General features: G+C 65.5%; 207 protein-coding genes, 1 tRNA gene, 10 pseudogenes and 3 riboswitches (3 of these 221 cut by a window edge). Of the genes and pseudogenes, 111 read left to right on the forward strand and 107 right to left on the reverse strand.

Going from position 1 to position 224,684, the window contains the following annotated elements; all coding sequences use genetic code 11:
* The 11 genes in view from trbB to G3A50_RS03955 are tightly spaced (at most 13 nt apart) and all read left to right on the forward strand, a layout consistent with a single transcriptional unit that may run on beyond the window.
* Positions 1 to 956 carry the 3' portion of a P-type conjugative transfer ATPase TrbB gene (gene trbB, locus G3A50_RS03905; protein WP_163074035.1) on the forward strand. The gene continues 13 nt to the left of window position 1, outside the view, so only the last 956 of its 969 coding nucleotides appear in the window; its start codon lies off the left edge, out of view; the stop codon is at positions 954 to 956.
* Complete coding sequence (locus G3A50_RS03910; protein WP_163074036.1) at positions 953 to 1,285, forward strand: TrbC/VirB2 family type IV secretion system protein; 333 nt, start codon at positions 953 to 955, stop codon at positions 1,283 to 1,285. Before trbB ends, G3A50_RS03910 begins: the two co-directional genes overlap by 4 nt.
* Positions 1,285 to 1,554, forward strand: coding sequence for a VirB3 family type IV secretion system protein (locus G3A50_RS03915; protein WP_163074037.1), 270 nt, complete (start codon positions 1,285 to 1,287; stop codon positions 1,552 to 1,554). Before G3A50_RS03910 ends, G3A50_RS03915 begins: the two co-directional genes overlap by 1 nt.
* A gap of 13 nt (positions 1,555 to 1,567) precedes the next feature.
* Positions 1,568 to 4,006, forward strand: a complete 2,439-nt coding sequence (gene trbE, locus G3A50_RS03920) for a conjugal transfer protein TrbE (RefSeq protein ID WP_163074038.1) — start codon at positions 1,568 to 1,570, stop codon at positions 4,004 to 4,006.
* Positions 4,003 to 4,755 carry a P-type conjugative transfer protein TrbJ gene (gene trbJ, locus G3A50_RS03925; protein WP_163074039.1) on the forward strand — a complete coding sequence of 251 codons (753 nt, stop codon included), beginning with the start codon at positions 4,003 to 4,005 and terminating at the stop codon, positions 4,753 to 4,755. The genes trbE and trbJ overlap by 4 nt, the downstream gene beginning before the upstream one ends.
* A gap of 11 nt (positions 4,756 to 4,766) precedes the next feature.
* Complete coding sequence (gene trbK-alt, locus G3A50_RS03930; RefSeq protein ID WP_163074040.1) at positions 4,767 to 5,036, forward strand: putative entry exclusion protein TrbK-alt; 270 nt, start codon at positions 4,767 to 4,769, stop codon at positions 5,034 to 5,036.
* Position 5,037: 1 nt separating this feature from the next.
* Entirely contained in the window at positions 5,038 to 6,264 is a 1,227-nt protein-coding gene (gene trbL, locus G3A50_RS03935; protein ID WP_163077271.1) for a P-type conjugative transfer protein TrbL, read from the forward strand.
* The gene (trbF, locus tag G3A50_RS03940; RefSeq protein WP_163074041.1) at positions 6,261 to 6,950 is read left to right on the forward strand and encodes a conjugal transfer protein TrbF; all 690 of its coding nucleotides are present in this window, start codon (positions 6,261 to 6,263) and stop codon (positions 6,948 to 6,950) included. Before trbL ends, trbF begins: the two co-directional genes overlap by 4 nt.
* Positions 6,947 to 7,930: a P-type conjugative transfer protein TrbG gene (gene trbG / locus G3A50_RS03945; protein ID WP_163074042.1), complete on the forward strand. Its 984-nt coding sequence runs from the start codon at positions 6,947 to 6,949 to the stop codon at positions 7,928 to 7,930. Before trbF ends, trbG begins: the two co-directional genes overlap by 4 nt.
* Positions 7,927 to 9,108, forward strand: coding sequence for a TraB/TrbI/VirB10 family type IV secretion system protein (locus G3A50_RS03950; protein ID WP_163074043.1), 1,182 nt, complete (start codon positions 7,927 to 7,929; stop codon positions 9,106 to 9,108). The genes trbG and G3A50_RS03950 overlap by 4 nt, the downstream gene beginning before the upstream one ends.
* A 2-nt stretch (positions 9,109 to 9,110) precedes the next feature.
* Entirely contained in the window at positions 9,111 to 9,389 is a 279-nt protein-coding gene (locus G3A50_RS03955) for a DUF2274 domain-containing protein (protein ID WP_163074044.1), read from the forward strand.
* Here G3A50_RS03955 and G3A50_RS03960 read toward each other — a convergent pair.
* The 4 genes from G3A50_RS03960 to G3A50_RS03975 form a co-directional block, all read right to left on the reverse strand.
* Complete coding sequence (locus G3A50_RS03960) at positions 9,343 to 10,410, reverse strand: LysR family transcriptional regulator (protein ID WP_246252106.1); 1,068 nt, start codon at positions 10,408 to 10,410, stop codon at positions 9,343 to 9,345. The two genes, G3A50_RS03955 and G3A50_RS03960, sit on opposite strands and share 47 nt — an antisense overlap.
* Positions 10,411 to 11,371: 961 nt before the next feature.
* The gene (locus G3A50_RS03965) at positions 11,372 to 11,563 is read right to left on the reverse strand and encodes a hypothetical protein (RefSeq protein WP_163074045.1); all 192 of its coding nucleotides are present in this window, start codon (positions 11,561 to 11,563) and stop codon (positions 11,372 to 11,374) included.
* 51 nt (positions 11,564 to 11,614) lie between these two features.
* Positions 11,615 to 12,010: a hypothetical protein gene (locus G3A50_RS03970; protein ID WP_163074046.1), complete on the reverse strand. Its 396-nt coding sequence runs from the start codon at positions 12,008 to 12,010 to the stop codon at positions 11,615 to 11,617.
* 61 nt (positions 12,011 to 12,071) lie between these two features.
* The gene (locus G3A50_RS03975; RefSeq protein ID WP_163074047.1) at positions 12,072 to 12,863 is read right to left on the reverse strand and encodes a sterol desaturase family protein; all 792 of its coding nucleotides are present in this window, start codon (positions 12,861 to 12,863) and stop codon (positions 12,072 to 12,074) included.
* Between the two features lie 217 nt (positions 12,864 to 13,080).
* On the opposite strand from G3A50_RS03975, the gene G3A50_RS03980 reads away from it, so the two are divergent.
* Positions 13,081 to 14,190 carry a Zn-dependent alcohol dehydrogenase gene (locus tag G3A50_RS03980; RefSeq protein ID WP_163074048.1) on the forward strand — a complete coding sequence of 370 codons (1,110 nt, stop codon included), beginning with the start codon at positions 13,081 to 13,083 and terminating at the stop codon, positions 14,188 to 14,190.
* Positions 14,191 to 14,200: 10 nt separating this feature from the next.
* On the opposite strand, the gene G3A50_RS03985 is transcribed toward G3A50_RS03980, so the two are convergent.
* Entirely contained in the window at positions 14,201 to 14,560 is a 360-nt protein-coding gene (locus G3A50_RS03985; RefSeq protein WP_163074049.1) for an antibiotic biosynthesis monooxygenase family protein, read from the reverse strand.
* A gap of 225 nt (positions 14,561 to 14,785) precedes the next feature.
* Between G3A50_RS03985 and G3A50_RS03990 the strand changes: the two genes are divergently transcribed.
* From G3A50_RS03990 to G3A50_RS04010, 5 genes are read left to right on the forward strand one after another with little or no spacing between them, the layout of a single operon-like run.
* A complete protein-coding gene (locus G3A50_RS03990) occupies positions 14,786 to 16,135 on the forward strand; it encodes an ABC transporter substrate-binding protein (protein ID WP_246252108.1) in 1,350 nt (449 codons plus the stop codon).
* A gap of 30 nt (positions 16,136 to 16,165) precedes the next feature.
* The gene (locus tag G3A50_RS03995) at positions 16,166 to 17,029 is read left to right on the forward strand and encodes a branched-chain amino acid ABC transporter permease (RefSeq protein WP_246252110.1); all 864 of its coding nucleotides are present in this window, start codon (positions 16,166 to 16,168) and stop codon (positions 17,027 to 17,029) included.
* Entirely contained in the window at positions 17,026 to 18,042 is a 1,017-nt protein-coding gene (locus G3A50_RS04000; protein WP_163074051.1) for a branched-chain amino acid ABC transporter permease, read from the forward strand. Before G3A50_RS03995 ends, G3A50_RS04000 begins: the two co-directional genes overlap by 4 nt.
* 3 nt (positions 18,043 to 18,045) lie before the next feature.
* The gene (locus tag G3A50_RS04005; protein WP_163074052.1) at positions 18,046 to 18,882 is read left to right on the forward strand and encodes an ABC transporter ATP-binding protein; all 837 of its coding nucleotides are present in this window, start codon (positions 18,046 to 18,048) and stop codon (positions 18,880 to 18,882) included.
* A complete protein-coding gene (locus G3A50_RS04010; protein ID WP_163074053.1) occupies positions 18,876 to 19,607 on the forward strand; it encodes an ABC transporter ATP-binding protein in 732 nt (243 codons plus the stop codon). Before G3A50_RS04005 ends, G3A50_RS04010 begins: the two co-directional genes overlap by 7 nt.
* 26 nt (positions 19,608 to 19,633) lie before the next feature.
* On the opposite strand, the gene G3A50_RS04015 is transcribed toward G3A50_RS04010, so the two are convergent.
* The 6 genes from G3A50_RS04015 to G3A50_RS04040 form a co-directional block, all read right to left on the reverse strand.
* Positions 19,634 to 20,368, reverse strand: coding sequence for a GntR family transcriptional regulator (locus G3A50_RS04015; RefSeq protein WP_163074054.1), 735 nt, complete (start codon positions 20,366 to 20,368; stop codon positions 19,634 to 19,636).
* An 85-nt stretch (positions 20,369 to 20,453) separates the two neighbouring features.
* A complete protein-coding gene (locus G3A50_RS04020; protein WP_163074055.1) occupies positions 20,454 to 21,224 on the reverse strand; it encodes an alpha/beta fold hydrolase in 771 nt (256 codons plus the stop codon).
* 5 nt (positions 21,225 to 21,229) lie between these two features.
* Positions 21,230 to 21,526 carry a DUF6166 domain-containing protein gene (locus G3A50_RS04025; RefSeq protein WP_163074056.1) on the reverse strand — a complete coding sequence of 99 codons (297 nt, stop codon included), beginning with the start codon at positions 21,524 to 21,526 and terminating at the stop codon, positions 21,230 to 21,232.
* Positions 21,527 to 21,692: 166 nt separating this feature from the next.
* On the reverse strand, positions 21,693 to 23,207 hold the full coding sequence (locus G3A50_RS04030; RefSeq protein ID WP_163074057.1) for a tripartite tricarboxylate transporter permease: 1,515 nt from the start codon (positions 23,205 to 23,207) through the stop codon (positions 21,693 to 21,695).
* 11 nt (positions 23,208 to 23,218) lie between these two features.
* The gene (locus tag G3A50_RS04035) at positions 23,219 to 23,716 is read right to left on the reverse strand and encodes a tripartite tricarboxylate transporter TctB family protein (RefSeq protein ID WP_163074058.1); all 498 of its coding nucleotides are present in this window, start codon (positions 23,714 to 23,716) and stop codon (positions 23,219 to 23,221) included.
* A 63-nt stretch (positions 23,717 to 23,779) separates the two neighbouring features.
* Complete coding sequence (locus G3A50_RS04040; protein ID WP_163074059.1) at positions 23,780 to 24,763, reverse strand: Bug family tripartite tricarboxylate transporter substrate binding protein; 984 nt, start codon at positions 24,761 to 24,763, stop codon at positions 23,780 to 23,782.
* Between the two features lie 285 nt (positions 24,764 to 25,048).
* Here G3A50_RS04040 and mdcA point away from each other — a divergent pair, with 285 nt between their 5' ends.
* The 8 genes from mdcA (at position 25,049) to G3A50_RS04080 (ending at position 32,063) form a co-directional block, all read left to right on the forward strand.
* Entirely contained in the window at positions 25,049 to 26,707 is a 1,659-nt protein-coding gene (mdcA, locus tag G3A50_RS04045) for a malonate decarboxylase subunit alpha (protein WP_163074060.1), read from the forward strand.
* A gap of 8 nt (positions 26,708 to 26,715) precedes the next feature.
* The gene (gene mdcC / locus G3A50_RS04050) at positions 26,716 to 27,033 is read left to right on the forward strand and encodes a malonate decarboxylase acyl carrier protein (RefSeq protein ID WP_163074061.1); all 318 of its coding nucleotides are present in this window, start codon (positions 26,716 to 26,718) and stop codon (positions 27,031 to 27,033) included.
* Positions 27,030 to 27,926, forward strand: a complete 897-nt coding sequence (locus G3A50_RS04055) for a biotin-independent malonate decarboxylase subunit beta (protein WP_163074062.1) — start codon at positions 27,030 to 27,032, stop codon at positions 27,924 to 27,926. Before mdcC ends, G3A50_RS04055 begins: the two co-directional genes overlap by 4 nt.
* Positions 27,923 to 28,642, forward strand: a complete 720-nt coding sequence (locus G3A50_RS04060) for a biotin-independent malonate decarboxylase subunit gamma (protein ID WP_163074063.1) — start codon at positions 27,923 to 27,925, stop codon at positions 28,640 to 28,642. Before G3A50_RS04055 ends, G3A50_RS04060 begins: the two co-directional genes overlap by 4 nt.
* A 4-nt stretch (positions 28,643 to 28,646) precedes the next feature.
* Positions 28,647 to 29,303 (forward strand): malonate decarboxylase holo-[acyl-carrier-protein] synthase, encoded by a 657-nt coding sequence (gene mdcG / locus G3A50_RS04065; protein ID WP_163074064.1) that lies wholly within the window; start codon positions 28,647 to 28,649, stop codon positions 29,301 to 29,303.
* Between the two features lie 5 nt (positions 29,304 to 29,308).
* A complete protein-coding gene (mdcB, locus tag G3A50_RS04070) occupies positions 29,309 to 30,181 on the forward strand; it encodes a triphosphoribosyl-dephospho-CoA synthase MdcB (RefSeq protein WP_163074065.1) in 873 nt (290 codons plus the stop codon).
* Complete coding sequence (locus G3A50_RS04075; RefSeq protein ID WP_163074066.1) at positions 30,172 to 31,110, forward strand: ACP S-malonyltransferase; 939 nt, start codon at positions 30,172 to 30,174, stop codon at positions 31,108 to 31,110. The genes mdcB and G3A50_RS04075 overlap by 10 nt, the downstream gene beginning before the upstream one ends.
* A 566-nt stretch (positions 31,111 to 31,676) precedes the next feature.
* Positions 31,677 to 32,063, forward strand: a complete 387-nt coding sequence (locus tag G3A50_RS04080; protein WP_163074067.1) for a hypothetical protein — start codon at positions 31,677 to 31,679, stop codon at positions 32,061 to 32,063.
* Between the two features lie 537 nt (positions 32,064 to 32,600).
* Here G3A50_RS04080 and G3A50_RS04085 read toward each other — a convergent pair.
* Positions 32,601 to 32,674: transfer RNA gene (locus G3A50_RS04085), tRNA-Gln, on the reverse strand.
* Between the two features lie 603 nt (positions 32,675 to 33,277).
* On the opposite strand from G3A50_RS04085, the gene G3A50_RS04090 reads away from it, so the two are divergent.
* Positions 33,278 to 33,484 (forward strand): DUF1127 domain-containing protein, encoded by a 207-nt coding sequence (locus G3A50_RS04090; protein WP_163074068.1) that lies wholly within the window; start codon positions 33,278 to 33,280, stop codon positions 33,482 to 33,484.
* On the opposite strand, the gene pbpC is transcribed toward G3A50_RS04090, so the two are convergent.
* Positions 33,471 to 35,603 carry a penicillin-binding protein 1C gene (gene pbpC, locus G3A50_RS04095; protein WP_210255215.1) on the reverse strand — a complete coding sequence of 711 codons (2,133 nt, stop codon included), beginning with the start codon at positions 35,601 to 35,603 and terminating at the stop codon, positions 33,471 to 33,473. The two genes, G3A50_RS04090 and pbpC, sit on opposite strands and share 14 nt — an antisense overlap.
* On the reverse strand, positions 35,600 to 40,930 hold the full coding sequence (locus G3A50_RS04100; protein WP_163074069.1) for an alpha-2-macroglobulin family protein: 5,331 nt from the start codon (positions 40,928 to 40,930) through the stop codon (positions 35,600 to 35,602). Before G3A50_RS04100 ends, pbpC begins: the two co-directional genes overlap by 4 nt.
* A gap of 269 nt (positions 40,931 to 41,199) precedes the next feature.
* Here G3A50_RS04100 and G3A50_RS04105 point away from each other — a divergent pair, with 269 nt between their 5' ends.
* The 7 genes from G3A50_RS04105 (at position 41,200) to G3A50_RS04135 (ending at position 47,468) form a co-directional block, all read left to right on the forward strand.
* Entirely contained in the window at positions 41,200 to 41,481 is a 282-nt protein-coding gene (locus G3A50_RS04105; protein WP_163074070.1) for an acyl carrier protein, read from the forward strand.
* Positions 41,482 to 41,516: 35 nt separating this feature from the next.
* Complete coding sequence (locus G3A50_RS04110) at positions 41,517 to 42,032, forward strand: 3-hydroxyacyl-ACP dehydratase FabZ family protein (protein WP_163074071.1); 516 nt, start codon at positions 41,517 to 41,519, stop codon at positions 42,030 to 42,032.
* Positions 42,025 to 43,209 (forward strand): beta-ketoacyl-ACP synthase, encoded by a 1,185-nt coding sequence (locus G3A50_RS04115; RefSeq protein ID WP_163074072.1) that lies wholly within the window; start codon positions 42,025 to 42,027, stop codon positions 43,207 to 43,209. The genes G3A50_RS04110 and G3A50_RS04115 overlap by 8 nt, the downstream gene beginning before the upstream one ends.
* Positions 43,210 to 43,248: 39 nt before the next feature.
* Entirely contained in the window at positions 43,249 to 44,529 is a 1,281-nt protein-coding gene (locus tag G3A50_RS04120) for a beta-ketoacyl-ACP synthase (protein ID WP_163074073.1), read from the forward strand.
* A gap of 126 nt (positions 44,530 to 44,655) precedes the next feature.
* Positions 44,656 to 45,411, forward strand: a complete 756-nt coding sequence (locus G3A50_RS04125) for an SDR family NAD(P)-dependent oxidoreductase (protein ID WP_210255216.1) — start codon at positions 44,656 to 44,658, stop codon at positions 45,409 to 45,411.
* Positions 45,412 to 45,519: 108 nt separating this feature from the next.
* A complete protein-coding gene (locus tag G3A50_RS04130; RefSeq protein ID WP_163074075.1) occupies positions 45,520 to 46,542 on the forward strand; it encodes a zinc-binding dehydrogenase in 1,023 nt (340 codons plus the stop codon).
* 8 nt (positions 46,543 to 46,550) lie between these two features.
* Positions 46,551 to 47,468 (forward strand): lipid A biosynthesis lauroyl acyltransferase, encoded by a 918-nt coding sequence (locus G3A50_RS04135; RefSeq protein WP_163074076.1) that lies wholly within the window; start codon positions 46,551 to 46,553, stop codon positions 47,466 to 47,468.
* 15 nt (positions 47,469 to 47,483) lie between these two features.
* Here the strand turns inward: G3A50_RS04135 and G3A50_RS04140 are convergent, their stop codons facing one another.
* The 3 genes from G3A50_RS04140 to G3A50_RS04150 all read right to left on the reverse strand — a co-directional run bounded on the left by G3A50_RS04140 (position 47,484) and on the right by G3A50_RS04150 (position 50,628).
* Entirely contained in the window at positions 47,484 to 47,876 is a 393-nt protein-coding gene (locus G3A50_RS04140) for a VOC family protein (RefSeq protein WP_163074077.1), read from the reverse strand.
* A 97-nt stretch (positions 47,877 to 47,973) separates the two neighbouring features.
* Complete coding sequence (locus G3A50_RS04145; protein ID WP_163074078.1) at positions 47,974 to 49,083, reverse strand: polyamine ABC transporter substrate-binding protein; 1,110 nt, start codon at positions 49,081 to 49,083, stop codon at positions 47,974 to 47,976.
* A gap of 123 nt (positions 49,084 to 49,206) precedes the next feature.
* On the reverse strand, positions 49,207 to 50,628 hold the full coding sequence (locus G3A50_RS04150) for a glutamine synthetase family protein (RefSeq protein ID WP_163074079.1): 1,422 nt from the start codon (positions 50,626 to 50,628) through the stop codon (positions 49,207 to 49,209).
* 182 nt (positions 50,629 to 50,810) lie between these two features.
* On the opposite strand from G3A50_RS04150, the gene G3A50_RS04155 reads away from it, so the two are divergent.
* Together G3A50_RS04155 and G3A50_RS04160 are read left to right on the forward strand one after the other, a co-directional pair.
* Positions 50,811 to 52,193 (forward strand): aspartate aminotransferase family protein, encoded by a 1,383-nt coding sequence (locus tag G3A50_RS04155; RefSeq protein WP_163074080.1) that lies wholly within the window; start codon positions 50,811 to 50,813, stop codon positions 52,191 to 52,193.
* 85 nt (positions 52,194 to 52,278) lie between these two features.
* Complete coding sequence (locus tag G3A50_RS04160) at positions 52,279 to 53,658, forward strand: aspartate aminotransferase family protein (protein WP_163074081.1); 1,380 nt, start codon at positions 52,279 to 52,281, stop codon at positions 53,656 to 53,658.
* A 125-nt stretch (positions 53,659 to 53,783) separates the two neighbouring features.
* Here the strand turns inward: G3A50_RS04160 and G3A50_RS04165 are convergent, their stop codons facing one another.
* Positions 53,784 to 54,122 (reverse strand): rhodanese-like domain-containing protein, encoded by a 339-nt coding sequence (locus G3A50_RS04165; protein ID WP_163074082.1) that lies wholly within the window; start codon positions 54,120 to 54,122, stop codon positions 53,784 to 53,786.
* Between the two features lie 84 nt (positions 54,123 to 54,206).
* Positions 54,207 to 55,274, reverse strand: a complete 1,068-nt coding sequence (locus G3A50_RS04170; protein WP_163074083.1) for a DMT family transporter — start codon at positions 55,272 to 55,274, stop codon at positions 54,207 to 54,209.
* A 206-nt stretch (positions 55,275 to 55,480) separates the two neighbouring features.
* Here G3A50_RS04170 and G3A50_RS04175 point away from each other — a divergent pair, with 206 nt between their 5' ends.
* Positions 55,481 to 56,350, forward strand: coding sequence for a LysR substrate-binding domain-containing protein (locus G3A50_RS04175; RefSeq protein WP_163074084.1), 870 nt, complete (start codon positions 55,481 to 55,483; stop codon positions 56,348 to 56,350).
* A gap of 95 nt (positions 56,351 to 56,445) precedes the next feature.
* Positions 56,446 to 57,669 (forward strand): chromate efflux transporter, encoded by a 1,224-nt coding sequence (chrA, locus tag G3A50_RS04180; protein ID WP_163074085.1) that lies wholly within the window; start codon positions 56,446 to 56,448, stop codon positions 57,667 to 57,669.
* Here chrA and G3A50_RS04185 read toward each other — a convergent pair.
* The gene (locus G3A50_RS04185) at positions 57,666 to 58,442 is read right to left on the reverse strand and encodes an SDR family NAD(P)-dependent oxidoreductase (RefSeq protein WP_163074086.1); all 777 of its coding nucleotides are present in this window, start codon (positions 58,440 to 58,442) and stop codon (positions 57,666 to 57,668) included. The genes chrA and G3A50_RS04185 overlap by 4 nt on opposite strands.
* Before the next feature lie 301 nt (positions 58,443 to 58,743).
* Between G3A50_RS04185 and G3A50_RS04190 the strand changes: the two genes are divergently transcribed.
* Both G3A50_RS04190 and G3A50_RS04195 read left to right on the forward strand, forming a co-directional pair.
* A complete protein-coding gene (locus tag G3A50_RS04190) occupies positions 58,744 to 59,349 on the forward strand; it encodes a protease inhibitor Inh/omp19 family protein (protein WP_163074087.1) in 606 nt (201 codons plus the stop codon).
* A gap of 373 nt (positions 59,350 to 59,722) precedes the next feature.
* Complete coding sequence (locus tag G3A50_RS04195; RefSeq protein WP_210255338.1) at positions 59,723 to 59,965, forward strand: transferase; 243 nt, start codon at positions 59,723 to 59,725, stop codon at positions 59,963 to 59,965.
* A gap of 61 nt (positions 59,966 to 60,026) precedes the next feature.
* Here G3A50_RS04195 and pssA read toward each other — a convergent pair whose 3' ends face one another.
* The 4 genes from pssA to G3A50_RS04215 all read right to left on the reverse strand — a co-directional run bounded on the left by pssA (position 60,027) and on the right by G3A50_RS04215 (position 64,082).
* The gene (pssA, locus tag G3A50_RS04200; protein ID WP_163074088.1) at positions 60,027 to 60,923 is read right to left on the reverse strand and encodes a CDP-diacylglycerol--serine O-phosphatidyltransferase; all 897 of its coding nucleotides are present in this window, start codon (positions 60,921 to 60,923) and stop codon (positions 60,027 to 60,029) included.
* Positions 60,924 to 60,940: 17 nt separating this feature from the next.
* Positions 60,941 to 61,639, reverse strand: coding sequence for a phosphatidylserine decarboxylase (locus G3A50_RS04205; RefSeq protein WP_163074089.1), 699 nt, complete (start codon positions 61,637 to 61,639; stop codon positions 60,941 to 60,943).
* 111 nt (positions 61,640 to 61,750) lie between these two features.
* A complete protein-coding gene (locus tag G3A50_RS04210) occupies positions 61,751 to 63,673 on the reverse strand; it encodes an ABCB family ABC transporter ATP-binding protein/permease (protein WP_163074090.1) in 1,923 nt (640 codons plus the stop codon).
* Between the two features lie 22 nt (positions 63,674 to 63,695).
* Positions 63,696 to 64,082: an ArsR/SmtB family transcription factor gene (locus G3A50_RS04215; RefSeq protein ID WP_246252115.1), complete on the reverse strand. Its 387-nt coding sequence runs from the start codon at positions 64,080 to 64,082 to the stop codon at positions 63,696 to 63,698.
* 174 nt (positions 64,083 to 64,256) lie between these two features.
* Between G3A50_RS04215 and G3A50_RS04220 the strand changes: the two genes are divergently transcribed.
* On the forward strand, positions 64,257 to 64,868 hold the full coding sequence (locus tag G3A50_RS04220; RefSeq protein ID WP_163074092.1) for an LOG family protein: 612 nt from the start codon (positions 64,257 to 64,259) through the stop codon (positions 64,866 to 64,868).
* Between the two features lie 62 nt (positions 64,869 to 64,930).
* Here G3A50_RS04220 and G3A50_RS04225 read toward each other — a convergent pair whose 3' ends face one another.
* Positions 64,931 to 65,419, reverse strand: a complete 489-nt coding sequence (locus G3A50_RS04225; protein ID WP_210255217.1) for a GNAT family N-acetyltransferase — start codon at positions 65,417 to 65,419, stop codon at positions 64,931 to 64,933.
* Positions 65,416 to 66,810, reverse strand: a complete 1,395-nt coding sequence (gene cysS, locus G3A50_RS04230; protein WP_163074094.1) for a cysteine--tRNA ligase — start codon at positions 66,808 to 66,810, stop codon at positions 65,416 to 65,418. Before cysS ends, G3A50_RS04225 begins: the two co-directional genes overlap by 4 nt.
* A 317-nt stretch (positions 66,811 to 67,127) precedes the next feature.
* Here cysS and G3A50_RS04235 point away from each other — a divergent pair, with 317 nt between their 5' ends.
* Positions 67,128 to 67,463, forward strand: a complete 336-nt coding sequence (locus G3A50_RS04235) for a hypothetical protein (protein WP_163074095.1) — start codon at positions 67,128 to 67,130, stop codon at positions 67,461 to 67,463.
* 55 nt (positions 67,464 to 67,518) lie between these two features.
* Here the strand turns inward: G3A50_RS04235 and G3A50_RS04240 are convergent, their stop codons facing one another.
* A complete protein-coding gene (locus G3A50_RS04240) occupies positions 67,519 to 68,040 on the reverse strand; it encodes a CreA family protein (RefSeq protein WP_163074096.1) in 522 nt (173 codons plus the stop codon).
* Between the two features lie 231 nt (positions 68,041 to 68,271).
* Between G3A50_RS04240 and G3A50_RS04245 the strand changes: the two genes are divergently transcribed.
* Entirely contained in the window at positions 68,272 to 69,273 is a 1,002-nt protein-coding gene (locus G3A50_RS04245; protein ID WP_163074097.1) for a DUF2865 domain-containing protein, read from the forward strand.
* Positions 69,274 to 69,282: 9 nt separating this feature from the next.
* On the opposite strand, the gene modC is transcribed toward G3A50_RS04245, so the two are convergent.
* From modC to cbiE, 14 genes are all read right to left on the reverse strand, one after another.
* Positions 69,283 to 70,386: a molybdenum ABC transporter ATP-binding protein gene (gene modC / locus G3A50_RS04250; RefSeq protein WP_163074098.1), complete on the reverse strand. Its 1,104-nt coding sequence runs from the start codon at positions 70,384 to 70,386 to the stop codon at positions 69,283 to 69,285.
* Positions 70,383 to 71,072, reverse strand: coding sequence for a molybdate ABC transporter permease subunit (gene modB, locus G3A50_RS04255; protein WP_163074099.1), 690 nt, complete (start codon positions 71,070 to 71,072; stop codon positions 70,383 to 70,385). Before modB ends, modC begins: the two co-directional genes overlap by 4 nt.
* Before the next feature lie 83 nt (positions 71,073 to 71,155).
* Entirely contained in the window at positions 71,156 to 71,947 is a 792-nt protein-coding gene (modA, locus tag G3A50_RS04260; protein ID WP_163074100.1) for a molybdate ABC transporter substrate-binding protein, read from the reverse strand.
* Positions 71,948 to 72,224: 277 nt separating this feature from the next.
* Entirely contained in the window at positions 72,225 to 72,653 is a 429-nt protein-coding gene (locus G3A50_RS22540; RefSeq protein ID WP_246252116.1) for a hypothetical protein, read from the reverse strand.
* 32 nt (positions 72,654 to 72,685) lie between these two features.
* Positions 72,686 to 76,840 (reverse strand): glycogen debranching protein GlgX, encoded by a 4,155-nt coding sequence (gene glgX / locus G3A50_RS04270; protein WP_163074101.1) that lies wholly within the window; start codon positions 76,838 to 76,840, stop codon positions 72,686 to 72,688.
* The gene (glgA, locus tag G3A50_RS04275) at positions 76,837 to 78,294 is read right to left on the reverse strand and encodes a glycogen synthase GlgA (RefSeq protein WP_163074102.1); all 1,458 of its coding nucleotides are present in this window, start codon (positions 78,292 to 78,294) and stop codon (positions 76,837 to 76,839) included. The genes glgX and glgA overlap by 4 nt, the downstream gene beginning before the upstream one ends.
* 70 nt (positions 78,295 to 78,364) lie before the next feature.
* Entirely contained in the window at positions 78,365 to 79,633 is a 1,269-nt protein-coding gene (gene glgC, locus G3A50_RS04280; protein ID WP_163074103.1) for a glucose-1-phosphate adenylyltransferase, read from the reverse strand.
* A 7-nt stretch (positions 79,634 to 79,640) separates the two neighbouring features.
* The gene (gene glgB, locus G3A50_RS04285) at positions 79,641 to 81,887 is read right to left on the reverse strand and encodes a 1,4-alpha-glucan branching protein GlgB (protein WP_163074104.1); all 2,247 of its coding nucleotides are present in this window, start codon (positions 81,885 to 81,887) and stop codon (positions 79,641 to 79,643) included.
* Positions 81,888 to 82,058: 171 nt separating this feature from the next.
* A complete protein-coding gene (locus tag G3A50_RS04290) occupies positions 82,059 to 84,557 on the reverse strand; it encodes a glycogen/starch/alpha-glucan phosphorylase (protein WP_163074105.1) in 2,499 nt (832 codons plus the stop codon).
* 88 nt (positions 84,558 to 84,645) lie between these two features.
* A complete protein-coding gene (locus G3A50_RS04295) occupies positions 84,646 to 85,023 on the reverse strand; it encodes a DUF423 domain-containing protein (protein ID WP_163074106.1) in 378 nt (125 codons plus the stop codon).
* A gap of 60 nt (positions 85,024 to 85,083) precedes the next feature.
* Positions 85,084 to 86,394, reverse strand: a complete 1,311-nt coding sequence (locus tag G3A50_RS04300) for a cobyrinic acid a,c-diamide synthase CobB (RefSeq protein WP_163074107.1) — start codon at positions 86,392 to 86,394, stop codon at positions 85,084 to 85,086.
* Complete coding sequence (gene cobM / locus G3A50_RS04305) at positions 86,391 to 87,149, reverse strand: precorrin-4 C(11)-methyltransferase (protein ID WP_163074108.1); 759 nt, start codon at positions 87,147 to 87,149, stop codon at positions 86,391 to 86,393. The genes G3A50_RS04300 and cobM overlap by 4 nt, the downstream gene beginning before the upstream one ends.
* Positions 87,150 to 87,154: 5 nt before the next feature.
* The gene (locus tag G3A50_RS04310) at positions 87,155 to 87,544 is read right to left on the reverse strand and encodes a cobalamin biosynthesis protein (protein ID WP_163077281.1); all 390 of its coding nucleotides are present in this window, start codon (positions 87,542 to 87,544) and stop codon (positions 87,155 to 87,157) included.
* On the reverse strand, positions 87,541 to 88,851 hold the full coding sequence (gene cbiE, locus G3A50_RS04315) for a precorrin-6y C5,15-methyltransferase (decarboxylating) subunit CbiE (protein WP_163074109.1): 1,311 nt from the start codon (positions 88,849 to 88,851) through the stop codon (positions 87,541 to 87,543). The genes G3A50_RS04310 and cbiE overlap by 4 nt, the downstream gene beginning before the upstream one ends.
* Here cbiE and G3A50_RS04320 point away from each other — a divergent pair.
* Positions 88,850 to 89,644 (forward strand): cobalt-precorrin-6A reductase, encoded by a 795-nt coding sequence (locus G3A50_RS04320; RefSeq protein WP_163074110.1) that lies wholly within the window; start codon positions 88,850 to 88,852, stop codon positions 89,642 to 89,644. The genes cbiE and G3A50_RS04320 overlap by 2 nt on opposite strands.
* Before the next feature lie 65 nt (positions 89,645 to 89,709).
* On the opposite strand, the gene G3A50_RS04325 is transcribed toward G3A50_RS04320, so the two are convergent.
* Genes G3A50_RS04325 through cobW form a run of 6 tightly spaced genes read right to left on the reverse strand, consistent with a single transcriptional unit; the run spans position 89,710 to position 97,443 of the window.
* A complete protein-coding gene (locus tag G3A50_RS04325) occupies positions 89,710 to 90,480 on the reverse strand; it encodes a precorrin-3B C(17)-methyltransferase (RefSeq protein ID WP_163074111.1) in 771 nt (256 codons plus the stop codon).
* Positions 90,477 to 91,214 (reverse strand): precorrin-2 C(20)-methyltransferase, encoded by a 738-nt coding sequence (locus G3A50_RS04330; protein ID WP_163074112.1) that lies wholly within the window; start codon positions 91,212 to 91,214, stop codon positions 90,477 to 90,479. Before G3A50_RS04330 ends, G3A50_RS04325 begins: the two co-directional genes overlap by 4 nt.
* Positions 91,211 to 91,846 carry a precorrin-8X methylmutase gene (locus tag G3A50_RS04335; protein ID WP_425483441.1) on the reverse strand — a complete coding sequence of 212 codons (636 nt, stop codon included), beginning with the start codon at positions 91,844 to 91,846 and terminating at the stop codon, positions 91,211 to 91,213. The genes G3A50_RS04330 and G3A50_RS04335 overlap by 4 nt, the downstream gene beginning before the upstream one ends.
* Entirely contained in the window at positions 91,847 to 93,109 is a 1,263-nt protein-coding gene (cobG, locus tag G3A50_RS04340) for a precorrin-3B synthase (protein ID WP_163074113.1), read from the reverse strand.
* A complete protein-coding gene (cobN, locus tag G3A50_RS04345; RefSeq protein WP_163074114.1) occupies positions 93,106 to 96,357 on the reverse strand; it encodes a cobaltochelatase subunit CobN in 3,252 nt (1,083 codons plus the stop codon). Before cobN ends, cobG begins: the two co-directional genes overlap by 4 nt.
* 18 nt (positions 96,358 to 96,375) lie before the next feature.
* Entirely contained in the window at positions 96,376 to 97,443 is a 1,068-nt protein-coding gene (gene cobW / locus G3A50_RS04350; RefSeq protein ID WP_163074115.1) for a cobalamin biosynthesis protein CobW, read from the reverse strand.
* 134 nt (positions 97,444 to 97,577) lie between these two features.
* Positions 97,578 to 97,796: riboswitch (cobalamin riboswitch) on the reverse strand.
* Positions 97,797 to 97,867: 71 nt separating this feature from the next.
* Positions 97,868 to 98,082, forward strand: a riboswitch (cobalamin riboswitch).
* A gap of 33 nt (positions 98,083 to 98,115) precedes the next feature.
* Between cobW and G3A50_RS04355 the strand changes: the two genes are divergently transcribed.
* The 6 genes from G3A50_RS04355 to G3A50_RS04380 all read left to right on the forward strand — a co-directional run bounded on the left by G3A50_RS04355 (position 98,116) and on the right by G3A50_RS04380 (position 101,986).
* On the forward strand, positions 98,116 to 98,301 hold the full coding sequence (locus G3A50_RS04355) for a CbtB domain-containing protein (RefSeq protein ID WP_163074116.1): 186 nt from the start codon (positions 98,116 to 98,118) through the stop codon (positions 98,299 to 98,301).
* A gap of 18 nt (positions 98,302 to 98,319) precedes the next feature.
* A complete protein-coding gene (locus G3A50_RS04360; protein ID WP_163074117.1) occupies positions 98,320 to 99,033 on the forward strand; it encodes a CbtA family protein in 714 nt (237 codons plus the stop codon).
* A 5-nt stretch (positions 99,034 to 99,038) separates the two neighbouring features.
* On the forward strand, positions 99,039 to 99,545 hold the full coding sequence (gene cobU / locus G3A50_RS04365; RefSeq protein WP_163074118.1) for a bifunctional adenosylcobinamide kinase/adenosylcobinamide-phosphate guanylyltransferase: 507 nt from the start codon (positions 99,039 to 99,041) through the stop codon (positions 99,543 to 99,545).
* A gap of 10 nt (positions 99,546 to 99,555) precedes the next feature.
* Complete coding sequence (cobO, locus tag G3A50_RS04370; protein ID WP_163074119.1) at positions 99,556 to 100,170, forward strand: cob(I)yrinic acid a,c-diamide adenosyltransferase; 615 nt, start codon at positions 99,556 to 99,558, stop codon at positions 100,168 to 100,170.
* A gap of 105 nt (positions 100,171 to 100,275) precedes the next feature.
* Positions 100,276 to 100,500: an NINE protein gene (locus tag G3A50_RS04375; RefSeq protein ID WP_163074120.1), complete on the forward strand. Its 225-nt coding sequence runs from the start codon at positions 100,276 to 100,278 to the stop codon at positions 100,498 to 100,500.
* Positions 100,501 to 100,525: 25 nt separating this feature from the next.
* The gene (locus tag G3A50_RS04380; RefSeq protein ID WP_163074121.1) at positions 100,526 to 101,986 is read left to right on the forward strand and encodes a cobyric acid synthase; all 1,461 of its coding nucleotides are present in this window, start codon (positions 100,526 to 100,528) and stop codon (positions 101,984 to 101,986) included.
* Between the two features lie 67 nt (positions 101,987 to 102,053).
* On the opposite strand, the gene cbiB is transcribed toward G3A50_RS04380, so the two are convergent.
* A complete protein-coding gene (gene cbiB / locus G3A50_RS04385; RefSeq protein WP_163074122.1) occupies positions 102,054 to 103,031 on the reverse strand; it encodes an adenosylcobinamide-phosphate synthase CbiB in 978 nt (325 codons plus the stop codon).
* A 163-nt stretch (positions 103,032 to 103,194) separates the two neighbouring features.
* On the opposite strand from cbiB, the gene recQ reads away from it, so the two are divergent.
* From recQ to tmpT, 4 genes are all read left to right on the forward strand, one after another.
* Positions 103,195 to 105,030, forward strand: a complete 1,836-nt coding sequence (gene recQ, locus G3A50_RS04390; protein WP_163074123.1) for a DNA helicase RecQ — start codon at positions 103,195 to 103,197, stop codon at positions 105,028 to 105,030.
* Positions 105,031 to 105,156: 126 nt separating this feature from the next.
* Positions 105,157 to 105,708: an SRPBCC family protein gene (locus G3A50_RS04395; RefSeq protein ID WP_163074124.1), complete on the forward strand. Its 552-nt coding sequence runs from the start codon at positions 105,157 to 105,159 to the stop codon at positions 105,706 to 105,708.
* Positions 105,709 to 105,897: 189 nt separating this feature from the next.
* On the forward strand, positions 105,898 to 106,827 hold the full coding sequence (locus tag G3A50_RS04400) for a YVTN family beta-propeller repeat protein (protein ID WP_163074125.1): 930 nt from the start codon (positions 105,898 to 105,900) through the stop codon (positions 106,825 to 106,827).
* Between the two features lie 68 nt (positions 106,828 to 106,895).
* Positions 106,896 to 107,534, forward strand: a complete 639-nt coding sequence (tmpT, locus tag G3A50_RS04405) for a thiopurine S-methyltransferase (RefSeq protein ID WP_163074126.1) — start codon at positions 106,896 to 106,898, stop codon at positions 107,532 to 107,534.
* A gap of 23 nt (positions 107,535 to 107,557) precedes the next feature.
* Here the strand turns inward: tmpT and G3A50_RS04410 are convergent, their stop codons facing one another.
* The gene (locus tag G3A50_RS04410) at positions 107,558 to 108,658 is read right to left on the reverse strand and encodes a sulfate/molybdate ABC transporter ATP-binding protein (RefSeq protein ID WP_163074127.1); all 1,101 of its coding nucleotides are present in this window, start codon (positions 108,656 to 108,658) and stop codon (positions 107,558 to 107,560) included.
* A gap of 175 nt (positions 108,659 to 108,833) precedes the next feature.
* Between G3A50_RS04410 and G3A50_RS04415 the strand changes: the two genes are divergently transcribed.
* Positions 108,834 to 109,466 (forward strand): GNAT family N-acetyltransferase, encoded by a 633-nt coding sequence (locus G3A50_RS04415; protein ID WP_163077285.1) that lies wholly within the window; start codon positions 108,834 to 108,836, stop codon positions 109,464 to 109,466.
* Positions 109,467 to 109,517: 51 nt separating this feature from the next.
* Here G3A50_RS04415 and G3A50_RS04420 read toward each other — a convergent pair whose 3' ends face one another.
* Positions 109,518 to 109,919, reverse strand: coding sequence for a flagellar export protein FliJ (locus tag G3A50_RS04420; protein ID WP_163074129.1), 402 nt, complete (start codon positions 109,917 to 109,919; stop codon positions 109,518 to 109,520).
* 527 nt (positions 109,920 to 110,446) lie between these two features.
* On the opposite strand from G3A50_RS04420, the gene ctrA reads away from it, so the two are divergent.
* On the forward strand, positions 110,447 to 111,148 hold the full coding sequence (gene ctrA / locus G3A50_RS04425) for a response regulator transcription factor CtrA (RefSeq protein ID WP_163074130.1): 702 nt from the start codon (positions 110,447 to 110,449) through the stop codon (positions 111,146 to 111,148).
* A 220-nt stretch (positions 111,149 to 111,368) separates the two neighbouring features.
* On the opposite strand, the gene copM is transcribed toward ctrA, so the two are convergent.
* The 4 genes from copM to chpT form a co-directional block, all read right to left on the reverse strand.
* A complete protein-coding gene (copM, locus tag G3A50_RS04430; RefSeq protein WP_281355835.1) occupies positions 111,369 to 111,833 on the reverse strand; it encodes a CopM family metallochaperone in 465 nt (154 codons plus the stop codon).
* 80 nt (positions 111,834 to 111,913) lie between these two features.
* Positions 111,914 to 112,342 (reverse strand): hypothetical protein, encoded by a 429-nt coding sequence (locus G3A50_RS04435; protein WP_163074132.1) that lies wholly within the window; start codon positions 112,340 to 112,342, stop codon positions 111,914 to 111,916.
* Between the two features lie 171 nt (positions 112,343 to 112,513).
* The gene (locus G3A50_RS04440) at positions 112,514 to 113,617 is read right to left on the reverse strand and encodes a chemotaxis protein CheW (RefSeq protein ID WP_246252118.1); all 1,104 of its coding nucleotides are present in this window, start codon (positions 113,615 to 113,617) and stop codon (positions 112,514 to 112,516) included.
* 114 nt (positions 113,618 to 113,731) lie between these two features.
* Positions 113,732 to 114,379 carry a histidine phosphotransferase ChpT gene (gene chpT / locus G3A50_RS04445; RefSeq protein WP_163074135.1) on the reverse strand — a complete coding sequence of 216 codons (648 nt, stop codon included), beginning with the start codon at positions 114,377 to 114,379 and terminating at the stop codon, positions 113,732 to 113,734.
* 309 nt (positions 114,380 to 114,688) lie between these two features.
* On the opposite strand from chpT, the gene G3A50_RS04450 reads away from it, so the two are divergent.
* The 4 genes from G3A50_RS04450 (at position 114,689) to G3A50_RS04465 (ending at position 119,012) form a co-directional block, all read left to right on the forward strand.
* Complete coding sequence (locus tag G3A50_RS04450; protein WP_163074136.1) at positions 114,689 to 115,303, forward strand: DUF1134 domain-containing protein; 615 nt, start codon at positions 114,689 to 114,691, stop codon at positions 115,301 to 115,303.
* 125 nt (positions 115,304 to 115,428) lie between these two features.
* On the forward strand, positions 115,429 to 116,721 hold the full coding sequence (locus tag G3A50_RS04455) for a coiled-coil domain-containing protein (RefSeq protein WP_210255218.1): 1,293 nt from the start codon (positions 115,429 to 115,431) through the stop codon (positions 116,719 to 116,721).
* A 127-nt stretch (positions 116,722 to 116,848) separates the two neighbouring features.
* A complete protein-coding gene (locus tag G3A50_RS04460) occupies positions 116,849 to 118,216 on the forward strand; it encodes an NAD(P)H-dependent oxidoreductase (protein WP_163074137.1) in 1,368 nt (455 codons plus the stop codon).
* A gap of 244 nt (positions 118,217 to 118,460) precedes the next feature.
* A complete protein-coding gene (locus tag G3A50_RS04465) occupies positions 118,461 to 119,012 on the forward strand; it encodes a DUF2087 domain-containing protein (RefSeq protein WP_163074138.1) in 552 nt (183 codons plus the stop codon).
* 203 nt (positions 119,013 to 119,215) lie between these two features.
* Here the strand turns inward: G3A50_RS04465 and G3A50_RS04470 are convergent, their stop codons facing one another.
* From G3A50_RS04470 to G3A50_RS04490, 5 genes are all read right to left on the reverse strand, one after another.
* Positions 119,216 to 119,821 carry a thiamine phosphate synthase gene (locus G3A50_RS04470; protein ID WP_163074140.1) on the reverse strand — a complete coding sequence of 202 codons (606 nt, stop codon included), beginning with the start codon at positions 119,819 to 119,821 and terminating at the stop codon, positions 119,216 to 119,218.
* A 19-nt stretch (positions 119,822 to 119,840) separates the two neighbouring features.
* Entirely contained in the window at positions 119,841 to 120,671 is an 831-nt protein-coding gene (locus tag G3A50_RS04475) for a thiazole synthase (protein ID WP_163074141.1), read from the reverse strand.
* A 1-nt stretch (position 120,672) separates the two neighbouring features.
* The gene (thiS, locus tag G3A50_RS04480; RefSeq protein ID WP_163074142.1) at positions 120,673 to 120,870 is read right to left on the reverse strand and encodes a sulfur carrier protein ThiS; all 198 of its coding nucleotides are present in this window, start codon (positions 120,868 to 120,870) and stop codon (positions 120,673 to 120,675) included.
* Positions 120,848 to 121,861, reverse strand: coding sequence for a glycine oxidase ThiO (gene thiO, locus G3A50_RS04485; RefSeq protein WP_163077289.1), 1,014 nt, complete (start codon positions 121,859 to 121,861; stop codon positions 120,848 to 120,850). Before thiO ends, thiS begins: the two co-directional genes overlap by 23 nt.
* A 47-nt stretch (positions 121,862 to 121,908) precedes the next feature.
* Positions 121,909 to 122,030: riboswitch (TPP riboswitch) on the reverse strand.
* 53 nt (positions 122,031 to 122,083) lie between these two features.
* Positions 122,084 to 124,375, reverse strand: a complete 2,292-nt coding sequence (locus G3A50_RS04490) for an MHYT domain-containing protein (protein WP_246252120.1) — start codon at positions 124,373 to 124,375, stop codon at positions 122,084 to 122,086.
* A 382-nt stretch (positions 124,376 to 124,757) separates the two neighbouring features.
* Between G3A50_RS04490 and G3A50_RS04495 the strand changes: the two genes are divergently transcribed.
* Together G3A50_RS04495 and G3A50_RS04500 are read left to right on the forward strand one after the other, a co-directional pair.
* Positions 124,758 to 125,417: a phosphatase PAP2 family protein gene (locus G3A50_RS04495; protein ID WP_163074144.1), complete on the forward strand. Its 660-nt coding sequence runs from the start codon at positions 124,758 to 124,760 to the stop codon at positions 125,415 to 125,417.
* A 111-nt stretch (positions 125,418 to 125,528) separates the two neighbouring features.
* Entirely contained in the window at positions 125,529 to 125,738 is a 210-nt protein-coding gene (locus G3A50_RS04500; protein WP_163074146.1) for a hypothetical protein, read from the forward strand.
* A 12-nt stretch (positions 125,739 to 125,750) separates the two neighbouring features.
* On the opposite strand, the gene G3A50_RS04505 is transcribed toward G3A50_RS04500, so the two are convergent.
* Complete coding sequence (locus tag G3A50_RS04505; RefSeq protein WP_163074147.1) at positions 125,751 to 126,317, reverse strand: RBBP9/YdeN family alpha/beta hydrolase; 567 nt, start codon at positions 126,315 to 126,317, stop codon at positions 125,751 to 125,753.
* Between the two features lie 449 nt (positions 126,318 to 126,766).
* Between G3A50_RS04505 and G3A50_RS22545 the strand changes: the two genes are divergently transcribed.
* Positions 126,767 to 127,129, forward strand: coding sequence for an NUDIX hydrolase (locus tag G3A50_RS22545; protein WP_246252122.1), 363 nt, complete (start codon positions 126,767 to 126,769; stop codon positions 127,127 to 127,129).
* Positions 127,130 to 127,187: 58 nt separating this feature from the next.
* Here G3A50_RS22545 and G3A50_RS04515 read toward each other — a convergent pair whose 3' ends face one another.
* A complete protein-coding gene (locus G3A50_RS04515) occupies positions 127,188 to 128,465 on the reverse strand; it encodes a multidrug effflux MFS transporter (protein WP_246252124.1) in 1,278 nt (425 codons plus the stop codon).
* A 246-nt stretch (positions 128,466 to 128,711) separates the two neighbouring features.
* Here G3A50_RS04515 and G3A50_RS04520 point away from each other — a divergent pair, with 246 nt between their 5' ends.
* On the forward strand, positions 128,712 to 129,230 hold the full coding sequence (locus G3A50_RS04520; protein WP_210255219.1) for a hypothetical protein: 519 nt from the start codon (positions 128,712 to 128,714) through the stop codon (positions 129,228 to 129,230).
* Positions 129,231 to 129,255: 25 nt separating this feature from the next.
* Here G3A50_RS04520 and G3A50_RS04525 read toward each other — a convergent pair whose 3' ends face one another.
* The 3 genes from G3A50_RS04525 to G3A50_RS04535 all read right to left on the reverse strand — a co-directional run bounded on the left by G3A50_RS04525 (position 129,256) and on the right by G3A50_RS04535 (position 132,230).
* Positions 129,256 to 130,668, reverse strand: coding sequence for a TRAP transporter large permease (locus tag G3A50_RS04525; protein WP_163074150.1), 1,413 nt, complete (start codon positions 130,666 to 130,668; stop codon positions 129,256 to 129,258).
* 54 nt (positions 130,669 to 130,722) lie between these two features.
* Positions 130,723 to 131,262 (reverse strand): TRAP transporter small permease subunit, encoded by a 540-nt coding sequence (locus tag G3A50_RS04530; protein ID WP_163074152.1) that lies wholly within the window; start codon positions 131,260 to 131,262, stop codon positions 130,723 to 130,725.
* A 599-nt stretch (positions 131,263 to 131,861) separates the two neighbouring features.
* Complete coding sequence (locus tag G3A50_RS04535) at positions 131,862 to 132,230, reverse strand: hypothetical protein (protein WP_163074153.1); 369 nt, start codon at positions 132,228 to 132,230, stop codon at positions 131,862 to 131,864.
* Positions 132,231 to 132,390: 160 nt separating this feature from the next.
* On the opposite strand from G3A50_RS04535, the gene G3A50_RS04540 reads away from it, so the two are divergent.
* From G3A50_RS04540 to G3A50_RS04565, 6 genes are read left to right on the forward strand one after another with little or no spacing between them, the layout of a single operon-like run.
* Positions 132,391 to 135,246, forward strand: coding sequence for a monovalent cation/H+ antiporter subunit A (locus G3A50_RS04540; protein ID WP_163074159.1), 2,856 nt, complete (start codon positions 132,391 to 132,393; stop codon positions 135,244 to 135,246).
* Positions 135,247 to 135,249: 3 nt separating this feature from the next.
* Complete coding sequence (locus tag G3A50_RS04545; RefSeq protein WP_163074160.1) at positions 135,250 to 135,651, forward strand: Na+/H+ antiporter subunit C; 402 nt, start codon at positions 135,250 to 135,252, stop codon at positions 135,649 to 135,651.
* Positions 135,648 to 137,189, forward strand: coding sequence for a monovalent cation/H+ antiporter subunit D (locus G3A50_RS04550; protein WP_163074161.1), 1,542 nt, complete (start codon positions 135,648 to 135,650; stop codon positions 137,187 to 137,189). Before G3A50_RS04545 ends, G3A50_RS04550 begins: the two co-directional genes overlap by 4 nt.
* 10 nt (positions 137,190 to 137,199) lie before the next feature.
* Complete coding sequence (locus G3A50_RS04555) at positions 137,200 to 137,688, forward strand: Na+/H+ antiporter subunit E (RefSeq protein WP_163077294.1); 489 nt, start codon at positions 137,200 to 137,202, stop codon at positions 137,686 to 137,688.
* Positions 137,685 to 137,954: a K+/H+ antiporter subunit F gene (locus tag G3A50_RS04560; protein ID WP_163074162.1), complete on the forward strand. Its 270-nt coding sequence runs from the start codon at positions 137,685 to 137,687 to the stop codon at positions 137,952 to 137,954. Before G3A50_RS04555 ends, G3A50_RS04560 begins: the two co-directional genes overlap by 4 nt.
* Before the next feature lie 8 nt (positions 137,955 to 137,962).
* Positions 137,963 to 138,334 carry a Na+/H+ antiporter subunit G gene (locus G3A50_RS04565; RefSeq protein WP_163074163.1) on the forward strand — a complete coding sequence of 124 codons (372 nt, stop codon included), beginning with the start codon at positions 137,963 to 137,965 and terminating at the stop codon, positions 138,332 to 138,334.
* 7 nt (positions 138,335 to 138,341) lie between these two features.
* Here G3A50_RS04565 and G3A50_RS22970 read toward each other — a convergent pair.
* The 6 genes and pseudogenes from G3A50_RS22970 to G3A50_RS04595 form a co-directional block, all read right to left on the reverse strand.
* Positions 138,342 to 138,758, reverse strand: a pseudogene (locus G3A50_RS22970) (transposase family protein); the annotation flags it as partial.
* A gap of 36 nt (positions 138,759 to 138,794) precedes the next feature.
* Positions 138,795 to 139,136: a gluconate 2-dehydrogenase subunit 3 family protein gene (locus G3A50_RS04575; protein ID WP_163074165.1), complete on the reverse strand. Its 342-nt coding sequence runs from the start codon at positions 139,134 to 139,136 to the stop codon at positions 138,795 to 138,797.
* Entirely contained in the window at positions 139,133 to 140,755 is a 1,623-nt protein-coding gene (locus G3A50_RS04580; protein WP_163074166.1) for a GMC family oxidoreductase, read from the reverse strand. The genes G3A50_RS04575 and G3A50_RS04580 overlap by 4 nt, the downstream gene beginning before the upstream one ends.
* On the reverse strand, positions 140,752 to 142,344 hold the full coding sequence (locus G3A50_RS22785) for an amino acid ABC transporter permease/ATP-binding protein (protein ID WP_163074167.1): 1,593 nt from the start codon (positions 142,342 to 142,344) through the stop codon (positions 140,752 to 140,754). Before G3A50_RS22785 ends, G3A50_RS04580 begins: the two co-directional genes overlap by 4 nt.
* 95 nt (positions 142,345 to 142,439) lie before the next feature.
* Positions 142,440 to 143,291, reverse strand: coding sequence for an ABC transporter substrate-binding protein (locus G3A50_RS04590; RefSeq protein WP_163074168.1), 852 nt, complete (start codon positions 143,289 to 143,291; stop codon positions 142,440 to 142,442).
* A gap of 104 nt (positions 143,292 to 143,395) precedes the next feature.
* A complete protein-coding gene (locus G3A50_RS04595) occupies positions 143,396 to 144,052 on the reverse strand; it encodes a helix-turn-helix domain-containing protein (RefSeq protein ID WP_163074169.1) in 657 nt (218 codons plus the stop codon).
* A 147-nt stretch (positions 144,053 to 144,199) separates the two neighbouring features.
* Here G3A50_RS04595 and G3A50_RS04600 point away from each other — a divergent pair, with 147 nt between their 5' ends.
* Genes G3A50_RS04600 through G3A50_RS04620 form a run of 5 tightly spaced genes read left to right on the forward strand, consistent with a single transcriptional unit; the run spans position 144,200 to position 151,440 of the window.
* On the forward strand, positions 144,200 to 145,348 hold the full coding sequence (locus tag G3A50_RS04600; RefSeq protein ID WP_163074170.1) for a mandelate racemase/muconate lactonizing enzyme family protein: 1,149 nt from the start codon (positions 144,200 to 144,202) through the stop codon (positions 145,346 to 145,348).
* Entirely contained in the window at positions 145,345 to 147,453 is a 2,109-nt protein-coding gene (locus G3A50_RS04605) for a hydantoinase/oxoprolinase family protein (protein WP_210255220.1), read from the forward strand. The genes G3A50_RS04600 and G3A50_RS04605 overlap by 4 nt, the downstream gene beginning before the upstream one ends.
* Positions 147,450 to 149,222, forward strand: coding sequence for a hydantoinase B/oxoprolinase family protein (locus G3A50_RS04610; protein ID WP_210255221.1), 1,773 nt, complete (start codon positions 147,450 to 147,452; stop codon positions 149,220 to 149,222). Before G3A50_RS04605 ends, G3A50_RS04610 begins: the two co-directional genes overlap by 4 nt.
* A 17-nt stretch (positions 149,223 to 149,239) precedes the next feature.
* The gene (locus tag G3A50_RS04615) at positions 149,240 to 149,947 is read left to right on the forward strand and encodes an SDR family NAD(P)-dependent oxidoreductase (RefSeq protein ID WP_343037839.1); all 708 of its coding nucleotides are present in this window, start codon (positions 149,240 to 149,242) and stop codon (positions 149,945 to 149,947) included.
* A gap of 17 nt (positions 149,948 to 149,964) precedes the next feature.
* Positions 149,965 to 151,440, forward strand: a complete 1,476-nt coding sequence (locus G3A50_RS04620) for a gamma-glutamyltransferase (RefSeq protein ID WP_163074171.1) — start codon at positions 149,965 to 149,967, stop codon at positions 151,438 to 151,440.
* 96 nt (positions 151,441 to 151,536) lie between these two features.
* Here G3A50_RS04620 and G3A50_RS04625 read toward each other — a convergent pair whose 3' ends face one another.
* From G3A50_RS04625 to G3A50_RS04640, 4 genes are all read right to left on the reverse strand, one after another.
* Positions 151,537 to 152,250, reverse strand: a complete 714-nt coding sequence (locus G3A50_RS04625; protein ID WP_163074172.1) for an SDR family oxidoreductase — start codon at positions 152,248 to 152,250, stop codon at positions 151,537 to 151,539.
* Positions 152,251 to 152,297: 47 nt separating this feature from the next.
* Positions 152,298 to 152,975, reverse strand: a complete 678-nt coding sequence (locus G3A50_RS04630; protein WP_163074173.1) for a peroxiredoxin-like family protein — start codon at positions 152,973 to 152,975, stop codon at positions 152,298 to 152,300.
* A 51-nt stretch (positions 152,976 to 153,026) separates the two neighbouring features.
* On the reverse strand, positions 153,027 to 153,695 hold the full coding sequence (locus tag G3A50_RS04635; protein WP_343037840.1) for an enoyl-CoA hydratase/isomerase family protein: 669 nt from the start codon (positions 153,693 to 153,695) through the stop codon (positions 153,027 to 153,029).
* A gap of 150 nt (positions 153,696 to 153,845) precedes the next feature.
* Positions 153,846 to 154,478 carry a glutathione S-transferase family protein gene (locus G3A50_RS04640; RefSeq protein ID WP_163074174.1) on the reverse strand — a complete coding sequence of 211 codons (633 nt, stop codon included), beginning with the start codon at positions 154,476 to 154,478 and terminating at the stop codon, positions 153,846 to 153,848.
* 112 nt (positions 154,479 to 154,590) lie between these two features.
* Here G3A50_RS04640 and G3A50_RS04645 point away from each other — a divergent pair, with 112 nt between their 5' ends.
* The 7 genes and pseudogenes from G3A50_RS04645 to G3A50_RS04670 all read left to right on the forward strand — a co-directional run bounded on the left by G3A50_RS04645 (position 154,591) and on the right by G3A50_RS04670 (position 160,332).
* Positions 154,591 to 155,496: a LysR family transcriptional regulator gene (locus tag G3A50_RS04645; RefSeq protein WP_163074175.1), complete on the forward strand. Its 906-nt coding sequence runs from the start codon at positions 154,591 to 154,593 to the stop codon at positions 155,494 to 155,496.
* A gap of 89 nt (positions 155,497 to 155,585) precedes the next feature.
* Positions 155,586 to 155,881, forward strand: a pseudogene (locus G3A50_RS04650) (transposase family protein); the annotation flags it as partial.
* A 383-nt stretch (positions 155,882 to 156,264) separates the two neighbouring features.
* Positions 156,265 to 156,471, forward strand: coding sequence for a hypothetical protein (locus G3A50_RS04655; RefSeq protein WP_210255223.1), 207 nt, complete (start codon positions 156,265 to 156,267; stop codon positions 156,469 to 156,471).
* Complete coding sequence (locus tag G3A50_RS22790; protein WP_281355836.1) at positions 156,468 to 156,599, forward strand: hypothetical protein; 132 nt, start codon at positions 156,468 to 156,470, stop codon at positions 156,597 to 156,599. The genes G3A50_RS04655 and G3A50_RS22790 overlap by 4 nt, the downstream gene beginning before the upstream one ends.
* 271 nt (positions 156,600 to 156,870) lie before the next feature.
* Positions 156,871 to 158,304 (forward strand): DUF1254 domain-containing protein, encoded by a 1,434-nt coding sequence (locus G3A50_RS04660; protein ID WP_163074176.1) that lies wholly within the window; start codon positions 156,871 to 156,873, stop codon positions 158,302 to 158,304.
* Positions 158,305 to 158,404: 100 nt separating this feature from the next.
* The gene (locus tag G3A50_RS04665) at positions 158,405 to 159,142 is read left to right on the forward strand and encodes a nuclear transport factor 2 family protein (protein WP_246252126.1); all 738 of its coding nucleotides are present in this window, start codon (positions 158,405 to 158,407) and stop codon (positions 159,140 to 159,142) included.
* Between the two features lie 125 nt (positions 159,143 to 159,267).
* On the forward strand, positions 159,268 to 160,332 hold the full coding sequence (locus G3A50_RS04670; RefSeq protein ID WP_163074177.1) for a helix-turn-helix transcriptional regulator: 1,065 nt from the start codon (positions 159,268 to 159,270) through the stop codon (positions 160,330 to 160,332).
* Between the two features lie 16 nt (positions 160,333 to 160,348).
* On the opposite strand, the pseudogene G3A50_RS22450 reads toward G3A50_RS04670, so the two are convergent.
* The 8 genes and pseudogenes from G3A50_RS22450 to G3A50_RS04705 all read right to left on the reverse strand — a co-directional run.
* Positions 160,349 to 160,474, reverse strand: a pseudogene (locus G3A50_RS22450) (IS5/IS1182 family transposase); the annotation flags it as partial.
* Positions 160,466 to 160,569: pseudogene (locus tag G3A50_RS22455) on the reverse strand (IS5/IS1182 family transposase); the annotation flags it as partial. The pseudogenes G3A50_RS22450 and G3A50_RS22455, both read right to left, overlap by 9 nt.
* A gap of 425 nt (positions 160,570 to 160,994) precedes the next feature.
* The gene (locus G3A50_RS04680) at positions 160,995 to 161,900 is read right to left on the reverse strand and encodes an SMP-30/gluconolactonase/LRE family protein (RefSeq protein WP_163074178.1); all 906 of its coding nucleotides are present in this window, start codon (positions 161,898 to 161,900) and stop codon (positions 160,995 to 160,997) included.
* Between the two features lie 20 nt (positions 161,901 to 161,920).
* Positions 161,921 to 163,138, reverse strand: a complete 1,218-nt coding sequence (locus G3A50_RS04685; protein ID WP_163074179.1) for a mandelate racemase/muconate lactonizing enzyme family protein — start codon at positions 163,136 to 163,138, stop codon at positions 161,921 to 161,923.
* 57 nt (positions 163,139 to 163,195) lie between these two features.
* Positions 163,196 to 163,993 (reverse strand): ABC transporter permease, encoded by a 798-nt coding sequence (locus tag G3A50_RS04690; RefSeq protein WP_163074180.1) that lies wholly within the window; start codon positions 163,991 to 163,993, stop codon positions 163,196 to 163,198.
* On the reverse strand, positions 163,990 to 164,859 hold the full coding sequence (locus G3A50_RS04695; RefSeq protein WP_163074181.1) for an ABC transporter permease: 870 nt from the start codon (positions 164,857 to 164,859) through the stop codon (positions 163,990 to 163,992). Before G3A50_RS04695 ends, G3A50_RS04690 begins: the two co-directional genes overlap by 4 nt.
* Before the next feature lie 11 nt (positions 164,860 to 164,870).
* Positions 164,871 to 165,956 carry an ABC transporter ATP-binding protein gene (locus tag G3A50_RS04700; RefSeq protein WP_163074182.1) on the reverse strand — a complete coding sequence of 362 codons (1,086 nt, stop codon included), beginning with the start codon at positions 165,954 to 165,956 and terminating at the stop codon, positions 164,871 to 164,873.
* A 95-nt stretch (positions 165,957 to 166,051) separates the two neighbouring features.
* Positions 166,052 to 167,071, reverse strand: a complete 1,020-nt coding sequence (locus tag G3A50_RS04705) for an extracellular solute-binding protein (RefSeq protein ID WP_163074183.1) — start codon at positions 167,069 to 167,071, stop codon at positions 166,052 to 166,054.
* 207 nt (positions 167,072 to 167,278) lie between these two features.
* On the opposite strand from G3A50_RS04705, the gene G3A50_RS04710 reads away from it, so the two are divergent.
* Positions 167,279 to 168,085 (forward strand): SDR family NAD(P)-dependent oxidoreductase, encoded by an 807-nt coding sequence (locus tag G3A50_RS04710; RefSeq protein WP_163074184.1) that lies wholly within the window; start codon positions 167,279 to 167,281, stop codon positions 168,083 to 168,085.
* Here G3A50_RS04710 and G3A50_RS04715 read toward each other — a convergent pair.
* A complete protein-coding gene (locus G3A50_RS04715) occupies positions 168,082 to 169,029 on the reverse strand; it encodes an aldose epimerase family protein (protein ID WP_246252130.1) in 948 nt (315 codons plus the stop codon). The genes G3A50_RS04710 and G3A50_RS04715 overlap by 4 nt on opposite strands.
* 62 nt (positions 169,030 to 169,091) lie before the next feature.
* Positions 169,092 to 169,898 carry a FadR/GntR family transcriptional regulator gene (locus G3A50_RS04720; protein ID WP_163074186.1) on the reverse strand — a complete coding sequence of 269 codons (807 nt, stop codon included), beginning with the start codon at positions 169,896 to 169,898 and terminating at the stop codon, positions 169,092 to 169,094.
* Between the two features lie 266 nt (positions 169,899 to 170,164).
* Here G3A50_RS04720 and G3A50_RS04725 point away from each other — a divergent pair, with 266 nt between their 5' ends.
* The 5 genes from G3A50_RS04725 to G3A50_RS04745 all read left to right on the forward strand — a co-directional run bounded on the left by G3A50_RS04725 (position 170,165) and on the right by G3A50_RS04745 (position 174,644).
* A complete protein-coding gene (locus tag G3A50_RS04725) occupies positions 170,165 to 171,019 on the forward strand; it encodes a transporter substrate-binding domain-containing protein (RefSeq protein WP_163074187.1) in 855 nt (284 codons plus the stop codon).
* A gap of 79 nt (positions 171,020 to 171,098) precedes the next feature.
* Positions 171,099 to 171,779 (forward strand): amino acid ABC transporter permease, encoded by a 681-nt coding sequence (locus G3A50_RS04730; protein ID WP_163074188.1) that lies wholly within the window; start codon positions 171,099 to 171,101, stop codon positions 171,777 to 171,779.
* Positions 171,780 to 171,788: 9 nt separating this feature from the next.
* The gene (locus G3A50_RS04735) at positions 171,789 to 172,958 is read left to right on the forward strand and encodes a mandelate racemase/muconate lactonizing enzyme family protein (protein ID WP_163074189.1); all 1,170 of its coding nucleotides are present in this window, start codon (positions 171,789 to 171,791) and stop codon (positions 172,956 to 172,958) included.
* 68 nt (positions 172,959 to 173,026) lie between these two features.
* A complete protein-coding gene (locus G3A50_RS04740; RefSeq protein ID WP_163074190.1) occupies positions 173,027 to 173,872 on the forward strand; it encodes a fumarylacetoacetate hydrolase family protein in 846 nt (281 codons plus the stop codon).
* A gap of 19 nt (positions 173,873 to 173,891) precedes the next feature.
* A complete protein-coding gene (locus tag G3A50_RS04745; protein WP_163074191.1) occupies positions 173,892 to 174,644 on the forward strand; it encodes an SDR family NAD(P)-dependent oxidoreductase in 753 nt (250 codons plus the stop codon).
* 418 nt (positions 174,645 to 175,062) lie between these two features.
* Here the strand turns inward: G3A50_RS04745 and traA are convergent.
* A pseudogene (traA, locus tag G3A50_RS04750) lies at positions 175,063 to 176,604 on the reverse strand (Ti-type conjugative transfer relaxase TraA); the annotation flags it as partial.
* A gap of 172 nt (positions 176,605 to 176,776) precedes the next feature.
* On the opposite strand from traA, the pseudogene G3A50_RS04755 reads away from it, so the two are divergent.
* Both G3A50_RS04755 and G3A50_RS04760 read left to right on the forward strand, forming a co-directional pair.
* Positions 176,777 to 177,093, forward strand: a pseudogene (locus G3A50_RS04755) (conjugal transfer protein TraD).
* 1 nt (position 177,094) lies between these two features.
* Positions 177,095 to 177,327 (forward strand): annotated as a pseudogene (locus G3A50_RS04760) (conjugal transfer protein TraD).
* A gap of 284 nt (positions 177,328 to 177,611) precedes the next feature.
* On the opposite strand, the gene G3A50_RS04765 reads toward G3A50_RS04760, so the two are convergent.
* The 3 genes from G3A50_RS04765 to G3A50_RS04775 form a co-directional block, all read right to left on the reverse strand.
* Positions 177,612 to 178,730 carry an MFS transporter gene (locus tag G3A50_RS04765; protein WP_163074192.1) on the reverse strand — a complete coding sequence of 373 codons (1,119 nt, stop codon included), beginning with the start codon at positions 178,728 to 178,730 and terminating at the stop codon, positions 177,612 to 177,614.
* Between the two features lie 77 nt (positions 178,731 to 178,807).
* A complete protein-coding gene (locus G3A50_RS04770; protein WP_163074193.1) occupies positions 178,808 to 179,446 on the reverse strand; it encodes a ThuA domain-containing protein in 639 nt (212 codons plus the stop codon).
* A 133-nt stretch (positions 179,447 to 179,579) separates the two neighbouring features.
* Positions 179,580 to 180,392, reverse strand: coding sequence for an IclR family transcriptional regulator (locus G3A50_RS04775; protein WP_163074194.1), 813 nt, complete (start codon positions 180,390 to 180,392; stop codon positions 179,580 to 179,582).
* Between the two features lie 195 nt (positions 180,393 to 180,587).
* Between G3A50_RS04775 and G3A50_RS04780 the strand changes: the two genes are divergently transcribed.
* The 8 genes and pseudogenes from G3A50_RS04780 to G3A50_RS04815 all read left to right on the forward strand — a co-directional run.
* Entirely contained in the window at positions 180,588 to 181,670 is a 1,083-nt protein-coding gene (locus tag G3A50_RS04780) for an ABC transporter substrate-binding protein (protein WP_210255224.1), read from the forward strand.
* A gap of 57 nt (positions 181,671 to 181,727) precedes the next feature.
* Positions 181,728 to 182,807, forward strand: a complete 1,080-nt coding sequence (locus tag G3A50_RS04785) for an ABC transporter ATP-binding protein (RefSeq protein ID WP_163074195.1) — start codon at positions 181,728 to 181,730, stop codon at positions 182,805 to 182,807.
* A complete protein-coding gene (locus G3A50_RS04790; protein ID WP_163074196.1) occupies positions 182,807 to 183,706 on the forward strand; it encodes an ABC transporter permease in 900 nt (299 codons plus the stop codon). Before G3A50_RS04785 ends, G3A50_RS04790 begins: the two co-directional genes overlap by 1 nt.
* A gap of 10 nt (positions 183,707 to 183,716) precedes the next feature.
* Positions 183,717 to 184,520, forward strand: a complete 804-nt coding sequence (locus G3A50_RS04795) for an ABC transporter permease (protein ID WP_163074197.1) — start codon at positions 183,717 to 183,719, stop codon at positions 184,518 to 184,520.
* 36 nt (positions 184,521 to 184,556) lie between these two features.
* A complete protein-coding gene (locus tag G3A50_RS04800) occupies positions 184,557 to 186,200 on the forward strand; it encodes a GMC family oxidoreductase (protein WP_163074198.1) in 1,644 nt (547 codons plus the stop codon).
* Between the two features lie 512 nt (positions 186,201 to 186,712).
* Positions 186,713 to 187,705, forward strand: coding sequence for an alpha/beta hydrolase family protein (locus G3A50_RS04805; protein WP_163074199.1), 993 nt, complete (start codon positions 186,713 to 186,715; stop codon positions 187,703 to 187,705).
* 12 nt (positions 187,706 to 187,717) lie between these two features.
* The gene (locus tag G3A50_RS04810) at positions 187,718 to 188,725 is read left to right on the forward strand and encodes a serine hydrolase domain-containing protein (RefSeq protein WP_163074200.1); all 1,008 of its coding nucleotides are present in this window, start codon (positions 187,718 to 187,720) and stop codon (positions 188,723 to 188,725) included.
* Between the two features lie 373 nt (positions 188,726 to 189,098).
* Positions 189,099 to 189,875: pseudogene (locus G3A50_RS04815) on the forward strand (transposase); the annotation flags it as partial.
* 22 nt (positions 189,876 to 189,897) lie between these two features.
* Here G3A50_RS04815 and G3A50_RS04820 read toward each other — a convergent pair.
* On the reverse strand, positions 189,898 to 190,119 hold the full coding sequence (locus G3A50_RS04820) for an SDR family oxidoreductase (RefSeq protein WP_246252362.1): 222 nt from the start codon (positions 190,117 to 190,119) through the stop codon (positions 189,898 to 189,900).
* 234 nt (positions 190,120 to 190,353) lie between these two features.
* On the opposite strand from G3A50_RS04820, the gene G3A50_RS04825 reads away from it, so the two are divergent.
* On the forward strand, positions 190,354 to 191,160 hold the full coding sequence (locus tag G3A50_RS04825) for an IclR family transcriptional regulator (RefSeq protein WP_163074201.1): 807 nt from the start codon (positions 190,354 to 190,356) through the stop codon (positions 191,158 to 191,160).
* A gap of 12 nt (positions 191,161 to 191,172) precedes the next feature.
* Here G3A50_RS04825 and G3A50_RS04830 read toward each other — a convergent pair whose 3' ends face one another.
* The 3 genes from G3A50_RS04830 to G3A50_RS04840 are packed head-to-tail and all read right to left on the reverse strand — an operon-like array spanning position 191,173 to position 195,278.
* On the reverse strand, positions 191,173 to 192,084 hold the full coding sequence (locus tag G3A50_RS04830; protein ID WP_163074202.1) for a hydroxymethylglutaryl-CoA lyase: 912 nt from the start codon (positions 192,082 to 192,084) through the stop codon (positions 191,173 to 191,175).
* Positions 192,085 to 192,087: 3 nt separating this feature from the next.
* Positions 192,088 to 193,356 (reverse strand): CaiB/BaiF CoA transferase family protein, encoded by a 1,269-nt coding sequence (locus G3A50_RS04835; protein ID WP_210255225.1) that lies wholly within the window; start codon positions 193,354 to 193,356, stop codon positions 192,088 to 192,090.
* Positions 193,357 to 193,370: 14 nt separating this feature from the next.
* Positions 193,371 to 195,278 carry a TRAP transporter large permease gene (locus tag G3A50_RS04840; RefSeq protein WP_163074204.1) on the reverse strand — a complete coding sequence of 636 codons (1,908 nt, stop codon included), beginning with the start codon at positions 195,276 to 195,278 and terminating at the stop codon, positions 193,371 to 193,373.
* A gap of 211 nt (positions 195,279 to 195,489) precedes the next feature.
* Between G3A50_RS04840 and G3A50_RS04845 the strand changes: the two genes are divergently transcribed.
* The 7 genes from G3A50_RS04845 (at position 195,490) to G3A50_RS04875 (ending at position 201,087) form a co-directional block, all read left to right on the forward strand.
* Positions 195,490 to 196,524, forward strand: coding sequence for a TRAP transporter substrate-binding protein (locus G3A50_RS04845; RefSeq protein ID WP_163074205.1), 1,035 nt, complete (start codon positions 195,490 to 195,492; stop codon positions 196,522 to 196,524).
* Between the two features lie 134 nt (positions 196,525 to 196,658).
* The gene (locus G3A50_RS04850; RefSeq protein ID WP_163074206.1) at positions 196,659 to 197,669 is read left to right on the forward strand and encodes an amidohydrolase family protein; all 1,011 of its coding nucleotides are present in this window, start codon (positions 196,659 to 196,661) and stop codon (positions 197,667 to 197,669) included.
* Positions 197,666 to 197,992 (forward strand): NifU family protein, encoded by a 327-nt coding sequence (locus tag G3A50_RS04855; protein WP_163074207.1) that lies wholly within the window; start codon positions 197,666 to 197,668, stop codon positions 197,990 to 197,992. The genes G3A50_RS04850 and G3A50_RS04855 overlap by 4 nt, the downstream gene beginning before the upstream one ends.
* A gap of 29 nt (positions 197,993 to 198,021) precedes the next feature.
* The gene (locus tag G3A50_RS04860; RefSeq protein WP_163074208.1) at positions 198,022 to 198,450 is read left to right on the forward strand and encodes a GlcG/HbpS family heme-binding protein; all 429 of its coding nucleotides are present in this window, start codon (positions 198,022 to 198,024) and stop codon (positions 198,448 to 198,450) included.
* Between the two features lie 68 nt (positions 198,451 to 198,518).
* A complete protein-coding gene (locus G3A50_RS04865; protein WP_163074209.1) occupies positions 198,519 to 199,319 on the forward strand; it encodes an MBL fold metallo-hydrolase in 801 nt (266 codons plus the stop codon).
* Positions 199,316 to 200,230 (forward strand): MBL fold metallo-hydrolase, encoded by a 915-nt coding sequence (locus tag G3A50_RS04870; protein WP_163074210.1) that lies wholly within the window; start codon positions 199,316 to 199,318, stop codon positions 200,228 to 200,230. The genes G3A50_RS04865 and G3A50_RS04870 overlap by 4 nt, the downstream gene beginning before the upstream one ends.
* Positions 200,231 to 200,349: 119 nt before the next feature.
* A complete protein-coding gene (locus G3A50_RS04875; RefSeq protein ID WP_163074211.1) occupies positions 200,350 to 201,087 on the forward strand; it encodes a GntR family transcriptional regulator in 738 nt (245 codons plus the stop codon).
* On the opposite strand, the gene G3A50_RS04880 is transcribed toward G3A50_RS04875, so the two are convergent.
* Both G3A50_RS04880 and G3A50_RS04885 read right to left on the reverse strand, forming a co-directional pair.
* Complete coding sequence (locus G3A50_RS04880; RefSeq protein WP_163074212.1) at positions 201,055 to 201,957, reverse strand: MBL fold metallo-hydrolase; 903 nt, start codon at positions 201,955 to 201,957, stop codon at positions 201,055 to 201,057. The two genes, G3A50_RS04875 and G3A50_RS04880, sit on opposite strands and share 33 nt — an antisense overlap.
* Positions 201,958 to 202,007: 50 nt before the next feature.
* Entirely contained in the window at positions 202,008 to 202,805 is a 798-nt protein-coding gene (locus G3A50_RS04885) for an MBL fold metallo-hydrolase (RefSeq protein ID WP_163074213.1), read from the reverse strand.
* A 199-nt stretch (positions 202,806 to 203,004) separates the two neighbouring features.
* On the opposite strand from G3A50_RS04885, the gene G3A50_RS04890 reads away from it, so the two are divergent.
* Positions 203,005 to 204,363 carry an MFS transporter gene (locus tag G3A50_RS04890; protein ID WP_163074214.1) on the forward strand — a complete coding sequence of 453 codons (1,359 nt, stop codon included), beginning with the start codon at positions 203,005 to 203,007 and terminating at the stop codon, positions 204,361 to 204,363.
* Between the two features lie 154 nt (positions 204,364 to 204,517).
* On the forward strand, positions 204,518 to 205,309 hold the full coding sequence (locus G3A50_RS04895; RefSeq protein ID WP_163074215.1) for an IclR family transcriptional regulator: 792 nt from the start codon (positions 204,518 to 204,520) through the stop codon (positions 205,307 to 205,309).
* A 188-nt stretch (positions 205,310 to 205,497) separates the two neighbouring features.
* On the opposite strand, the pseudogene G3A50_RS04900 reads toward G3A50_RS04895, so the two are convergent.
* The 10 genes and pseudogenes from G3A50_RS04900 to G3A50_RS04945 all read right to left on the reverse strand — a co-directional run bounded on the left by G3A50_RS04900 (position 205,498) and on the right by G3A50_RS04945 (position 217,082).
* A pseudogene (locus tag G3A50_RS04900) lies at positions 205,498 to 206,484 on the reverse strand (IS3 family transposase).
* Between the two features lie 293 nt (positions 206,485 to 206,777).
* On the reverse strand, positions 206,778 to 207,842 hold the full coding sequence (locus G3A50_RS04905) for a glycerol dehydrogenase (protein WP_163074216.1): 1,065 nt from the start codon (positions 207,840 to 207,842) through the stop codon (positions 206,778 to 206,780).
* Entirely contained in the window at positions 207,839 to 208,615 is a 777-nt protein-coding gene (locus tag G3A50_RS04910; RefSeq protein ID WP_163074217.1) for an SDR family NAD(P)-dependent oxidoreductase, read from the reverse strand. Before G3A50_RS04910 ends, G3A50_RS04905 begins: the two co-directional genes overlap by 4 nt.
* A 24-nt stretch (positions 208,616 to 208,639) precedes the next feature.
* Entirely contained in the window at positions 208,640 to 209,467 is an 828-nt protein-coding gene (locus G3A50_RS04915) for a carbohydrate ABC transporter permease (RefSeq protein ID WP_246252132.1), read from the reverse strand.
* Between the two features lie 5 nt (positions 209,468 to 209,472).
* Positions 209,473 to 210,333 carry a carbohydrate ABC transporter permease gene (locus G3A50_RS04920; RefSeq protein WP_163074219.1) on the reverse strand — a complete coding sequence of 287 codons (861 nt, stop codon included), beginning with the start codon at positions 210,331 to 210,333 and terminating at the stop codon, positions 209,473 to 209,475.
* A gap of 79 nt (positions 210,334 to 210,412) precedes the next feature.
* Entirely contained in the window at positions 210,413 to 211,738 is a 1,326-nt protein-coding gene (locus G3A50_RS04925) for an ABC transporter substrate-binding protein (protein ID WP_163074220.1), read from the reverse strand.
* A gap of 33 nt (positions 211,739 to 211,771) precedes the next feature.
* Positions 211,772 to 212,866, reverse strand: a complete 1,095-nt coding sequence (locus tag G3A50_RS04930) for an ABC transporter ATP-binding protein (RefSeq protein WP_163074221.1) — start codon at positions 212,864 to 212,866, stop codon at positions 211,772 to 211,774.
* A 31-nt stretch (positions 212,867 to 212,897) separates the two neighbouring features.
* Positions 212,898 to 214,406 (reverse strand): xylulokinase, encoded by a 1,509-nt coding sequence (locus G3A50_RS04935; RefSeq protein WP_163074222.1) that lies wholly within the window; start codon positions 214,404 to 214,406, stop codon positions 212,898 to 212,900.
* A 29-nt stretch (positions 214,407 to 214,435) separates the two neighbouring features.
* Positions 214,436 to 215,917, reverse strand: coding sequence for an FAD-binding oxidoreductase (locus G3A50_RS04940; protein WP_163074223.1), 1,482 nt, complete (start codon positions 215,915 to 215,917; stop codon positions 214,436 to 214,438).
* 133 nt (positions 215,918 to 216,050) lie between these two features.
* Entirely contained in the window at positions 216,051 to 217,082 is a 1,032-nt protein-coding gene (locus tag G3A50_RS04945; RefSeq protein ID WP_343037834.1) for a LacI family DNA-binding transcriptional regulator, read from the reverse strand.
* 256 nt (positions 217,083 to 217,338) lie between these two features.
* Between G3A50_RS04945 and G3A50_RS04950 the strand changes: the two genes are divergently transcribed.
* Together G3A50_RS04950 and G3A50_RS22560 are read left to right on the forward strand one after the other, a co-directional pair.
* On the forward strand, positions 217,339 to 217,650 hold the full coding sequence (locus G3A50_RS04950) for a siderophore-interacting protein (protein ID WP_163074224.1): 312 nt from the start codon (positions 217,339 to 217,341) through the stop codon (positions 217,648 to 217,650).
* A gap of 513 nt (positions 217,651 to 218,163) precedes the next feature.
* On the forward strand, positions 218,164 to 218,436 hold the full coding sequence (locus G3A50_RS22560; RefSeq protein ID WP_246252137.1) for a hypothetical protein: 273 nt from the start codon (positions 218,164 to 218,166) through the stop codon (positions 218,434 to 218,436).
* A 351-nt stretch (positions 218,437 to 218,787) separates the two neighbouring features.
* Here G3A50_RS22560 and G3A50_RS04960 read toward each other — a convergent pair whose 3' ends face one another.
* Together G3A50_RS04960 and G3A50_RS04965 are read right to left on the reverse strand one after the other, a co-directional pair.
* Positions 218,788 to 222,024, reverse strand: coding sequence for an autotransporter family protein (locus G3A50_RS04960; RefSeq protein ID WP_163074225.1), 3,237 nt, complete (start codon positions 222,022 to 222,024; stop codon positions 218,788 to 218,790).
* Entirely contained in the window at positions 222,008 to 222,337 is a 330-nt protein-coding gene (locus tag G3A50_RS04965) for a hypothetical protein (protein ID WP_163074226.1), read from the reverse strand. Before G3A50_RS04965 ends, G3A50_RS04960 begins: the two co-directional genes overlap by 17 nt.
* A 312-nt stretch (positions 222,338 to 222,649) precedes the next feature.
* Here G3A50_RS04965 and G3A50_RS04970 point away from each other — a divergent pair, with 312 nt between their 5' ends.
* Entirely contained in the window at positions 222,650 to 224,260 is a 1,611-nt protein-coding gene (locus G3A50_RS04970; RefSeq protein WP_163074227.1) for a winged helix-turn-helix domain-containing protein, read from the forward strand.
* A 153-nt stretch (positions 224,261 to 224,413) separates the two neighbouring features.
* Here the strand turns inward: G3A50_RS04970 and G3A50_RS22575 are convergent.
* A pseudogene (locus G3A50_RS22575) lies at positions 224,414 to 224,684 on the reverse strand (integrase core domain-containing protein); its annotated part runs 41 nt beyond the window's last position; the annotation flags it as partial.
* Positions 224,614 to 224,684: the 5' end (the start) of a LysR substrate-binding domain-containing protein gene (locus tag G3A50_RS22580; protein ID WP_246252366.1), read on the forward strand. 319 nt of this gene lie beyond the right edge of the window; only the first 71 of its 390 coding nucleotides appear in the window; the start codon lies at positions 224,614 to 224,616; its stop codon lies beyond the right edge, outside the window. The pseudogene G3A50_RS22575 and the gene G3A50_RS22580 sit on opposite strands and share 112 nt — an antisense overlap.

The raw sequence follows: 224,684 nt of genomic DNA on the forward strand, positions 1-224,684 counted from the left end.
ATCATCAGGGTTTTGCCCGCGGCGCGCGGATGCTGCGCACGGCGCTGGGTCCGGCGATCGCTCGGCATCTGGAAGACCCGGCCGTCGTCGAGGTGATGCTGAACCCGGACGGGCGGCTGTGGATCGACCGGCTCTCGGAGGGACTGTCTGACACGGGTGGGCGGCTCTCGCCCGCTGACGGCGAGCGCATCGTCCGCCTCGTGGCCCACCATGTCGGCGCCGAGGTTCATGCGGGAGCTCCGCGCGTTTCAGCTGAGCTGCCCGAGACGGGAGAACGGTTCGAGGGCCTGCTGCCGCCGGTGGTCGCGACACCGACATTTGCCATCCGTAAGCCCGCCGTCGCGGTCTTCACGCTCGAAGACTATGTCCGCGCTGGGATCATGTCGGCGTGGCACGCCGACGCTTTGCGCCAGAGTGTTGCCTCTCGCGCCAACATTCTCGTCGCGGGCGGCACCTCGACGGGCAAGACCACGCTGACCAATGCGCTGCTCGCCGAGGTCGCGAAGACCTCCGATCGCGTCGTCCTCATCGAGGATACGCGCGAGCTGCAATGCGAGGCGCCGAACCTCGTCGCCCTGCGCACCAAGGACGGCGTCGCCTCGCTGTCCGAGCTCGTCCGGTCAGCGCTGCGCCTGCGGCCCGACCGTATTCCCATCGGCGAGGTGCGCGGCGCAGAGGCGCTCGACCTGCTCAAGGCCTGGGGCACCGGCCATCCCGGCGGCATCGGCACCATCCATGCCGGCAGCGCTATCGGCGCGCTGCGCCGGATGGAGCAACTCGTCCAGGAAGCCGTCGTCACTGTCCCGCGCCCGCTGATCGCCGAGACCATCAATCTCGTGGCCGTGCTCTCGGGGCGCGGCGCCGCGCGCCGGCTCACCGAACTCGCGCGTGTCGAGGGCCTCGGCCCCGATGGCGACTACCGCATCACCCCCGTCCTTACCGGAGATCCCACATGATCCGATCGCTCCAACGCGCCGGCAGCGCAGCCCGGCTGGCCGTGTCTGTCGCCTGCATCAATCTGATGGCCACGGCCAGCGCTCATGCCTCTGGCTCCTCCATGCCGTGGGAGGCGCCGCTGCAATCCATTCTCCAATCGATCGAAGGCCCCGTCGCCAAGATCATTGCCGTCATCGTCATCATCTCGACCGGGCTGGCGTTGGCCTTCGGCGACACGTCGGGAGGCTTCCGCCGGCTGATCCAAATCGTGTTCGGCCTGTCGATCGCCTTCGCCGCCTCGAGCTTCTTCCTGTCGTTCTTCTCCTTCGGCGGCGGAGCGCTCGTCTGATGGCCGAGACAGTTGAGGTCCCCGGGTTCAGCGTGCCGGTCCACCGGGCGCTGACCGAGCCGATTTTGCTCGGCGGCGCGCCACGTGCCATCGCCATCGTCAACGGCACGCTCGCCGGGGCCGTGGGTCTCGGCCTGCGTCTGTGGTTGGTCGGCCTGGCCATCGGGATGATTGGCCATGTCGCAGCGGTGTGGGCGGCGAAGCGCGATCCGCTTTTCGTCGAGGTGGTGCGCCGGCATCTGCGCATCCCCGCGCACCTCTCGGTCTGAGCGGGGTGCCGTGATGATGAACCTCGCCGAGTATCGTAGCCGTAACCGCCGCCTTGCCGATTTCCTGCCCTGGGCGGCACTGGTCGCGCCGGGCATCGTGCTGAACAAGGACGGCTCGTTTCAGCGCACGGCACGTTTTCGTGGGCCGGACCTCGACAGCGCCGTGCCCGCTGAGCTCGTCGCGGTTGCCGGGCGGCTGAACAACGCCTTCCGCCGCCTCGGCTCGGGATGGGCGATCTTTGTGGAGGCGCAGCGCCTTGCCGCGTCAACCTATCCGGCAAGCACCTTCCCCGATGCCGCTTCCGCTTTGGTTGATGCCGAACGGAGGGCCGATTTCGAACAGGCCGCCAGCCATTTCGAGTCGAGCTACTTCCTGACCTTCACTTATCTGCCGCCCGCCGAGGACGCGGCGCGAACGGAAGGCTGGCTTTATGAAGGACGGGACAAGGCGGGTCTCGATCCTCATGAGACGTTGCGAGGCTTTGCCGATCGAACCGATCGGCTCCTCAACCTCATCGACGCCTTCATGCCGGAATGCCGCTGGCTCGATGATGGCGAGACGCTGACATACCTGCATAGCTGTGTTTCGACGCACCGGCATCATGTTCGTCTGCCGGAAACGCCGATCTATCTTGATGCTCTGCTGACAGATCAGCCGCTCACCGGCGGGCTGGAGCCGCGCCTCGGCGATCAGCATCTGCGGGTCCTGACCATCACCGGCTTTCCCACGGAGACGACGCCGGGCCTGCTCGATGAGCTCAACCGCCTGGCCTTGCCCTATCGCTGGTCCACCCGGGCGATCCTGCTCGACAAGACAGACGCGGTCCGGCTGCTCACCAAGATCCGCCGCCAGTGGTTCGCCAAGCGCAAATCCATCGCCGCCATCCTGAAGGAGGTGATGACCAACGAGGCCTCCGTCCTCGTGGACAACGATGCCGCGAACAAGGCTGAAGATGCCGACCTCGCGCTGCAGGAGCTCGGGGCGGATCATGCCGGCATCGCCTATGTCACTGCGACGGTGACTGTGTGGGATGCCGATCCCCGCATCGCCGACGAGAAACTGCGGCGGGTCGAGAAGGTCATCCAGGGCCGCGATTTCACGGCGATGACCGAGACCATCAATGCCGTCGACGCCTGGCTCGGATCGTTGCCGGGCCATGTGTACGCCAATGTCCGTCAGCCGCCGATCTCGACGCTCAATCTCGCCCACATAATCCCGCTCTCGGCTGTATGGGCCGGCGAGAGCCGCGACGCGCATTTCGACGCGCCGCCGCTGCTGGTCGGCAAGACCGAAGGCTCCACCCCCTTTCGGTTCTGCCTCCATGTGGGCGATGTCGGCCACACCCTCGTGGTGGGCCCCACCGGCGCAGGCAAGTCAGTGCTGCTGGCGCTGATGGCGCTGCAGTTCCGGCGCTACCCGAGAGCCCAGGTCTTCGCCTTCGACTTTGGCGGCTCGATCCGAGCTGCGGCTCTCGCAATGGGCGGCGACTGGCACGATCTTGGCGGCGGCCTCAGCGAGGGGAGCGCGGAGACTGTGGTGCTTCAGCCGCTTGCCCCCATCGATGAAGCCGCCGAGCGCGCATGGACCGCCGAATGGCTCACTGCCATCCTCACCCGCGAAGGCATTTCCATCATGCCCCAGGTGAAGGAGCACATCTGGACGGCGCTGACGTCGCTCGCCTCGGCGCCGGTCGAGGAACGCACCCTCACCGGCCTCTGCGTCCTGCTTCAGTCCAACGACCTGAAGCAGGCATTGCGTCCCTATTGCCTCGGCGGCGCATGGGGCCGGTTGCTGGATGCCGAGAGCGAGCATCTGGGTTCGGCCACCGTCCAGGCTTTCGAGACCGAGGGGTTAATCGGGACGGAGGCCGCGCCCGCCGTGCTGGCCTATCTGTTCCACCGGATCGAGGACCGACTCGATGGATCACCGACCCTCATCATCATCGATGAAGGCTGGCTGGCGCTGGACGACGAGGGCTTCGCCGGCCAGCTCCGGGAATGGCTGAAGACCCTGCGCAAGAAGAACGCCAGCGTCATCTTCGCCACACAGTCGCTCTCCGACATCGATGGCTCGGCGATCGCGCCCGCAATCATCGAGAGCTGCCCAACCCGGCTCCTGCTTCCCAATGAGCGGGCCATCGAGCCGCAGATCACCGCGATCTATCGCCGGTTCGGCCTCAACAACCGCCAGATCGAGATCCTCGCGCGGGCCATGCCGAAGCGCGACTATTACTGCCAGTCGCGGCGCGGCAACCGGCTGTTCGAGCTTGGTCTGTCGGACGTGGCGCTGGCGCTGTGCTCCGCGTCCTCCAAGACCGACCAGCAGGCCATCGGCAAGATCTTTGCCGATCATGGCCGCCACGGCTTCCTGGACGCCTGGCTGCGTCATCGTGGTCTCGGCTGGGCCGCCGACCTCATTCCCAACCTTACCAATTTGGAGGCGCAGCCATGACGCTGTCCCGTCCACGCGCGCTCACCGTCGCCGTCGCGCTGCTATCCGTGCCGCTCAGCCTGTCACCCGCGCTGTGCCCCCCTGCGCAGGCCGTCACGGTCTATGACCCGTGGAACTACGCCCAGAACATGATGTCGGCCGCCCGCGCGCTGGAGCAGATCAACAACCAGATCACCTCGCTGCAGAACGAAGCGCAGATGCTGATCAACCAGGCCCGCAATCTCGCCAGCCTGCCGTACTCCTCGCTGCAGCAGATCCAGCAATCGGTGCAGCGCACCCAGCAGCTTCTGGGACAGGCGCAGAGCATCGCCTTCGATGTCGGCCAGATCGACCAGGCCTTCCAGCAGCGCTATGGCACTATCCCGCTCTCGACCTCAGATGCCGATCTCGTCTCTGGTGCGCGCTCGCGCTGGCAGACCACGGTCGGGGGGCTGCAGGATGCGCTGCGGGTGCAGGCCGGCGTCGTCGGCAATGTCGATGCCAACAAGGCCGAGATGGCGACGCTTGTCGGCCAGAGCCAGGGCGCCACGGGCGCCCTTCAGGCCACGCAGGCCGGCAACCAATTGCTCGCCCTGCAATCGCAGCAGCTCTCCGACCTGATCGCGGTGATGTCCGCCAATGGGCGCGCCGCGGTGCTATCCGAAGCGGAACGCGCGACCGCCGCCGAGCAGGGCCGCGAGCAGCGCCGGCGCTTTCTCACTCCGGGCGCCGGCTATCAAGCCGGCACTGCCCGCATGTTCAGCAACTGAGGGAGGCCGACATGGACGGAGCCATGCTGGCACGGCTGGGCGCGGTGATCTTTGCGGCCATCGCCGCCACGGCGGCGGTGCTGGAGATGAGCCGGGAGGAGAAGGTGCTGGAGCCCTCACCCATTCGGACGGTCGAGGCCGAGCGCGACCCTCTGCGCGACGCGCAGCGGCGGTGCCAGCAGCTCGGAGAGGCGGCCGCGCAGGACGCCGCGTGCCTGAATGTCTGGGCGCAGACGCGGGACCGGTTCTTCGGGCGTCCCGCGCCGAATGAAGGGCGCTAAGATGGGCGGCACCGGGGTCATCGACAATTTCCTGGGGGTTTTCACCTCCTATATCGACAGCGGCTTCGGCCTGCTCGGCGGCGAGGTCGCCTTCGTCGCCACCACGCTCATCGTCATCGATGTGACTCTGGCGGCGCTATTCTGGTCGTGGGGCGCTGATGACGACATCATCGCCCGGCTCATCAAGAAGACGCTGTTTATCGGGGTCTTCGCCTACATCATCGGCAACTGGAACAATCTCGCCCGCATCGTCTTCGAGAGTTTTGCGGGGCTCGGCCTCAAGGGCTCGGGCACAGGTTTTACCGTTGATGACCTAATGCGTCCGGGCAAGGTGGCGCAGACCGGTCTCGATGCAGCCCGGCCGCTGCTCGACTCGATCTCTGACCTGATGGGCTGGGTCGCCTTCTTCGAGAACTTCATCCAGATCGCCTGCCTGCTGTTTGCCTGGGCCTTGGTGCTGCTCTCCTTCTTTATTCTCGCTATCCAGCTCTTCGTCACCCTGATCGAGTTCAAGCTGACGACGCTCGCCGGCTTCGTGCTGATCCCCTTCGGCCTGTTCGGCAAGACCGCCTTCATGGCCGAACGGGTGCTCGGCAATGTCGTCTCCTCCGGCATCAAGGTCATGGTCCTCGCGGTCATCATCGGCATTGGCTCAACTTTGTTCGGCCAGTTCACCGCGGGGTTTGGGGGACAGACGCCAACCATCGACGACGCCATGGCCATCGTGCTGGCGGCGCTTTCCCTGCTCGGCCTCGGCATCTTCGGCCCCGGCATCGCCGCCGGCCTTGTCGCCGGCGGGCCGCAGCTGAGCGCGGGGGCCGCCGTTGGCACCGGCCTCGCCGCCGGTGGCGCCATCTTGGCCGCCGGCGGGGCTGGCGGTCTGGCCGTCCGGAGCAGCGGGGCCGCGCTCTCGGCGACCGCGGCCGCGGCGCGGGGTGGTGCGACAGCCTATAGCCTCGGTTCCACCGGCCAATCCGGCATGGCGAGTGTCGCCTCGGGACTGGGTGGCGTCGCGCGGGCCGCAGGCTCCGCCGCCGTGTCACCGCTCGCGAACGCAGTTAGCGGTACGGCATCGTCTTCATCTGGCGACGCGCCCGACTGGGCGAGGCGCATGAAGCGCGGGCAGTCCCTTCGTCACGGCATCTCCGCCGCCGCCCATGCTGTGCGCTCCGGTGACAGCCATGCTGGCGGCTCCTCCGTCTCCCTTAGCGAGAGCGACCGCTCATGAGCATCTTCAAGCGACCCGCGACCCATTACGGCACCTCGCCCGAGCCCGTCACGCCCTATCAGAAGGCCGCCCAGGTGTGGGACGAGCGCATCGGCTCGGCCCGTGTGCAGGCGAAGAACTGGCGGCTGATGGCGCTTGGGAGCCTGTTCCTCTCAGGCAGCTTTGCATCCGCGCTGATCTGGCAATCGACAAAGGGCACGGTCGTGCCCTGGGTAGTCGAGGTCGATCGCCTCGGTCAGACCCAGGCCGTAGGGCCCGCAACGGGAAACTATCGCCCAACCGATCCGCAGATCGCCTGGCATCTCGCCCGTTTCATCGAGCAGGTGCGCAGCCTGCCGGCCGATCCCGTGATCGTGCGGCAGAACTGGCTCAGGGCCTATGAGTTCACCACCGACCGGGGCGCCGCCGCGCTCAACGATTATGCCCGCGCCAACGATCCTTTCACCCGGGTGGGCAAGCAGCAGATCGCGGTTGAGGTCTCCAGCGTGATCCGCGCCTCGCCGGATTCCTTCCGCCTCGCCTGGGTCGAGCGGCGCTATGAGAACGGCCAGCTCGCCGCCACCGAGCGCTGGAGCGCGATCCTGACACTGGTGATCCAGCCGCCCCGCGATGCCGAGCGCCTGCGCACCAACCCGCTCGGCATCTATGTGAACGCCTTCAGCTGGTCGCGGGAGATGAGCCAGTGAAAACGTCTTTCCGCAAATCCGTATCTCCGGCTTTCCAACGATCCGCCTTTGCGGTTTTCCTGCTCTCGGCCACCGCTCTCGGTGGCTGCGCCTCGGCGCCGAAGCCGCCGCAGATCAGCTATGACAGTGAGGTGCCGGCCCTGCCATTGGTGCCCGCGGTCGTCACGGATGAGCGTCCGCGCCCGCTCCACACGCCGCCCGCCTGGACGCCGGCCAAGGGCGGCACGGACGCCAAAACGCCCGTCGCCCGTGTGGAGAATGCCAATGCCGCCGCGCGGGTCGAGCCGCGCCGCGAGGGCTATTACAACGCCATCCAGATCTATCCGTGGAGCGAGGGTGCGCTCTATCAGGTCTATGCAGCACCCGGCCAGATCACCAATATTGCGCTGGAGCCGGGCGAGAGCCTGACCGGCGCCGGCCCCATCGCGGCGGGCGACACCGCCCGCTGGATCATCGGCGACACCGAGAGCGGCGAAGGGGTAAACCGGCGCGTGCATGTGTTGGTGAAGCCGACGCGGGCGGACATCGCCACTAACCTTGTCATCACCACCGACCGACGCAGCTACATGATCGAGCTGCGCGCTGGCGAGAAGCCCTACATGCCGGCCGTCGCCTGGACCTATCCGCAGGTTCCGGGAGCGCAGCGCCCCAGTGCCCCATTGACGCCGATCATCCCGAGCTTCGCGGTCCGCAACTACCGTTATGCGCTCACCGGCGACACGCCGCCCTGGCGACCGATGGCCGTCTATGACGACGGGCGCAAGGTCTATGTCGAGTTCCCGCGCGGGGTCATTCAGGGCGAGATGCCGCCGCTCTTCGTCATCGGCGCCGATGGCGAAGCGCAGATCGTCAACAGCCGCATCCACCAGAACATCCTGATCGTCGACCGGCTGTTCGCTGCGGCCGAGCTGCGCCTTGGTGGCGGCGAGCGTCCGCAGAAGGTGCGGATCGAGCGCACCGACGGGAGGCCGGCATCATGAGCAACCCCGACAATCATGACGTTGAGGCCGATCTCGCCGCTCCTAGCACCGATCACGCCGCGGCGATGCGGCTACGTCCCAAGCCGCCCCGCGTCACGCGTCTCTCGCGCAAGGTCCTCGCCGGCGCCGGTCTGGTCGTCAGCCTCGGCATTGGTGGCGCACTGATCTATGCGCTGCAGGGTCGCGACAAAGGCGCGGGCGGTGAGGAACTCTATTCCACGCAGAACCGCTCCACCGCCGATGGCCTTGCCGGCCTGCCGCGGGATTACACCGGGCCGATCCTGGGTCCGCCCCTGCCGGGCGATCTCGGCCGGCCGATCCTTGATGCACAGAACCGCGGCCAGCCTGTCGTGCCGCCGACAGTGACGGCGCCACAGGTCGATCCCGAGCAGCAGAGGCGTCTCGCGGAACAGGAAGCCGCGCGGACCAGCCGCGTATTCTTCCAGGCTGCGCAGGCTCGCGGGACTGCGCCGTCATCGGCGAGTGCGTCCGGCCACAGTGGCCTTGACGCGGTCGGGCCGGGTGGCACGCCCTCGACACAGGACCGCCAGCTTGCCTTCCTCAATGCCGCTGTGGATCGGCGCGTGGTCGCATCCGATCGCGTCATGGCGCCGGCATCGCCGTATGTGCTGCAAGCCGGCGCCGTCATCCCGGCCGCGCTCATCACCGGCATCCGCTCCGACTTGCCCGGCCAGATCACCGCGCAGGTCACCGAGAACGTCTATGACAGCCCAACCGGCCGAATTCTGATCATCCCGCAGGGCACGCGGCTGCTCGGCCAGTACGACAATGGCGTCGGCTTCGGTCAGCGCCGCATCCTGCTGGTCTGGAACCGGCTGATCTTCCCCAATGGCCGCTCCATTGTGCTCGAGCGCCAGCCCGGCACGGATGCGCAGGGTTATGCCGGCCTTGAGGACGGCGTCGACATGCACTGGTGGGATCTCGCCAAGGCGGTCGGCCTCTCGACACTGCTCTCCGTCAGCGCCGAACTCGCTATGGATGACGAGGACGAACTGATCCAGGCGCTCCAAAGCGGGGCTCAGGACACCATCAACGATGCCGGCCAGGAGATCATCCGCCGCCAGTTGCAGGTCGCACCGACCCTGACCATCCGGCCCGGTTTCCCGGTGCGGGTCATGGTCACCCGTGACCTCGTGCTCGAACCCTACAGGTACTGACCATGGCGAAGCTGAAACTCGGACCCATCGCTAACGATAAGCCGGTGAAGGTGGCGCTCTCGCTACCCGGCGCACTGCACCGCGATCTTGTCGCCTATGCCGAGGTGCTCGCGCGAGACACCGGCGAGCCTGTCCCGGATCCCGTGAAGCTTATCGTGCCCATGCTGGAGCGCTTCATCGCCACCGATCGCGAATTCGCCAGGGCGCGCCGCGAGGCTGGCAGCGCAGCAAGCATCAGCGCGTCGCTACCCGCTCACGCGCCATCGTCCGTGTCAGGCTGAGCAAGGTACGCACCGCCGGATTGTCGTTTTTCGGCGAATAGATCACCGAGAACGGAACCTCCTCGCCGGCGAGCGGACGATACACCACCTCCGGCAGGCTAATCACCGTCTCCGACTGCAGCACTGGGACGATCCCGCGCCCGGTGGCGACGAGACCAAGAAGGCTGTAGCGGGCAAGCTGCTGCGTGCTGATACGCGGGGAGATGTCGAGTTCCCGGAACTTCCGTTCAAGGAAGCCGCGCACCTCATTGCCCGAACCTTGGTTACGCACAAGGAAAGTCTCATCGACGAGATCGTGCCAGGAGAGCGCCGCTCTCTGGGCCAGCCGGTGCAGGCGCGGCAAGGCGAAGAACAAAGGTTCGGTCCAAAGAGGGACCGCATCACAGTCCGCCCAGCCCTGCAGACCGAGGATAAAGGCGGCATCGAGATCGAACCGCCTTATCGCGGCCGCATGGCTCTCCACTGGGGCTTCCACGAAATCGATATGCACGCCGGAATAGCGCTGATCGTACCTGTGGAACAGGTCGGCCAGAAAGCCGGAGGCCAGCTTCGAGAAAAGTCCGATCCTCAGGTGTCCTTCTTCCGCACGGCCGAACGCTGCGGCTTCTTCGCCAGCTTCGCGAATCTGCTCCAGCGCCTGGCGTGTCCGGCTGAGATACCTTTGCCCCGCCAAAGTCAGGTTAACGCCGCTCGAGTGCCGGATGAACAGCGATACGCCGATCTCGTCTTCCAGATCGCGCACGCTGCGGCTAATCGAGGATTCCTTGACCTCAAGTGCCACGCCCGCCTTGCGGAAGCTTCCGTGCTCGGCGGCGGCCACGAAATAGCGCAGATGGCGTAATTCGATTGAGGTGGGTAGCGGCGCAGCCATCCGGGCTCCGGCGTGGTGAATTAGCTCCTGGTTAATGATACCCAAAGTTGAGGCGAGGTCGAGAGTTGCAGACGTCTCGGCTTCCACGCGGCTGAGACGCTCTGCCGGTTCCGTGATGCCGGATTTTTTCCCGCCAACGGCGATTTCCACTCCATAGTACGCAACTGTGACGTTGGCCCGCAGAGACGAGCGGCCAAGGTAGTAAGCTAGCGCGCTTCGTACGTTTTCAGGGTGCTCCGGGACGGTACGGAGCACAAAAGAAAAGCGCAGAGAAGTGAGCCCCAGGTGCACACAAATTGCACACGCACACCCATCAAATCATTGAAAAATAAAGACAATATCCGCTATCCATCATAGGGGCGACGGAGAAGCGATGTGATTGATAAATAAACATTTTTACCTTATCAATCGGGAACCAAGCCTACGCTTCGTGTACATATTTCTCCGCTTTCGCAAGACCCTTCTCGCCACGTTTGATGCCAGAGTGCACACCGAATGGCGACTTCGACCAAGTTCACCGGCGTTTCACTGCGCGTCGAGATCCCTCGCAAGGGACGCCACCTGAGCAAAACCCTTCTGCACCGCCACGACACGCGTCGACAAAGTAGTGCGACTGGAACCGGCATTCATCGTGGCAACACACTGCATCCGTCCTGAATTGCCCACTTCGCCACCTTCAGTGAGCTGACCGTTCTTCATATCGCTGACCTAGCCGGTGCGGGCAAGGCTCCGTGCCGCTGGAAAGCAGCAATGCTCGCTAGGCTGACATGAAGCTCAGCAAGCTGAACATGCCGGATCTCGGCCGGATGCGGCTCATCGAGTTTGACGTTAATCATGTCGGCGAGGGTTAAGTCCTCGTCAAATTTGGCATCAACGCCGGCATTGTATACTGGCCGCCTCTGATTACGGGATCCGGTTTCTGTGCAGTGCATTGCTGATCAGGGTGGCGTCGCCACTGCAAATGGCAACGCTCTGCGAGCCCGCACAGGTCCGAACGTCTCTCTTCTACCATCTTTACGTTATTACAACCTGCATTCCGGCAAAAATCGCCTCGGTAGGGCCAAGGCGATTTTCTTTGATTACGTATTCAACAACATAGATTCTCCGATCATCAGCGTGTGCGCTTTTCGGTTTCCTTACGTGTCACTTCTGGGAACATCCACATAGCCACGACCATGAAGACTCCGAGGAACAGAACCGCGTACTTCGGGCCGATCTGACCGAGATGTGCTTGCAGGACATAGCCCGCAGCCGCGACAAGTATGACGATGAGCGATATGGTTACTTTCACAATTGTCGGCATTGGCGGCTCCTGTTTTTGGGCTGCGGCGTCGGTCGCACATGGGGCGCTCCGTCAGCTAATGGGGGCAAGCAGGTTGCCGCCGACCTGACACAGCGCGGCGATGGCGACGACCTGCAAGACAAGCAAGGTAGCGAGAACGCCGCGTCCGTCCCGCCAGCGCTCCGGCCATATCTCGAACGAGGCTGGGGCAAAAAGAATGGCCAGTCCCGTGATTACGATGACGCTTGATATGCGTAGCTCGACATAGCCGTAGGCAAGCGTCAGCGCGGCCAAGATCGCCATCAGCCCGACATTGAAGATTGCCAGCGCTGCGTTGGAGGACCTGCCCCGCTCCCGCGCAACATTGAGCGGGAACGAGCCCGACAAGGCGAGGAAGCCAATGCAGCACAGCGTCGAGAACAGGGTGAACCAAAGCAGGGAGATGATATTGGGCTCTATGGCACTCATCACGGGATTCCTTGAAGCTGGGAGGCCGGCGGCGAGGCGAAGTCCGCCGTTTCGTGCCTCTTCATTCAGCCGGCTGCTGCGCCATTGAGGATTGCGGCTTGGGAGTGCGCGAGGTCTTGCGCATGTCCTGCTTCACGTAGCGGGTGTCGTACCCGTTGAAGAGATGACCAAGCAGGCCCCGATTGAGATCCGACGTGCCGAACAGCCAGTCCATCACCGGAAAGGTGAGGTTCATGTTGCGCTCCATCATGATCGACTGATTGTGATGGGCCGCATGGTGGCGACGAATGGTGTTGATAAACGGCACGTTGCGCACGAACCAGTTCTCGTCGATGTGCGTGCAGAAATGCATGAACTCGTAGAGCAGATAGACAGACGTCGTGGTGATGATGAACAGCCACGCCACGTTGGCCGAGACCAGATAGGACAACACGACGGCGCCGGGGATCGACATCAGCGTGAAGGTCACCAGCGCATATGGAGGGAAGAAAGTGACGCGCCAGTCGTGATGGTCGGCAAAACGCATCTCTTCTTCGGTGAAGAACTGGTGATGCATCAGCGTGTGGCGATTATAGACCGCGCGCAGCAGCGGAATGCGTGAGGGGCGATGCATCACATAGCGATGCAGCGCCCATTCGAAGAAATTGCAGAACAAAAACACGGTGGGAACGACCAGCCACTCCCACCACTGAACTGAATTCAGGTTTGAGATGTACACATAGAGAGCTGTGAAGCCGATCGTATAAATGACGGCGATATGCAGCCACCCATTGTACCAGCCAGCCACGCGCTCCCGATACGTGGAGCGATATTTCCTCTGCCGTTCGGTCATGGGACTGACGGTTAGTTCCATGTCTTCCTCCTTCGTCGGGCGGTTATCTCGGGCCGGCGCGCGGGCCGCGCATTTGCCCTATTGATAGAATGCATCTAACATATCAGCGTTACATTAGTTGGCAAGCGCCTTAATGCCCCAGCCCGCGCCGGAGGCATCGAATTGCCGATTGATGTCCCGTTAATATGTCAATCACGGTCGCCGGCCACCCAGCCGCCGGCGTCCCAGGGAGCATTCAATGAGTTTGAGTTACAGGGCGGCGGTTCTTCATGGCGTGCAGCAGCCATTGTCGATCGAGACGGTAACCGCTGAGCCGCTGCGTCCTAACGACGTGCTGGTGCGGATCAAGGCCGCGGGCCTGTGCCACACGGACCTCGAGGTCATCGAGGGTGGATTGCGTTTTCCCATGCCGATCGTGCTGGGGCACGAGGCAGCCGGTATCGTTGAGCAGGTCGGCCAGCAGGCGCGCGGCGTGAAGGTAGGAGACCATGTCGTGCTGTCATGGAATCCGCATTGTGGCGGCTGCTTCTATTGCGACCGCACCTTGCCGATCCTCTGCGAGGCCTATCTCGAACAGGGATCGAAGGCGATGCCGTTCCACGGCGGGCCAAGTGCGCGGCTGACGGACGGCCGGCCATTGCGGCAGATGATGTTTCTTGGGGCGTTTGGAGAATACTGCATCGTGTCGGACCAGCAGGCGATCCCGGTCCCACACGAGATTCCCTTCGACCGCGCCTGCCTGATCGGATGCGGGATAATGACCGGGGCCGGCGCTGCGATGAATGTTGCTTCGATCAAGCGGAGCGACACCGTGATGGTGATCGGCTGCGGCGCGGTTGGGCTCGCCGCAGTGCAGGGTGCACGGCTTGCGGGCGCGGAGCACATCATCGCCGTCGACCTAAATGACGACAAGCTCTCCCTCGCCGCCGCTCTGGGTGCCACCACGCTGGTCAACGCGGCCGAGGAGGATGCGGCGCAGGTCGCGCGGGACGCCACCAAAGGACGCGGAGCCGATGTCGTGCTGGAATCCGCTGGCAGCCTCCCAGCGTTCCGCGTCAGCACCGAGGCCGTGCGGCCGGGCGGCGAAGTAATCTGGCTCGGCAAGATCGACATAGAGAATGATGTGACGTTCCGCTGGGGTTCGCTGATGGGCGAGAAGCGGATCCGACGCTCCTCTTATGGTGGAGCGCGGCCGGGCCGAGACTTTCCAATGCTGGCCAAGGCCTATCTCGACGGACGTCTCAAGCTGGATGAGCTGATCTCCCGCCGCATGGCACTCGATGACATCAATGAGGGCTTCAGCGCGCTCAAGCGCGGCGAGACCATTCGTAGCGTCATTATGTTCTAAACGTCGTCTTCTAGGCCGGCAGCGCGCGATGATGCGCCTGCCGGCTGTCGCCAGGCGCCTCGTCGCGCCTTGTCAGACCGTAGTCGCGATCCACCGACGCGACGCGCAGACGGTAGTCGCGGAAAACTCCAGCGCGACCTTTCTCTTGCGCGAGTCGATGATTGGGAAGATTACGCCATTGCTGGACCGCGTCCTCGTCGCGCCAGAACGATAGTGACAGCATCTTTTCGGGTTCATTGAGGCTCTGGAAGCGCTCGATGGAAATGAACCCATCAACCAGCACCAATTCGGAGCGCAACTCGGCGGCGATGTCGAGATAGCGCTGCCGTTCCCCCTCCGATGGCCACACCTCAAAAATGACAGCGATCATCACAGTGGCTCCCTCTATAGCGACAAGCGCGCCGCCGACCATATGGAAATCAGATCAGCTCGACGATGGATATGTCAATCACATGGCAGATTGAAAATCCAATCGACGCCTAACCATGCGTGACACAAGCGAAAGAGATGTCCCTGAAAAGGTTATAATTTTCAATAAGTTATGAAGTTTTCTCATATTTAAACAACCGCGAATTGATCTAAATCAAGATTTTGCTTGCAGACATTCAGTCTGCATATTTATGATATGTCAGACCTAGGACGAGCGTTAGACTCGCAGGGAGGAAATCTGATGAACATAAGCCGCCGCACATTGATGCGGGGGATCGGTGCTGCCGGTCTCGCCGCTTCCGCTCCTGGCATCTTCTCGCCAGCCATCGCACAGTCCACGCCAGTGCGTGTAGGCATTCTGGCGCCGCGTTCGGGCGCTATGGGCACCATCGGCGAATGCGGGATACGTGCCGTCCAATGGGCTGCCGAGCGCATGAACAAGGATGGCGGCATAGGCGGGCGTCCTATCGAGCTGGTGATCGAGGAAGAGACTTCACCGAAGGACACCATCGAGCGCTTCCGTCGCCTCGTTCTGCAGGAAAAAGTCGACGTCGTACAGGGCCTCATTTCCACCGGCGTGAGCATGGGCGTCGCTCCGGTCGCCGAGGAGGAAGGTGCACTGCTCATTATGTGGGATGGCACCACACAGGACGGCGTGAAGGAGGCGATGCCGAACGCACGTTACGTATTCCGCTCGACCGACAATGAGTGCGAAGCGGTGATGTCCTCTCTGCTCGCCGTGAAGTACTTCCCCGGCAAGATCACTCGCATCGCCGGAATCAACCCTGACTACTCGTACGGCCGCAATAATTGGGAGGCCTTCCGCCAGATCCTGAAACGAGCCGGCGTCGAGGCCGAGATGGTAGCCGAGCAGTGGCCGAAGGTCGGGACCATGGACCTCACCTCACATGTCGCTGCATTGAAGGCGGCCAAGCCCGACTTCATCTTCTCCTCGATGCTGTTCGCGGACCTGCCCGTATTCATGAAGCAGGGCAGCGCTGCCGGACTTTTCGAGGGCGTCAATCTCGCCCTGCCTGCTGCTGGCTGGCAGATCAATCAGCTCAAGAAGAGCTTTATGCCCGAGAACATCGTATTCGGGCACAACACGCTCTATTTCGCGCTGCCGACAGCCTCTCCGCTGCAGAAAGCCTTCGTCGACGACTATATGGGCCGTTTCAAGGAAGCCCCGAACTGGGAGGCCGACCGCGCATATTTCGCTCTCGCCGCCTACAAGGCCGGTGTAGAGGCGGCGCAGAAGGCGACCGGCCGTTGGCCGAAGCTTGACGAGGTGATCGACGCGATACCGAAGCAGGAAATCCAGAGCCTCGGAGGCCCAGCCCGATTCCGTGTCGACAAGATCGCAGAACAGACCTTTTACCAAGGCCTGTCGACCAACGATAACTCGTTCGACTTCCCGACGCTCAAGACCGTCGATTCCTTCACCGCCGATCAGCTGCAGAAGCCGCCCGGTATGGACTTCTGGGAGTGGCTGAAGACGTCGAAGCTGCCAGTTTAAAGGGCGACGGTCATGAATGTCTTCGTCGACATGATGCTCGGCGGCGTATTCCACGCCGCCGTCCTGTTTCTCGTCGCTGCCGGACTTCAATTGGTGTTCGGTGTCCAGAAAATCGTGAACCTTGCCTGCGGCTCGTTCTATGCCCTTGGTGCATATTTCGCGATCACGTCGGTTTCCATCGCCACATCACTGGGCCTGCCGGGTGTGGCGTTCCTGCCGGTGCTATTGCTCGCGGGCCTCGCTATCGGCCTGGTCGGCCTGCCGGTCGAACGGCTGCTGCGCACGGTGTACCGGCGCGACGAAAGCCATCAGCTATTGCTGACCTTCGGCCTGCTGTTGGTGTTCCAGGATGTGCTCCGTTTCTTCTGGGGAGCCACACCACGCACGCTGGACAACGCCTATCTCGCCTATGGAACGGCGGAAGTTCTCGGCGTACGTGTGCCGACCTATAATTTGCTGGTGATCGCCGCCAGCATTGCGATTGCGGTAACGCTCGGCCTGTTCCTGCAGCGCACGCGCACCGGGCGCATTATTCGCGCCACCGCCGAAAACCGCGAAATGTCCGAAGGGCTGGGGGTGAACTCCAACCGGGTATTCGCCGCCGTCTTCACGGTCGGCTGCATGCTTGGCACGGTCGGCGGCGCGCTGGTGGTGCCGGCGTCGGCGGCGTCACTTGAAATGGCGGTGGAACTCGTAGTCGAGGCGTTCGCGGTCGTCGTTATTGGCGGACTCGGTTCGATGCGCGGGGCGATAGCTGGCGCGTTGATCGTCGGCCTTATTCGCGCGGTGGCAATCATGGTGCTGCCGGAAGCGGAAATCCTGTCGATCTACCTGGTCGTCATTCTGGCGCTGATCCTGCGTCCAGCCGGCCTGTTCGGAAAGGCTGTGGCATGAGCGCACCCCATATTGTTGAGAGCGCCGCGGTACCCGCCGCCGCTCCCCCCGCCACCTGGAATTCCGGCCTTTGGGCGTTCCTTGTGATCCTTGTCGCGATGGCAGGGTTGCCGTTCTTTGCATCCACCTACACCCTGACGCTGATGGTACCGTTCTTCGGGCTCGCGATCGCGCTGCTCGGGTTCAATCTGCTGTTTGGCTATACCGGCCTACTGTCGTTCGGCCACGCCATGTTCCTCGGCATTGGCGCCTATACGGCGGCGGTGATGACTTCGAAGCTCGGCATCTTGTCGTTCGAGTTGATCTTGCTCGCATCGATCGCCGCCGCGACTATTGTTGCGATCCCAGTTGGCTTCCTATGCGTGCGCTATACCCGCATCTTCTTCGGCATGCTGACTTTGGCCTTTGGCATGCTGTTCCATTCGATTCTGTACAAATTCTACGGTCTCACGGGCGGCGACCAGGGCATGCGCGTGCTGCGCCCGCTGTTGTTCGGCATGGAAGGGGAAGGTGGAAAGACAGCTTTCCTCACCGGGCCCTTCTATTATTACGCGCTCGGATTGCTCGCGGTATTGGGCCTGGTCATGTGGCGCATCGTGCAGTCGCCATTCGGGCTCCATCTGCAGGCGATCCGCGAGAATGCGCAGAAGGCCTCCTATCTAGGCGTGCGTGTCACACGGATGCGCCTCGCCGCCTTCGTCATCTCCGGCATTTATGGCGGCATCGGCGGGGCTATCCTGGCTATCACTGTCGGCCTTGCCGATCCCGAGATCGTCTATTGGACCCAGTCCGGAAATCTCGTCTTTATGGCAGTTCTGGGCGGCTCGGGGGCATTTGCCGGTCCAGTGGTGGGCAGTCTTGCCTTCGTGATGCTGCAGGATGCGGTGATGTCGCAAACCCAATACTGGCGCTTCGTCATGGGCAGTGTGCTTATCATCCTGGTCATCTTCTTTCCCGGCGGTCTGTCCGGCATCGCCTCCACTGTCCTTAGTCGCTTCAAGCGGGGGAGCTGAATCATGTCCGCACTTCTCGCAGCGCAATCCGTCTGCAAGAGCTACGGCGCCTTCCATGCGCTGAAAAATGTCTCGCTCTCCATCGCCGATGGCGAGTTCATCTCCATCGTAGGCCCAAATGGTGCCGGCAAGAGCACGCTGGTGAATGTGCTGACCGGCCTGCTCAAACCGACCTCCGGGCGGGTCGAGTTTCACGGCACCGACATTGGCGGCATTGGCCCGGTCGAACTTGCCCGGCGCGGCATGGCGCGGGGCTTCCAACTGGTGAACATCTTTCCCGCGCTGACGGTGCGGGAAACACTGGCGGTGGCGGCCGCCTCGCGACTGAAGCGCATCGGCAACCCGTTCCGTAGTCTCGGTCGGGACCGTGAGATCAATCAAGCGGTGGCGGAGATCGCGGATATCTTCAATCTGCGCCATCGCCTCGACCAGCAGGCATCGGCTCTCTCGCAGGGTGAGAAGAAGCTGCTGGATGTCGCCAGCGCCTTCGCCCTGAAGCCGGAGCTCATTCTGATCGACGAACCGACATCGGGTGTCTCCACGGGTGACAAGCACGCCATCATGGAACTGCTGATCGCGGCCTGTCGAAAGGCCGGGGTGCGCGCCATCATCCAGGTCGAGCACGACATGGATCTCGTCGCCCGCTACTCCGACCGCATCATCGCCTTGCAAGCGGGAGCGGTACTCGCCGACGAAAAGCCGGAAGCTTTCTTCAAGGATCCGGCCCTCATCGCAGCGGTGGTGGGTACACGCCCCCCGCAGATGAAGGCCAAGTCACCCGGCGAGGCTACTGCCTTCTCCGCCCAGACCGCCCCGATCAATGGGAGTGTCGCATGCTGAAGATCTCCGGTCTCAAGGTCGATATTGGCGGCAGCCGTGTCCTCAATGGTCTGGACCTTACCGTAGGGCCCGGCGAACTGGTCTGCCTGATCGGGCGCAACGGCGCCGGCAAGACGACCACCTTTCGCTCGATCATGGGCTATCGTCAGCCGGTGGCCGGCTCGATCAGTTTCAAGGGGCAGGAACTCGTCGGCCTGCAGACCTACAAGATCGCGCAACTCGGCATTGGTTATTCACCTGAGGAATCCGACGTCTATGCCGATCTGAGTGTCGCCGAGAACATCGCCTTGCCGACGTGGACTCGCCCGTCGACGCTTTCCGAAGAGGCCCGCGTCGAACGTTCGTTGAACGTGTTTCCCAAGCTGCGGCAGTATCTGACGCGCGGTGGAGCGCAGCTTTCGGGCGGCGAGCGCAAGATGGTATCGGTTGCGCGAGCGCTGGCTCTTGATCCGAGCCTGCTGCTACTCGACGAGCCGTTCGAGGGGCTGTCGCCGGCGATCATCCCGATTATATCGGAGGGCGTGGCCTCGATCCGAGCCATGGGCGAGGCTGTGCTAATGGCGGAATCAAACGTCCACCATGTGCCGGAATATGTCGATCGGCTTTATGTGCTTGAACGCGGCGAGATGATTTTCACCGGCACGCTGGAGCAAGCGCGCCGCGACCGGGCCGTAATGCGCGTCATCGCCGGCGAGATCGACGTTGGCGAGATCGCCCATGCCTGACGGCATCTTCCCACCGGAGTCGATGATCAGTCGTCGAGAGTCTTGCGGGCGAAGGACTCGATGTAGTCGATCAACCTGTCGGACGCTGCGGCGGCACGCTTGCCATCGCGCTGTGCGATAGCCGCGGCCAGATCGGAGTGCAGGTTTGCGGCCAGCGGCAGATCCGCGACGCGCTTGTAGTGCTGGTACCAGAACCGGCGAGACAGCGCGTGCATGAGCCCCATGGAGCGGCTCGCAAATTCATTGCGCGAGGCCTCCGAGATCATGAGGTTAAGCTTGCGGTCCAGACGCATGAACTCAATGCCGTCGGAGCGCTGTGCCGCCTCACGCATGCCTTCGGCAACCTTGGCGAAGATTTCGCACTCCTCGTCGCTGGCGCGCTCGGCTGCCAGTTCCGCCATCAGCCGCTCCAGCACACGTCGGGTCTCGAGCAATCGAAGCTGGGTGCGCAGGTTGATCTCGGAAACCAGTACGCCGCGACGCGGCAATACAACGACCAGCCCGTCGCGGGCGAGGCGCTGCAAGGCTTCGCGAATGGGTGTCCGACCGATATTAAGCCGCTGCGCCAGGGTGAGTTCGGACAGAACTGTGCCAGGCGGGAGCTGGAGAGTCGAAATCAGTTCCTCCAACAGGCGATACGCACGGTCCGTCAGGGTGACGTCCTCGATCTCCGCCACCTTCTCGGCACGCCGGGACTTGGTGCCAGGCGGCGACTTCTTTGCTGACGTTGCGGTCGCGCGCTTGGTGCCGATTGGGGGCATGGTAACTCCAGGCGGGAGAATGGTGGCCGACAAGATCCATCGGAAGCGTGTGATTCATGAAAGCATAACTGAGATATCACTGATTCTAAGTAAAGATATCTGCTTGCACAGCGGCATAAAAACGCAGGATCGTATCGACCAGACGCTGCGGATCGTCGGCCATGAGATTATGCCCACTCCCCGGCCAAATTTCCAATGCAGCTCCCGGAATGGCTGAAGCGATGCGCCGGCTGTGTTCCAATGGACACTGATCGTCGAGATCACCATGCAGCACGAGGGTCGGCAGCGAGATATTAGGAAGTACAGGGCGCAGATCCGCCGCGCGCACCGAGGCCCAGGCGCCCGCCACGGCCGATGGCGAGGCATAGGACGCGAGGGCCAGCCGCTCCGCCCGTTCGCGGGCTTCCGCCGCCAATCCTGTGAGAGTGTCGGAATGAAACCATACTGCCTCGTCGCCCACATGAGACGTCCCACTCGCCAGCACGAGGCCATCGAGCCCAAGCTCCCCGTAGCGGGCGAGATAAGCAAGCGAGACAAGTACGCCCATGCTCCATCCGACAAGCGTCACGGGCTTGGGAGCCATCTGGACTATCGCACGCAGGTCGTCCGAAAACTCGTCGAGGCCATAGGCCGCAGGCAGGTCCGGCGCCAGGGAAGCTCCCCGCCCACGCAGGTTCGGCACGATGACCGACCGCTTGGTGCCGAGCTTATCAGTCAGGCGGTTAGCTACATCGCTCCAAGCCGATGCCGTACCCTGGATGCCATGCAAGAGAATGAATGACCCTCCTGCCGGGTCCGCACCGGGATTGGCATCGATCCATTCCAGCGCGCCGTCATGCGTAGCGACGAAAGCCATTGAACTCAGGCCGCACAAGCCGCCAGAGCGGCATCTATGTCGGCGCTGGTAAATTCCCATTCATTGCCGAAATTGGCGACTACGTCGCGCATGAATCGCTCATATCCCTGCAGGGCTGGAGTCGCCGAACCGAAATGGTCTACCAGAATGGCGAGCGCCAGCTGCGCCGGAGCGCTCCCCTCATAGCTCCACTCGAAGCCGTCCCGACTGATATCCTTGATGTCCGTACGATCAGGCAAAGGCCTGCCATCGACCGTAACCGCGACACCATCGATGGTCCTGTCTCCGCGATAAGTCTTCATGATGCTACCCATTTTTCGCCGACAGCTAACATATTAAATGTTCATCTAATGTCTGGCAACTGGTTTCGAAGGTGGCCTGTCCCGCATCAGCGCGCCATCAACGAGGTCGGACATTTGCTGGAAATACGGACGTCACCCGCTTACGGGGCGCCGCCGAATGCTGTCGTCATTCCCCGGCAGCAACGACCGGACGGCGCAGGAGCTTTCCGATCAGATCGCTAACAGGACTCCACAGCAGGAGCGCGAAGGCGATGATCATCAGCGAAGCAACAAGACCATTGTCCATGAACACGGACAGGTCGCCCGCCGATCCTATCAGCGCCTGACGGAAGGCATCCTCTGCGCGGTCGCCCAGCACCAAAGCCAACACCATGGGCGCGAGCGGATAGTCGAGCTTTTTGAAGGCGTACCCTACCGCGCCGAAGATCAGCATCAGCCAGATGTCGAAGCTGGAATTGGCAACGGTGAAGGCCCCGATTGCACAGACCATGAGGATGACCGGCGCGATCAACGCGAACGGTATGCGCATGATCGAAGCGAACAGCGGCACCGTGGCCAGAACCACAAACAGCCCCACAATGTTACCAAGATACATCGAGGCGATCAGGCCCCAGACGAAGTCCTTCTGCTCGACAAACAGCAGGGGGCCGGGCTGCAGGCCCCATATCATCAACCCACCCAACAGCACGGCCGCGGTCGCCGAACCCGGAATGCCCAGAGCGAGCATCGGAAGGAGAGCGGAAGTGCCGGCAGCATGGGCCGCCGTTTCAGGCGCAATGACGCCCTCGATCTCGCCGTTACCAAAATTCTTGCCTCTCTTGGAAAAGCGTTTGGCGAGACCGTACCCCATGAAGGAAGCCGCCACCGCGCCGCCCGGTGAGATGCCGAGCCAGATTCCGGCAAGGCACGATCGCACGAACGTCATGAAATAGAGCGGCATCTGCATCCAGGTACGGAAGACCACGATCGGATCTATGCGCGCCTTCTTCCCCTTGAACTCGAGGCCCTCTTCCAGCGTCAGGAGAATTTCCGACACGCCGAACATACCAATGACGACGACCAGGAAATCGAATCCGCTCATCAACTCGCCGACGCCAAAGGTCATCCGCATGTCGCCGGAGATGGTGTCGATGCCAACAGCGGCCAGCAGGAAGCCAAGCGACAATGACACGACGATCTTCGCCTTGTTCTCCTTTCCCATGCCAATGAAACTGCAAAAGGTGAGAAAGAACACCGCGAAGAACTCTGCAGGCCCAAAACGCAGCGCGAATTTCGCGACAAGCGGCGCGAGGAACGTGATCAGCACCACGCCGGCAATCGCTCCGACGAAGGAAGCGGTGAAGGCCGCGGTCAGTGCCTCGCCGGCACGCCCCTGCTGTGCCATCGGGTAGCCGTCGAAGGTGGTGGCGACAGACCACGGCTCGCCTGGAATGTTGAACAGCACAGCAGTGATGGCCCCGCCGAACAGCGCGCCCCAATAGATCGACGTGAGCAGGATGATTGCGCTCGTCGGATCCATGCCGAAGGTCAGTGGCAACAGAATCGCGACGCCGTTCGGTCCTCCCAAACCTGGGAGTACGCCGACGACGATGCCGAGCAATACGCCCAGGAACATGAATGCGATGTTGTGCCAGGTGAGTGCGACCTGAAAGCCCTCGAGAAGCAGGCTGATGTTTTCCATCTGATAGCTCCTCAGTAGCCGAGCATGATTTCGAGCGGCCCTTTAGGCAGCGGAACCTGGAACTGACGCTCGAAAGTCCAGAACGTCACCAACGGGATCATCACCGAGGCGGCAACGATTGCCCACCAGCGAAACTTGCCGAACACGGCCATGAAACCGCCGATAAAGATTGCCGAAGCGACATAAATGCCAAGGTAGCCAATGGCGAGAACATAGACGGTGAGCGGAAGAAAGACCTGTCCCACCTGGCGCAGCTGCGCCCAAGTAACCAGCACACGCTTTGACGCTCGCAGTCCCTGATAGAAAACGGCCATCGAGGCCGCGAGCAAAATCCACGCGACGCGCGCGGGAAAGAAGCCGCTCTGCGGCCCGCCACTCCAGCCGGCACCTCGCCGATAGCTGTCCCACAGAACACCAATGGAAATGGCGAAGAGAATAACGGCCACGGAGCACTCGGCCAGGCGGCGCGACAGCCCAGGCTCGATCTCATAGGGGTCGAAGGATGACATGCGGCACTCCTGACGGAATACGACGGCCGCCCCATGGGCAGGCCGCCGCGCTCGGTGAAGGGTTCAGTTCATCGACAGGAAGCCGGCCTTCGCCATAAGGTCCTTGTGCTTGGCCTCATCGGCGGTGAGGAAGTCGACATAGGCCTGACCGGAGCGGAAGTCGGGGAGCAGCGCGTTGCGCTCAAGATACTCCTTCCACTCCGGCGTTTCGGAGACCTTCTTCATCAGATCGACATAGTAAGCCTGCTGCTCCGGCGTGACGTTGCCGGGCATGAACAAGCCGCGCAGCATGTTGTAGGTGAAATTCAGTCCCTGCTCGCCGCAGGTCGGCACATCGTTCCACGACATGTCGGCGGTGATCTTGTTCTTGTAGTTCATGCGCTGGGGCGACAGTACACAGAGTGGCCGCGTGAGGCCTGCACGCCAATTGGCAACATCCTCTGACGGATTGTTGGTTTCCGCCGCGATGTGATTGCCGGCGAGCTGGGTCGAGGCCTCGCCGCCGCTCTTGTAGGGGATGTAGGAGATCGGCGTCTTCAGTTCGGAGAACACACCGAAGGAGATGAGTTCGTCCTCGCGCTTGGAGCCGCCGCCACCGATCTTGAGGGGCGGGCTCGCTGCCTTGGCCGCCGCCGCCAGGTCCGGGAGCGTCTTGTAGGGCGATTCATTGTTCACCCAGAGGGCGAACTCGTCCTGAGCGAGCATCGAGACGGGCGTGAAGTCGTGCCAGCTGACAGGCAACTTGGTCGCCAGCGGTGTCATGTAGATCGTGCTCGATGTGGTGAGCAGCTTGTGCGGGTCACCCAGAGACTTCTTGATGTCCATCATCGCTTCGCCGCCAGTCGCGGCAGGCTTGTTCACGACGATGAACGATTCCTTGGACAGGCCGTGCTTCTGGATAATGGCCTGGATCGTGCGGGCCATCTGATCGGACGCGCCACCAGGCCCGAACGGGACGATGATCTCCACGGATTTGGTCGGCTCCCACGCGGACGCAGCGAAGGTCGAGAGCAGCAACGCTGCCCCCGCAAGGGTCAGTGTTTTCATGGTCGGCTCCTCCAAATTGGCGCGTGTTTCCGCACCTTGGAATCGTGGTAGTTCAAATTCTCATGATGTTCAACTAGTATATTTTGCATATGCTAGTTGCGGAGCAGTCGCGCCGCGCGCTACCATGCAGAAAATAACAGGAGCGCCACGCCAACATCACTTGGGCGCTTTCATATTTGTGACATACAAGAAGCATCTCAGGGAGACTTCCATGCCGGCTGGTTTTTCGAAGCTCGTTCGCCGCTGCGAATGCTGCAGCTACCCGCATCGCTGAATTGCCGTACGATGGATGCTTCGCTTCGCCCGCCTGGCGCGGGCTGGAATTTACTCGCCCGGAATTACGACGCCCGGATGCTGCGCGGCGGTACACTCGCCGATGGCAAGGTCGTCGCGCCGGAACGTGCCGCCGAGTTGCTGGAAGCGGTGATCGAGCCGCAGGACCGCATCTGTATTGAGGGCAACAACCAGAAGCACGCCGACTTCCTGGCAAAGGCCCTGGCCTCAGTCTCTCCAGCCCGCGTGCATGACCTGCATGTCGTGCAATCGAACATCGCACTGGCGGCTCATCTCGACATATTCGAGAGCGGCATCGCGCGGCGCCTCGACTTCTGTTACGCGGGCCCGCAGGGGCTACGACTTGCGCAACTCGTCGCCGACGGAAAGGTCCAGGTCGGAGCGATTCATACCTATCTGGAGCTCTACAGCCGCTATTTCACGGACCTGACCCCACGCGTCAGCCTTATCGCGGCGGAGGCAGCAGACCGAGATGGAAATCTCTACACGGGCCCTAACACCGAAGACACGCCGGCCATTGTCGAGGCGACGGCGTTCAAGTCCGGTGTCCTCATCGCCCAGGTCAATCGCATCGTTGACAAGCTGCCCCGCGTCGACGTGCCGGGGGATTGGGTGAGCTTTGTCGTAGAGGCGCCCACTCCTCATTATATCGAGCCGATCTTCACCCGCGATCCTGCCGCCATCACAGACATCCAGGTACTGATGGCGATGATGGTGGTCCGCGGTATCTATGAAAAATATGGCGTCTCCCGTCTTAATCACGGCATCGGCTTCGATACGGCGGCGGTGGAGCTGATCCTGCCTACCTATGCTGAAGAACTCGGCCTGCGCGGCAAGATCTGCCGTTATATGTCGGTGAACCCCTGCCCGACGCTCATACCCGCGATCGAGTCCGGGTTCGTCGAGACTATTCATTGCGCAGGCTCGGAGCTCGGCATGGAGCGCTATGTTGCCGAGCGCTCAGATGTGTTCTTTACCGGGCGCGACGGCTCGATGCGGTCCAACCGAATCTTTTGCCAACTTGCTGGCCACTATGCCGATCTCTTCATCGGCTCCACGTTGCAGGTCGACCTCGAGGGCAATTCATCAACCGCGACACTCGCCCGCATCACCGGCTTCGGCGGCGCCCCAAATTTCGGCTCGGAATCGCGCGGACGTCGTCATGGCAGCCCCGCCTGGCTTCAGGCCGGGCGCGAGGCCCATCGCGGCGGCATGCCGAGGGGTCGCAAGCTGGTGGTCCAGATGGTCGAGACCTTCCGCGAAGGGCTGTCATCGACCTTCGTCGAAAAGCTGGATGCCTGGGAATTGATGGACACCTTCAACATGCCGCTACCACCGGTAATGGTCTACGGTGACGACCTGACGCACATCGTCACTGAGGAAGGCATCGCCAACCTGCTTCTCTGTGACACGCTCGCGGAACGCGCGCAGGCAATCCGCGGTGTCGCCGGCTATACGGCCGTAGGCCGCGCCCGTGATCGTCACATGGTCGAGAAGCTGCGTGAACGTGGCGCGATCCTGTATCCGGAGGACATCGGGGTAGATAAGCGGCTCGCAAGCCGCGATCTGCTCGCCGCCCGTTCCATCAAAGATCTCGTTCGCTGGTCTGACGGGCTCTACGCACCGCCAGCGCGCTTTCGAAACTGGTAGGAGACGACATGGAGCGTCTGGAATTCCGCTTCGCCGGCCGTCCCGATGCGCCGGTCGCGAGCGATGGTGAAGTCCTTGTCGGCGTCGTGGGCTCTGGCAATCTCGAGGTCATGATCGAGCAGGTCGATCTCGGCGGAGCATGTCTCGTCGCCATAGACACCTCCATCAATGGCTTCCGTGAGACCTGGGAAAGCGTCCTCACCGATTTTGTCGCGCGTCATCGCCTGGGCAATATCAGGGTCTCGATCAATGACGGTGGTGCCACACCCGCTGTTGTAGCGCTGCGGCTCGATCAGGCGTTGGCCAATCTCGGAAAACAGCGATGATACCTCCCCGCCACAGTTATCTCGAGGCTAGCGCTCGCTCACGGCTGGCGGGCATTCTAGATGCCGGCACCTTCCGCGAATACTGCGGCCCCAAGGCGCGGCAAACCAGTCCGCATCTTCCAGGGCTCGGCATGCCGGTAGCATTCGATGACGGCATCGTCGTCGGTGAGGGTCGCATCGACAGCCGCCAGGTGCTGATCGCGGCGCAGGAAGGCGGGTTTATGGGGGGCGCCATTGGCGAAGTTCACGGCGCCAAGCTCGCCGGATTGATCGAACGTGCGCTCGACATCCGGCCGGCCGCTGTGGTGCTACTGCTCGACAGCGGTGGCGTACGGCTTCAAGAGGCCAATGCCGGGTTGATTGCCATGGGCGAAATTCAACGCGCGATATTCGACGCCCGCACCGCCGGCATCGCCCTGATCGCTGCCATTGGCGGACGGAACGGTTGCTATGGCGGCACCTCCATCGTGGCCCGCTCCTGCGATGTGATCGTCGCCAGCGAGGAGGGGCGCCTCTCGATCTCTGGCCCGGAGGTGATCGAGGAGGTGGATGGCATCGAAGAATTCGATGCGCGCGACAGGGCGTTGGTGTGGCGCACGATGGGCGCCAAGCATCGCCGACTGATCGGGGAGATCGACACTCTCGTGCGCGACGACATGACCGCGTTTCGCGATGCTATCGCCAATCACATCGGAGACAGCCGATCGATGGACCTCGATGCCTTGGAGGCAGAGCACGCACGGCTTGCCGACCGGCTGTTGCGCTTCCGCGACGTAGGCGATGCACGTGACGTATGGGCTCGACTTGGCGTGAATGATCCAGACCGCGTCTCGGACATTGAAACGAACGAATTCAACGCCCTCGTCGATACCCTCGAAGGAGAAGGCCGATGACCGAGCAGTCCTCCACCGAGCACCTGATCGAAGAGATGTTCGATGAGGCCGAGTTCGTGCGCGCCGGCGATCTCGTGACCGGTGAAGGCAGGCTCGACGGGTATACCGTCAGCATCATTGGTACGGCAGACCGCGCGTATATCGGCGCAGATGTTGCGCTCGCCATGGCACGGTGCGTGCTTGACATCATGCACGACAAGCCTGCCCGGCCGATCCTCATCATCGTCGACAATAGCGGCCACCGACTGGGACGTTGGGACGAGTTGATGGGCAACAATGGCTGCATCGCGCATCTCACCAAATGTCTTTATGCGGCGCGCCAACGTGGCCATCGCGTTATTGGCCTGGTCAACGAACTGGCCGTCAGTGCCGGCTTCATGGCGCTTGGTATGTCAACTGATGCCTGCTACGCGCTGCCCGCTGCTGAGGTGCGGGTGATGGCTTTGGGAGCCATGGCGCGCGTTACCAAGATACCCCTGGATCGATTGACCGAGCTCTGCGCGACATCGCCCGTCCTGGGTCCCAGCGTAGAAAATTTCATGCGGGTTGGTGCCCTTGCCGGCGTTTGGTCGGGCGACCTTGCTGGTCATTTGCGGGCTGAACTATCCAAACTGACCAAACCCAACGACGACCGTCGCCAGCTTGGCCACGAGCGCGGCGGACGCATGGCGGCGCTGGATGTCGCACGGCGCGTGCGTGCTGGCGCCGAGGCCTGAGCCGGTGTTCGCACGGCATGATCTCGTCTGGCTGGACCCGGATGCACTGCCGGTCCTGGAAGTACCAGGCGACATGCGCGAACATGTAGACTGCTGGATCCACACCGGCCATCCCGCAGTGGTCCGCCGCGACGACACACTGCGTGGTGAGGTGCCCACAGTCGCGCTCGGCATTCCTCTGCCGCAACGTCTCGGCCGCCGCCGTCTCGTGCTTCAGGCGCCGCTCGATGCCATTGTGCGGCGCGGTCGCTTTCCTTCAATCGCTGCCGCCACTTCGGCAGCTCCGGAGAGCATGAGGGAAGTGCTCGCGGAAACCACTTTGCTGCTGGAGGCATGCGGAGCTCACGCGCGTGTTTATGGCTCCCTGGGCTGGCAGCACCTGACCGGAGAGATTTACCTCCATCCCGCGTCCGATATCGACCTGCTTATCGAGCCGGACCTACGCTTTGATATCGATGCCGCGTTGGATGTCTTCCGCACCATGGCTATGGACGCCTCTCCACGTTTAGACGGTGAACTGGTCGTTGCACCGGATCGCGCACTGGCATGGCGGGAACTGCTCACCTCGCCCGGCGAGGTACTATTGCGAGGGCGAGACACACTCATCCTTGTTGCATCAGCCCCCCTTCTGGCCGGGCTCCGGCGGGAACCAGTGGCATGAGAGCAATGCTTGCCACCCCCGTATTGTCGACGAAAGCGTGCGAAGAGATCGATCGCCGTGCGATCTGGGCCCTTCATACGGAAGTTCGGCTTTATCCCAAGGCTGGGCTCGTCAGCATTGTCGACACAGGCAGTCATGAGGACATGGATGCCGACACCTTCCGACGTAGCGCGGATGCGCTGACAGGCTATTTCGGCGAGATGGCGCGAGCCGGCGCAGACGGTGCCGATTTTGCCATTCTCAGGGCTATTGGCATGAGAGCCGAGCGGCGCATGTTTGCAGCCACCGGAGGCACCAACACCCATCGCGGCGCCATCTTCTCGCTAGGACTGCTGGCCGCCGCGGCGGGACTTTGCCGATCATTACCGGGCGTCCGGGATCCCTTGCGAATATGCCGCACGGTGGAACGTTGGGGACGTCCAATTCTGGAAAGCCGTACGCAGCATGATACCAGCCACGGGGCGCAAGTTCGTGCCCGGTACGGAGCGCCCGGCGCCCGTGAAGAAGCCGCGAGCGGCTTCCCAACCGTGGTGTTCCACACTCTGCCGGCATTCCGTGCAGCTTACGACCAGAGCGGCTCGTGGGAACTTGCCGCGCTTCAGGCGTTCTATTCAGGCATGGCCGTGCTCGACGACAATAATCTGCTCTACCGCGCCGGCGTCGATGGGCTGGCGCGAGCGCGCGCGCTCGCGGAGGATTTTCTGGCCACCGGCGGCATGCTTGCCCCCGGAGGCCGGGAGAGAGCCGTAACCTTGCACCACCGGTTTGTGGCCCGCCGCCTCAGTCCGGGCGGCTCGGCAGATCTGCTCATCGCCACGCTTTTCCTAGCGGCGGAGGGTGGGCTGATCGCCCATGATCCGGTCCGCCCATGGGCGTGATGCTGCTTTGCCCCGGCCAGGGCACCCAGCACCCGGCCATGTTTAACCGGCTGATAGACGAGCCGGCCGCGCAACAGGTCCTCGACACCGCTGCCGATCGACTCGGCGTCGATTTACGGTGCATGGGCACCTCCGCCGACCGCTTGGATTATGCCGATAACCGCGTTGCGCAGATCCTGATCACCGCACATTGCCTCGCCGTCCACGCAATCCTGGGCGCGGAAGTGGGCGACATATGCGTAGGTTACAGCGTCGGGGAAATTGCCGCGAATGCCTGTGCGGGCGCGCTCGATGCCACGGCTGCGTTCGATCTCATCGAGGAGCGCGTCAGCTGCATGGATGACGCCTGCCGATCAGGCCGGCATGCACAAGGCATGCTGGCCGTGATCGGTATCCCCATCGCTACCATTCAGACACTCGCGATAGAAGGCGGGCTGGCCGTCGCCATCATCAATGGCCCGGATCATGTCGTTCTCGGTGGTCCCGTCGAGGCCTTGGATAGATTCGAGCCGACGCTAGAGGCAAAGGGTGCGCGCAATGTGAAACGCCTCGCCGTACGAATAGCAGCACACACGCCCTTCATTGCCGATGCGGGGCCCGTCTTTGCTGCGGCGCTGGCGCGCACTCAATGGCAACCCGCGCGAATTCCGGTGCTGTCAGGTGTCGATGGGCGGTTGATCAAGAATCGCGAAGATGCCGTGACGGCCCTTTCCGAACAGCTCTGGAAAACGCTGGACTTCAGCAGATGTCTGCAACTCGCGGGCGAGCGTGGCGCCACGTGTGCGTTGGAGATCGGTCCCGGCCACAGTCTCACCCGTCTCGCAGCCGACTTGCTGCCAGGGGTACCGGTTCGGGCCTTTGAGGATTTCCGTAGCGCCGCCGGTCCATCAAAGTGGCTCGCTGCGCAGGCGCGCAATCTCGCGGGTTGAATTCCATTGGACTCAAGCGGCGACCGGCTATGCCCCAGACACACGGCTCGTCGACACTGGCGCCGGATTCTCGCAGTAATGGACGTGATTACGGGGATGAGTTCATCAGGGTGTTTGTCATGACGAGTCCCGATGTGACGGAAAGACCGGCTCCAGCTAAAGAAACGCTTGGCAAGAACTGAGCGTAGTCCGCGCGTCTTCTTATCCAAATGCGGACAAAGGTACTTTCAACGAATTATCCGAACCTCCTCAGGATACTGCGCATCCATCGCGACCAACATCGCAACGCATCCTTTCATGCTCGAGACAATGCCGACCGCCGCTTCGCGCCGGTGCCTTGCTCCGATGAGTTTCACGCTGTCTTGATTCGATGAGATATGATTGCGAATTGTGATCGGTGATCTGCGCTCGAGTACCTGCGCAAACTTGAGGGCCGAGCTTGGGCCTCATCATTGACCGGTTTCAGCTCGACCATGAGCCTTCCGCGTTCTTTCAGCGCACCCCCTACCCTCACCTCCGGCATCGCTTTAGAACGCCGGCAAGAGAAATCTCGGGGGATGGAAACGATGGGCGAGAAGCTCACACCTGCGGAAATGCTGAGCGCCGCCCGGCATCTTGAACGACTGCCTTATGAGGCGTCGGACCTTGCTACAATCCAGCACGCAGTGCCTGCTATCGTGCCGAAGCTGGCAGCCAAGTATGAACCGGCTGAAGGCCTTTGCTACCTCGTCTCCGACAGACTCCAGATGGCCTTTGTCGTCGTGAAGTCGCTTCGCAAGCGGAGTATCTTCGGAAAGCTGAAGCCCAACTACACAATCATGATGGGCTTCGACCACGGAGACGTTTGGGAACAGGGTCCAACGGTACCGACGGCACGCGCCGTAGCCTTTGTGTTTGACCGCATGGAAAAGACCGACAGGTGGATGGACAGCGAATACGGGCGCAAACGCTGAAGCCCCTGAGGCAGCGCTCTCACTTCGTCTCAGAGCCCTGTTGCTTCACCGTTTGGAACCAGTCGGCACGTATCCTGGGTTTCCCTGCGACATCATCCCGAGAAGCGACGTGACGAGGAACATGTTCTGCCGCCCGAACGACCGGACCACGCCCCGCAACTCCTGACGTGACATCGAAAGAGGCCAAGACTTCTTTTGCACGTTGGCGCTCTCCTCGTTCCCGGTTTTGACACCTAAGAACACGAAGCGACCAACACTATCCCGATGACAGCTGGCATTACGAACAGGGATGCGGCGTAGTCGCGATCTCGTGGGACAGGTTCTGCCCTTGTGTCGTGAAGGATGTCTCAGTTCAGAGTGAGCGCTACCAAAATCAGCCGCAACACCCCATCTGATCAGGCGGGCCATTCGGAAGCCCGCACCCCGCCCCGCAAATGGCAAGACAATCGCCCACCAAGCCAGAGGCTTGGCGTGAGCGTGGGAACACCTGTGGGGGTGCCAGGGAGCTAGATCATTTAATCAGTGATTCAAAGAAATTGGCTGGGGGACCAGGATTCGAACCTGGACTAACGGAGTCAGAGTCCGCAGTTCTACCGTTAAACTATCCCCCACCGAAGCGCCTGCTAGGTAGCGCCTTTCGGGGCCGGTTGGCGGGGATTGTGTGAATCCACGCTGCGTCCGGCGGCAGTGGCGGGGTCTATAGCGCCTCATGCCGCCGCGGTCTAGCCCTCCCTTGCCTCTGTCCTACCGCTTATCCAAAGCCTCGCATCTCGGGCACGCAAGCGAAAGGCCCGAGGACGCCGGCTGGCTGGCACCGGGACTGCTGCGGTCTGCATGGACGCGCAAACACAGAACCACGTAGCCAGCGGTCGCGCCGGAGAGCGGCTCAAAGACCGTAGCAAGCCGCCGATGAGAGACCACTTGCTTGCCCTTTGGTCGAGAGCCAGAAATGCGACCCCTTACCACCGCGCCCAGGACATGGCAGAACGGACGCTCTGCCTTACTTAATTACCTCTACTGTTTGTCTGGACGCCCAGATGGCCGAGTTTAGCGCGAATTTAGCCGATAAAAGCTACTATTTTACCTTTCTCCTAGTTCCCCGTTCAAAAACCTCATGCGCAAACTTCAATGCTGTCATGCAGCATTCACGCTTTTGCAGCGCATCATTATCTCTATATTCGCTGGCATACAGAATACATTGAATGGAGGTTCCCATGACCACCGCTACCCTTAATGGCAACACTTCGCCGGACTTCTTCTCGCGCTTCGTCGAATTCGTTGGCGCGTTCTTCGATGCTATCGGTGAAGGTCACCGCATCGCGCGTCGCTATGAAACCCTGTCGCGCATGTCGGACGCCGCCCTGGCGCGTCATGGCCTTACCCGTCAGGATATCGCCCGCGTCGCCGTCAACGGCCGCTGAGCTGCCCCGCTGGAAATCCCTGATGGGTTTCCGGCCCGCTGATACGTAGGACGACGCTGTCGGCTCTGCCCACAGCGTCCATGACGGTTAGACGAACAAAGCCAACGCCCGCCGGCTGCCAGAATAGGGTAGCTCCTTCGGCGGGCTTGCTGTTTGGAACCCCGTCGACCAGCACAGTCAAACGGCCCGTGCCCCCATTGACCTTCAGCACGAGGGGATCGTCCCCCTGCTGCTCCAGCCGGGCGCCGTCCGGCGGAAACGTGATCCTGGGCCCATCGGCCAATCCGGCCTCGCCCACCCGACGGCCAAAGTGCCGGAGTGGGGGTGGCAGGTCGTTGTTTCGCGCCACCAGTGCCGCGTGCGGTGCCGGCGCGAACGGTGCAGGTTTCGTGACCAGCCGCGCGAACGCCTCGAACAGAATTGGCGCCGCCGCGTCCCTGCCGATCATGCCAGGCACGGGCTGACCGTCGGGTCGCCCCACCCACACGGCAATCGTGCGTCGCCCGTCGAAGCCCACGGCCCAGGCATCCCTGTATCCGAAGGACGTTCCGGTCTTGAACGCGATGCGCCCGGTGCGCTCATTAAGCGGCGCCGGCGTGCCGGACAGTGCATCCGCAAGATACCAGGCAGCGACAGGACTGAGCAGCCGGCGTGATCCGTTGGTTTCGTCGCGCCCCTGCCCCGCCCCGACATCGAGCCGGGTCGCGAGAGCATGGGCCCGCCCACCATTGGCGACGCCCGCATAAAGGCCAGCCAACGATTCCAGGCTGATGCCGACACCGCCGAGCCCGACCGCCAGTCCCGGCACTTCGCCGGGTGGCAGATGAAGCGCAAAGCCAGCGCCGCCAAGCCGGCTTGCCAGGCGCTGTGGACCCACCGCCTGCAGCAACGCCACCGCCGGCACATTCAGCGAAAACTGCAGGGCCTGCCGCACCGACACAGTGCCCTGGTAATCGCGATCGAAATTGCGCGGGTGATAGGCGCCAAATCGGGAGGGCCTGTCCTCGATCAGCGTCTCGGGATGCGCAACACCGTCTTCAAAGGCGAGGCCGTAGATGAAGGGCTTCAGTGTCGAGCCCGGCGATCTCAGAGCCCGCGTGAGATCGACCGCTCCGGCCCGCCCAGGGTCCAGCGGATCCGCGCCGCTGACGCGCGCAAGCACCTCGCCGCTTGCATTGTCGACCATCACGAGAGCCAGCGACGTGTGGGGTCCAAGATCACGCACGCGTTCTCCGGCAAGCCTTTCGAGCCGCAGTTGCGACGCTGCATCGATGGCAAGCTGGTGCACCCGCGCGGTCGGCCGTTCGCGGCGAGCCGCATCGGCGGCGTGAACGGCGAGCATGGGCATGTCCGTCCGCTGGGTCGGTATCCGCGCACGGCGGGCAAACTCTGCCTCTGCCGCCCCGAAAAGGCCGGCCTCGCCAAGCCGAGCCAGCACAGCCTCGCGGGCTAGATCCGCCTGGACCGGATGGCGATCGGGACGACGAGCCTCGGGAGCTTGTGGCAAGGCCACGAGCAAGGCCGCCTCGGCAAGCGAAAGGCGTCGCGGTTCCTTTCCGAACCAGGCCAGACTGGCCGCCCGCACCCCTTCGATGTTGCCCCCGTAGGGCGCCAGGGCGAGATAGAGCGCGAGAATTTCCAGCTTTGACAAACGAGCTTCAAGTTCGATCGCGCGACGCATCTCCGTAAGCTTCGAAGCCAGCTTGGTGCCGAAACCAGTGCCTTCGCGCGGTTGCATAAGGCGAGCGACCTGCATGGTCAGCGTGGAACCGCCGGAGACAATCCGGCCATGGGTGATCAACTGCCCCACCGCACGGATCAGCGCGAGCGGATCAACCCCGCCGTGCTGGTAGAACCGGCGATCCTCGTAGGCGATGAGCATGTCGATATAGCGCCTGTCGACATGGGCCAAATCCGGCGCGAGACGCCAGCGCCCATCAGCAAGCGCAAACGGGCGCAGCAGCCGTCCTTCGTGATCCTGCACCTCCGTTGAATAGGCCAGGGCGGGCACAGGTGGCGCGGCGGCACGCACGCCAGCGAGCCACGCATAAAGGCCCCCACCAAGCAGGACAGCCCCGAGGGCAACGCAGCCGGCCACACGCTGCCAGCGCGGTCTCACCGCGCCGGCCCCGTCACCTCGGTTTCGCCCGCCGCCGTCCGGGCAAAACGGCCGGGACGATACATGTCCTCGACTATGGCTGGAGGATGGGAATAGCGCCCGGGCGAAACCGCGCGAACGACGTAGGCGACGCGCAGCAGCTCCGGCTCGTTACTTCCCTGCGTGCGATCAAAGGCTGCCGCGAAAAAGGCATCGCGGAATTCGGCATGGGCCGCCTCCGTCGTCTCGCCCAACCAGGCGAACGCGCCGACATCCGACCCGGCCGCAAGAGCCGGATTGTCGATCTCGAAGCCGGCGGGCAGATAGTCGACCAGCAACACGTGGCTCTGCGCCGCCTCATCCTCCTGCGCCTCCAGAACCACGACGAGGCGTGTATTCTGCGCCACGCGGGCCGGGTCGGCGGGCACGCCATCCAAGGTGTAGTAACTGCGCGACAGAGCGAAGCCACTTGCGGCCGCGGGCTCCGGCGTCTCCGGCGAGCCGTTGATCGAGACCGCCACATCGAGCGAAGCCGTGCCGCGGTTGGTGAGCGTTATCGGTCCGGCTTCCAGTTCCTCGGGTGTCAGGGCGCGCTCATAGACGCCGGTATGCGCCACCCCGTCTATGTCGAGCACGATGCCGCGCCCTTCTCGTGCGGCACGGGCGGCGAGCAGCAGCCAGGCGTCCTCTTGTGTCGAGGTCGGTCCGGCATCAACAAAAGCGGTCGCGATGCGGGCGCGCGCCGTGCGTGCCGCGCCGGTGAAGCCGGCCTCGGAGGCCAGCGTCGCCACGCCCGCCGCATCCCGCAGGATCGAGCCAAAGTCCTGCCGGCCGGAAACCAGCGTCTGCGAGGCATCGGGCAGCAATTCCAGCGCGGCGCCGAACACCCTCTCGGCGCGCCCCTTGTCGCCGAGCATGGCGAGTGCCGCACCAATCTGCCCCCGCGCGAAGGGGCTTTCTACCGCATCGAGTTTGGCATCGGCGACGTAGCGCAGATCGCCGAGAGGGGCACGCCCGTTACGGGCCAGCACGTAGATCGCGTAAGCCGCGCCATTCTCCGTAGCCCCGTCGCTGGCATAGGCGATGGCGTTGCGCAGCCGGTCCAGAGCCATGGTGAAGGGCTGATCCGGCACCTGGTACCCCCTCTCACGGGCACGGGTGAGGAAATCGGTGACATAGGCGTCGAGCCAGAGATCGTACCCACCCGCCTGCCACAGACCGAAAGAACCATCCGAACCCTGCCGGGCGACGAGGCGGGCGATGGCGTTGCGAATGGTCTCCGCCGGATCATGGGTCAGCCGAAACCGCGCCGGGCCGCCGAAATCACTGAGATAGAGCAGCGGCATCGCCTGGCTGGTGAGCTGTTCCGAACAGGCAAAGGGATAGCGGTCAAGCGCCCCAAGCAGCGCGGGAACGTCCAGGGCGGGATCACCGCCGGCAAAGACCGTAACGCCGCCAGTTCCGGGCACCAGATCGGCAACGAGATCGCGGCTCAGCGTGATGCTGGCGCCGGGTTCGACTGTCTGGACGCTGCGGCGCGAAATCGCGGGATAGGCCGGCCGGACCTTCAGCCGATAGTCGCGCGCAATGGCAAGACCTCCCGGACCGGACAGCCGCACCGAAAGCATGGCCTCGCCGAGGCCCGTACCGTCGAGCGGAAGACTGAACGCCTGCCGTCCCTCCTTCTCCAGAGGGACCGTATGGGGTGAGCTGGCAACCGACACCGGCCCATCCGTCACGATATCCAGCGCATAGTCGCCCGCCTCGCCATCGACATTGGTGATGGCGAGATGAAGCGTCGAGCGGTCGCCGTTGGCGAGAAAGCGCGGCAGTGTCGCCGTGATGACCACCGGATCGCGGATGGTGACGTCCGCTTCGGCATGGCCAACCGCCGCGCCGGACCAGGCGACCGCCATCAATCTGCCGGTGCCATCAAAGGCGGGCACGGCGAAATCGATCATTCCCTTTCCGTCGGCGTCGAGTTTCACAAGGCCTGAAAACAGCGCCAGCGGCGGCTGCGTGGGCGGCTCGGCCTGCAGTGCACCGCCCATGGCATCGCCGCCCGAACGTAAGCGCCCGCGCGCACCGAGCATGCCGTCGATCAGTTGCCCATAGAAGTCGCGGATCTCGGTGCCAAGGGCGCGCTGGCCGAGATAGAAACCGTCGGGATCCGGCGTCTTGAAGCCGGTAAGGTTCAGGATGCCCACATCGACCAAGGCGACCGTGACAAAAGCTTCGCTACCCCGGCCCGACCCGGCAACCGTGACGGGCACCGAAAGCGTGGTCTCTGGCCGCACACGGTCCGGCGCATCGAGCGTCACTTCCAGCACGCGCGCCGCCCGGTCAACTCCGAACCAGGCAAGGCCAATGGCACGTCCTGGATTGCGGCCCGCCGCGACATCGAGCGGACGGTGGAGGAACGCCAGCGCATAGGCGCCCGGCCCCCACTCAGGGGCAACCACGAAGTCGACCGAGCTGTCGCCTGCGGCGACATCAAGCGTCTTCGAGGCGAGGACCCCGTCCCCCACGATCATCACCGTCGCCGAGCCGGCATAGCGGCTGGTCAGATTGACCTTCAGAGTCTCTCCCGCGGCGTATTGCTCCTTGTCGAGGCCGACCTCGAGGCGATCGGGCGCATCGGCGGTGGCGCCACCACCCCAGCCGGCCTGGAAGGCCACAACCGTGCTGAGCTGGCCGTCCGAGACTTCCAGCCGGTAGCGTCCCCATTCCACGGGAAGGTCGAGACGAGACGGTGCGTCCACCGCGAGATCCAGCGTGCCATCGGCAACTTTGCGTGTCGCCTGGATCGGCTCGAAATCCCAGGACGAACCGACCCGGTACCACTGATAGCGCGTCTCGACGCGGTACAGGGCCCACGTCGTGCCCTGCTGCGCGACGGGCGTGCCGCTGGCGTCGTAAGCCTGGATCTCGAAGCCGGCGCTCGCGTTCTCACCTGGTCCATCGGCGCCGAAGAGCGGCTTGACTCCTAGCCCGACGCCAGATGGCTGAACCGGCAGAACGAGCGAGCGACGAACCGAGCGTCCACCGCCCTCATCGAGCCCGACAAAAATCTCCGCCTCAAGTGGTCGCGCCGTTGCCGGAAGCGGCGGCAGATTGACCGAAAGCGATGCCTTCCCCGCTGCGTCCGTCACCTGGGCGTCCGGAACGGGCTGGCGCACCGTCGTGAAGCCGTCGTCCGGCCGACCGAACTGCCAGCCCGGCAGACCTGGCCGACCCGACGCCACGCGGACTTCGACCTCCCCTTCGATGTCGAGACCTGAAGCAGGAGGGCCGAACAGCCACCGCCCCTGCGCTTCCACATTCACCGTCGCATGCGGCACGATGACGGCAGCGGCCGTGAAAAGCTCCAGCGCCAGCCGCTCGGGCACGTAGTCTTCCAGCAGGAAAGTGGTGGCACCGACGGGAGTGCCGCGCGGATCGACATAGGCCTCGACGCGCCAGGTGCCGGTCATGGCACCGCTCATGAGATCAAACGCAACCGCACGCCCGCCCGCGCCTTCATCCTGCGCCAGCACGCGGTTGTCCTCGACACCGTCGGGCCGCTTCAGGATGAGTGTGAGCGGCACACCGGTGACGGCATCGACCTGTGGATTGCGCAGCAGCGCGGTGACATGCACGCTTTCGCCGGAGCGATACACCCCCCTCTCGGTGGTGAGGAAAGCGTCCATGCGCGAGGGCGCCGCGCGGCCGCCGACGCCGCGATCGGTGAGGTCGAACGCCTGATCCTCCAGCGAAAGGAAGGCGTAGTCGCCCGCCTTCGCCTGCGCCACGATGACGGCAGGCGCGAGCCCGTCGGTTCCGCGCATCAACCCGGCGTCGAAGGTTGCCGCGCCCGAGATATCGGTGGCTGCGGTCGCAAGGACTTCGTTTGACTTCGCAAGCAGGCGCAGCGCGACGCCTTCCAGCGGCTGGGCGGTGCCGAGCGAGCGCACCAGCACGGTGAGTCCGGTATTGCCGGATAGCGCGGTGAGCCCGAGATCGGACACGACGAACCACTGGGTCGAGCGTGTGTTCCAGTCGTCATTGGGATCAAGCGCATCACCCGCCGGCCGAGCGGCCAGCACATAGACGCCGGGCGCCAGCGAGCCGACGGCCTCGTCCACAGGAAAGGACGTGGTCACATCCTCGTTCAGGGGCGAAGGCGTCTCCAGCTCGCCCTTGAAGACCTGTTCGGCCAGACCGTTCTTCAGCTTTTCGAGATCGTAGGCATTGAGATCGCGACGAAAATCGCCGTCGATGGCGGTGGGAATCAGGCTTCGATCACCGATCCGGTAGAGCTCAACGCCGACGCGCGACGTGTTGACCGACACGACTGGAATGCCGCGCGGGCCGGTGCTCGGCAAAACATAATTGCGTCCGGTGAAGCGCACACCCGGCTTGCGGTCGCGGACATAGATGGTGAGTTCGGTCCCCTGCTGAAGCGTTTCTTCCGGGATCGACGAAGGCACCCCCTCGCGCAGGCGGACCTGATAGCTCTCACCGTGTTTCAGTCCCTCGACGCAAAGCTGGCTCTCATCGGCGCTGACAGCTGGCTTCTCAACCGGCCCGTTTGGACCCGAGAGCGCGACGAAGGCGGAGAAATCGATACCACCCTTGGCGAGCGGCTCGGAGAACTGCACGCAGATCCTCGGATTCGCGGCGTCCGAATCGACGCTGTAATCGAGGATACGAAAGCCCCGCTCGGCTCTCAGCTTGTCATAGAACGCCCGCTCGCTGGGCACGTCCACATAGACGAGCGCCTGCGCAAATGTGTCGAGCGATGCGCGCCACAAGGAGCGCTCATCATAGGCATGGGCGATCGCGAAAAGCGCAAGCGCCTGCTGCTGGCGCGTGGTGGCATGGCGATAGGCGAGGAAAGCCGCGGCCTGGGCGCGATCGAGAAAGGTATCCTGGCTCTCGTTCTGATCCGGCTTGATGCGCGCCAGCGAGCGTGACAGCTGCATCCACAGTGCGGAATCGCTGCCCGCGAGATGGGCGAGCTTGCCATAGATGTCGGCGGCCCGGCGGGCGTCGCCCGCACCGAGCGCCGCATCGGCTTCCTTGCGCATTTGCGTCGCGGGCTTGGCCAGAGGCGCACGGTCGCGAGCCAGCAGCGCCTGCAGGCGGCGGGCGGATTCGACGAGGTCCTCGCGTGAATACGTGCTGGGCAGCGCGGCTTCCGCCGCCGCAGGTGCCGGCTTGGTGACCTGGCTTACGGACGGCGTCGGTTTTGCCGGAGGCTTGGGCGGCGTCTGGCCCAGAGCCGGAGAAATCAGGAAAGCACCGAGCAGGAGCGGAACGACGAATACGCGCCTGATCCCCTCTTGAGCCGAAGACAACGCGAACATGGCACTACCCCGTTTCCGCCCGGACGGTACCCCAACGATAGGACGGATTCCGCCGCGCGGCCATCCGCGTTCCCATGCTCTTACCAGACCCGGACCTTTGCGCGGATGTCACACAGCCGAGGATTGCCGCTTACGCGCCATTGAATAGGCGTGCGCGCTTCGCTATACGGGCCGTCATCCAACAGGAGGCGTGCCACCGCACGAAGCGGCTTGGCGCGCGCTCCTTATCAACCGTGGCCGGACGCGGCCGCCGAGACCAGAGGCATTCCATGTCGACCACGTTCGAGACCGTTGCCAACATCATCGCCGAGACGTGCGACATCCCGCGCGAAAACATCACGCCGGAAAGCCACGCCATCGACGATCTCGGCATCGATAGCCTCGACTTCCTGGACATTGCGTTCGCCATCGACAAGGCGTTCGGCATCAAGCTCCCGCTGGAAAGCTGGACTCAGGAAGTCAATGAGGGCAAGGCCACGACCGAGCAGTACTTCGTGCTCAAGAATCTGTGCGCCCGTATCGACGAGCTGATTGCTGCCAAGACGGCCTGACGGGCCAGCACAGCGAGGGTGAAGCAGGACGGCTCATGCGGCTCGAATATTTTCAGATGGTCGATAAGGTGCTGGCGCTCGATCTTGAGGCCCGCACACTGAAGACGGCCAATATCGTGCCGGATCATAGCCCGATCTTCGAGGGTCATTTTCCTGGCCATCCGTTGCTGCCTGGCGTCCTGCTGTTCGAGATCATGGCGCAGACCTGCGGCATGCTTCTGCTCCGCTTTCACAATTACGACCGAATGGCGTTCCTCGCCTCGGTCGACAAGGGCAAGCTGCGCACCTTCGTCACCCCGGGGCAAACCATCGAGGTTCACGCCGAGATGGTTCATGACGGTTCCGGCTACGCGCGGTTGAAGGCCAACGGCAAGGTCGACGGAAAGCTGGTCTGCAACGCCGAAGTGACGTTGAAGACGATGCCCTTCCCGGCGCCGGAGCTGCGAGGCTATCTGCTGCAAACCGCCGAGCGTATCGGCATGCCCATGGGTGACCAGGTCGACCTCGGCTCCACTGCCCCGGCAAGCGCAGGAAAACTTACGAATGTCTGACCGCCGCGAGGTGTGGATCACCGGCATCGGGCTTGTCTCGTCGCTCGGTGAAGGACTCGAAGCCCATTGGTCGGCGCTGAATGATGGTTCGCGCCCGGTCATCGACGAAACCAGCTATGCTCCTTACGTTGTGCACCCGCTGTCGAAGATCAATTTCGACCAGCAGATCCCCAAGAAGGGCGATCAGCGACAGATGGAGCCGTGGCAGCGCATAGGCACCTATGCGGCCGGTCTGGCGCTGGATTCGGCGGGACTGAAGGGCAACAAGGACATTCTCGGCGCCACCGACATGGTGGTTGCGGCCGGTGGTGGCGAACGAGATCAGGCGGTCGACGGGGCCATTCTCACCGAGATCGAGAAGCAGGCGGATCCGGACGTATTCCTCAACGAGCAGCTCAGCTCGAACCTGCGCCCGACACTGTTCCTCGCCCAACTTTCCAACCTGCTCGCTGGCAACATCTCCATCGTCCACGGAGTCACCGGCTCCTCGCGCACTTTCATGGGCGAGGAAAGCTCTGGCACCGACGCGGTTCGCATCGGCTGGTCACGCATTGCCGCCGGCACGAGCGAGATCGCCCTGGTGGGTGGCGCGTACAATGCTGAGCGGCGCGACATGCTGCTTCTGTTCGCGCTGAAGCGGCTCGCCATGCATGCGCCGTGGGCGCCCGTTTTGGCCGAACCCAAGGGCGTGCCGACCGGTTCGGCGGGCGCGTTCCTCGTGCTGGAATCACCTGAACATGCGACCGCGCGGGGGGCGAAGCCGATCGCCAAGCTCTCGGGTGTCTGGTCCGACCGCGCAAAGCGCGGCGAACCGGGCGCAGTCGAGAAGGTGCTCGGTGATCTGATCGATGCCGCCAAGGCCGGCAGCGACGGCGAAACCGCCATACTGTCCGCAGCCTCCGGTGCACCCGACGCGACCGCCGCAGAGACAGCCGTACTCGAAAAATCGGGACTTCCGGTGCGCTCGGTCACCGACCGTGTCGGCCACGGGCTGGAAGCGCAGATGCCGGTGGCGCTTGCGTTTGCCGCTCTTGCGGTTTCCGAAGGGCGGCTTTTCGCTCCTCTGGCCGATGAGCCGCTGGAAATACCTTTCAACGGTCCTCTTTCCCGTGCCATCGTCACCGCTGTGGGGCATTGGCGTGGGGAAGGAGTCGCTCTGGTCGAGCGCGCAGACTGACCCCATATGCGGAAGCGCATCGCTTCTGAGGAGCAGATTATGGCTTCCTATACCGACAAGGCCGGCCGGCCGATCGTCGTTGTCACCGGCATGGGCATGGTGACCTCACTCGGCCAGGGTAAGACAGACAACTGGGCGAAGTTGACCGCCGGCAAGTCGGGCATTCACCGCATTACGCGGTTCCCGGTCGACGCCATGCGCACCACGATCGCGGGCACGGTCGACTTCCTTCCCGACAGCGGGCGCACCGCGCCGGACCTGTCGGAAGAACTGGCCTCGCTCGCGGCGGAAGAAGCCATTTCCGAATCGGGGATCGGCTCAAAGGGCAACTTCCCCGGACCGCTGTTCTGCGCTGTGCCGCCGATCGAGCTGGAATGGCCGCAGCGCCGCATTCTCGCGCAAGAGTCTGTCGCCAACGGTCCGATCACTTATGATGATCTGCTGCGCGCGGCAGAAAGCCACGGCCATGATGCCTGGCACGAACGCTTCCTCTATGGCTCGATCGCCGACCATCTTGCCGACCGTTTCGGCACGCGCGGCCAGCCGATCTCTCTCTCCACCGCCTGCGCCTCGGGCAACACCTCGATCCAGCTCGGCGTCGAGGCTATCCGGCGCGGCGACTGCGACGCGGCGCTCTCTATCGCCACCGATGGCTCGGTGACAGCTGAGGCTCTTATCCGATTTTCGCTGCTCTCGGCGCTGTCGACCAACAACGAGAATCCCGAGGCTGCCTCCCGGCCCTTCTCCAAGAACCGCGACGGTTTCATCATAGCCGAAGGTGCTGGCGCGCTGGTTCTGGAAAGCCTGGAACACGCAATGGCGCGCGGGGCGGAGATCCTCGGTGTGCTGGAAGGCTGCGGCGAGATGGCAGACAGCTTCCACCGCACCCGTTCTTCACCGGACGCCAAGCCGGTCATCGGCTGCATGCGCTCGGCACTTGCCGACGCCGGCGTGAGCGCGGACGATATCGACTACATCAATGCCCACGGCACTTCGACGCCTGAGAACGACCGCATGGAGTTCACCGGGATGAGCGTTGTGTTCGGCGAGCGGCTTCCCAGCATTCCGCTTTCCTCGAACAAGTCGATGATCGGCCACACTCTGACGGCGGCCGGCGCGATCGAGGCGGTGTTCTCGCTGCTGACGATCCGCAATGGACGCATTCCGCCGACCATCAACTACGAGATTCCGGACCCGGCCATACCCCTCGACGTGGTTCCGAATGTGGCCCGCGACGCGCAGGTCAATCGGGTCATGTCGAACTCCTTCGGCTTCGGTGGGCAGAACGTGGCGCTCGTGCTGACCGCCGAGCCGAACTGAAGCCGGCAGGTCCCGCTCTTCTTTAGGAGGAGCGGGGGTACTCTTTCGCCGGATCCGCGCCATTCCTCACAGGCCTCCGAGGCCGTCCTCTCCTTGTCGAGAGAAGAAGCACACCGAGGCATGCCCATGACCACTCCTCGCGTTCTCGTCACCGGCGGCGGGCGGGGCGTTGGTGCGGCCGTGGTGCGCGCACTGGCGCTGAACGGATTCGCCGTGGTGTTCACCGTGCGCACGGCATTAGCCGAAGCGCAGACGTTGATTGGCTCCATCAAGGCGGAGTGTCCCGAGGCCGAGTTGGAAGCGCGCCCGCTTGATCTTGCGGACAAGCGGGCCGTCGAAGTCTTTGCCGCGCAGATCGCGGAAGAGCCTGCCTATTTCGGCTTCGTGCACAATGCCGGCATGAGCTACGACACGCTCGCGGCCCTGGTCGACCAGACCAAGGCTGAGGAGCTCATGCAGGTAAACTACTGGTCGTTTGTGAAGCTGGTCGGCGCGCTGGTGCGCCCGATGACGCGGGCGCGGACGGGACGGATCATCGCCGTCGGTTCGATTGCTGCGGACGTCGCCAACGCCGGCAACGCCATTTATGCCGGCTCCAAGGCGGCATTGGCCGGCTATTGCCGCACGCTCGCCATTGAGAGCGCGCGACGCGGCGTGAGCGTGAATGTCGTCGCACCGGGCTTCGTGGACACCGCCATGCTGACGCCCTATGCCGCCTACCGCGCCAATGTCGAGAAGCAGATCCCCGCTGGACGCTTCGCCGCACCTGAGGATGTGGGGGCTTTGGTGGGCTTCCTGATGTCGCCGGGCGCTGCCTATATCACCGGAACGACAATTCCTGTCGATGGTGGCCTTACCGCCGCACTAGCCATCCAGCGCTGATTTCGATATCCACCCACGTTCTTTCGTGAGCGAGCTCGCCTGACCTCTTCAACCTGCATCGTCGGGAATGAGGCGCGGCCTTGCCGCTCGCGCCCATCGGAGTTTGTCATGCGCGCGCTTCAGCTGGTCTCAGACCGTGAATTGATCCTTGCCGACCTTCCCGCACCGGACGCACCCGCGCCGGGCGAGGTGCAGGTCAGCGTCAAGGCGCTCGCGCTCAACCACATTGATGTGTGGGGCTGGCGCGGCATGGCGTTCGCTAAGCGCAAGATGCCGCTCGTGGTCGGTGCCGAGGCGGTTGGTGAGGTGGTCGCCGTCGGCGAGGGCGTGACCCGCTTCAAGCCGGGTGCCAAGGTCGCGATGTACGGCGCGCTCACCTGTGGCCAGTGCCGCATGTGCAAGCAGGGGCGCGACAATCTCTGCGAGGAGGTTGCCGGCGTCATGGGTTTCCATGTCGACGGCTTCGCCCGCGAGACGCTCAATATCAGCCAACGGCTTTGCATTCCCATTCCGGACGGCATTTCCTGGGTCGACGCGGCCTGCGCCCCGGTCACCTTCTCCACCGTCGAGCACATGCTGTTCGACAATGCCAAGCTGGAACCGGGCGAGACGGTGCTGGTCCACGCGGCCGGCTCGGGAATCGGTACGGTCGCGATCCGCATGGCCAAGGAGATCGGCTGCACGGTCATCACAACCGCCGGCGATGACGAGAAATGCGCCAAGGCGCTGGCGCTCGGCGCCGATCACGTCATCAACTACAAGACCGACCGTTTCGAGCACGAAGTGCGCAAGATCACCAAGAAGAAGGGTGTCGACGTCGTGTTCGAGCATGTCGGGGCCGAAACCTGGAACGGCTCGCTGCTGTCGATGCGCCCCGGCGGGCGGCTCGTCACCTGTGGTTCGACGTCGGGCGTATCGGTGAACATGAACCTGATGCAGCTCTTCCAGCGTCAGTACCGCATCATCGGTTCTTTCGGCGCGCCGATGCGTGCGATCGCGGATGGGCTGAAGCGGATGGCGCGCGGCGTGTTGCCGGTGATCGATTCCGAGTTTGAACTGGAAGACTTCGGCAAGGGGCTGGAGCGGCTGGAAACCCGCCGCGTCTTCGGCAAGGTCGTAATCCGTTTCTGAAAAACCTGATGGCCACCCCAGACCGCCGTTCCCTGCCCTGGACGCTCCGGGCGCGCGATGCCGTGCTCTCAGCGACGGTATGGGTGATCGCGCGCCTCATGCGGCTGCAGAGCCCCCAGTTTGCTTCCTGGGTCGGTGGGTTCTGGGCACGCAAAATTGGCCCCTACACCTCGATCCAGCGCGTCGCGATGAAGAATCTGGCGCGCGCCTTCCCCGAGAAGAGCGAGGCCGAGCGCGCCGTCATCGCACGCGGCATGTGGGACAATCTCGGTCGCATGGCGGGCGAGTTCGTCCATCTCGACCGGATCTGGCAGTACAATATGTGGGAACCGGCCAAGAGCCGGATCGAGACCACCGGCGTGACGAATTTCATCGCCATGCGCACGGATGGCAAGCCCGCGCTGGTGTTCACCGCTCATCTTGCGAACTGGGAGCTGCCGGCAATCGCCGCCGCCGCTCAGGGGCTTGACAGCGCGGTGCTGTTCCGCGCGCCGGACAACTCCTTCTTTGCCGATCTGCTGTTCGAGGCGCGCTCGAAGGTCATGGGCAACCTCGTTGCCGCCTCCCATGTGGCCGTGTTCGAACTCGCGGCCGTGCTCGACCAGGGCAAGCATCTGGGCATTCTCGTTGATCAGGCGCGGCGCGGCGGTCCCACCGTGGAGTTCTTCGGCCAGCCCTGCTCGTCCAATCCAACCATCGCGCGCCTGGCCCGGCTCTATGAATGCCCTGTGCACGGTGTGCGCGTCATCCGCCTGCCCAAGGGGCGCTTCCGCATCCAGTGCACACCGGCGCTCAACCTGCCGCGCGACGCTGACGGGAAGATTGATGTCGATGGGTCGATGCAGATGATCACCTCGGTGGTGGAGGGCTGGGTTCGCGAGCACCCCGACCAGTGGACCTGGTTCTACAAGCGCTGGCGGGACTGAGAGAGCCTTCTGACCTTACCCCTGCTCGCTGTGACAGCACACGCAGAGCTTGTTGCCGTCGAGATCGCGAACATACGCGCCGTAATAATTCGCGTGATAATGCGCGCGCACGGCCGGCGCGCCTTCATCGCTTCCCCCGCGTTCGAGCGCGAGGGCATGCCAGTGATCCACCAGAGCGCGCGTCTCGACCTCGAACGCGCTCATCTGACCATTGCCGGGGTGATGGGCGGCCTCGAAGGGATAGCCGATGAGGAAGAGCGGACGATCCGCATCCGGCCGTTTCCAGCCCGCCCAGCCACGTTCCCAGTCACAGAATTTGAGTTCGAGACCCAGCGCGCGCATCAGTGGCTGGTAGAAAGCCAGCGCGCGATCGAAATCGCTCACGCCGACATACACATGGGAGAACATGGCGGCCTCCTGACATGAAAAGGCCGGGCACGAGGCCCGGCCTTCCAGAATATGTTGTCACACAGAGCTCGCCCCGCTCGGGCCAGCCCCAGGCTGATCACTTGCCGCGCTTGAAGTTGCTCCAGGTGCGCGTGACGACGCGCTGCACCTTCTGCGGATAGGTCGTGACGGTGAAGAGCTTTTCCTGCGTTTCCTTGTCAGGATAGATCGCCGGGTTGTCCATCACTTCCTTGTCGATGAACTCCTGGGCCCCGAGGCTACCGCTCGCATAGGCGATGTAGTTCGAGTTCTTCGCCGCGATCTCCGGCTTCATCATGAAGTTGATGAAGGCAAGCGCCTCGTCGGGATGCGGAGCATCCTTCGGAATGGCGAAGTTGTCGAACCACATCAGAGCCCCCTCCTTGGGGATGATGTATTCGATCTTGATCGGCTCCTTGCCGGTCTTCTCGGCGGCTTCCTCGGCCCGTGCCTTGGCCTGGAAGACGTCGCCCGACCAGCCCGTGGCGATGCAGATGTCACCACCGGCAAGCGCATTGATGTAGCCCGAGGAGTCGAACTTCTTGATGAAGGGACGAATGGGCGCGAGCAGCTTGCCGGCTTCCTCGATATCCTTCGGATCCTTCGAATTCGGATCCTTGCCGAGATAGCGCAGAGCGGTCGGGATGATTTCTTCCGGACCGTCGAGCATGTAGACGCCGCAATCCTTCAGCTTGCCCAGCAGCTCCGGCTTGAAGATCAGGTCCCAGCTGTTCAGGGGAACGTCGCCGAGGCGCTCCTTCACCTTGTCGAGGTTGAGGCCGATTCCGGTCGTGCCCCACATATAGTTCACGGCGTACTGGTTGCCGGGATCGTAGACCGCCAGACGGTCGGCGATCATCGGCCACTGGTACTTGATGTTGGGGAGCTTGTCCTTGTCCAGCTTCATGAAGACGCCGGCCTGGATCTGGCGCTGCAGGAACGACCCCGTCGGCACCACGACGTCATAACCCGTCTTGCCGCCGAGCAGCTTGGTCTCCAGCACTTCGTTACTGTCGAAGACGTCGTAACGAACCTTGATGCCGGTTTCCTTTGTGAACTCTTCCAGCACCGACTCGTCGATGTAGTCGGACCAGTTGTAGACGTTCACAACCTTGTCCTGTGCGGAAGCCGGCGTGATCGCCAGCGCCGCAAGGAAACCGGCCGCGACTGTCGCGAGGAGGCGGGACATCCTGTTCTCCTTGGGAAGATCGAGTGGGTTGGGCTATCGGAAAATCGGTCGAATTGGTTTCAATGTCAGGCTAGTGCCTCCATGCGCCGGGCTCAAGCCTCCCTGCACAAGTGTTGGTCACGCTCACAAATACGTCTCGTATTCCAGCATACCGATGCGGCGCTCGAAAGCCGCGCACTCCGCCGCCTTCATCACCGCATAGACCCGCTGATATTCCGCGCCGAAGGCACGCGCGACGAAGTCCGATGCGGCGAAGTCGCGTACCGCCTCGGCCATATCGTAGGTCAGGAGCGGAGCTTCCGCCTCATACGCATTGCCGGTCAGCGGAGGGGGTGGTTCGAGCTGCCTCTCGATGCCTTCCAGCATGCCGGCGAGAACCGCCGCGAGCACCAGATGGGGGTGGGCATCGGCGCCGGCGATGCGGTGCTCCAACCGGCGTGCCTTTTCCGGGCCATTGGGCACCCGGACGGCGACGGAACGGTTGTCATAGCCCCAGGAGACTCCGGTCGGGGCATAGCTCCCCGGAACCAGCCGGCGGAATCCGTTGTAGCTCGGCACATAGAGCACGGCGGTATCCGCCATGGTCGCGAGCAGCCCGGCCGCCGCGTGGCGGAGCAGCGCTTCTCCCGCCTCCCCCGTGCTGAAGGCATTGTGTCCCGCCTTCGCCGTCAGGCTGACATGGACATGCATGCCAGAACCGGCGAACTCCAGGAAAGGCTTGGCCATAAAGCTGGCCCGCAAGCCGTTTCGCCGCGCCACCCCGTCGATCAGACGGCGCAGCAGGATGGCGTCGTCCGCTGCCGCCATGGCATCGTTGCGGTGATAGAGATTCACCTCGTACTGGCCCGGCGCCGCCTCGGAGATGATGGTGTCGGCCGGCAGGCCCTGAAGGTTCGCTGCCTGGCGAATCTCGTGCAGCAGACCCGCATAAGCGTCGAGATCCGACATGGAATACATGTTCTGCCGCGCCGGCCCGCTCGACGAGGCGGGAAACACAGGCTCGGGAAGGCCGCCGGGGCCCGGCGCCGGCTTCATCAGGTAGAATTCCAGCTCGAAGGCGACGCAGGGATGAAGCCCCAGCGCTGCGAGACGCTCCACCTGGTGAGCGAGCTTGTGCCGCGGATCGAGCTCCCACGGCGTCTCCCCGCCCCGCTCGCTCGGCTCATACATGGAGAGCATGACCTGCGCCGAGGGGCGCGGCGCCCAGGGAACCTGCTTCAGCGTGCCGGGAACCGGCCGGCAGATGCCGTCGCGATCACCGGTCTCGATGTGGATGCCGGTCTCCTCGACCTCGCGGCCCCAGACATCCAGCCCGAAGATGGAAAGCGGAATTGCGACGCCATCCCCCCAGATCTTGCCGCCAGCAGTTCCCGGTATCCATTTGCCGCGCAGCACGCCATGCGTGTCAGGCAGAAGCACTTCGATGATGTCGGGAACGCCGTGTTCGGCGACATAGGCCCCGAACTCATCATGTGTCGGGTCCGGCGAAGCCTCGATCGGGGTTTCGGCGGCCACGGTGGGCGCCGCGACTTCAGGCAATGGCATGATCCACCAGGTCGATGTCAGTCAGTTGATTTTGGTCACGGCGGCGGGTGCGCGGTCAAGCCGTCACTGCCCGGACGCTTCCTTGTGCCATGCCAAGTTGCTTGACGCACGAAAAATGTGATCACATTGTGAGCCGCCACCGCGCCGTCTGGGCCGGATGACGCCGAAACAACGGGTCCACCATGTCGCAGCCGAAAACCACCGCCGAACTGCGCGCCCTCGACGCCGCGCACCATCTCCACCCCTTCAGCGACATGAAGTCACTGAACGCGGAAGGGGCGCGCATCATCGTCAAGGCCGACGGGGTGTGGCTGACGGATTCGGAGGGCAATCGCATCCTCGACGGCATGTCGGGGCTGTGGTGCGTCAATGTCGGCTATGGGCGCGAGGAGATTGTCGATGCGGTTGCCGCGCAAATGCGCGAGCTTCCCTACTACAACACCTTCTTCAAGACCACGCACCAGCCGGCCATCGAGCTCTCCGCAAAGCTCGCGGAGCTGACCCCGCCGCAGTTCAACCGGGTGTTCTTTACCGGGTCCGGCTCGGAATCCAACGACACCGTGATCCGGCTCGTCCGGCGTTATTTCGACATCAAGGAGAAGCCGGAGAAGAAGATCATCATCTCCCGGCGCAACGCCTATCACGGCTCCACCGTCGGAGCGGCGAGCCTGGGCGGCATGGCACCGATGCATGCCCAGGGCGGCCTGCCGATTCCGGACATCCTGCATATCGCCCAGCCCTATTGGTGGGGCGAGGCACGCCAGGGCGAGACGACGGAGGAATTCGGCCTTCGCACCGCGCGGGCGCTGGAGAGCGCCATCGACGCCATGGGCGAAGACCGCATCGCCGCCTTTATCGCGGAGCCGGTGCAGGGCGCGGGGGGCGTCATCATACCGCCCGCCACCTACTGGCCGGAGATTGCCCGCATCTGCCGCGAGCGCGACATCCTGTTCGTCTCCGACGAAGTGATCTGCGGCTTCGGGCGCACCGGAAAATGGTTCGGCTGCGAGACCTTCGACACCCATCCCGACATCCTCGTCATGGCCAAGGGCATCACCTCCGGCTACATGCCGTTGGGCGGCGTCATGGTCGCCGATCGCGTCGCCGAGGTGCTGCTGGAAGGCGGCGACTTCAACCACGGCTACACCTATTCCGGCCATCCCGCGGCTTGCGCGGCGGCGCTCGCCAACCTCGCCATCATGGAACGCGAAAATCTGGTCGATCGGGTTGCCAACGATATCGGCCCCTATCTGAAGGCACGATGGGGCGCGCTTGCCGAGCACCCGCTGGTGGGCGAAGCGCCGATGCTGGGGATGCTGGGAGCGCTGGAGCTGACGCCGGACAAGGTCGCGCGGACCAAATTCCCCGATGTCGGCAAGGTCGGCACGCTGGCGCGTGACTTCTCGTTCAGGAACGGCCTCGTCATGCGCGCCGTGCGTGACCGGCTGATCATCGCGCCACCTCTCGTCATCTCGCATCACGAATGCGACGAGCTTGTCGCGCGCACCCGCAAGACACTGGATGACACCTGGGGCGAACTGAAGCGCTGGGGTTGGATCGGCTGATCCTGGGCAGCGCCGCCGCCTGCCCCACACCCGTGAATCGTGCTTAGATGTGTGAAATCGGCGCTCAATCACGGATGATGGTGGAATGGACGTCGTGACTTCGTTCCTCGAAAGATCCGGCGTGGCTCCCGCCCGCGTGGCCGCGCTGCGTTCGGAGGCCGAAGCGCTCTATCTCGGCACCCGGCCCAAGACACGCGCGGCCGCGGGCGCTGCGGCGCACCTGCTCCAGGGCGTTCCCATGCACTGGATGGTCGACTGGTCGACCCCGGTACCGCTGGTTGTTTCCGAGGCCACCGGCGCGCGGCTGACCGACATCGACGGCCATGGCTACGACGATTTCTGCCTCGGGGACACAGCCGCGCTGTTCGGTCATGGGCCCGCCCCGGTTGCCGAGGCGATAAGCCGGCAGGCGCATCGCGGGCTCGCCACCATGCTGCCGAGCCCTGACGCGGCAGCGGTTGGCGACTTGCTGAATGCACGCTTCGGCCTGCCCTACTGGCAGATCGCCACCACCGCCACGGACGCCAACCGCTTCGCGCTCCGCGCAGCTCGGGCGATCACGGGGCGCCCGCGTATCCTCATCTTCGATGGGGCCTATCACGGCGCCGTGGACGAGACCTTTGTCAGCATCAGCGCCAATGGCCGCGTCGCCAATCGCGCCGGCCTTCTCGGTGAACCGCGTGATCTCACCCTGCTGACGCGTGTCGTGCCCTTCAACGATCTCGATGCTGTCGAGACCGCGCTGGCCGACAACACCATCGCCTGTGTGATCACCGAGCCGGTGATGACCAACTGCGCCATGGTGCTACCTCAACCCGGCTTTCACGAAGGTTTGCGCGAGATCACGCGCCGCCATGGCACGCTGCTCCTGATCGATGAGACCCATACGCTTTCCACCGGACCGGGCGGCTACACGCGAGCCCACGGACTTGAGCCCGACCTGTTCGTGGTCGGCAAGGCCATCGCAGGAGGCATTCCTGCCGCCGTGTGGGGTATGAGCAATGAGGCTGCCATACGCCTGCTGCAGGCGCGAGAGGCGGCGCCCGCAGGTCATTCAGGCATGGGCACGACACTGTCCGGCAGCCCGCTCCAGCTCGCCGCCCTGCGTGCCACGCTGGAGCAGGTCGCCACCGATCACGCATATGCCCATATGGAAGCGCTCGCCAAGCATCTTAAAGCCGGACTGGCGGGCGCCATCAACGAAGTCGGACTGCCATGGCACGTCGCCCGCTGCGGGGCGCGGGTGGAGGTGGTGCGCGCGCCGGCGCCGCTGCGTGATGGGGGGCAGTCGCGCGCGGTGAATTTCGCCGCGCTGGAAGCGACGATCCACCTCGCACTTCTGGTGCGTGGGGTGCTGATTTCTCCGTTCCACGACATGATGCTCACCTCGCCCGCCACGACGCAGGCGCAGGTCGACAACCTCATCGCCGCAACGCGCGACGTGCTACAGCGCCTGACGGCCTGATAAGGTCTCGCAATCGTGGATGGCCCGGGGCAGCAGGCTCAAGCTCTGGCTCGACGCCCGGCGGTACCGTCTTCAGATCGAGGCGTTGATCGGGAACAGGTAACAGGGCCTTGGAAAGGCCGCTCTCACCTCTTGTCTGTATCGAACCCGGCAGCTTTCCACGCGAGAATTCCACCCGCCATATGGCGATGCAGGTCCCGCCCGGCGGCCTGCGCAGCGGCCGCGGCCTTCTGCGAGCGCTGGCCGGAGCGGCACGAGAACACCAGCATCTTGTCGCCGGCATCGGGGAGCGCGGCGACATTGAAGGTCGAGAGCGGCACATTCACCGCGCCCGGAATGCTCTCGGCGGCGATCTCGTCGGGCTCGCGAACGTCGACGAGAACCACGGTCCCCGCTTCCAGTCCCGACTTGATTTCGTCAACCGTCAGATCCTCGATAAAACCACCGAACGGATTGGTCTGCATCGTCCGTCTCCATCTGCCCCAATGCGGGCGTAGCTCCCTCCGGGACGTTCTGCAAGCAGGAGTTTGACGAGCCGCCCGGCCGGTTCAGGAAGCGCTCGCACGTCGCGGACGCCGAAGAGCGACCACACCCGCCACCACCAGCGCACCACCCGCCAGGACGCCTCCCGAAGGTACCTCATCGAACAGGAGCGCGGCGAAGGACGTTCCGACCACGATCTGCAGCAGGAGGCCGACCGAAATCACCCCGGCCGGCAGCCGGCCGAGCGCGAAGGTCGCCAGCCCCTGCCCGGCGGCGTGGGCGACAAGGCCAAGCCCCATCACCGCCAACAGTCCCTGGACGCTCTGCGGGACGAGGACTTCTCCCGTCACCACGGCCCAGACGAGGCAGAACACGGCTCCCGCCGCGCTGGAGAGCAACGCAACGGTGCCACCACCCAGCGCGGGCGCATGCCCCTCGCCCCCTCGCCTAAGCGCCCGCAGGACCAGCAGGTAAGCGCCGTAGAACGCCGCCGCGCCGAGCGCGAGGAAATCGCCCAGAACGCTCGCACCCGGCGTCATGTCATGCGTCGGCGCTCTATGCACGCCTGTGCTCGCCCCAACGATAAGCGCCGCCCCCGGAAGGGCCAGAGACATGGCCACCACCAGTCCGCGCGTGGGGCGTTCGCCCAGCAACAGCCACCCGAAGATGAAGACGAAAACCACGGAAAGATTGCCAAGCAGCAGTGCATTGGCGGTCGTGGTGCGCAGCAGGGCGGCGTGGAAGCAAATGACGTCGGCGGCGAAGAATGCACCGGCAACAACCGTATAAGCAAGCTGACGGGTACTCACTCCGGCAATGAGTGCGCGCGATAACAAGCCTCGCACGGGAACGCCGCGCTGAACAAGCGCAGCACGCTGTTCGGCATAAGCCCAGATAGCCATCGGCCCCAGGGAGAACAAAAGCCGCCAGAAGCCGATCGCCGCAGGCCCTACGTCGGAAAGACGGACAAAAATCGCGGAAAAACCGATGCAGAGGGCGGCGGCAAGCACGGCCAGGAAAGCATGACGCCGCTGTCTCCCGAGCAACAGCTCATCGACCAGCATGGCCGAGGCGCCCAGACCATCGGCAGCAAAGGACGCCGGAAGCGCGGCGGACGCGGGAGGCGGGGCCATTGTCGTCTCGACAAGATTTCTGACTGCGGGCGCCGTCAACAAGCCGGAACAACCGGCAACGGCAACACACCCTGTTTGATCGGTGCGGCAGATGGAGTACTCCCGCCGCAAAGATCGGCAAAGCGAGTTTATTTTATCGTTACATTCAAGAAAGTGATATATATCGCTGTCTCTTACGGTAAGCCCGACCTCTCGGGGAAACAGCCATGCGCCATCTCGATACTGAATCCCTGGGCATGCTCATCGCCATCGTCGACAGTGGCGGCTTTACCGCTGCGGCCGAGCGCGTGGGAAGAACGCAGTCGGCGGTGTCGGCCCGCATTGCGCAGCTTGAGAGCAATCTCGGCGTAAGGCTTCTGGAGCGTTCGCGCCGGGGCATTTCCCTCACCGAGACCGGCGAACGGCTGGTTGCGCATGCGCGCCGGCTGCTGGCGTTCGAGAGCGAGGCGCTGGCCGATCTCAAGGGTGGAACGCCGGAAGGCAGCGTACGCATCGGCATGCCGGACGACTATGTCGACGCCTATTTCACGCCAACGATCGCGCGTTTCGCTGCGGCCTATCCTCGGGTCGAAATCTCGATCCGTTGTGATCTGTCGAAAAATCTCGAACCCGAGGTCGAGCGCGGGCAGCTCGATGTAGCCCTGTTCACGCGCGACCTCGCGCGCCCCACCGGCGAGCTTCTGAAGCGCGAAAAGCTGCTGTGGCTCGCCGCGCGTGGGCACCGCCCGGAGCGCAACGATCCGCTTCCACTCGCGCTTTTCCCGACGGGCTGCCGCGCCCGCCCGCATATCGCCGCCGCACTCGACAAGGCCGGACTGAATTGGCGCGTCGCCTGCACCTCTTCATCGCAGGGCGGCATCCACGCTGCGGTCGAAACCGGACTTTGCGTCACCGCCTTCGCGGAATGCGCCGCCCCACCGGAATGGCGCCGGCTCGGCCCGGCCGAAGGGCTGCCTGCCCTGCCGGACATGGAAATCGGCCTCGTGCTCGCCCCGGCGGCCTCCGCCGCGGCGCGCCGGCTCGCAGAGGTGCTGCGTGCCGGCCTCTCGATGCCCATGGCGATGGCGGCGGAATAGTCGCCCCTCCACGCCGTCCCGACGACGGCCTGGCCTTGGCTGTCATCGATAATTCACATGCATCCGGACGTCGGTCGCGTTAACGCTCGGGAACGATGAGCGACACGCACTCCAAAGCTTCCGGCCGGCACTCCCGCATCGCAGATGCGGGCGAGGTTTTCGTGGCCTTCCTGAAACTTGGGCTCACATCCTTCGGCGGGCCCGTCGCTCATCTGGGCTATTTCCGCGAAGAGCTGGTGCGCCGCCGGAGCTGGCTGGGCGAAGAGGCCTACGCCAACATCGTCGCGCTCTGCCAATTCCTTCCCGGCCCTGCTTCCAGCCAGGTCGGCATGGCGATCGGGCTGATGCGCGCGGGCCCCGCCGGCATGGCGGCGGCATGGCTCGGCTTCACCCTCCCGTCAGCACTTGCAATGATCGCCTTCGCCTATGGCGTCGCGGGTGCGAACGCGGCAGGCGACGGCGCGGCAGGGTGGCTTGGCGGGCTCAAGGTCGCCGCCGTGGCCATCGTCGCCGATGCCGTGCTTGGCATGGCGCGCAACCTATGCCCGGACCGGGAACGCCGTACCATCGCGCTTGTCGCCGCCGCCGGCGCAGCGCTGGCTCCCGGCGCGGCGGGCCAGATCGGCGTCATCCTCGCCGGCGCACTGGTCGGCCTTGCCTGGCTTCGCCCCGCGACAGGAGAGGCCGAGCCGATGAGCGGACATCTGCCCGATCGCGTCAGAGCACTCGCCGCCTTCGCCTTCTTCGCCCTGCTGCTGGTTCTTCTGCCCCTCGCGGCCCGTGTGAGCGGCGATGCCGGCCTTGCCCTGGCCGACACGCTCTATCGCGCCGGTGCACTGGTTTTCGGCGGCGGGCATGTGGTGTTGCCGCTCATCGAATCTGAGCTGGTTCATCCGGGAGGGCTCACGCGCGAGGCGTTCCTGGCCGGCTATGGTGCGGTGCAAGCGGTACCGGGGCCGCTTTTCAGCTTCGCCGCCTATGTCGGCGCCATGATGCCGGTGCCGCCGAACGGAGCCCTCGGCGGGATTATCGGGCTCGTCGCCATCTTCCTGCCTTCCGCGCTTCTGGTGTACGCCGCCCTACCCTTCTGGACACGCCTTGCCGGCCAGCCCCGCATTCGCAGCGCCATGGCCGGCATCAACGCGGCCGTTGTGGGGCTGCTCGGCGCCGCCTTCTGGGACCCGGTGGTGACGTCGGGAATCACATCGGGGCGTGCCTTCGCGCTGGCACTCATCGCCTATCTGGCACTCGCGTTATGGCGCGTGCCAGCCTGGGCCATTGTGATCGGTGCCGCGCTGGGCGGCGCGGCCCTGCTTTAGGCCTCGCCGCGCTGAACCTTCATGCCCGCAAAGCTCTGGCAGGTGGGGAACACCTGAATGCGATTGATGGCCACATGACGCGGCAGGGTGCAGCAGAAGAAGACCTGCTCGGCGATATCTTCCGCCGTCAGCGGCTGAATTCCCGCATAGACATTGCCGGACTTGGTCTTGTCGCCGTGGAAGCGCACCAGCGAGAATTCGGTCTCGACCATGCCGGGCTCCACATTCGTCACCCGCACCTGGGTGCCGATGAGATCGGCGAGAAGGTTCAGCGAGAACTGCTTCACGAAGGCCTTGGTGGCGCCATAGGCGTTACCGCCCGGATAGGCGTAGTCGCCCGCGATGGATCCCGTGAACACCACATGGCCCTCGCCACGCTCGACCATGCCCGGCAGTGTGGCGTGCACAGTGTAGAGCAGGCCCTTGATGTTGGTATCGACCATGTCTTCCCAATCGTCCAGGCTCGCCCGTTGCGCCGGTTCAAGCCCAAGGGCCAACCCGGCATTGGCGAAGACCACGTTAGGCTTCGCAAGAGCTTCCGGCAGCCCGGCAAGAGCCGCGATGACGGCGTCGTTGTCGCGCACATCGACTTCGAGCGGATGGAAATTCGGGCCAAGTTCGTCGCGCATCGCAATCAGACGGTCGGCGCGCCGGCCGGTGCCGATCACCCGTGCGCCGGCGAGGGCGAAGCGGCGGGCGGACGCCGCGCCGATGCCTGCGGTGGCGCCGGTTATGAGGACGGTCAAAGTGGCGGGATCCAGCATCTGGTACATGGCGGCTCCTTGACGGCTTTACGGCGGTCCTCGCCGTATTCTCGTTGCGCCGCACATAGCGCGCTGCGGCGGCCGCGTCCATCGTCGGGCATGTGTGACCACGAGGTCGTGTCTGTTAAGGTTTTGTTGACCATTCGGCATGGATTAGCTGGAGTCAGGGTACCGCCGCGTTGGGGTCACGCTGGTGCCACGATCCTTAGGGAAAGATGCAGTGTGTCGCGCCGCACCCAGAAGGCGCGACGGGGTGTACAGGGGCAGATGACCGGCGCGTGTCGCGCAGCCGGCTGGGAGTGACAGACTGATGAACGTCTATGCCCTTGCGGCGACCACCGCGACCGCCATCATGCTCGGCGGATGCAGCACGGTACTGGACGGTTTCGGCACGTCTACGACTTCGGCTCCGGCCGAGATCAGCCAGATCACACCGGCCCCTACAGGCTCCATCGAAAGTGCGCCTGTTCCCGCGCCTACGGACACGATCGCCAACAATGCCACCGGCGCTTCAGCGGCGACGGCGAGCGCGGCGGTTACTCCCAAGACCAGCCAGGCAACCCCGGTCGCCCTCGCGCCGCCGCCGGCGACCGCGCCAGGCGGCGTTGCCTATGCCGACCCGGGCGCCGCGCGCACTCAGCTCGCGGGAGCCTGGAACTATGGTTGGGACAACGGCCAGAAGACCTGCAGCATCACGCTGTCGACAGACCGCGGCATGAACGGCTTTGCCGCCAATGCCGACGTCGGGTGCCCGAACGACATCTTCATGACCAAGGGCTGGGATGTCTGGGGCAACGAGATCGTCCTGCAGAATCATGTGGGCAAGGTGACGGCCCGGCTGAAGCCTGCCGGCGAGGGTCAGTTCGACGGCGTTGCCACCGGCGACGGCGCCAAGGTGACGTTGACCCGCTCCTGAACGACGGCGAAGCCCACCGCCGCACTCTCCAACACCATCAAACAATGACTGGACGAATCCAGTCATTGACATCAGAGACGCCCTCAAATCGGGCCGTGCGCCAGAGCTAAACTGCTGTCTTCTGCAATTCCCATTGTGACAGCATGAACTCGGCCGGCGGGTGAACCTGTAAATTACAGTCACATTCGAAATATCTGTCGCGTGGTATACGCAATCTTGCCCATTGTGGGCCCGACTAGTTGCGAGCACTTTAAAAGCTGCCCGCTCACAAATTCGGGAACTACAAATTAGTTGGTGCGTTGGGCGACTGGCTGGCTCATATTGTGCATGAGGAAAGCTGATTGATTCGCGATCGCGATCGGAGGGGATTGTGATGCTGCAGGCTTTACGAGTGGATCAGGATCAGGCGGCGCCCGCCGGCGCTCGTGACGATCTCCCGCGCGCGCTTCCCCGCCGGCCGGTGGATACGGCGACGATTGCCCAGCTTATGAGTCAGCAGCTTGATATCGCCAATCCGGGGTCGGACGCCGAGGCGCTTCGTCTGTTGCGACAGATCTTCCCGGCTGCGCCGCTTTCGGTGCGCGTCGCCGCTCTCGCCCGTCGGCGCGTCGAGTAGCGCTTTCACCACGCAGGCGCCTAGGCTTGCCGGTGCTATACGGCTTCACGCAAGAGATGGCTCAGTTGAGGTGGTCGGGACGGTCCTCGTGATCCGGCTTGCCACCCTCACGGTTGGCCGTATTCGGATGGCCGCGCACTGATTCCGTGGCCTGGCGTGCCTCATAATTGCGCATCAACTGCGCGTAGCGCATTGCCGAGAAGGGCAGCGCCACGAGATAGGCGACGCACAAAATCGACAAGACGGCCCATGGCCATGTCACCAGCACCGCCACGAACAGCACCACACACACGAATAGCGGCATCACCTTTTCGCGGGGGATGCGGGCACCAAGCTTCTTGCCGGAATAGGCCGGCACCTTGGAGACCATGAGCAGCGCCATAACCAGGCAGAAAATGGCGGCGACGGCTGGCGAACCCTCAAGGCGCGGAAGCCCGATCAGTTCCAGATAGACCGGCAGCAGCATCGCAAGCGCTCCCACCGGCGCGGGCACGCCGGTGAAGAAGTCCGCCGCGAAGGGGGGCCGAGTGGTGTCCTCGAGCATGACGTTGAAGCGTGCAAGACGCAGCGCCGCGCATATGGCGAAGGCGAGCGCCGCGATCCATCCGACCGAGCCCAGCGTCTCCAGCCCCCACATATAGATCACGAGGGCGGGTGCCACGCCGAAGCAGACAAAGTCGGAGAGACTGTCCAGCTCGGCACCGAAGCGCGACGTGCCCTGAAGCATGCGCGCCAGTCGCCCATCCATGCCGTCGAGCACGGCGGCGATGACAATGGCACCGAGCGCCAGTTCCATCCGCCCCTCGATCGCCATGCGGATACCCGTGAGACCCGCACAGAGGGCCAGAAGGGTCACCACATTGGGGATCAGCAGCCGAACCGGTATGGCCTGAAACCGCCGGCGGCGGGGTTCGGGCTCCGGGGAATCCGGCTCGAACGGCGGAAAGAAATCGGACATGGCGGCTCTCGCTGGGTTCAATCCACGCGGAATGTCGGCGCCGGCGCCGTGGCGGCGATATCGGCGAGCACGGTCTCGCCGGCGATGGCCCGCTGTCCCTCAGCCACCAGCGCGTGCGTGCCAGGCGGAAGGTACACGTCGACCCGTGAACCGAAGCGGATCAGGCCAAAGCGCTCGCCGGGCGAGAGGCTATCCCCCTCGCGCACGAAGCTGACGATCCGCCGCGCCACCAGCCCGGCAATCTGAACCACGCCGATCTCGCCGATCGCGGTGTCCAGCACCATGCCTGAACGCTCATTGTCCTCGCTCGCCTTGTCGAGATCGGCGGAGAGGAACTTGCCGGGCCGATAGGCGATGCGGGTGATCCGGCCCGCCAGAGGGGCGCGATTCACATGCACGTCGAACACGTTCATGAAGATGCACACACGCGGCAGCGGCACGTCGCCCAGGCCCAGTTCGGGCGGCGGCAGTGCCGGGCCAATGAGGCAGATCCGCCCGTCGGCCGGAGAGACGACCAGCCCGTCGCGAATGGGCGTCACCCGCTCGGGGTCACGGAAGAAGTAGCAGATCCAGATGGTGATCAGCACGCAGATCCAGCCAAGCGGCGGAACCAGCCAGAGCAGAACCGCAGAGACGGCTGCGCCGATCAGGACGAAGGGGTAGCCTTCGCGATGGACCGGCGCCAGGCCGCTGCGGATGGAATCGATGACGGACATGAATAACGGTTTCCCGCGGGTGAGCACCCGGCACAGGTAGGGCCCGGCGAGCCTATCGTCAAATGCCCTGCCGGTCCCCTCGTTCCGGATATCCGCCTCGCGCCGGCTCGATCAGGCGGCGGCGTCGCTGGTCTCGGCCCGATCGTCCACCTCGCCTTCGGCTTCCATCAGGGTCTCGCGCGCACGCTCGGCCTCGCGCTGGCGCTCCCACATGGAGTGGTACAGGCCGTGCCGCAGCATGAGTTCGCCATGCGTCCCGCGCTCGGCGATCCGCCCGTGCTCCAGCACGATGATCTCGTCGGCGCCCACAACGGTGGAAAGCCGATGCGCGATCACCAGCGTGGTGCGCCCGCGCGAGACACGCTCGAGCGCGTCCTGAATCTCGCGCTCGGTATGGCTGTCGAGCGCGGATGTCGCTTCGTCCAGAAGCAGAATCGGCGGATTCTTCAGGATGGTGCGCGCAATGGCGACGCGCTGCTTCTCGCCGCCGGAGAGCTTGAGCCCCCGCTCGCCGACCTCGGTCGCGTAGCCCTTCGGCGTATGGCGGACGAAGCCGTCGATCTGGGCGAGTTCGGCCGCGCGCGCGACCTCCTCGTCACTGGCCCCGGTGCGGCCGTAGCGAATGTTGTAGGCCAGCGTGTCGTTGAACAGCACCGTGTCCTGCGGGACCATGCCGATAGCCGCACGCAGGCTCTCCTGCGTAACGTCGCGGATGTCCTGTCCGTCGATGACGATCCGCCCGGAATTGATCTCGTAGAAGCGGTACAGCAGCCGCGAGATGGTCGACTTGCCCGCGCCTGAGGGACCGACAATCGCCACCGTGCGCCCCGCCGGCACCTCGAAGGAGATGCCCTTCAGGATCTCCCGGTCAGGATCATAGGAGAAGCGCACATCCTCAAAGCGCACCGCCCCGCCCTTGAGCTCCAGCGCATGCGCGCCCGCCGCATCTCTGATTTCCGGCGGGCGGGCAAGAATGGCGAACATCGCCTCGATGTCGATGAGCGACTGCTTGATCTCGCGATAGATCATGCCGAGGAAGTTCAGGGGCTGATAAAGCTGGATCATCATGGCGTTGACCATGACGAAGGAACCGACCGACTGCCGGCCGGCGCGGATGTCGAACACGCACAGCGCCATGACGGCTGTCAGGCCCAGCGTGAAGATCGCGGCCTGGCCCGCGTTCAGCCAGGCGAGAGATGTGTGGGTGCGGGTGGTGGCGCGCTCATATTTCGCCATCGAGCGATCGTAGCGATCCGCTTCCCAATTCTCGGCGCCAAAGTACTTCACGGTCTCGTAGTTGAGCAGGCTGTCGACCGCCTTGGCGTTGGCGTCGGTGTCGCTCTCGTTCATCGCGGCGCGGATGCCCATCCGGTACTCGGTCATCACGAACGTGAAAACCGTATAGCCAACGATCATCGCGATGGCCGCGAACGCATAGCGCCAGTCGAACTGCCAGAGCAGAACGCCGATCACCATGGCGAATTCGAGGATGGTAGGCGCCAGATGCAGCACCAGCATGCGCACGATGGTCTCGATGCCCTCGCGCGAGCGCTCCAGCACGCGGGTAAGCCCGCCGGTCTTGCGCTCCAGATGAAAGCGCAGCGACAGCGCATGCATGTGGCGGAAGGTTTCCAGCGCCAGCCGTCGCACCGCATGCACGGCCACCTTGGCGAACAAACCGTCGCGCCACTGGGTGAGGCTCGCCATGACGATGCGCGAGAAGCCGTAGGCGAGCGTCAGCGCCAGCGGCGCAGCCACCAGCCACGCGACGGTGTCGGTGGTGATGCGCGCGCCCTCGCTGCCTGCCACGGCATCGGTCGCCCATTTGAAGAAGAACGGCGTCGTCATCGTCGCCATCTTGGCGAGCACGAGCAGCACCAGGCCCCAGGCGACGCGGGCGCGCAGGTCCGCCCGGTCGGCGGGCCACAGATAAGGCCATAGCCCCCTTAGCGCGACGAGAAGGCTGCCGCGCGGGTTGATATCGGAGGCTTTCGAGGGACGCGAAACGGCGGTTCCGCCATCAGGCGCGGACATGAGACTTCCAATTCTGATTCTGTCAGGCCGTGACCGGCCCGGATTCGTTTTTCAGCAGAGACATGGGGTCGGAGGCATCGGGCGCCAAGGCATCGGCACGCACGTCAGGGCTGCGCGCCGCGCCCGAAAGCAGGCCGATCAATGTGTCGAACTCGCCCGCCAACGCCGCGAAGGCGTCACGATCGAGGCAGTAGCACGAGCGCGGACCTTCGATCGTGCCGGCGATCAGCCCCGCTTCCTTCAGCACCTTGAGATGCTGGGAAACGGTGGACTGGGCAAGAGTGAGCCCCCGCACGATCTGCCCACACCGGCAGCGTTCATCCCGTGCCAGCGCGCGCACGATGGCGAGCCGCGCAGGGTGCGCCAGCGCCCGCAGGCGCAAGGCAAGGAGATCATCGTCGAGCGGCATGGAGGACATTTCCATCGTTTATCGACGATGAACGATGAAAGCAACCCTCACCGTGCCCGCCCGGCTGTTCACGGCGGCCTACGTCGCAACGGTCCATTTGCACACGCGTTCGCACAGTGTCATGGATGGCGCAGGACGCTTGAACGCGCCCCTGTTGCAATGCACCATGTGACCATGTCGAAGATCAGAAGCGTATGTGTTTATTGCGGAGCCGCCCCGGGGGACGACTCCATCTATCTCAACAGCGCCATCGCGCTGGGCCAAATGCTGGCGCGTGAGAACATCCGCCTCATCTATGGCGGTGGCGGCGTGGGGCTGATGGGCGCTACCGCCCGCGCCTGCGCGGAAGGCGGAGGAATGGTGACGGGCATCATCCCGGACTTCCTCGTCGGCAAGGAGCAGGCCTTCGAGCACGCCCATGAGCTGATCGTCACCAGGGACATGCATGAGCGCAAGCGGCTGATGTTCGAGCGGGCGGATGCCTTCATCGCGCTTCCCGGCGGCGTTGGGACACTGGAGGAACTGGTCGAACAGCTCACCTGGGTGCAGCTCAACCGCCACCGCAAGCCGGTGATGGTTCTCAACATCGCCAACTTCTGGAAACCGCTGCTCACCCTGCTGGACCACATGCAGACGTCGGGCTTCGTCAATGTCGCCCGCCCCGTCCGTCTCATCGTCGCCAACGACGTCAACGCCGTGCTGCCGAAGCTGCATGCGGCGGTCTCCGGAATCGCCGACGGCCACCTGCACGGAGAGGCCGAGGAGCAGGTGCTCGACCGGATGTGACACCACGCGGCCGGCCGGGGCCGGTCGCCGTCAGCAGGAACCCCTGCTGACGGTCCGCCCCCTCACGGAACCAGCGTCTTTTCCATCGTTGTGTTGCCGAGCCAGACGCCTTCGCGCTGCACGGTATTGCGGCTCTTGGCGACATAGCCGCGCTTCTTGAACAGGCTCAGCGCGGTGTCGCTGGCATCCACGCTCAGGGTCTTTGCCCCGCGCGCCGTCGCCAGCTTCTCGATCGCGTCGCACAGCAACGTCGCCACGCCCTCCCCGGCGACGTCCGGGTGCACATAGAGCATGTCCACCAGCTTGTTATCGGCCAGCGCGACAAACCCCACCGGTTCGCCGTCACGCGTCGCCACCAGCGTCAGTCGGTCGGCGAGGCGTTCGGCCAGCGTGCCTTCGTCGCTGACGGCCGCCCAGGCTTCCTGCTGGTCCTCGTCGTAATCCTCACCGGTCAGCCCGAAGATGGATTCGCGCAGGATCGAGGCGAGGACCGGAACATCGCCCGGCAGCGCGGGGCGAAGGGCAGCAGCCGGCGCCGGGGCCGGGCTCATCGCTTCGGCTCCCACGTCGTGGTGCCGTCCTTGTTGTCCTTCAGCGCCACGCCCTGCGCGAGCAGTTCGTCGCGGATCCGGTCGGACGTCGCCCAGTCACGGTTACGCCGCGCCTCGATACGCTCGGCTAGGCGCGCCTCGACGTCCTCCGGCGCGATCTCGAGCGTCGGCGCCCGCTCGGCCGCCCAGGCACGCAGCGGCCCGTCGCTAAAGCCGAGAAAGGCGAGCGTTCCACCAAGCGCCTTCTTGCCGGCATGGTCCTTCAGCGCGTGCATCTCGGCGATCGCCTTGGGCGTGTTGAGATCGTCTGCCAGCGCCTCCAGCACCGTCGCGGCGGGGCGCGGATAGGCGTCGGGCGCGGCGGCGTCGAACCATTGCTCCAGGGTCTTCGCGCTCTCTTCCAGCCCCTTCAGGGTCCAGTCGATCGGCTGGCGGTAATGGGTGCGCAGCATGTTGAGACGCAGCACGTCGCCCGGCCAGTCGGCAAGCAGCTGACGGATGGTGATGAAGTTGCCGGCCGACTTCGACATCTTCTCGCCTTCCACCTGCAGGAAGCCGTTATGCATCCAGACCTTCGCCATGATGTTGGCGTGGAAGGCGCAACGCGACTGCGCGACCTCGTTTTCATGGTGCGGGAAAACAAGATCGATGCCGCCGCCATGAATATCGAAGGTCTCGCCCAGATGCTTCCAGCTCATAGCCGAGCACTCGATGTGCCAGCCCGGACGGCCGTTCACCGTAATGCCCGAAGGCGAGGGCCAGCCCGGCTCGCCGCGCTTGGAGGGCTTCCACAGCACGAAATCCATGGCGTCGCGCTTGTAGGGCGCGACATCGACCCGCGCGCCAGCCAGCATTTCGTCCAGCGGGCGATGCGAGAGCTGTCCGTAATCCGGCATTGAGGGCACCGAGAACAGCACGTGGTCCTCGGCCACATAGGCATTGCCGGAGGCCACCAGCCGCTCGATCAGCGCCCGCATCTCGGCGATGTGCTCGGTGGCACGAGGCTCGACATCGGGGTGCAAAACGCCGATCGCTTCCAGATCGTCATGGAACTGCGCCTCGGTGGCGAACGTCACCTTGGCAATGGCCTCGTTGAGGTCCAGCCCGGGATGCTCGCTCGCGGCGCGCGCATTGATCTTGTCGTCCACGTCGGTGATGTTGCGGACGTATTTGACATGATCGGCGCCATAGACGTGGCGCAGCATCCGGTAGAGCAGATCGAATACGATCACCGGACGCGCATTGCCGATATGGGCGAAGTCGTAAACCGTCGGGCCACACACATACATGCGCACCAGCGCGGGATCCAAGGGAGTGAAGCTCTCCTTGGTCCGGGTCAGCGTGTTGTAGAGTTTCAGCTCGGGAAGCCCCGTCGCCCGTGTGTCCGACATTGATGTTCGCCTTCGCAGTTTTGCCGCCTTGGTAGAGGACGACGCCGCGTCTGTCTTCGGTTTGGCCGGCCGCGTCAAGCGTGCGAGGTGAAAAGACCCCCGGGGGCGCCCTGCGCGAATGAAAACGCCTCCCGCCATCACAGGCTAGCCCTATTCGCACCACATCCGTGACTGTTGACGGGCCGGCGAGACTGGCGCTATCCACGCGCCGCCGCTCACGGACTCAACGGGTGCGGAAAAACGTTAAGGGTCGTTTCAAACCTTTTCGCCACATTCGCGTTAGTCAGCTGCACGCCAACCTCAACAGACGAAATCCGATGCACCCCCTCCCGAGCCTGCGTTCCATCATGTTCGCCGTCGCTTTCGCCTGTGCGCCTTCTCTTGCGCTGGCTCAGGGCCCGGTCACCAAGAGCTTCGTCGTCGATAATTCGGACGGCTATGGCGTCGACACCTGCCTCGCTACCGGGGCGGCCTGCGGCGAGGCGATGGCCAACGCCTGGTGCCGCGTCCATGATTTCCAGCGTGCGGTCAGCTTCGGCAAGGGCGCTCCCTTCGTGAAGCTGGTCGCCGAGAAATCGTCGATTCCCGCGCCCAGCCCCGCCTGTTTCGGCGGGACCTGTGTCGAGGCTGTCACCATCACCTGCAGCCAGTAGCACTCCCCTCGGGGCGGTGATCGGCGCCGGCGCACCTTGGCACCGGCCGCCCGGCCTATTTCAGAAAGTCGGCACACCGCAACGCTTCGTTGGTGGCTCCCCAGGGCATGATCGGCACGGTCGAGGTCGAGTTCTTCGGACTGCCGTCGATCAGCTTGTCGGTGTAGACTAGATAGACCAGCACGTTGCGCTTGGCGTCACAGCCGCGCACGATCTGCATCTTCTTGAAGATGAGTGAACGGCTCTCGCGATAGACGACGTCGCCCTGCTCGAACTTCGCCTTGAACGAAATCGGCCCGATCTGCCGGCAGGCGATCGAAATGTCCGACACTTCCTCGGCTACGCCCAGCATGCCCTTCACACCGCCCCTTTCGGGCACGGTGTAGTGACACGCGACCCCATCGACCACAGGATCGTCGATGCCGTAGGTGGCAAGTTTGTCGTCCGGCGTGAGAAACTTCCACACTGTCGACTTCTTGAAGATCAGATCCGGTTCCGCGGCAGCGGCGGGAGCGAACCCGGCGAAGCCGACCAGCGCGGCGACAATGACGGCAGCGAACTGGGGCGCGATTCTCATGAAAGGGCTCCGTTGGGGACGACGCGCATATGGGCATGGCGCGGCCGGCATGCAAACGCGGAGACAGGCAATCTGCCCGAGTTCAAACTTTCGACACCCTCGACGTGCTCATTGCCCCGGACGCCTGTTTCCGGCACACAAGGGGCAATCCGAACGGCACCCCCGACTCCAGAGTCACCTCTCGCCAATTGCCTTGCCGAGCCCCTTGTCCGAACCGACGATGCGCCCTTGATGATGCTTGCACGCCTTCACACCCTTCGCCCCCTCGCCGCCCTCGCTGCGCTTGCGATGCTCACGGTCGCGGCGCCGGCGCAGGATATGCCGCCCGGCTCGGTGGCCGGCGGCGATCGCTCCGCCTGCATTCGCCTCGAAGGCCAGCTTGCCTCGCTCGACCGGGGCGGCGGACAGCGCGACATGAGCGCAGTCATCGCACGCCAGCAGCAGCAGATCGCGGACCTCACGGCCCAGGTTCGCCAGATGGGCTGTGACAAGCGCGGATTTCTGATTTTCCAGCCCCAGCTTCCCCCGCAATGCCAGGGGCTGAACCAGCAATTGACCCAGGCCCGCTCGGCGCTCGACCGCACCATGGTGCAGGCGCGCGGGGCGCGCTCTGGAAATGACGAACAGCGCCGCCAGCTCATCTACGCGCTCGCCCAGAACAATTGCGGCGCCCAGTACCAGGCCGCACTCGGCCAGGGCTCCATCGGCGGCGGCTCTGGCGGTGCCCCGCGCCGCGCGCCGCGCAACATCTTCGAGACGCTGTTCGGCGTTCCGCGCGAGGAGGCCGAGCCACTCGACGTCCAGCCGCTGGAAATGCCGAAGGTCTCGGTCTCGACCTATCGCACCGTGTGCGTGCGCACCTGCGACGGGTTCTTCTTCCCGGTTTCCTTCGCCGCGACGCCGGCACGGTTCTATTCCGACGAGCAGCAGTGCCAGCGCCAGTGCCCGGGCACGGAAGCGCGGCTGTTCGCCTATCGCAATCCCGGCGAGGACATCGAGCAGGCGGTCGGCACCAACGGCCAGCCCTACATGTCGCTGCCCAACGCGCTGCTCTACAAGAAGCAGTTCGTCGCCTCCTGTTCCTGCCGCCCCGCCGGCATGAGCTGGGCGCAGGCGCTGGGCCAGCAGGAAGACATGACGTTGCGCAAGGGCGACATCATCGTGACCGAGGACGCCTCGCGCGAAATGGCACAGCCCCGCCCGGCCGACGCGCCGGCGACCAAGAAGCCGTAAGGCCGGTTCCTACTCGCGGGACTCGGCGTCGCTGGTGCGGCTGTCGACGGCCACGGATTTGATCATGGCCCACACCGCGAGCCCGGCGCCCAGTGCGAGCCGGTCGGCGCTCTCACGCGTGACCATGGCGGCGAGATGCCCATCGCCAACCTTGAGGATCACGTCGGCATACGGCCCCTCCAGCCGGCGGACCTCTTCCACCGTTGCCGGCAGCAGGTTGGATACTGACACCTCTTCCGGTTTTGTCAGCGCGAGGGCGACGTCGCGCGCGCGCACCCGCGCCCGCACCGTCGCGCCCACCGGCCGCTCCACCTGCGGCACGCGCAGAACACCGCCGAAGAAGGCGAGATCGGACAGCCCATAGTCCGCGTCATGCCGGCTGACGGTGCAGTCGATCACGGTGCCCAGATCGAATCGCCCCACCACCTGCAGCATCTCAGGCGCCGACATCACCTCGCCCAGCGCCCCCGCGGCGACCAGCCGTCCTTCGCGCAGCGCCACCACCATGTCGGCGAGACGCAGAACCTCGTCGATGGCGTGGCTGACATAAAGGATCGGCAGTCCCATCTCGTCGCGCAGCCGCTCAAGATAGGGCAGGATCTCCGCCTTGCGCGCTGCATCCAGCGCCGCCAGCGGCTCGTCCATGAGCAGCAGGCGCGGCTGTGCCAACAGGGCGCGGCCGATGGCGACACGCTGGCGCTCGCCGCCCGAAAGGGTATGCGGCCGGCGCCCCAGAAGATGCGCTATGCCCAGCATGTCGACGACCGTATCGAAGCCGATCGCACGTACGGACGCGCGGCTGCGGCGCTCGCCATAGCGCAGGTTGCGCTCCACGCTCATATGCGGGAACAGGCGTGAATCCTGAAAGACATAGCCAACCCTGCGCGCCTCGATCGGCAGGTTGATTCCACGTGAACTGTCGAAAAACACCTCGTCTCCAACCGCAATGCGCCCGGCATCTGGCCTCACGACGCCGGCAGCGGCCTGTATGATCGTGGTCTTGCCTGCGCCGGAACGCCCGAACAGGGCGGTAACGCCGGAACCCGGCGCCACGAACTGCGCCTCCAGCTCAAAGCCGCCGGGGCGCCTTATCTGGATATCGACCTCGATCATGCCCGTCCGATCAGGATGCGGATGCGCCGGTCGGCGATGCTGGCCAGCAGCAGGGAACCCAGCGCAAGCGCGACGGATACCAGCGTGAGGCGAAGCGCCATGGCGTCGCCATCCGGCAAATGCGTCGCGCTGTAGATGGCGAGCGGAATGGTTCGCGTCTGGCCTTCGATGTTCGAGACGAAGGTAATGGTCGCGCCGAATTCGCCCAGTGACGAGGCGATCGCGAGCAGGGCGCCGGAGAGAATGCCCGGCAGCATGAGGGGCAGCGTGATGGAGAAGAACACATCGAGGCGGGACGCGCCGAGCGTGCGCGCCGCAGTCTCCAGCCCCCGGTCCACGGCCTCCAGCGCCAGCCGGATCGCGTTCACGGTCAAGGGGAAGCTGATTACCGCCGCCGCCACGGTGGCGCCGGCCGTGGTGAAGATCAGCCGGATGCCGAACCACGCATCAAGATACTGCCCGAGGAAGCCGCGCGAACCCAGGCTGAGCAGCAATATGTAGCCGACCACCACCTTGGGCAGCACCAAGGGCAGATAGATGATGCCGTCGAACAGCCCTTTGCCGTGAAACGAGCTGCGCGCCAATATCCAGGCCACCAGCACGGCAACGGGCAGGCTCCAGAAGGTGGCCCAGAAGGCGACCTTCAGGCTGAGATAGACGGCCGTCCATTCCTCCGGCGTGAGCATCGGGACCTCAATTCAGTCGTCGGCACGCGGACCGGGATCGCGCATGGGCCGACCCGCGTCCGCGACATTACGATGCGAGCGGCCTATTCCACCACGAAGCCGTACTTCACATAGATTTCCCGAGCCTCGGGGCCGGTGAGGAAGGCGAAGAAGGCCTTCGTCGCTGCAGTGTCCTGTCCCTTCACGATCTCGAAGGGATAGCGGATCGGGGGATGGCTGCTGGCCGGAAAGGTGCCGGCCACCTTCACATGGCTGGCGATGGCAGCATCGGTCGAATAGACGATGCCGGCGGTCGCCTCACCGCGCTCCACCAGCGCGAGCGCCGCGCGCACGCTCTCGGTGCCCACGATATGCGCCTTCACCGCGTCCCACTGGCCGAGGCTGGTCAGTGCGGTCTTGGCATATATGCCGGCCGGCACGCTGTCGGTGAGGCCGGTGACGAGCTTGCCATCCTTGCCGAGGAAACCGGCCCAGTCGAACGAGGCGTCGGGCGTCACCTTCTTCGCCGTGTCCGTCGGCATGATCAGCACAAGGCTGTTGCCGATCGGGGTCACGCGGGTGTCCTTGAGGGTCAGATCCTTGGCCTCGGTGAAATCCATCCACTTCTCATTGGCCGAGGCGAAGATCGAGGCCGGCGCACCGGCTTCGAGCTGCTTGGCCAGAGCCGACGACGCGGCGAAGGAGAAGATGACCTTCTGGCCGGTCCGGTCGGTGTAGGCCTTGCCGATATCCTGGAATGCATTGGTCAGGCTGGCCGCCGCGAAGATGACGGGCGTGTCATCGGCACGCGCCTGCCCAACGCCGAGTGGGATGAGAACGAGCGTCGCAACGGCAAGGCCGGCGACAGCGTGAAGGACAGAGCGGCGAGGCAGCATGGTGAAGGCTCCCAATCATATATCCGAACATATACATGTATCCGTCCATATACATGATGATCCGTGAAAGGCTAGCCACACGGCGCCGTTTCACGTGCCGAATGTCGTAATGCCATGCTGACAGACGCGAAGAATGGACCGCGCGTCCCTCCGCCTTCGCGCGTCGAGGCGCTCCCGGCACGGACGTGCGGGAACCGACGCACACGGAAAATCCGTGCGCGCGGGTTCGCGCCCTCAGGAATCAGCGGAGGGGGTCAGGAATGCGAGCGGGCGAGGCTCAGCCGGCAACGCCCGGATAGCTCGCCGCCTCAACGGCGACACGTTCGGCTTCCGGCACGAGATCCCAGGCGGGAAACTCCTCGCCATCCTTGCCGACCACGATCGAAGGAGCCTGGCGGACCACACGGCCGCCACTGCCATCATCCATCAAGGAAAATTCGTAAATATGATGCGCCACCTTGTGCATGACGCGCACGGTGGAAGGCGAGAGCGTGACGATGTCGAATTCGCCATACGGCATGTCGTTCCCTCCCTTTTCCGCTCTTCGGCGGCCGGCCGGCCGCTTACCGCAGCTCGGCTCAGCGCGACAGCGCGTCGCGCAGCCGGAACTTTGGTCCATGAAGGGCCCCGCGACAAGAAAAAATCTTCGCGCGCGGCCGGCGCGCAACACAGCGGTGGAAAACCGCGCCATGGCAAGACCGGCCATAGCAGGCCCGCGTCATGACGGCACCGCGCGCCTCAGTCGCCGCGTTCGCCCTTCATCGCCGCCAGCGCGGCGCGGGCACGTGAGCCCGCGAACACGTCCTTGGCCGGCAGCGCCAGGCGCCGGCGCCAGTTCGGCCGCTCACGGTCGGTGCCGGGCAGGTTGACGGCCACCGTCTCGCCCGCCAGGTCGTCGAACTGGGCAAAGGCCAGGACCGAGCCGGTGCGCGCGATAAAGGCATGCACCGCGGCCACGAAACCATCATCGAGCGCGGCATCCGCGGCCGGCATCTCGGCGATCAGCCCCTCGCGCAGCAGCGCGGCGCCAAGGCGCCCCTTCTCGGCGACGCGTTCCAGCCGCGCGGCCGCCAGTGTTGCTTCCGTTTCCAGCCCTAGCGCACGGCGCTCATCGAGATCAGCGCCGATCCACCACCCTGCCAGCGTCGGCAGGTCGTGGGTCGACACACACGCGGCCGCCGCCTCCGGATAGGCTTCCGGCGGCGCGAAATCGCCGTCCCGCCGCTCGAACCAGAGCACGCGGTAGGAGAGCATCCGCTCCTCCGCAAGTTGTTCACGCATGCCGACGGGCACCGTGCCGAGGTCCTCGCCCACGACGAGGCACTTCGCCCGCTCGCTCTCCAGCGCCACCTGCCCGGCAAGGTCCTCGAAGGGCATGGAGAGGTAGGCCCCCTCCACCGCCCCCTCGCCCTTCGGCATCAGGAACAGCCGGCGCAATCCCATCACATGGTCGATCCTCAGTGCGCCGGCGTGGCGCATATTGGCCGCGACCAGCCGCGCGAAGCTCTGATAGCCGTCGCGCTGCAAGGCCAGCGGGTCGAAAGGCGGCAGGTTCCAGTTCTGCCCTTCCGGCCCAAGCGGGTCGGGTGGCGCCCCGATCGTCACGCCCTGCATCAGCATGCCGGCCTCGGACCACGCTTCCGCGCCGTCCATGGCGGTGCCAACGGCAAGGTCGCGATAGAAGCCAAGTTCAAGCCCCGCCGCACGCGCCGTGCCAGCGGCGGCGGCGAACTGCCGGTCGGCGACCCATTGCAGCCAAAGCGCGAAGCGCACTTCATGCGCGTGGGCGCCGGCAAAGGCGTCGACCGCCGCGCTGTCCGCCATGGCGAGCCCGTCCGGCCAGTCACGCCAACTGGCGCCATGCTGCGCGGCTGAGATCGCCTCGAACGCCGCAAAGCGCCTCAGCACCGCGCCACCCTCGGCAACGAACTGGTCGAAATCGGGATCCGGCGCCGCGTCGAAGCGCGCGAAAGCCGTCCGCAAGGCCGCCTGTTTCAGCGCCCAGACGCGGGCGTAGTCCACGGAAGCAAGCGCCCCAAGACCCGCGAAGGCGCTCATATCCGCCCCCAGCGCTTCGACGTCGATATAGATCGGATCGAGGAAGCGCCGGTCGGACGGCGAATAGGGGCTCGCCCGCTCGCGATCACTGGGAAACAGCGCGTGCAGCGGGTTCAGGCCAAGTACCGTCGCGCCCTCGGCGCCCGCGCGGGCACCGAGATCGGCAAGCGTGGTGAAGTCGCCGATGCCTTGGTCGTATACCACGGGTTCGTTATTGCCCCGTCGCAGCGTGTAGAGATGGGCCGCCACGCCGAACCGACGCTCCCCCTTCGCCACGGAGGACGGCAGGTAGCAGGCCCGCGGCGCCACTGTGAGACGGCAGGTCTCGTCGCCGAAGGTGAGCGTATGGCGCCCCACCGGCATTTCAGGCAGCGTCACCGTGCTCACCGTCGCCAGCCGGCCATCGGGACGTAGAACGCTCTTGCGCTCACCCTCCTCGGGGCGGATGGCGAGTTCCATCTCGCTGCCGTCCTCAAGCCGCAGGCCGAGATCGAGTCGGCGCGAAGCGGTGGCCGCGGTGCCGCCAAGCCGCAGCGTGCGCGCCGCGCCCACCCGCAGCACGCGGGCGAAGGGCACGCCATGGCCGAAATGCTGGTCCGAGAGCTTTGCCAGACTGTCGCGCACCTCCCCCGCCCCATCGGATGGAAGACGCAGCGCTTTGAGCAGGGCGCGCTTGGTGTCGTCGCTCACCGCATGATGCGTGCCCTCGACATCCCACCATTCGGGCGCGATACCGGCGGCGGAGGACAGCTTTTCCAGCAGCGCCGGATCCACTTCCCGGCGCGACGCACCGGCTACCGCCTGTTCCACCAGCACCTGCACCGAGCGCGGCGACAGGGTTGCCCCCTCCTCCGACCCGTCCGGGCGGGCGGTGTCGATCGCGAGCCGCCAGGCGAAACCCTCGCGCGGCTCGGGCAGCGTCAGTGTCCGCGCCTCGCCCGAGGCATTGAGAGCGACCGTGACGCGGTCCGCCCCCTCGCTCCCGGAGGCGGGGGCATAAAGCACCACGACCAGCACCCGGTTGCCCGGCGCGTCCCATGGCACCGGGCCGCCCTCCGGCGCCCGCCACTCGACATCGGCGATGCCGCTGCCATCGACCGGCCGCCCCTCCAGCGGCGCCGCGCCGCGCAGGGCGCGATGTTCCCGCCGCAACGCGATCAGCCGCGCAGTAAAGCCGGCCAACTCCTCGTCCACCTTGGACCAGTCGAGCCAGGTCAGCTCGTTGTCCTGTGCGTAGGCGTTGTTGTTGCCTGCCTGCGAGCGCCCGCATTCGTCGCCCATGGTCAGCATTGGCGTGCCGCGCGCGGTGATCAGCGTCGCCAGCAGCGCCCGCATGTCGGCCTGCCGCGCCGCAATGATGGCGGCGTCGTCGGTCCAGCCTTCCGCGCCATGGTTCCAGCTGTGATTGTCGTTGGTACCGTCGCGATTGTCCTCGCCATTGGCCTCATTGTGCTTGTGCTCGAACGAGACCAGATCGGCGAGGGTGAAGCCGTCATGGGCGGTGATGAAATTGATGGCCCGCGACAAGGGCCGGTGCCGCGCCGCGAAAACGTCCGCCGAGCCGGCGAAGCGGGTCGCGAGTTCGCCCACAACACCGTCTTCGCCGCGCCAGAAACGCCGTGCCGTGTCGCGGAATTTGTCGTTCCACTCCGCCCATTCGGCCGGGAATTGCCCGACCTGATACCCTCCGGGCCCTATGTCCCAGGGCTCCGCGATCAGTGCCAGCTCGCGCAGCTGCGGATCCTGCCGGAGCGCGGCGAAGAACGGCGCCTCGGGATCGAACCCGTCCGGGCGGCGCCCCAGCGTCGCGGCGAGATCGAAGCGGAAGCCGTCAAGCCCCGCCCCTGCCCAGCGCCGCAGCATGTCCATGCCGAGCCGCAGCACCGGCATGCGCTCCAGCGCCAGCGTGTTGCCGGTGCCGGCGTCGTTGATCAGAAGCCCGGCATTCTCGCGGGCGTGGCGGTAATAGGTCGCGTTGTCGAGCCCGCGCAGGCTGATCGTCGGGCCGGAGGCATCGCTCTCGCCGGTGTGGTTCAGCACCACGTCGAGCACGACGCGAATTCCCGCCTCGTGCAGCGCTTCGATCGCGCGACGCACCTCGGGAAAGCCGCCGGGCGCGAGGCGCGGGTCCGGCGCGCCGAACACCACCGGGTTGTATCCCCAGTAATTGGTCAGCCCGAGCGGAGGTAGATGGCGCTCATCGACCCACGCCATGGCGGGCATCAGCTCCACGGTGGTCACGCCCAGCCGGACGAGATGCTCAAGAGCCGGCGGCTCGGCCAGCGCGGCGAAGGTGCCCCGCATCTCCACCGCGATGTCGGGATGCTGCCGTGTGTAGCCGCGCACATGCAGTTCGTAGAGCACCTCGTCGTCCCAGGGGAACGATCCCGCCCGGCTCGGCGGTTCGGCGGACGGGTGGGCGACGATCGCCTTCGGCACGACGTGCGCGCTGTCCACCTCGTCGCGTGGGGCGCCCAGTGCGCGCGTATCGAACAGGGCTGGCGCCAGCTGGAAGGGGCGGTCGAGCCGGCTGGCATAGGGGTCGACGAGCAGCTTGTAGGGATTGAACCGGTGACCGGCCTCCGGCGCCCAGGGCCCCGTGGCCCGCAGGCCGTAGCGCGCGCCCGGCGGCACGTCTCCAATATGCGCGTGGAACACATCGCCGGTTCGCGCCGGCAGGACGATCCGGGCGATCTCGGTCTCGCCCGCGGGATCGAACAGGCAGAACTCGATCCGCTCGGCATGGGCGGAAAACACCGCGACATTGACGCCCCGCCCATCCGCCGTGACGCCCAGCGGCTCGGGGCTGCCATCGTCGATCGCGTAGGTGCTCAAACGCCGCGCTCCGCCGCGAGGGTGCGATAGAGGCGATCATATTCGCCCGCCGCGCGTTGCCAGGACACATCCGTCGTCATCGCATTGCGCTGGAGCTTGCGCCACAGGACCTTGTCCTGGAACAGCGCGCGCGTGCGCCTCAACGCCTGATGCAGGGCGGGAGCCGTGACCGGAGAAAACTGCACGCCGGTCCCCACACCGATGCCGCGCGCCATCTCGTTGACGTCGATCACGGTGTCGGCGAGCCCACCGACCCGCGCCACCACCGGCAACGCGCCGTAGCGCAGCGCCGCGAGTTGGGTCAGGCCACAGGGCTCGAAGCGTGAAGGAACGATGAGCGCGTCCGCCCCGGCCTGAACCAGATGCGCCACACCCTCATCATAGCCGAACCACGTGGCGACGCGCCCGGCATGGGCTTCCGAGGCGCCCGAGAACCGGCCGGAAAGCTCGGCATCGCCCGAACCCAGCAGCGCCAGCTGCCCGCCCATTTCGAGCAAGGTGCCGATATTCTCGGCGAGCAGGTCCAGCCCCTTCTGCCAGGACAGGCGGCTGACCACACCGAACAACAGCGCATCGGGATCTTCGTGCAGCCCGAAGCGCCGCTGAAGCGCGGCCTTGTTGGCGTCGCGCGCCTTCAGCCGCTTCACGTCGAAGCGGGCAGCCAGGTGATCATCCGTGGCCGGGTCCCACGCCACCGTGTCGAGCCCGTTGAGAATGCCGGAAACGACGTCCGCGCGGTCGTTGAGCAGCCCTTCAAGCCCCATGCCGCCCTCGGGCAGCAGGATCTCGCTGGCATAGGTCGGGGACACGGTGGTGATGCGGTCCGCCAGCTTCAGCCCAGCCTTGAGGTAGCCGACCGCGCCATAATATTCGATGCCGTGGATCGAGAACGCCTCGGGGGGAAAGCCGAGCTGCGGGGCGATGGTGCCGGGGAATTTTCCCTGGAACGCCATGTTGTGAATGGTGATGACCGTTCCCGGTCGCCACCCGCCCGAATAGTGCAGATAGGCCGGCGCGAGGCCCGCCTGCCAGTCATGGGCATGCACGACCGCCGGCACGAAGCCCGGCACGAGCCCGCGACCGATGCCGGACGCCACCGCGCCGAGCGCGGCGAAGCGCTCGGCATTGTCCGGCCAGTCCACTCCAGCCGGGTCGGAATACGGCCCGCCCGGCCGGTCATAGAGATGCGGCGCGTCAATGACGAAGAGCCGCAGCCCCGCCGCCTCGGCATCGAGCAGGCGTGCCGGGCCGCCGAATAGATGATCGAAATGATGCACCGGCTCGGCCCGGGTCAAGGCGCCGAGCACCGCCGCATAGCCGGGAATGAGCGTGCGCATGTCGACTCCATGAGGCGCGAGGGCCGCTGGAAGCGCGCCGGCGACATCTGCAAGACCACCGGTCTTCACCAGCGGATAGACCTCGGAGACGACCGAAAGAACCTTGAACTCAGACACCCTGCCGTCCCCGTATCCCTGCCCGCATGAACCCGGCCCCCGCCGCTGCGCTGCCGACCGCGCCGATCGCCTAGACGTCGAGGCGATCGATCATCGACTGGGTGATCAGGCAGATGCCCTTGTCCGTGCGGCGGAAGCGCTTGGCATCCAGTTCCGGATCCTCGCCCACGACGAGGCCCTCGGGAATGCGCACATGGGAATCAATCACCACGTTCTTCAGCCGGGCCGAACGGCCGACCTCGACATAGGGCAGGATCACTCCGTTCTCGATCGACCCGTAGGAGTTCACCCGCACACCGGTGAACAGCAGCGCCCGGCGCAGCGAGGAGCCGGAAATGATGCAGCCGCCCGAGACCAGAGAGGAGATCGCCTGCCCGCGGCGACCCTCGTCGTCATGCACGAATTTGGCCGGCGGGGTGATCTCGGCATAGGTCCAGATCGGCCAGTCGCGGTCGTGCAGATCGAGTTCCGGCACAACCCCGGTGAGGTCGATATTGGCCTCCCAGTACGCGTCCACCGTTCCGACATCGCGCCAATAGGGCGCCGTCTCCATGTCCGAACGCACGCAGGAGCGCGAGAAATGGTGCGCGCACGCCTTACCGTGCTTCACGATGTAGGGGATGATGTCCTTGCCGAAATCATGCGTGGAATGCGGATCGGCGGCATCGCGGCGCAGCTGGTCGATCAGGAACTTGGTCTCGAAGACATAGATGCCCATCGAGGCCAGCGCCTTGTCCGGGCGCCCGGGCATGGAGGGCGGCGACTTCGGCTTTTCCAGGAAGGACAGGATGTTGTCGCTCTCGTCGACATGCATCACGCCGAAAGCGGTCGCCTCGTCGAGCGGCACTTCCAGGCACCCGACCGTCACGTCGGCGCCCTGGTCGACGTGCTGCTGAAGCATGAACTCGTAGTCCTGCTTGTAGACGTGGTCGCCGGCCAGAATGATGATGTGCCGGGTCTCGTAGGCTTCGATGATGTCGAGGTTCTGGTACACCGCGTCGGCGGTTCCAAGGTACCACATGCTTTCGGAGACGCGCTGGCTCGCCGGGAGCACGTCGAAGCTCTCATTGCGCTCCTGGCGGAAGAAGTTCCAGCCGCGCTGCATGTGCCGGATCAGGCTGTGGGCCTGGTACTGGGTGGCGACGCCGATGCGGCGTATGCCGGAATTGAGCGCATTGGACAGGGTGAAGTCGATGATGCGCGACTTCCCGCCGAAATAGACCGCGGGCTTGGCGCGCCGGTCGGTCAGTTCCATCAGGCGGCTGCCGCGCCCGCCGGCGAGCACGTAAGCCATCGCCGTTCGGGCGAGCGGTGCGTGGTGAGCCGGCTTTCTTGCCATGTAGCGTCTACTCCCCTTTGTTATCCGGAACGCTGTCCGGCACGCCGGGCTCCGGTATGTCCGGCTCCCATTTGAAATAAAGCGTCGCCAGCGGCGGCAGCACAATCTCCGCGCTTGCCGGCAGGCCATGGCTGGGCACGTTCTCGGCGACCGTGCCACCGAGATTGCCAACGCCCGAGCCACCATAGTCGGCGGCATCGGTGTTGAGTATCTCGCGCCAGCGCCCCGCATGAGGCATGCCGATCCGGTAGCCGGGGCGCGGCACCGGCGTCATGTTGGCCACCATCACGATCGGCGCATCGCCGTCCCGGCCGAAGCGGACCCAGGCAAAGATGGACTGCTGTGAATCGTCCACCACGATCCAGCGGAAGCCTTCGGGCGCGCAGTCATGGGCGTGAAGCGCGACCTCGTCGCGATAGGTGAGATTGAGCGTACGCACCAGCGCCTGAACGCCGCTGTGGTGCGGCCCCATCGCCAGCAGGTGCCAGTCGAGCGAGCGCTCCTCGCTCCATTCCCCGCGCTGGGCGAATTCCTGGCCCATGAACAGCAGCTTCTTGCCGGGATAGGCCCACATCAGCGCGTAATAGGCGCGTACCGTGGCAAAGCGCTGCCAGTCGTCTCCGGGCATGCGGCTCAGCACGGTGCCTTTGCCGTGCACCACCTCGTCATGGGACAGCGGCAGCACGAAATTCTCGGTGAACGCGTAGACCAGCCCGAAGGTGATCTTGTCGTGGTGCCACGGGCGGTGGACCGGATTCAGCGACATGTAGTCCAGCGTGTCGTGCATCCAGCCCATGTTCCACTTGAAGCCGAAGCCAAGCCCGCCGGCATAGACCGGCGCGGATACACCGGCCCAGGAGGTCGATTCCTCCGCGATCATCACGGTGCCGGGATGCTCGGCGTAGACAGCCTCGTTGGTGCGCTGGAGGAAGCCGACAGCGTCCTTGTTGTCGTTGGAGCCGTCCGGGTTGGGCGACCATTCGCCGTCGCGGCGCGAATAGTTGAGGTAGAGCATCGAGGCGACCGCATCGACGCGCAGCCCGTCGATATGGAACCTGTCGAGCCAGTACAGCGCATTGGCGATCAGCATGTTGGCGACTTCGCGCCGGCCGAAATCGTAGATCGCCGTGTTCCAGTCCGGATGGAAGCCGCGCTTGGGGTCGGCGTGCTCATAAAGCGCCGTTCCGTCAAAATGCGCGAGGCCGTGAATATCGGTCGGAAAATGCGCGGGAACCCAGTCGAGGATCACCGACAGCCCGGCCTGATGCGCCCGATCCACGAAACGGGCGAAACCGGCCGGGTCGCCGAACCGGCTGGTGGGCGCGAACAGCCCAATCGGCTGGTAGCCCCAGGAGGCATCCAGCGGGTGCTCGGAAACAGGCAGCAGCTCGATATGGGTGAAGCCCATCCAAGCGACATAGTCGACGAGCTGATCGGCGAGCTCGTCATAGGTAAGCCAGCGATTGTCTTCCCCGCGCCGCCACGAGCCGAGATGGACCTCGTAGGTCGCCATCGGCTTCTCGCGCGACTCACCCCTGGCGCGGGCCTCGATATGGGCGGCGTCGTGCCATTCGAAATTGTCGACCCGCGCCACGACGGAACCGGTCGCCGGGCGCAGTTCGCCATGGAAGCCGAACGGGTCCGCCTTCAGCGGCAGCAGCCGGCCATCGGCGGAGATGATTTCGTATTTGTAGATCGCGCCCTCGCCGACGCCGGGGGCGAAAATTTCCCAGAGCCCGCTGTCGACGCGCTTGCGCATCTGATGGGTGCGCCCGTCCCAGCGGTTGAAGTCGCCGACAACGGAGACCCGCGAGGCATTGGGCGCCCACACCGCGAAGCGCGTGCCTTCGACACCCTCATGGACACAGGGATGCGCGCCCAGCCGCTCATAAAGCTGGCGATGCGTGCCCTCGACCAGCAGATGATCGTCGATCTCTCCCAGCGCCGGACCGAAGGAATAGGGATCGTCCAGCACCCATTCGCCACCGGCATTGCGCGCGCGCAGCCGGTAACGCGCCCAAACCGGGCGCCCCTTCACCAGGCCTTCGAAGAAGCCGGCGGGATGCCGGTCGGTGAGCGCGACGATGACGGAGCCGTCGGCATCGATCGCCTCCAGCGTCTGCGCGTCCGGCACGAAGGCGCGAATGATGACGCCCGACGCGACTTCATGAGGACCGAGCAGCGCAAAAGGGTCGGCGTGGCGGCCCCCTACAAGTGCCTCGACCTCGCGGTCCGGCGACTGCCACGCAACCATATCGTCAAACCTTCCCTGCCTGGGTTTCAGTTCATCAAGACCCGAGCAGGATGAAGGTTCCTTTACCGTCGACACAAAGTCCACAATAAGCGTTCACTCAGCCTTTTCGAACGGCGGTGGGCCTGGCCCTCACTCCGGCGCACCGCGGGGGATCCGCAGGAGCGCGGGGGCTCAGCGCCCCGGGCGCACCGGCACGTTCCAGATATCACGCGCATATTCCGAGATGGTCCGGTCCGAGGAGAACCAGCCCATATTGGCGGTGTTCATCGCGCTCGACGTCCACCAGCGCGCCTTATCGTGCCACGCCACGTCAATCTCCCGCTGGGCGTTCCAGTAGGCGTCGAAATCGGTGGTCACCAGGAAGTAGTCGTGGTGGCGAAGCGCATCGACCAGCGATTTGTAGCGGCCCGGCTCGTCGGGCGAGAACACGCCGGACTCCACCGCGTCCAGCACCTCGCCCAGATGCGGCGAGGCCTGAATCGACCCGTACTCGTCGATGCCGTTGGCCCGGCGCGCTTCCACTTCCTCGGCGGTCAGGCCGAAGATGAAGATGTTGTCGTCGCCGACATGCTCCTTGATCTCGACATTGGCGCCGTCGAGCGTGCCGACGGTGAGCGCGCCGTTGAGGGCCATCTTCATGTTGCCGGTGCCGGAGGCTTCCATACCGGCCGTGGAGATCTGCTCGGAAAGGTCTGCCGCCGGGATGATCACCTCCGCAAGCGACACGTTGTAGTTCGGCAGGAACACCACCTTCAGCAGGTCGCGGACCGTGGGGTCGTCATTCACCACCTTGGCGACGTCATTGGCCAACTTGATGATCAGCTTGGCCATGTGATAGCTGGCCGCCGCCTTGCCGGAGAAAATCTTGACGCGCGGCGCCCAGTTCTTGGCCGGGTTGGCGCGCATCGCGTCATAGAGCGCGATGGTCTCCAGCACGTTGAGAAGCTGGCGCTTGTATTCGTGGATGCGCTTGATCTGCACGTCGAACAGCGCGCCTGGATTGACCTTGATGTCCAGCCGGTCGCGGATGAGCCGCGCCAGCGCGACCTTGTTCTGGCGCTTCACCGCCATCAGCCGCTCGTGGAGCGAGCTCTCGGCCGCGAAGGCCTCAAGCTTCTTCAGTTCGGCGGGATCGTCGAGAACGGCGGGACCGCACACATTCACCAGCAGGTTGGTGAGCCCGGGATTGGCCTGGTAGAGCCAGCGGCGGAAGGTGATGCCGTTGGTCTTGTTGTTCATCCGCTCCGGGAACAGCCGGTAGAAATCCTTGAAGACGGTCGTCTTCATCAACTCGCTGTGCAGCGCGGCCACGCCGTTGATCGAATGCGATCCGAGGAAGGCGAGATTGCCCATGCGCACCCGGCGGCCATGATCTTCCTGGATCAGGGAGACCGAGGAGAGCAGCGCGTCATCACCGGGGAACTCGGCGCTCACCTTTTCCAGGTGCTTTGCATTGAGCAGGTAGATGATCTGCATGTGGCGCGGCAGCAGGCGCTCCATGAGCGGCACCGGCCACGTCTCCAGCGCCTCGGGCAGCAGGGTGTGGTTGGTGTAGGAGATCGTCCGCGTGGTGATGTCGAACGCCTCGTCCCACTCGATGTCGTGCTCGTCCACCAGCACGCGCATCAGTTCCGCGACAGCGATGGCGGGGTGGGTATCGTTGAGCTGGATCGACACCTTGTCGGGCAGCGAGCGCACATCGCCGAAGCTGTCGACATGGCGGCGCGTCAGGTCGCGCAGCGAGGCGGCGGTGAAGAAATACTCCTGGCGCAGGCGCAGCTCCTGGCCCGCGGGCGTGGCGTCGGAAGGATAGAGCACCTTCGAGATCGCCTCGGCCTTCACCTGGTTCACCAGCGCGCCGACATGGTCGCCCTGGTTGAAGGCGTCGAGCCGGATCGGGTCGGCGGCGCGCGCCGACCACAGCCTCAGCGTGTTCACATGGTGACCGCGCCAGCCCACGATCGGCGTGTCATAGGCGACGGCCTCGACCGTCTCGCCCGGATGCCAGATCTGCTTCTTGCGGTCGCCCCCCACCGGCACCGCCTCGACCGAGCCACCGAAGCCGACGTCGTAATAGACCTCGGGGCGCTCGAACTCCCACGGATTGCCGAAGGACAGCCAGTCCTCGGGATATTCCTTCTGCCAGCCATTCTTGATCATCTGGCGGAACAGGCCGTTCTCGTAGCGGATACCGTAGCCGTAGGCGGCGATCGAGAGCGTCGCCATGCTGTCCATGAAGCAGGCCGCGAGGCGTCCCAGGCCGCCATTGCCCAGCGCCGCGTCGGGCTCCACCTGGCGCAGCCGGTCGAGATCGACGCCAAGGTCGCCCAGCGCCGAGCGCGCGGTCTCGAGCATCTCGATATTGGTCAGCGCATCGAACAGCAGCCGGCCGATCAGAAATTCGAGCGAGAGGTAGTAAACGCGCTTGCGCCCTTCCGAATAGGTCTGGCGCGTGGAGGTGATCCAGCGGTCGACGATGCGGTCGCGGGTGGCGAAGGCAGTGGCAAGGAACCAGTCGCGATCGCTCGCCGCTGCCGGATTCTTGCCCACTGCGTAGGTCAGCTTGGAGATGACCGCGGCACGAAACTTCGCGACGTCATCGCCCGCAGCGGCCGCCCGCGCGGCAGTCTCCGACTTGTCCAGCATCTTATCCTCGACCTCGACTGACATGTGCAGCTTGTGCTCCCCTTGCGGTCATCCGCTTCGGCCTGGCCGACGGCGGCGGACCTGTTGGCCGTTCATGCAACCTTTTGGCCAACTAGCCGGCACGACCCCAACGCTCGAACGCCGACAGCGCGACGATCAACCATCCCGCGATTAGCATAGTACCCCCAATGGGGGCGGCCATAGGAAAAAGAACAATCTCCCAGAGCGCGCGCGAGGCCAGCGCTCCGCCGAACAAACCCGCCCCGAGCGCGATGACGATGCCGCCGATGTCGGCGAAGGACCAGCCCGGCCCGCGCGCGGCGGCCAGCGCCGCGGCACCCAGCGCGCCCCCGGCGCCGAACAGCAGGAAATAGGCCGCCGTCGTCAGGTTCGGGTCCGCGCTGATATGCGCGCCGGCGGCAGCCGCCGCCACCCCGGCCGCCCCCATGAGACCGGCGAGCAGGACAATGAGGCGGCGCAGCATGTTCATGGTTCGCTCCGTTCGGTGGTTGGCGGCGATCGTCGGGCACGTGATGAGATCACCCAGCAGTTATTCGGTGGCGATCACATGGAAGAAGGTCCCCGAGACCCGCCCCCTGCGACTGCCGGCCATCCCCATTTCCTTACCCTGCCCATCGGCCAGCGCGACCAGCGGCGCATCGTCGCCGCTTCGTGTGACGCGCGCATAATGGAATTCGTGGCCACGCAAACGCGCGCCCGCCGGACCGATCGGCGAGGCGGCCAGCGTCTCCACCCGCCGGTAGCCGAGATTGAGCTTGCGCTTGGCAAAGCTGGTGCTGTGGCCCAGCAGGCCGAGCATGGGGTGCACGACGCCTTCCGCATCCTCCATCGTCTCGCCCAGAACCATGAAGCCGCCGCACTCGCCATGGATTGGACGGGTCTCGGCAAAACGGCGCACGCCCTCCAGAAAACACGTCGCGCCCGCCAGTCGGGCGCCATGGAGTTCGGGATAGCCACCGGGAAGCCACAGCGCATCGCAGGCGTCATCGGGCGCCTCGTCGGCAAGCGGCGAGAAGGTGGCGATTTCCGCGCCCGCCCTTCGCCAGCCCTGCACCAGATGCTCATAAGCGAAGGAGAACGCGACGTCGCGCGCCAGGGCGATGCGCTGGCCGGGCGGCGCCAAAGGCACTGGCGCGGCCGTCGCCGGTGGCATCGGCCGCGCCAGTGCCATCAGCGCGTCGAGGTCGATCTGCGCCTGCGCCCGGTCCGCCAGCGCGGCGAAATGCGTCTCCAGCGCCGGATGCTCGCTCGCCTGCACCAGCCCCAGATGGCGCTCGGGAAGGCTCAGCGATACGTCGCGCAGCACCGCGCCAAGCACGGGAATGCCCAAGGCGGCGATGGCCTCGCTGGCCTGCGCGCGGTGGCGCTCGCTTGCCACCTTGTTGAGTACGACACCGGCGATGCGGACCTGGGGATCATGCGTCGCGAAGCCGCGGACCACGGCGGCGGCGGATTGCGATTGCCCGGAGACATCCACCACCAGCACCACCGGCAGGTCGAGCCGGGCGGCGAGGTCGGCCGCGGAGCCGGTGCGGCCCCGCGTGCCCGCCACGCCGTCGAACAGGCCCATCGATGCCTCGATGATGATCAACTCGGCATCGCGCGCCGCCTCTCCCGCCAGCGCGTCGATGAGGTCGGGCGACATGGCGAAACTGTCGAGGTTCAGTCCCGGCGCGCCGGTGGCGGCGGCATGAAAGGCGGGGTCGATGTAGTCCGGCCCGGATTTCACCGCCCGCACCCTCACCCCGCGCCGCGCCAGCGCCGCCACCGTGCCCAGCGTCACCGTGGTCTTGCCGGACCCCGATCGCGGCGCGCCGATGATCAGCCCCCGCGCGCTCACTCGCGCCCCCGGAAGCGGCGCTGATAGGTGGCATCATAAAGCGCGCTTTCGCGAAACCCTTCCGCCGCCAGCGCACGCCCGACCATGATCAACGCCGTGCGCTCCACCGGCTCGGCCGCAACCCTCCCGGCGATGTCGCCCAGCGTGCCCGCGATCACCCGTTCCCCCGGCCGCGTCGCCTCCACCACCACCGCGACCGGGCAGTCGGCGCCGTAAAGCGGCGTCAGCTCGGCCACCACCTTGTCCAGGGCGTGAATGGCGAGGTGGATCGCCAGCGTGGCGCCCGTGGCCCCGAAGGCGGCGAGCGTCTCGCCCTCCGGCATCGCCGAGGCGCGCCCCGACACACGGGTGATGACGAGGCTCTGCGCCAGCCCCGGCACGGTCAGTTCGCGCCCGAGCACCGCGCTCGCCGCCGCGAAAGCGGGCACACCGGGGGTCAGCGTATAGGCAATGCCGTGCCGCTCCAGTCGCCGGACCTGCTCGGCCACCGCCGAATAGATCGACAGATCGCCCGAATGCAGCCGCGCGACGTCGAGCCCGGCCTGCTCCGCCCGAACATATTCGGCCTCGATCTCGTCCAGCGCCAGCGGGGCGGTATCGACGATACGCGCGCCCGAGGGGCACCACTCCAGCACCTCCGGGGGCACGATCGAGCCGGCATAGAGGCACACCGGGCAGCGCGCGATGAGATCGCGCCCGCGCAGCGTCATCAGGTCCGCCGCGCCCGGCCCCGCGCCGATGAAATGCACTGTCACCGCGTCTACGTCCCCTTGTCCGCCTCGCGCGCCAACGCGCATGTCACCGGCCCCAGCACGAAGCGCGGCCCGACCAGCGCGGAACGCCGTCCCGCCACCGCCAATGCCGAGGCTTCCGCCACAGAGGGCACGCCCATCAGCGCCACCACCCGTTCGGAATGGGTGATCGCCCGCTGGCCGGCGGCTTCGAGCTGCGCCTGCGGCACCATCACCAGCAGCAGGCCGAGGTCCAGCGCGGCCTTGATGATGCCCGCCTCACCACCCTTCAGGGCCGGCGTCGCCATCAGTGAAATGTCGCACAGCTTCACGTCGTGCCGCGCCAGCGCACCGCGCACCGCCGCGCAGACCTCTTCCGCGCTCACGCCGCGTCGGCTGCCGACGCCCGCGACGATCACCGCCCGCCCTCCGGCCCGGCGGTCGGCGGCTTGGTCCAGCTCCATTGCGTCACCGGCATCGCCGGGCGCCAGCCCGTGAGCCCGCCGACGGGCACTGCGCGCGCAATGGAAAGGCGCACCAGCTCCCCGCCCCGCGCCGCGTGCAGCGAGATCAGCCGGGCTTCGGTTTCCAGCGTCACCGCATTGACCACCAGCCGTCCACCGGGCCTCAGGGCGGCGAGCGCGGCGTCCACCACGCCGTCGTCCCCCGCGCCCCCGCCGATGAAGATCGCGTCGGGAACGGGAAGACCGCCCAGCACCTGCGGCGCCCGTCCCTCGATCACCTTGAGCCCCGGCGTTCCCAGAGAGGCCGCATTGCGCCGCACCCGCGCCGCCCGCGCCGCGCGTTCCTCGATCGCGATCGCCCTCAGGGAGGGGTCGGCCAGCATCCACTCGATAGCGACCGAACCGGCGCCGGCGCCGATATCCCACAGCATCTCCCCCCGGCGGGGAGCGAGAGCGGACAGCGTCACAGCCCGCACCTCGCGCTTGGTGAGCTGGCCATCATGCTCGAACAAATCATCCGGCAACCCCGGCGCGCGGGCGATAATCCGCGCGCTCTCGCCCGCCACGACCTCGATACCGACAAGGTTGAGCGGATCGATGACCGTGCCGTCGAACGCCTGCGCGAAACGCTCCGCGCGCGCGGTACGCACCCTCTCGCGGGGGCCGCCCAACGCTTCCAGCACATGGAGCGTGGAGCCGGCGAATCCTGCCTGCGTCAACAACGCCGCGATCTCTCCCGGCCCCGCCCCGTCCGAGGTGAGCACCAGCAGGCGTCGTCCGGGATGAAGATGGGCCCTTATGAGATCCAGCGACCGGCCATGCACGGTCAGGCACGCCGTGTCCGCCAGTGCCCAGCCAAGGCGCGACGCCGCGAGGCTGAAGGAAGAGGGCGCGGGAAACGCCCGCATCTCAGGCGCCGTCAGATGGCGTGCCAGCACCGCGCCAACGCCGTAGAGAAATGGGTCGCCCGAGGCGATGACGCAGACCTTTCGCCCGCGCGCCGCCAGCACCGCCTCGATCCCCCGCTCGAACGGGCTCGGCCAGGGCGAGGCCGTTCCCTTTATCGCCGAGCCCGCCAGCGCGAGGTGGCGCGCACCACCGAACACGAGTTCGGCGTCGGAAATCGCCATGCGCGCGGCGTTCAAGAGCCCCTCGATCCCCTCCTCGCCCATGCCGACGATGGACAACCAGCGCCGCTCCTGCGCATCGTCGCGCGGCGCTTCGGGCGTCCTCGGTTCAGCGTCGGTCAAGACATTTACCATGACCTCACCTTCCAGCGGCGGGCAGAGCCGCCGTCCACGCCTGATGATTCTCGGCGGCACCGGGGAAGCCCGCGAACTCGCCGCCCGCCTCACCGCACCGGGCGAGGGCAAGGGGTTCGACGTCAGCCTGTCCCTTGCCGGGCGCACGCGCAACCCGCTCGACCTTGCCGCGCCGGTGCGCACCGGCGGCTTCGGCGGCGCCGAGGGGCTGGCCGCGCACCTTAAGGCCGAGCGCATCGACCTGCTTGTCGATGCCACCCATCCCTTTGCCGCCGTCATGGCGCACAATGCGGCCGAGGCCGCGCGCCGCGCCGGCGTGCCGCTGCTCGCCCTGGTGCGCCCGCCATGGCAGCCCTGCGCGGGGGACCGGTGGACCCATGCCGACACCATTCCCGAAGCCGTCGCGCAGCTTGGAGACCGGCCGCGCCGCGTGCTGGTCGCCCTCGGGCGCAACGAGGTGCGGGCGCTGGAGGCCGCCCCACGGCACCATTATCTCGTGCGCAGCATCGACCCCGTCGACCCGCCGCTCGCCCTTCCTTCCGTCCGCACCATCGAGGCGCGAGGGCCTTTCGAGGAGGCGGAGGAACGCGAATTGCTGAACGGGAACGGCATCGACGCGGTGCTGTCCAAAAACAGCGGCGGAACCGCCACCTACGGCAAGATCGCCGCCGCCCGTGCGCTTGGTATTGAAGTAATCATGGTCGCCCGCCCGGCCCGGCCGGAGGTGGAGACCGTGGGAACCCTTGAAGATGTCGCGGCGTGGCTGGATGCGCGCTGCCCCGGGGTGCTCTAGCGGCCCCCTTGCGAAGGCGCGGAGCGCGCCGTTCCCGATTGCGTCCGCGCCATGGCGGGCGAGCATCAGCGGGGCCCCGCCCGTCGCGGCGTGTAGACGAGCGTCGACAACCCCGGCCGCTCCACGGTCCGGGTCTCGACAGATCCGACGATGATGCAGGTCGCCATGTCCGCCATGTGCCCCCGCGCATTGGCCAGCGGCAGTACCCGCAGCCGTTCGTCGGGCCGCCCGACGGCGCGGCCAAAGATCACCGGCACATCACCGGGCAATTCCTCCCGAAGAACCTCGAAGGCCCGGTCGAGCTGCCACGGCCGCGCCTTCGACACGGGATTGTAGAACGCCATCGCGAAGCCGGCCTGCGCGGCAAGCCGCAGCCGTTTCTCCACCAGTTCGAAGGGCTTGAGATTGTCGGAGAGCGAGATGGCGCAGAAATCGTGTCCGAGCGGGGCACCGGTCTTCGCCGCCACCGCCAGCATGGCGGTGATGCCCGGCACGATGGAAAGGTCCAGGGCGCGCCATTCCGGCGGCCCGGCATCGATCGCCTCGATCACCGCCGCGGCCATGGCGAAGACGCCCGGATCGCCGCCCGAGACCATGGCGACGCGCGCCCCGCTCGCGGCATGGGCCAGCGCCGCGCCCGCGCGGGCCAGCTCCTCGCGATTGTCGGAGGCGAAGCGCTGCTGGCCCTCGCGCACCGGCACGCGGTCGAGATAGGGCATGTAGCCGTAGATCGCTTCGGCCTGCTCCAGCGCCTCCTGCGCCTGAGGGGTGAGGAAGAGCGCTTCTCCCGGCCCGAGGCCAACCACCACGAGATATCCGCCTGACCGTCCGTTCATCCACGTGCACCCCAGCCCGGCACCAGCACGATGGCGAAATAGGGCGCCGGACTTTCATCGCGCGTGGTCAGCTTCACGCAATGGCTCCCGTTCATGGTGCCGCGCTCGATATAGAGCGCGCGGTCCAGCTTGCCGGCGGCGGTCAGCGCGCGGCGGATCTTCGGCAGGTTTCGCCCCACCTTCATGATCACCGCCGCGTCGGTCTCGCCAAGCCGGCGGGCAAGCTCCCCCTCGGCCAGCGTGCCCGGCAGCACGCTGAGCACGTCATCTCCCTGCGCGATCGGCGCCCCCGCCTGCGACCAGCAGCCGGACATCCCGGTCACGCCGGCGATCACCTCGGTCGGGTAGCGCTGCGACAGCCGCACATGCAGGTGCATGTAGGAGCCATAGAACAGCGGGTCGCCCTCGGAGAGCACCGCGACCGTCCGCCCCGCGTCGAGATGGGCCGCCACGTCGTGCGCGGCCTCTTCGTAGAACGCCGCGATGGCGTCCTTGTAGGGCGCCTCGTCCTTGGGCGCCTCCGTGGTCACGGGATAGCCCAGCGCCAGTTCGATCGCTCCCTCGCGAAAATGGTCGCAGGCGATGGCGCGTGCATGGCTCGCATTGCCGCGCTTGGCGAAATAGGCGACGACATCGGCCTCGCGCAGCGCCCGCGCGGCCTTCAGCGTCATCAGTTCCGGATCACCCGGCCCGACACCCACGCCGATGAGGCGTCCTGCTGCTGGTGCGTTCATATGCCGGGCCTCGCCAGAGCGTTCACCGCAGCCGCCGTCATCGCACTGCCTCCGAGCCGCCCGCGCACCACCAGCCAGGGCACGCCATGCTCGCCCGCCGCCAGCGCATCCTTGGATTCGGCCGCTCCCACGAAGCCGACCGGAATGCCGAGGATCGCCGCCGGCTTCGGCGCGCCCGCGTCCAGCATTTCCAGCAGCCGGAACAGCGCGGTCGGCGCGTTGCCGATGGCGATGACCGCGCCTTCCATGCGGTCGCGCCACAGCTCCAGCGCGGCGGCCGAGCGCGTGGTGCCGAGCCGTGCCGCGAGATCGGGCACGGCGGGATCATGCAGCGTACAGATGACCTCATTGCCCGCCGGCAGCCGCGCCCGCGTCACCCCATGCGCCACCATCTCGGCGTCGCACAGGATCGGTGCGCCGTCCATGAGCGCGCGGCGCGCGGCACGGACAAGGCCGGGCGCGAAATCGATGGCGAACGCGGCTTCCACCAGCCCGCAGGCATGGATCATCCGCACCGCCACATCCGCCTCTTCCGGCGCGAACCGGCCGAGATCGGCCTCTTCGCGGATGATGGCGAAGGAGCGCTCATAGATCGCGTTGCCGTCGCGTACATAATCGAACGGGATGGACACTCAGGCCGGGTCCTTCTTCATCGCACTCGTCTTCCGCAACATCTCGCGTACCATTTCCGCCAGCCGCGCCACCGGCACGTCGCGCCCCAGAACGTCCTGCGCCGAAACATCACGCGGCGTGCCTTCGACCACGAGACCCATCCCCTCGTCCAGCCCCACGATGGTGACAAGCGCCCGCGCGGGATGCGCGCAGCCCTTGGCGCAGCCCGACACATGCACATCGCCATGGGCAATGGAGGGCGCGAGCGCGCCTGCCAGCGCGGCCGCGAGCGCATGGGTCTCCATCCGCGCCGAGCCGCAGGCCGGGGCACCGGAACAGGCGATCACCCGGCGGCGCACATCCTGCGGATCGGTAATGAAGCCAAGCCCCTCGGCCGTCGCCCTCAGCTGCCGCGCGGTCTCCGGCGCCAGTCCGATGACCAGCAGCGCCCGCCCGGACGCAGGCTCGACGCACCGCGCGCCCGCGTCCCGCGCCGCTGCCGCCAGTCCCGCCAGCGCGCCGGCCTCCACCTGTCCGAAGCCAAGCCCAAGGCCGAGCGCCAGCGTGCCATCGGTGAGCGAATGAACCCCGACCGGCTCGGCGGGGGGACAGGCGCGATCAGCCGCCGGCGTCAGCCCCGCACTCGCGCGCAGGGCATCGATTCCCTCACGCGCCACCAGTTCCGCCATCCGCGCCGCCGGTCCGCACGCGGCGAGCTGTTCCAGCAGCCCGACCACGCTGGTGACGGCCCACTCGGGCACCACCTCCCCGGCCGCGACGCCGGCCAGACGCACCAGAAGGCGCCCGCCGCCCCCGGCGGTGACGGCTATGTCGGCTTTCAGGGCGCGCAGATGCTGCGAACCGCCGCCATCCACCACCACCGAGACTTTGGGCGCGAGGCCCGGCACCAGCCCGCTCGCGGCGTTCGAGATCGCCTGCGCCAGCGGACGCGGGTCGAAGACCTCGGCCGGATCGAGCCCGGCCAGCGCGCTGGTCTCCACCGGGAATCCCGGCTGCACCTCGATCCCCAGCGCATCGACGCCCGCGGCGAGATGCGGCGCGCTGGCGGGCGTCAGTCCGCGCAGCTGGAGCTTGCCGCGCGCGGTCACTTCCACGATGGCGTTGCCCAGCTCGCTCGCCAGCGCCGCCAGCCCGGCGAGTTGGTCGAGCGTCAACGGCTCCATGGGCTGGAGCCGCGCCAGCAACCCGTCCCCGGTCTGCATCGGCGCGGGCAGGCTCGGGCAGGCGCCCCGGCGCATGGCGCGGACGGACGCGGCGCTCATTCCGCCGCCTCCCCGCGCAGCGAGGCGATGTCGGCGCCAACATCGTTGCGGCGCGGATGCCAGAGCCCCTTGTCGCGCGCACCGGCGAATCGCCCGGCAACGAAGCGCGCCGCCTCGGGAGAGACATCCATCAGGAAGGCGCGCACCCTGTCATCGCCCACATAGGCGGCGTGCAGAAGGTCGATCAGATGGCCGGGCACCGCCGGCGTCGCTTCCGCGAAGCCGATCAGGCGGTCCACCGTCTCGGCGATTTCCGCCGCGCCGCGCGGGCCGTGCCGCATCAGGCCCTCGATGTAGCGCGGGTTCGCCCGCCCGTGCACGATCCGCGCAATGGCCTCGCCCAGAGGGCGCGCCGTCGGGCGGGCCGGGTCGGCGGTGTCCAGCACCACGAGATCGGGCGTGCGCCCCAGCCGCGTCGCGGCGGCCGCGAAACCGCCGATAAAGGCGAGGTCGGCGTCGCCCTCCATCAGGTCACGCCCCGGATCGTCGGCGCCGTGGACAAGCAGGTCCGCCGCCGCCACCCGCGCCTCGAACGCCGCGCCCGCCGCGCGTCCCACACCTTCCGCGCCGCCATAGGCGTGGGAAGCGCTATCGAGATAGGCCGCGCCCAGCGCCTCAGGATCGATGTCCCCGGCCTCGAGCCCGGCGCCATAGGCTCCCGGCGCGGTGCCGAAGATCCGCAGCGGTGCGTCTCCCTCGCCCGCGGCCCGCAGCGGGTTCTCGTCCGGCGGCTCGTCGCGCCGCGCCACCGCCTTCAGCGCGGCATCCAGCAGCGCGATCTGGGCGGGGAACAGGTCGCGGAACAGCCCGGAAATGCGGAAGGTTACATCGATGCGCGGGCGCCCCATCGCGGCGGTGGGCAGCACCTCGATGCCGGTCACGCGCCCGCTGGAGGGATCCCACGTCGGCCGCGCGCCGATCAGCGCCAGCCCCTGCGCGATCTCCTCACCCCCGGTGCGCAGCGTCGCGCTACCCCACAGGTCGAGCACCAGCGCGCGCGGCCAGTCGCCGTGAAGCTGCATATAGGCGCGCACCACCTCCTCGGCGCCCAGCCGGCCGAGGTCCATCGCCGTCGATGTCGGCAGGGCGCGCGGGTCGCTGGCGTAGAGATTTCGCCCGGTCGGCGTCACATCGGTACGCCCGCGCCCCGGTGCGCCCGCTGGCCCTGCCGCCACCCGCCGCCCGTCCAGCGCCGCCATAAGCCCGTCGCGCTCGGCCTCCCCGCAGGCGCCACGCCCATAGACATGGAAACCGTCCTTGAGCCGCATCTCCTTGATATCGCACAGGAACGCGTCGATCCGCCGGAGCGCCTCATCGGGGTCGGCATCGCCACCGAGCCCGGCATCGCGGGCTATCCCGGTGCGGGTTGCCTCCTCGACGATCAGCCGCGCCAGCCGGTCGCGCCGGCGCCGGTCGAGCCCGTCGGCCTGCGCGTATTCGTCCACCAGCCGTTCCAGCTCGCGCGCTTCGCCGGCAAGGCCGGTCTCGATGGTGGGCGGGGGCAGATGGCCGAGCGTCACCGCCGCGATCCGGCGCTTGGCCTGCGCCGCCTCGCCGGGATTGGACACGATGAAGGGGTAGGCCACCGGCAGGCTGCCGAGCACCAGCTCGGGGAAACACCCGGCGGTCAGCGCCACATGCTTGCCCGGCAGCCATTCCAGCGTGCCATGCGCGCCCATGTGCACGACCATGTCGGCCTCGCGCTGAAGCCACAGCCCGAACGCCAGCAGCGCGTGGCGCGGCGCCAGCACCGGGTCGTGATACTGCGCCCGCCGCTCGGCCAGGCTGCCTCGGTCCGGCGCCAACGCGAGCGTCACATTGCCGAACGTGCGGGCGCGAAACCGGAACGCGCCCTCCGCGACATCCGGGTCGTCCTCCGGCGCGCCCCAGGCCGCGTCGATCTGCGCCATGGCCTCGGCCGGCACAGCCGCGGTAAGGCGCCGATAGGCTTCGAGCGAAAGCGAGGCGCCCGGCGAGGCGGCAAGGTCCCGCAGCAGGGCCTGCTCGTCACCGGGAATGTCGCTCACCTGGTAGCCGCCCGCGTGCAGATCCTGCAGCAGCGCCCGCACGCTCGCGGGTACGTCGAGCCCCACCGCCCAGCCGGTACGGCCCGGCACGCCGGCATAGTCGGGCATCAGCACGCTCACCCGGCGCTGGTTCCGCGCCAGCGCCTGCAGCCGCGCCAGCGCCGCCACCCGATCAGCCACCTGCGCGACACGGTCCGGCTCCGGCCGGTTCACCAGCGCGGAGAAACCGGGCACCGAAGGGGCGGGGTCCGGCGCCTTGAAGGACAGCGCGCCCGCCAGCACGCGGCCATCGAGCTCGGGCAGCACCACATGCATGGCGAGGTCCGACGCCGTTAGCCCGCGCGCGCCGTCGAGCCACGCCTCACGCCGCGTGGTCGCGACCACGCCCTGAAGCACCGGCACGCCCGCGCGGTCCAGCACGGTCTGCGTGCCCGGATCAGCGGCGGCGAAGGCGGTGAGCGTCACGATCACGGCGGGGCTCACCTGCGCCAGCATCCCCTCCAGAAAGGCGATGGAGGTCGGCTCCTTCAGGCTGGCGACAAAGACGGGGCGTGGATCGAGCCCGCGCTCGGCCAGCGCGGCGCAGAGCGCGTCCACCGGGGCGGCATCGGCCGCCAGCCACATCGAGCGGTAGAAAATGACCGGCACCACCGGCCCCTCGCCGGCCGGCACACCGCAGGGATAGTGCCCGGCGAGCGGCACCGGCACCGGAGCCGCGAAGGGCAGAGCCCGGCCGGCATGGCCGGCCAGGCGATGCAGCAGCTGGCGCATATTGTCCGGCCCGCCGGCACGGAAATAGCCCAGCAGCGCCTCGAGTTCATCGGCGGCAAGGGTGGAAGCCTCGGCAAGCCTCGGGTCGTCGCGGTCCTCGCCCGGCAGGATGGCCAGCGCGATGCCCCGCGCCCGCGCTTCCGCCCCCAGCCGCTCGGCCCCGTAGCGCCACCAGTCCAACCCACCGAGCAGGCGCACCACGATCACCCGCGCGTGCACCGCGACCTTGTCGATCCACAGATCGACCGACATCGGATGGCGCAGGTCGCGCAGGCTGGCGAGCCTGAGGCTGGGCAGCGCCGCGCCGCCGGGCCCGCCCTGCGCCCGCGCCAGCGCGCCGAGGTCGCTGTCGGTAAAGGACAGCACCACCACATCGCCCGGCGTCTGGCCAAGGTCGACCGGCTCGACGAGATCGTCGAGGCTGGTCGATGTGGTGGTGAGGATGTGCATGGCGCCGGCGCTTCCCGGTCAGGCCGGTACGGGTGCGTCGTGGCCGGCAAGCAGGGCCTCGACCTTCGCCCGGTCGAGCCCGTTCAGCCCGATGGCGACGAGGCGCCCGACACGCGGGCCAGCGCCCCACGGCCGGTCGAACTGGTGGCTCACGCGCGGGCCGACCGCCTGCACCAGCAGCCGCATCGGCTTGCCCGAAACCGGCAGGAACCCCTTCACGCGCAGCACATCCGCCTCTTCCGCCGCCCGCGTCACCCGCGCCGCGAATTCGGCCGGATCGGCGATCTCGGGCACCTCGACGACGAAGCTGTCGAAGTCGTCATGGTCGTGTTCCAGCTCGTCGTCATGATGGGTGCGGCGATTCTCGATGTCGTCCTCGGTCCCGACGCCCAGCCCCATGAGAATGGCCGGATCGATCCGCCCACCGGAGACGCTGACCACGCGCACGCCCTTGGGCAGCTCGGCGTCGAGCGCGGCGCGGGCGCGCGCCATGCCGGCGGCGTCGATCAGGTCGGCCTTGGTCAGGATCACGAGATCGGCGCAGGCGATCTGGTCGTCGAACACTTCCTCGATCGGGTCGTCATGGTCGAGCGAGACGTCGCCGGCGCGCTGTTCGGCCAGTGCGTCATGGTCATGGGCGACGCGGCCGGCGGCCAGCGCATCGCCATCGACCACGGCCACCACGCCATCCACGGTCACCCGGCTGCGGATGGCGGGCCAGTGGAAGGCCTGCACCAGCGGCTTGGGCAGCGCGAGGCCCGAGGTCTCGATCAGAATGTGGTCGACCTTGGGCTCGCGGGCGAGAATGGCGTCGAGCGCGGGCACGAAGTCATCCGCCACCGTGCAGCAGATGCAGCCATTGGCGAGTTCGACGATGTTCTCCTCCGGGCAGGTCTCGATGCCGCAGCCCTTCAGGATCTCGCCGTCGATACCGACATCACCGAACTCGTTGACGATCACCGCGAGCCGCTTGTCGCGCGCCTTCTCAAGGATATGCCGGATCAGCGTGGTCTTCCCCGAGCCGAGGAAGCCGGTGACGATGGTGCACGGCACCCGCGAAAGAGTGGACGTCTGGGCAGTGTTCATGCGGGCTCTCCAGAAACCGGTCGGCACGAAACCAGTCGGGTCACGGGATGCACCGGCCGCGGAGAACTCCGCGCGAAGCCGCCGGACGCAAGGGCCCGGCATGCTCTGCCTGACCACCGGGCACCCCGCCGGGAATCACGACCGAACCTACGGCAGGTCTCCTGGCTCGCGGGTCGCCGCCTCGTAGCCGCCTTCCCGGGTGTCATCCCAGTGGCTTCCGGCACGGGCTCGCCGCTTACAGTTGCGGGGGCAGCCGCGGAATTGGAGCGCGCCCGAGAAGGCCCTGCCCCGCACCGCATTCCCTCTTAGTCCCTCCCGCGAGGCGGGAGAAAACCGTCGGTCGCCGCCACTTAAGGAGCGCGGGCGGGGAATGTCAAACCGTGTCAAACCCCACCGCGCCCGTTGCGGGCTGGCGCGCACGCGCTATAGTCGGCGCGTCGTCGGTTCCCGTGAGTTCCACGGGACGCAAGACGGGAACGCGGTGGGGCGGAGCGCGAAAGCCTTCCGCCGATTCCGCGGCTGCCCCCGCAACTGTAAGCGGCGAGCCCCCTCCACTGGCCACTGGCTTTCGAGCCGGGAAGGCGGAGGAAAGGGCCGAGACCCGCGAGCCAGGAGACCGGCCGTCGACACAACCCGCAAAGGCCCTCGGGTGGAGGGCCAAAGGAGACTGTCATGAACGCTTCCCACAGCCCGCTCGCGTCTGCCTCGCGCGAATCGGCCGCCTCGCGCGCCCTCCAGATCACCTTCGCCGCCCTCATCGGCGTGTTCGTGATCGGCGGCGTGGGCTTTTCCCATATCAGCGCCGTGCACAACGCCACGCACGACGTCCGCCACGCGACCGCCTTCCCCTGCCACTGAGTCCGGGGAGCGCGCACCATGTCACTTTTCAGGACGATTCTGTTTGTCGCCGCCCTCGCGGGCATCGGCACTGGCCTTGTCGGCTCCGCCATCCAGATCTTCGGCACGGTGCCGCTGATCCTCAAGGCAGAGACCTTCGAGAACGGCGCCCCCGAGGAGGCCGCATCCGCGGCGCATGAACACGCGCCCGGCACCGCGGCCCACGAGCACGACGCCGATGAATGGGGCCCCTCGGACGGGTTCGAACGCAACGCGTTCACCGTGCTGGCCATGGTCCTCACCGGCTTCGGCTTTGCGCTGCTGCTGGTGGCCGCCAGCGAGCTTGCCGGCGGGCTTTCGAGCTGGCGTCAGGGCCTTCTCTGGGGCCTTGCCGGCTTTGCCGTCTTCACCGTGGCGCCGGGGCTCGGCCTACCGCCGGAGCTTCCCGCCATGCCGGCGGCGGACCTTCTGGCCCGGCAGATGTGGTGGATCGGCACGGCGGCAGCCACGGCCGGCGGCCTTGCGTTCATCGCCTTTGGCCGCACTCCGCTCCTCGCCGCGCTGGGCGTCGCGCTGATCCTCGCGCCCCATCTCATCGGCGCCCCGCAACCCGACAGCCATGAGAGCCCGATCCCGGAATCGCTGCATCACAGTTTCATCGTGGCGACGGTGGCGGCGAGCTTCGTGTTCTGGGTGCTGCTGGGCGGCCTTGCCGGCTGGCTGCGTCCGCGCCTCGCGGCCGGAACTGCCTGAACGGCATGAGCCTCACCTTCATCCTCGGCGGCGCCCGCTCAGGCAAGAGCCGGCACGCCGAGGAACTGATCGAGCGGCTTTCCCCGCCCTGGACCTACATCGCCACGGCGCAGGCTTATGATGACGAGATGGTGGAGCGCATCGCGCTCCACCGTTCGCGCCGGCCCGCGCCGTGGCAGACCCTCGAAGCGCCGCACGATCTCGCCGCGGCGATCGCGAACCTGCCCTCGAGACAGCCGGTGCTGGTGGATTGCCTTACCCTGTGGCTCACCAACCGCATGCTGGCGGATGCCGACCTCGCAAAGGAAGGGGACGCGCTGCTCGCGGCGCTCAGCGCCCATGACGGCGAGGTCTTCGTTGTCTCCAACGAGGTCGGGCTCGGCATCGTGCCCGACAACGCGCTGGCCCGGCGCTTCCGCGACGCGCAGGGCCGGCTCAACCAGAAGGTCGCCGCCGAGGCGCAGCGGGTGGTCTTCATGGTCGCCGGGCTTACCATGCCGGTGAAGGGATAAGGCTCAGTTCATGAACGACGTCACCTCGACCGAGGCCGAGCGCCACCGCGCCAAGATGGAAAAGCGCAAGACGGTGCAGGACGCCGAGGTCGCTTCCAAGACCGTCGAGAAGGGCCTGCTGATCGTCCACACCGGCGCGGGCAAGGGCAAGTCCACCGCCGCCTTCGGCCTCGCCTTGCGCACGCTCGGCCATGGCGCGCGCGTGGGCGTGGTGCAGTTCATCAAGGGTGCCTGGCATTCGGCCGAGCGCGATGCGCTGGAGACCTTCGGCGACCGGGTGGCGTGGTACACCATGGGCGAGGGTTTCACCTGGGAGACGCAGGACCTCGCGCGCGACATCGCCAGCGCCCGCCGCGCCTGGGAGCAGGCCTGCGCATTGATGGCGGACCCGTCCATCGGCCTCGTCATCCTCGACGAGCTCAACATCGCGCTGCGCTACGACTATCTGCCGCTCGACGAGGTGATCGCGACACTTCAGGCCCGCCGCAAAGGGCTGCACGTCGCCATCACCGGCCGCAACGCCAAGCCGGCGCTGGTCGAGGCCGCCGACCTCGTGACCGAAATGACGCTGGTCAAGCACCACTTCAAGGCCGGGGTGAAGGCGCAGAAGGGCATCGAATTCTGATGCCTCGCGCATTCTTCGCCGTGCGATCTCGAAATTTGGGCCGGATATTCCCATCTGGGAGGAGACGCCGGCTGTCGCGGCGTGGCTTCAGGGAGTTTCCCGTCGATGCGGTCCACCCCCATCGCCTATCTGTTCTGGTTCTTCTGCCTGATCGGCGTGTGCGGCATTCATCGCTTCTATGCCGGCCGCTACTGGACCGGCGCGCTCTGGCTGCTGACCGTCGGCATCTTCGGCATCGGGCAGTTCATCGATCTGTTCCTGATCCCGTCCATGGTGCGCGAATCCAACCTGGAGCGCCGCGTGGACTATCTGGAATCCGGCCGGATCTGAGTTCATACGCGCTTGAGAGGGCGTCATGAGCGCCCTCTCGCTCATGTTCCAGGGCACCGGCTCGGATGTCGGCAAGTCGCTGGTGGTTGCCGGCCTTGCCCGCGCCTTCACCAATCGCGGCCTCAGCGTGCGCCCTTTCAAGCCGCAGAACATGTCGAACAATGCCGCCGTCACCGCTGACGGCGGCGAGATCGGCCGCGCACAGGCGCTTCAGGCCCGCGCCGCCCGCATCGCCCCCTCCGTGCACATGAACCCGGTGCTGCTGAAACCGCAGAGCGAGATCGGCGCGCAGATCGTCGTGCAGGGCCGCGCGCGCGGCAATGCGAAAGCGTCCGACTATCAGGCGCTCAAGCCCCAGCTCATGGGTGCCGTGCTGGAAAGCTACGGCCGGCTGAAGGACGAGGCCGACCTGGTGCTGGTGGAGGGCGCCGGTTCGGCCTCCGAGATCAATCTGCGCGCCGGGGACATCGCCAATATGGGCTTCGCCCGTGCCGCCGGCGTTCCCGTGGTGCTGATCGGCGACATCGATCGCGGCGGCGTCATCGCCAGCCTGGTGGGCACCCGTACCGTGCTGCCCGATGACGACGCGGCGATGATCGCCGGCTTTCTGGTCAATCGCTTTCGCGGCGATCCGGCGCTGTTCGCCTCCGGCATGGAGGAGATCGCCTCCCGCACCGGCTGGGCCGCGCTCGGTCTCATTCCCTTCTTCCCCGGCGCCCGCCGGCTGCCGGCCGAGGACGCGCTGGCGCTGGACGCCGCCCCGCTCGACAAGCCCGGCGCGCGCCTGCGCATCGCGGTGCCGCTCCTGCCGCGCATCGCCAATTTCGACGATCTCGACCCGCTCGACGCCGAACCGCAGGTGCAGGTGATCCGCGTGCGCCCCGGCGAGCCGCTGCCGGGAAACGCCGATCTCGTCATCCTGCCCGGTTCGAAATCCACCATTCCCGACCTCGCCGATCTGCGCGCCAATGGGTGGGACATCGACCTTTTCGCCCATGTGCGGCGCGGGGGCCGGGTTCTCGGCCTGTGCGGCGGCTACCAGATGCTCGGACGCACGCTCAGCGATCCGCTCGGCATCGAAGGTCCGCCCGGCACCGTGCCGGGCCTTGGCCTGCTCGATGTCGACACCGTGCTGGCGGGCGAGAAGCGGCTGGTCGCGATCCGCGGCGAAAGCGAGGGCGTGCGCTTTTCCGGCTACGAGATGCATATGGGCGTGACCGAAGGCCCCGGCCGCGCCCGCCCCTTCGCCACCATCGACGGCAAGGGCCGAGAGGGCGCGGTCTCCCCGGACGGGCGCATCGTCGGTACCTATGCCCACGGCCTGTTCGCCAATGATGCCCAGCGCTCGGCCTGGCTCGCCCGTCTCGGCGCCACCCCGAGCGGGCTGAACTATGAGGACGGCGTCGACGCCACGCTGGACGCGCTCGCCGCCCATCTGGAAAGACACGTCGACCTGGATCGGCTGCTGGCGCTGGCGCGCGGGTAGAGCTTTTTCGAGCGATGCGGGTTCCGGCTGCGTCCGGGGAAACGCGTCGAAACAACCCGCTGGAACGTCACATCGCCAGCAGCGCCATCACCGCCAGCCCGAGCCCCGCGATCATCACCGCATCCGCGGCGCGGTAGAGCTTCAGCGCCCGGCGGATGTCGGCGGCGGTGCAGTCTCGCCGTCCGCCCTCGCCCATGACACCGTCGACGCTCATCACGCCGCCATACTGGCGCGGGCCGGCCAGGGCGAGCCCCAGCGCGCCGGCAAAGGCGGCTTCCGGCCAGCCGGCATTGGGCGAACGGTGGGCATGGGCATCGCGCCACACCGCCCTCCCGGCCGCCACCGGCGAGGCACCGGGCACGAACACCGCCCCCAAAACGATGAGCGCGCCGGAAAGCCGCGAGGCGGGAAGATTGACGAGATCGTCGAAGCGCGCCGAGGCCCAGCCGAAGTCGCCATGGCGCCGCGTGCGATGGCCGATCATGCTGTCGGCGGTATTCACGCCCTTATAGGCCGCCGCGCCGGCCAGCCCGCCCACCGCCATCCACAGCGCTGGCGCCACAATGCCATCGGAAAAATTCTCGGCGAGGCTCTCGATCGCCGCGCGTGCCACGCCGGCCTCGTCCAGCACCTCGGGGTCGCGGCCGACGATCTGCGATACCGCCGCCCGGCCCTCGGCCAGACCGCGCTCCAGCCCGTCCGCCACCCGCGCCACATGCTCGTAGAGGCTGCGCTGGGCCAGCAGCGAGGACCCCGCAAGTGCTGCAACAACAAGGCCCGCGGGCACCATGAGCGCAAGCGACTGTAGGAGCAGCCCGGCGCCTATCGTCACCACCAGCACGGTGGCGAGCGTCGCCATACCGTTCAGCCGCCGCTCGCGGGGCGGGTCGCCGTCGCGGTTGAGCGCGCGATCGAGCCACCCGATCAGCCGGCCGATCCACATCACCGGATGCCCGATCCGCGCCACCAGAATATGAGGGTAGCCGAAGGCGGCCTCGAACAGCAGCGCGAGCAGGGTTAAACCGAGAGTAAGGTCGAGGGCCATCGCAGGTGATTCTGTCGGGAAGCAAACAGGCGGCGGGAAGCAGGCGGGCGGGTGCCGAATCCGCGTCTGCGGAACGGCCCACCCTTTCCTTAACCCGGCCGCGAGAGCAAGACCCGCGACGCGAACCGGCCCGAGACACGAACCAGAGCGTGACGTTCACCTGATGAATATGGTTTCCCTCACTTCCAGCGTGCTGCCCCCCGCGATCGAGGCGGCCAAGCATGCCCGGCTCGCCGAGGTGTTCGGCTTCGACCGGTTCCGGCCGGGCCAGCAGGATGTCGTGGATACCGTGCTCGCCGGGGTTCCCACCCTCGCTGTCATGCCCACGGGCGCGGGCAAGTCGCTGTGCTACCAGCTGCCGGCGCTGGTGCTGGGTGGGCTCTCCATCGTCGTCTCCCCGCTGATCGCGCTGATGGACGACCAGGTGAACGCGCTCAAGCTCCAGGGCGTCGCCGCCGAGGCCATTCATTCGGGCAAGCCGCGCGAGGACAATGTCGAGATCTGGCGGCGCGTGGCGCGCGGCGAGGTAAGCCTGCTCTACCTCGCCCCGGAGCGGCTGATGAGCGAGCGCATGCTCAGCGCCCTCGCCCGCCTGCCGCTGGGCCTCGTCGCGGTGGATGAGGCGCATTGCGTCTCGCAATGGGGCCACTCGTTCCGCGCCGAATATCTCCAGCTCGGCCGGCTCCGCGAGGTGTTCCCCGGCATTCCGCTGGTCGCGCTCACCGCCACCGCCGACCGCGCCACCCGCGACGACATCGTCGAGCGGCTGTTCGGCGGTCAGGCGCGGGTGTTCGTCTCCGGCTTCGACCGGCCCAACATCTTCATCGGCGTCGAGGACAAGAAGGACCCGGCGCGCCAGATCGAGAGTTTCGTCAGGGCGCGGCCGAACGTGTCCGGCATCGTCTACCGCATCTCGCGCAAGAAGGTGGACGAGACCGCCGAACGCCTCCAGGCCGCCGGCGTGCGCGCCCTGCCCTATCACGCCGGCATGAGCCCCGAAGCGCGCGCGGCCAACCAGGAAGTGTTCCTCGCCGAGGACGGCGTGGTCATGGTCGCCACCGTCGCCTTCGGCATGGGCATCGACAAGTCGGATGTGCGCTACGTGCTGCACGCCGACGCGCCGGGCACGCTGGAAGCCTATTATCAGGAAATCGGCCGCGCCGGGCGCGACGGGGCGCCCGCCGAAGCGCTGCTGCTCTATTCGGCCGGCGACATCGCCACCAGGCGGCGTTTTCTCGACGAGGAGGCCTCCTCCCCGGAACGCAAGATGGTGGAGGCCCGGCGGCTCGATGCCATGGTGGGGTTCTGCGAGGCCGTCACCTGCCGGCGCGCGGTGCTGCTCGGCTATTTCGGCGAGCGCGCCAAGGCGTGCGGCGCGTGCGACGTCTGCCGCGATCCGCCCAAGGTGGTCGACGCCAGTCGCTCGGCCCAGCAGGTGCTGCGCCTGGTGCGCGCCAGCGGCGAGCGCTACGGCGCGGCCTATATCGCCAGCCTCGTCACCGGCCAGCGCAGCGATCAGGTCTGCGGCCGCGGGCATGACAAGCTCGCCGAGTTCGGCGCCGGCGCGGACAAGCCGGCGAGCGAGTGGCGCGCGCTGCTGCGCCAGCTCGTCGCCATCAATGCGCTGCATGCCGACCCCCAGCGCTATGGCGCGCTCATGCTCACCGAGGCGGGCAACGCCATTCTCGGCGGCACCCGCACCTTCACCCTGCGCGCGCCGACCCGGCACAAGCGCGACCGGCACGCCCAGCGCGACGGCGCGGCCGAGCTGCCGCCCGCCGAGGCGGCCCTTCTCGGCAAGCTCAAGGCGCTGCGCCGCGAGCTGGCGGCGGAGCGCGGCGTGCCGGCCTATGTGATCTTCGCCGATCGCACGCTGGAGGAGATGGCGGTGGAGCACCCGCGCACCCGCACCGAGCTCTCGGGCGTCAAGGGCGTCGGCGCCGCCAAGCTGGAGGCGTTCGGCAGCGCGTTTCTTAGGATTCTCAAAGAATTCTCTTAATATTCTCTAAGAATACGATGCGACGATTTTCACCTTTAGAAGAGTTCCCGAAAGGCGAATATCTCCCTAGACTGCGTGGCAACGGGTGGAAAACGCCCGGCATACACGAGTTCCGGGATGGAAACGATGAAGCTCAAATTCCTTACCGCCGCGCTCGCGGCGACCGCCCTTGCTTTTGCCGTCGCTCCCCAGAAGGCTGAGGCCCATGGCCCGACCCGTCAGAAGGTCTCGGAGACCATCGAGATCAACGCCCCGCCGGAAAAGGTCTGGGCCGTGGTCTCCAATTTCCAGGATGCCGGCTGGATTCCCGTTGTTGCCAAGACCGAGGGCACGGGCGGCAACGCGCCGGGCGCCAAGCGCACCCTCACGCTGAAGAACGGCGCGACGGTCAAGGAAGAGGTCGCCAAGCTTCAGCCGGAGCGGATGACCCTCATGTACCGGATCGACGAAGTCGACGTGAAGGTGCTGCCGGTCACCAACTATTCGTCCTGGCTGATCGTCAGTCCGGCCGATGACGGCAAGAAGTCCGAGGTCGAATGGAAGGGCGCGTTCTATCGCGGCTATCCCAACAACGATCCGCCGCCGGAGCTGAACGACGAGGCCGCGATCAAGGCCGTGACCGGGCTCTACAAGGCCGGCCTCGATGGCCTGAAGAAGCAGATCGAAGGCACCAACTGAGCGGTGCCGGCGCACGCCACGCAGCACGTGCATGACCGGATCGCATCCGGTCATGACGGCCATCCGGGGCCCGGGCGGACGACCCGGGCGCCATCACACCCAGACCGCGCGCGGATTTCCACGCCGCGGGCGGCAGAGCGGAACCGGGCGTATTCCCCACGCGGAAGAGGACTTCCGGTAGCCCTTGCGATGGCCGCCGCGCTCCTGCTCGCGCCCCATCCCGCCCGTGCCGACGAGGCGTTCGTCACCTCGCAGCCGGCGAACATGCTGTCCATCGTCGACCTGCCGACCCGCGCGGTGGTGGCGCAGATCCCGATCCCCGGCAAGCCGGCCGGCATCGCCGTCTCACCCGATGGCGCCCGCGCCTTCGTCACCTCGCCGGACGGCAAGACCCTCACCATCATAGACGCCGCCACGCGCACGGTGACGCACCGGGTGGATGTCGGCGGCGGGCCGCTCGGCGTCGCGGTCCATCCTTCCGGCAGCCCGGCCTATGTCGCGGACTGGTATCAGCACCGCATCATCGCGGTGGACGCCGCCAGCGGGGCGATCCTCGGCGCGGTGAAGGTCGGCGATTCCCCTTCCGGCCTCGCGGTCACGCCGGACGGGCGGCTTTTGATCTCCGCCGACCGCGATTCCAACCAGGTCAGCCTCGTCGACACCGCCAGCCTCACCCGCGTCGCGACCATCCCCGTCGGCACCCGTCCCTTCGGCGTCACCATCGATGCGCAGGGCACGCGCGCCTACACCGCGAACGTGGTCTCGAACGACGTCACCATCATCGACATCCCGGCCCGAAAGGTGGTCGCCACCGTGAAGGTGGGCGATCACCCCTATGGCGTGGCGCTGGCGCAGGGGCGGGCCTTCAGCACCGACCAGTATGCCTCCACCGTCACCGTCTTCGATCTCGCCAGCCTGAAACAGGTCGCGACCATTGATGTCGGGGACTATCCCGAAGGCATAGAGGCCAGCCGCGACGGCGCCTTCGTCTATGTCGCCAACTGGGAAACCAACACGCTCAGCGTGATCGATGCCAGGACCTTGAAGCTCGTCGCCGATATCGACGTCGCCGATGGGCCCCGGGCCTTCGGGGCGTTCATTCGTGAAACCCCTCCCTAGCTGCCTCCCCCTGCCCATGGCATGACAGGACAAGACAGCCCCGCTGTGGGGCAATGAAAGGCTTCGCAATGGACGAGGAATTCTGGCACGGCAAATGGACCCGCAACGAGATCGCGTTCCATGAGGCCGAGACCAACCCGCTGCTGCTGCGCCATTTTTCCGCGCTCAGCCACGCGCCCGACGCCCGCGTTTTCGTGCCGCTGTGCGGCAAGAGCCGGGATATCCACTGGCTGCTGGCGCAGGGCTTCAGCGTCGTCGGCGCCGAACTGAGCCGCCTCGCCGTCGAGCAGCTCTTCGCCGATCTCGGCCTGACCCCGCAAATATCCGACCATGGCGCACTGGAGCGCTTCGAGGCGGGCCGGCTCACCGTCTTCGTCGGCAATTTCTTCGATCTCGACCACCCGACGCTCGGCAAGGTGGACGTGGTCTATGACCGGGCCGCGCTCGTCGCCCTGCCCGAGCCGCTGCGCGATCGCTACGCCGCCCATCTCGCCGCGCTCACCGCACACGCGCCCCAGCTCCTGATCACGCTGGAATATGATCCCTCGCAGGCCATCGGCCCGCCCTTCTCGGTGTCGGAACACGAGGTTCGCCGCCACTATGGCGCCGCCTACCACGTCGCCTGCGCCGAGACGCATGAGCTGAAGGGCGGCCTCAAGGGCGTCCACCCGGCGCATGAGAGCGCCTGGCTCCTGACGCACCGCTGAGGCGCCGGCGGCCGGCAGCGACGTCAGATCGCGTAGTCGCCCGGCTGCTGGGGCGGCGGCGGGCGGCAGTCGACGCCCGGCCCGCCGGAGGCGAACAGGCGGGCGCGGTCGAGCCGCACCGCCACCTTCTCGCCGATCGGCACCCGCACCGTCGGCGCGATATCGGCCTCGAACAGCGCATTGCCGACCTCGACCTCAACCCTGCGGATCGCGCCATGGCGGCGGAAGGCGCGCACCTCGCCCTTCAGCCCCGGCGTGCCCGGCAGGCCGAGCGAGATGTCGTGCGGGCGCACATAGAGCAGGCCCGGTCCGTCAGGCACCTCTGCGGTCGCGGCGGCGATCGCGGTGGAGCCGGCAACGACGACCCCGCCCTTCACATCCACCTCGATGCGGCTGGACTCGCCCATGAAGCCGAACACCGCCGCCGTTGCGGGGCGGTCGTAGACATCATCGGGCGTGCCCACCTGTTCGATCCGGCCCTTGCCCATCACCACGACCCGATCAGCCAGCTCCAGCGCCTCCTCCTGGTCGTGGGTCACGAACAGCGTGGTGTGGCCAGTGCGGTCGTGCAGCTCGCGCAACCATTTGCGCAGTTCCTTGCGCACCAGCGCGTCGAGCGCGCCGAACGGCTCGTCGAGCAGCAGCACGCGGGGTTCGATGGCGAGCGCCCGGGCCAGCGCGACGCGCTGGCGCTGCCCGCCGGAAAGCTGGGCCGGAAAACGGCCGCCAAAGGCTTCAAGCTGCACCAGCGCCAGCAGGTCCGCGACACGTGTGCGGATCTCCGCCTCGGAGGGGCGCTGCGCGCGGGGGCGGGAGCGCAGCCCGAAAGCCACATTCTCAGCCACGGTCATGTGGCGGAAAAGCGCATAGTTCTGGAACACGAAGCCGATGCCGCGCTGACGCACCGGCACGGACAGCGCGTCTTCGCCGTCGAACAGCACGCGCCCGGCACTCGGCTGCTCCAGCCCGGCCACGATGCGCAGTAAGGTCGTCTTACCCGAACCCGAGGGGCCGAGCAGGGCCACAAGCTCGCTCGGCGCCACATCGAGCGAGATGTCCGCAAGCGCCGGCGTGCCGTTGCCGAACGACTTGCCGACCTCTTGGATGGTGACGGCCACGGTCATGAAACCACTCTCATTTGATGTAATAAATGATATTATCCGTAGAATATCTGAAAATAGCCGTCTGTGAACCCTCTCCCGCGCACCGACGGCAGGCACGGGGGCCCTGTGGGCCCCATCCGCTGGCGTGATATAGGCCATCATGCCCACCACTGGCCAGCACACCTCAGGCATTGCGATGACCGCTTCAAACCTCCCGGCCGATGCGTCGCCCACGCTCAATCTCAACGGCTACACCGCCCTGCCGCCGGGCAAGATCGCGGCGATCGTCACCATGCTGGAGATGACGGCCCGGCCGCCCGCCCTGCCGGAGAAGGCGGATCATGGACTGTCGCTGACGCGCGTCGAAGCGCCCGCTCCGGCGTGGTACCGCGCGCTTTTCCGTCGTATTGGCGAGCCGTGGCTGTGGTTTTCAAGGCTCAGGCAGAGTGACGCCGAGCTTGGCGCCCTGCTGGCGGATCCGGGCACCCACGTTTACGTGCTCACGCGCGGGGGCGACGAGATCGGCCTGGTGGAACTCGATTTCCGTCAGCCGGGCGAGGTGGAACTGGCCTTCTTCGGCGTGGTGCCCGAACGGGTCGGCAGCGGCGCCGGCAGCTTCATGATGAACCGCGCCCTTGCGCTGGCCTGGGCCAGCGCGCCGCGCCGGGTGCACGTGCACACCTGCACCCTCGATTCACAGGGGGCGGTCGCCTTCTATATGCGCGCTGGGTTCCGCCCCTATGAGCGTCTCATCGAGGTGGCGGACGACCCGCGCCTGTCGGGCCTGCTGGCGGCCGACGCCGCCCCGCACGCGCCACTGCTCGACTGAGGACGTCGCCGCGCGGGCCGCGAACGCCGCCTGCGGGGGCTGCGGACCGTCTCAGGCCCCAAGGACCGCGCGGGCACGGCCAGCGGCCTGGCGCGGGGGAATGTTGTCCACAGGGCTCTCGGCGCGCTCGCGCTCGCTCAGCGCCTCGACCTTCTTCAGTTCATCGAGGGCAAGATCCAGCACCGCCTGCGCGTCGTCGAGCTGGCCTTTCAGCTCGTCGGCCGAACGGCGCAGGTTGTCCCGCCGGGTGGCCGCGGCGCGGGCATAGGTGGAATAGGCAAAGTGCTGGGTGTCCACGATACCGGAGCGCTGCTCCTCGGACTCGATTTCACGGTCGAGATCGCGCGCCATCCGGTCGAAATCCGCAATCATGGTCTGGATCTGGACGAGGTGACGGCGCTTCTCTTCCGCCTGGAACCGCTTGAGGCGGACGATGGTATCAAGCGACTTCATGACCGGCGTTACTCCTGCTCGGGCCGTAGGCGCTCCTGCCGACAGGGCAAGTGACACGCACGGCTTCGGGCCGCCCTTACGCGGCGGCATCCGCATGATCGCGGACAGATGTTGCCGCTTCCTTACCCTTTGCCACCGAAAGGTACCGCAAGAGGGAGAATCCGCGACTCTTCAAGGCGATGGAAACGATTTGTTTACCGGCCTCGTTAATGATCACCACATCGTCCGGTGTGGACAGTCGGCTGACGCCAAAAGCGGAGTCGACTGACTCACTTATAGGTACATCTTAACGTTCGATCTTAGCAGTTCGGTTCGGCATTTCTGTTTCTCTACCAGTCCCTTGTGGGAAGACTCGAATAAAATTCGTGTCCACCGCTTGTGCACGGGAATCAGATTTTGTTACCCCTAATGCACGGAAGAACGAATCGGTGTGCCGGGCCGGGCGCGGGGTGGGGTCACGCTCGGTACGGGAGTTGTCCGATTGAGCGCTGAAACCCCCGGGGCCATGGCGAGGGAAGGGGATTGGCATGCGCGTCTTGCTCATCGAGGACGACCGCGCGACCGCGCAGAGCATCGAGTTGATGCTCAAGTCCGAGAGCTTTAACGTCTACACGACGGATCTCGGGGAAGAGGGCGTCGATCTCGGCAAGCTCTATGACTACGACATTATTCTGCTGGATCTGAACCTTCCCGACATGTCGGGATATGACGTGCTGAAAGGCCTGCGCGTCGCCAAGGTGAAGACGCCCATCCTCATCCTCTCCGGCCTCGCCGGCATCGAGGACAAGGTGAAGGGCCTCGGGTTCGGCGCCGACGACTATCTCACCAAGCCGTTCCACAAGGACGAGCTGGTGGCGCGCATCCACGCCATCGTGCGGCGCTCCAAGGGGCATGCGCAATCGGTCATCATCACCGGCGAGCTGGTGGTCAATCTCGACACCAAGACCGTCGAGGTGGCAAGCAACCGGGTGCATCTGACCGGCAAGGAGTACCAGATGCTGGAGCTCCTTTCCCTGCGCAAGGGCACCACGCTGACCAAGGAGATGTTCCTGAACCATCTCTATGGCGGCATGGACGAGCCGGAGCTGAAGATCATCGACGTCTTCATCTGCAAGCTGCGCAAGAAGCTCGCCAATGCCTCGCAGGGCCACAATTTCATCGAAACCGTGTGGGGCCGCGGCTATGTGCTGCGCGACGCGGTCGAGGAACCCCAGCGCATTCCGGCCTGATCCATCCCTGCCCGACACCCTCGCGCAGCCATCGCAAAAAACCCCGCCGTGAGGCGGGGTTTTTCGTGTTGTGCCCGGTGGCGACCGCCCGGGGAAAGAACGGGCCGGGCCCGCATCCCCTGCCCCACCGGGTGGGCCCACGCATTGAAGGGTCGCGGCGCCCACATGGCGAACGCCGCGACCTTCTCACGCGCGGGCGTGCCTCATTCTTTCACGCGTCTCATTCCTTCACGTTCTTGGCCAGCCAGGCCTTCATGAACGCGATTTCCTTGTCCTGCGCCTCGATGATGTCCTCGGCGAGCTTGCGCAGTTCGGGATCCTTGCCGAACTGAAGCTCGACCCGGGCCATGTCCACCGCCCCCATGTGGTGGGGAATCATCCCGCGGACGAAATCAACGTCCGTATTGCCGGAATACTGGATCGCCATGTCCTTGTGCATCCGGGCCCCCGCCTCTTCGAAGGCGCGGGTGGAGGCGCTGTCATCGGCGCCCGGCATATGGGCGCTGTGATCCATCGGCATCGCATCGTGCGACATTGAACCCGGCTGCATGGTGCCCGGCTGCATCATCGGCATGGCGTCCGGCATCGTGGCGGGCATCTGGGTGGCCGTGCCGGCGAAGGCGGGCACGGTGGCAAGGCTCGAAAGCGCGGCGGCAGCGAGGGCCGCCTTGATGAGGCTGTTCATGAAGTCTCTCCGTAGTCTGTAATCGCGGCATTGAATCCCGAGGCGCGCAGCGAGGCGGCCCCGACAGGGTCGTCACCTGATCAGACGGTACGGGGCGGCGGCTCGGGGATGGCGTGCGTCCAGCCGGCCGGTGCAAGGGAGAGCGCGGGCGCGAAGGCCAGCGTATCGGGCATGGGGTGGGAGAGCCCGGTGTCGGCGAAGGGGGCAAGCACAAGCCAGCCGATCACACAGCACGGATAAAGCCGCGCCGCGGCACCCGCCACCGCCCCTCGCCTCTGCACGAGGTCGACACGACCGGCCGCGCCGTGGTCATTCGCCAGAGCCGGCCCGCCCGGCGCGCCCGCCTCGTGGCAGGGCATCGCCTGCAACGCCGTCATCGCCTCCGGCGCCATGATGACCTGCGGCGCCATGGCCATAGCCGTGCCCGACGGCCCCGCCAGCGGGACGCCAAGCGCCACCACCGCAAAGATCAGCCGCAGAAGCCGCAGCGACAGTCCGTCAGAACGCATGGATGAACACGTAGGCCTGGAAACGATCGGAAGGCGATCTTAACACCGGCGCCGGCCCCGGAAAGAGCCGATCCGCTCCAATGCCGACACCGTGAACAGGTCGGGAAAACCGGCGGGTCAGCCGGCGCCGGTCGCCCGCTCCTCCGGCGACGGGTGCCAGCGCTCTCCGGCTCAGGCGGCGCGGGCGCGTGGGCGCAGCAGCGCCGCGATCAGCGCCACACTGTCCCCGGCGGGCACCACCGCATCGAACCCCTCCGGCGCCGTCCCGCGCGCGCCCGAGGTGAAGCCGATGCGCCGGGCACGCCCGGCCTCAAGCCGTCCGAACATCCCATAGGCATCGAGGTCGAACAGGATCACGTCGAAGCGCACCCCCGCCAGCCGCGCCGCGCGCGGATCGTCGGCCAGCGACACGTCATGGCCCATGGAGCGCACCAGATCGCTCATGGCCGCTCTGGCCGGCCCTTCCGGCGCCGTCAGCAGAACCCGCGCGGCCTCCACCGTGCTCGGCACGGTCTCGCCCGGTTCCAGCAAGCGGTAGCGGGCGCCGCCCGCCACCAGGAAACGTTCGCCATTCATCCGCTCGATGCGCCCCTGCGGGGCCAGCCCCACCACCTGGTCGACAGCCACCGCCTCGCCCTCGCCGCCCAGCAGCAGCAGCATGCGGCCGCCGCGCTCGTCGATGGCGCTCATGCCGCGCAGCGCGGCAACCCGCACCGCTTCCAGCTCCGGCCGGCCGGCGCGTACCAGCAGATGCGCGCTGTCACGCTCGCAGGAGGTCACGACGCGCGGCCGCGCGCCGGCAATTCCGATCGGCATGTCGAGCAGCGCCGCCTGCGTGCCGTCGCCCAGCCGGGCGATACCGGTGATCATGTCCTCGCACGGCGCGAAACGGCCGCGCCAGTCGGCCGGCAGCGTCGCCACCTCGGCCGCCATGCGCTGTGGCAGTGCATCGACGAGAAGCGTCGCACGCACCCGGCCCTCGGTGCCGAACAGCACCAGCGCTCCCTCGCGCGGCGCAACCGCATCGGTGCAGCCCAGCCGCTCGGCGATGCGGATCAGCGGCAGCCCGCTAGTGCCGAGCGTTCCGACCTCGGCCATGCGCGCCATGCGGTCCCAGCGATCCCCCGCAAGCGGCATCACGTTGATCACACGGCTCGCCGGCAAGGCGAAAGCCATGCCGCGCAGCGTGAACACCAGCACGTCGGCGGGCGCCGCCAAGGGCGGGGCACGGCCCTCGCGGGCAACGTGGGAAAGGATTTGATCGGCGTCAGACATCAACATGGGCAACCGGCGGTAAGCATTACGCGTCACGCCCACGCGGGGCGCGCAACCCGAGTGTCGCCCGATCACGTTAATGTCTTCTGAAAGGTGCCGCTGCGTGAGTCCGCGTCAGGCCTGTTCGACCGCGATCACCACCCCGTCGCCGTCCAGGGAGAGATGGATCGCATAGCCCGTCGCGCGCGCCAGCAGGCCGGTATAGTGCGGCTGGATGGCATGGGCATCGAGCGATCCGCCCTCGGAGGCGTGGCCTGCCAGCAGGTCGACGAGGTGCGGGGGAATGCGCGAATGGCTGCCCTCGCTGCGCAGGCGGAAGCCGCCGGTCTCGCCCTCACCCGTCGCCGCGACGGCGATGCGCCCGCCACGGGGAATGGTGGAAACCGCGACGAGCAGCAGGTTGAGCAGCAGCTTCACCTTGTTCTTGGGCGAGAGCGTGCGCGGCACGCTCCACTCCAGGGTGGTGCGGTCGTCCTGAATGAAGCCGCGCGCCACGTTCTCCGCGTCGCCGGTATCGATCTGCGCGCCGGCCGAGCCCGCGGCGCCGAAGGCAAGACGGGCGAACTGAAGCCGGGCGGAAGCCTGCCGGGCGCTCTTGGCGATCAGGTCGAGCGCAAAGGCCTTCATGCTGGGGTCGTCTTCGTCCTCCAGCACCTCCAGCCCATTCACGATGGCACCCACCGGGCTGATCACGTCGTGGCACACGCGCGAGCACAACAGGGCGGCGAGGTCGAGCTTGTCGAGGTCGATGGCGGTCGTCATCGCGTCCCTCTGTCTGTCAGATGCGGGCGAATCATGGCCGAAGAAGCGGCATGGATTTATGGCTGGATACACTGCACATCCCTCGCCGCCAACCGTGCCGGCCGGCTGAAAGCGCGATGAACGCCAGCCAGCAAGGCGAGGCGTGGGACGAAGCGTGAGGCGAGGCTTGGCGATCACACCCGTGTGGAACCGCAAGCACCCATGCCTTGCGCGCCTTCCTAAGGTCGCACTCCATGCTAATGATAGTTTTCGCTCTTGGCCGCCGTGGCCATCGCCTGTGATTTCTTCGGACCAAACGCGAGACCGCCAATGCCGACCTTGCGCGCCCTGCTTGCCTGCTTCGCCATGCTTGCCGCCACGCCCTTCCTCGCCGCCCCTGCCCTTGCCCAGTACCAGCAGCAGCCTGCCTACCAGCAGCCCGCGCCGGCACCGGCGCAGAACGGCACCTATTCCAGCGACGAACTCGTCCAGCAGGGGCACGGCTTCTTCGGCGAGGTCTCGCGCGGGCTCGCGCTGTCGATCGAAAAAGCGGTGAACCAGTGGGGCCAGCCCAATGGCTACATACTGGGCCAGGAAGGCTCCGGCGCGTTTGTCGGCGGCCTGCGTTACGGCGAAGGCACGCTCTACACCCGCAACGCCGGTGACCTGAAGGTCTTCTGGCAGGGCCCTTCGCTCGGCTGGGACTTCGGCGGCGACGGCGCCCGCACCATGATCCTTGTGTACAATCTGAAGTCGATCAACGACATCTTCCGCCGCTTCGGCGGCGTCTCCGGCTCGGCCTATTTCGTCGCCGGCTTCGGCATGACGGCGTTGACCGCCGACGATATCGTGGTGGTGCCGATCCGCTCCGGCGTCGGCGTGCGCCTCGGCGCCAATATCGGCTATCTGAAGTTCACGCCCTCCGCGACCTGGAACCCGTTCTGAGTTAACGAGGTCTTGCAGAATAGGCGGCCGGGAATCCCCCGGCCGTTTTGGTGTTCGTAACCGTTGGCCGTTAGGTTGTGCTCGAAAGGCACGCCCCGTGCCGAGTACGAGGTGAGATCGCCCGCATGATCGAGACGATCATGTACGCCGCAATCGGCTTCCTGACAGCGACGCTGCTGGCGCTGCTGACGCTTCCGGCCGTCTGGCGCCGCGCGGTGCGCCTCACACGCCGGCGCATCGAGGGCGCCATCCCTGTCTCCCTGAGCGAGATCCAGGCCGACAAGGACGAGCAGCGTGCCGAATTCGCGGTGGAGACCCGTCGGCTGGAGCTGGAGGTCGAGCGCCATCAGGCTCACTCGGCCGAGCTGTGGACACGGATCGCCCGCCAGGACGAAGATCTGCGCGCCCGCCAGGCCAGCCTCGACGAGGCTCTCGCCGGGCTCAATGACCTTCAGGGTCGCCACGACAGCCTGACATTGCAGGAGCGCGAGGTCAGCGGCGCGCTCGCCGTCCGCAACCGCGAGCTGGAAGAGACGCGCGCGCGTCTCGCCGCCACGCTCGCCGACCTCACCAGCACCCGCCACAGCCTCGAGGAAACCTCCTCGCGCGAGAACGAACTGCGGATCGAGCAGGTCGCGCTGATGACGCAGCGCGACACGCTGACAGGACGCGTCGCCGAGCTCGAACGCCTGCTCGCCGCCACCAACGCGCATCTGGAAACCGAGCGCTCGACCCTGCGCGCCACCTCCGAGAGCCTGTCGATCGAAGTCGCAGGCAACCGCGACCTGCGCACCCGCCTTACCGAGACCGAGAACGAGCTCGGCACCGTCAGCACGGAGGCCGCCGCCCTGCGCGCCGAGGTTTCCGCGCTGCGGCTGCGCGCCGATTCACTGGAACAGCGCACCCTCGCCGCCGAAGCCCGGCGTGACGCCGTCGAGGCGGAAGCGACCCGCGCCACCGCTGAGGCCCGATCCGCGCAGCAGAGCGCGGAAGCCTCGGCCCGGCAGGCCAACGACGCCGCCGAGATGGTGCGCGCCGAAAAGGCGATGCTGGAAGGCGCGCTCGCCAAGGCGCGCGAGGATCGCGCCGAGCTTCAGCGCCGGCTCGACACCCTCATTCCCACCGCCATGGCCGCCCCCGACGAGCCGGGCGAGACCGCCCGGCTGCGCGAGCGCATCAGCGACATCGCCGCCGAGGTCGCCCACCTGACCGCCGCGCTGGAGGGACCGGGCTCGCCGATCAACGCCCTGCTCTCCGCCACGCCGGCGGACAAGAAGGGCAAGAAGAACGGCAGCGTGTCCCTCGCCGACCGCATTCGCGCGCTGCAGGACAAGGCCGGCGAAACGCCCGCGCCAGCGCCGGGCGGCGCGGCCACGGCGAAGCGTACGCCGAAACAGGATCGCGCGATCGCGAGCTGAGGCCGGTGCGGGGCGCCAAACCCGCGCAGGTCCGTGAATGCTTCGATCGCGGGAGCGTGCCGACAAGCGCTTTCGGGCGCTTACAATAACGGCGGCCCAAGGACGCCATCCCAGGAGGACACTGCCCATGAATCTCGCCCGCATGCTAAAGGCGCGCGCCGATGTCGGCCGCCCGGTGCGCGTCGGCCTCATTGGCGCCGGCAAGTTCGGCTCCATGTTCCTGTCGCAGGTACGCACGACGCCCGGTCTGCATCTGCTCGGCATCGCCGACCTGTCCGCCCCCCGCGCCCGCGCGGCGCTGGAGCGTACCGGCTGGGACACCGACGCCGCCGTCGCCACCTCGTTCGATCAGGCGCTGCGCACCGGGCGCACCATGCTCACCGAGGATGCCGAGGCGCTCATTTCGGCCGACGGGCTGGACGTCGTCATCGAGGCGACCGGCAGCCCGGCGGCGGGCGCGGCCCACGCGCTGAAGGCCATCGCCCACGACCGTCACATCGTGATGGTGACGGTGGAGGCCGACGTCCTTGTCGGGCCGCTTCTGGCCACCCATGCCCGGCAGGCCGGCGTGGTCTATTCCATGGCCTATGGCGACCAGCCCGCGCTGGTGTGCGAAATGGTGGACTGGGCGCGGTGCTGCGGCTTCCATGTCGTCGCCGCCGGCAAGGGCACCAAGTATCTGCCCGCCTATCACGCCTCGACCCCGGACACGGTGTGGCAGCACTACGGCCTCACCCCCGAGCAGGCGGCGGAGGGCGGCATGAACGCGCAGATGTTCAATTCCTTCCTCGACGGCACCAAATCCGCCATCGAGATGGCCGCCATCGCCAATGCCGCCGGCCTTGCGGCGCCCTCGGACGGCCTCCTGTTCCCGCCCTGCGGCGTGGACGACCTCGCCACCATCCTGCGCCCGCGCAGCGCGGGCGGAGTGCTGGAGCAGTCGGGGACGGTCGAGACCGTCTCCAGCATCGAGCGCGACGGCCGGCCGGTGTATCGGGACCTGCGCTGGGGCGTCTATGTGGTGTTCGAGGCCGAGCCGGGATCGCAGGGCGACTACGCCCGCCGCTGCTTCAAGGAATATGGCGTGGTCACCGATTCCTCCGGCCGCTACACCGCGCTCTATCGCCCCAATCACCTCATCGGGCTGGAGCTGGGCGTCAGTGTGGCTTCCGCCGCCCTGCGCGGCGAGCCGACCGGAACCACGGATGCCTTCAATGGCGATGTCGTCGCGGTGGCGAAGCGTGCGCTGAAGAGCGGCGAGGTGCTGGATGGCGAGGGCGGACACACAGTGTGGGGCAAGGTGCTGCCCGCCGCCGCCTCGCTGGCGCGCGGCGCCCTGCCCATCGGCCTTGCCCACCGCGTCACGCTGAAACGCGACATCGCCGCTGGCAACGTTGTCGGCTGGGCCGATGTGTCCATTGAGGATACGGCAATCGTGCGGCTGCGCCGCGAGATGGAGCGTGCCTTCGCCGGCACGGCGGTGGCCGCGCAATAGTGCGCCCCGCTCCACGCCTCCATCGGGCGATGTTCGGCCGATGGAGGCGTGGGCGCCCCATCTGGACAGAAAGCGCGACTTCGCTTATCTCACGCGCCACGGTCAGCAGTTCACCGAGGCGTTGCCGCCCCTCACGGGGAGCTAAACCTGCAAGACGTTCAGACCCCGCACTTGTCCTCGTGCCTGGTCGCAAGACGGCAACCCCGACACTTCCTCGCGGAAAGGCACGTACCGAGGATAGGTCATGACCCGAACCGTTTTGCCGTTCGAGGCGCCGGATATCTCCGCCCTCGCCAGAAACCTCCACCGACAGATCACCGCGCTCGATCGCGCGCCCGGCCATGTGGAGATTCTCAACATGCTGGCGCGCGGGGCCGGCTTCCGGAACTTTCAGCATCTGCGCGCGGACAGTCAGGCCCGCCTCCGGCTGGAAAGCGCCGCGCCGCCACCGCCCGCCCCCACCGCCGATCACACCCGCTGCGCCCGAACGCTTCGGGTCTTCGACACCGAGGGCCAGCTGGTGCGCTGGCCCAAGAAGCGCAACCAGCAGGAACTGTGCCTGTGGGTGCTGTGGTCGAGGCTGCCGGCGCGCGAGACCTTCGCGGAACGGCGGATGAATGATGAGCTGAACCGGCTTCACCTGTTCGGCGATCATGCCCTGCTGCGCCGCGAGCTGGTGGAGTTCGGCCTGTTTCGCCGCACGCCGGACGGACGCGAGTATTCCCGCGTCGAGCGTGCTCCGCCGCCGGAACTGGCCGTCATGCTGACAGGGCTGCGAGAGCGGGCGCGGGCCTAGCCCGGCCCGCCGGCCGCGCGCGAACGGAACGTGAAGCGGAGGCGGCGCCAGCGCGATCCGCTTCACGTCCCAACAGCTGGAGCCCGGAAATGATGCCGCGATGTCGTGGCCGGTGTTGAAGGCCGCGCGCCCCCCTGCCCGGACGCGGAAAGGCATGGCCGCACGGCATCGCCTCACGCCGGCTCGTCGAGCCGGCGTGGCGCTTACGCCATCTCGCGAGTGGCGACCACCCAGTCGCGCGCGCGCATTTCGGGATTGTCGTTGAGAAGAATGTCGGTCACCACGGCAAGGCTGTCGGCCCCGGCCTGGCGCACGCCTGCGGCGCGCTCGATGGTGAGCCCACCAATGCCGACCAGAGGCAGGTCGCCGATGCGCTGCTTCCACCGGGTGACACGCTCCAGGCCCTGCGGCTCCCAGCGCATTTTCTTGAGGATGGTCGGGTAGACCGGACCCAGCGCGACATAGTCCGGCTGCGCGCCCAACGCGATTTCCAGTTCCGCCTCGTCATGAGTGCTGATGCCGAGCCGGATGCCGGCGCGGCGAATGGCCGGCACGTCAGCCTCGGCAAGGTCTTCCTGCCCCAGATGGACGAAGTCGCACCGCTCGTCGATGGCGAGGCGCCAATGGTCGTTCACCACCAGTTGGGCGCCATAGCGCTCACAGACATCCCGCGCTGCCGCGATCTCGCGGCGAAGCTGCGGCTCGTCCATATCCTTGGCGCGCAGCTGCACCAGCTTCACGCCCTGCGGCAACAGTCGCGGCAACCATGAGGTGCGGTCGACAATGAGATAGAACGGGTCGAGCTTCATGTCGCACCTGCCTGAAGGGTCAATCGCCGAGAACGGCCCGGCCCATGACCGGGGTCGAGGGTGCGGCCATGTCGCGGGCGTCGATAGGGTCGGCGATCACGGCCTCGCGGCCGGCCTCTATCGCACGGGCGAAGGCGCGCGCCATGCGCACCGGGTCGCCCGCCTTGGCCACCGCCGTGTTGAGCAACACGGCATCGTAGCCCATCTCCATCGCCGCCGCCGCGTGCGAAGGCAGGCCGATGCCCGCATCGACGACCAGCGGAACGCCGGGGAAATGCGCCCGCAGCGAACGCAGGCCGTAAGGGTTGTTGAGCCCCCGGCCCGATCCGATCGGCGCGCCCCAGGGCATCAGCACCTCGCAGCCGGCCGAGATCAGCTTCTCCGCCACCACCAGGTCCTCGGTCGTGTAGGGAAACACCTGGAACCCGTCGCGCGCGAGAATGCGTGCCGCCTCCACCAGCCCGAAGACGTCGGGCTGGAGCGTGTCGTCCTCGCCGATCACCTCCAGCTTGACCCAGGGCGTGTCGAACAGGTCGCGCGCCATTTCGGCGGTGGTCACGGCTTCCTTCACCGTCTTGCAGCCCGCCGTGTTGGGCAGCACCTTCACGCCGAGATCACGGATGATCTTCCAGAAGCTCTGCCCCGCCTTGGCCGCCCCGGACTCGCGGCGCAGCGAGACGGTGACGATCTCGGCGCCACTGGCGCGGATCGCGTCGGCGAGAATGGCGGGCGAGGGATATTGCGCCGTGCCCAGCAGCAGCCGCGAGGCCACCCGCGTGCCGTAGAAGTCCACGGCATCGGCAAGGCCGGCGGTTTCGAGACCGGCGGTGTTGGGTGTCAAGGCGTCCATCTCAGCCTCCCTGCATCGGAGCGAGTATTTCCACGCGGTCACCATCGGCGATCGGCGTCCCCGACCGCTTGACCGCGCGCACGACAGCGCCGTTCAGCGCCGTAGCAATGATGGCCTCTGCCAGGCCAAGTTCGCCGAGCAGTTCGGCGAGCGTGCCAGCCCCGGTGTCGGCCGGCTCACCATTCACGATGATCTTCATCCATGACCTCCGGGAAATGCGTCCCGTCGAACGCCAGTTCCGCCACCCGCCGCGCCAGCGCCGGCGCCAGCAGGTAGCCGTGGCGGTAGAAACCGTTGACGTAGATGGTCTTGCCGCGACGGCGGATGCGCGGAAGATTGTCCGGAAAGGCGGGCCGGACATCGGCGCCGATCTCGACGATCTCGGCCTCGCCGAAAGCCGGGTGCAGGGCGTAGACCGCCGACAGCAGTTCCAGCATCGAGCGCCCCGTCACCCGCCCGCGCTCGTCATTCTCGATCGAGGTGGCCCCGATCATGAAGTGCCCGTCGCCGCGCGGCACGATGTAGACCGGTATCCGCGGATGGAGCATGCGCACCGGCCGCTTCAGGGCGATCTCGGTGGAATAGAGCACCAGCATCTCGCCCTTCACACCGCGAAGGTCGGCCAGCTGGTCGCGGGCGGCGAGGCCACGACAGTCGATGACCACATCGCTCTGATCGGCCTGATCGTCCGCCTCATCGTACCCATCGGCCTCGTAGCGCATGTCGATGCCGAACTGGCCGGTGAGCTTGCGGGTCAGCGCGGCGAGCGCCTTGCGCGGCTCCAGATGCGCTTCGGTGGGGAAGAAAAGCCCCTGGTCGAAACGCCCTTCAAGATCCGGCTCCAGCGCGGCAAGGCGCTGGCCGTCGATCCATTCATAGTTCGTGGTACGGCGCGAAAACCGCCTGAGGTCTGGCAGGTCGCGCGGCTGGGCCAGCACCAGGCTGCCCTCGGTGGGCACATCCGGGACTTCGCGCCGCCAGTAATCCAGCGATTCAAGGCCCATCTCGGCCACCAGCGGCTCGGCGCTTTCGCGTTCGCACCACGGTGCCAGCATCCCGCCAGCATACCAGGAGCACCCCTGCCCCGACGCCGATTTGCGTTCAACGACAGTTACTTGTGCCCCGCGCAACGCCAAAGCATGGGCGCAGGTCAGGCCCGCCACGCCGGCACCAACCACTTTCACGCGCAGCGAATTGACGGCCCGGTCCGTCACCGCTCCGTCATGTGTTCCGTTAGAGGATGTCATGCAAGCCTCCCTCCGCCAGTTTCAACTGGATCAGGTTCAAAGGGTCGCCATGCCGCGCATATGCGCGTCGATGGCCTCTCAGCCTCCTGACGAGGCTCCCCTGGACAGGCTTGATATAGTCGTGGAGCCGACGATTGTCACCGTGCCGCGGGCATTATTCCCACGTCATCCGATACGGGATGGCAGGTTCACGACATTGTCCGGCGGACGGTGCGTCGCGGTGTCTATGGCGCGGTGCAAAGCCTCGCGGCCAAACGGTTTTCCAAGGCGCAGCACGCCCGCATTGGCATCCTGAGGCAGTTCGGCGTAGCCCGTGCCCAGAATGATCGGCAGGTTCGGCCGGCGCTCACGGATCGCCGCCGCCAGCTGGACCCCGGTCATGCCAGGCATGGCCTGATCGGTAAGCACGACGTCGAAATCGGCACCGGTATCGAGAACAGCCAGCGCCGCCTTGCCGGAGGACGCCTCGGTCACCCGATAGTTGAGGTCTTCCAGCATCGCCGACGTGGCGGAAAGGACAAGCGGATCGTCATCCACCACGAGAACGCGGGCCTGCCCTCCCTCCATGACTTTCGCCGACGCAGAATAAGCATCTGAACCCACAGACTTTTTCGCCGCAGCTTCAGCGAGGGGCAGGTAAATCGACGCCGTCGTCCCCTTCCCCGGCCGACTGCTGAGAACAAGCCGACCGCCGGACTGGGCCGCAAGGCCGTGCACCATGGCAAGGCCAAGGCCCGTCCCCTTGCCGACTCCCTTGGTCGTGAAGAACGGTTCGGCGGCGCGGTTCAGCGTGTCGTCATCCATGCCGGTGCCGGTATCGGTCACGCTGAGACAGAAATAGTGATTCGGGGGAAGCTCTTCCGAATCCGGTTCACCGTCGGCCACGATCACCTCCTCGCGCGCAGCGATGGTGATGGTTCCGCCATCAGGCATGGCATCGCGGGCGTTGACCGCGAGATTGAGCAGGGCCAGTTCGAGCTGGTTGGAATCGACCCGCGCGCGCGGCAGGCCAAGAGGAAAGCGGGTTTCGATCTGAATGCTCGGCCCGATTGACCGGCGCATCAGATCCGCCATCCCAAGCACGAGCTCGGGAACGTCGACAGGCTCGGGATTGAGGTCCTGGCGACGCGCGAAGGCCAGCATGCGCTGGGTTAGCGCGGCTCCGCGCTGGGCGGCCTGCATGGTGTTGTCGAGGAGCGCGATCAAGCGCGGCTCGTCCGGGGCGCGCTTGCGAGCCAATTCCAGATTGCCGACAATAACCGCGAGAAGATTGTTGAAGTCGTGGGCGATGCCGCCGGTCAGCCGGCCAATGGCCTCTAGCTTCTGAGCCTGGCGTAGCGCCTCCTCGGCCTGGCGTCGCTCGGTGACATTGATCAATCCGCACAACGTCTTGGTAAGCCGCCCCTCGCTGTCTCGTTCTGCAACGGCCGACAATATGCAGTCGAGCACACGGCCATCGCGCGCGATCAGCTTGTATTCAGCCTCGCGCAGTTCGCCCGTGTCGAGCAGCTGCGGCCAGTGCTCATCCGTGCGCCGGCGTGCGGAATCGACGGTCATGAAGTCCGTGAGCGGACGGCCGACAACTTCCTCTCGGCCATACCCCAGGAGATCGAGCCAACTGTCACTGACCTGCTCGATCCGCCCCTCGGCGTTGAGTGAATGCAGCGGCAGTGGGGTGCGGCGATAGAGGGTGCGGTAACGCTCCTCCCCCTCCCGCCAGAGGAGCGCCTCGCGCTCCATCAGGCGGCTGGACCGACGATCGTGAACGGCAGCCATCAACGCGGCGGCAAGGATGACAAAGGTAGCAGCGGTGACAGCGATAACGATGTCGATGTTGTCGATACCCGGATCTATGTCCGGTATCATTTCGTGTGAACTCACCGGCAACGTCGTGCCGAACATTGCCACGTAGTGCATGCCCGAGATGCCGATGCCGAGCGCCAATGAGCCCGCAACACGCTGCCGCAATGAATGGTGGCGAAACGCCAGCCAAACCGCCGCCGTCGACGCGGCGATCGCCACAAGCGTGGCGATGGCAACGAAACGCCAGTCGTTCGTGACCTCGCCATTCAGGCGCATGGCGGCCATGCCGGTGTAATGCATCGCGACGATGCCGAGCCCCATGAAGCAGCCGGCCGCCAGCACCGATCGACGGCTGACCTTCGACCGACTGGAAAGAGCCAGCGCGGCACCCGTGACGACAACAGCGATCGTGAATGAAAGGATGGTCAGCCCGATGTCGTAGGACACGGGCGCGTCGAGGTGGAGGGCGAGCATGGCCACGAAGTGCATGGCCCAGATCCCGCCGCCAAGCACAATAGCGGCTGTGGCCAGCCATCCCACTTTCGCGACGCTGCGGGCACGCGGAATGCGGCCTGCCAAATCGAGCGCCGTATAAGAGGCGGCAACGGCGATCAGAATCGACACCGCGACGAGCACTGGTTCATGTGAACCCATCACATCCATCGGCACGTGCGCGCAGCTCCCACAACTGATGCCTCAAGGGCATCCGGACGTCTTATCGCCTCCGATACCATGCTGCCGACATCCCCCGCACCCCGCCTAGGGGAGTGCACCGTCCGCCGCATATGATCCGCTCGTCGGCCCTCCAACGATGTCCCCTTGAAGCTCGATGAGAGGCAGGAACACCCCCTTAGGCCGAACTCACGGTTGATCAAATGATCGCGTCCAACTAGCGAAACTCGAGCCGATGGCCTTTGGTTCCAGAGCAGCGACAGCAAGTGCAGGGAAGGAAAGAGTTAGGATGCGTAAAGCAGCAAGGGCGTCTGGAAATGGCTCGCGAAAGTTCATCCCGGCATGGGCTGCCGCCGAGATCAGCGTGGTGCTCGCCCTGATCGGCGTGGCCGCCGGGCTTCTCATCTTCGCGCTCATTGCCGACGAGGTCGTCGAAGGCGAAACGCACGCCTTTGACGAGGCCATCCTGCTCGCCTTCCGCACTGCCGGCGACCCTGCCGATCCGGTCGGACCGCGCTGGCTCGAGATGGCCGTGAGGGACATCACCTCGCTTGGCAGCTCGACGGTTCTGATGCTGGTGACGCTCGCGGCGATCGGCTTCCTCGTTGCCGACCGCAAGCGAGCCACCGCCCTTTTCGTGTTCCTGGCCGTGGCGGGCGGGGTATTGCTGAGTTTCCTGCTCAAGATCGGATTCGATCGCCCACGGCCCGATCTCGTCGCTCACCTGGTGGACGTCCACACACTGAGCTTTCCCAGTGGCCACGCGATGGGTTCGGCCGTGACCTACCTGACCCTCGGCGTCCTCATCGTCCGCACCGACTACGAAAGACGCGTTAAAGCCTATGTGCTTGGCGTTGCTGTCGGATTGACGATATTGATTGGCATCAGCCGCATCTATCTCGGCGTTCACTGGCCCACCGATGTCCTCGCTGGATGGTGCGTCGGCGGCGCCTGGGCACTCCTGTGCTGGCTGATCGCGCTCATGCTGCAAAACCGTCGGCAGATCGAGAGCGATCACGCTTAGGGATCAGCCGCAGAAAACGTGCGATGGCCATGACGGATGCATGACGACGCGCTATTCTCCAGCCGAGGGGTCGAGAGAGCCCCGCGTAGGTATCCCAGCGAGGAGGAAGGCATGTCAGCCACCGTGCCAGAAGGTCAACTGATCCCCGAGATTGGCGTCATTGAGACCGTCGAATCCGACAACGTCCTGCGCTGGGACGGCAGCAATCTCTACGTCGAGCAGGACGTCTTTCATAATGGCCAGCTCGTCCACCGCCGCTACAAGCGGCGGGTAACGAAGAACGTCGCCCAGGCCATCGCTCAGATGCTGGCACAGCATTAGGCGCGCGAGGCGTCAGATACGCCCGAGCAAGCCGCCAAGCAGCAGCAGGCCATGCGGCCAGATGCCGAGCTTTGCCGCGCTGCCGATGTGACCAAGTTCGCCAACATCAGCGAAATCGGCCCCCCAGGCCGTGGCGAAGGCCTCGGCTTGGGGAAAACGCACCCTCGGGTCATCGCGACTGGCCACCACCAAAGCTGGAAAGGGCAACCTTTCAAGCGGCATCGGCCCAAAGTTCCGAACCAGATCGAAAGAAGCGTCGGGGTCGTCGACATTGGTTGGCGCGGCGAGGAAAGCGGCTGCGACCTTCGACCTGGCACGGTCGGGCGAAGCGGCTGCCCAGCGAATGATGGTCGCGACACCGACCGAATGCCCAACCAGCACGACCCGCCTTGGCGCCGCAGCAATCGCGGTGCCAAGGCGCCCGGTCCAGGCGTCGAGCCTGGGCCGGCTCCAGTCATCCTGCAGGAGCCGGCTCGAATTGGGAAAGGCCCCAAGCCAATGCGACTGCCAGTGATCGGCCGAGGCGTTCTCCCGTCCCGGCACCATCAGGAAATCGAAGGAGCTGAAATCGACCGGCATAAGAGGCACTCTCCCGAAAGTTCAGATGGGCATCAACGCGGCTACCAAAATGAGCACGACGCAATCGGCCAGCCACCGAGCCGCTGTCCGTCCCGGGCTGGTCACGCGTTCCCATCCTGTAGTTCAATCCCACCTTGCGGATGCTGATGACGGCCGGCAGCGGGATCGACACCAAAGCGAGGACAAGCGTCCCGGCGAGCAGTGTCAACTCTGTCGTCATAGAGTACCGCAACCGTTGAATTATCGGGCAAGCCATCGCATCAACGGCACGTTCGAATTAAATTAGGATCATGACGAAAGCTAAGCAGAAAAAGCGTCGCGTAAATGACGGCCGCCCCCTCGGGCAGGTCGCCGCCCTGCCTTTCCGCGTCAACAGCCAGGGCGAGTTGCAGATCTTGCTCGTCAGTTCGCGCGAGACCCGCCGTGCGGTTATCCCGAAGGGATGGCCCATGAAGAATCGCAAGGATTGGAAGTCCGCCGAGATCGAAGCGCGCCAGGAAGCCGGCGTGGTCGGGGATATCAGCCGAAAGCCGCTCGGCCAGTACCTCTACTGGAAGCGTTTCGAAACCCATTTCGCGCTGGTGAAGGTGTCGGTCTATCCGCTCGCGGTGCGGCGCCAGCTCTCCGATTGGCCGGAACGCCATGAGCGCGAACAAAGCTGGATGGCCCCGGAAGACGCCGCTCTGCTTGTGGACGAGACCGATCTTGGCGGGCTGATCACCGACTTCACGCAGTCAACCGCCTGGCGCAAGCTCCTGCCGCAACGCAACGTGAAACGCGAAGACGAACAGCCCTCCACGACGGATGGCTGACGATCGCCTCTGTTGCGCCAGGATCGCAGGTGCCCCGTTGTTCACCAAGGAAGCCGGGTCACTTGCCCGGGGATGAACCTCCAGGGGAAGGCGCGTATCCCGCCGCTCCGTGCACATTGAACAAACGGCCACGTTCGGCGAACAGCACGAAAATCAGCGCGAAGACGGACAGCGTGGCAAATCCCACCGTGAGAGGCCGCGTCGTGCCGTCGAAGCTCTGTCCCAGCAGGAAGCTCAGCAACGCGCCCCCCACCGTGCTCACGAAACCCAGCGCTGATGAGGCGGTACCGGCGACATGCCCCACCGGCTCCATCGCCATCGCGTTGAAGTTGGAGACCATCAGGCCGAAGAAGAACATCATCGCCGCCTGCAGGATGGAAAAGGTGACGATATTCTCGAAGCCCGCCAGCACAACGCCGGCATGGAGAAGCGCGATCACCATGTAGCCGAGGAGCGCCGCGTGAGACACCCGGCGCATTCCAAGCCGCTCGACGATTCGGGCGTTCACCAGTGAGGACAGCGCCATGAAGAATGCGATGATCGCGAAAATAAGCGTGAAAAATCGCTCGGCCTGAAACGTGTCGGCGAACACCTGCTGGGCCGAGCTGATGAAACCGAACAGACCGCCCATCGCCATCGTCATGGCCAGCATGTAGCCCACCGTAACCCGGGTGCGGAAAACCAGGCCGAATGCATGGCGGATTCCGGCGAGAGAGATCGGGCTTCGATCTTCGGGATGCAGCGTTTCCGGCAGGCGCCTCCAGGTCCAGTAGATCAGCACCACACCCAACAGGCACAGCAAGTGAAAGATCACACGCCAGGGCGCGAACAGCACGATGACCTGGCCGATCGACGGCGCCAGAATCGGCACCGACAGAAACACGATGAAGGCCAGCGACATGACACGCGCCATCTGCCGCCCCGAATAGCAATCGCGGACAATGGTCACGGCGAGGATACGGATCGCCGCAGCCCCGATGCCTTGAAGAGCCCGAGCCGTCAGCATCACCTCAAATGACCAGGCGAATGACGCTCCGACCGAAGCGAGCGTGTAGATCACCAGACCAACGAGGAGAACCGGACGCCGGCCGAAGCGGTCGGCAAGCGTCCCGTAGATTATCTGAGCTACGCCAAAGCCAAGCAGGTAGGATGTAATCACCAGCTGGGTGTGGTTGGCAGTATCGATGCCCAGCGCCTTGCCAATCGCCGGAAGTGCGGGAAGCATCGAATCGATGGCAATGGCATTCGTCCCCATCATCGCTGCGACGAAGAGAACGAATTCGCGGAAACCCATGCCGGGATGGGGATTTTCCGGCGTGGGAGCTAGGACTGCCATGACACTTCCGATGATCTAGTGCGACGAGAACACGCCGCAATCCGATATATGCCTCAAAAGCGCAGCAACCCCAACTCGACGGAAGACGTAGCCCCTTCAGGACGACGTCGACACCTCCCGGGCCGGGAAAACCAACACCTCCGCCGCTCTGGCGCTAGCAGCACTCTTTGATGAGAGCTATCCTGTAAACGCCACGGCTCGGCGGGCTGGATGGTCTGGCGGCGAGACGGGGACGCTCCACAGGCGATGGAGCGCAACGGGGGAGCGTCCATCATGTTCGATCCTACTACCTGGACCGGTTTTCACACTTGGCTGAGCCTGATCGCGATAGCAACCGGATTCATTGCCCTGCTTGACCTCATCGGCGGCAAGGACCGAGCCGGCTTGACCGCGCTCTTTCTGATCACCGCTATCGGGACCAGCGCCACCGGCTTCGGCTTTCCTTTTACGGGCGTGCTGCCGTCGCACATCATCGGTATTGTGGCACTCGTCATTCTCGCCGTCACCGTGCCGGCTCGCTACCACTTCCGCCGCGTCGGCATTTGGAACGTGGTGTATGCGATCGGGATCGTTGCCAGCCTCTATCTTCTTGTCTTTGTCGGCGTGGCTCAGGCCTTCGGCAAGGTGCCGGCGCTTCATGCTCTCGCGCCGACCCAGTCTGAGCCGCCCTTCGCCATTGCCGAAGCGATCGTGCTCATCCTGTTCGCTATCGCCGGCTTCGCCGCCGTGCGCGGCTCGCGGCATGTCATGCGGCCTGCATTTTGAACTGAATGATGAACGGAAGCCCGCCTCAGAACTGAGGCGGGCCCATGTCGAGAGGCGGCGGCGCGAACTGCGGAATGTTCAGTTCGATCGTCGAAGGGTCCACCTTGGGGCCACTGTCGAGCCAGTAGGTCACGATTTCCGGCCACAACGTCACCACCGCAACGACCGTGAGCTGAATGAACAGCCACGGAATGGCGCCCTTGTAGATCTGCGAGGTGCGGATTGAGGGCGGTGCAATGCCACGCAGGTAGAACAGCGCGAAGCCGAAGGGCGGATGCATGAACGAGGTCTGCATGTTCGCGCAGAGCAGCACGCCAAACCAGATCAGATTTATGTCCAGCTTTTGCGCCACTGGAACCAGCAGCGGCACGATGATGAACGCGATCTCGAAGAAGTCGAGAAAGAACGCGATGAAGAAGACGAATATGTTGACGAAAATCAGGAAGCCGAGACGCCCACCGGGAAGCTGTGAGAGCAGATGCTCGATCCAGAGTGCGCCGTCCATGCCTTGGAAGACTAGGCTGAAGCAGGTTGCGCCAATAAGAATGAACACCACCATCGCGGTAAGCCGCATGGTCGAATTCATGGCCTGACGCAGCAGGTCCCAGGTCAGCCGCCGATGCGCCGCCGCGAGGACGATGGCACCGACCGCCCCCATCGCGCCCGCCTCGGTCGGCGTCGCAAGACCAAGCGCGAGGGTGCCGAGGACCAGCCCGATCAGCACGATCGACGGGATCATGCCGCGCAGCACCTGCTTTATCACCGGCCAGCCGCTCTGGCCGATCGCCTCTCTCGGCAAAGGCGGCATCAATTTCGGCTTGAAGATCGACAACACGAAAATATAGGTCAGGAACAGGACGACCTGCAGAATCGAGGGGCCGATGGCCCCCAGATACATGTCGCCGACCGAGCGACCCAGTTGCTCGGCGAGCACGATCAGCACCAGTGAGGGCGGGATCAGCTGCGCGATGGTGCCGGAGGCCGCGATCACGCCCGTGGCCAGCTTCTGGTCATAGCCATATCGCATCATCACCGGCAGCGAGATCACTCCCATGGCGATCACCGATGCTGCGACCGTACCGGTAATCGCTCCGAGCACCGCGCCCACAAGGATCACCGCATAGGCCAGACCGCCGGGCAGCTTGCCGAACAGCTTGCCCGTGCCTTCCAGCAGGTCCTCGGCGAGGCCACATCGCTCCAGCACTGCGCCCATGAAGGTGAAGAAGGGGATGGCCAGCAGCAGGTCGTTGGAAATGATGCCGTAGAAACGGAACGGCAGCGCCTGCAGGAAGCTCGGATGAAAGTGGTCGGTGAGAATGCCGACCGTGCCGAAGAACAGCCCGACCGCGACCAGCGAGAAGGCAACCGGGAACCCGGCCAGCATGAAGCAGATCATGCCACCGAACATCAGCGGAGGCATTACGCCATGGGAGAACATGCGGATCTCTCTGCTATCGGGGTCGAAGGATGGGTGAGTTGCCGAGCCAGCCCATCACTGGAGCGGCTTTTCGTATTCGGTCTCGATGGTGATGACCCCGCGCAGCGCCGCTACGCGTTTGATGAGTTCCGAGAGGCCCTGGATGGTGAGCAGGGAAAAACCCAGCGGCAGCAGCAACTTCGCCGGCCACAAGATGAGCCCTCCTGCGTTCTGCGACACCTCGTCCGAAAGGAATGACTGCCAAAAGAACGGGAAACTCAGTGAGGTGAGAAAGATGCCCGCCGGGATCAAAACGATGGTAAACCCGCCCGCGTCGAGCCAGAGCCGCCCGCGGGGCGAAAGCATCATATAGAGCAGGTCGACACGGACGTGACCGTTCATCTTCAGCGTATAGGGCGCTCCGAGGAGAACCACGGCACCGAAGAGATACCACTGGATCTCCAGCAGTCCATTGGTACTGTAGCTCAGAATATAGCGGACGGTTGCGTTACCCGCGCTGATCAGAACGGCGAAAAGCACAAAATACGCAGCAAGGCGACCGAACTGTTCATTGAACCAGTCGATTCCTCGACTGAGGGCAAGCAGCCCACTCATCGCACGTTCCCCTCTTGTCGCCGACTTTTGTCGTTGTGGCTTTCAGAAGACGCTGAAATCGCCGCCTGCGCCATTTTCGGCAAGATAGACGATCGTCTCACGCAATTTAAACCGCAAGACCAAATCGCCCGCGTCTGATCGAAACTCCACCCGGATGCTGTGCAAGATGCTGGAGGCGGTGCGTCCGGAAACGGCGGCGGATCGCGGAACCTCTCCCCCCATGAACCCGTGCGCCGATCACATCATGCACGCGCCGACAGCGGGGCCCAGCACGGCTATGCCCTGCTCCGGGTCATCTCCTTCGCCGACCTCCTGAAACACTGCGCCTTGAATTCTCCCACCGCTACACACGGATGAAGGGCGCAATCCATCCGGGCTGCCTATCCCCGCATCGGTCGGGGAAAGGGCAACTCGCCGCTCTGGTGCCTGCTGTTTCAAGGGGTGGCGAACACATTCGCAATCGCCGGCCGCACACTCGGCCGCGCGACCATGATCTGGGCCGCACCTTCCCACGCGTTTTTCCAGTGAGGGAGCCGGCCACCCGCAGGCAGCGGACCAAAGCACGAACAATCGAAAATTGCGTGACAATGCCTTATGTATCAAGCAAGATACGACCGGGTGCCTTTTCCACTTTCAGTAAAGGCAGGTTTTGCGTTGGTCGGGCCGCCGCGCAGGATCTGATGTGGGACACGGTATTCCTTGCCTAATCCGGACAATATGACGCTGTTCGCATGCACCTTGCCCTCATGGCGCAAAATGTGGCGCATATGCTTGGCTTCAGCTGCATTTAAAAACGCATCTGAATTCCCTACACTTTCCAGAATGGTGAGGCCGCTTTCCTGCCATATGTACGGACACAGAGGCTTTCGATGAACATCGAAACCGCAGCGGCGGCCTCTCTCCCGTGGAAACCTGGCGGGACCGTCATCGACAACTCGCCCGCGATTGCTCTGGCAGGGAGCGCTCATCCCAAAGTCCGTGCACCTGTCTCGCGGTCGTTTCTGAGACGCGTTTGGCAGCAGGCTACCGCTCACTCTCGTCGCTGAATCCACTTTCGGAATTCTGCGCAATTGAAGAAGTCAGGTCCGACGTAAAATCGCGCGTCCAGCCTAGGAGACCCTCGAGTTCATGGCGCTTTGGCTCGTACCCCTTTTGCCATTGATCGGAGCGATGCTTCCGCCGCTCCTCATCCGCTCCGGCCGCGACGTGTGCGCGAGCGCAACAGGCTTCGTATCGCTGGCAGCGCTAGCACTGCTGCTTTCCCAGGCGGCGCCTGTCTTCGGTGGTGAAACGGTCCTTGTGAGCCTGCCCTGGGTTCCGCAGATCGGCCTATCCTTTTCCTTCATGCTCGACGGTCTAGGCCTGTTCTTTGCCGCGATGATCCTCATCGTGGGACTTCTGGTCATCATCTATGCGCGCTCCTACCTTGATCGCAGCGACCCGATGGGCCGTTTCTACGCCTACCTGCTGTTGTTTCAGGGCGCGATGCTTGGCGTGGTCCTCTCGGACAACATCATCCTTCTGCTGATTTTCTGGGAGCTGACCAGCCTCACCTCCTTCTTGCTGATCGGGTTTTGGCGACACCGCGAAGATGCGCGCCAGGGTGCGCGAATGGCTCTGGTGGTCACCGGCGGCGGCGGCCTGGCGCTCATCGGTGGCCTGCTCATCCTCGGTAATATCGCCGGCAGCTACCAGCTCTCTGAAATCCTGTCGCGCGGCGACATCATCAAGGCGTCTCCACTCTATCTGCCGGCGCTGCTGCTGATCTTGCTCGGGGCTTTCACAAAGAGTGCACAGTTCCCGTTTCATTTCTGGCTGCCTCACGCCATGGCAGCGCCGACGCCCGTCTCTGCCTACCTGCACTCGGCAACCATGGTGAAAGCCGGCATTTTCCTCCTGACGCGGCTCTGGCCGGTGCTCGCGGGAACGGACGCCTGGTTCCTTATCGTCGCCCCCGTCGGTCTCGCGACCATGGTGATTGCGGCGTGGATCGCCAACTTCAAGGATGATCTCAAGGGACTGCTTGCTTTCTCGACGGTGAGCCATCTTGGCCTGATCACCATGCTTCTGGGCCTGGGAACGCCAATGGCCGCGGTGGCTGCCGTCTTCCACATTCTAAACCACGCAACCTTCAAGGCCGCGCTGTTCATGAGCGCCGGCATCATCGACCATGAGGCGGGAACGCGCGATATCCCTCGCCTTGGCGGGCTCGCGACGCTCATGCCGATCACCGGGACACTTGCCATGCTGGCCACGGCCTCCATGGCCGGTGTTCCGCTCTTCAACGGCTTCCTGTCGAAGGAGATGATGCTGGAAGAGGCGGCCCACACCTCCTATGCCGGCATCGCGTGGCTGTTTCCGCTGCTCGCAACGATCGCAGCCCTTTTCTCGGTCGCCTATTCGGCGCGTTTTGCGATCCGCACCTTCCTCGGGCCGGTTCGCCAGGACTACCCTCATCATCCCCATGATCCGCCGATTGGAATGTGGGCGCCGGTTGCCATGCTCATCGTACCGGCCCTGGCCATCGGCCTCTTTCCGGGCGCCGTCGCGGGCCGGCTGGTCGAACTCACCGCGGGCGCGGTCGTCGGCGGTCCGCTGCCGGACTACTATCTCGCGCTCTGGCACGGCCTCACACCGGCGCTGATCATGAGCGCGCTCGCGTTCGCCGGTGGCGCGCTGATGTTTCTGTCCTATGCCAAACTGAATGCTGTCCGGCTGCGTTTTATCCGCCCGGAGGCCCGCGACATGTTCGAGGCCGCGTCCCAAGGCGCGGTGTTGGCCGCTCGCCGTATCATCGGTTGGGTGCACAACGGCTCTCTCTCGTTCTATCTGCGGGCCATCCTCGTCACGCTGCTCGCTGTTGGCGGCTACGCCATTTGGAGTGCCCCGCAAGGCGAGGCCACCCGCATGCCGCTGCCGATCACGATTCCGGCGCTCGTTGCATGGGTCCTGCTGGCCATTGCGAGCCTGGCGGTGGTGGTTCGTCACGGCGACCGTCTTCCCGCCCTGATCCTCACCAGCGTGGTCGGTCTCGTCGTGGCGCTCGGCTTCGTTCAGTTCTCGGCACCGGATCTGGCACTGACCCAGATCTCCGTCGACGTGGTGACGACGATCCTGTTGCTCCTGGCGCTGAACCTTCTGCCCAAGACAACCCCGCGGGAGCAGAGCATTCCCGGGCGCTGGCGGGACGGCATTCTTGCCGGGGCCGGCGGACTGGGCTGCGGCGCGCTCGCCTACGCCGTCATGACGCGAGAAGGCACGAGTATCGCAGACTATTTCCTTGCCCAGTCGAAACCCGGCGGCGGCGGAACCAATGTGGTCAACGTCATCCTGGTGGACTTCCGTGGCTACGACACTTTCGCCGAGATCATCGTGCTTGGTATCGCCGCCGTGACCATCTTCGCGCTGCTGGACGTGAATCTGAAGAGCCACGCGCTGCGACGGGTCCGCATGCAGCTGCCCAGGGTGGAATCCGGCGATGCTCACCCTTTGCTGCTGGTCGTGGCCGGGCGGGTGCTGTTGCCACTTGCCCTGACAGTCGGCGTCTTCATCTTCCTGCGCGGCCATAATCAGCCCGGCGGCGGCTTCATTGCCGGGCTTGTCGTGGCGATTGCGCTGATCGTTCAGTACATCGCGTCGGGCTATCGCTGGGCGGCGGATCGCAAACGGATGGATTCGCAGGCCATGATCGGGGCAGGCGTCGGAATCGCCGGACTGACGGGCATCGCCGCCTGGGCCTTCGGCAAGCCCTTCCTCACCAGCACCTTCGGCTATTTCACCCTGCCGATCGTCGGCACGTTCGAACTGGCCTCCGCCATGGTCTTCGACCTGGGCGTATTCCTCACCGTGGTGGGCGTCATGGTGCTCTCCCTGGCGCAGCTCTCGCGTGTCGGACAACGCGTCGATCCATTGCCGGCGAACGACGAGGCAATGGACATCGCCCTGGAGGGCACGCCCGATCACGAACAGCCGCAGGAGGCCTGATCGATGGAAATGCTCGTTGCCAGCGCCGTCGGCATCATGACCTCCGTCGGCATTTTCCTGATTCTGCGCGGACGGACCTTCCCGGTGATCCTCGGTCTCACTTTCCTTTCCTATGCGGTGAACGTGTTCCTGTTCACCATGGGCCGCCTCACCGTGGGTCGCCCCCCTATCATCTCGCCGGAAGCGGCGGCTTACACCGACCCTCTGCCACAGGCCCTCGTACTGACCGCCATCGTCATTTCCTTCGGCATGACCGCGCTCATTGTTGTGCTCGCACTGCGCGGCTTCCTCGAAATCGGCTCGGACAGCTCCGACCTCGATCAGCGCCGGGTGCGGGAGCAGCAACACCCTGACGGGCATCACGGTGGTCCTGGCCCCTTGCCGCCTGAGGATGTCCGGGCATGAACAACTGGATCATCGTTCCGGCGCTGCTGCCCGCCTTCACCGCGGCTTTCCTGCTCCTGACACTCCGGCACCGGCCAGAGGCGCAGCGTGTGGTCTCGCTTATTGCAACGGTGCTTGGCTTGATGGTGGCGATCGGCCTGGCGGTTGAGGCCGCCGACGGCGTGCCGCAGGCGTACCGGCTCGGCAACTGGCCCGCGCCATTCGGCATCGTCCTCGTGCTGGACCGACTTTCGGCGACAATGCTGGTGCTGACCGGCGTGCTGGGGGTCTGCGTGGCGCTCTACGCGGCGGCAGATTGGGACAGGCGCGGACAGCACTTCCACCCGCTGCTGCAGTTTCAGCTTCTCGGCATCAACGGCGCCTTCCTCACCGGCGACGTCTTCAACCTGTTCGTTTTCTTCGAGGTGATGCTGATCGCATCCTACGGTCTGATGCTGCATGGCGGTGGACGAGAGCGGCTGAAGGCGGGCTTTCAATATGTCGCCATCAATCTCATTGCCTCGACGCTCTTTCTCATCGGCGTCGGCCTCATTTATTCCGTCACGGGCACGCTCAACATGGCCGATCTCGCCATGAAGATTCCCGATGTCGCGCTGGCGGATCAGGGACTGCTGAAGGCCGGAGCGCTTCTGCTCTTTCTGGTTTTCGCCACCAAGGCCGCTCTGGTGCCGCTGCACTGGTGGCTGCCCGCCACATATGCCTCGACCTCCCCACCTGCGGCCGCGATCTTCATGATCATGACCAAGGTCGGCGCCTATGCCATCCTGCGTGTCTACGGCCTCGTCTTCGGCGCAGAGGCTGGGGCCATGGCATTCGTCGCAGCCCCCTTCGTCCTGCCGGCCGCGCTTGCCACTTTGCTGCTGGGCACGATCGGCCTGCTCGGCAGCCGCGATCTGAAAAGCCTGTCTGCCTTTGCCATCGTCGCGTCCATGGGCACGCTGCTAATCGCCCTCGGCCTTTTCGACGTCACCGGTGTCAGTTCAGCGCTGTACTACGTCGTGCACAGCACGCTTGCAGGGGCAGCCCTATTCCTGCTGGCGGGGCTGATCGCCGACGGGCGCGGCGTGACCGAGGACCGGCTTGTGCCGGCACCTGCCATGCACGGCGAAATCCTGATCGGGGGCCTCTATCTGCTCGCGGCCATCGCCATGGTGGGCCTGCCACCTCTCTCAGGCTTCCTCGGCAAGGTGATGATCCTGGAGGCAACGCGGGTCTCGTCGATCTGGCCGTGGATCTGGGCCCTCATCCTGGGCACCAGCCTGGTCATGACGCTCGGCTTTGTGCGCGCGGGATCCACCTTGTTCTGGTCGAGCCGCCCGCCCGAAGAAACACGGGCTGAAGACCTTCCCGCAAGCACCCAAGCGGTGCCCGTCATCGCCGTCATCATACTACTCGCGCTCACAGGTGCTTGGACCGCGGCCGCCGGCCCGGCGATGATGTGGATGGAGGCCACCGCCCGGCAGTCGCTCGACCGCGATGCCTATGTCGAGGCAGTGCTCGGCCGACACAACGTTCGCACCGCAGGATTGGAGGAGTAAGGACACGATGATGGCTCGCGCCCTTCCCCACCCTCTTCTTTCCGTTGTCATCGCAGTCGTCTGGATTCTGCTGGTCAATGAATTCAGTGCCGGCGCCGTGGTGCTGGGAGCATCCCTTGGCCTGCTCGTCCCGCTGTTCACGGCGCGTTTCTGGCCCGGCAGTGCGCCGCTCAAGGCGCCCCTGACGATCATCGAGTATCTGTTGCTGGTGTTGTGGGATATCGTCGTTTCGAACGTGCAAGTGGCCTACCTCATCCTGTTCAGGCGCGCGAATAGTCTGAGATCCCAGTACGTTACCATTCCGCTCGACTTGAAGACTCCCGAGGCCATCGCGATTTTGGCGGGCACGATCACCATGACCCCGGGTACGGTGAGCGCTGATCTGAGTGCTGACGGCCATGCGCTGCTTGTCCATTGCCTGGAAACGACCGACCCGGACGAAGTCGTCGCATCGGCCAAGGCTCGCTATGAGCGCCGGTTGATAAGGATTTTCGAATGACCACCATCGCTTCCATGATCGCGGCGGCCGCTATATGCGTCTCGCTGGTTCTCACGCTTTATCGGCTGATCACGGGGCCGGATGCGACGGATCGGGTGCTCGCTCTCGACACGCTGGCCATCAACGCCATCGGCCTTGTCGTCCTCTTCGGCATCGTATTCGGCACAATGATGTACTTCGAAGTGTCGCTATTGCTCGCCATGGTCGGCTTCGTGACGACGGTCGGCTTCTGCAAGTTCCTGCTGCGCGGCAACGTCATCGAGTGAGCATAACAATGAACGCCATCGCCGAATTGACCGTCGCCGCCCTGATCCTCATCGGTGCCTTCTTCATTCTGGTAGGCTCTATCGGGCTCGTTAAACTGCCGGACACAATGCGCCGGCTCCATGGGCCGACCAAGGCGACAACACTGGGCATTGGCAGCCTGCTCATCGCGTCAATGCTGTACTTTCTCACGCAGCACGGCCAGATCAGCTTCCACGAGCTTCTGATCACGCTGTTCCTGTTCCTCACCGCACCCGTCAGCGCCAATATGATCGCCAAGGCTCACATCCTGAGGAGCAAAGAAGAACGCAGCCGTCTCCCTCCAACCGGCAGGAAGGTGGACTGGGCAACGCTTGAAGGGGCCCCTCATCGAGGCGATTGATCGGCGTGTCGGCGTCATGGCCGCTATCAGCCGGCATCCACTGCGCCTTTCGCAGCTCGTCGAGCAAGGCCACCGCGCCAGTATAATCGCGGATCTGGCCCGCCGTGATGAAGAAGCTCAGGGGGCGGGCATAGGCATTGGTGACGGCGTGCACCTTGGTGTTCATGCTGCCACCGATCCGGCAGGTCAGGCGGCCGAGATCCCCTTTCTACCCCAAGGCTGGAAGCCGTGTGGAGGGCTTGAGACAGGTCGTATCGAGCGTGACGGTCTGGGGTTCGGCCCCCTGGGCGGATAGACCTTCCATCATGCGTGTGAACACCCCACCGCTTCCGTCGGTTACACAATGCCTGTGCGGCCCATGGTCCCTCGGCGCATCCCGCCAGCGCAGCCTGTCCCGATTGACGAAGATGATCCCGTTCAGCATCGCGTCCTGAGCCTAGTCGCGGCCAACGCCAGCACTCTAACGGCGCGCCTGCCCAGCATAGCCGAGCATCGCGCGCACTTCGGGCAGCATGTAGTAGGCGCCCGCGATCAGCTGCAGAAGAGCTTGCAGCGCGATTGGATCGTCCTTCTCGATCTCTCGGACAAACTCATGAGCATGGCAATCGCGCGCCCGTGCGACGAGTGCACGTACCGTAGGCAGAAGATCCGGACGCGAGGCCAGAGCCCGATCGATGGGCGCATTGCACAAGGCGACCTCGGAGGCGGACGGCATATCTCCCGAACGCGGCACCAGGACATCGGCGAGCCGTGCCAGCACCCTTCGCTCGTCGGGCATCAGCAGGTGCGACGTCGCCGTCATCGGGGCTTCCCCCGTGTGGCAATCAGGTATTCCGCCGCGCGCAGGGAGAGGGCGGCGATCGTCGCCGCCGGATTGGCACAGGATCCTGTGACAAGGATGCTGCCATCCACGATGTGCAGTCCCGGTACGTCCTGCGAGGCACCGAAGCGGTCAACCACCGATGTCGTCGGGTCATCCCCCATCCGGCACGTGCCGAGCGGATGCCATCCATAGTCCGGCAGCAGCGGCACGGAGAGCGTGCGGCTTGCTCCGGAGGCCTGTAGCGACTCCTCCGCCCGAGCAAGGTTGAAGGCAAGCATCGCCCTGGAGTTTTCCGACAGGCTATAGTGAAGGATCGGGATCGGATTCCCGTCGATATCGAGCCTCGCGGGATCAATCTCCACCCGGTTCGCCTCTTCGGGCAGATCTTCGCAGATGATGCCCCACACACCGCTTCGGCCGAGCCAGGCATCGACGTGCCGATGCAGGGCCTCGCCCCAAAGCGGTTCGTTCGGCCAGGGAAACAGCGCGGCGCCGAGCGGGCCGCCGGAAGGGCCCAGATTCCACTTCGCGCCCCGGACGAAGCCGCTGTCGGCGCGGGTCGCGGCGAATTCCAGCGAATAGACCGTCTGGCCCCAGTGGCCCTGCCAGCTTTCCAGAGGCTCGTCGAAAAGTCCCACGGCCCGGCTGAACGGGTGCAGCATCAGCCGTTTGCCAACCAGCCCGGAACCGTTGGCGAGACCGTTCGGGAACCGGGCAGAGCGAGAGGCCAGCAGCAGCCGGGCGGTTCCGATGGCATTGCCGGCGAGTATGACCGTAGGGGCACGCGCCTTGCGTTCGACACCGTCCGCACCCTTGAACACGGCGCCGTTCGCCCGTCCGTGCGCGTCGAGCGTCACACGGGCAACGCGCACGCCGGTGACCAGCCGGGCGCCGCGCGCCTCGGCGAGGGGCCAGTGGGTGATGTCGACGCTGGTCTTGGCTCCAACGGGGCAGCCCTGGCCGCACACGCCAAGCTGAACGCAGGGCTGGCGCCCCTGATAGGGGCGGCTGGTGATGGCATTCGAGCCGGGCCAGCAGTGCCAGCCAAGCTTCGCATGCCCCTCCATGACTTTGCGGCCGACAGGCGACAGCGGCAGCGCTTCCATCGGATAGTCGGGCTGGGGTGGCATCGCCGGATCGCCATTGCGTCCGGACACGCCGAAATCGACGTCGATCCGGTCGTAGAACGGCGCAAGTTCCTCGTAGGAAAGCGGCCAGTCCTCGCCGACACCGTCGGTCGAGTAGGTGCGAAAGTCGGATGGCATGAAGCGCATCCATTGAGCGCCGTAGAGCACGGTGCCGCCACCGACGCCGTTGTACATCATCGGCTTGATGTCGGAGCGGCTGTCGTCGATGAGATAATCGCCGGGACCGCGGCGGATATTCGGGCTCGCGCTCCACGGGCCGAGGGACGTCAATTCCCAGTCGTCCTGCTCACCCCGGTAGGCGGCGGGATCGGGGCGTGGCCCTTGCTCAAGGCACAGGACGTCCACTCCCGCTTCCACCAGACGCCGGGCGACCACCCCTCCCGAGAGCCCGGCACCGACGATCAGCACCTCGGCGGTGAGAGCGTCGCGGTCGAGCGGATCGGCTCTCACGCCACTTCCTCTTCGACGCCTTCATTGCCGATCACGCTCAGGAACCGGCGCGTGCGCTCCTTCCTGGGCCTGTCGAGCACGTCGGCGGGCGCTCCTTCCTCGACAATGCTGCCTTCATCGAAAAACACCACGCGGTCGGCCACCTCGCGTGCGAAGCGGATCTCATGGGTTACGATGATCATCGTCATGCCGGCCTCGGCGAGGGCGCGCATCACGTTCAGCACCTCACCCACCAGCTCGGGATCGAGCGCGGATGTCGGCTCATCGAACAGCATTAGGCGTGGCTTGACCGCGAGTGCACGGGCAATGGCGACACGTTGCTGCTGGCCGCCTGACAGATGCTGCGGCAGATGGTCGGCGTGACTGGACAGCCCGACCGCCGCGAGGAGCCGCCGCGCCAGTGCCTCGGCTTCGGCGCGCGGCACGCCATGGACCCGAACCGGCGCTTCCATGATGTTTTCGAGCGCCGTCAGATTGGCGAACAGATTGAACGACTGGAACACCATGCTGACGCCGACCTCTGCGCGCGCCTTGGCGCGACCGGAGGTTGGCCTGAGCCTGCCGTTCTCCTTCACATAGCCGACATAGCGGCCGCCGACGCGGATCTCGCCCTGGTCCATGGATTCGAGATGATTGACGAGGCGCAGGAGCGTCGACTTGCCCGATCCGCTTGGCCCGATCACCGCGACGACCTCACCAGGCTTCACGTCGAAGCTGATGCCCTTGAGGACGTCACGCTCGCCATAGGCCTTCCAGACATTGACGCATTGCAGGAACGGCTCGTCCGATGCCGCGAAGGACGTCGTGGGAATGAGCTCGCGGACCGCCTCGACGCGCGAGGCCTTCGTCGCGCGGGCCGACGGGCCGGCAGGGGCGGGCCGGATCGCTTTGCGCCTCAAGCCCAGCAATCCGCGCCCGCTGGCCTGCTGGCGCCGTTCCGGGTCGAGCGAGCGCTCGAGCAGCATCTGGGCGATGGAGATGACACTGGTAAGGAGCAGATAGATGAGGCCGGCGCCGGCGAAGACGGTGAAGAACTTGAAATTCTCACCGACGATCTGCTGGGCGCGGAAGGTCAGTTCGTTGACGAAGATGACAGAGGCCACCGACGTCATCTTCAGCATGCCGATCGTATCGTTGGCGAGCGCCGGGAGGATGGCGCGCATGGCCTGCGGCAGCACGATGCGTCGCAAGGTCAGCATGGGGCCCATGCCGAGCGAGGAGGCCGCCACCGCCTGCTGCGGGTTGACCGACAGGATGCCGCCGCGAATGATCTCCGCCGAGAAGGCGGCCTGATTGAGCGAGAAGCCGATGACGGCTGTGGTGAAGCTGTCGAATTTGAGCCCGATCAGCGGCAGCGCATCGAAGATGAACACCAGTTGCAGGAGCAGCGGCGTTCCGCGCATGACCCAGATATAGACCCAGGCAATCCCGCTGATCAGGCGGTATTCGCTTATGCGCATCAGGGCGAGAACGAGACCGAAGGCAAGCCCGATCACCATCGACACGACGGTGATCTGGAGGGCGAGAACAGCGCCAGCCCAAAGGAAATCGGATGTGAAATAGCTGAGGACTTCGGTCGCCCACTCCATCGGATCACTCCCAGGAGAAACATGAAAGCGCGCCGCGAACCGGCGACCTCGGGGAGGCCGCCGGGCGATCGCACGTAGGGATCCGCTCTGGCCGATCAGTTGGTCTTGAGTTCGGCCGGAAGTTCAAGCGCCGGATCGACGCCGTACTTCTTGAACACTTCCTGCTGGCCACCGGAGGCTTGCACCGCCTTCAGCCCGTCAAGCAGCGCTTGAGCAAGCGCGGTGTTGCCCTTCTTCACCGCGGCGCCGATCTGGAAGCCGCTGATGATGCCGTAAGCGCGTTCATAGACCGTCGGGTTGTCGGCGACCGTGCGGTCGACGAGCGCGAGGTCGGTCAACATGATGTCGGCGCGGTTGTTGGCGACGAGGCGGAAACCCGCGGCGTGATCGGGATAGGTCATCACCGTCACGGTCTCCTTGCCACTGGCGACGCACTTGCCGCCGAGTTCCTTCATCTGCGCCTCTTCCACCGTACCGAGGCCAACCGCGACGGTCTTGCCGCACAGATCGTCGTTAGACTTGATATTCTTCGGGTTGCCCTTCTGGGTGATCGCGCCGGTGCCGGCCTTCATGTAGACGACGAAATCGGCCTGCTGTACCCGCTTGGCGTTGTAATAGATGTAGAACATCAGATCCATCTGCCCGGCCACGACCGCGGGGAAGATGCCCGACCAGGCGGCCGGCCGGATCTCGTATTTCACGCCGATGCAGTCGAAGACCTTCTTGGCGAGATCGATGTCGGAGCCGACGAGAGTCTTGGTCTTCGGATCGAGGAAGGCATAGGGCGGGGTCTGGCCGTCGGCACCCATCAACAGGGTCTTTCCGGCGAGTTCCGGATATTTCTCGGCGATCTTTTCAGGTTCGCATTTCGGCGCGTCGGCGAGAACCGGCGCGCTGACCAGTGCGATCGATGCGGCGATGGCAAGTCTTAGTACAGACGAACGCATGGCTGTTCTCCATCAGGATTATCAACTGGAAGTTGTAATTATTTGTATGTTGTCTTGCCGTAGCGCCGGTTCTTTTCCGCCGGCCTGTAAGGCGATTCTCTCGCCTATTTCTCCGATCGGCCGGGCCGGGCCGAAGGGTGCATAAACTGCTCGACCGGGGCCGAGGCGCCGTTCGGATTATAGGAAACGGAAATTATGTGCGCGTCGTCCCTACTCGTACAGACGTACACATGCTTCATGCTACTGTCGAAATAGGCGCTTTCACCCGATCCAATACGAAAAGGCGCGTATTGATCCGTATGAATTTCAATTTCACCTGTGATCACGTAGACGAATTCTTCGCCTTCATGCTGGTTCCAGTCCGAGAATTCATCCGCGGAGCGCGCCGTTATCCACATCTCCAGCGGGATCATGTTCTTGCGGGAGATTTCGGTCGAATGGGCGAGATAGGCGTACTGCTCGGTTGAAAACGGCACGCCCTGACCCCGGGCGGTCTGGGTCTTGCGGCCGCTGACCGTGGGCTTCAGCCCTGGTGTGACGAACTGCTCTATGGCGATGCCGAGTCCGTCGCAGAGCCGGATCACCACGTCGAAGGACGGCGACACCTCGCCCCGCTCGATCTTCGAGAGGTTGGAGACAGAGACGCCGGTGCGCTGCGCAACCTCAGCCAGCGTCAGATCGCCATCCTGCCGCACCAGCTTCAGCCGCTCGCCTACGGCGTTCGTGCCGACGGAGGTCCTCTGCACTTGCGGCTTTGTCATCGATCTACTCACGCCTTCTCGCCCGGTCACGCTATGCACGATTAGAAGATAATTTCACCGACAGGAAAAAATCAACTTGATTTCTCGTGCGGGAAATAATTTTCATATCAGAGAGAAAATGCCGTTGCCCCAGTGAGGAGAGTTCGCGTGAAGATCAAGGCCGTGGAAGCCGTCCCGTTCGCATTGCCTATCCGGCGGCGCTTTCGTTGGAATGGCCTCGATCAGGAGCTCGGTGAATTCGTGCTCGTCCGTGTTGTTTCCGATACGGGAATCGTGGGCTATGGCGAGGCGACCCCGCTTGCCAGCTGGGGGGGCGAGCATGGCCGGCATGGCGGCGAGACCCTGTTCACCGTCCGCCACATGGTTGAAACGGTAATCGGTCCGCACCTCATCGGCCGGGACCCGACGGCGATCGGCGCCCTCATCCCGCTCATGGACGAGCTGGCGATCGGCCATACCTACGCGAAATGCGCGATTGAAATGGCATTGCACGATCTGTGGGGCAAGGCGGCCGGCCTTCCCGTCCATCGCCTACTCGGCGGCATCGTTCGGCCAGGCGTCGTCGTCGCCCATATGGTCGGGCTCATGGACGTGGGAGAGGCGATCGCCGAGGCGGAAGCCGCCAGCGCCGATGGCATCAAGGCTCTGCAAATCAAGGGCGGGCAGGATGCCGAGCGCGACATCGAACTCCTGCACGAGTTGCGCCGCCGGCTGCCCGACATGCGCCTGCGCCTCGATGCCAATCAAGGTTACAAGCCGCTCAAGGTAGCCTTTGACGTATCGCGGCGGCTTGACGGCGCGGGGATCGACTACATCGAGCAGCCTGTCGCCGGCCTGTCCGATATCGCTCGCGTAACGGCGGAAAGCCACGTGAAAATCATTGCCGACGAGAGCTGCTGGTCGCCGCGCGACGCGCTTGATCTCGTCGCCGCGCGCGGCGCCGATGCGATCTCCATCTATCTCGCCAAGGCCGGCGGCATGCGTCGCGCGGGCGATGTCGCCGCCATCGCCGAGGCGGCCGGTCTCCCCTGCGACGTCAACGGCTCCATCGAATCCGCCATCGGCAATGCCGCCAACCTGGCCTTTGCGCTGTCCACGCGCGCGGTCTGCCTTCCCGCCGTCATCCCCATCTCGGCACCGGCCGGCACCCACCCGTGCAAGATCGGCGGGCATTATTTCGAGGACGATGTCATATCCACGCCCTTCCCCTTTGCCGACGGCATGCTGTTGCCGCTGGAGGCCCCGGGCCTTGGCATCGAGGTGGACGAGGCCAAGGTTCGGAAGTACGCGCTGTGAACACGCCGATCGCATCGAGCGCCAATGGCACTTTCCGGCTCGCTGTCGACATTGGCGGCACCTTTACCGATGTGGTGCTGATGGCCCCCGATGGCCGCCTCTCCACGACCAAGGTCCCCTCGACGCCGGACGATTATGCCCGGGGCGTCATCGAGGGTTGCCGGCAGATTCTCATGCGCGAGAATGTGGCCGCTTCGGACGTCGCCGAGATGCTTCACGCCTCCACCGTCGCCACTAACGCCATACTGGAGGGCAAGGGCGCGCGTACCGCACTCGTCACCACGGAGGGCTTTCGTGATGTGCTGGAGCTGCGGCGCATCCGCGTGCCACGGCTGTACGAGCCGCTCTACCGCAAGCCACCTCCCCTCGTGCCGCGCCGCCATCGCTTCGAGGTGGCCGAGCGCGTCGGCCCACGCGGCGAAGTGCTGCGTGCGCTGGACGAGGCGGCCTTCCAGGGGATCGCCGGCCAGATCGAGGCGGCCGGAATCGAGGCGGTCGCCGTCTGCTTTCTCCATTCATACGCCAACCCGGACCACGAACGCCGCGCCGGCGAACTGTTGCGCACGCTGCTGCCGGATTGCTTCGTGACACTCTCGGTCGACGTGCTGCCAGAGATCCGCGAGTACGAACGCACCAGCACCACCGTCATCAATGCCTATGTCGCGCCGCCGGTCAGCCGCTATCTGACCTCGCTGCGCGCCGGGCTGGACAAGGAGGGCATCACCGCGCCCCTGTTCATGATGCAGTCTTCCGGCGGCATCCTCGACCTGGAGACCGTGCTGCAACGCCCGGCGCTGGTCGTGGAGAGCGGTCCGGCGGCCGGTGTCATTGGCGCCGGCTTTGTCGGTCGGCGCGCAGGCTTCGACAACATCATCGCCCTGGATGTCGGCGGCACGACCGCGAAGGCCTCGGTGATCGAGCGGGGGCGCTACCTTACGACGGACGAATATGAAGTGGGCGGCGGCATCTCGCTGTCGAGCCGCCTCGTGAAAGGTGGCGGCTACGCGCTACGCCTCCCGGTCATCGACGTGTCGGAGGTCGGCACGGGCGGTGGCAGCATCGTCCGCCTCAACGCCGCTGGCAACATCAGCGTCGGCCCCCAGAGCGCGGGAGCAAAACCGGGACCCGTCGCCTATGGACAGGGCGGCGTCGAGCCAACGGTCACCGATGCCAATGTGGCACTTGGATATCTCAACCCGGTGGCCATTGCCGACGGTACGGTGGCGATCGACCTCGCCGCCGCGCGCGCCTCGATCGAGTGCGAGGTGGCCGGCCCGCTTGGCCGATCCGTCGAGGAGGCCTCCTACGGCGTTCTCGCCATCGCGAATGCGCTCATGGCCCGCTCGGTACGTTCGGTCACCACGTCACGGGGGCGCGACCCGCGGGACTTCGCCCTGCTGGCCTTTGGCGGCGGCGGCGGCCTGCATGCGGTGGGTCTCGCCGCTTCGCTCGGCATGCGCCGGGTGATCATTCCGCCCGCTGCCGGCGTGTTCAGCGCCTTCGGCCTTCTCTATTCGGAGATCGAATTCGCCCAATCCCAGGGGTTTCTCACCCCGCTCGATACGGCGGACCCGGCAGCGTTGGGAGAGGCCTTCACCCGGCTTGAAGCCAGCGTCCTGCGCCATCTCGGACGGCCGGCCGACACTGTCCGGCTGCAACGGCGGCTCGACCTGCGCTATGCCGGCCAGGCGTTCGAGCTCGCCGTCGATATGCCGGAGGGCGCCTTCGACACTGCCATGCGCGACGCCCTCGCTGCTGCGTTCGATGAGGAGCATGCGCGCACCTATGGCCATAGACTGCCGCGCGCCCATCCGCGCGAGATCGTGACACTCCGCGTGATCGGAACGGTTATCACTGAGCGGCCGGAGAGCCATCTCGCGGCGCGTAAGGCGCAGGGGCCCGCCGCGACGCGCCCGGCCTATTTCGGCGACGCGGGCTGGCTGGAGGCGCGCATCGTCGAACGCCAGGGCCTCGCAACGCCCCTTGACGGCCCGCTCATCGTCGAGGAGCCGGACGCGACCATCATTGTTCCGCCCGGTTGGACCGCGAGCCTCGACACCCGGTTCAACATACTGATCGACCAGACCGTGGAGTTGCCAGCATGAGTGACGCGACCACGAAAATGGGGAACGCGACCACCGATCCGCTCCTGCTGGAAGTCATCCGCAACGGCCTCGACACCGTCGCCGACGAGATGGCGCTGATCCTGATGCGCACCGCCTATTCGGCGATCATCCGCGATTCCATGGACTATTCGACGGCGGTCTGCGATGCCGAGGGCGAAATCGTCGGCCAGGGCCTGACCACACCGATGCATCTGGGCAGCTTCCACGATGCGATGCACCATCTGATCCGCGAATATGACGGCGATATCCGCGAGGGCGACATCTTCATTGGCAACGACCCCTATCTTGCCAGCGGTCAGCACCTGCCGGACATCTACATCATCAAGCCGTTCTTCCATAAGCAGCGGCTGGAGGGCTGGGCCACCACCATCGCCCACCATGTCGATGTCGGCGGGCTGGTGCCGGGCTCCAACTCCATCGGCGCGACCGAGATCTATCAGGAGGGGTTGCGCCTACCGTTTCTCAAACTGCGCGAGGGCGGTGTCGACGATCCGAAGATCTGGCGCATCGTCGAGGCCAATGTGCGCGTGCCGCACCTCGTGCTCGGTGATCTACGCGCGCAGGTCGCGGCGGCGGAAGCTGGCGTGCGCGGCCTCGAGGAATTGTACACGCGCTTCGGCGCCGACAGCACGCGGCAGGCACTCGTCGATCTGCACGACCTCGCCGAGCGCATGGCGCGCCACCACATCTCCGCCATTCCCGATGGTGTCTATCGTTTCACCGATCACATAGACGGCCTTGGCGACCGGCCTGAGCCCATCGTGCTCAACGTCGCCCTGACGGTAAGCGGCGACACCATTGTGGCGGACTGGGAGGGCACGGCAGCACAGGTGAAGGGCGGCATCAATGCGCCGCTGTCCTTCACCAAGTCGAACGTCTATGCCGCGCTGCGCTCGGTGATGCCGCAGGAAATGCCGAACTGTCACGGCTACACCCGGCCGATCACCGTCCGCGCGCCGGAAGGGACGCTGGTGAACTGCACGTTGCCGGCGCCCTGCGGCGCGCGCGGCATCACGGGCTATCGGATCATCGACTGCATCTTCGGCGCCCTGGCGCCGGCCCTGCCCGACCGGGTGACCGCGGACGGTGCCGGCGGCTCGACCCTGCCGACCTTCGCCGGCCAGCATGAAGGAGGGCCGTTCGTGTTCTCCGAGTGCATCATGGGAACGTGGGGCGCCAGTCGCGACGATGACGGGCAGGACGGCGTGCCGCATATGGGCTCCAATCAGTCCAACGTCCCCATCGAGATGATCGAGGCCGGCTACCCACTCCGCATAGAACATTACGGGCTGGTGCCCGACACCGGCGGCATCGGCCGGCGGCGTGGCGGCCTTGCGCTGCGCCGCGATTACCGCGTGCTCACCGACGACTGCTTTCTCGGCGTGCGCTCGGACAAGCGGGACTTCGCGCCGCATGGGCTGTTTGGCGGCGGCGAGGGAACGCCCTCGATGAACCTCGTCACCAATGGAAACACGCGCACGGCGCTGCCGGTCCTGCCGACCGCACCGCTGACGCTCCACAAGGGCGCATTGTTCAGCCACGTCATGGCGGGTGGCGGCGGATTTGGCTATCCGCTGGAGCGCGAACCGGAACGCGTGCGTGACGACGTCCTGGACGGCCGTCTTTCGCGCGAGGCGGCACTGCGCGACTATGCGGTGGTGCTCACCCCCGCGCACGCCATTGACTGGGACGCGACCCATGCGGCGAGAGCGGAACGGGAGAGTGTGTCATCGTCACCATCCTCATAGCGGGCGGCGCGACCGGCATCGGACGCGCGAGCATGCGCGCCTTCCGTGCCCAAGGCGACGATGTGTTCCTGGTCGATACCAACCGGGTGGAGGCTGAGGCGGCCTGCCGCGAAGCCGGCGCGGGCAGAGCGCGGGCGCTCGTGGGCGATCTCAGGGACCCAGATCTGCCCAAGGCCGCCGTCGCGGCCGCGCTGGACGCTTTTGGCGCCCTCGACACGGTGTTCGTGAACGCCGGGTTGCTGCACGCGGCAGCACTCGCGGACTGGACGCTCGCCGACTGGCAGGCCAGCCTGATGGTGAACCTTACCGCGCCGTTCCTGTTCGCGCAGGCGGCGGCGCCGGCGCTGAGGGGGTCGACCAATCCGAGCCTTCTCTTCACGTCGTCGACCGGCGCGCTGCGCGGACACGCCGGCATGCCCGCCTATCATGCGACCAAGGCCGGTCTCGTCGGGCTGTGCCGCAGCCTCGCGGACGAGCTCTCGCCCGAGGGCATTCGCGTGAACTGCCTGCTGCCGGGATGGGTGGATACGCCTTTCAACAGCCCGTTCTGGTCACACCAATCGGACCAGCGAGCGGCTGAGCGCGACCTCGTCGCGGGAATTCCGCTGCGCCGGCAGGGAACGGCGGAGGAACTCGCCACCACCGTACTGTTTCTCGCCTCGCCCGCTGCCGCCTACATCACCGGCGCCTCGCTGGTGGTCGACGGTGGCTATACCGCCGTCTGAACCATCGAGAGTCCTCCATGCGCATCGCCGACCCGTTCTCCTCGCAGCCGCGCCCGGTCCTGTTCGGCAATCGCGGGGCCGTCGCCGCGGCGCATCCGCTGGCGGTCACGGCCGCGACTGAAATGCTGTCCGCCGGCGGCTCGGCCGTGGATGCCGCGATCGCGGCACAGGCCGTGCTGTGCGTGCTGTCACCTGACAATTGCGGCCTTGGCGGCGATCAGCTTTGCCTGGTGCGCACCGGCGTCGGCGCGGTGACGGCGGTCAACGGCACGGGCGCCGCACCTGCTGCGATGAACCGCGCCGATACGGATGGGGGAAACAGCGTCACCGTTCCCGGCATTGTCGATGCATGGGTGGAGATGAGCCGCCTGTGGGGACGGCTGCCACTTGGCCGCATCCTGCTGCCGGCCATCCGGCTGGCGCAGGACGGCCTGCTGGTGAGCGAGGATCTCGCGCGTACCTTCCGTCAGTATGAGGCGCGGCTGCTACGAGGTGGTGCGCAGGACTGGGCGCTGCGTACGGCGCGGGCCGGGACGCGCCAGCCCCAGCCGGAACTGGCACGCCTGCTCGCAGACATCGGCGAAAGCGGGCGCGACGCATTTTACTCCGGCGCGATGGCCGAGGCGATCTGCGGCGCCATCGCGCGGAATGCCGGCGCGATGAGCCTCGCGGATCTCGCCGGACATGCGAGCACGGTCACCCCACCGATGACCACGGAGTGGCGCGGCAGGCGGCTGCATGTCCAGCCTCCCATTTCACAGGGCGTCCTGCTCTCCATGGTGCTGGCCGCCGAGGAGAAACTCGATGCGCTGACGCCGGAACTTCGCGACCATGCCGGCATCGAACTGACCGCGAGCAGCTTCGCCTTCCGTGATCGCGCCGGCGAAGGCACCGCCTTGCTGCAGGAACGCCTTACCTTTGATGCCGAGAGGGCGAGCGGCCGGACCGGACCGCGCGCCTATCTCCACACAGCGGGCGTGGCGGTTGCCGACCGCGACGGCCTCGTCGTGTCCTCACTCATCAGCGTGTTCGACAGCTTCGGCTCGGCCGTGTTCGTGCCCGAGGGCGGCTTCACACTGAACAACCGGGCGGCCGGCTTTACCGTCGCGCCGAATGACAGCGCCGGCGGCAAGCGTCCGATCCACACATTGGCCCCGGCGCTGCTGGAGACGGCGGACGGATGCCTCGCGCTCGCGACACCCGGTGCCGATGGTCAGGTGCAGACGCTGACCCAGGTCCTCACCCACATCTTCGTGGAGGATGACGACGTCGCGACCGCCATCGCCCGTCCCCGCTGGCGCAGCCAGGACGGCAAGCTGCTGGTGGAGCGCGCTCATCCTTATCTTGAGCACCTTGCCAGCAAAGGCCACGACGTCGCCTTGACGCAGGATGGCGACCTTCGTTTCGGCGCGGTGGTCTGCGCCGGCATGCGCGATGGCCAGCCGTTCTGTTGCGCCGACTGGCGACGCGAGACCTGGGCGGGAGCAACCTGAAGGATTGCGACGTGCGCGGCTTCCGCGATTTGTCGTACCTTGTGCCAAGGGTGAACTTTCAGATCGCCTCCCCCCGATCGGAACATTGGCCGAAGGTCAGAGCGAGGCCCTGCCGATCGAGGCGCCTCCATCCACATGCAGCGTCTGGCCGGTGATGAAGGCCGCATCGTCGGACAACAGGAAGGCGATGGCGGCGGCGATTTCCTGCGGCGTGCCGAACCGCCCCATCGGCACGCCGGACAGGTAGCGTGCCTCGCCGACGCTGCCCGGCGCGTTGTTGGCGCGGAACAGCTCAGTCTCGGTCGGCCCGGGCGCAACCGCATTGACGGTGATGCCGGTGGTCGCAAGCTCCAGCGCCCAGCTGCGGGTGAAGCTCACCAGCGCCGCCTTCGCAGCGGCATAGGCTGTGCGCTCCACGGCACCGAGGATGGTGAGGCTGGCGATGTTGACCACCCGCCCCCAGCCGCGCGCCTTCATGCCCGGCAAAGCGGCCTGGACAGCGTCGAGCGCGGGATGGAGATTGGTCCGCAGCACCTCGTCGAGCGTCGCGGCGTCGATCGCCCCGAGCGGCTCGGCGCGCACCAGCCCGACATTGTTGACGATGCCGTCGACCGGATCGGCCGCGATGATCTGTGCCAGACGCTCACCCGCCTCCTTGGCACTGAGATCGAGCGTGTGCAGCTCTCCGGGAAAACCGTCGCTCCGGTTCCGAGCGATCCCTATGACACGATGGCCCTGCGCCGACAGGCGCTCCGAGAGAGCGAGACCGATGCCCTTGCTGGCGCCGGTAATGAGGAAGGTCCGTTGCATGTGCGTTCTCCACCCCGCCTGCATCAGGCGGGGCACGTGCGGAAGGGTCAGGCGGGCGTCGCGCTTCGGGCGCGGCGAAGCGCGGGCAGCATGTCGACCGGCTCGGGCCGGCGCGTATAGTCGGGATTGACCTCGGCATAGAGGATCGTGCCGTCCTCGGCGACCACGAAGCGGGCCGGCATCGGCAGGGTCCAACTCGGGTCGCCATTGAAGGCCGGCAAGTCGTTCTTCAGCGATTTGTAGAGGTCGACCAGATAGTCCGGCAGCGCGAACCGCAGGCCGAAGGCGGCGGCGACATCGTTGTGTGGGTCCGACAGGATCGGGAAGGACAGCGCGTTCTGGCGGACCGACTTGCGGCTGTTGACCGGGTTCTGGGGCGAGATCGCGATGAGGCTCGCGCCCAGCTCCTGGAACTTTGGAAGCGCCTCCTGAAGCGCCTGTAGTTCCATGTTGCAGTAGGGGCACCAGACGCCGCGATAGAAGCTGATGACGAGCGGCCCCTTGCTCAAAAGCGACGCCGAAGAGACGGCGTTGCCGTCCGGATCGACGAGGGTGAAGGCCGGAATCCGGTCACCGGCCTTGAGTGCCCGTTGCGCCGCGCCAGAGGCAACGAGTTCAGCGGTGGCGCGGTGCATCGTCTCGATGACCGAACGGGGCACATTGTAGGGCGGTTTGCCGGCCTGGAAATCGGCCTTGAAGGCGTCGAGCTTTGCCTGAAGGGACATTGGGATTCTCCCTGATGGAAGTGGAATCGCTGTGGCGGGAAGGATTGGCGCTCAGTCGGCAGCCGCCATCGAACGGGCAACCTCGGCGGCGCTGATGCCTTCAAGCGCCGGGCCATAGCCGACCCCCTCGTCGATGATCCGGCGCAGCTTCTGCGTCAGTGCGATGCGGGTGTAGCGGCTGGTGAGCGGCGGCAGGGCGGCGATCCCCTCGGCGATCTCACGGGCGCGGGCGAGTAGCCTGTCGGCCGGGACGATCTCGTTGACCACGCCCCATTCCTTCGCCGTCGCGGCGTCGAGCACCTGCCGGGTGAAGATGACATAGCGGCCGCGCACGCTGCCGATGACTTCCGGCCAGAGCAGGTTGACGCCGTCGCCCGGCACAATACCGAAGTCGAAATGCGGCTTGTCCTGGAACACGGTTTCCGGCGTGGCGAGAATGATGTCGGTCAGCAGCGCATATTCGCTGTGCAGCAAGACGGGGCCGTTGAGCGCGGTGATCATCGGCACCTCGATGTCGAGGATGTTCATGAGCACCTTCTTGCCCTCGCGATAGATCTTGTCGTAGCCGCGCGGCGAGAAGAAATCGAAGCCCCCGGGGCTGATCGCATCCATGAAGGCGTCGCCCGATCCGGTCAGGATCACGACCCGATTGTCGGGGTCCGCGCCGATCTGGTGGAACAGTTCGACGAACTGCTCGTGGGTATGGCCGTTGAAGACCAGCTTCTGACCATCGGTGTGGAGGGGACCTCAAGCACGCCGCTGTCCGAGCGGGTGAGTTGGGCTTTGGCGAAGCCGTTCTTGTAGGTGTCGAAGCGGGACATGGGATGGCTCCTGCGTGCGTTCGCACGGTTGAATGGATCGGGGGGAAGGTCAGGCAGCGGGGACGAGCGCCTCGACGCGGGCAATGGCGCGTTGCACAGCGGGCCGGGCGGTGATCGCGTCGTACCAGCGGGAAAGGTTGGGTCGGGTATCAAGCGTGACGCCGGGAAATGCGCGCCGCCACAGCCAGCCGAAATGGGCGATATCAGCGATGGTGAAGTCGTCGCCCGCAGCGAAGCGCTGGATCGCCAGCTTGGCTTCGAGAAGATCGAGAATGCGTTCCGCCTCGCCGGAGAAACGGGCTTCCGCGATGGGCTGGGGCTCGGGCGATGATCGCTTGAAGAAGCCGGCATTGCCGAAGGCCGGGCTCAGCGCCGAGGCGTGGAAAAACAGCTGTTCGAAGACGCGCGCCCGTCGCTCTACGTCAGCCGGCAGCAGCAGACCGCTCCTTTGCGCGAGATGGACCAGGATCGCCGCGCTCTCGGTCAGTACGAAGGCGGCGTCGCCATCGCGCTCGACCAGCACCGGCACCTTGCCGTTGGGATTCAGGGCCAAAAACGCGGCACTCTTCTGCTCACCCTTGCGGACGTTCACCGGCCGCAGTTCGTAGGTGAGGCCCATCTCCTCCAGCGCGATCGGGACCTTGACGCTGTTGGGCGTGGCGAATGCGTAGACTTCGATCATGTTCAGCTCCGCGAACCGCGTCTCGATGTGTTCGTGGGGCTGTTATGACTATTCCCGGAAAGTTGCGGCAGGCGGGTTGAAGCGATAATGCTCATTCTCAGGAGGAATGAGCATGGATCGTTTTCAGGCCATGCAGACCTTCGTGACGGTGGTGGAGGCGGGATCGTTCTCTGCTGCCGCACGGCAGATCGGCGTCGGCCAGCCGGCCATCTCGAAGACGATCGCCCAGCTTGAGGATCGCCTTCAGGTGCGCCTACTCATCCGCTCGACGCATAGCCTCGCGCCGACCGATGCGGGCGTGCGCTTCTATGAACGAGCGCGATCGGCGGTCCGGGAGGCGGAGGAAGCCGAACTGGAGGCGCGAGGCGCGGGCGCCAGCCTGTCGGGACGCCTGCGCGTCTCCGCAGCCACGACTTTCGCGCGCCTACTCATCGTTCCGCGCCTGCCGCAATTCCTCGCACGCCACCCCGACATCGAAGTCGACGTGCTGCTCGATGACCGGGTCATTGATCTCGCCTCCGAGGGCATCGATCTGGCCCTGAGGATGGGGGAATTGACCGATTCCTCCGCCATCGCCCGACGGATCGCCCGCGGGCGACGCTCCGTTATCGCGACCCCCTCTTATCTTGCGCGCGCGGGCACACCGCAGGCCCCAGCGGATCTCGCGGCGCATGAAGCGATCGTCTACAGCCAGCTCGGCAATAACTGGACCTTCCGCCGAAACGGGACAGAGGCCTCCGTCGCGGTCAGAGGTCGCGTGCGGTTGAGTGCCGCGGAGGGCATCCGCGCGGCCGTGCTCGCCGATATGGGGCTGACCGTCAACTCCGACTGGATGTTCGCCCCCGAACTGAAGAGCGGCGCGGTGCGGCGCGTGCTTGAGGACTGGGAGCTGCCGCCGGTCGATCTGTGGGCCGTGTTCCCGACCGGGCGCCTCGCCAGCGCAAAGGCGCGCGCCTTTGCTGATTATGTGGAGAGCATCCTAGGGTCAGGGCCCATTGATGTGAGCGGCTCGATATGATTCAGGCTCCGTGAGGAGACTGGATTTGAACGATCTGGATTGGCTGACGGACGAGCAGATGGCGCGGCTCGGGCGGATGATCGCCGGGTGAAAAGACGAACCTCGGGCGCCTGATCGGCCGCACCAAAGGTGGCATGAACACCAAGTTCCATGCCGTCACCGACGCGAACGCCCCTCCCCTTGAGCGTCTTCATGGCCGCTGGCCAGGTCAGTGATTACATCGGTGCGGCGGCCCTGCCGGACGAATTGCCCAAGGCGCCATAACCGCATCGAGATCATGTTCCGCTGCCTGAAAGACTGGCGAGGCGTCGCAACCCGCGATGACCGATGCCCGACGGCCTTCTTCTCCGCCATCGCCCTCGCTGCCACCGTCATCATTTGGCTCTGGTCAATGACTCCCGACCCTAAGGGCTCCCGCCCAGTCCGAAAGTGTCTTGATGTCGGCAAGGATATCATCGGGCGGCCGCGCCGACGATCGCTCTCGATCACCAGTTTGCGACCCAGCGGACGGAGCCAATCTTCAACCGGAAAGGGCCGATGGCGGGAAATGCAAAGCCCTTCGTCGCGGATTGGTCTCTTTGTCCAGGCCGCACATGAAGGACGAGGAAACCGAGATTGGGGAACTGCCTCCGCCGCGCCGCACATGGAGAGCCACCGCGCACGCATGCCCTCGACAATCCCGCGCCTGCGATCGCCGCGAGCGGTCATCTCCACCCGGTGCAGGGTCATGTCGATGCTGAGGGCCGACCTTACGATTTCCTGTTACGCATGCTGCAGCCACACGAGCTGGCGGCCGCGTTGGGATTCAATTCACAGGAGGCGACCTACGAGTTCGCCGGCACTAAGACCGAGCAGATCAAACAGGTCTGCAACGCGGTCTCAAAGATGAAGATGCGCGCCGGCGTCGGCGCGTTGAGAGCCGATCCCGTGCCGGTCCAGCCCGCACCGGCTGAGTTTCGGGAGGCGGCGGAATGAACGCGAGTGTCTCACTGCCGCTCTGGGTGTTTCTCCTCAGCCTTTGGCTGGCGGGGGCGTTCGGCTTCAGTGTCGGCTTTCTCTGGGCTGCGCTGTGCAGGTTGAACAAGGAGAGCGGCCGCTGCTGACAAGCTGATCCCGCTCATCAGGTTCGACGACGAGCGGTTCGGATTCGGAACAACGGTCTATAAATACCGTCATTGCCTCCTGCGTTCCGGCGGCGCCCCGACGAAGACCGACGGCGAGGAAATCGCCGCAAAGAAGGCTGGCCGGCGTGGTGGTCTATCGTCCCCGGAGGCGAGAGATGGGGGCGTCGCGCAGAATGGGAAGCAAGCGCAGAGCGTGGTCTTCGGGCCGCGCCCGCTGGCCGAAAACGAAGATTGAACCTGGAGACACGCAATGAAGCCACGAACAGCACTAGCGGGAACGATGCTCGCGGCCTCCCTCTTGTTGGGAGTTGGGGCCGGCCACGCTCAAGATCTCACCCAAGAAGAGGCGAACACGATCGCGGTGGAGGCGTATCTGTACGTCTATCCGCTCGTCACCATGGACCTGACGAGGCGGCAGATGACCAGTCTGGATCCCGCCAAGAATGCGTTCGGCGGGCCGGAGAACTGGTTCACGAATGTTCGTGCCTATCCGCCCGCGAACGAAAAGGCGGTCGTTCGGCCGAATTTCGATACGCTCTACTCCTCCACTTTCCTCGACTTGTCCAAGGAGCCCGCTATCGTATCGGTTCCCGATACCGGCGGGCGCTACTACCTGCTTCCCATGCTCGACATGTGGACAGACGTCTTCGCTTCACCCGGCTGGCGGACGACCGGCACCAAGGCGACGAACTTTCTCGTGACCCCGCCCGGCTGGCGGCCGGACGTCGGCGAGGATTTCGCCAAGACGCTCGGCCTTCCCGACGGCACGCGCAGGATCGAAGCGCCGACGCCGCTCGTCTGGATCATCGGGCGCACCAAGACTGACGGCCCTTCGGACTACGCGGCCGTTCACAAGATTCAGGACGGTTTCAAGATCACTCCCCTGTCAAAGTGGGGGCAGGAGATCTCGCCGCCGAAGTTCTCGCCGGACCCGACCGTCGACACGAAGACGCCGCCGAAGATCCAGGTCGACACCATGGCTGGGAAGGATTATTTCGCCTACGCTGCCGAGCTTATGAAGGTCGCCCCTCCGCACCTCACAGACCAGCCGATCATCGCGCGCATGGAGCGACTTGGCCTACGGCGAGGCCAGAGCTTCGATGTCGACGGCGCCGATCCGGTCGTGAAGGCCGCCATTGAGGCCGCGCCCAAGACCGCGCAACAGCTGATGGCCTGGAAGGCACCTAGGATCGCGCAAACCGTCAACGGGTGGTCGATGGATGTCGACACGGTAGGCGTCTACGGCGACTATTATCTGAAGCGGGCGATCCTGACGCAGATCGGGCTCGGCGCCAACGTGCCGCAGGATGCGATCTACCCGATCGCGGTGACCGACGGCGACGGACAGCCGCTCGACGGTACGAACCGGTACGTTCTGCATTTCGAGGCGTCCCAGATTCCGCCGGTCGACGCCTTCTGGTCAGTCACCATCTATGATGACGACGGCTTTCAGGTCGCCAACAGCCTGAACCGGTTCGCGCTTTCGAGCTGGATGCCTCTCAAACGTAACCCCAATGGGTCTATCGACCTTTATTTCCAGAAGGATAGCCCCGGCAACGACAAAGAGGCGAACTGGCTGCCGGCGCCAGACGGGCCGTTTAACGTAACCATGCGGCTTTACGCACCTCGTCCCGAGGCGCTGATCGGGAAATGGGCGCCGCCGGCGATCGCCAAGGTCAAATAGCTTCTGATCCCCAGGACCCAATAGAGGCCCTGAGCCGCTGATGATGACGACGCGCATGCGGTACCTTTCCGGCGCAGGCCGGGCCAGGCGACGGTCTCGCATGCGCATCGCTCCGTCCCGGGGAACACGCCGGAACCCCGCGAACAGGAGCTGCCTCGACAAGGCCGCCGCGCACCAGCGCGATCCCTCGCCCGCGCTGGCTTTGCCTGGTGGAGGCAGAGCGCCGCAGCGTTCAAAGCTGAGAGAGAGAAAGATGAAACAGTTCCTGTTCCGGATCTTGGCGATCCACCTTCTCGCCATTCCCGCTTCTGCCGGCCTCGCCCAGACGGCCGTTCCAAAGGGCGGAGCCCTCGCCGCCGACATCACGGCGCTTCGTTCCTATGCGCCCGGCGTCAATCCGGGCGCGACCGAGTTCGACGCGATTGATCGGGCAGCGATCGCCAATCTGATCTACGCCTACGCCTTCGCCTACGACAACGGAGAACCGGACGCTTGGCTCGGCCTGTTTACCCAGGACGCGGTGTTCGTCGCCGGCGTCCCGGGCCAGACGCCGGTTTCCTTCACGGGCGAGGGCTTCCGCACGTTCTGGACCGAGCGAATGAAAACGTTCCGCTCTTCCGGCAACCTGCGGCGGCACCTGATGTCGAACATCCTGTTCCTCGACCAGACGGCCGACACGGCGCATGTCAGCGTCGCGGGGCTGCTGACCAACGCCAAGGACGGCAAGACGTTCAGCGCCGTATCCAGCCTCAACTACGAAGGCTGGCTGGTGAAGGGGCCGGCGGGCTGGAAGATCGCGTGCTGGCACGACTTTCCGGACGCCGCATTCCCGGAATAGCGCCGCCCTGGGCGTGTCGACGCGTCGCCTCCCATCCCCCCTCACCTTCTGCTTGCGCGCCACGCTAACTTTCGTCATGACCGACGCTGGCTTTCTGAAATTTCGCGACGGTCGGGAGGGGGCGGATGGCAATTGACCGATCGATACCCCTGGTCCGGGCAAGCGGCCTCGGTCCGCTTCCGGCGGTCTTCGAACAGCGGGCCGGGGAGCGCGCCCTCTGGAAGGCCTTCGAACAGGAAGGACTGCCGCTCGCGGTGATCGGCGCGCCGCAGACGCCCGTTCCATTGGGCTCCATGATCGGCGTCTTCGAAAGATGCGCTCGCCTTCTGGGCGACCGGACGTTCGGGATCGACGTCGGCTTCGAAATGGCAAAGGCTTGGGGCTATGGCTTGTGGGGCGCCTACGGCGCCGCCGCCCCGACACTCGGTCAGGCGATCGAGCGATATTGCCGGACCTTCCGCGCCCATGCCCTCAGCGGGAGGCTGGAGCTTCTCCCGCGCGGCGTCCACCGGGTCTGGCGCTGTGTGGGGCCGCCGTTCAGTTTGCCTGCCATCCACCACGCCGATCACCTGATTGGGCCGATGATACTCCTCTCCAGAGAGTATCTGGGCTCCCGATGGACGCCAAAATGGATCGAGGTCTCCTATCTCCGCGACGCTGATGCCCATCTGCTCGAAGACAGGCTGCAGATCCCGATCCGCTACGGTTGCGGCGGCATGGGGCTCGCCTTCGCTCCCGAAGATCTGCTCGCACGGCGGACGCGAGATCCTGCGAAGGGTTCCGAAATCGTGACGCTGCGGGAAGTTGTCGCCGACGTGGTTCTGTCGCGCGCCGCCGAACCGGCCCGCTCAGTTTCGGCCATCGTGGCGCTTCGGCTTCTCGACGGGCAGACCGACATCGACGGAACGGCGCGCATGGCCGGCGCGAGCGTCCGGAACCTGCAACGCCTGCTTGCTCAAGAGGGCTACACCTATCGCGAAGTAATCGACGCGGCGCGCAGGGCCCGGGCGCTCAGCCTGTTGCAGGAAACGGAGAGGCCGATCCTCGAAATCGCGATGCTGCTCGGCTACGAGGATCACGCCAGCTTCTCCAGGGCCTTCCGTCGCTGGATGGGCTGCGCGCCCTCGGAATTCAGAGATCGCACCCAACCTGTAGTGTTGGCGCAAACTGCGAAGCTGCTCGGCGCCTAGGCTCAGGGCAAGCTGATCACGGCCAGAAGAGCACGGTGGCCGCGGGAGCCGAGAAGAAGACGGTTGGACATCGGTCGTAACGGCTTGCGACGCCGCGCCAATCCTTGAGGCGGTGAAACATGATCTCGATGCGGTTGCGCCAGCGCAGCCCGTTCCGATTGACGAAGATGATCCCGCTCAGCACCCGTCGGTCATCGACCCGTGGCTCTTGGGAACATACGGTGACAGACGCGCCATCCGCTCGTCCGTTAGCCAATAAAGACCGCTCCCACTCAGCCTCTTCGGGGAGCCTGAATCATATCGCAGCCCGCCGATGAGGGGACCTGCGCCTAGGATTTGCCGCCCTTCGTCGTCGAAGGGGTCCATAAAGCCCATCACGGCTCAAGCGAGCGTGGGGACGTCTATTCCGTACGTTCCGATTTTTCGCAGCCAGCCAAAGTCTAACCTATTGAAGCTGGCGCGCCGACCAAGTCGAAACCAGGAACACCTATATCGTTGAAATTGCCCTCAATTAGACGGGTGGCGACCTGGTCTTCTGCGAAGGGATAATGGGTAGGCACCTCAGGGAGTCGTCTTGGAATGGCAGGTTTGCGGCGCCGCTCTAGATGACCGACTACAGCACACCCTCTCCTCGGAGCGACTGTTTGCCCGAGGATTGATTTTCACCGGCCTCTGAATGTCTGCTCGGCGATCCCCACGAAGCCCGTTTGCACGGCGAAAAGCGAGCCGGAGAGCGGAGCTGCTTCCAGCAGCGGAGCCGTCAGCTCCAGCCGCGCGCTGGTGGCAAAAAGAACAGCCTGCCCCCTCCCACCAAAGGCAACACTCGTAAGGCGCGGTACCGGCAAAGGCATTACAAGCACACGCTCCCCATCCGACGAAAAGCGGGTAACCCGCCAGCCATCCCAGTGCGCCACCCAGACGCCCCCGTCGGCGTCAACGGTCAGTCCGTCTGGATAACCCTCGTCGATCGCCATTTCGGCGAAAACCCGGCGATTGCGGAGACCGACGACATCGGGCGCGAGATCATAGGCAAGAATTCGCCGTCCAACACTGTCGCTGAGATAGAGCACATCGCCATCCGGCGAGAAGGCCGGTCCGTTGACCACGGTGAAGCCGCTGTCCGCCAACACGGGAGGCGATCCAGGTGCCCAGCACCACAGCGCACCCCGTGGATCGGTCTCGGCGAGATCGCTCGTACCGATCCAGAGGCGTCCCCACCGGTCGACCTTGGCATCATTATAACCGATGCCGCCGCGTCCTACTTCGGGATGGCAGAGCGGTTCCATGTCGTCGCGCTCCCAGTCGTACAGCCACAAGCCATCGGAGGCGCTCAGTACGAGGCGGCCGGGTCCATCCCCGGCGACGATAGCGCCCAGCGGCGGCGGACGATCGATCCGGCGGGTCTTGACCCTCCCCTCGCCGTCCATGCGGTGCAGGTGCGCAAGGGCCAGGTCGAGCCAGTAGAGGTGGCCATCCACGGGATGCCAAAGCGGTGCCTCCCCGAGTGCGTCCCCGGTTTGAGCGGCGACCCAAAAGGTTGGGCGCGACGAGATCGGTCCGCGGGTCATCGTCCGCCCTTCCCCATGTCTCAGGACGCCACGTCCATCGCCGTCATGCCGGCCTTGCCCGGGTCGCCTCCAGCACGCGAGCTGAACAAGGTCCGGCCTCCGACGGAGATTTCGATATCAACCCGGTATCGATCCAGAGCGGCCTGATCGATCTCCACCCCTAGGCCCGGCGCCTCGGGCGCCGTGATCTCGCCATTGCCGTCGCGTTCGATGTGGTTGGCTGTCAGCTCCACCGCGAGCGGTTGCAGCGCCACCGGAAATTCGCAAAGCGTCGCCTCCGCCACGCCGGCGTAGGGCTGAAGCGAGGCGCTCAGCGCGAGGTTCGAGGTGAAGGTGTGGTTCACATAGGTGACGCCCTTGGCTCGCGCATGGTCGGCCACCCGCTTGGCCGGGCCGATGCCACCGATGCGCCCGCAATCGATCTGCACGTAGCCGATGCCACCGAAATCGATGAGATTGCGGGCCATGTGGAAATTGTGGGCGCCTTCGCCGCCGGCCATCTTCACCGTGCTGCGCGCGGCGAGCGCGGCATATTCGCTATAGGCGCTGGCAGCGAACGGCTCCTCCAGCCAGGTGGCGCGCGCCGCCTCGAGGGCCGGAAGGCGCTCCGACGCGCGCTCGACGTCCTCGCCGAAGATCTGGCCGACATCGACGAGGAGGATTCCATCCGCGCCCAGCCCCTCGCGGGCGGCGACGAGATGGTCGACATCGACATTGAGCGCGCCACGCCCGATCGGGCCCCAGCCGAACTTCACCGCACGAAAGCCGTCCGCGCGCGAGCGCCGGCCGCGTTCCAGCGTCTCCTGCGGCGTGTCGCCGAAGAGTTGCGAGGCGTAAGGCGTCTTGCGGCAGGAACGGTCATAGCCGAGCAGCTTCCAGACCGGTTCGCCGCGCGCCTTGCCGAGCAGATCCCAAAGCGCCATCTCGATGCCCGACCAGGTATGCGTGGCCTGCAGCAGGTCCATGCTGTCATATTCGATCTGTGCCGCGATGCGGATGATGTCCTGCTGGCCATCGAGACGCTGGCCGAGCACGGAATTGCGGACCGGCTGGCACGCCCCATGCGACATCGGGCAGACGAATGCGGCGATGGAGGGCAGCGGCGCCGCCTCGCACTCACCCCAGCCGACATGTCCGCCGGCCGCCACGCGCACGACCAGCGCATCCTGGCTGCCATCGGCGGCCGTGGTGATCTCGGGCATGGCGAGATAGAAAAAATCGACGGTTTCGATCTTCATGGGACGCGTCTTTTCTCGAAAAGCGGGATGGTGTAGCAGGCACGGCGGTGCGGCGTGTCAGCCGCGTTCGCCGGCGCGTTGCATCAGTCCGATGGCAAAGGTAATGGCGGCGGTGAACAGAAGGATCAGCGTCGCCAGAGCGTTGATTTCCGGTACGAAACCGACCCGCATCATCGCCCACAGGCGGATCGGCAGCGTCGTCTCCGAGCCGGCGACGAAGAGAGTGATCAGCGTCTCGTCGAAGGAGATGGCGAAGGCGAGAAGCACGCCGGAGATCAGCGCCGGCCGCATCTGAGGCAGGATCACGTAGGCCAGCGTCTGTACGCGCGAGGCGCCGAGATCGAGCGAAGCCTCGGTGAAGCTGCTGCCCAGCAATTGCAGGCGCACCAGCACCGTGCGGTACACCACCGGCACGATGAAGACGATGTGCGCGATGATGATGGTGACCAGCCCGCGCCCGAGGTCGATCTCGCGGAAGGCGATCAGCAGTGACAGGCCGGTGATGATCGGTGGCAGCAGGAACGGCAGGAACACCATGATCTGCATGGCCATGCCGAGGCTGCGCCGCGCCGAGACGAAGTAGAAGGCGAACATCAGCGCCAGCACCAGCGACAACAGGCTCGCCAGCGTCGCCACGACGAGGGACGTGAACAGTGCGGATAGGATCTCCGCATTGCCGAGCAGCGCGACATAGGGCTCGAGCGAGAAGGAGGCGAAGCTCAGCTTGCCGCGCACCCGCACCACCTGGAAGAACGAGATAGCGGCGGTCGCCAACAGCGGCGCATAGAGCGCGATAAGGCCGACGGCGGCGATAAAACCGAGCACCGCGTCGATGAAGGGCGCCTTCTGCTTCATCGCACATGCTCCCGCCGGATGCTGAGGCCGGCCAGCGCGACCGCAAGCAGCGTGGTGACCAGAAGAATGACGGCAAGAGCGGAGCCGAGCGGCCAGTTGAGAGCGAGGCCGAACTGGCTGAACACGATGCGCCCGAAGGTGAATCCCTGCGTGCCGCCGACCATTTGCGGAGTGACAAAATCGCCGAAGGTGAGAATGAAGGTGAATACCGCGCCCGCCGCGATGCCCGGCCGCCCGAGGGGCAGGACGACGTCGCGCAGCGTCTGCAGCGGCGTGGCGCCGAGGTCGGCGCAGGCGGCAAGGTAGTTCGCCGGAATGCGATCCAATGCCAGATAGATCGGCAGGATCGCATAGGGCAGATACAGCACCGCGAGCGCGATGAAGATGGCGGTCCGCGAGAACAACAGCGCCTCGATCGGCTGATCGATCAGCCCGAGCCCCAGCATGGCTTCGTTCAGCAACCCGCGTTGCCCCAAAATGGAGCGAATCGAATAGACTTTGATGATGTAGCTCATGAACAGCGGCAGCATGAAGCTCATCAGAATCAGGAAGCGCATGCGCGGGGGACGCCGGAATATGAACAGCGCGATGGCGGTGGAGAGCGCCACATTCACCAGCGTGACCTGCAGCGACAGCCCGACCGTCTGCAGATAGACAGGCAGATAGCTGCCCTCGGTGAAGAAGGCGCGGTAGTTCGCGAGCGTCGGGATGAGAAGGATCTGCCCGTCCCGGAGTGTCCAGAAGCTCACCATCACGAAGGAGAGTATCGGCATCACCACGAAGAGCAGCGGCAGGCCGAGATTCAACGCATGGGAGAGCCCGGCGCGCAGCAGATCCTGTCGTGAACCGGACCGGGAGGTGTTCATCGCGCCCTCCCTCACCCGGCCGCCGGCAGCAGCGTGGCGTCGGAAGGGTCCCAGCTCAGCTGGACCCGCGAGCCGGTGCGGAGCCCGGCGGCGGAGCCGTCGGCCAGGCGCCGCACCTTGATCAAGACATCCGGGAGCGCGGCATTCACCGCTTCGATGATCACATTGGCCCCGAGGAAGCGGATATCGGTCACTTCCGCTGCCAGCCCCTGCGCCCCGGCATGCTCGACGTCGAGGCGGATATGCTCGGGCCGCACCGCGAGCAGAACCGCGCTGCTTTTCTCCAGCGCCGGCCCGTCCACCGTCGCGGCGAGGCGGCCGGCGGCGGTGTCGATCGCGCAGAGGTGTCCGTCGACGGTCGCGAGCGTACCGGCGATCAGGTTGTTGTCGCCGAGGAACGAAGCGATGAACGCCGTGCGGGGCCGGCGATACAGCTCTTCCGGCGCCCCCTCCTGCTCGATGCGGCCGCGATTGACCACGATGATGCGGTCCGACAGCGCGATCGCCTCCTCCTGGTCGTGGGTGATGAAGACGAAGGCGATGCCAAGCCGGCGCTGCAACGACTTGAGGAAGCGCTGCATCTGCGCGCGCAATTCGACATCGAGTGCCGACAGGGGTTCGTCGAGAAGGATGAGCCGCGGCTCGCAGATGATGGCGCGGGCCAGCGCCACGCGCTGGCGCTGGCCGCCGGACATCTGCGCGGGATAGCGCCCTCCGAGGGAGCCCAGCCCGACCGTATCCAGCACCTCGGCGACACGTTGGGCGATCTCCGCCTTCGGGCGCCCGCGCACCTTCAGGCCGTAGCCGACATTCTCGGCGACCGTCATGTGGTGGAACAGCGCGTAGTCCTGGAAGACCGTATTGAAGGGGCGCCGGTTGATCGGCACGGCGGAGAGGTCGCGCCCCTCGAACATCAGGCTTCCGCCGTCGATCCCCTCGAAGCCGCCGATGAGGCGCAGGATGGTAGTCTTGCCAGAGCCGGAAGGCCCGAGAATGGTGAGGAATTCGTTGTCGGCCACGGTGAGGTCGATGCCGTCGAGCACACGCACCGCGCCATAGCGTTTCGAGACGTTGTTGAGATGGAGGAGAGGCTGCACGCTTGTGGTTCCGTCATCCTGTCGAGGAAGGCGGCATCAAGATGCCGCCCGAGGTCGTGGCCGTCCCGTCGGGCCGGCTCTGTCGAAGGCAACGACTATTCGGCCGCTTTGACTTCGTTCCAGACCGCCTGACGGCGGGTATAGTCCTCGGGATTGTCCGCCCAGATCAGACGGCTCGCATAGTCCATGCCTTCGGGCGCATCGGTGGTCGAGCCGTAGCCGAACTTCTTGGCCATGTTTGCGCCGATTTTCTTCTGGAGCACGAAGTTCATCCACGCATAGGCGGCGTCAGGATTGGGCGTGCCGGCGCTGACCGAGAGATTGTCGAGCCAGCCGACCGCGCCCTCCTTCGGGATGGTATAGCCGACGTCGAAGCCCTTCTTCTGCAGGTTCACGGCGGCAAGTTCGCCCATGGAGAACATCAGCACCACATCGTTCTCGCTCCAGATGGTGGTGCCCTCGTCGAAGCCGGCGAAATAGGTCAGCAGGTTGCGCTTCAGCGCGATCAGCTTGTCCTTCACCTGCGCGAACTGAGCGTCGTCGAGGTGGAACGGATCCTTGATACCGAGCACAATGGCGCCGAAATTCACGGCGTTGTTCGCGTCGTCGAGCGAAATGACCTTGCCCTTGTACTGCGGGTCCCACAGCACTTCCCAGCTCTCCGGTGCGGTCGGGAAGGTCTTCTTGTCATAAACCATGCCGAGCGAACCCCAGGCCCACGGCACACCATAGGTGGCGCCGTCGAAGGTCGCATTCGCCATCGACTTGAATTCCGGGAGAAGGTTGGCGGCGCTGGTGAGCTTGGCTTTGTCGATCGGCGAAATCAGCTTCTGGTCGGCATAGGCCTTCAGGCTGGCGGTATCGATGGTGACGACATCATAGTCCTTGCCGTTCGACGCCTTCATCTTGGCGATCTGCTCGTCGACGCCGCCGACATAGGTCACCTTGACGGCAATGCCGGTCTCCTTCTCGAACTCCTCGACCCAGGCCGGATCGGCATAGCCTTCATAGGCAAGCAGGCGCACTTCGCCCTTCGACTGCGCGACTGCCGCCGCCGAGGTGAGAAGGGTGAGCGTGGTGAGCGACGCGGCCGCCGCCCTCGACATCCAATTCATCGTCCGTCCTCCATCTGGTGCCGTTTGGCTGATGTAAAAAAATCATATTTATTATCCTCGGTCAATTCACTTTGCCCCCAACAAGGCTGGAAATACCTTCTCACATATGCCATCCCTTCACCCAGAGAGCCGGAACCAGCTGGCGCTGAAGATAAATATCATATTTTATTCGGCAGTTATCTGCCGCGCGAGCGATCCGGAGCCCCCATGACGACCGAGACCTCCCCTGGCATCTCCGCCGCGCGCCGCCTCGACGGGCGGGTCGCCGTCGTCACGGGAGCCGCGCGCGGGATCGGCCGCGCCATCGCCGAGCGCTTCGCCGCTGAGGGCGCGCAGGTGGTGGTGTTGGACATTGCGGAAGCCGAAGCCCGGGAAGTTGCCGCCGGCCTAGGGCCGAACGCGTTGGCGTTGCGCGGCGACATTGCCGATCCCGCTTCCGTGACTGCCTGCGCCCGGGCCATCGAGGCCCGGTATGGACGTTGCGACATCCTCGTCAACAACGCTGCCATTCTCGATTCCGCCGGGATCGACACCATGAGCTTCGAGCACTACCGCCGAGTGCTCGACATCAACCAGGACGGCGCGGTCCGGGTCACGCTCGCCCTGCTGCCGCTTATGCGGTGCGCGCAGCACAACCGAAAGATTCTCAACATCGTCTCGATACAGGGCGTACGCGGCACCCACGATTCGCTGGCCTACGCCACTGCCAAAGGCGCACTGGTCAATTTCACCCGCGCCCTCGCCTGTGATCTGGGCGCGGAGAACATCACGGTCAACGCCCTTGCGCCGGGCTTCATCGACACGCAGATGGCACAGCTGCCGGACGGGAGCGGCCACGAGCACGAGACCGACTGGTTCCGCGACATCTACATCAAATATGGCCGCATCCCGCTGCAACGCCCCGGCACGCCCGCCGACATTGCCGGCCCGGCTTTCTTCCTGTGCTCGGACGATGCGCGGTACGTCACCGGTCAGATCCTGCTGGTCGACGGTGGCGTCTCGTCAACCTTCTAGCGACCTGCGACCGGGCGCGCCGCGAGGCTGTAGCGGACGATCAGCGGCCTTTCCGGTATGGCGCAGAGACCGGTCGGCGTGCCGGCAGCGGCGATCGGGTTATCGTCCAGCGAGACCGCTTCGGCGAAGTCGAAACAGGAGGCGATCGGCTCGATGCCGAGCCCCCTATAGCGCCCGCCCCAGGGTACATCCGCCAGCACTCGGTCGCTGATCCAGAGCTGGCACGAGGGCAGCTTTTCGCGATCCCAGTCGATCGTGAGCGCCGCTCCCCGCTCAGCGAACACCACCTCGACCGGCGACTCGACCCCGCAAAGCTGGAGCACATCCTCCATCGGCTCCGCCTTGGGCAGGCAGCCCAGATCGACGAATCCGCCGGACCGTGCCGGCACGCGCTCCAGACCCCCGAACACGCAGCCAACGGCGGCGCGCATCGCCGCGCCGGGAACGCAGGCCGGATAGGTCAACCCACGTCGGAAGCGGGCCTTGAGATGCAAGCTTCCCGGCGCAACATCCAGCGACAGGATCGGGTGCAGACCAAGAGAGAATCGGGCCCTGCGCCGGGCCTCGATCATGAGTTCAAGGTCAAGCGCCGGCTCATCCGGCCTCACCGTCAGCGTCCGGGTCAGCCGCCGGACCGCATGTTCGGGCGGATAGTCCAGCGTCAGGCGAAGTTGGTCGCCGCCCCGATCCACCACGGTCCACACCTCATTGGCGGCAAGACCGTGTGCGGGATCGTTGAACCGCTCAAGCCCGATCCCTCTCCACGACGGCGCGATCTCCTCCAGCGGCCCGCCGCCCCCGAAGGGCAGACACACGAACTCCGCGCCGAGATAGCGCAGATGCGCCGGCAGACCGTACAGCGAGGGATCGTCGGGCGACCAATGCGGGCGGGCAAAAGGCGCGAACGGGCCATCCGGCAGCCGGAACACCAGTTCAGCCAGCATGGCGCCCTCCGGAAATACGCGCAACGAGCCGTGCGCCCAGTCGAGCGCAAGCGGCGCCTCGCTCACTTCAGTGCCGCGAGCAGCGAATCCTTGCCGTCGAGGATCACGTCACGCATGGCCCTCGCCGCCGCCTCGCCCTCGCCGCCGGTTATCGCCTCAAACACTGCCCGGTGCTGACCGATATCATCCTCGACGCTCTTGTCGGCCTTCAGCGCCTGCTGCTGGATCGAAAAGCTCAGATGCAGGAAGTCGGCGACGAGATGGGCGAAGGTGCCGAGCAGCGTATTATGGCTGGCTGCGAACACGGCCATGTGGAAGGCCACGTCCGCATGGGCGTAGCTGACCAGATCGCCGCTGGATGCCTCCATGGCATGGAGCGCCGCGCGGATCCGGCGCAGATCCTCGATGGTCGCCCGGCCGGTGGCGAGCTGGGCGGCAGCCGGCTCGATCATCAGTCGCAGCTCGATCAAATCGCGCATCATGGTGTCACGCAGCTCGGCCGATCCGCGCCCGTCGCCGAAATGCCAGGCGAGCACATCGCTGTCGAACGTGTTCCACAGGTCCCGCGGACGCACCCGCGTGCCGACCTTCTGGCGCATCTCGATCAGCCCCTTGGCAGCCAGCACCTTGAGCGCCTCACGAAGCGACGGACGGCTCGCCGCGAATTCCGCCATGAGATCCGGCTCGCGCGGCAGTAATTCGCCGGGCGCAAAGCGGCCGGAGACGATGGCGCGGCCGAGCTCTGTGATGACATGGCCCTGCACCCCGCTGATGCGATAGCCCGACGGGCGCACGGGACGCGCCGGCCGCTCATCGCCGGCCTCAGCTGTCTCAGGGCGCTTGCGCGGCGTCGATGGGCGCTCCGTCACGGCGCTCTCCGTCTTGCGTCTTGACTGAAACTGCGGCGCGGGCCGGCGCGAAACCGGCGGCCGCATCGCTCCTGCGCTAAGCGATATCCCGCACCCGCACAAGAGTTGATGGCCCGTCGGCGCAGGAGGCTGGCCATAAAATGAATTTAAATCATATTTTAAAGCCGAACAAGGGCGGCTAATGTAAAAGCATCTGGACATTCTGCGCTCATTAAATAATATTTTTATGTCGGCATCGGCCGGCCTATCCAGATCAGGAGAACGGCATGCTCAAGACCATGTTGGCGGCCCTGCTCGCGGCCGTCGTCAGCGTTAGCGCGAGCGCACAGGAGTTCCAGTTCGAGGCCCCGCCGCTGTTCGACAATTGCGGCGATGCGTCCCTGGCCCGCGCCAAGGCCGAAGGCGTCACCCTCGGCTTCTCGCCTTCTCCGCCTTATTCCTCGCTCGACCCCGCCACCAAGAAGGCCGGCGGGCTCGACGTCGAACTGGTGGAAGCGGCGCTCAAATGGGCTGGCGTCACCGACTTTAAATATGAGGTCATGCCGTTCGGCCAGCTCATCCCGGCACTGCTGGCGAAGCGCATCGACATCGTGACCGCCAACATCCACGTCACGCCGGACCGCCTCAAGGCAGTCTCCTTCTCCGGCCCGGCCTGGTGGTATGGCCCGGCGATCGTGGTCGCGAAGGGCAATCCAGCGGGCATCACCTCTTTCGGCAGCCTCAAGGGCAAGAAGGTGGGCGCCATCGCCGGCTCGGCGGCGGACGAGTATCTGCGCAAGATCGGCGTCGCGGTGACCGCGTTCCAGACCGACGCCGAGGAGTTCGCCGCCATCTCAACCGGCCGCGTCGACGCCATCCTCGACGATGACGTGAAGATCATCGAGTTCATGAAGGCCAATGGATCGGCCCCGATCGAGATCGTCGCCAACGTCACGATCCCGGACGAGCTGATCTTCAAATATGGCTACGGCTATGCCCGCTACGCGCTGCGCAAGGAAGACTGCTCGCTGCGCGCCGCCTTCACCCAGGGCCTCGCCGAAGTGCGCGGCAATGGTCAGGCCTCCGCGATTCTCAAGAGCTACGGACTGACCAACCGCAACCTGTTCTTCTTCCCGCTTTGACGGCCCTCCTCCACCGTCGGCCCGGCGCGCGGGGCCCTGGCCCCGCCTGCCCTCTCCCGCTTGAGCAGCGGATCGCTTCATGAACCTTCTCGATTTCTCCGTCGTCGATGAATATGGCTCCGTCTTCCTGCAGGGCCTTGCCATAACGACCTTTCTCACCGTCGTCGTGATCCTACTGGCCGGAGTGCTCGCCATCCCGCTGGCGCTCGCCCGGATGTCGCCCGCTCGATGGATCCGTTGGCCGGCGGACTTCTATGTCGAGTTCATCCGCGCCACGCCGCTGATCCTGCAGCTCATCTACATCTATTATGTGCTACCCAGCGCCGGCATCCGGCTGGAGCCGGTCACGGCGGCGATTATCGGCCTGACCGTGAACTATTCCGCATTCATGAGCGAGGTCTACCGCTCCGGTATTCAGGCGGTGCCGAAGAGCCAGTATGAGGCCGCTCAGAGCCTCGGTATCGGCCGGACGGTCACCTTCATCAAGATCATCTTCCCGCAGGCATTCCGCACGGTTCTGCCCGCCCTCGGCAACTATCTCATCGCCCTGTTCAAGGATACGGCCCTCGCCTCCGTGGTCACGGTGCAAGAGCTGATGTTCTCCGGGCAGATCATCGCCGCGCGCAACTACCAGTATTTCACCGTCTACACTGTCACCGCCCTTCTCTATTTCTCGGTCGGCTTTCCCGCCGCCCTTCTCGTACGCCGGCTGGAGCGCTGGTCGCAGCGCGGCTGGTCTGCGCCAGACCGAAAGTCCTGAGTTCGCATCATGCCCGACATCGCCTTGCCGAAAGTCACCATCCGCTCCATCGTGGTCGCGCCCCTGCTGGGCGAAAGTCCGAAAGGGGGATGGTCGGCCGAGATCAAGCCCGAGGATTCGGTGCATGCGCTCATTGCTGTGCACACCGAGGAGGGCCTCACAGGCCATGGCAGCGTGTTCACCGACGGGCGGCTGGCACAGGCTGCCGTCGATGTGCTGGAGCCACTCTGGCGCGGCGAGAACGCTCTCGAACCCGAGCGCGTCAGCGAGAAGCTAAATCAGAACAGCTTCTGGATGGGGCGCGGTGGCAGCCTCACCCATGCCATCAGCGGCATCGATATCGCGCTGTGGGACATTCTCGGCAAGGCGCTCGGCCAGCCGGTCGGGCGGCTGCTCGGCGGCACCTATCGCGACCGCGTGACGCCCTATTGCTCACTGCTTATGGACGAGCCCGAGCGCATGGGCGACCTCATCGGCCCGCACCGCGCGCGCGGCTTCAAGGCGTTCAAGATCGGCTGGGGGCCGTTCGGCCGTCGCGACAGCGCGAAACTGGATGAGGCGATCGTGCGTGCTGCGCGCGAGGCAGCCGGCCCCGATGCAAAGCTCTTCGTCGACGCGGGGGCCTCCGACGCCTATTGGCCACAGGGGCTGAAATGGGCACTCAACACTGCGCAGATGCTGCGCGACTATGAGGTCGGCTGGTTCGAGGAGCCGCTGCGCCCGGACGCGCTGGAGGATTTCCGCACGCTGCGGCAGGCGAGCCCGGTGCCGATCGCCGGGGGCGAGGTGCTCACACGCCGGCAGAGCTTCCTGCCCTGGCTGTCCGTCGCCGCCTTCGACATCGTGCAGCCGGACGTCACCAAGGTCGGCGGCCTCAGCGAGCAGCGGCGCATCGCCTGGCTCGCCGACGATTTCGGCCTGCGCTATGTCGGCCACGGCTGGAACACCGCGCTGGGGTTGGCCGCGGACCTCCAGCTCGCCTCCGCCCTGCCCCATTGCGATCTCGTCGAGTTCATCGGCGGCAGCGCCTATATCGATGGCATCGTCGCCGATCCTTTCGTGCTGGACGACGAGGGCCGGCTGCGCATTCCCGCCCGCCCGGGTCTGGGTGTCGCCCTCGATCCCGAGCCGCTCGCGCGCTTCACCCCCGCCCCCGCCTCGCTCTTCGCATCGGTCTGACCGCTGCCGCCATAAAGCCGGAGCGCGCCCGCGCGCCCTCCGGGACACAATCAGAAGGAGAAACGTCAATGAAACTCGTTCGTTACGGCGCCATCGGGCAGGAGCGCCCCGGCATTGTGGACGCCAGCGGTACGCTGCGCGACCTGTCCGCCCATGTGTCCGACATCGCCGGAGAGGCGCTGCTGCCGGAGAGCCTCGCGCACCTTCGCGCCATCGATCCGGCCTCGCTTCCGGCGGTCGAGGGCAATCCCCGCATCGGCGCCTGCGTGGGGAAGGTCGGCAAGTTCGTCTGCGTCGGGCTGAACTACACCGACCACGCGGAAGAGGCCGGCATGCCGATCCCCGACGAGCCGGTGCTGTTCATGAAGCCCACCAGCTGCATCGTCGGTCCCTATGACAATGTCGAGATCCCCCGCACGTCGGTGAAGACCGATTGGGAGGTCGAGCTCGGCATCGTCATCGGCAAGACCGCCAAATACGTCTCGGTCGAAGACGCTTATGATCACGTGGCCGGCTATTGCGTCATCAACGACGTGTCCGAGCGCGCCTTCCAGATCGAGCGCGGCGGCCAGTGGGACAAGGGCAAGGGCTGCGACACCTTCGGGCCGATGGGGCCCTGGCTGGTGACCACCGACGAGATCACCGATCCGCACGTGCTGGACATGTGGCTGGAGGTCGACGGCAAGCGCTACCAGACCGGCTCGACCCGCACGATGATCTTCAACGTGCCGACCATCGTCAGCTACATCAGCCAGTTCATGAGCCTGCAGCCGGGCGACGTCATCTCCACCGGCACGCCTCCGGGCGTCGGGCTGGGGCAGAAGCCGCCGGTCTATCTCAAGGCCGGCCAGACCATGCGCCTGGCCATTTCCGGCCTTGGCGAACAGCGGCAGACCACCGTCCCGGCGGCGTGAGAACGAGCGAGCAGCCTTCATGAACACCATCGACCTCAAGGGCCGCGTCGCCATCATCACCGGCGGCGCGCGCGGCATCGGCTACGCCACGGCCGAGCGCATGCTCAAATCGGGCGCCGCAGTCGCGCTGTGGGACATCGATGCCGCCCGGCTCGATGAGGCGAAGGCCGCGCTCTCCCCGCTCGGCACGGTGTCGACCCATGTCGTCGAGCTGACCGACGAGGCCTCCGTCACGGCAGCCACCGAGGCGGTTGCCGGCACGCATGGCAAGATCGACATCCTGGTCAACAATGCCGGCATCACCGGCGGCAATGCCAGGCTGTGGGAGCTGGACACCGACACCTGGCGCCGGGTGGTCGACGTCAACCTCGTCGGCCCGTTCCTCACCTGCAAGGCGGTGGTTCCCGCCATGCTGAAGAACGGCTGGGGGCGCATCGTCAACGTCGCCTCGATCGCCGGCAAGGAAGGCAACCCGACCGCCTCGCACTACTCGGCCTCCAAAGCCGGGCTGATAGGCCTCACCAAGTCGCTGGGCAAGGAACTGGCGACCTCCAACATCCTCGTCAACGCCATCACCCCGGCGGCGGCGAAGACCGAGATCTTCGACCAGATGAAGCAGGAGCATATCGACTACATGCTCTCGAAGATCCCGATGAACCGCTTTCTCGCCGTCGACGAGGCCGCCGGCCTCATCGCCTGGCTCTCCTCCGAGGACTGCGCCTTCTCAACCGGCGCCGTCTTCGACATCTCCGGCGGCCGAGCCGTCTACTAAAGGCGCCGCCGGGCGACCGGCGGCATCCACTCCAGCCGAAGTCAAAGCGGGACGCAATTGGCGGTCACTTCGTGATATGTCGTAGCTTTGGCGCGCCCATGGGGAATCGAACCCCGGTTTTCGCCGTTGGAGGGCGATACCTGACACTAAGTGACTTGCGCTGATATCGCACGAAACTCCTTGCTAATGCTAGATTTCACTAAGGCTCGTCTCATCGCGTCTGAGCCGTTTCCATGCCACTATTAGCAGCGAATTTGGCAATGAAAATGCACCATGGCTCGACGTCGTAGCACGCTCTCAAGTCGCACTAGCCGGTCGGAGTTGCCATGGTCAGATGCTCCGGAATGGGAGCTGATCGGGCCTGGCATCCGCCTAGGCTATCGCCGCGGCCGCGGGACCAACGACCGCAGCAGAACATGGCTTGATCGCGCGTGGCGTCGCGCTGCCAGTCGTCGCGCTGGCGGCGGACCTCGCTGATCTCCGCGCCGCCATGGCGCTCAACGAGCGAGCGGAAGGCGGCGCCCGCCTCGATCGATTGCAGCTGCTGCGGATCGCCGACCAGCACGACTTTCGCGCCGGCCTCCGCGGCGTGGGAGAGCACGCGTTCCAGCTGGCGCGTGCCGACCATGCCGCTCTCGTCGATCACCAGCACATCGCGTGAGGTGAGCAGATCCCGGCCCTGGTTCCAGCCATGTTCGAGGCTGGCGATGGTGCGGGACGCAATGCCCGATCCGCTCTCCAGGTTCTCCGCCGCGATGCCGGAGAGCGCGACGCCACGAACTTCCAGGCCGGCCGCTTCCCAGGCCTCGCGCGCGACACCCAGCATGGCGCTCTTCCCCGTTCCGGCATAACCGACGACGATGCCGAGATCGCCGCTGCCGGTGATGTGCGACAGCGCGTCGGACTGCTCAACGGAGAGAACAAGGCCGCGCTGCTCGGCACGCGCCAGAGCGGCATTCTTGTCAGCATCCCTCACCGCATGGCGCTCATGTTCCGCCATGAGCTCGGCAGCTTTGTGCAGGCGCTGCTCGGCCTCGATCATCTGCCGGGTGGTGAAGCGATCCTCGCCCCGTCCATCCTCGCCGAGCTCGACGAGATCAGGCGCACGGCCCATCGCGCCCATCACCTCATTGAACTGCTCGATGCCGTCGCTGTGCCGATGCGCGAACCGCTCCATGTCTTGCCGGGTGAAGGTCGACTGCTGTTGCGTGATGGCATCAAGTGCCATCGACGGATCGGCGAGGATGCGCGCGCCATTGCCGCGCGCGATCTCACGATGAACCTCCGCCCGATCGGCGGCCTCGATCCCCTCCGCCTCAATGCGCTGGGCTGGCGCACCGATCTGGCCCTGCGGCTCCAGCGCGATGCCCTGCGCTTCAAGGCTGCGATGATCGATGCGCGCGTCAATGTCGAGTTCGGCCAGCCGCTCATTGGCGAGTTCGGCCCAGCGTTCGCGCCAGCGCTCCACCATCTGGGTCGCATTCCACTCGCGCACCTTCGGGCCGAAGCCGTCCTCGTCGACCGACCGCATTGTGAGCATGACATGGGCATGGGGTTTGGCCATGCCGTCCTCGCCGACATCCCAATGCACATTGAGATCGGCGACCATCCCCTGATCGACGAACTCCGCCTGGACGAAGTCACGGGCGAGCGCGATCCCCTGCGCCTGGCTCATCTCGCGCGGCAGGGCGAACTCGACCTCACGGGCGAGCTGCGCGTCCTTCCTGACCTCGAAGGCTTCGACATCATTCCAGAGCCGCTCGCGGTCGCCCCACGCCTCGGGCGCCCCGCCCGGCAGCAGTACTTCGGAATGCACTACACCGCGCTTGGCCGAGAAGTCCTGGACGCGATCGATCCGCACATCGCGCAGCCCTGAGGCCGAACGGTAGGCAGCGGATGCCACCGCACTGGAGCCGGCCTTGCGGCCAATAACCTTGACGTGAAGATGATATATTACCATCGCGATCCGAACATCAGCACGGCGAAGCGCACGTCGGAACGACGTATAAGCGCGCCCTCCCTCGAAAAAATCTCGGGAGCGACGAGCCCATCCCAGTCTGTCCCGGCAACATTACAACCTTCCGCAACCCGCTCAACTATCATCCTTCCATCGATTGCTGATGGAGAGGAACATGCGCAAGCTACGGGACTTCGACGCGGAGCTGAAGGCACTCGAAGACAAGGCCCGAGAGCTCAAGACCCGCAAGGTGTAGCAACTCGGCGATCTGGTGATCGCCACCGGCGCCGACGAGCTCTCTGCCGAAGAATTGGCGGGCGCCCTGCTCGTGCTCGCCGAGACCAAGGACCCTGGACGGAGGGAGGCGTGGGGGCGGCGTTTTTTCAAGGAAGGACACGCCGATCTGCACCGGCAACTAAACGCGACGCGGTCAGCGCTCCGGCGCAACCGGGTGGCATGCAACCGTCATCAGGCGGCACGGGCGCGGCATGACATGCGGGATTGGCAGGTCGAGCGCCGCAGGCGCACGCGGCATCTGATCGAGCTCGGCGGCCTCGCGGTCAAATCGGGCGTCGTCGAGCTGACCGGCGAGATCGCGCCGTCATCTATGACGCCCTACCCTGGGTGGCCGCCAAGCTCAGGAGCAAGGAGACCGAACGGGCATGCAACCTGTGGAACGTGAAAGGGCGAACTGCGTTCGAAGAAGACCGCCACGAGCGGAAATGAACCATCACGTCACATCAGCGTTTCAATTGGCCTTGAACCATACAAGTTACTCGGGGGTAAACGGCTCATAACCCGAAACGCGCCCAGATGGTCGCTTTTCGATGACTGCAACCAAGAATCTTCCTTCGTGGGGATTGCGGCAGTCCTGACCCCATTGTCGAACTCTGCAATGTCCGGTCACGGGAGGCGGCTTCTTCCAACGTCCGGATCGGGCAGACCGTCAAACGTTCGAATCGTGGCGCGAGATTTGGAAGCGTCGCGCGGCCGGCAGGGGGTGCCGGCGCTCAGAGCAAGGCGGTGATGATAAAAGCGAGGCCCGCGAGGACGGCGCCGACCAGCGGCACCACATCGATGCCGAGCCCCTCGATGAGCAGGCCAGACAGCAAGGCCGCGCTGCCGATCCCGACATTGAAGGCGGCGGTGTTCAGGCTCGATGCCGCCGCCGCCAACCCGCTCGCGCGCGCGGCCATCACCGCCTCGGTCTGCAGCAGCGCCGGCAGGCTGAAGGCGAACAGCCCCCAGAGGAACAATGTCACGGCCAGCAGGGCGGGAAGTTCGATGACCTGTGTGAGGGAAAGCAGGCAGCCCGCCACGCCGGCGAGCGCGGCAAGCGTCGGGATGGCGAAACCCAGCCGGTCGCTCAGCCGGCCGGCGATGAGGTTGCCGGCCACCGTGCCGAGCCCGAACACCGTCATGAAGAAGCCGGTGCCGAGCCCATCCTGACGCAGCAGCGCGGGAAAATAGGTGAAGGCCATCGACGAGCCGCCGAAGCCGAGAATAGTCACCGCATAGACCGCGAGCAGGCGTCGGTTGCCGAGCAGCGCGACGAGGTGCCGGGCCGGGGCGACCTTGAGGCCGCCGGCATCCGGCATGATCCGGTGCAGCACGAGGAAGGCGAGCACCGCCACGCCGCCGATGGCGGCGAAGACGAGGCGCCAGTTCTCGCCGTCGCCGACCAGTGCCGCGAGCGGCACGCCCAGCACCATCGCCGCTGTCGGGCCGATGAACACGATCGACACCGCCTGCGTGGCCCGGGCGCGTTCCACCATGATCGCCGCCGCCGCTGTGCCGAGGCCATAGACCGCGCCCTGCGCGAGGCCGGAGAACACCCGTCCGGCGATCAGCAGCGGATAGGTCGGGGCGAGCGCCGACAGCAGATTGGCCGCCGCGAAGAGCAGGATGCCATAGACCAGGATGGCCCGAACCCGCAGGCGCTGGCCGATCAGGTTTATGCCGACCGCGCCGGCGACCATGGCCAGCGCATAGACGCTGACCACCCGCCCGGCTTCCGACAGCGACAGCGCGAACTCGAGCGCGATGCGCGGGATGATGCCGACGATGCCGAACTCCGTCGTCGCCATGGCGAAGGTGGTGACAGCGAGAACATAGACGCAAGGGTGCACGGCTCGCTCCGGGGCGGCGACAAGGTCGGATATCGGGAACAGGCAGGAGACAGGTTCAGCAGTGCGGCGCGTGCCGCTCAACGAGCGGCCCAGCGCAGCCCGCGCGCCAGCATGGCGCTCATTTGCGGGCAATCGAACTCGTCCGGCACATGGCCCAGCGCGCTGACGAAGACGCGGCCGGCGCCGAACGGCTTCTTCCAGACCACCGGCATCGCCACGCCGTCGAGCCAGGGATAGGGCGTCGCGGTGAAACGGGTGACGGCCAGCACCTCGATGGCCGGGTCTACATGCAGGTAATACTGCTCGGAACGGTAGTCGAAATCCGGGATGTCGCGGGTGATCGGATCCTCGCGGTCGAGGACCTCGACGCGGTAGTCGCGCACGCCGCCGGGCTCGGCCGCGTAAGCGCCGCCGGCCATGAAGCGGAAGCGCTCATTGCCGCGGAAGCCGTCGAGCATGCCGCCATGGAAACCGCCCAGGCCGACGCCGGAGGCGATGGCGGCCCAGAGCCGCTTGCTCACCTCGACGCTCATCTCGCCAAGCGTCCAGTTCGGGACGATCAGGTCATAGGCATGAAGATCTTCTTCCGCGTAGCTTTCAAGGCGCGAAGAATGCGTGACCTCGAACTCGTCCGCCAGCAGATCGGCGACGCGGCGGGCGGCCTCGTGCGGCCGGTGGGGCTCGTAACCGCCGGAAATGATCAAGCAACGTTTCATGAAAGCTCTCCGCCGGTCGCTCATTTCGGCAGGAGGCACCGCCTCGTTCCAAAAGTTGCGATAAAAACAACATTTATTGTTTTATGTGCCATTGACGCGCGCTGTCAAGAACGGACCGGCAGCCGTCGGCGCCTCAACCGGCGAAGTCGCGGGAGATTTCGCCGGCAATGAGTTCCAGCGCGGAGGTGATGCGGCGGAAATGGTCGGAATCCGAGCCGACCAGGGCGGTGACGGTGGAAATGCCGAGCGAGGCGACCGGCTCGCCCTGCCCGTCGAAGATGGGCCGGGCCACGCAGTGCAGGCCACCATAGGATTCGCCGGCATCGACCGCATAGCCGCGCTCGCGGCACATCTCGAAGTCCATCAGCAGCTCCGCCCTGGTGGTGATGGTGCGGTCGGTGAACTTGGTGAACTCGATGGCCTCGACCATACGGTCGCGCTTGTCCCTGGGAAGGAAGGCGACGATCGCCTTCGCTGCCGCCGAGGCATGAACGGGCTCGACGCCGCCGATCGAGTGCTGGATCGACACGATCGAATTGGAATGGGCGAAATCGGCCAGCAGAACCCGGTCGTTCACCAAGAGGCCAAGATGGGCGGTCTGCTGCGTCAGGTTCGCCAACCGCTCGAGCTGGCCGTGATAGGCGTCGATGATGCGCGTCTTCTGCCGCAGCTGCGAGGCCCAGTAATAGAGCCGGCCGCCGACCTCATACTCCTTGGTCTCCGCGTTCTTGCGAAGAAAGCCGCGATATTCAAGGGTTTGCAGGAAGCGGAAGGCGGACGCCTTGTCCATGTCGAACCGCTTGATGATCTCGGCGAGCTTCACCGGCGCGGGAGCGGAAACGATCTCATCGAGGATCCTCAGCCCTTTTTCCAGGCTCTGGATATGCCCGGACGGAGCTTCTCCCGTTTCGCTCGGATTGGCCGACGCCTTGGCCGATTTGGGCATTCACCGCTCCCTCTTCGTTGACCTATGATCAACATATCCATGCGCCCCCTCGATAGCCGGGGCGACCTTGCTGTGTCAAACTGACCCGAAAGGCACCCTCGCAAAGGAACCTCGCCAATTTCATGTTGTAGACTTGACAGTTCGTTCCAGCCCTCCGTAGGTTCAAAACAACAAAAGTTCCACATAACTCAAATCATGAACCTCCAGAGCAACAAGGGGACCGCAATGCGCATATGGGTGAAGCCTCTCCTCGCCGCCGGACTTTGCGCGCTCGCGCTGAACACGCCTGCCTTCGCCGACGGCGCCGTTACGGTGCTCACGCCCGGTGGCTCGGTGCGGGACGGCGGCCGCGCCGCTCTCTGGGGACCCGCGTCGCAGAAGCTCGGCATCACGGTGAACGAGGAGACCACGGATGAAGGCCTGCCCGCGGTGCGGCTGCAAGCCGGCGCGGGCAAGGTGACCTCCGACATCGTCTTCCTCTCGGCCTATGAGGCCGAGCTCGGCGGGCGCGAGGGCATTCTTGAGCCGATCGACTACTCTGTCGTCGACAAGTCGAAATTCATGCCCGGCACCACCTCGCCCTATTGCGTCGGCATCTATGGCTACGCGACGGTCCTCGCCTGGAACACCAAGACCTATCCGAGCAAGGCGCCGGCGAACTGGAAGGACTTCTTCGACACCAAGGCCTTCCCCGGCAAGCGCGCCATGCGCGGCAACGCCGAGACCCAGATCGAGGTCGCGCTGCTCGGCGACGGCGTGGCGCCGGACGACCTCTACAAGGTCATGTCGACCGCCGAGGGCACCAAGCGCGCGCTCGACAAGATCCGCACGCTGAAGCCGAGCATTGCGGTGTGGTGGTCGTCCGGCGCCCAGCACGCCCAGCTCATGCAGGACGGCGAGGTCGACATGTCGACCGGCTGGAACGGCCGGTTCCAGAGCGCCAAGAAGGCTGGCGGCAAGACCGACTACACCTTCAACGAGGGCGTTCTCGCCACTGACTGCTTCGCCGTGCCGAAAGGCGCGCCGAACAAAGAACTGGCGATGAAGATGATCGGCGCCATGTCGAACGCCAAGTCGCAGGCCGAGCTCACCAAGTACATCACCTACGGCCCGGTGATCCCGGAGGCCTTCGAGCTCGGCATCATTCCCCCGGAGACCGCCAGGCTGCTGCCGACCCATCCGGACTATCGCAGCAAGCTGATCGTCCAGGACATCGGCTGGTGGGCGGACAACAATGATCGCATCAAGGCCCTGTACGAAGACATGATGACGGAATGAGCCGGGGCGAACGAGGCGGGCGATGGGCATGGGGCAGGCGATAAGCGAGACGACGTCATGGCGCTGACATCGACAGGTGAAGCCGTCCGCGCATCCGCGCAGGCGATCGAGATCCGCAACGTCACCAAGCGTTACGGCGAGCAGGTCGCGCTGCGGCGAGTCAGCCTGAATGTCGAACCCGGCGAGTTCATCGCCATTCTGGGTTCGTCCGGCTCCGGCAAGAGCACGCTGCTGATGGCTCTTGCCGGCTTCGTGCAGATCAACGAAGGCGCCATCATCCTCGAGGGACGGGACATCGCGCCCGTCCCCGCCAATGCGCGCGGCTTCGGCGTCGTGTTCCAGAACTACGCGCTGTTTCCCCATATGAGCGTGATCGAGAACGTCATGTATCCGCTCAACCTGCGCGGCGTGCCGCGCAGGGTCGCGCGCCTGCGTGCCGCCGATGCGCTCGCCACGGTAAAGCTGGCCGGTTTCGAGGACCGGCGGATCGACGCGCTCTCCGGCGGCCAGCGCCAGCGCGTAGCGCTGGCGCGGGCGATCGTCTACGAGCCGGCCATCCTGCTGATGGACGAGCCGCTCTCCGCGCTCGACAAGTCGCTGCGCGAGGAGATGCAGATCGAGATTCGCGAACTGCACGACAAGCTGAACATCACCACCCTCTACGTCACCCACGACCAGCGCGAAGCCCTGACTATGGCGGACCGCATCGCCGTCATGAGCCATGGCGAGATCGTGCAGGTCGACACGCCCGAGCGCATCTATCGCGAGCCCTCCAGCGAATTCGTCGCCCGCTTCCTCGGCGAGGCGGTGCTGTTCAGCCCGGCCACCGCCGCGCGGCTGCTGACCGGGGCACGGCCCGCCAGCGCCCGCGCCAGCGACCTCATCATGCTGCGCAGCGAGGATCTGCGGCTGGAACCGGCGCCCGGCGAAGCGTGCGTGTCGCTGCGCGCGCGCGTCCACGCCATCGTCTTCCAGGGCGACAGCTGGCTGCTTCAGCTCGACACCGCCGAGGGCGAACGCTTCGCGGCGCGGGCCCAGCGCATGGCGGCGGCGCGGGTGGCGGCGCTGGCGCCCGGCGACGACATCGAGCTCCACGTGCGCACGGCCGACATCCATTGTGTCCGGGCGGACGCCTGATGGCGCAGGAATCCTACATGACCGGCGCGATGACGACAGCCTGCGCTCCCTCGACCACGCTGGCGCGCTCCGCCCGCCGGTGGCTCGGCACCGCGTTGCCGCTGGCGCCGGGGCTGGCGATCGTCTTCGGCTTCGTGCTGCTGCCCTGCCTGTGGCTCGTCTGGCTTTCCGTGCTCAACGACGCCGGCCAGTTCGGCACCGAGAACTACCAGCGCATCGTCGAGCAGGTGAGCTACCGGCGCATCTTCCTCACCACCTTTTCGGTCAGCCTCCAGACCGTCGCGTGCTGCCTCGTGCTGGGCGTACCGCTCGCGACCTTCATCACTTCCCTGCCCGACCGCACCCGGGCGCTGTTCATCGCCTGCATCCTGTTCCCGCTGTGGACCTCGCTGCTGGTGCGCGCCTACGCCTGGCTGGTGATCCTCCAGCGCAACGGGCTGGTGAACAGCTGGCTCCTGCAGGCCGGCCTCATCGACGAGCCGCTGCCGCTCGCCTTCAACACCTTCGCCACCGTGCTGGGCATGACGCACATCATGCTGCCGGTGTTCCTGCTGCCCGTGATCGGCGCCATGCGCGGCATCGACCGCGGCCTGATGCGGGCGGCCGCCAGCATGGGCGCCTCGCGGGGGCATGCCTACCGCACGGTGTTCCTGCCGCTGGCGCTGCCCGGCATTCTCGCCGGCGCCTCGCTGACCTTCGTCATGAGCCTCGGCTTCTACGTGACACCGGCGATCCTGGGCGGCGGCAATGTGCAGGTCATCTCGATGCGCATCGCGCGCAGCCTGTCGACCTATTCCAACTTCGGTGCTGCCGCCGCGATCGGCGTGGTGCTGCTGCTCACCACCTTTGCGATGCTCGGGGTAAGCCTGCTGCTGCGCAAATTGCTGCTGCGACGCTGAGGAGACGCTGATGCTGGACGGCTTCGGACAGAACCGGCTGCTCGCCGCCTTCGGCTGGGCGTTCGCCCTGGCGATGATGGTGTTCCTCGTCGCGCCCTCGCTGATCGTGGTGCCGATGTCGTTCTCGGCCTCGGATTTCCTGGAGTTTCCACCACGGGAATTGTCGCTGCGCTGGTACTTTAGCTTCTGGGAATCGGCGGCCTGGCTGCGGGCGGCGCGGGCCTCGCTCGTCATCGGCGTCCTGACGGTAGCGCTGGCGCTGCCGCTCGGCACGCTGGCGGCCTATGGCACGCGCGACCTGCCGCCGCGCGCTCAGGTCGCGGTGGGCGCCGTGCTGCTGATGCCGGCGATCATCCCCTCGATCCTGGTCGCCATCGGCCTGTTCTTCCTGCTGGCGCGGATGGACCTGATAGGCACCTATACCGGCGTCGTCCTCGGCCATACCGCACTGGCGATCCCGGTGGTCTACGTGATCATGACCGCCGCCTTCGCCGATTTCGACCGCAATCTGGAACGGGCCGCCGAAAGCCTTGGCGCCTCGCGCTGGATGATCTGGCGCTCCGTCATCATTCCCAACATCAAGGGCGCGCTGTTCGCCGGCGGGCTGCTCGCCTTCGTGACCTCGCTCGACGAGGTGGTGGTGGCCATGTTCATCACCAGCGGCTCCAACGCCACGCTGCCGAAGGTCATGTTCAGCGCCCTGCGCGACCACATCGACCCCACGGTGGCGGCGATCTCCACCATGCTCATCACTGTCGCCGTCGGCGCCGTCATCGCCCTCCTGCGCGGCGAGCGGCGGCGCCGGACGACCTGACCTGTCCACCTGCGACCCTTCAATTCGAGGACGAAAATGACCAGCAAGGACGGGGCCGGCGCGCTCGACGCCGGCTCCTATGATTTCATCGTGGTGGGCGCCGGCTCGGCGGGCAGCGTTCTCGCCGCCCGGCTGAGCGAAAGCGGCCGGTATCGCGTGCTGCTGCTGGAGGCCGGACCGGCGGATCGTAATCCATGGATTCACCTGCCGATGGGCTATTCCAAGCTGTATGCCGATGCCCGCTACAACTGGATGTATGAGAGCGAGCCCGAGCCCGGCCTCAACGGGCGCACCAGCTACCAGCCGCGCGGCAAGACGCTCGGCGGCTCGTCCTCGATCAACGGCATGATGTATGTGCGCGGAAACCGCCGCGATTTCGACGACTGGGCGAAGGCCGGCTGCAGCGGCTGGTCCTATGACGAGGTGTTGCCCTATTTCCGGAAGGCCGAGGACCAGTCGCGCGGCGCCGACGCCTATCACGGCGTCGGCGGCCCGCTGAAGGTCTCCGACCAGTCCTTCGACCGCGAGCTGCCGAACGCGCTGTGCGCGGCCGCGCGGCAGGCCGGCCTCGCCGATAATCCCGATTTCAACGGCGCCGAGCAGGACGGCTTCGGTTACTACCAGATGAACATCCACAAGGGCCGGCGCTGGAGCGCGGCGCGCGGCTATCTGGCCCCTGCGCGGCGGCGGCCCAATCTGCGCATCGTGACGGGTGCGCTGACCGAGCGGCTCATTGTCTCCGGCCAGCAGGTGCAGGGCGTCCGTTACCGACAGAACGGCCAACTCTACGAGGCGCGGGGGCGGGAAACCGTGGTCAGCGCCGGCACCATCGCCTCGCCGCAGCTGTTGATGCTGTCGGGCATCGGTCCGGCCGGTCCGCTCGCCTCGCTCGGCATCGACTGCATCGCCGACCGGGCGGAGGTGGGTGCCAATCTGCAGGATCACACCTGCATCCAGCTGATGTTCCGTTGCACCCGGCCGATCACGGTGAACGACCTCGCCAACAGTCTGGTCCGCAAGGCGGCGGCGGGGCTTCAGTATCTATTCCTGCGCTCGGGCTACCTCGCCGAAACTGGCATCTATGTCGGCGGCTTCGCCCGTAGCGATCCCAGCCTCGACCGGCCCGACGTACAGATGGCGATGGCCGCGTGGACCGTAGCGGAGCGCAGCATAAAGGGTGCGCGGCCCCATCCCTTTTCCGGCTTCAGCTTCAGCCCTGAGCATGTCAATCCGGATGCGCGTGGAACGATCCAACTGCGCTCGGCCGATCCGGCCGCGCCTCCCCGCATCCAGTTCAATTTCTTCCAGAGCGATTACGACATCAACGCGATGCTATTCGGCATTCGCCTCGTCCGCCGCATCACCGAGCAACCGGCGATCCAGCCTTATATCGCTGGCGAGTTGCAGCCGGGCCGGGAGGTGCGTAGCGATGCGGAGTTGATTGAATTCATCCGCGACAAGGCTGGCTCCGACATTCATGCCGCTGGCACCTGCAGGATGGGGGCAGATGCCAATGCCGTCGTCGATGCGCGGCTCCGTGTGAACGGCGTTGGCGGCCTGCGTGTCGCCGACGCGTCGATCATGCCGCGCGTCGTGCGCGGCAATACGCACGCCGCCACTGTCATGATCGGCGAGAAGGCAGCCGACATGATGCTGGAGGACACCAAGTCGTCCGTGTAGGTCGTTCATCGCAAGTCTCGTCAGTGGCCCGGCTCAAAGCCGTATGCGTGGCTGGCGCCCATGTAATGGCTGGAATGTGCACTCTCCGCCTGTCGCGCTGTTGTCGTCGTGACGCGGAGCGTGAAGGTCCGCTTTGCGGCGCAGCTTCAACCTCCGCTCTTCGCGCTTCTGACCTCTGCCTGCCCCTCGAATGCCCTTTCAGAAACGCCCGCTTTGCGCGCCCATTTCGGACCTCAGATCTCCACCGAAAAGCGGACATTGCGGCCGATACCAGAGTGCGCAGCAAGCATAGAAGGCAATCGACGCGAGCCGGCCTCGGCGAAACGCCGCCTGACATTCCGCCAGCAGATGGCAAGCTGGGCGCGGTGCGTCGGGCAACGTTCTCTACCAGCCACAGTTGCCAGCCAGCCGGCAGGAGGAGGTGGAAATTGCCTGTGGATCACGGAACCATCCGTCAAAGATGAGACGGATTCAGCCGCTGGTCTCTCATTCGTCCCAAAGACGGAGGAACCATGAAGGTTCTAGCAAAGACAATCTGCCATGCGGCGGCGGCGATAAGCTTGGCACTTGGCGCAACCACGGGGGCCACCGTGGCTCAGACCGTGCCGGAAAAGGCAAATTTCGATCCCGCCAAGGTGGTCGCAGGCATCGCGATCACGCGGGAGGAATGCGCGGCATTGGAGCAGAAGGACAGCGCGATCTGGGTTGAGACTGGCGGCGCGTCGGCCTGCATGCGCTACTACGCAGCCGGCCTTGCGCCCGCACCCGGGCCCAATCCTATCGCCATGGTTTGGCTGAACGGCGACGTGCTTGGGCCGAAGGGCAACAACGCCGACAAGCGACAGAGCGGCTTCGGACCGGGCGAAATGGTCGCGATGGAACAGAAGCTCTTCACGCGTTTTGGTGTTCCAGCGATCTTTCTAGCAAGGCCGGGCACCTATGGCAGCGCCGGCAAGCATTTCACGATGCGCGGCCGTCCGGTCGAGGCGACGCTGGTCAATGCCGCGCTCGATGGCCTGAGAAAGCGCTATGGCATCGGCGCCTTCGCGGTCGGCGGCCATAGCGGAGGCGGCACGCTGGTGGCCGAGATGCTCGCGCGGCGCGACGATCTTCGTTGTGCCGTGATTTCATCCGGGGCCTCCGCCTATCGCGCTTATCTGCAAGCCCGTGGGCTGCTGAAGCCGGGCGAGAAGCTGACGCGCTTCGATCCCTATGACGCGCTCGACAGGATCGCGGCCGATCCGCAGCGGCGCATCTTCGTTGTCGGCGATCCGCGCGAGACCAATGTGCCCTTCTCTACGCAGAAGCTCTATTTCGAGGGGCTGACGGTACGGGGCCATGCTGCCTGGCTCATTCCGCTCGAACGGGCGAGGGATGACCGCCATCACGATCTCGTCGATTTCGGGGAACTGGCGGACGGTATGTGCGCAGCCGGCAAGAGCACAGAGGCGATCATCGCGGCGCTGCGGGCGCTGCCCGATCCGCCGCCGCGCCTCTCGAACTGAAGCGGCGGCCGGATGGTATCCCTGCGCACCCTGCTTGCGACCCTGCTACTGCTCGCTCTTTCCGGCGGCGCGCGTGCCGAGCCGTGGCAGAGCGTCGATCCCGCTGCAAGCGGATGGTCGGTCGAAGGGCTGAAGGCGGCGGAGGCCTTCGCCGCTGACCTGAACTCCACCGCCGTGATGGTGGTGCAGGATGGCAAGGTAGTCGCCCGCTGGGGCGATGTCGCGCGCAAGGTCAATATCGCTTCGGTGCGCAAAAGCCTCCTCTCCGCGCTCTATGGCATCGCGATCGCCGAGGGGCGCATCGATCCGTCCAGCACGCTTGGCGAGCTTGGCATCGACGACAAAGCGCCGGCGCTTACCGCAGCCGAGAAGCAGGCGACCGTGCGCGACCTGCTGATGGCACGCTCCGGCGTCTATCATGCCGGGGCTTACGAAACGGCCGATGCCCGGGGCAAGCGGCCGGGGCGCGGCAGCCACGCGCCTGGCACGTTCTGGTATTACAACAACTGGGATTTCAACGCGCTCGGCACGATCTACCGCCGCCAGACCGGCGAGGATATCTTCGCAAGCTTCGCGCGGCGCATCGCGGTACCGATCGGCATGGAGGATTTTTCCGCGCGCGACGACCGCTATGTGCTCGAAGGCGCCTCCATCCACCCGGCCTATCCCTTCATGATGAGCGCACGCGATCTCGCCCGCTTCGGCCAGCTTTTCCTGAACGGCGGAACATGGGACGGAATAGAGGTCGTCCCTGCCGCCTGGGTGCGAGAATCAACCTCGGCATTGTCACGTCCGCCCGGCCATAACAGCGGCTATGGCTATATGTGGTGGACACTCAACACCGATCGGTGGGGCGAGAGGGGCGTGTTCAACGCCGGATATGGCGGCCAGGTCGTCGCCTTCCTGCCGGAAAAGCGCCTCGTCATCGTGCAGACCGTGTATCTAGGACAGAACAGCCGTGGCGTCTCGATGCGCGACTTCTTCAGGCTCATGCGGAAAATCCTCGACATCGCGCCATAGGGTCGGAAACGTCAGGTAAATAGCTTCGTGTCTCAGTACCTATGTTTCAATATAGGAGGAGAGGACCGTCATTCTTGTTGCTCCGACGGGCCTGACATGGGGGAACCGGAGCGAACCGCGGCAGCTTAGCGCCACTGAGCTAGCCGGGCCGAGTGTCGGAAACGACTGGTTGCCGGACATCGAAAGCCACGGAGATATGAGTCTCCATTGCTCCCCCATCTCGGCCATTGATTTGGTAACGGCCGCGGCCCAAAGCCGACATTCGCGAGCTGGGACACGTTGGCACCTTTGCGCCGATTCCGTTGAAAAGGTCGGCGTTGTTGCGGAAACAAAGTCCTGATTCAGTCGTCCTTGGTGATGGAGGGCGAAGCTGATGATGGGCGAGCGGGTGGTGATGCAGGAGACGCTGTTCTACGAGTTCAACCTTGAGCGTCATGTCCCTGTAGGTCACCTTGTTCGAGCCATTGATAGGTTCGTCGACCTGTCCGGCATCCGTGCACATCTGCGCCCATTTTACAGCGAGACCGGCCGGCCCTCGATCGACCCGGAACTGATGATCCGGATGCTGCTCGTTGGCTATTGCTTTGGCATCCGCTCCGAGCGGCGGATCCGCGAGGAGGTGCATCTCAACCTCGCCTATCGCGGGTTTTGCCGGCTGGGGCTGGAAGGCACCGTGCCTGACCATTCCACCTTCTCGAAGAACCGGCATGGCCGCTTCCGCGACAGTGACCTGTTGCGCGAGCTTTTCGAGACGACGGTCCGGCGCTGCGTCGAGGAAGGCCGCGACGGGACATTCAACGGCGCCGATTTCACCTATGACCATGCCCGAGATCTCTACACCTGCCCGAGCGGGAAAGAGCTTCATCAATATCGCCGCCGCTTCGCCGTGCCCAGGGACCGCGTTGATCCGGAGGGCTTCATGCGCTACCGCGCCAGCAAGCTCGATTGCGACGGATGTTCCCTGAAACCGCAATGCTACCCGAACGTGCCGGCGCGCAAGGTCCTCCGTTCGATCCACGAGGGCGCCCGCGACATGGCACGGGATATCGCCACCACCGACGACGACGTCACCTCTCGCTGGCAGCGGAAGAAGGTGGAGATGCTGTTCGCCCATCTGAAGCGCACCCTGAAGCTCAACCGGCTGCGCCTCCCAATCCGGACATTCGACAAGGTCAGAACGACGCCTTTCCGATCCAGACGCCTCCATCGACATGCAGGGTCTGGCCGGCGATCAAACCCGCATCGTCGGATAATAGGAAGCCGATGGCCGCGGCGATCTCCTGCAGCGTTCCGAACTGCCGCATCAGCACTCCGGATAGGTAGCGCATCTCGTCCGCGCTGCCCGACATGTTGTTGGCGCGGAACAGTTCGGTCTCCGTGGGCCCGCGAGCCACAGCGTTGACCGTGATTCCCTTGGGGCACTGGCGGCGCTCTCGGCGAAGGAATTAACATTGCATCCAATCATTTCGATCTCCCCCGTCAATCTCTGACTTTCTCACCAAAAATTGCCAAAGAAAGTTGACGTCGCCCCCCACATTGCATCCAATGACGGCAATAAGCGCGATCCGCAGGTATTCGTCAGTTTCAGGGCGTTGCTTGCAGGCGCCGCGCCTCTCCGGGAGGAGCCGATGGCTACGCACACCACCCGTTCGATCGTCAAGGCGTTCGATCTGCTTCAGGTCGCCTGCCTGCTGCCGCGATCGGCGTCGCTGCGCGATGTTGCCGCGAAAGCCGAGATTTCGGTAGCGACCGCGCATCGCATTCTATCCACCCTCAAGAACGTCGGCGCCATCCGCGTCGCCGCCGACGGCAGCTACGAGCTCGGCCAGACGCTGGCGGATCTGCGCTCACGCGACATTGTCGAGGCCGCAGCGGCGCGGCGCATCATCGACTCGCGGCTCGCCGTAACAACGCGCGCGCTCGGGACCAGCACGCGGCTGGCGACGCTCGACAGTCAACGGATGCTCCACTTCGTGGCTGGTGCGGATCGACTGGCGGATACGTCGGGGGTCTCACGCGTGGTCGGTGCGCGCTTCGAAGCGTATTTCCACGCCGCTGGGAAGCTGCTGCTTTCTGCACTGGAACCAGGTGAGGTGGGGGAATACCTTGCCGCCGCTCCGCTGGTTCCGGTCGCGGCCAAGACGATCACCAATCCCGGACGGCTGGTGGCCGAGCTTCGGCAGATCGCGCGGCTCGACTATGCTGTGGAGGACGAGGAGTTCGTCAATGGCGAGCACGCCTTCGCGGTGCCCTTGCGCGATGACAAGGGCACACTGATCGCCGCGCTCAGCGCATCGCGGCGGCTTCCCCATGCTCAGAATACCGCCCATATCGTGCATGTCCTGCGCACCAGCGCAAATGCGCTGGCGAAGGACCTGCACGACGAACCCAAGGGCGTGCGCGCCATCGGCTGGCTCTCGGCCCAGCTGGCGTAGGCAGGTCGTCTCTCAGGCGCAGGCCCGCGCCTCTCGGCCTGCCGCGACCCGGATCAGGTGACCGCCGGCCTTGCCACCCGGTAGGGCGGCCGCGTCGGCGCCCATCTCGATGAGGGTGTCGAGGTCGATGCCGGTCTGCACCGCCATCAGTTGGAACAGCCGCACGAGGTCTTCGGTCGCGACATTGCCGCTCGCACCCGGCGCGAAAGGGCAGCCGCCAAGGCCGCCAAATGCCGAGTCGAAGCTGCGCACGCCTTCGCCATAGGCAGCGACGACATTCGCCGCCCCCAGCCCGTAGGTATCGTGGGCGTGAAACGCCCAGGCGGTCACCTGGGGAAAGGACGCCCGCGCCCGAGCGAAGAGCTGGCCGACCTGCTGCGGATGAGCGCCGCCGGTGGTGTCGCAGAAGCAGATCTCGACATGACTGCGCAGCGCGACGAGGTGGTCCACCAGGGACAGGACGGTGTCGGCCTCGACGGGCCCGGCATAGGGGCAGTGGAATGAGGTCGCGATGGCGACGCGCACCGACACAATGTCGGGCAGCTGCGCAAGCAGGCGTTCATAGGCGTCGACGGATTCGCGCGTGGTGCGCGCGACATTCGCCCGATTATGGGCGTCGGTGGCCGACAGCACGAAGACGAGATGGCGCGCGCCGACGTCCACCGCCTCGAGGCCGCGGCGGTCATTGGGCACGAGAACTTGCGCCACCACGCCCGGGCGCCTTAGCGCGGCCGCCAGGATGGTGGGTGTGTCGGCCATTTGCGGCACCGCCCTGGCGCTCACGAGGGAACCGACCTCCAGCCGCCTCACGCCGGCCGCGACCAGACGGTCGAGCGCGGCCAGCTTCCACTCGGTCGGCACCAGCGGCCCGATGCCCTGCAGTCCGTCGCGCAGCCCGACATCGACGATCTCCACCGTCTCCATGGCTCAGGCTCCCGTACCGACCGTCTCGGCCTCGAAAGGCGGGACGGCGGCCGGCGCCGGGCCGCCGACGATTCCTCCGGCGCGCAGTTCCGCCATTTCCGCCGCATCGATTCCGAGGAGATGGGAAAGCACCGCGGCGCTGTCGGCACCGAGCAGCGGCGCCGTGCGCGTCACATGGCCCGGGGTCCGCGAGAGCCGCGGCGCGACGTTCTGCATAGCGAGCTCGCCCAATATCGGGTCGGCAATACGGGTGATCGCCTCGCGGGCGGCGAAATGCGGGTCCGCCAGCATGTCGGGAGCGCTATAGATGCGCCCGGCCGGCACGCCGTTGCTCTCCAGAAGGGTTTCCAGCTCGGCGATGGCCATGGTGCCACTCCAATCCGCGATGAGCTGGTCGAGCTCGACCTGGTTCTCGCCCCGCGCCGTGTGGGTTGCGTAGCGCGGATCATCCGCGAGCGCGGCCCGGCCCATGGCCTGGCACAGGCGCCGGAATACCGTGTCCTGGTTGGCGGCGATCAGGATCTCCGTCCCGTCGCGGGTCGGATAGGCGTTGGATGGCGCGATGTTGGGAAGCGAGGAGCCGGAGCGCCGGCGCACATAGCCGGCGGCGGCATATTCGGTGACAAGGTTCTCCGTCATGGCGAGCACGGCTTCGTAGATCGCGCTGTCCACCACCTGGCCGCAGCCGGTCCTGGCGCGCGCATGCAGGGCGATCAGCGCGCCAATGCAGCCGAAGGTCCCAGCGAGGCTGTCGCCGATGGAGAAGCCGACCCGGCTCGGCGGGCGGTCAGGCTCGCCGCAGACATAGCGCAGGCCGCCCATCGCCTCGCCGATGGCGCCATATCCCGCCCGCCGGGCATAAGGACCGGTCTGGCCGAAGCCGGAGACGCGCACCATGACGAGGCCGGGATTGAGCGCGGCCAGCGCGTCATAGCCGAGCCCCCAGCGCTCCATGGTGCCTGGGCGGAAATTCTCCACTACCACATCCGCCGTGCCGATCAGCCGACGAGCCAGTTCCTGGCCTTTCGGCTGGCGCAGGTCGAGCGTCACCGACTTCTTGCCGCGGGCGATCACAGGGAACCATAGCGAGCGGCCATGCGGCTTCTCGCGCCCCCATTCGCGCATAGGGTCGCCGCCGTCGGGCTGCTCGATCTTGATCACCTCGGCGCCGAAATCCGCGAGCAGCTGTCCGCAGAACGGACCCGCGATGAGCTGCCCCATCTCGATGACGCGGATATCGGAGAGCGGCCCCTGAGCGGTCTTGTTCAACATCTGATCGTGTTCCTTCATCGGGGGAGGAAGCCAATGGAAATCCAGGGCACGGCGGCGACGATGAAGATGCCAAGCACGAGCACGCCGAGATAAGGCCAGATGCGCAGCATGCCTTCGCCGGGATCGATCCGGGCGATGGCGCAGGCCGTGTAGTAGCCGACCCCGAACGGCGGCATGTAGAGGCCGACGCCCATCGCCAGCACCGCCACTAGCGCGTATTGCACGTCGTGGATGCCGAGCGAGCGAGCGATGGGGAACAGCAGAGGCCCGAAGATCACCAGCGCCGGTATGCCCTCCAGCACGCTGCCGGAGACGATGAACACCACGATGGAGATCGCCCAGAAGCTGGTTGCGCCGCCGGGGAGTGTGGCGATAGCGCTCGCCAGGTCCTGCGAAAAGCCGGTCTGGGTGAGCGCCCAGGAGACTGCGTTGGCGGCGCCGAGGATGATCATGATGGCGCCGGACAACGCGGCCGTGTCCTGCATGAGCCGATAGGCCTGGCGGGGATCGAAGCGCCGGACCGCCACCGCGAACAGCGCGATGTAGAGGATGCCGATGGTGGCGACCTCGGTCGCGGTGGCGATCCCCTCGACCACTGCCGTGCGGATGATGACCGGCAGGACCAGTCCCGGCAGGGCGGCTGCGAAGGTCTTGAACACGGCGCCCCAGGTGGCTCTTTCGATGGTGGCGATGTCGCTGCGCCCGGCATTGATCCAGGCCACCACGCACATCAGCAGCGCCAGCACCGCCGCGGGAAGCAGGCCGCCGGTGAACAGCGCGCCGATCGACACACCGGCGATGACGCCGATGGTGATCAGCACGAGGCTCGGCGGAATGGTCTCCGACATCGCGCTGGCCCCGGCGAGCAGCGAGACCAGTTCGCTGTCGGGCACGCCGCGCTTTCGCATCTCCGGCACCAGAGCGGGGGCGATGGCGGCCATGTCGGCGGCCTTGGCGCCCGATATGCCGGAGACGAGATACATCGCCCCGAGCAGGACATAGGACAGGCCGCCCCTGAGATGGCCGACCAGCGCGGCGAGGAAGGCAATGAGGCTGCGCGCCATGCCGGTCATCTCGAACAGCAGCCCCAGCGCGACGAACATCGGCACCGAGAGCAGGATCATGTGCGACATGCCGGCTTCGAACCGTCCCGATACGATGCTCAGCGGTAGCTCGGTCGCCCAGGCGAGGTAGGTCAGCGCGGTCAGACCGAAGGAGATGGCGATGGGCACGCCGATCAGTACCATCGTCCCGCCCGCGCCGAGGAAGAAGATGATCAGGTCGTGCCGCCCGTCGGTGAGCCGGCTCGCCGCCAGGATCACGGCCAGCGCCGCTAGGGTGCAGCCGAGCGCGATGGCCAGCGCCCGCCAATGCTCGCGGGCGACGTTCAGCAGCTGCGACAGGCAGATGATCGCCATCATGACGAGACCGATGCCGACCGACGCGGATTTCCAGCCTTCGGAGATGTTCAGCACGGGATTGGTCGCGTAGGTCGCATCCTGCGCGTGCTCGAAGGCATAGACCGACAGCCAAGCGAGGAAGCCGAAGGTCAGCAGCAGGGTCGAGATCCGCAGCACGCGCTTGGCCTCTCCCTCCAGGCGGCTTTCGAGCGCGGTCAGCCGCAGATGCTGCGAACGGGCGAGTGCAATGGTCGAGCCGAGCATGGTTAGCCAGACGAAGAGCAGCGACGCCAGCTCGTCCGACCAGGCAAGCGGGGTATGGAAGATGTAGCGCGCGGTCACGCCGGCCAGCAGCAGGGTGATCTCGGCAATGACCATGAGCGCGGCCGCGTGCTCAGCCACGAGGAGGACCGTCGCCGCCAGCCTCGCGAACACTCCGCCCGCCGTCAGGGCCTTGGCGACGGAGATATCCGCCGGCCGCGGCGCGGGGAAGCCTCGGCGACCTTCGGTCTGCGCATCCATTCCCGCTTTCCTCCCGCTCGACACCAGCATGCTTGGGCCGGCAGAGGTAAACGGCGCCGGCGGGCCCAAACAACCGCCGGCTGGCCGGCATCTCATCTTGTGGAACGCCCGCGGCATTCCGATTGCGGCGACGAGGGCGGCCTCTAGCCTCCGCAACGTCCGAAGACGCCCGCACAAAGGCGTCCGGAGCGGAGCGACAGGGAGACCCTCCATGACCAGCCTTTCGACCAGCCTTTCGAAGGCACGCATTTCGAGGCGAGGCTTCATCGCCGGCTCGTCCGCCACCATCTTCGCCGGCCTATCGGTCGGGCGCGCCATCGGCGCCGAGTTCAGCTACAAGCTCGCAACGGACATGCCACTGTCCGACCCGATGAATGTCCGCTTCACGGCGGCGATCGAGGCGATCGCCCGCGACACCGACGGCCGGCTGGCGATCCGCCTGTTCCCCAACAGCCAGCTCGGCACCATCAGCGAGGAGCTCGACCAGGTGCGCAGCGGCGCGCTGGAGTTCTATTGCTGCGGCTATGGCAACCAGATGCCGATCGCCCCGCTCGCCGGCATCAATTCGCTAGCCTTCGCATGGTCGGGCTATGACCGGATCTGGCCGGCAATGGACGGTGAGCTCGGCGCCTTCCTCGCTGCTGAAGTGGCGAAGACCGGCACCATCCTCCACGTCGCCAAGCCAATGAATGTCGGCTTCCGCCAGATCACCTCCGGGGCTCGGGCCATCGTCGAGCCGGCCGACCTGAAGGGCATGAAGATCCGCGTGCCGCCGGCGCCGATCCTCGTAACGCTGTTCACCTCGCTTGGTGCCTCGCCGACCAGCCTCAGCTATGGCGAGCTCTATCCCGCCCTGCAGACCGGCCTTGTGGACGGCTCGGACAACCCCTTGTGGACGCTGAACGCGATGCGCGTCTACGAGGTGCAGCGCCACGTCACCATCACCAATCACAGCTGGGATGCCTTCGTGCCCGTCGCCAACCGGCGCGCCTGGAGCCGGCTGCCCGCCGATGTGCAGGACATCGTGACGCGGCGCTTCACCGAAGCCGCCCTCGGGCAGCGCGAGGACATCGCCAAGGAGGAGGCCGAGGCCGAGCGCTCGCTGATCGCCCACGGCATCACCATTCACCGCCCGACGGACGGCTTGTTCAAGGACGCCCTGTCGCGCACCGCCTATTACCCGACCTGGCGCGAGAAGATCGGCCCGGCCGGCTGGGCGGTGCTGCAGAAAACCGCGCGCGTTTAGGCGGCGTCCCGCACTGTGAGACGCCCTCCTTCGCCAGTTGAGCCCCGCCGCCCGGCGGGGGACAGTCGAGAAACGTTCAAATCCATTACGTCAATCGGCCTCTGCCGAGACAAAACAAAGGTGAGGAAGCTATCATGCATGACGATTACTTCATATTCGACAACGTAATTCATATGTTCGACAACAGGCCGTCGAACAAGCTGGGCGAGGAAGGCCGGAAGATCGTCGATTCGATCTGGGGCGCCGCTAAGCTGTTCTCCAAGGGTCCCTATACCGCGCACCCCACCTTCGGTGATGACTATATCGAGATCGAGGAAGCCTATCGCATCCTGTTCGAGGCGTCGGACACCGACATGGCGGTGGCGCAGACCGTGCCGCTGATGGGCTGGTTCAAGGAGGGTTTCTCGCCGGCGCGAGCCAACCATGCCCTGGCCAAGGCCTATCCCGACCGCGTGGTGTTCTGCGGCGGCGTCGATCCGCTCTATCACGGCTCGCACGGCGCGCTCGCCGAGATGCAGCGCCAGAAGGAGGAGTGGAACGCGGTCAGCTTCAAGTTCTACCAGTCGCAGCTCAACGGCGCCGTCTGGAAGGCGGACGACCGCTACATCGCCTATCCACTGTGGGAGAAGGCGCTCGAGCTCGGCGTGACCAGCGTGCAGTTCCACAAGGGATTGCCCTTCGGGCGCCAGCTGCTCGACCACCAGCGCCCCAACGACATCGAGCAGGCGGCGATCGACTTTCCCGAGCTGACCTTCATCATCCACCATCTCGGCATGCCGTTCGTCGACGACACGGTGAACATCGCCTCCCGCCATCCCAATGTGTGGATCGCGCTGTCAGCCTGGATCAACCTCTATCCGATCCAGCCGCGCGTCATGCTCGACATGCTCGGCAAGTGCCTGATGCTGGTCGGCGAGGATCGGCTGCTCTACGGCTCCGAGGCGTTCGTGTGGCCGAGCCTGCAGCCCTATATCGAGGCCTTCGCCAAGCTCGAAATGCCCGAGGACCTACAGGAAGGCTACGGCTATCCGCAGATCACCCGCCAGGCCAAGCGCAAGATGTTCGGCGAGAACCAGGCCCGGCTGTTCGGCATCGACGTCGAGCAGAAGAAGCGGGAACTGGCCGGAAAGGCCGCGGCCGAATGAGCGGGCTGTCATTCGACATCGCTGCCTCCGGCACGGACGACGCGCCGGCCCCGGATGCCCGCCAGGTGCTGGAGGCGCTCGACGAAGTGCGCCGGCGCATCCGGGCGCATGCCGGCGATATCGAGGTCGTCTCGATCTCTGCGGATCGCGAGGTGACACTCGCCTTCACGGGAACCTGCGTCGCCTGCCCGGCGCAGGCCATGACCGTTGGCGCCGCGGTGCTGCCGGCGGTCGAGAAGCTGGCGGGCGTACGAACCGTGTCCGTGCAGGGCATGACGGTCTCGCCCGCTAGCGTCCGGCGCATCCGCGCCATGTTCGGCTGACCGCCCTTTCGTTCACAAGGAAACAGATAATGGCCAGCATTTCCGTGCGGACCATCGACGCCGCGACGGCGGTCAAGGCGGCGCAGGCCGCCGAGGAGAAGGCGAAGGAGATCGGCATCGCCGTCTGCATCGCCGTCTACGACAGCTCGTCGCAGCTGAAAGCCTATCTGCGCATGGATGGCGCGCCGATGCTGGCGCGCGATATCGCCGAGGACAAGGCGCACACCTCGGCCAGCTTCCGTTCGCCGACGCATGGCCTGTTCGACTGGATCTCCAAGGACCCGCCGCTCATGGCCGGGATCACTCAATATCCGCGCTTCATCGTGTTCGGCGGCGGCTATCCGATCGTCGAGGATGGCGAGCTGATCGGCTCCATCGGCATCAGCGGCGGCCATTACAGCCAGGACATGGAGTGCTGCAAGGCGGGGCTGGCCGCCATCGGCTGCGGGGCCGAGTGAGCGGGGACTGGGCCGAACCCGAGCGGGGCGCATTCCCGCGCCCCGCCCGACGCACCGGGGAGACAACAATGACCACCAAGCATGCCGACGCGCCGTCCGGGCACTTTCCACGGGTCCTGAGCCCGAGCCTGCTGTGGACCGGCGGCTGCCTCGACATCCTCTATCACGACCGGGTGGTGCATTCGCACGTCTGCACCTATCTCGTCCGCGGCTCCGACAAGACCCTGCTGGTGGATACCGGCAACGCCGCCGACTGGGTGCGGGTGGAGAAGGACGTTGAGCGGTTCCTCGACGGACGGCCGCTTGACTATATTTTCCCCACTCATGGCGAACTGCCCCATTGCGGGCTGTTCCAGCAATGGATGCGCAAATATCCCGAGGCCATTGCCGTGGGAAAGCTGCGCGACTTCCTGCTCTACTATCCGGAATTCGCCGGCCGCATGCGCCATGTCGATGTCGGCGACGCGGTGGATCTGGGCGATCGCCGGATCGTGTTCGTTCCGCCGGTCTGGCGCGACCTCAAAGACACGCTGTGGGCCTTCGACACCGCCGAGCGCACGCTGTTCGTGTCCGATGCCTTCGCCTATCTACACTATCACGAGGACAATCACTGCGATTTCCTGACCAGCGAGCAGCCGCTGCCGGACCTGCGCATGATCCAGTTCTTCAACGAGCGGGCGATGTACTGGACCCGCCACACCGATCCCGTGCACAGCTATGCCGACATCGACGAGATGCTGCGCGAGCTGCGGCCACAGCTAATCGCCACCGCCCATGGCGGGGTCGTCGATGTGTGCGAGGACATGCTGCCTTTGGTGAAGCAGGGCATGAGCGTGCGCGGGCTGCAGCTCGCCGAGGAGACGCGATGAGTTCCCCTATTTCGTCCCTTGCCCGCGTGCCTGACGCGGCACTGCCGGCGTCGGTGGCCGAGATCGTGCCCGGGCAGATTTATGCGATCGGCGGCGGCATTCCGGCCGGGCAGTCGGTGAGCTGGCTGCGCGAGGACCGCAGCGGATGGATGCCCGTCCAAGCCTATCTGCTCCGCAGCACCGACCGGGCGCTGGTCATTGATTGCGGACTGCCCGTCGATGCCGAGGGGCTCAACGCTGGCTTCGACGCTCTCCTCGACGGCCTACCGCCGCCACGCCTGCTCATCAGCCGCTGGGAGCCCGACGCCATCGCCGGCCTACCTCGCTTCGTCGAGCGCTACGGGGTGACCGACGTGCTCTCCTATGCCGGGCTCAATCCGCTCGACTTCTTCGAGGGCTTCGAGGGAGCGGCGGCGCGTTCGCTGGTCGACGTGCAAGCGCGGATGGCACGGCTCGTCCCCGTGCTGCCGGGTGAGACAATCGACCACGGCAACCTGCGTCTGCAAGCGATCTCGCCGGCCCTGCGGCTCCTGCTGACCATGTGGTACTACGAGCCGGCGACGCGCTCGCTGTTCACCGCGGACGCCTTCGGGCTGATGGCTAATCCGGACGCGCCGTGCCCGTTCGCGAGCCCTATCTCGGCCGAGGCGCTGAGCCCAGTCCTCATGCGCGACACCCTGCTGGCCAAGTTCGACTGGTTCATCGGCGCCCATGTCGAACCCATCGTCGCCGAGTTGGAGGAGATGCTGGCGCGCCTCGACATTGAGCGCATCTGCCCAAGCATAGGCGGGCTGATCGAGGGGCGTCCCAGCGTCGAGCGCGTCTTCGCGGCGACCATCGACATGATCCGCAGGCTCGGGGCGGAGAAGCGCAGCAGTTCGCTCAGCGGCTTCGACTGGTCGAGCGTCTAGCGCGGCTCCCGTCGTGGCGCTGCACCATCCATATTGCCTAATGGTGGACTCCGCGTCATGTCCTAGTCGGGAAGACGCGACCGGTTTCGGCACGGCGCCAGCTGCCAGGGGAGTCAGGGATGGTCCAAGCGGTCGATCGCGCCTATCTGGCGATCCGCACGGGGATAATGGACGGCAGCTTCGCCGTCGGCGCCCATCTGCGTGCCGAACCTTTGGCCGAACAGCTCGGAGTGAGCCGAACGCCGGTTCGCGAGGCGCTGAGACGGCTGGACGCAGAAGGACTGGTCAATCTCGTCGCCAATCACGGCGCCTATGTGCGCGGCTGGAGCCGCCGCGACATGGAGGAGGTCTTCGACCTGCGCATTCGGCTCGAGAGCTATGCCGCCGAGCTCGGAGCGCACAGCATGCCCGACGGCGACATCACCAGGCTAGAGGAGTTGGACCGGCGCATGCGCGAGGCGGCGACCTCGCCAGCACCCGGCAAGCGCGACGAGGTCAAGGAGCTGAACACGCAGTTCCATCGCGTCATCATCGAGGGCTCGATGAGCCGGCGGCTGGCCCTGCTGCTGTCGACCATCGTCGAGGCGCACCTGATCACACGGACATTCCACACCTATACGCGCGCCGACATCGAGCGGAGCATGAACCATCATTCGGAGCTGATCGCCGCCATCCGGGCCCGTGATCCCCAATGGGCCTCGGCCATCATGCAGAGTCATTTGCGCGCCGCGCGGCAGGTGACGCTGGGCGCCATGCCCGGCTTTGCGGAGGACGAGCCGGGGGCCGTCGCGCTGGGCCCGGCCGCTGGGACGCCATCACTCGTCTCAGGCCGGCAGGCCCTCGACGGCCCGGCTTAGCGCCTCGCCGTCGGCCACGGAGAGACGCTGCGCCATCGGCTCGCGCGCTAGCAGATGTATCGCCGCCGCCGTCTCCTGGATGACCCGCCGCGACAGGGAGGCTCCCTCGATCACCGCGCCATAGCCGGGGCAGATGCGCTGCACGGCATAGCGCATGGCGAGCGACGCCACATCGTCGGCGACGAGGGAGGTGTCGATGCCGAGCAGCCAGTCGAACTTGTGGGCGAGATAGCCGGCTAGCGCCGCGCGATCGAGCCGCGCATCCTCCTGCCGGACGATGTCGACCGCGCCGGTCGCCGGCTGAGTCAGCGAACCCCAGCTGTCGGAGCCGAACAGCGTTCCGGTGGCGTGCTCGACGATGTGGGTCTTCGGCAGCACGCACAGCCGCGTACGCACCATGTCGACCCTCAGCCGCCCGACCGCGATGGTCTCGGACGGCGAGACCCAAGTCACGCCGGTTCGCGCGATGGCATGGATATGCAGCTCAGTGTTACGCTGGTCCACCCGCTCGAAGAAGTCGACCGGGTTCAGCGCGCCGCCGCAATAGACCGGGCTCACCTGATAGCGCTGCACCAGCATCGGAAGGTTGATGATCGAGTCGGGCTCGCGCCGCGTCATGGCGAAGGCCCGGTGCGTCGTACCGGCCAACACGGCGTCGAGCCCGCGGAACAGTTCGTCGCGGTGGATGGCGAGGCCGGAATCGACGATCAACGCTTCGTCGCCGTCACGCAGCACATAGCAGGGGACGGCGAGCTGCCCCGTGAGCCCGGGCATGATCCAGCTGGTGGAACGCTGCGCCGGCACGAAACCTGCGACGGCGAACAACTGGCCGGGAACGATCTCGGTCACATTGGCGGGATGGTCGGGCATTGCCGTGTCTCCAGTATATCGGCGGGCGCGAAGCCGAGGAATCCGCGCGGTCAGCTGGCCTGTGGCAGCGCGGTCGGCATCGACATGGCCATGGCCCGCTTGACGATCGGCAGCATGATCCCGGGCGCGTCGATCAGTGCGCCATGCGCCGGCGCGATGTAGCGCGGCGCGAGAATGGCGAGCAGTTCGTCAAGTGCCGCATAGGTGCGTTCGGCATCGGTGTACTTCACCCATTGCAAAGCGAGCTCGTTGAGCAGCTTCAGCATCCGCACGTCCGGCAGCGGCTGCTCCTGCGTGGTGAGGCCGCAGGTGCCCGGCTTGTGGTGGTGGGTGATCGAAAACCCGTCCGCTACGAACAGCATCCGGTCCGCCGTATCGAAGGCCCACAGCGTGTCCTTGAGGTCGCACCAGATGGCGGGGACCAGCACGATCCGCCGCCCGCCGAGATCGACTGATTCGCCGACTTTCATCGGGAGGATCCGATCCGCGATTTCAGGATAATAGAGCGGGTAGTCGCGGACATCTCCGACCAGCCGGGCCTGCGGATATTTCGCCATCCATTTCGGCAGCAGGCCGCAATGAGGGAGTTCCGCGTGCGTGACGAAGATGTAGTCGAGCTCGCGCCCGCCGAGGAAGCCGTCCAGCGCGGCGTCAATGCGCTCCGCATGGATGGGATGGCCGGTATCGATCAGCATCGTCTTTTCCGTGCCGCGCAGCGCGTAGATGCCGAAATGCGAATGGACGAGCTCGCCGTCGAGCTCCAGCTCCATGCAGCCGCCGGCCCAGAGGATGTCGCGCGCCACGCGGCGCGGCAATCTGTGGTGCCTGTCCTGTCTGCCGATGATCATGCAAGCCTCCGCTGTTGGCCGGAGGATTCACCATCGCGGCGCCGGTCCTCAAGCGCGACCCGGCGGCATCTCAAAGCGTGAGACGCAAGCCGGGTTCGGTTGCAAGACGGCGGCAGGCATGGCCGGCTGATACACGAGACGGGCGCCGCCTGGGACAAGCGGCGATAAGCCGAAGGCGCCCGTGCTCTGGGAGGAAAACATGAATTCAAGACAGATCCCGGAGGCCCCCGGGCCGTCCGACGCCGCAGGCAGCTTTGGCGACGAGGTGGTCGACAAGGTCATACGCCGCCTCGTGCCGTTCATGCTGCTGCTCTACCTAGTCAACCAGATAGACCGCGTGAACATCTCGTTCGGTGCTCTCACCATGAATGGCGATCTCGGCTTCACCGCCGAGATGTTCGGATTCGGCGCGGGCATCTTCTTCATCGGCTATTTCCTCTTCGAGGTCCCGAGCAACCTGATCATGCATCGCGTGGGCGCCCGGCTCTGGATGGCGCGCATCATGTTCACCTGGGGCGCGGTCTCTGTCGGGATGATCTTCGTCGGCACGCCGCTGCAATTCTACGTCATGCGCTTCCTGCTCGGTCTCGCCGAGGCCGGCTTCGTGCCCGGCATGTTCCTCTATCTGACCTATTGGGTGCCGGCAAAGCACCGCGGGCGCGCGCTCGGCCTGTTCATCCTCGCCGCCCCTTTGACCCCGGTCGTCGCCGGGCCGATCTCCACCATGCTGCTCGAGCTGAACGGCCTGATGGGCCTCAAGGGCTGGCAGTGGCTCTATCTCGTCGAGGGCATACCGGCGGTGCTGCTCGCCTTTGCGACGCTGGCCTATCTCACTGACCGGCCCTCCGGCGCGACATGGCTGTCGCCCTCGGAGCGGGCTTGGCTCGACGAGACCCTCGAGGCCGAACGCGCCGGCACCGAGCGCGCCGGCGGCCGGCATACGCTGCTCGATGGCCTGCGCTCGCCGCTCGTCCTGCTGTTCGGCGCGATCTACATTTTTTTCGTGATCGGGCTGTACGGAGTAGCGTTCTGGCTGCCGCAGATCGTCCGCGGCTTCGGCCTGAGCAACCTGCAGGTGGGCTTCGTCGTTGCGATCCCCTATTTCGCCGGCGCCATCGCCTGCGTCGTATGGCCCAAGCGTTCAGACCAGCGGGGCGAGCGTCGCTGGCATTTCATCCTGCCCTGCCTCGTGAGCGGCGCGGCCTTCGTGGCGAGCGCCATACTCGGTGCGCAATGGCTGGCGCTGGTGCCGATCACCATCGCCGTCGCCGCCATCTACGCGGCGCTGCCGGTGTTCTGGACGTTGCCGAACATGCACATGACCGGCCTCGCCGCCGCCTCCGGCATCGCCTTCATCAACTCGATCGGCAATCTCGGAGGCTTCGCCGGTCCCTATCTGGTCGGCTGGCTGCGCGAGACGACCGGCAGTTTCACGCTGGCCCTGCTGAGCTTGTCCCTCGGGCTGTTCGTCGCCGGCGTGCTGGCCCTGCTGGTGCCGCACCAGCGCAGCCGCGAGGCTGATGCCGAGCTTGCACTCCGTCTGGCTAGCCACGGCTGACCACTCCGGTTCGGTCCGGCCCTCCGGAAGGGTCGGACCGATACGCCCGTCGTGCCGCCCCGGCCGGGCGGCGCACGGTATTGCCGCCGGCCGTGCAGGCGCTAAGTTTCGACGCGGGAACAGGCCTCGCCGGCATCAGAAGGGAGAGATGACGGTGTCCACGGGACCCAACAAATCCATCGCTAAGGCGATCCGGGTATTGGAAGTGGTGTGCGGCAGCCCGCGGCACCTCTCGATCCGCGAGATCGCCATCCAGGTCGGCTATTCCTTGGCGACGACGCACCGGGTACTCTCGACGTTGCGGCAGGTCGGCGCGGTGCAGGAGACGACCGACGGCTTCTTCATGCTCGGCCCGCGGCTGGTTGAGCTACACAGCAGCCTCGCCTCCCAGCTTAGCGAGATGAAGAGCGTGGTCGAGCGCGAGCTGTCGACCCTGCTCAACGAGCCCGGCATCAGTGTGCGCCTGTCGCTTCTGATCTCCGGCCGCCTCACCATCATCGCCGGTTGCGACAACGGCGTGCACAATAGGTTCCGCAGCCGGATCGGCGGGCATTACTCAGCCTATTGCACGGCGCCCGGGAAAAGCCTGTTATCGACCCTGCCGACCCACCAGATCGACGACTATCTCGATGCCGCTCCGCTGGTGGCGCTGACGACGAAGACGATCGTCGAGCCCGATAGGCTGAAGCACGAGCTCAGGCAGATCCGCTCGACCGGCTATGCCCTCGACGACCAGGAGTTCCTCGACGGTGTGCGCTGCATCTCGGTGCTGGTGCCGACCGGGGACCGCAAGGAGTTCGCGGCCCTGAGCGTGGCGACCGAGTCGCTGGCGCGGGAGATGCTGATCGGCGAGGTGCTGCCGCAACTTACCGGCCGCGCCATGGTGCTGGCGGAAGAACTGCGCGGGTTTCCACGGGGATTGCGGGCGCTGGAGCTTGCCCCCTAGATTGCTTCGCGTCGCTCAGCCTAGCATAACCTTCCAACCGCATTGCCGGCGGTGCTCGTCCGCGAACTTGGGCCCCGACGGAGCGCGCCTCCATCGGGCTTGGCGGGTATAGCTGGTGACATATGGCCGAAAACCTCACGCTTTCGCTTTCGTATGACTGGCCCGCTGCCGGTTCTGTGGACATGAGGTTAAGCTAATCTGGCTCGCTCCGCGAACTCGATCGGGCTCAGATAGCCCATCGTCGAGTGCCTGCGTCGGCGATTGTAGAAGCGCTCGATGTAGTCGAACACATCCGCCCTCGCGTCATCCCTTGTCCTCTAGACCTTGCGGGCTGTGCTCTCGGTTTTCAGCGACGAGAAGAAGCTCTCCATCGCCGCATTATCCCAGACGTTGCCTAACCGGCTCATCGAGCAGGTGATGCCATAGTCGGCCATCAGACGCTGGAACGGCTCGCTGGTATATTGGCTGCCCTGGTCGCTGTGATGCAGCAGGCTATCCGGCTTGCCGCGGCGCCAGATGGCCATGATGAGGGCATCGGTGACGAGCTGTGCCGTCATCTTCGTCTTCATCGCCCAGCCGACGACGCGCCGGGAGAACAGGTCGACGACGGCGGCAACGTAGGGCCAGCCCTCCGCAGTCCAGATGTAGGTAAAGTCCGCCACCCATTTCTGGTTCGGAGCCGAGGCCTCCAAGGCGCGGTCGAGCAGATTGTCCGACGCGGCGGCCCGCACCCCGACATCCTTCGGCAGCCCACGTCATCGTGCCGGGCATGCGCACTCGGGCTGCGGTTGAGCCAGGCATGAAAGCCCGACCGTGAGACGTCCCGAGCGTCGCATAGCCATGCCGCCGGCCAGATGTTCGGGTCCTTCGCGAAGAAGGCGAACCTCATGTCGCTTCCCTCGCGAAGAAGGCTGCGGCCTTTTTTAGGATATCGCGCTCCGCCTTCAGCTTGGCCACTTCCCTGCGCAGTCGGTCAATCTCGAGCTGCTCGGGCCTCAACTGCCCGTGCCCGGGAAAGGCATGCTGAGGATCCGTCTTCGCCTCGCGGATCCATTTACCCAGCACGTTCTCGTGGACATCCAGGTCGCGAGCAGCCTGCGCAACGGCAACGCCCGATCCTTCGCTAATCTCCCAGCCTCAAGCTTGAACTCGCGGCTGAACCTCCGTCGTTGCACTCCAGCTCTCCAGTCCCGTCGAACACCTTATCTCGGTGTCCACGAAACCGGCAGAAGGCCAATGCTCAGCAGATCGGCCGCCATCTCTCCGGTGTCGTGCGCCGAGATGGCGGGATCGAATGGAATCTCAGCCGGCAGAAGGGGCTGGGGCTGCGAGCTATCTTGCTCATCGCTGCGGCCTCAGGATCGGCGCTGCCGAGCCATTCTACTCCGCCTGCTACCCTTCTCATTCCAGAAAGAGCTCCCGCGAAGTGCGGTGTGCCTGCCAGCTACAGCTGCATCAAGGCTAGCTTTTACGCTAGTGACAAGAATGCCGCATGTAGGGTTTCCGGCGACAGGGGTTGGGTGAAGTTCTTGATATAGGGTGCGGTCTGCCATGAGATCCGGACGATGGTGTCCACCGCGCCCGGGTCGGTGACGCCGAAGGCGGCAAGCGAGGTCGGCAGGCCGATGCGCCGATAGAAGGCACGAAAATCGTTGAGGAAAGCCATGTCTCGGCCCTCGGCTACCAATTGCACCAGCAGTCCCAGCGCGACCTGCTCGCCGTGCAAGGCGCGGGCGATTTCCGGGATGGCCGAAAAGCCTCGCGTCAGCGAGTGGGCGATGGAGAGGCCGCCGCTCTCGAATGCCAGTCCGCTCATCAGAATCGAGGCTTCGACGGTATTCTCCACCGCCTCGGTGGTCTCGTGGCGCCGGACCGCCTCGACCGCCGCCTCACCCTCAGCGCGTATGATGCCGTAGCACGCATCGGCAATGCCAAGGGCGAGCCGAGTCGGGCTTCCCTTGAAGAAATTGGTGCCGCCCGCCCCTGCGCACTGCTCGACTTCGAACTTCTTGGACAGGGCATCGCCGATGCCGGCAATGAAGAAGCGCACGGGTGCCTGCACGATGATCGAGGTGTCCACCAGCACCACGTCGGGACTGGCGTTCATCAGCCGCACTTCGCTGAGAACGTGGTCCTCGCGGTAGAGCACAGCGAGGCGTGAGGTCGGGCTGTCGTTCGAGGCGATGGTCGGCACGATGATGATAGGCACGCCGAGTGCCATGCGCACGCCCTTGGCTGTGTCGATCGCCTTGCCGCCGCCGACGCCGATGATCACGTCGGCTTCTGCCGCTCGTGCCGCTTCGGTCAGGGCCTCGATTTCCGCCGCCGTGCACTCGCCACCGAAGGTGCCGAACATGGCATGCTCGACACCTTGCAGTTCGGCCCGTAGCCGCTGGCCCAGCAACGCGGCCACCACCGCGTCGGCGACGATGAAGGGACGGCGACCATAGAGCGCGACGAGACCCTTGAGTTCGGCCAGCGCGTCGGGGCCCTGTATATAGCGGTGCGGTGCACCGAAAGCGCGAAAGCTCATGCGTCGCCCCAATGGAAATCGCGCTTGCCGCCATCCATGCAGATCAGAGCGCCGTTGATGAAAGAGGCCTGTGTCGAGCACAGGAAGGTGATCAGCGCCCCGACTTCCTCGGGCTGGCAGAACCGGCCGAGCGGGTTCTGCCCGGTGATGACGGAACGCTGCTGCTCGGAGAAGCCTGCAATGAGATTGGTTTCGACATAGCCGGGAGCGATCGCGTTCACCGTTACTCCGAAACTGCCGACTTCCTTGGCGAAGGTGCGGGTAAAGCCCAGCACGCCCGCCTTGGCGGCCGAATAATTGGCGACGCCCGGCCTGCCTCCGCCTGTGACGTTCATCGAGGAGGTGTTGACGATGCGCCCGAACCCGCGCTCGCGCATCAACGGCACGGCGTATTTGCTGCACAGGAAGGTGCTGCGCAGATGGGAGCGGACGATGATGTCCCAGTCATCGACGTCCATATCCTCGACGGTGCGGCCGAGATGACGACCGCCTGCGCCGGCATTGTTGATGAGGATATCGAGACCGCCGAGCGCTTCCGCCGCCTGTTGCACCACGCGGGCGGCGCTTTCCGGCTCGGAAACGTCGCCGATGGCTGTGACGGCGGCAATTCCCTGTGCCCGCAATTCATCGGCAAAGCTCCCGGCCGCCGCGGCACTCAGGTCGTTGATCGCAATCGAAGCGCCTTCCGCCGCCAGCGCCAGCGCTTCCGCCCGGCCGATGCCGCCGGCCCCGCCGGTTATCAAAGCGGTCTTGCCAGTGAGGCCGAGATCCATGGTGATGTCTCCTGAGAGCCGTATTCAGCCCTTCACCGCACCGGCGCCGAGGCCCTGGATGAAATATTGGCTGAGCATGGCGAAGGCGGCGAACAGCGGCAGCGCGATCAGGGTCGAGCCTGCCATGATCTCGCCCCAGCGCAGGTCAAACGAGCCGATCATCGAGGCCAACCCCACCGGCACGGTCTTGTTGGCGTCGGAGCCGATCATGATCAGCGCATAGGTATAGTCGGTCCACGACAGCAGGAAGGAGAAGATCGCCACGGTGATCAGCCCCGGCAGCGACAGCGGCAGCACGACGCGCAGAAAGGCGCCGAGCCGGGTGCAACCGTCCACCATCGCCGCTTCCTCCAGCTCGAACGGCATGCTCTTGAAGAAGCCCCACAGGAACCACACGCCGAGCGGCAGGGTCAGCGTCAGATGCGAGACGATGACGCTGGTCAGCGTGTCGCCAAGCCCGAGCTTGGCGAAGATGGAGAACATGGGGATGGCGATGAGCAGCGGCGGAAACATGTAGGCGTACAGCATCGCGCCGATGATCAGCTTCTTGCCGGGCACGCGGTGGCGGGTGACGGCGTAGGCGATCATCACCGAGAACACCATCGTCACCACCACCGTCACCGCCGCGACGATGATGCTGTTGACGAACTGCGTGGGGTAGTCGGTCAGCTCCAGCAGGTTCCAGTAATATTCCGTGGTGAACGGGCCGGGGATCAGCGAGGTGCTGGTCAGCAGCACTTCCGGCGAGCGCAGTGACGACAGCACCATCCAGTAGATCGGGAAGGCGGAATAGACAGCGATGACGATGGCCGCGGTGTAGAGCGCGAGGCGGCCGGGGAGCGAGCGGACCATGAGCATCACTCCGTATCGAGCGGAAACAGGCGGAAATAGATGAACACCGCCACTGAGAGGATGGCGAAGGAGATCGTGGCGATGGCGGCTCCGCCGCCGATGTCAAATAGCGAGAAGGCGGTGCGGTAGGAGAGAATCGCCAGATGCTCGGTCGAGCCGACCGGTCCCCCCTGCGTCAGCAGCCAGATCACGTCGAATTTGTTGAACATCCACACCGCCCGCAGCAGCACGATCACCGTGAGAATCGGCTTCAGCATCGGCAGCGTGATGTGGAAGAAGCGCTGGATCGCTGTCGTGCCGTCGACCTTGGCCGCCTCATAAAGCGATGTCGGCACGGTCTGCAGGGCAGCGAGGAAGGTGGTGGTGACGAAGGGCGTCCACATCCACACGCTGACCAGGATCACCGATGCCATGGCCGCGCCGGGGCTCTCGAACCAGTACACCGGCGGCAGGCCGAGCGCGGCGAGCACGCTGGTGAGCACGCCAATAGAGCCGTCCACCATCCATTTGAACGTCAGCACCACCACCACGGTCGGCAGCAGATAGGGAAGGATGGAGAGGCCGCGCACCAGATTGCGGCCGGGAAACACCTGATTGAGCACCAGGGCGAAGCCGATGCCGAGCACCACCTGGAAGACGATGGTGCCGAGCGAATAAACGAAGCCGTTGATTAGCGCCCGCCAGAACTCCCATTGCGAGAGCACGCGGGCATAGTTGTCGAGGCCCGCCCATTGCGGCGTGCCGACAAACGAGTCCATCTGGTAGAAACTGAGCGAGATGGCATAGACCACCGGCGCCACGATCAACAGCATCGTGACGGATAGGCCCAGTATCAGAAAAGAATAGATCGTCGCTTTGGAACTCAACGGCTCGCCCTCCGGCGTCAGATGGAAGCTGGCGCGCGACCGCAGATGGGCCGCGCGTCGGCTGCGCTGTCCGGGACGTTCAGGCGATGACCTGGCGCATCTTGTCGGCGGCAATCTTTAGGCAGTCGGCCGACCCCATGTTCTTCAGGCACTTGTTCTGCAGCATTTCCGGGAACACGAAGGCCTCGAAGATCTTGCCGGGGCGCAGGTCCGGGGCGGGTCCCTGCGTGTCGAGCGAGGTGAGGATCATGTTCTTGTCTGTAAGGAACGAGCGCATGGTCTCGATGGCCGCGTTGTGCTTCTCGATCAGCGGATGGGCACGCCAGCGGGCATCCTCGTAGACGTCGAGACGCGGCGGCTGGAAGTGCAGCGGCGCGGTGTGCAGGAAGTTGATGAACTGGTTTTCCGTGAACCACTTCATGAACTTCATCGACTCGTCGGAATTGGGCGTCTTCAGCACCACCCATCCATCATAACCATGGTTCACCGCCTGGTGTTTTCCGGCGGAATCCATGTAGGGCATGATGCCGTATTTGTCGGCGAGTGCCGGGGCGTTGCGCTCCAGCGTCTCGATCATGCGGCCGGCATAGGCGGAATGGGCCACCTTGTCGGAGGTGAAGTTCGACAGCACCTCGCCGAAGCTGGCCTGGCTCGTGCCCGGCGGCATGGTCTTGTAGAGATCGCCGAAGAAGTCGAGGAAACGGGTGACGCGCGGCCCGATGTCAGCGTTGTCGAAGACGATGTTCCACTTGTCGTCGAATACCTTGACGCCTTCCGCCCACATGAAACCGGGTGAGAGCCAGTTGGTGGCACCGTTCGAACCGATGGGATAGAGCGCACCAGCCCGGCCATCGCCGTTCAGGGTCTGGGCATTCTTGAGGAACTCGGCCCAGGTCTTCGGCACCGACAAGCTGTTCTTCTCGTAGAGATCCTTGCGATAGTAGATCCAGGCGAGATTGTAGTCGTAGGGATACCAGAACACTTTCCCGTCGATCGGGAACAGGATGTTCGGTCCCCATTTGTATTTGTCGGTCAGCTCGTTGAGCGGCATCAAATGGCCTTCGCTAGCCAGAATGAGGACGTGCCCGACAAAGGCGAAGGTGGCGATGTCGTAGGGCGTGCCGCCGCGAAGCGAGGTCGTCACCTTTGTGAAGGCGCCGTCCAGTGGGACGGAATCGATCACCACCTTGGTGCCGAACTGCCGCTCATATTCGGCGGCGGCGACCTTGAGTGCCCGGATGCTGTCGATCGAAGTTTCCGTGTTCAGGAACCGGATGGTCTTGGTCCCTTGCCCGTGTACGGCCGGCGCGGCGATGGCGCCGGCGGCGATGCCGCCCGCAACGGTGCCGGCAGCCTTGAGAACGGCGCGACGGGACAAACCGCCGGTCTTCACTGTCGTGTCCATGTCGTTTCTCCTCCCTTTATGATTATTTCCGCCCTAGACGGTGGGTCGTTGCCCAATGGGTGCGCGCCTAGTGTCGAGACGCGCCCCGGTTTGTTTTATGAACAGATGCAGTCCCTCGGGGCGGAACGAGACCGGCAAGGCCGATCCGTTTCGTACCGCGTCGGTACGCTCCATGAGCACCCTCAGCCGCACGCCGGCCACCTGGCCGATGCACAGCGTCTGTGCGCCGAGTTGTTCGATCACGGCGATATCGAACGGCAGGGCATGGGCGCCCTCGCCGACACTGATATGCTCGGGCCGCACGCCGAGCACGACCTCCGTGCCGTCCGCCGCCTGCACGCCGTCTGGCAAAGTGACCGTGAGTCCACCGGAGTGGAACGCACCAGCCTCAATGCGTCCTTCGACAAGGTTCATCTCGGGCGAACCGACGAAGCTCGCCACGAACAGATTGGCCGGACGGTCATAGACCTCCAGCGGAGCGCCAACCTGCTGAACATGCCCGTCCTTCATGATCACGATGCGGTTGGCCAGCGTCATGGCCTCTACCTGGTCATGGGTGACATAGACCATGGAAGTGCCGACCTCCTGATGCAGCCGGGCGATCTCCTCGCGCATTCGCACGCGCAGCTTGGCATCGAGGTTGGAAAGCGGCTCGTCGAGCAGGAACACTTGGGGATTACGCACCAGCGCCCGGCCGAGTGCCACGCGCTGCATCTGCCCGCCGGAAAGTTGCTTGGGCTTGCGTTCCAGATAGGGGTCGAGCCCGAGCATGACGGAGGCGGCCTTCACCCGCCGGTCGATCTCGTCGCGGTCCATCTTGCGCATACGCAGGCCGAAGGCGAGGTTCTCGTAAATCGTCTTGTGCGGGTACAGCGCATAGTTCTGGAACACCATGGCGATGTTCCGGTCCTTCGGTTCCAGCCGCGTCACGTCGCGCCCGCCGATCTCGATCGTGCCGGAGGTAATTTCCTCAAGCCCGGCGATCATGCGCAGCGTGGTCGATTTTCCACACCCCGACGGCCCCAGGAAGACGACGAATTCGCCGTCTCCAATTTCGAGGTCCACGCCATGCACGGCGACCGTGCCGCCATAGGCCTTGCGGACCTGCTTCAGGCTGACCTGTGCCATTCTCATTCACTCTCGAACTTGCGGAGATACATCAGCGTCCGCTCACGAAGTCATGGATGCGGTGGTTCACCGGAGCCAGCGCCGCCTGTATGTCGCCGTAAATCACATGCCCCCGCGCATAGAGAGCGGCTCGCTCGGGGTCCGGCACGAGCCGGGACACAACCTTGATCGCCCGTGCCGCGTCGCGCTCGTCGGCGTAAACGCCGACACCGACGCCGGCCAGAAGGGCGGCCCCGAACGAGGCGTCGGCCACGGCCGGAATCTCCACCTCGACATTGAGCACATCGGCCACGATCTGCCGCCATAGCGCGCTCCTGGCGCCGCCGCCGGTCAGGCGGGCGGTGGTGAAGTCCAGCCCCTGTCCGCGCAACGCGATCAGGCAGTCGCGCAGCGAATAGGAGATGCCCTCATAGAGCGCGCGAACGAAATGGCCGGGTCCATGGTTGAAGCCGACGCCGACATAATCCGCCCGTAGCAGAGGGTCCCAGTGCGGGCTGCGCTCGCCATTAAGATAGGGGTGGAAGAACAGCCCGGCCGATCCCGGCGCAACCTCGCCGGCCAGCCTGTCCATCTGCGTGAACACGCTGCCGCCATCCTCGCCCGCGCGCAGGAAGAAGGTGTCGCGCAGCCATTTGTGCGCCGAAGCGCAGGAATTGGTGGCGGCGATGACATACCAGTGGTCGGGCATGACATGCGGGTAGTTGATCACCTTGAAGTCCGGCCGGGGGTGGCGCGACAGCACGCTCACGGTGGCGGCGGTGGCCAGCTTGATCACGCCGAGCCCTTCCGAGGTCATGCCGGCGCCATAGGTCTCGACCGCCGTGTCCGACGTGCCGCATACCACCGGGGTGCCCTCGGCAAGTCCGGTGGCGCGGGCGGCCGCCGCCGTCACGCGCCCGACCACAGCTTTGGAGGCGACAATCGGCGGAAGGGTGTCAAGCGGCCAGCCGATCATAGCGCAGAGTTCTTCCGACCATATGCCGGTGCGGGCGTCGGCCATCAGCGTGCCGACCGCGTCGATCGGGTCAGTCTCCCATGTGCCGGTCAGTTGAGCGCGCAGCCAGTCCTTGGCGAGGTAGAGCCGACGCACGCGGGCGAAAGCCTGCGGCTCATGGCGGCGCAGCCACAGCATCTGCGGCAGGGTCCAGGTCGGGTTGGCGCGGTTCGAGCCAATTTCGAGAATGCGGGCGTCGGCCTGCTCGCGCAGATCCTGCGTCTCGGCGCCGGAGCGCTGGTCGTTCCACAAGATCGCCGGACGGATAATGCGGCCATCGGCATCCTCCAGCACCTGCGTATGGGCGCCTGCGGAGAACGAGACGCCCGCAACTGTTCCGGCACCCTCCGTGGCGGCGAGCGCACGCGGCACCGTTTCGCAGACGGCGCGCCACCAGTCCCGCGGTTCCTGCTCGCTCCAGCCCGGATAGGGCGCGGAGGTGGCGATCGCGGCCGCAGCTTCCGCGATGAGGGTTCCATCGGCCCGGATCACGCTGGTCTTTAGCGAGCCCGCACCCAGATCGATGCCGACAAGGAGATCAGCCACGGCTCATCTCCTTCATGAAGGGGCGCCACCTACCCATTGCGCACTTCCACGGCACCCGCCGCCGGTCGCAGGCCGAGCTTGCCGGGGTTCATCAGATTGCCGGGATCAATGGCGTCCTTGATGGTCTGCAAGAGGCCAAGCCCCGCGCCGAGTTCGCGCGCCAGCCACGGATTACGGAACACGCCGACGCCATGATGATGTGCGATGGAGCCGCCATGGTCGAGAGTGAGCGTCTGGATGGTTTCCCACAGCCGGGCGTGCAGCGGCAGCGCCTGCTGTTCCTCCATCGGCGGCAGGCGGATGGTCATGTATTGGCACGCGCCTTCCGGGTAGATGTGCGACCAGTGCGCGCCGAAATGGATGTCTGGGAAAATCTCACGAGCCGCTGCGGCCATGGCGGCATACATGCCCGGAATGGCCGACCAGTTGCCGGTCACCTCGATGGTGTCGTTGTAATAGCCCGCCGCCTGCCACTTCTGCGAATAGGCGACATAGCGATTCTGTTTCCAGTGGCGGTAAGGCCCGTCCGATGTCACCTCGGCGCCAAGCTCGGCGGCGAGGGCAAGAGCCATCTCCTGCTCGGCCGTTACCATCGGCTCCGAGCCGGAGAACACCATCATCGCCAGTATGGGCTTGCGTTTGAAGGCCTCGATGTCGGCGGTGCGTTCGGCGCTCTCCGCCGCATCGTAGATCCGGGCAACGGTCGGGCGTAGTTCGGCCTGCATGATGCGGCGCGCGGCCTCCCACGCCGCAATGAGCGAGGGGAAGGCGAGCACGACCCCGCGCTCGACCTCGGGCAGCTTCCACAGGCGCAGCGTGAGTTCGGTGATGATGCCGTAAGAGCCCTCGCTGCCGACGATGATGTCGCGGATCGACGGACCCACGGCGCGCCGCGCCACCGGGCGGACCTCGATCGGCGTGCCGTCCGGCAGCACGGCCTTGAGGCCGATGACGATGTCCTCGATCTTGCCGTAGCGGCTCGACGCCTGCCCGCCGCCCCGGCATGCAGCCCAGCCGCCCACGGTGGAAATCTCGATGGATTGGGGCAGGTGGCCGGTGGTGAAGCCTTCGGCGTTCAGCGCTTTCTCGAACTCCGCGCCGTTCATACCGGCCTGCACCGTCACCATCGCGTCCTGCGGTTTGATCGACAGGATCTGATCCAGCCGGCGCAGGTCGACCATCACTTCATGGTCCAGCGGAATGGCGCCGCCAAGGACGCCCGAGCCATTGCCGAACGGGATGAGCTGGACGCCTTTCGCGCGGGCAAGCCTCACCACGCGCTCGACCTCGTCCGCTGTGCCAGGGCGCACCACCAGCCGCGGCACGACGCCGGCCAGCTTGCCATGACGCTCGCGGAAATTGGCGAAGGGCAGGCGGTCGTGGGAATAGGCGCGCCGCGCCTCGAACTCGCTGAGCGTGTGCTCGGCCCCGACGATAGCGGCAAGGTCTGCCGCCAGTGCGGTGTCTATCTTGTCTGCATCTCGGGCAGCGGCGATCGCTAGGCCGGTCATTGGCACCTCTCAAAATGAGAGGCGCGTGGCGATGATCTCATGTGGCGTCCCCCCATGTTCTTTTGAACAATCGTTTGTTCAAAGCTGGCAGAGAAGCCCATGCCCGTCAAGCAGGTAAATTCAGCCGGAAACGTCAGCGCGGCGCGGGGCCGGTGGAGGCGCGGGAGATCAGCGCGCCGGGGGGAAGAGGCAGCACCGCCTCGGGGCTTTCGCCATTCAGGCTGCGGATCAGCAAGGTCGCCGCCACGCTGCCCATTTCCTCGGTCGGCATCATCACCGTGGTTAGCGCGGGGTAGAGCATGCCGGCGACGGGCGCGTCGTGGAGGCCGATCACCGAAACGTCCTCGGGGATACGCAGCCCGGCCTCGTGCAGCACCGTCATCGCGCCGGCGGCGGAGACCAGCGTTGCCGCGAGCACGGCGGTCGGGCGCTGGCGCAAGAGCGCCTGCATCGCCATGACGCCACCCTCGGCGGTGTAGCCGGCAACAGAGACCAGCCGCTTGTCATAAGCGATGCCGGCGTCGTTCAACCCGTCGCGATAGCCTTCAAATCGTTGTCTGGCATTGAAGCCGCCCTCGCGACCGGCGAGATGGGCGATGCGGGTATGGCCGAGCGCGGTGAGGTGGGCGACCGCGAGACGCGCGGCGGCGCGGCTGTCGAGGATGACGGAAAGCGCCGCACCCGGCAGCACGCGGTTCATCAACACATAGGGCACGCGCGCGGCGATGAGATCGGTGCGCAGCACCTCGTCGTCGTCGAGGCTTGCCACCAGCAGCCCATCCACCCGGTTGGTCTGCGACAGCTTGGCGATGGTCGTACCGGTGGTACCGGGCTCGCGATGCGAAATCAGCAGCGAATAGCCGAGCTGCGCTGCCGCCAGTTCCGCGCCGCGGATCGCGGAAGCGAACACAGGGTTGTCGAGTTGCGGGACCAGGATTCCAATCGTGTAGGTACGCGCGGTACGCAAGCCCCTTGCGAGGGGGTTGGCGAGATATTGAAGGTCGTCTGCGACTTTCAAAATGCGGTCGCGGGTTTCCTCTCGCACGCGCTGCGTTGCCTCGCCACGAAGCACGCGTGAAGCGGTCGACATATCCACGCCCGCAGCGCGCGCGACATCGGCCAATGTAACACGAGGCGACGGAGGAGCGGCCTTGGCTTTCATCATCTCAAAACGGCACAACCATGAGGTAGGAAACGGGATATCCCTTCGCAACGCCCTTAGCGCACGCTGAAGCCATTGTGGGACGCCTAGGGAAGCTCATCATAACGTCCGCCCAAGCGGGAAAGCGAACGTCTGCGTCTTACCCGGATCATTTTCCAAGGCGAGGACCCCGCACGCGACGACAGGCCGGACCCGCTCCATTGTCGGCTGATCTTCAGCCGAAACGCCGCAATGGCCCCTGCTGGACGCTCCTGGCCATGTGGTATGGCCGCCGCAGCACACGCTCCCGGCACGAGTCTACACCATCCGCAGGATCGATGCCGCCGGGGGCGAGATCACGGTCGACTTCGCCCTGCATGATCGGCCAGGCCCGGGGGCCAATGGCGCGAAGCCGGCGGAGTTCTACGTGCTGGCCGGCGACGAGGCCGACCTTCCCGGTATCACCCGCCTGCTCAAACATCTCTCGGAGGACGCATGCTGCGTGGCCTTCATCGAGATCGACAGCCCGGTCGAGCAACTGCCGCTGATCCGTCCTCCCGGTGTCGAGCTATGCTGGCAGCGGCGAGCATAAGGCGTTCCGCCAGCTCCATCGACAGCTTTGCCAGGAGGTGCGGTTGCCTGCGGAGCGCCAGACGCTCTACTCGCACTGGAATCTCACCTTCAGCGAAGAAGAGATCATTGCGATCGGGGCCGAAGCCTATCTGCCGTAGACCGTGCTCGGTGCGCCATCAAAAAGTCGACAAGAGGAGTGCGAACCAAGCCCAACAACTCCCCTGTCGGGAAGCTGCCCGTTGAGTGATCGATAGCGCAGAGGGCCGCCGAGAGGCTTTGCCTCTTCTCCGCCCCAAACAGGCCTCCGCCCACCCGCCTCGCTTCGCTTCGCTCGCGCAGGCGGTTCCCCGCGAAGCCTGTTTTCCCCCTCCATCTCCACCGCTCGCGCGGCGCCGGGAAGCAGCAGGAGCTGCTTCGCCATAGATTGAGAAAGATCGCTGATGAAGGGGACTCCGCCCTTGTGCAGGTCGTTTCACGCTGGGGTGCGATGACCATCTGGCCGGCCTTTGCGGCGGGTGTGGAAGCCCTTTGAGTGTCGCTCGTTGCTTCAACGGGTCGACAGATGCGGGACTATCGCAAGCGTGGCGACCGGATGGGTGCCGAAAAAATCGGCGGCTTGGATCGACACGCGCGGAAGGAAGACAGGATCGGCCTTTCGGTCACGAAGCTGGCGCGTCTGATCGGCCGGCGCATGGCCCGCGAGATGTTCGAGGACCAGCCCCCCCCCCCCGATGAGGGCGCTGCGTGCCGAAAGCACCGGACCAGCAAGCGCGAGTTGGTCGAGGTCGTGCCCGGCGGCGTGTAGAGCGCGTCTTCGGAAAGCGTTGCCCAGTCCTTGCCGGCGGCCACCGCCACCGCTTCCGCACCCGCGGTAAAGCCGAAATTGGTGTCGGCATAGGAGATTCGGAACGAGTCCAGCGGCAGAAAACGCCCGAGCTCCAGCACCGCGCGCCGGTCGAAGCCGATATCCTCCGGATTGTCGCCGCCATGGTCCGAGAGGCCGGAACGATGCGACGTCAGATCGGCGATGGGGACGTGGTCGCTGGCCCACTGGCCCTTCAGGCGGAATCAGGGCCGATGGTCGATGACCGGCGCCCACCTCATGGGCGACGACCGTACCGGCGGCTCCTTGAGGAACAACAACACGTCCAAGGCATCAGAACCTCCAGGTCAGACTGGCCTGCGCACTGTTCTCGTAGGCGTCGGCGCCATACTGTCCAGAGTAGGTTATGCTGAGGGTTGCGTCAGCGCTGAGTGCGTAATCGACGCCCAGTTCCGCGACGAGCGCATTAACCGCGATGGGTGCGCCAGTGAGGCCGAAGGCCGGCCCGCCCGTATTGAAGGCCAGCGACACCTCCGGCGTGACATCGCCGAACGCATGACGCCATCCCAGCGCGCCGTGCGCCGTCAGTCGTTCCATGAGGACGGTCGACGCGCGCAACCCGAGCGTGGTGTAGGTGGTGTCCATATGCGCCGAGCCGGAGGTGGCGAACTGACCGGTTTCACTCACATCCCCATCCACCAGCACATAGGCGAGATTGGCGAACGGCTCGAAGGTCGAGGTGCCGTGGAAGAACTTATAAGCGCCCTCCGCGAATACCTGGGTGGTTCCCAGATCATATCCGCCCTGCTGCGCGCCGCCGATGCCGACCACCGTGACCTGACGCGAGGTGTCGACGTCGTTCCACGAATAGGCGGCACCGCCGCGCACGCTCCAGCCTTCCGAATGCCATCCGCCGTAAAGCGCCACGTGATAGCTGTCGCTGGAACCGGAGGCCGCAATATCTGAGGCGTCGAACGAGGTGTAGCTGTAGCCGCCTGCAATACCAAAACGCCATGTCTCGGCGACAGAGACGTCCACGCCGGTGATAAGGCCGCCGATCGTGTCCGTCACCCGCGGCGCGTTGCTATTGCCGTCGAATGTGCCCAAGCTGCCGAGCACTTGTCCCCACATCGCATAGACCGGGGCAGACATGGCCGGCGCCGCCGGATCGCCCGGCGCCGACAGGCCGTCGATGATCTGGATCTGGCCAGCGTTCGCGTCGGCTAGCCGGTTGATCACCGCGTCGCGCAGGAAGTGCGATTGGTTGGAGAGCACGCTGAGCACGCTGGCGTGGAAGGACGCGCCGCCGAGGCTGGCGAAAGCGGAGCGGGCCTGGGCCTCGCTCGCACCGACCACCTGCTCCCAGGCAGCACCCGACCCGATGCCGTCCAGCACGTTCGCGATCGCGACTTCGTTCGGCGTGGAAGCCACCTCCGCAAACCGGTCGCTGCTGCGCGAGGTGGTGAGATAGCCGTTGAAGCCGTCCTCGCTCAGCGCGAAGTTGAGGAATGGAAAGTCGGCGATGGCGACCGTCGGCGACTGCACGGTGAGGCCACCTTGAGTCGTCAGAATGGTGTAGGTGATGCCCGGCAAGACCGGCGAGGGAGCGGTATCGTCGTGCTGAATCTCGAAGCTCGAACTCAGAATGGTCGCGCTGCCGCCGACCTCGATGCGATCGCTCGCACTGCCATTGATCTGGACCGTGTAGTCTGATTCCGGCTCCATTGTCAGGTCGCCGCTGATATGCAGCGTCCCGATGGAGTTTCCGGGGCCGACTTTGCCGCCCCTGAGCTCGACCGCGCCCTCGACGTTCTTGGCGCCCGCAAGGTTGCCGCCTTCGTTCACCACGACCGTTGGGGTGACGAGCGTGCCGTTCACCGCCAGCGTACCGGCGTTGATGGTCGTTCCTCCGCCGGCCACGTTGCGACCGGTCATCGAAAGGCGGCCGGTACCTTCCTTGATAAGCTTGCCCGTGCCCGTCAACTCGCCGGAATAGGTTCCGTCATAGTCCTGACTGAACACGACTTTGCTATTGTTGAGGATGTTACCTTGAAGGCTCCTCGATGTGCCTATGAGCTGTTCATTTAGCACCGTCGTGCCGCCGGAATAGCTGTTGGTCCCAGTGAAGATGAGGAGATCTGGGCCGACAACCGTGACAGAACCGGTGCCGGACATGTTGCCGGCATAGATGTTATCGGATCGATCTAATGCGAGGCGCATATCGAAAACGACGCTGGCATTGTTGACGACATCGCCGTGAATGCTAATGGCATCGCCCTGCAGGACACCGCCTAGGACGCTCGTGCCGCCCGAATAGAGGTTGCGGCCGGTGAGGATCAACGTACCGGCGCCCTTCTTGATGAGCGCCCAGCTTCCAGCATTGACGCCGGTGCCCCCAACGCCCGTCTGGTCGACGATGGCATCGTTGATTGTCTGGGTTTGCCCAGTGTTGGGCTGAACGTTCAATGACCCATTTCCGGCGAGGAATATGCCGCTGCCTGCCGCCCCTCCCGTGCTCCCATCAAATGGGGCCGAAATTGGGTACCCTCCCCTAACTTGGTTACCCGATATATTGATGTCGCCAACGATGGTGAGATTGCCGCCGGGTTCGACGAACAGCGCGCCGCCAAGGCCCGCACCTCCGCCTCCACCCCCGCCCCCCTGTCCGCTATAATTCTCGGCATCTCCGACGCCCATCCCTCCAAGGAATCCACCAGCTCCCCCACCTACGTCAAAACGATAGGTGCCGCCGCCGCCGCCGCCGAATCCTCCGGCACCGCCGACGCTATCGCCAACGCTGCCGCCGCCGCCGCCGCCATACCCGCCATCCCGGCCTTGCGACCGAGAGAAGAGCCAGCTGCCGCCGCCATCTCCGCCGCCGCCATTTCCATGAGCGTCACCGCCGGAGCCGCTGTACGTCCCGCCGTCGCCACCGTTGCCGCCGTTGCGTCCGCCACCACCTCCCCCGGACACCGAATTAGGTGCGGGCCTGCTGGCGCCACCTCGGCCACCCTGGGCAGCATTATTCAGCAGATTGACGTTGCTGATGATCACCAGCGCATTTTTGCCGATGTATAGCGCGCCGCCCATCCCGGCGCCGCCGCCGCCCCCTCCGCCGCCGTCGCCGACTTGGCTTCTGTCGATTCCGCGTCCTCCATGGCCGACGCCGTTTCCGCCGTTTCCGCCGAGCGCGAGAGCATTCGAGATGGTGATGCTTCGGACCACCACCGTACCTGCCTGCACATCCAGACCTTGATACTTATTGGCGCCTGAGAGCGTGAAATTACCACCCGCGAAGGTCAGGCTTTTCGTCACGGCCGGCAGGTTGCTGCTCAGTGTGATATTTGACGTGAAGGTGATGGTGTCGTTGTTGTTCGCGTTGCTGATCGCGTTGCGCAGTTCGCCGTCGTTACTGACATAGATGATTGCGGCCTGGGCGGCAGCGATCGGCCAGAGCAGGCTGGTCGCTAAGACCAGCGCCGTAAGGCCCCGCGCGAACCGCGCCGACAACGCCGTCTCGCCCATGAGCATATGCGAGCGCTTGGCAATCGGTCTATCGGGCGGCGTCATGGGCATGTTCTCCGGAATCGAGGACGGCGGTAAGGACTGCAGGGACGAGCAGGTGGCGGGTTGCGGCTCGGAACCGCCATCTGAGATTGGCCTTGATGCTGTTGTCGGAAGCGTCGTCCGCGAAATGTCGGGAATCGACGAGACCCTGCGCCCAGACCGCCACCACGCGGCCATCAGCCGGATGGCGCTGCGCCGGCATCGCCTTGAGCGGGTTGGTGGCTGTACCCGGTGCCGGGGCATAGGCCAGCGCATCGCCGGAAGAGGCAACCGCGACGGCGCTATACTTGAGAGAATGGTCGTTTAACTGAGCCATACCATCCTCAGGTAGTGGGCCGTATTTGTGCGGTGATGACGGACGGGACCGGCCGAAGATCGGCCTATAGCAGGCGATTGTTTGCCTGATATTTGAAGACGCCCTCATTCGGAGGGCGACCCTGTCGCGCCCGACGCCTGCCACCGGCAGGCCTGGCCCGATTTCCGCCCGTCCAAAGCGCCGAAACAGCGCGAACAGCAGGGAACGCCCATGTCTTGACGGCATCGACCGACCGTCAAGCTTCGTCCATTCTGGTATGATGTGCTTTCGGGATCATATGCCGTGTCGACCGGCAGTCTGGGGCGAGTTCGGATGACGCGTGAGATGCCGCAGGCGGGCGGCTTGGTATTCGACGATGTCGTCCTGGATGAGACGTGCCTGTTCGCCCACCGCAACGGGGAGCAGGTTCGCTTCACGCGCAGCGAGCGCGCACTCCTTCTGGCGCTTTCCCGGAACCCGCACCGCCTGATGCAGCGCGGCCAGTTGCTCGATGCGATCGCGCCGACCCAGGCTGATGCGTCCGACCGCAACGTCGACTTTCTGGTCAACCGCCTGCGTACCAAGCTCGGCGACAGCGCACGGTCCCCAAGATTCATCGCCACGCAATATGGTGAGGGCTATGTCTGGATCGCAGCGAAACTGCCGGCCGTTGCACCGAAGCCTGATCCGGCCCCGGTCAGCGGACTTCTGGCGATAGCTGCTGTCGTTCCACCGCATGATCAGGGCCTTGCCGAATATGCCGAGGCCATTACCGGTCAGATGCGCGACATGATCGCGGGCCGGCTCGGGGCCGGCCAGACCGTGATCGTGTTGGAGCGTGCGGCGACGCTGGCGACACGCTATGTTCTGAAGGTGAGCCTGCAGGACAACGGTGCTCGGTTGGATTGCACGGCAACCCTGCGCGAGGGGCCATCACGGCGCATCATCCGGGCTTTCCGGCTCGAGTTCGGCGCCGGCGCCACGACCTCGCTCGCGCCGGAGGTGGAACGCACCTCGATCAGCATCGTCGAGGCGCTGCGGCGCAATCTGGCTGAAGCCTCTGAGGGGCTTGGCACGCCCGCCGACCAGCCGCACGAAATCCGCCTGCGCAAGGCGTCGGCCCTATTGTCAGCCTCCAACCCGGAATGGCTAGAGAAGGGTCTGCAACTACGCGATGCGCGGGCGCAGAATCCGGCGAGTGCGGACATTGCCCTGCAATGGGGTCTCCATCTGTTTGCGCGCCTTGTCCTCACCAATCCCTTTACCGGCATAAGCCGCGACGAGCGCGACGAGATCGAGAGTGAGATTGAGGCAACCGTGCTGGATTGTCTGCCATTCATCGAGACCAACCCGTTGCTGATGCTGACCGCCGCCAAGCTGCTCTATTTCGTCGATCGCGGTCATCTCGAGCTTGCCGAGGATCTTGCGGACAGGGCCTTTGCCCGTATGGCGGACTCTCCCGCCGCCTTGCCGGTGCTCGGGCAGTTGCGGCAGGCACGCGGCGACTTCGCCGCGGCGGTGGCATTCTTCGATCGCGGCATCGAGATGGCGGATCCCGATTCCGCATTCGACGTGCACATGCGTGTCCTTAAGTACATCGCGCTGTTGGCAGCAGGCGACCGCGAGGCGCTGAAGGTGCCGGCGGCGTTCATTCACGGGAGCCCGCATTCGCCGCCGGACCTCAGCGTGATGGTCACCGTGCTGATCACGCCGGCCGGCCAACAATTGCCGGAGGCGGTCACCGATGCCCTGATGGCGGCCGGCCGCGAAGGCGCGCGCAACGCGATCGAGTACACCTACATGACGTCGGTGCGCCATCTCACCTCGCTGCAGGCGCGCGCCAACATCATGCAGGGGCTCGTCGGGCATATGACCAGACTGCACGGCAAGGATGTGGTTGCGCCGTTCGTCCTTGCGGGAACGGGCCTGGCTGCGGTGGCCTGAGCACACGGTCGCCGAACGTCCTGGAGCCCCCCAACCTCTAGGGAGGGGGTAGCTGTAACAGCGGCGAATATTGGCTTGTCTGATACTGGTACAGCGAAATACCGCTCGGCCTTCTATTTGCCGATTACCTCGACCCTTCGGAGAAGATCGGTATCAGCCGCAAAGTGGAAGAGGTCGCCACGGGCATGAAGTTGCGCAAGCTGTTGCCTGGTCTGCGCGAGGTCCGAAAGACCTGCGAGACCAGCCCGGGAGCGATGAAACGGGCCTGGTGCTACCTGCTGCCGAGCTAATGGCGCGGAGCGTCTGATCCCGCCGCGAGTGGAAGGTTGAGGCGAAGGCCGCAGGTGTCTGCCATCCCAGCTTGGAGTACGGCCGGGCGGTGTTGTAGTCGAGCTGCGACCGGGCGAGAGCGGCTCTGGCCTGG

Origin of the sequence: Ancylobacter pratisalsi (genome assembly GCF_010669125.1) — a bacterium.
In the GTDB taxonomy this organism is placed as follows: domain Bacteria; phylum Pseudomonadota; class Alphaproteobacteria; order Rhizobiales; family Xanthobacteraceae; genus Ancylobacter; species Ancylobacter pratisalsi.

What these genes read in the sequence shown, in the direction of transcription:
- G3A50_RS03910 (WP_163074036.1), top strand. Translation starts at nt 953, where the DNA reads ATGATCCGATCGCTCCAACGCGCCGGCAGCGCAGCCCGGCTGGCCGTG.
- G3A50_RS03915 (WP_163074037.1), top strand. Translation starts at nt 1,285, where the DNA reads ATGGCCGAGACAGTTGAGGTCCCCGGGTTCAGCGTGCCGGTCCACCGG.
- trbE (WP_163074038.1), top strand. Translation starts at nt 1,568, where the DNA reads ATGATGAACCTCGCCGAGTATCGTAGCCGTAACCGCCGCCTTGCCGAT.
- trbJ (WP_163074039.1), top strand. Translation starts at nt 4,003, where the DNA reads ATGACGCTGTCCCGTCCACGCGCGCTCACCGTCGCCGTCGCGCTGCTA.
- trbK-alt (WP_163074040.1), top strand. Translation starts at nt 4,767, where the DNA reads ATGGACGGAGCCATGCTGGCACGGCTGGGCGCGGTGATCTTTGCGGCC.
- trbL (WP_163077271.1), top strand. Translation starts at nt 5,038, where the DNA reads ATGGGCGGCACCGGGGTCATCGACAATTTCCTGGGGGTTTTCACCTCC.
- trbF (WP_163074041.1), top strand. Translation starts at nt 6,261, where the DNA reads ATGAGCATCTTCAAGCGACCCGCGACCCATTACGGCACCTCGCCCGAG.
- G3A50_RS03950 (WP_163074043.1), top strand. Translation starts at nt 7,927, where the DNA reads ATGAGCAACCCCGACAATCATGACGTTGAGGCCGATCTCGCCGCTCCT.
- G3A50_RS03955 (WP_163074044.1), top strand. Translation starts at nt 9,111, where the DNA reads ATGGCGAAGCTGAAACTCGGACCCATCGCTAACGATAAGCCGGTGAAG.
- G3A50_RS03965 (WP_163074045.1), bottom strand. Translation starts at nt 11,563, where the DNA reads ATGCCGACAATTGTGAAAGTAACCATATCGCTCATCGTCATACTTGTC.
- G3A50_RS03970 (WP_163074046.1), bottom strand. Translation starts at nt 12,010, where the DNA reads ATGAGTGCCATAGAGCCCAATATCATCTCCCTGCTTTGGTTCACCCTG.
- G3A50_RS03975 (WP_163074047.1), bottom strand. Translation starts at nt 12,863, where the DNA reads ATGGAACTAACCGTCAGTCCCATGACCGAACGGCAGAGGAAATATCGC.
- G3A50_RS03980 (WP_163074048.1), top strand. Translation starts at nt 13,081, where the DNA reads ATGAGTTTGAGTTACAGGGCGGCGGTTCTTCATGGCGTGCAGCAGCCA.
- G3A50_RS03985 (WP_163074049.1), bottom strand. Translation starts at nt 14,560, where the DNA reads ATGATCGCTGTCATTTTTGAGGTGTGGCCATCGGAGGGGGAACGGCAG.
- G3A50_RS03995 (WP_246252110.1), top strand. Translation starts at nt 16,166, where the DNA reads ATGATGCTCGGCGGCGTATTCCACGCCGCCGTCCTGTTTCTCGTCGCT.
- G3A50_RS04000 (WP_163074051.1), top strand. Translation starts at nt 17,026, where the DNA reads ATGAGCGCACCCCATATTGTTGAGAGCGCCGCGGTACCCGCCGCCGCT.
- G3A50_RS04005 (WP_163074052.1), top strand. Translation starts at nt 18,046, where the DNA reads ATGTCCGCACTTCTCGCAGCGCAATCCGTCTGCAAGAGCTACGGCGCC.
- G3A50_RS04010 (WP_163074053.1), top strand. Translation starts at nt 18,876, where the DNA reads ATGCTGAAGATCTCCGGTCTCAAGGTCGATATTGGCGGCAGCCGTGTC.
- G3A50_RS04015 (WP_163074054.1), bottom strand. Translation starts at nt 20,368, where the DNA reads ATGCCCCCAATCGGCACCAAGCGCGCGACCGCAACGTCAGCAAAGAAG.
- G3A50_RS04020 (WP_163074055.1), bottom strand. Translation starts at nt 21,224, where the DNA reads ATGGCTTTCGTCGCTACGCATGACGGCGCGCTGGAATGGATCGATGCC.
- G3A50_RS04025 (WP_163074056.1), bottom strand. Translation starts at nt 21,526, where the DNA reads ATGAAGACTTATCGCGGAGACAGGACCATCGATGGTGTCGCGGTTACG.
- G3A50_RS04030 (WP_163074057.1), bottom strand. Translation starts at nt 23,207, where the DNA reads ATGGAAAACATCAGCCTGCTTCTCGAGGGCTTTCAGGTCGCACTCACC.
- G3A50_RS04035 (WP_163074058.1), bottom strand. Translation starts at nt 23,716, where the DNA reads ATGTCATCCTTCGACCCCTATGAGATCGAGCCTGGGCTGTCGCGCCGC.
- G3A50_RS04040 (WP_163074059.1), bottom strand. Translation starts at nt 24,763, where the DNA reads ATGAAAACACTGACCCTTGCGGGGGCAGCGTTGCTGCTCTCGACCTTC.
- mdcA (WP_163074060.1), top strand. Translation starts at nt 25,049, where the DNA reads ATGGATGCTTCGCTTCGCCCGCCTGGCGCGGGCTGGAATTTACTCGCC.
- mdcC (WP_163074061.1), top strand. Translation starts at nt 26,716, where the DNA reads ATGGAGCGTCTGGAATTCCGCTTCGCCGGCCGTCCCGATGCGCCGGTC.
- G3A50_RS04055 (WP_163074062.1), top strand. Translation starts at nt 27,030, where the DNA reads ATGATACCTCCCCGCCACAGTTATCTCGAGGCTAGCGCTCGCTCACGG.
- G3A50_RS04060 (WP_163074063.1), top strand. Translation starts at nt 27,923, where the DNA reads ATGACCGAGCAGTCCTCCACCGAGCACCTGATCGAAGAGATGTTCGAT.
- mdcB (WP_163074065.1), top strand. Translation starts at nt 29,309, where the DNA reads ATGCTTGCCACCCCCGTATTGTCGACGAAAGCGTGCGAAGAGATCGAT.
- G3A50_RS04075 (WP_163074066.1), top strand. Translation starts at nt 30,172, where the DNA reads ATGGGCGTGATGCTGCTTTGCCCCGGCCAGGGCACCCAGCACCCGGCC.
- G3A50_RS04080 (WP_163074067.1), top strand. Translation starts at nt 31,677, where the DNA reads ATGGGCGAGAAGCTCACACCTGCGGAAATGCTGAGCGCCGCCCGGCAT.
- G3A50_RS04090 (WP_163074068.1), top strand. Translation starts at nt 33,278, where the DNA reads ATGACCACCGCTACCCTTAATGGCAACACTTCGCCGGACTTCTTCTCG.
- G3A50_RS04100 (WP_163074069.1), bottom strand. Translation starts at nt 40,930, where the DNA reads ATGTTCGCGTTGTCTTCGGCTCAAGAGGGGATCAGGCGCGTATTCGTC.
- G3A50_RS04105 (WP_163074070.1), top strand. Translation starts at nt 41,200, where the DNA reads ATGTCGACCACGTTCGAGACCGTTGCCAACATCATCGCCGAGACGTGC.
- G3A50_RS04110 (WP_163074071.1), top strand. Translation starts at nt 41,517, where the DNA reads ATGCGGCTCGAATATTTTCAGATGGTCGATAAGGTGCTGGCGCTCGAT.
- G3A50_RS04115 (WP_163074072.1), top strand. Translation starts at nt 42,025, where the DNA reads ATGTCTGACCGCCGCGAGGTGTGGATCACCGGCATCGGGCTTGTCTCG.
- G3A50_RS04120 (WP_163074073.1), top strand. Translation starts at nt 43,249, where the DNA reads ATGGCTTCCTATACCGACAAGGCCGGCCGGCCGATCGTCGTTGTCACC.
- G3A50_RS04125 (WP_210255216.1), top strand. Translation starts at nt 44,656, where the DNA reads ATGACCACTCCTCGCGTTCTCGTCACCGGCGGCGGGCGGGGCGTTGGT.
- G3A50_RS04130 (WP_163074075.1), top strand. Translation starts at nt 45,520, where the DNA reads ATGCGCGCGCTTCAGCTGGTCTCAGACCGTGAATTGATCCTTGCCGAC.
- G3A50_RS04135 (WP_163074076.1), top strand. Translation starts at nt 46,551, where the DNA reads ATGGCCACCCCAGACCGCCGTTCCCTGCCCTGGACGCTCCGGGCGCGC.
- G3A50_RS04140 (WP_163074077.1), bottom strand. Translation starts at nt 47,876, where the DNA reads ATGTTCTCCCATGTGTATGTCGGCGTGAGCGATTTCGATCGCGCGCTG.
- G3A50_RS04145 (WP_163074078.1), bottom strand. Translation starts at nt 49,083, where the DNA reads ATGTCCCGCCTCCTCGCGACAGTCGCGGCCGGTTTCCTTGCGGCGCTG.
- G3A50_RS04150 (WP_163074079.1), bottom strand. Translation starts at nt 50,628, where the DNA reads ATGCCATTGCCTGAAGTCGCGGCGCCCACCGTGGCCGCCGAAACCCCG.
- G3A50_RS04155 (WP_163074080.1), top strand. Translation starts at nt 50,811, where the DNA reads ATGTCGCAGCCGAAAACCACCGCCGAACTGCGCGCCCTCGACGCCGCG.
- G3A50_RS04160 (WP_163074081.1), top strand. Translation starts at nt 52,279, where the DNA reads ATGGACGTCGTGACTTCGTTCCTCGAAAGATCCGGCGTGGCTCCCGCC.
- G3A50_RS04165 (WP_163074082.1), bottom strand. Translation starts at nt 54,122, where the DNA reads ATGCAGACCAATCCGTTCGGTGGTTTTATCGAGGATCTGACGGTTGAC.
- G3A50_RS04170 (WP_163074083.1), bottom strand. Translation starts at nt 55,274, where the DNA reads ATGGCCCCGCCTCCCGCGTCCGCCGCGCTTCCGGCGTCCTTTGCTGCC.
- G3A50_RS04175 (WP_163074084.1), top strand. Translation starts at nt 55,481, where the DNA reads ATGCGCCATCTCGATACTGAATCCCTGGGCATGCTCATCGCCATCGTC.
- chrA (WP_163074085.1), top strand. Translation starts at nt 56,446, where the DNA reads ATGAGCGACACGCACTCCAAAGCTTCCGGCCGGCACTCCCGCATCGCA.
- G3A50_RS04185 (WP_163074086.1), bottom strand. Translation starts at nt 58,442, where the DNA reads ATGTACCAGATGCTGGATCCCGCCACTTTGACCGTCCTCATAACCGGC.
- G3A50_RS04190 (WP_163074087.1), top strand. Translation starts at nt 58,744, where the DNA reads ATGAACGTCTATGCCCTTGCGGCGACCACCGCGACCGCCATCATGCTC.
- G3A50_RS04195 (WP_210255338.1), top strand. Translation starts at nt 59,723, where the DNA reads ATGCTGCAGGCTTTACGAGTGGATCAGGATCAGGCGGCGCCCGCCGGC.
- pssA (WP_163074088.1), bottom strand. Translation starts at nt 60,923, where the DNA reads ATGTCCGATTTCTTTCCGCCGTTCGAGCCGGATTCCCCGGAGCCCGAA.
- G3A50_RS04205 (WP_163074089.1), bottom strand. Translation starts at nt 61,639, where the DNA reads ATGTCCGTCATCGATTCCATCCGCAGCGGCCTGGCGCCGGTCCATCGC.
- G3A50_RS04210 (WP_163074090.1), bottom strand. Translation starts at nt 63,673, where the DNA reads ATGTCCGCGCCTGATGGCGGAACCGCCGTTTCGCGTCCCTCGAAAGCC.
- G3A50_RS04215 (WP_246252115.1), bottom strand. Translation starts at nt 64,082, where the DNA reads ATGCCGCTCGACGATGATCTCCTTGCCTTGCGCCTGCGGGCGCTGGCG.
- G3A50_RS04220 (WP_163074092.1), top strand. Translation starts at nt 64,257, where the DNA reads ATGTCGAAGATCAGAAGCGTATGTGTTTATTGCGGAGCCGCCCCGGGG.
- G3A50_RS04225 (WP_210255217.1), bottom strand. Translation starts at nt 65,419, where the DNA reads ATGAGCCCGGCCCCGGCGCCGGCTGCTGCCCTTCGCCCCGCGCTGCCG.
- cysS (WP_163074094.1), bottom strand. Translation starts at nt 66,810, where the DNA reads ATGTCGGACACACGGGCGACGGGGCTTCCCGAGCTGAAACTCTACAAC.
- G3A50_RS04235 (WP_163074095.1), top strand. Translation starts at nt 67,128, where the DNA reads ATGCACCCCCTCCCGAGCCTGCGTTCCATCATGTTCGCCGTCGCTTTC.
- G3A50_RS04240 (WP_163074096.1), bottom strand. Translation starts at nt 68,040, where the DNA reads ATGAGAATCGCGCCCCAGTTCGCTGCCGTCATTGTCGCCGCGCTGGTC.
- G3A50_RS04245 (WP_163074097.1), top strand. Translation starts at nt 68,272, where the DNA reads ATGATGCTTGCACGCCTTCACACCCTTCGCCCCCTCGCCGCCCTCGCT.
- modC (WP_163074098.1), bottom strand. Translation starts at nt 70,386, where the DNA reads ATGATCGAGGTCGATATCCAGATAAGGCGCCCCGGCGGCTTTGAGCTG.
- modB (WP_163074099.1), bottom strand. Translation starts at nt 71,072, where the DNA reads ATGCTCACGCCGGAGGAATGGACGGCCGTCTATCTCAGCCTGAAGGTC.
- modA (WP_163074100.1), bottom strand. Translation starts at nt 71,947, where the DNA reads ATGCTGCCTCGCCGCTCTGTCCTTCACGCTGTCGCCGGCCTTGCCGTT.
- G3A50_RS22540 (WP_246252116.1), bottom strand. Translation starts at nt 72,653, where the DNA reads ATGGCCGGTCTTGCCATGGCGCGGTTTTCCACCGCTGTGTTGCGCGCC.
- glgC (WP_163074103.1), bottom strand. Translation starts at nt 79,633, where the DNA reads ATGGCAAGAAAGCCGGCTCACCACGCACCGCTCGCCCGAACGGCGATG.
- glgB (WP_163074104.1), bottom strand. Translation starts at nt 81,887, where the DNA reads ATGGTTGCGTGGCAGTCGCCGGACCGCGAGGTCGAGGCACTTGTAGGG.
- G3A50_RS04290 (WP_163074105.1), bottom strand. Translation starts at nt 84,557, where the DNA reads ATGTCAGTCGAGGTCGAGGATAAGATGCTGGACAAGTCGGAGACTGCC.
- G3A50_RS04295 (WP_163074106.1), bottom strand. Translation starts at nt 85,023, where the DNA reads ATGAACATGCTGCGCCGCCTCATTGTCCTGCTCGCCGGTCTCATGGGG.
- G3A50_RS04320 (WP_163074110.1), top strand. Translation starts at nt 88,850, where the DNA reads ATGACCTCACCTTCCAGCGGCGGGCAGAGCCGCCGTCCACGCCTGATG.
- cbiE (WP_163074109.1), bottom strand. Translation starts at nt 88,851, where the DNA reads ATGGTAAATGTCTTGACCGACGCTGAACCGAGGACGCCCGAAGCGCCG.
- G3A50_RS04325 (WP_163074111.1), bottom strand. Translation starts at nt 90,480, where the DNA reads ATGAACGGACGGTCAGGCGGATATCTCGTGGTGGTTGGCCTCGGGCCG.
- G3A50_RS04330 (WP_163074112.1), bottom strand. Translation starts at nt 91,214, where the DNA reads ATGAACGCACCAGCAGCAGGACGCCTCATCGGCGTGGGTGTCGGGCCG.
- cobG (WP_163074113.1), bottom strand. Translation starts at nt 93,109, where the DNA reads ATGAGCGCCGCGTCCGTCCGCGCCATGCGCCGGGGCGCCTGCCCGAGC.
- cobN (WP_163074114.1), bottom strand. Translation starts at nt 96,357, where the DNA reads ATGCACATCCTCACCACCACATCGACCAGCCTCGACGATCTCGTCGAG.
- cobW (WP_163074115.1), bottom strand. Translation starts at nt 97,443, where the DNA reads ATGAACACTGCCCAGACGTCCACTCTTTCGCGGGTGCCGTGCACCATC.
- G3A50_RS04355 (WP_163074116.1), top strand. Translation starts at nt 98,116, where the DNA reads ATGAACGCTTCCCACAGCCCGCTCGCGTCTGCCTCGCGCGAATCGGCC.
- G3A50_RS04360 (WP_163074117.1), top strand. Translation starts at nt 98,320, where the DNA reads ATGTCACTTTTCAGGACGATTCTGTTTGTCGCCGCCCTCGCGGGCATC.
- cobU (WP_163074118.1), top strand. Translation starts at nt 99,039, where the DNA reads ATGAGCCTCACCTTCATCCTCGGCGGCGCCCGCTCAGGCAAGAGCCGG.
- cobO (WP_163074119.1), top strand. Translation starts at nt 99,556, where the DNA reads ATGAACGACGTCACCTCGACCGAGGCCGAGCGCCACCGCGCCAAGATG.
- G3A50_RS04375 (WP_163074120.1), top strand. Translation starts at nt 100,276, where the DNA reads ATGCGGTCCACCCCCATCGCCTATCTGTTCTGGTTCTTCTGCCTGATC.
- G3A50_RS04380 (WP_163074121.1), top strand. Translation starts at nt 100,526, where the DNA reads ATGAGCGCCCTCTCGCTCATGTTCCAGGGCACCGGCTCGGATGTCGGC.
- cbiB (WP_163074122.1), bottom strand. Translation starts at nt 103,031, where the DNA reads ATGGCCCTCGACCTTACTCTCGGTTTAACCCTGCTCGCGCTGCTGTTC.
- recQ (WP_163074123.1), top strand. Translation starts at nt 103,195, where the DNA reads ATGAATATGGTTTCCCTCACTTCCAGCGTGCTGCCCCCCGCGATCGAG.
- G3A50_RS04395 (WP_163074124.1), top strand. Translation starts at nt 105,157, where the DNA reads ATGAAGCTCAAATTCCTTACCGCCGCGCTCGCGGCGACCGCCCTTGCT.
- G3A50_RS04400 (WP_163074125.1), top strand. Translation starts at nt 105,898, where the DNA reads ATGGCCGCCGCGCTCCTGCTCGCGCCCCATCCCGCCCGTGCCGACGAG.
- tmpT (WP_163074126.1), top strand. Translation starts at nt 106,896, where the DNA reads ATGGACGAGGAATTCTGGCACGGCAAATGGACCCGCAACGAGATCGCG.
- G3A50_RS04410 (WP_163074127.1), bottom strand. Translation starts at nt 108,658, where the DNA reads ATGACCGTGGCCGTCACCATCCAAGAGGTCGGCAAGTCGTTCGGCAAC.
- G3A50_RS04415 (WP_163077285.1), top strand. Translation starts at nt 108,834, where the DNA reads ATGACCGCTTCAAACCTCCCGGCCGATGCGTCGCCCACGCTCAATCTC.
- G3A50_RS04420 (WP_163074129.1), bottom strand. Translation starts at nt 109,919, where the DNA reads ATGAAGTCGCTTGATACCATCGTCCGCCTCAAGCGGTTCCAGGCGGAA.
- ctrA (WP_163074130.1), top strand. Translation starts at nt 110,447, where the DNA reads ATGCGCGTCTTGCTCATCGAGGACGACCGCGCGACCGCGCAGAGCATC.
- copM (WP_281355835.1), bottom strand. Translation starts at nt 111,833, where the DNA reads ATGAACAGCCTCATCAAGGCGGCCCTCGCTGCCGCCGCGCTTTCGAGC.
- G3A50_RS04435 (WP_163074132.1), bottom strand. Translation starts at nt 112,342, where the DNA reads ATGCGTTCTGACGGACTGTCGCTGCGGCTTCTGCGGCTGATCTTTGCG.
- G3A50_RS04440 (WP_246252118.1), bottom strand. Translation starts at nt 113,617, where the DNA reads ATGTCTGACGCCGATCAAATCCTTTCCCACGTTGCCCGCGAGGGCCGT.
- chpT (WP_163074135.1), bottom strand. Translation starts at nt 114,379, where the DNA reads ATGACGACCGCCATCGACCTCGACAAGCTCGACCTCGCCGCCCTGTTG.
- G3A50_RS04450 (WP_163074136.1), top strand. Translation starts at nt 114,689, where the DNA reads ATGCCGACCTTGCGCGCCCTGCTTGCCTGCTTCGCCATGCTTGCCGCC.
- G3A50_RS04455 (WP_210255218.1), top strand. Translation starts at nt 115,429, where the DNA reads ATGATCGAGACGATCATGTACGCCGCAATCGGCTTCCTGACAGCGACG.
- G3A50_RS04460 (WP_163074137.1), top strand. Translation starts at nt 116,849, where the DNA reads ATGAATCTCGCCCGCATGCTAAAGGCGCGCGCCGATGTCGGCCGCCCG.
- G3A50_RS04465 (WP_163074138.1), top strand. Translation starts at nt 118,461, where the DNA reads ATGACCCGAACCGTTTTGCCGTTCGAGGCGCCGGATATCTCCGCCCTC.
- G3A50_RS04470 (WP_163074140.1), bottom strand. Translation starts at nt 119,821, where the DNA reads ATGAAGCTCGACCCGTTCTATCTCATTGTCGACCGCACCTCATGGTTG.
- G3A50_RS04475 (WP_163074141.1), bottom strand. Translation starts at nt 120,671, where the DNA reads ATGGACGCCTTGACACCCAACACCGCCGGTCTCGAAACCGCCGGCCTT.
- thiS (WP_163074142.1), bottom strand. Translation starts at nt 120,870, where the DNA reads ATGAAGATCATCGTGAATGGTGAGCCGGCCGACACCGGGGCTGGCACG.
- G3A50_RS04490 (WP_246252120.1), bottom strand. Translation starts at nt 124,375, where the DNA reads ATGGGTTCACATGAACCAGTGCTCGTCGCGGTGTCGATTCTGATCGCC.
- G3A50_RS04500 (WP_163074146.1), top strand. Translation starts at nt 125,529, where the DNA reads ATGTCAGCCACCGTGCCAGAAGGTCAACTGATCCCCGAGATTGGCGTC.
- G3A50_RS04505 (WP_163074147.1), bottom strand. Translation starts at nt 126,317, where the DNA reads ATGCCGGTCGATTTCAGCTCCTTCGATTTCCTGATGGTGCCGGGACGG.
- G3A50_RS22545 (WP_246252122.1), top strand. Translation starts at nt 126,767, where the DNA reads ATGAAGAATCGCAAGGATTGGAAGTCCGCCGAGATCGAAGCGCGCCAG.
- G3A50_RS04515 (WP_246252124.1), bottom strand. Translation starts at nt 128,465, where the DNA reads ATGGCAGTCCTAGCTCCCACGCCGGAAAATCCCCATCCCGGCATGGGT.
- G3A50_RS04520 (WP_210255219.1), top strand. Translation starts at nt 128,712, where the DNA reads ATGGAGCGCAACGGGGGAGCGTCCATCATGTTCGATCCTACTACCTGG.
- G3A50_RS04525 (WP_163074150.1), bottom strand. Translation starts at nt 130,668, where the DNA reads ATGTTCTCCCATGGCGTAATGCCTCCGCTGATGTTCGGTGGCATGATC.
- G3A50_RS04530 (WP_163074152.1), bottom strand. Translation starts at nt 131,262, where the DNA reads ATGAGTGGGCTGCTTGCCCTCAGTCGAGGAATCGACTGGTTCAATGAA.
- G3A50_RS04535 (WP_163074153.1), bottom strand. Translation starts at nt 132,230, where the DNA reads ATGAGCGCTCCCTGCCAGAGCAATCGCGGGCGAGTTGTCGATGACGGT.
- G3A50_RS04540 (WP_163074159.1), top strand. Translation starts at nt 132,391, where the DNA reads ATGGCGCTTTGGCTCGTACCCCTTTTGCCATTGATCGGAGCGATGCTT.
- G3A50_RS04545 (WP_163074160.1), top strand. Translation starts at nt 135,250, where the DNA reads ATGGAAATGCTCGTTGCCAGCGCCGTCGGCATCATGACCTCCGTCGGC.
- G3A50_RS04550 (WP_163074161.1), top strand. Translation starts at nt 135,648, where the DNA reads ATGAACAACTGGATCATCGTTCCGGCGCTGCTGCCCGCCTTCACCGCG.
- G3A50_RS04555 (WP_163077294.1), top strand. Translation starts at nt 137,200, where the DNA reads ATGGCTCGCGCCCTTCCCCACCCTCTTCTTTCCGTTGTCATCGCAGTC.
- G3A50_RS04560 (WP_163074162.1), top strand. Translation starts at nt 137,685, where the DNA reads ATGACCACCATCGCTTCCATGATCGCGGCGGCCGCTATATGCGTCTCG.
- G3A50_RS04565 (WP_163074163.1), top strand. Translation starts at nt 137,963, where the DNA reads ATGAACGCCATCGCCGAATTGACCGTCGCCGCCCTGATCCTCATCGGT.
- G3A50_RS04575 (WP_163074165.1), bottom strand. Translation starts at nt 139,136, where the DNA reads ATGACGGCGACGTCGCACCTGCTGATGCCCGACGAGCGAAGGGTGCTG.
- G3A50_RS22785 (WP_163074167.1), bottom strand. Translation starts at nt 142,344, where the DNA reads ATGGAGTGGGCGACCGAAGTCCTCAGCTATTTCACATCCGATTTCCTT.
- G3A50_RS04590 (WP_163074168.1), bottom strand. Translation starts at nt 143,291, where the DNA reads ATGCGTTCGTCTGTACTAAGACTTGCCATCGCCGCATCGATCGCACTG.
- G3A50_RS04595 (WP_163074169.1), bottom strand. Translation starts at nt 144,052, where the DNA reads ATGACAAAGCCGCAAGTGCAGAGGACCTCCGTCGGCACGAACGCCGTA.
- G3A50_RS04610 (WP_210255221.1), top strand. Translation starts at nt 147,450, where the DNA reads ATGAGTGACGCGACCACGAAAATGGGGAACGCGACCACCGATCCGCTC.
- G3A50_RS04620 (WP_163074171.1), top strand. Translation starts at nt 149,965, where the DNA reads ATGCGCATCGCCGACCCGTTCTCCTCGCAGCCGCGCCCGGTCCTGTTC.
- G3A50_RS04625 (WP_163074172.1), bottom strand. Translation starts at nt 152,250, where the DNA reads ATGCAACGGACCTTCCTCATTACCGGCGCCAGCAAGGGCATCGGTCTC.
- G3A50_RS04630 (WP_163074173.1), bottom strand. Translation starts at nt 152,975, where the DNA reads ATGTCCCTTCAGGCAAAGCTCGACGCCTTCAAGGCCGATTTCCAGGCC.
- G3A50_RS04640 (WP_163074174.1), bottom strand. Translation starts at nt 154,478, where the DNA reads ATGATCGAAGTCTACGCATTCGCCACGCCCAACAGCGTCAAGGTCCCG.
- G3A50_RS04645 (WP_163074175.1), top strand. Translation starts at nt 154,591, where the DNA reads ATGGATCGTTTTCAGGCCATGCAGACCTTCGTGACGGTGGTGGAGGCG.
- G3A50_RS04655 (WP_210255223.1), top strand. Translation starts at nt 156,265, where the DNA reads ATGCTGCAGCCACACGAGCTGGCGGCCGCGTTGGGATTCAATTCACAG.
- G3A50_RS22790 (WP_281355836.1), top strand. Translation starts at nt 156,468, where the DNA reads ATGAACGCGAGTGTCTCACTGCCGCTCTGGGTGTTTCTCCTCAGCCTT.
- G3A50_RS04660 (WP_163074176.1), top strand. Translation starts at nt 156,871, where the DNA reads ATGAAGCCACGAACAGCACTAGCGGGAACGATGCTCGCGGCCTCCCTC.
- G3A50_RS04665 (WP_246252126.1), top strand. Translation starts at nt 158,405, where the DNA reads ATGCGCATCGCTCCGTCCCGGGGAACACGCCGGAACCCCGCGAACAGG.
- G3A50_RS04670 (WP_163074177.1), top strand. Translation starts at nt 159,268, where the DNA reads ATGGCAATTGACCGATCGATACCCCTGGTCCGGGCAAGCGGCCTCGGT.
- G3A50_RS04680 (WP_163074178.1), bottom strand. Translation starts at nt 161,900, where the DNA reads ATGACCCGCGGACCGATCTCGTCGCGCCCAACCTTTTGGGTCGCCGCT.
- G3A50_RS04685 (WP_163074179.1), bottom strand. Translation starts at nt 163,138, where the DNA reads ATGAAGATCGAAACCGTCGATTTTTTCTATCTCGCCATGCCCGAGATC.
- G3A50_RS04690 (WP_163074180.1), bottom strand. Translation starts at nt 163,993, where the DNA reads ATGAAGCAGAAGGCGCCCTTCATCGACGCGGTGCTCGGTTTTATCGCC.
- G3A50_RS04695 (WP_163074181.1), bottom strand. Translation starts at nt 164,859, where the DNA reads ATGAACACCTCCCGGTCCGGTTCACGACAGGATCTGCTGCGCGCCGGG.
- G3A50_RS04705 (WP_163074183.1), bottom strand. Translation starts at nt 167,071, where the DNA reads ATGAATTGGATGTCGAGGGCGGCGGCCGCGTCGCTCACCACGCTCACC.
- G3A50_RS04710 (WP_163074184.1), top strand. Translation starts at nt 167,279, where the DNA reads ATGACGACCGAGACCTCCCCTGGCATCTCCGCCGCGCGCCGCCTCGAC.
- G3A50_RS04715 (WP_246252130.1), bottom strand. Translation starts at nt 169,029, where the DNA reads ATGCTGGCTGAACTGGTGTTCCGGCTGCCGGATGGCCCGTTCGCGCCT.
- G3A50_RS04725 (WP_163074187.1), top strand. Translation starts at nt 170,165, where the DNA reads ATGCTCAAGACCATGTTGGCGGCCCTGCTCGCGGCCGTCGTCAGCGTT.
- G3A50_RS04730 (WP_163074188.1), top strand. Translation starts at nt 171,099, where the DNA reads ATGAACCTTCTCGATTTCTCCGTCGTCGATGAATATGGCTCCGTCTTC.
- G3A50_RS04735 (WP_163074189.1), top strand. Translation starts at nt 171,789, where the DNA reads ATGCCCGACATCGCCTTGCCGAAAGTCACCATCCGCTCCATCGTGGTC.
- G3A50_RS04740 (WP_163074190.1), top strand. Translation starts at nt 173,027, where the DNA reads ATGAAACTCGTTCGTTACGGCGCCATCGGGCAGGAGCGCCCCGGCATT.
- G3A50_RS04745 (WP_163074191.1), top strand. Translation starts at nt 173,892, where the DNA reads ATGAACACCATCGACCTCAAGGGCCGCGTCGCCATCATCACCGGCGGC.
- G3A50_RS04770 (WP_163074193.1), bottom strand. Translation starts at nt 179,446, where the DNA reads ATGAAACGTTGCTTGATCATTTCCGGCGGTTACGAGCCCCACCGGCCG.
- G3A50_RS04775 (WP_163074194.1), bottom strand. Translation starts at nt 180,392, where the DNA reads ATGCCCAAATCGGCCAAGGCGTCGGCCAATCCGAGCGAAACGGGAGAA.
- G3A50_RS04780 (WP_210255224.1), top strand. Translation starts at nt 180,588, where the DNA reads ATGAACCTCCAGAGCAACAAGGGGACCGCAATGCGCATATGGGTGAAG.
- G3A50_RS04785 (WP_163074195.1), top strand. Translation starts at nt 181,728, where the DNA reads ATGGCGCTGACATCGACAGGTGAAGCCGTCCGCGCATCCGCGCAGGCG.
- G3A50_RS04790 (WP_163074196.1), top strand. Translation starts at nt 182,807, where the DNA reads ATGGCGCAGGAATCCTACATGACCGGCGCGATGACGACAGCCTGCGCT.
- G3A50_RS04795 (WP_163074197.1), top strand. Translation starts at nt 183,717, where the DNA reads ATGCTGGACGGCTTCGGACAGAACCGGCTGCTCGCCGCCTTCGGCTGG.
- G3A50_RS04800 (WP_163074198.1), top strand. Translation starts at nt 184,557, where the DNA reads ATGACCAGCAAGGACGGGGCCGGCGCGCTCGACGCCGGCTCCTATGAT.
- G3A50_RS04805 (WP_163074199.1), top strand. Translation starts at nt 186,713, where the DNA reads ATGAAGGTTCTAGCAAAGACAATCTGCCATGCGGCGGCGGCGATAAGC.
- G3A50_RS04810 (WP_163074200.1), top strand. Translation starts at nt 187,718, where the DNA reads ATGGTATCCCTGCGCACCCTGCTTGCGACCCTGCTACTGCTCGCTCTT.
- G3A50_RS04825 (WP_163074201.1), top strand. Translation starts at nt 190,354, where the DNA reads ATGGCTACGCACACCACCCGTTCGATCGTCAAGGCGTTCGATCTGCTT.
- G3A50_RS04830 (WP_163074202.1), bottom strand. Translation starts at nt 192,084, where the DNA reads ATGGAGACGGTGGAGATCGTCGATGTCGGGCTGCGCGACGGACTGCAG.
- G3A50_RS04835 (WP_210255225.1), bottom strand. Translation starts at nt 193,356, where the DNA reads ATGTTGAACAAGACCGCTCAGGGGCCGCTCTCCGATATCCGCGTCATC.
- G3A50_RS04840 (WP_163074204.1), bottom strand. Translation starts at nt 195,278, where the DNA reads ATGGATGCGCAGACCGAAGGTCGCCGAGGCTTCCCCGCGCCGCGGCCG.
- G3A50_RS04845 (WP_163074205.1), top strand. Translation starts at nt 195,490, where the DNA reads ATGACCAGCCTTTCGACCAGCCTTTCGAAGGCACGCATTTCGAGGCGA.
- G3A50_RS04850 (WP_163074206.1), top strand. Translation starts at nt 196,659, where the DNA reads ATGCATGACGATTACTTCATATTCGACAACGTAATTCATATGTTCGAC.
- G3A50_RS04855 (WP_163074207.1), top strand. Translation starts at nt 197,666, where the DNA reads ATGAGCGGGCTGTCATTCGACATCGCTGCCTCCGGCACGGACGACGCG.
- G3A50_RS04860 (WP_163074208.1), top strand. Translation starts at nt 198,022, where the DNA reads ATGGCCAGCATTTCCGTGCGGACCATCGACGCCGCGACGGCGGTCAAG.
- G3A50_RS04865 (WP_163074209.1), top strand. Translation starts at nt 198,519, where the DNA reads ATGACCACCAAGCATGCCGACGCGCCGTCCGGGCACTTTCCACGGGTC.
- G3A50_RS04870 (WP_163074210.1), top strand. Translation starts at nt 199,316, where the DNA reads ATGAGTTCCCCTATTTCGTCCCTTGCCCGCGTGCCTGACGCGGCACTG.
- G3A50_RS04875 (WP_163074211.1), top strand. Translation starts at nt 200,350, where the DNA reads ATGGTCCAAGCGGTCGATCGCGCCTATCTGGCGATCCGCACGGGGATA.
- G3A50_RS04880 (WP_163074212.1), bottom strand. Translation starts at nt 201,957, where the DNA reads ATGCCCGACCATCCCGCCAATGTGACCGAGATCGTTCCCGGCCAGTTG.
- G3A50_RS04885 (WP_163074213.1), bottom strand. Translation starts at nt 202,805, where the DNA reads ATGATCATCGGCAGACAGGACAGGCACCACAGATTGCCGCGCCGCGTG.
- G3A50_RS04890 (WP_163074214.1), top strand. Translation starts at nt 203,005, where the DNA reads ATGAATTCAAGACAGATCCCGGAGGCCCCCGGGCCGTCCGACGCCGCA.
- G3A50_RS04905 (WP_163074216.1), bottom strand. Translation starts at nt 207,842, where the DNA reads ATGAGCTTTCGCGCTTTCGGTGCACCGCACCGCTATATACAGGGCCCC.
- G3A50_RS04910 (WP_163074217.1), bottom strand. Translation starts at nt 208,615, where the DNA reads ATGGATCTCGGCCTCACTGGCAAGACCGCTTTGATAACCGGCGGGGCC.
- G3A50_RS04915 (WP_246252132.1), bottom strand. Translation starts at nt 209,467, where the DNA reads ATGGTCCGCTCGCTCCCCGGCCGCCTCGCGCTCTACACCGCGGCCATC.
- G3A50_RS04925 (WP_163074220.1), bottom strand. Translation starts at nt 211,738, where the DNA reads ATGGACACGACAGTGAAGACCGGCGGTTTGTCCCGTCGCGCCGTTCTC.
- G3A50_RS04930 (WP_163074221.1), bottom strand. Translation starts at nt 212,866, where the DNA reads ATGGCACAGGTCAGCCTGAAGCAGGTCCGCAAGGCCTATGGCGGCACG.
- G3A50_RS04940 (WP_163074223.1), bottom strand. Translation starts at nt 215,917, where the DNA reads ATGACCGGCCTAGCGATCGCCGCTGCCCGAGATGCAGACAAGATAGAC.
- G3A50_RS04945 (WP_343037834.1), bottom strand. Translation starts at nt 217,082, where the DNA reads ATGATGAAAGCCAAGGCCGCTCCTCCGTCGCCTCGTGTTACATTGGCC.
- G3A50_RS04960 (WP_163074225.1), bottom strand. Translation starts at nt 222,024, where the DNA reads ATGACGCCGCCCGATAGACCGATTGCCAAGCGCTCGCATATGCTCATG.
- G3A50_RS04965 (WP_163074226.1), bottom strand. Translation starts at nt 222,337, where the DNA reads ATGGCTCAGTTAAACGACCATTCTCTCAAGTATAGCGCCGTCGCGGTT.
- G3A50_RS04970 (WP_163074227.1), top strand. Translation starts at nt 222,650, where the DNA reads ATGACGCGTGAGATGCCGCAGGCGGGCGGCTTGGTATTCGACGATGTC.